The 229,246-nt window shown below is 70.5% G+C and carries 204 protein-coding genes, 3 pseudogenes and 1 riboswitch (2 of these 208 cut by a window edge); of the genes and pseudogenes, 105 read left to right on the forward strand and 102 right to left on the reverse strand.

All coding sequences use genetic code 11. The features are described from left to right. The 5 genes from DEFCA_RS0115355 to DEFCA_RS0115375 form a co-directional block, all read left to right on the forward strand. Positions 1-1,299 carry the 3' portion of a CoB--CoM heterodisulfide reductase iron-sulfur subunit A family protein gene (locus DEFCA_RS0115355; RefSeq protein ID WP_025323895.1) on the forward strand. The gene continues 18 nt to the left of window position 1, outside the view, so 1,299 of the gene's 1,317 nt are visible here — the last part of the coding sequence; its start codon lies beyond the left edge, outside the window; its stop codon occupies positions 1,297-1,299. Beyond that, positions 1,296-2,996, forward strand: a complete 1,701-nt coding sequence (locus tag DEFCA_RS0115360; RefSeq protein ID WP_025323896.1) for a CoB--CoM heterodisulfide reductase iron-sulfur subunit A family protein — start codon at positions 1,296-1,298, stop codon at positions 2,994-2,996. Before DEFCA_RS0115355 ends, DEFCA_RS0115360 begins: the two co-directional genes overlap by 4 nt. Positions 2,997-3,062: 66 nt before the next feature. Further along, complete coding sequence (locus DEFCA_RS0115365) at positions 3,063-5,015, forward strand: ATP-binding protein (protein ID WP_084319297.1); 1,953 nt, start codon at positions 3,063-3,065, stop codon at positions 5,013-5,015. Positions 5,016-5,148: 133 nt separating this feature from the next. Further along, a complete protein-coding gene (locus tag DEFCA_RS0115370) occupies positions 5,149-6,537 on the forward strand; it encodes a sigma-54-dependent transcriptional regulator (RefSeq protein WP_025323898.1) in 1,389 nt (462 codons plus the stop codon). After that, positions 6,534-7,319, forward strand: a complete 786-nt coding sequence (locus DEFCA_RS0115375) for a phosphorylase family protein (protein WP_025323899.1) — start codon at positions 6,534-6,536, stop codon at positions 7,317-7,319. The genes DEFCA_RS0115370 and DEFCA_RS0115375 overlap by 4 nt, the downstream gene beginning before the upstream one ends. Before the next feature lie 29 nt (positions 7,320-7,348). Here the strand turns inward: DEFCA_RS0115375 and DEFCA_RS0115380 are convergent, their stop codons facing one another. Beyond that, positions 7,349-10,153, reverse strand: coding sequence for a class I adenylate cyclase (locus DEFCA_RS0115380; RefSeq protein WP_025323900.1), 2,805 nt, complete (start codon positions 10,151-10,153; stop codon positions 7,349-7,351). Between the two features lie 81 nt (positions 10,154-10,234). On the opposite strand from DEFCA_RS0115380, the gene DEFCA_RS0115385 reads away from it, so the two are divergent. The 3 genes from DEFCA_RS0115385 (at position 10,235) to DEFCA_RS0115395 (ending at position 14,821) form a co-directional block, all read left to right on the forward strand. Further along, on the forward strand, positions 10,235-10,567 hold the full coding sequence (locus DEFCA_RS0115385; protein WP_025323901.1) for a hypothetical protein: 333 nt from the start codon (positions 10,235-10,237) through the stop codon (positions 10,565-10,567). Then, positions 10,564-12,597 carry a fibronectin type III domain-containing protein gene (locus DEFCA_RS0115390; protein WP_025323902.1) on the forward strand — a complete coding sequence of 678 codons (2,034 nt, stop codon included), beginning with the start codon at positions 10,564-10,566 and terminating at the stop codon, positions 12,595-12,597. Before DEFCA_RS0115385 ends, DEFCA_RS0115390 begins: the two co-directional genes overlap by 4 nt. Positions 12,598-12,706: 109 nt before the next feature. Beyond that, on the forward strand, positions 12,707-14,821 hold the full coding sequence (locus tag DEFCA_RS0115395) for a cytochrome c3 family protein (protein ID WP_025323903.1): 2,115 nt from the start codon (positions 12,707-12,709) through the stop codon (positions 14,819-14,821). 98 nt (positions 14,822-14,919) lie between these two features. On the opposite strand, the gene DEFCA_RS0115400 is transcribed toward DEFCA_RS0115395, so the two are convergent. From DEFCA_RS0115400 to DEFCA_RS0115445, 10 genes are all read right to left on the reverse strand, one after another. Further along, complete coding sequence (locus tag DEFCA_RS0115400; protein ID WP_025323904.1) at positions 14,920-15,336, reverse strand: acyl-CoA thioesterase; 417 nt, start codon at positions 15,334-15,336, stop codon at positions 14,920-14,922. A gap of 200 nt (positions 15,337-15,536) precedes the next feature. Then, on the reverse strand, positions 15,537-16,109 hold the full coding sequence (locus DEFCA_RS0115405) for a 2-oxoacid:acceptor oxidoreductase family protein (protein ID WP_025323905.1): 573 nt from the start codon (positions 16,107-16,109) through the stop codon (positions 15,537-15,539). 321 nt (positions 16,110-16,430) lie between these two features. Then, the gene (locus DEFCA_RS0115410) at positions 16,431-17,315 is read right to left on the reverse strand and encodes a 2-oxoacid:ferredoxin oxidoreductase subunit beta (protein ID WP_025323906.1); all 885 of its coding nucleotides are present in this window, start codon (positions 17,313-17,315) and stop codon (positions 16,431-16,433) included. Beyond that, positions 17,315-18,463 carry a 2-oxoacid:acceptor oxidoreductase subunit alpha gene (locus DEFCA_RS0115415; protein ID WP_025323907.1) on the reverse strand — a complete coding sequence of 383 codons (1,149 nt, stop codon included), beginning with the start codon at positions 18,461-18,463 and terminating at the stop codon, positions 17,315-17,317. Before DEFCA_RS0115415 ends, DEFCA_RS0115410 begins: the two co-directional genes overlap by 1 nt. Next, on the reverse strand, positions 18,460-18,705 hold the full coding sequence (locus tag DEFCA_RS0115420; RefSeq protein WP_025323908.1) for a 4Fe-4S dicluster domain-containing protein: 246 nt from the start codon (positions 18,703-18,705) through the stop codon (positions 18,460-18,462). The genes DEFCA_RS0115415 and DEFCA_RS0115420 overlap by 4 nt, the downstream gene beginning before the upstream one ends. A gap of 27 nt (positions 18,706-18,732) precedes the next feature. After that, positions 18,733-20,034 (reverse strand): ABC1 kinase family protein, encoded by a 1,302-nt coding sequence (locus tag DEFCA_RS0115425; RefSeq protein ID WP_025323909.1) that lies wholly within the window; start codon positions 20,032-20,034, stop codon positions 18,733-18,735. Then, the gene (locus DEFCA_RS0115430) at positions 20,021-20,353 is read right to left on the reverse strand and encodes a hypothetical protein (protein ID WP_025323910.1); all 333 of its coding nucleotides are present in this window, start codon (positions 20,351-20,353) and stop codon (positions 20,021-20,023) included. Before DEFCA_RS0115430 ends, DEFCA_RS0115425 begins: the two co-directional genes overlap by 14 nt. Next, on the reverse strand, positions 20,350-21,738 hold the full coding sequence (locus DEFCA_RS24375) for a sensor histidine kinase (protein ID WP_025323911.1): 1,389 nt from the start codon (positions 21,736-21,738) through the stop codon (positions 20,350-20,352). Before DEFCA_RS24375 ends, DEFCA_RS0115430 begins: the two co-directional genes overlap by 4 nt. Further along, positions 21,735-22,076, reverse strand: a complete 342-nt coding sequence (locus DEFCA_RS0115440) for a hypothetical protein (protein ID WP_025323912.1) — start codon at positions 22,074-22,076, stop codon at positions 21,735-21,737. Before DEFCA_RS0115440 ends, DEFCA_RS24375 begins: the two co-directional genes overlap by 4 nt. Positions 22,077-22,374: 298 nt before the next feature. Next, positions 22,375-23,721 (reverse strand): IS701 family transposase, encoded by a 1,347-nt coding sequence (locus DEFCA_RS0115445; protein WP_084318607.1) that lies wholly within the window; start codon positions 23,719-23,721, stop codon positions 22,375-22,377. 713 nt (positions 23,722-24,434) lie between these two features. Here DEFCA_RS0115445 and DEFCA_RS0115450 point away from each other — a divergent pair. Next, a complete protein-coding gene (locus DEFCA_RS0115450) occupies positions 24,435-25,235 on the forward strand; it encodes a motility protein A (RefSeq protein ID WP_025323913.1) in 801 nt (266 codons plus the stop codon). Beyond that, positions 25,236-26,021, forward strand: a complete 786-nt coding sequence (locus tag DEFCA_RS0115455) for an OmpA family protein (RefSeq protein ID WP_051463270.1) — start codon at positions 25,236-25,238, stop codon at positions 26,019-26,021. Positions 26,022-26,555: 534 nt separating this feature from the next. Here DEFCA_RS0115455 and DEFCA_RS0115460 read toward each other — a convergent pair. The 5 genes from DEFCA_RS0115460 to DEFCA_RS0115480 form a co-directional block, all read right to left on the reverse strand. Further along, positions 26,556-27,389 (reverse strand): CheR family methyltransferase, encoded by an 834-nt coding sequence (locus DEFCA_RS0115460; RefSeq protein ID WP_025323915.1) that lies wholly within the window; start codon positions 27,387-27,389, stop codon positions 26,556-26,558. Continuing rightward, complete coding sequence (gene thiL / locus DEFCA_RS0115465) at positions 27,386-28,375, reverse strand: thiamine-phosphate kinase (RefSeq protein WP_025323916.1); 990 nt, start codon at positions 28,373-28,375, stop codon at positions 27,386-27,388. Before thiL ends, DEFCA_RS0115460 begins: the two co-directional genes overlap by 4 nt. Then, positions 28,372-30,786: an endopeptidase La gene (lon, locus tag DEFCA_RS0115470; protein ID WP_025323917.1), complete on the reverse strand. Its 2,415-nt coding sequence runs from the start codon at positions 30,784-30,786 to the stop codon at positions 28,372-28,374. Before lon ends, thiL begins: the two co-directional genes overlap by 4 nt. Before the next feature lie 11 nt (positions 30,787-30,797). Next, positions 30,798-31,238: an Hsp20/alpha crystallin family protein gene (locus DEFCA_RS0115475; protein ID WP_025323918.1), complete on the reverse strand. Its 441-nt coding sequence runs from the start codon at positions 31,236-31,238 to the stop codon at positions 30,798-30,800. 66 nt (positions 31,239-31,304) lie between these two features. Continuing rightward, a complete protein-coding gene (locus tag DEFCA_RS0115480) occupies positions 31,305-33,221 on the reverse strand; it encodes an ATP-dependent DNA helicase (RefSeq protein ID WP_029734202.1) in 1,917 nt (638 codons plus the stop codon). Between the two features lie 115 nt (positions 33,222-33,336). Here DEFCA_RS0115480 and DEFCA_RS0115485 point away from each other — a divergent pair, with 115 nt between their 5' ends. Then, positions 33,337-34,083: a PHP domain-containing protein gene (locus DEFCA_RS0115485; protein WP_025323920.1), complete on the forward strand. Its 747-nt coding sequence runs from the start codon at positions 33,337-33,339 to the stop codon at positions 34,081-34,083. 364 nt (positions 34,084-34,447) lie between these two features. On the opposite strand, the gene DEFCA_RS0115490 is transcribed toward DEFCA_RS0115485, so the two are convergent. The 13 genes from DEFCA_RS0115490 to DEFCA_RS0115550 all read right to left on the reverse strand — a co-directional run bounded on the left by DEFCA_RS0115490 (position 34,448) and on the right by DEFCA_RS0115550 (position 43,846). Beyond that, entirely contained in the window at positions 34,448-34,657 is a 210-nt protein-coding gene (locus DEFCA_RS0115490) for a hypothetical protein (RefSeq protein WP_025323921.1), read from the reverse strand. Next, positions 34,658-35,563 carry a type II secretion system minor pseudopilin GspK gene (gene gspK / locus DEFCA_RS0115495; protein WP_025323922.1) on the reverse strand — a complete coding sequence of 302 codons (906 nt, stop codon included), beginning with the start codon at positions 35,561-35,563 and terminating at the stop codon, positions 34,658-34,660. After that, positions 35,560-36,249, reverse strand: coding sequence for a type II secretion system protein GspJ (locus DEFCA_RS0115500; protein WP_342672966.1), 690 nt, complete (start codon positions 36,247-36,249; stop codon positions 35,560-35,562). The genes gspK and DEFCA_RS0115500 overlap by 4 nt, the downstream gene beginning before the upstream one ends. After that, positions 36,177-36,548, reverse strand: coding sequence for a prepilin-type N-terminal cleavage/methylation domain-containing protein (locus DEFCA_RS0115505; RefSeq protein ID WP_025323924.1), 372 nt, complete (start codon positions 36,546-36,548; stop codon positions 36,177-36,179). Before DEFCA_RS0115505 ends, DEFCA_RS0115500 begins: the two co-directional genes overlap by 73 nt. Continuing rightward, positions 36,535-36,780, reverse strand: a complete 246-nt coding sequence (locus DEFCA_RS19730) for a hypothetical protein (RefSeq protein ID WP_025323925.1) — start codon at positions 36,778-36,780, stop codon at positions 36,535-36,537. Before DEFCA_RS19730 ends, DEFCA_RS0115505 begins: the two co-directional genes overlap by 14 nt. Positions 36,781-36,842: 62 nt before the next feature. Beyond that, on the reverse strand, positions 36,843-37,040 hold the full coding sequence (locus DEFCA_RS22415; protein ID WP_025323926.1) for a prepilin-type N-terminal cleavage/methylation domain-containing protein: 198 nt from the start codon (positions 37,038-37,040) through the stop codon (positions 36,843-36,845). After that, positions 37,037-37,483 (reverse strand): type II secretion system major pseudopilin GspG, encoded by a 447-nt coding sequence (gspG, locus tag DEFCA_RS0115520; RefSeq protein ID WP_025323927.1) that lies wholly within the window; start codon positions 37,481-37,483, stop codon positions 37,037-37,039. Before gspG ends, DEFCA_RS22415 begins: the two co-directional genes overlap by 4 nt. 16 nt (positions 37,484-37,499) lie before the next feature. After that, positions 37,500-38,720 carry a type II secretion system inner membrane protein GspF gene (gene gspF / locus DEFCA_RS0115525; RefSeq protein ID WP_025323928.1) on the reverse strand — a complete coding sequence of 407 codons (1,221 nt, stop codon included), beginning with the start codon at positions 38,718-38,720 and terminating at the stop codon, positions 37,500-37,502. A 9-nt stretch (positions 38,721-38,729) separates the two neighbouring features. Then, the gene (gspE, locus tag DEFCA_RS0115530; protein WP_281173789.1) at positions 38,730-40,427 is read right to left on the reverse strand and encodes a type II secretion system ATPase GspE; all 1,698 of its coding nucleotides are present in this window, start codon (positions 40,425-40,427) and stop codon (positions 38,730-38,732) included. Continuing rightward, positions 40,424-42,382, reverse strand: a complete 1,959-nt coding sequence (gene gspD, locus DEFCA_RS0115535) for a type II secretion system secretin GspD (RefSeq protein ID WP_025323930.1) — start codon at positions 42,380-42,382, stop codon at positions 40,424-40,426. The genes gspE and gspD overlap by 4 nt, the downstream gene beginning before the upstream one ends. A 4-nt stretch (positions 42,383-42,386) precedes the next feature. Next, on the reverse strand, positions 42,387-43,310 hold the full coding sequence (gene gspC, locus DEFCA_RS0115540; protein WP_025323931.1) for a type II secretion system protein GspC: 924 nt from the start codon (positions 43,308-43,310) through the stop codon (positions 42,387-42,389). A gap of 132 nt (positions 43,311-43,442) precedes the next feature. Beyond that, a complete protein-coding gene (locus DEFCA_RS0115545) occupies positions 43,443-43,631 on the reverse strand; it encodes a hypothetical protein (RefSeq protein ID WP_025323932.1) in 189 nt (62 codons plus the stop codon). 2 nt (positions 43,632-43,633) lie between these two features. Further along, complete coding sequence (locus DEFCA_RS0115550) at positions 43,634-43,846, reverse strand: YgaP family membrane protein (RefSeq protein WP_025323933.1); 213 nt, start codon at positions 43,844-43,846, stop codon at positions 43,634-43,636. A 187-nt stretch (positions 43,847-44,033) separates the two neighbouring features. Between DEFCA_RS0115550 and DEFCA_RS0115560 the strand changes: the two genes are divergently transcribed. The 7 genes from DEFCA_RS0115560 to DEFCA_RS0115590 all read left to right on the forward strand — a co-directional run bounded on the left by DEFCA_RS0115560 (position 44,034) and on the right by DEFCA_RS0115590 (position 51,726). After that, positions 44,034-45,074, forward strand: coding sequence for a rod shape-determining protein (locus DEFCA_RS0115560; protein WP_025323934.1), 1,041 nt, complete (start codon positions 44,034-44,036; stop codon positions 45,072-45,074). A gap of 16 nt (positions 45,075-45,090) precedes the next feature. Next, the gene (gene mreC / locus DEFCA_RS0115565) at positions 45,091-45,909 is read left to right on the forward strand and encodes a rod shape-determining protein MreC (protein ID WP_025323935.1); all 819 of its coding nucleotides are present in this window, start codon (positions 45,091-45,093) and stop codon (positions 45,907-45,909) included. Then, positions 45,906-46,409 (forward strand): hypothetical protein, encoded by a 504-nt coding sequence (locus DEFCA_RS0115570; protein WP_025323936.1) that lies wholly within the window; start codon positions 45,906-45,908, stop codon positions 46,407-46,409. The genes mreC and DEFCA_RS0115570 overlap by 4 nt, the downstream gene beginning before the upstream one ends. Beyond that, positions 46,409-48,265 carry a penicillin-binding protein 2 gene (mrdA, locus tag DEFCA_RS0115575; protein WP_025323937.1) on the forward strand — a complete coding sequence of 619 codons (1,857 nt, stop codon included), beginning with the start codon at positions 46,409-46,411 and terminating at the stop codon, positions 48,263-48,265. The genes DEFCA_RS0115570 and mrdA overlap by 1 nt, the downstream gene beginning before the upstream one ends. Beyond that, positions 48,262-49,362: a rod shape-determining protein RodA gene (gene rodA, locus DEFCA_RS0115580; protein ID WP_025323938.1), complete on the forward strand. Its 1,101-nt coding sequence runs from the start codon at positions 48,262-48,264 to the stop codon at positions 49,360-49,362. Before mrdA ends, rodA begins: the two co-directional genes overlap by 4 nt. Before the next feature lie 31 nt (positions 49,363-49,393). Continuing rightward, positions 49,394-49,993 (forward strand): hypothetical protein, encoded by a 600-nt coding sequence (locus tag DEFCA_RS19735; RefSeq protein WP_169709608.1) that lies wholly within the window; start codon positions 49,394-49,396, stop codon positions 49,991-49,993. Positions 49,994-50,247: 254 nt separating this feature from the next. Further along, on the forward strand, positions 50,248-51,726 hold the full coding sequence (locus DEFCA_RS0115590) for a dihydrolipoyl dehydrogenase family protein (RefSeq protein ID WP_025323940.1): 1,479 nt from the start codon (positions 50,248-50,250) through the stop codon (positions 51,724-51,726). A gap of 330 nt (positions 51,727-52,056) precedes the next feature. On the opposite strand, the gene DEFCA_RS19740 is transcribed toward DEFCA_RS0115590, so the two are convergent. Next, a complete protein-coding gene (locus tag DEFCA_RS19740) occupies positions 52,057-52,419 on the reverse strand; it encodes a nitrous oxide-stimulated promoter family protein (protein WP_245693492.1) in 363 nt (120 codons plus the stop codon). Between the two features lie 567 nt (positions 52,420-52,986). Then, a complete protein-coding gene (locus DEFCA_RS0115600) occupies positions 52,987-53,802 on the reverse strand; it encodes a TrmH family RNA methyltransferase (RefSeq protein ID WP_084319305.1) in 816 nt (271 codons plus the stop codon). 132 nt (positions 53,803-53,934) lie between these two features. Here DEFCA_RS0115600 and surE point away from each other — a divergent pair, with 132 nt between their 5' ends. The 8 genes from surE to DEFCA_RS0115640 all read left to right on the forward strand — a co-directional run bounded on the left by surE (position 53,935) and on the right by DEFCA_RS0115640 (position 60,355). Beyond that, positions 53,935-54,690, forward strand: a complete 756-nt coding sequence (surE, locus tag DEFCA_RS0115605; RefSeq protein ID WP_025323943.1) for a 5'/3'-nucleotidase SurE — start codon at positions 53,935-53,937, stop codon at positions 54,688-54,690. A 6-nt stretch (positions 54,691-54,696) separates the two neighbouring features. Then, positions 54,697-56,067: an NAD(P)/FAD-dependent oxidoreductase gene (locus DEFCA_RS0115610; protein WP_025323944.1), complete on the forward strand. Its 1,371-nt coding sequence runs from the start codon at positions 54,697-54,699 to the stop codon at positions 56,065-56,067. Continuing rightward, positions 56,064-56,711 (forward strand): protein-L-isoaspartate(D-aspartate) O-methyltransferase, encoded by a 648-nt coding sequence (locus DEFCA_RS0115615; protein WP_025323945.1) that lies wholly within the window; start codon positions 56,064-56,066, stop codon positions 56,709-56,711. Before DEFCA_RS0115610 ends, DEFCA_RS0115615 begins: the two co-directional genes overlap by 4 nt. Continuing rightward, positions 56,669-57,241, forward strand: coding sequence for a TIGR00725 family protein (locus DEFCA_RS0115620; RefSeq protein ID WP_051463273.1), 573 nt, complete (start codon positions 56,669-56,671; stop codon positions 57,239-57,241). Before DEFCA_RS0115615 ends, DEFCA_RS0115620 begins: the two co-directional genes overlap by 43 nt. After that, positions 57,220-57,915, forward strand: coding sequence for a M23 family metallopeptidase (locus DEFCA_RS19745; RefSeq protein ID WP_084319307.1), 696 nt, complete (start codon positions 57,220-57,222; stop codon positions 57,913-57,915). The genes DEFCA_RS0115620 and DEFCA_RS19745 overlap by 22 nt, the downstream gene beginning before the upstream one ends. Before the next feature lie 119 nt (positions 57,916-58,034). Continuing rightward, positions 58,035-58,913 (forward strand): sigma-70 family RNA polymerase sigma factor, encoded by an 879-nt coding sequence (locus tag DEFCA_RS0115630; RefSeq protein WP_025323948.1) that lies wholly within the window; start codon positions 58,035-58,037, stop codon positions 58,911-58,913. Between the two features lie 30 nt (positions 58,914-58,943). Further along, positions 58,944-59,459, forward strand: a complete 516-nt coding sequence (locus tag DEFCA_RS0115635; protein ID WP_025323949.1) for an adenine phosphoribosyltransferase — start codon at positions 58,944-58,946, stop codon at positions 59,457-59,459. 29 nt (positions 59,460-59,488) lie between these two features. After that, the gene (locus DEFCA_RS0115640; protein WP_025323950.1) at positions 59,489-60,355 is read left to right on the forward strand and encodes a deoxyribonuclease IV; all 867 of its coding nucleotides are present in this window, start codon (positions 59,489-59,491) and stop codon (positions 60,353-60,355) included. Positions 60,356-60,550: 195 nt separating this feature from the next. On the opposite strand, the pseudogene DEFCA_RS24585 reads toward DEFCA_RS0115640, so the two are convergent. Then, positions 60,551-60,706, reverse strand: a pseudogene (locus tag DEFCA_RS24585) (tyrosine-type recombinase/integrase); the annotation flags it as partial. A gap of 201 nt (positions 60,707-60,907) precedes the next feature. Between DEFCA_RS24585 and DEFCA_RS0115650 the strand changes: the two are divergent. Together DEFCA_RS0115650 and DEFCA_RS22420 are read left to right on the forward strand one after the other, a co-directional pair. Continuing rightward, positions 60,908-61,954, forward strand: coding sequence for an IS110 family RNA-guided transposase (locus DEFCA_RS0115650; RefSeq protein WP_025322242.1), 1,047 nt, complete (start codon positions 60,908-60,910; stop codon positions 61,952-61,954). Positions 61,955-62,484: 530 nt separating this feature from the next. After that, positions 62,485-63,252 carry a hypothetical protein gene (locus tag DEFCA_RS22420; RefSeq protein WP_169709609.1) on the forward strand — a complete coding sequence of 256 codons (768 nt, stop codon included), beginning with the start codon at positions 62,485-62,487 and terminating at the stop codon, positions 63,250-63,252. 404 nt (positions 63,253-63,656) lie between these two features. On the opposite strand, the gene DEFCA_RS0115660 is transcribed toward DEFCA_RS22420, so the two are convergent. The 17 genes and pseudogenes from DEFCA_RS0115660 to DEFCA_RS0115740 all read right to left on the reverse strand — a co-directional run bounded on the left by DEFCA_RS0115660 (position 63,657) and on the right by DEFCA_RS0115740 (position 76,189). Then, positions 63,657-64,367 (reverse strand): FecR family protein, encoded by a 711-nt coding sequence (locus DEFCA_RS0115660; RefSeq protein WP_025323952.1) that lies wholly within the window; start codon positions 64,365-64,367, stop codon positions 63,657-63,659. Beyond that, positions 64,364-64,618 (reverse strand): annotated as a pseudogene (locus DEFCA_RS0115665) (MogA/MoaB family molybdenum cofactor biosynthesis protein); the annotation flags it as partial. The gene DEFCA_RS0115660 and the pseudogene DEFCA_RS0115665, both read right to left, overlap by 4 nt. A gap of 159 nt (positions 64,619-64,777) precedes the next feature. After that, the gene (locus tag DEFCA_RS19750; RefSeq protein ID WP_245693494.1) at positions 64,778-65,131 is read right to left on the reverse strand and encodes a PIN domain-containing protein; all 354 of its coding nucleotides are present in this window, start codon (positions 65,129-65,131) and stop codon (positions 64,778-64,780) included. Between the two features lie 98 nt (positions 65,132-65,229). Next, entirely contained in the window at positions 65,230-65,469 is a 240-nt protein-coding gene (locus DEFCA_RS0115675) for a DUF6364 family protein (protein ID WP_025323954.1), read from the reverse strand. Between the two features lie 60 nt (positions 65,470-65,529). Further along, on the reverse strand, positions 65,530-66,663 hold the full coding sequence (locus DEFCA_RS0115680) for an ATP-binding protein (RefSeq protein WP_025323955.1): 1,134 nt from the start codon (positions 66,661-66,663) through the stop codon (positions 65,530-65,532). 388 nt (positions 66,664-67,051) lie between these two features. After that, positions 67,052-67,201 (reverse strand): hypothetical protein, encoded by a 150-nt coding sequence (locus DEFCA_RS22425; RefSeq protein ID WP_169709610.1) that lies wholly within the window; start codon positions 67,199-67,201, stop codon positions 67,052-67,054. A 43-nt stretch (positions 67,202-67,244) separates the two neighbouring features. Then, positions 67,245-67,313, reverse strand: a pseudogene (locus DEFCA_RS24725) (DUF6364 family protein); the annotation flags it as partial. A gap of 108 nt (positions 67,314-67,421) precedes the next feature. Next, a complete protein-coding gene (locus DEFCA_RS0115695; protein ID WP_025323956.1) occupies positions 67,422-68,141 on the reverse strand; it encodes a FecR family protein in 720 nt (239 codons plus the stop codon). Continuing rightward, positions 68,126-68,626, reverse strand: a complete 501-nt coding sequence (locus DEFCA_RS0115700; protein WP_025323957.1) for a MogA/MoaB family molybdenum cofactor biosynthesis protein — start codon at positions 68,624-68,626, stop codon at positions 68,126-68,128. The genes DEFCA_RS0115695 and DEFCA_RS0115700 overlap by 16 nt, the downstream gene beginning before the upstream one ends. After that, positions 68,623-69,069, reverse strand: coding sequence for an MOSC domain-containing protein (locus tag DEFCA_RS0115705; protein WP_025323958.1), 447 nt, complete (start codon positions 69,067-69,069; stop codon positions 68,623-68,625). The genes DEFCA_RS0115700 and DEFCA_RS0115705 overlap by 4 nt, the downstream gene beginning before the upstream one ends. A gap of 24 nt (positions 69,070-69,093) precedes the next feature. After that, entirely contained in the window at positions 69,094-70,110 is a 1,017-nt protein-coding gene (locus DEFCA_RS0115710) for a hypothetical protein (RefSeq protein WP_025323959.1), read from the reverse strand. After that, positions 70,107-71,078 (reverse strand): SPOR domain-containing protein, encoded by a 972-nt coding sequence (locus DEFCA_RS20950; protein ID WP_025323960.1) that lies wholly within the window; start codon positions 71,076-71,078, stop codon positions 70,107-70,109. Before DEFCA_RS20950 ends, DEFCA_RS0115710 begins: the two co-directional genes overlap by 4 nt. Positions 71,079-71,081: 3 nt before the next feature. Continuing rightward, positions 71,082-73,160 (reverse strand): elongation factor G, encoded by a 2,079-nt coding sequence (fusA, locus tag DEFCA_RS0115720; protein WP_025323961.1) that lies wholly within the window; start codon positions 73,158-73,160, stop codon positions 71,082-71,084. A gap of 46 nt (positions 73,161-73,206) precedes the next feature. Next, positions 73,207-73,974, reverse strand: a complete 768-nt coding sequence (locus tag DEFCA_RS0115725) for a type III pantothenate kinase (RefSeq protein WP_025323962.1) — start codon at positions 73,972-73,974, stop codon at positions 73,207-73,209. 14 nt (positions 73,975-73,988) lie between these two features. After that, positions 73,989-74,990: a biotin--[acetyl-CoA-carboxylase] ligase gene (locus DEFCA_RS0115730; RefSeq protein ID WP_025323963.1), complete on the reverse strand. Its 1,002-nt coding sequence runs from the start codon at positions 74,988-74,990 to the stop codon at positions 73,989-73,991. 592 nt (positions 74,991-75,582) lie between these two features. Then, positions 75,583-75,924: a type II toxin-antitoxin system PemK/MazF family toxin gene (locus tag DEFCA_RS0115735; protein ID WP_029734215.1), complete on the reverse strand. Its 342-nt coding sequence runs from the start codon at positions 75,922-75,924 to the stop codon at positions 75,583-75,585. After that, a complete protein-coding gene (locus DEFCA_RS0115740) occupies positions 75,911-76,189 on the reverse strand; it encodes a DUF2281 domain-containing protein (RefSeq protein ID WP_281173791.1) in 279 nt (92 codons plus the stop codon). Before DEFCA_RS0115740 ends, DEFCA_RS0115735 begins: the two co-directional genes overlap by 14 nt. A gap of 107 nt (positions 76,190-76,296) precedes the next feature. Between DEFCA_RS0115740 and DEFCA_RS0115745 the strand changes: the two genes are divergently transcribed. The 3 genes from DEFCA_RS0115745 (at position 76,297) to DEFCA_RS0115755 (ending at position 79,523) form a co-directional block, all read left to right on the forward strand. Further along, positions 76,297-77,136, forward strand: a complete 840-nt coding sequence (locus tag DEFCA_RS0115745) for a DUF6502 family protein (RefSeq protein WP_025323966.1) — start codon at positions 76,297-76,299, stop codon at positions 77,134-77,136. Next, a complete protein-coding gene (locus DEFCA_RS0115750) occupies positions 77,133-78,107 on the forward strand; it encodes a DUF5666 domain-containing protein (RefSeq protein ID WP_025323967.1) in 975 nt (324 codons plus the stop codon). Before DEFCA_RS0115745 ends, DEFCA_RS0115750 begins: the two co-directional genes overlap by 4 nt. A gap of 99 nt (positions 78,108-78,206) precedes the next feature. Beyond that, entirely contained in the window at positions 78,207-79,523 is a 1,317-nt protein-coding gene (locus tag DEFCA_RS0115755; RefSeq protein ID WP_025323968.1) for a c-type cytochrome, read from the forward strand. Between the two features lie 78 nt (positions 79,524-79,601). On the opposite strand, the gene DEFCA_RS0115760 is transcribed toward DEFCA_RS0115755, so the two are convergent. The 11 genes from DEFCA_RS0115760 to DEFCA_RS19765 all read right to left on the reverse strand — a co-directional run bounded on the left by DEFCA_RS0115760 (position 79,602) and on the right by DEFCA_RS19765 (position 89,367). Then, positions 79,602-80,177 (reverse strand): tetratricopeptide repeat protein, encoded by a 576-nt coding sequence (locus tag DEFCA_RS0115760; RefSeq protein WP_025323969.1) that lies wholly within the window; start codon positions 80,175-80,177, stop codon positions 79,602-79,604. Between the two features lie 2 nt (positions 80,178-80,179). Next, positions 80,180-80,326, reverse strand: coding sequence for a CcmD family protein (locus tag DEFCA_RS21710; protein WP_084319311.1), 147 nt, complete (start codon positions 80,324-80,326; stop codon positions 80,180-80,182). A gap of 98 nt (positions 80,327-80,424) precedes the next feature. Beyond that, positions 80,425-81,099: a cytochrome c biogenesis protein gene (locus tag DEFCA_RS0115770; protein WP_025323970.1), complete on the reverse strand. Its 675-nt coding sequence runs from the start codon at positions 81,097-81,099 to the stop codon at positions 80,425-80,427. 4 nt (positions 81,100-81,103) lie between these two features. Then, positions 81,104-81,775 carry a heme exporter protein CcmB gene (locus DEFCA_RS0115775; RefSeq protein WP_025323971.1) on the reverse strand — a complete coding sequence of 224 codons (672 nt, stop codon included), beginning with the start codon at positions 81,773-81,775 and terminating at the stop codon, positions 81,104-81,106. Beyond that, complete coding sequence (gene ccmA / locus DEFCA_RS0115780; RefSeq protein WP_025323972.1) at positions 81,772-82,497, reverse strand: heme ABC exporter ATP-binding protein CcmA; 726 nt, start codon at positions 82,495-82,497, stop codon at positions 81,772-81,774. Before ccmA ends, DEFCA_RS0115775 begins: the two co-directional genes overlap by 4 nt. Continuing rightward, positions 82,478-82,786 carry a hypothetical protein gene (locus DEFCA_RS0115785; protein ID WP_025323973.1) on the reverse strand — a complete coding sequence of 103 codons (309 nt, stop codon included), beginning with the start codon at positions 82,784-82,786 and terminating at the stop codon, positions 82,478-82,480. The genes ccmA and DEFCA_RS0115785 overlap by 20 nt, the downstream gene beginning before the upstream one ends. Before the next feature lie 3 nt (positions 82,787-82,789). Continuing rightward, positions 82,790-83,272, reverse strand: coding sequence for a cytochrome c-type biogenesis protein (locus DEFCA_RS19760; RefSeq protein ID WP_025323974.1), 483 nt, complete (start codon positions 83,270-83,272; stop codon positions 82,790-82,792). Next, entirely contained in the window at positions 83,269-85,221 is a 1,953-nt protein-coding gene (locus DEFCA_RS0115795) for a heme lyase CcmF/NrfE family subunit (RefSeq protein WP_025323975.1), read from the reverse strand. Before DEFCA_RS0115795 ends, DEFCA_RS19760 begins: the two co-directional genes overlap by 4 nt. A gap of 55 nt (positions 85,222-85,276) precedes the next feature. Continuing rightward, entirely contained in the window at positions 85,277-85,693 is a 417-nt protein-coding gene (locus tag DEFCA_RS0115800; protein WP_025323976.1) for a cytochrome c maturation protein CcmE domain-containing protein, read from the reverse strand. Between the two features lie 846 nt (positions 85,694-86,539). Next, on the reverse strand, positions 86,540-87,889 hold the full coding sequence (locus DEFCA_RS0115805) for a sigma-54-dependent transcriptional regulator (RefSeq protein ID WP_025323977.1): 1,350 nt from the start codon (positions 87,887-87,889) through the stop codon (positions 86,540-86,542). After that, positions 87,886-89,367 (reverse strand): sensor histidine kinase, encoded by a 1,482-nt coding sequence (locus DEFCA_RS19765; RefSeq protein WP_025323978.1) that lies wholly within the window; start codon positions 89,365-89,367, stop codon positions 87,886-87,888. Before DEFCA_RS19765 ends, DEFCA_RS0115805 begins: the two co-directional genes overlap by 4 nt. 211 nt (positions 89,368-89,578) lie before the next feature. On the opposite strand from DEFCA_RS19765, the gene DEFCA_RS0115815 reads away from it, so the two are divergent. The 5 genes from DEFCA_RS0115815 to DEFCA_RS0115835 all read left to right on the forward strand — a co-directional run bounded on the left by DEFCA_RS0115815 (position 89,579) and on the right by DEFCA_RS0115835 (position 93,270). Further along, positions 89,579-89,920, forward strand: coding sequence for a hypothetical protein (locus tag DEFCA_RS0115815; protein ID WP_025323979.1), 342 nt, complete (start codon positions 89,579-89,581; stop codon positions 89,918-89,920). A gap of 255 nt (positions 89,921-90,175) precedes the next feature. After that, positions 90,176-90,718, forward strand: coding sequence for a TlpA disulfide reductase family protein (locus DEFCA_RS0115820; RefSeq protein WP_025323980.1), 543 nt, complete (start codon positions 90,176-90,178; stop codon positions 90,716-90,718). 23 nt (positions 90,719-90,741) lie between these two features. Continuing rightward, positions 90,742-90,963: a hypothetical protein gene (locus tag DEFCA_RS0115825; protein ID WP_025323981.1), complete on the forward strand. Its 222-nt coding sequence runs from the start codon at positions 90,742-90,744 to the stop codon at positions 90,961-90,963. 350 nt (positions 90,964-91,313) lie between these two features. Next, positions 91,314-92,135 carry a DsbC family protein gene (locus DEFCA_RS0115830; protein ID WP_025323982.1) on the forward strand — a complete coding sequence of 274 codons (822 nt, stop codon included), beginning with the start codon at positions 91,314-91,316 and terminating at the stop codon, positions 92,133-92,135. 25 nt (positions 92,136-92,160) lie between these two features. Beyond that, positions 92,161-93,270 (forward strand): multiheme c-type cytochrome, encoded by a 1,110-nt coding sequence (locus tag DEFCA_RS0115835; protein ID WP_025323983.1) that lies wholly within the window; start codon positions 92,161-92,163, stop codon positions 93,268-93,270. Positions 93,271-93,575: 305 nt separating this feature from the next. Here the strand turns inward: DEFCA_RS0115835 and DEFCA_RS0115840 are convergent, their stop codons facing one another. After that, a complete protein-coding gene (locus DEFCA_RS0115840; protein ID WP_025323984.1) occupies positions 93,576-94,097 on the reverse strand; it encodes a thioredoxin family protein in 522 nt (173 codons plus the stop codon). Between the two features lie 579 nt (positions 94,098-94,676). Here DEFCA_RS0115840 and DEFCA_RS22430 point away from each other — a divergent pair. Together DEFCA_RS22430 and DEFCA_RS22435 are read left to right on the forward strand one after the other, a co-directional pair. Then, on the forward strand, positions 94,677-95,198 hold the full coding sequence (locus tag DEFCA_RS22430) for a peroxiredoxin family protein (RefSeq protein ID WP_245693495.1): 522 nt from the start codon (positions 94,677-94,679) through the stop codon (positions 95,196-95,198). 73 nt (positions 95,199-95,271) lie between these two features. Beyond that, a complete protein-coding gene (locus DEFCA_RS22435) occupies positions 95,272-95,436 on the forward strand; it encodes a hypothetical protein (protein ID WP_169709379.1) in 165 nt (54 codons plus the stop codon). A gap of 72 nt (positions 95,437-95,508) precedes the next feature. On the opposite strand, the gene DEFCA_RS0115855 is transcribed toward DEFCA_RS22435, so the two are convergent. The 10 genes from DEFCA_RS0115855 to DEFCA_RS22440 form a co-directional block, all read right to left on the reverse strand. Next, a complete protein-coding gene (locus tag DEFCA_RS0115855) occupies positions 95,509-97,095 on the reverse strand; it encodes a peptide chain release factor 3 (protein WP_025323986.1) in 1,587 nt (528 codons plus the stop codon). 117 nt (positions 97,096-97,212) lie between these two features. Continuing rightward, positions 97,213-97,554: a phasin family protein gene (locus tag DEFCA_RS0115860; protein WP_025323987.1), complete on the reverse strand. Its 342-nt coding sequence runs from the start codon at positions 97,552-97,554 to the stop codon at positions 97,213-97,215. Between the two features lie 146 nt (positions 97,555-97,700). After that, positions 97,701-100,352, reverse strand: a complete 2,652-nt coding sequence (gene alaS / locus DEFCA_RS0115865; RefSeq protein WP_025323988.1) for an alanine--tRNA ligase — start codon at positions 100,350-100,352, stop codon at positions 97,701-97,703. 533 nt (positions 100,353-100,885) lie between these two features. Further along, a complete protein-coding gene (locus DEFCA_RS0115870; protein WP_025323989.1) occupies positions 100,886-102,028 on the reverse strand; it encodes a type IV pilus twitching motility protein PilT in 1,143 nt (380 codons plus the stop codon). 10 nt (positions 102,029-102,038) lie between these two features. Then, complete coding sequence (gene recA, locus DEFCA_RS0115875) at positions 102,039-103,058, reverse strand: recombinase RecA (protein WP_025323990.1); 1,020 nt, start codon at positions 103,056-103,058, stop codon at positions 102,039-102,041. 265 nt (positions 103,059-103,323) lie between these two features. Then, on the reverse strand, positions 103,324-103,908 hold the full coding sequence (gene thpR / locus DEFCA_RS0115880) for an RNA 2',3'-cyclic phosphodiesterase (RefSeq protein ID WP_025323991.1): 585 nt from the start codon (positions 103,906-103,908) through the stop codon (positions 103,324-103,326). After that, positions 103,890-104,387 (reverse strand): CinA family protein, encoded by a 498-nt coding sequence (locus DEFCA_RS0115885; RefSeq protein ID WP_025323992.1) that lies wholly within the window; start codon positions 104,385-104,387, stop codon positions 103,890-103,892. The genes thpR and DEFCA_RS0115885 overlap by 19 nt, the downstream gene beginning before the upstream one ends. A gap of 84 nt (positions 104,388-104,471) precedes the next feature. Continuing rightward, positions 104,472-104,924 carry a phosphatidylglycerophosphatase A family protein gene (locus DEFCA_RS0115890; RefSeq protein ID WP_025323993.1) on the reverse strand — a complete coding sequence of 151 codons (453 nt, stop codon included), beginning with the start codon at positions 104,922-104,924 and terminating at the stop codon, positions 104,472-104,474. A gap of 3 nt (positions 104,925-104,927) precedes the next feature. Then, positions 104,928-106,394 (reverse strand): HD domain-containing phosphohydrolase, encoded by a 1,467-nt coding sequence (locus DEFCA_RS0115895; protein ID WP_025323994.1) that lies wholly within the window; start codon positions 106,392-106,394, stop codon positions 104,928-104,930. 29 nt (positions 106,395-106,423) lie between these two features. Next, a complete protein-coding gene (locus tag DEFCA_RS22440) occupies positions 106,424-108,292 on the reverse strand; it encodes an ATP-binding protein (protein WP_025323995.1) in 1,869 nt (622 codons plus the stop codon). A gap of 111 nt (positions 108,293-108,403) precedes the next feature. On the opposite strand from DEFCA_RS22440, the gene glnE reads away from it, so the two are divergent. The 4 genes from glnE (at position 108,404) to DEFCA_RS0115920 (ending at position 115,491) form a co-directional block, all read left to right on the forward strand. After that, positions 108,404-111,307, forward strand: coding sequence for a bifunctional [glutamate--ammonia ligase]-adenylyl-L-tyrosine phosphorylase/[glutamate--ammonia-ligase] adenylyltransferase (gene glnE, locus DEFCA_RS0115905; RefSeq protein ID WP_051463275.1), 2,904 nt, complete (start codon positions 108,404-108,406; stop codon positions 111,305-111,307). An 801-nt stretch (positions 111,308-112,108) separates the two neighbouring features. Beyond that, positions 112,109-114,007 carry a DUF4388 domain-containing protein gene (locus tag DEFCA_RS0115910; RefSeq protein ID WP_025323996.1) on the forward strand — a complete coding sequence of 633 codons (1,899 nt, stop codon included), beginning with the start codon at positions 112,109-112,111 and terminating at the stop codon, positions 114,005-114,007. After that, the gene (locus DEFCA_RS22445; protein WP_169709611.1) at positions 114,004-114,162 is read left to right on the forward strand and encodes a hypothetical protein; all 159 of its coding nucleotides are present in this window, start codon (positions 114,004-114,006) and stop codon (positions 114,160-114,162) included. Before DEFCA_RS0115910 ends, DEFCA_RS22445 begins: the two co-directional genes overlap by 4 nt. A gap of 114 nt (positions 114,163-114,276) precedes the next feature. Further along, positions 114,277-115,491 (forward strand): multiheme c-type cytochrome, encoded by a 1,215-nt coding sequence (locus tag DEFCA_RS0115920; protein WP_025323997.1) that lies wholly within the window; start codon positions 114,277-114,279, stop codon positions 115,489-115,491. Positions 115,492-115,562: 71 nt separating this feature from the next. On the opposite strand, the gene rfaE2 is transcribed toward DEFCA_RS0115920, so the two are convergent. From rfaE2 to DEFCA_RS0115935, 3 genes are read right to left on the reverse strand one after another with little or no spacing between them, the layout of a single operon-like run. Then, positions 115,563-116,090, reverse strand: coding sequence for a D-glycero-beta-D-manno-heptose 1-phosphate adenylyltransferase (gene rfaE2, locus DEFCA_RS0115925; RefSeq protein WP_025323998.1), 528 nt, complete (start codon positions 116,088-116,090; stop codon positions 115,563-115,565). Continuing rightward, a complete protein-coding gene (locus tag DEFCA_RS0115930) occupies positions 116,087-117,706 on the reverse strand; it encodes a LysM peptidoglycan-binding domain-containing protein (protein ID WP_025323999.1) in 1,620 nt (539 codons plus the stop codon). Before DEFCA_RS0115930 ends, rfaE2 begins: the two co-directional genes overlap by 4 nt. After that, complete coding sequence (locus tag DEFCA_RS0115935) at positions 117,703-119,199, reverse strand: ligand-binding sensor domain-containing protein (protein WP_025324000.1); 1,497 nt, start codon at positions 119,197-119,199, stop codon at positions 117,703-117,705. Before DEFCA_RS0115935 ends, DEFCA_RS0115930 begins: the two co-directional genes overlap by 4 nt. Positions 119,200-119,656: 457 nt before the next feature. Between DEFCA_RS0115935 and DEFCA_RS19770 the strand changes: the two genes are divergently transcribed. The 10 genes from DEFCA_RS19770 to DEFCA_RS24390 all read left to right on the forward strand — a co-directional run bounded on the left by DEFCA_RS19770 (position 119,657) and on the right by DEFCA_RS24390 (position 128,288). Next, entirely contained in the window at positions 119,657-120,457 is an 801-nt protein-coding gene (locus DEFCA_RS19770; protein WP_025324001.1) for a 50S ribosomal protein L11 methyltransferase, read from the forward strand. After that, positions 120,457-120,927, forward strand: a complete 471-nt coding sequence (locus DEFCA_RS0115945) for an L-2-amino-thiazoline-4-carboxylic acid hydrolase (RefSeq protein WP_025324002.1) — start codon at positions 120,457-120,459, stop codon at positions 120,925-120,927. Before DEFCA_RS19770 ends, DEFCA_RS0115945 begins: the two co-directional genes overlap by 1 nt. Positions 120,928-120,981: 54 nt before the next feature. Continuing rightward, a complete protein-coding gene (locus DEFCA_RS0115950) occupies positions 120,982-121,758 on the forward strand; it encodes an enoyl-CoA hydratase (RefSeq protein WP_025324003.1) in 777 nt (258 codons plus the stop codon). Next, positions 121,755-122,228 (forward strand): hypothetical protein, encoded by a 474-nt coding sequence (locus tag DEFCA_RS0115955; protein ID WP_169709612.1) that lies wholly within the window; start codon positions 121,755-121,757, stop codon positions 122,226-122,228. The genes DEFCA_RS0115950 and DEFCA_RS0115955 overlap by 4 nt, the downstream gene beginning before the upstream one ends. 64 nt (positions 122,229-122,292) lie before the next feature. Continuing rightward, positions 122,293-123,495 carry a citrate/2-methylcitrate synthase gene (locus DEFCA_RS0115960; RefSeq protein ID WP_029734229.1) on the forward strand — a complete coding sequence of 401 codons (1,203 nt, stop codon included), beginning with the start codon at positions 122,293-122,295 and terminating at the stop codon, positions 123,493-123,495. Continuing rightward, a complete protein-coding gene (icd, locus tag DEFCA_RS0115965; RefSeq protein WP_025324006.1) occupies positions 123,492-124,688 on the forward strand; it encodes an NADP-dependent isocitrate dehydrogenase in 1,197 nt (398 codons plus the stop codon). Before DEFCA_RS0115960 ends, icd begins: the two co-directional genes overlap by 4 nt. 98 nt (positions 124,689-124,786) lie before the next feature. Next, the gene (gene tolB, locus DEFCA_RS0115970; RefSeq protein ID WP_025324007.1) at positions 124,787-126,118 is read left to right on the forward strand and encodes a Tol-Pal system beta propeller repeat protein TolB; all 1,332 of its coding nucleotides are present in this window, start codon (positions 124,787-124,789) and stop codon (positions 126,116-126,118) included. A gap of 90 nt (positions 126,119-126,208) precedes the next feature. Then, entirely contained in the window at positions 126,209-126,823 is a 615-nt protein-coding gene (gene pal / locus DEFCA_RS24385; protein WP_025324008.1) for a peptidoglycan-associated lipoprotein Pal, read from the forward strand. A gap of 30 nt (positions 126,824-126,853) precedes the next feature. Continuing rightward, entirely contained in the window at positions 126,854-127,693 is an 840-nt protein-coding gene (ybgF, locus tag DEFCA_RS20960; RefSeq protein ID WP_169709613.1) for a tol-pal system protein YbgF, read from the forward strand. Position 127,694: 1 nt separating this feature from the next. Beyond that, positions 127,695-128,288 (forward strand): HEAT repeat domain-containing protein, encoded by a 594-nt coding sequence (locus DEFCA_RS24390; protein ID WP_025324010.1) that lies wholly within the window; start codon positions 127,695-127,697, stop codon positions 128,286-128,288. On the opposite strand, the gene DEFCA_RS20965 is transcribed toward DEFCA_RS24390, so the two are convergent. Both DEFCA_RS20965 and DEFCA_RS24395 read right to left on the reverse strand, forming a co-directional pair. Then, complete coding sequence (locus tag DEFCA_RS20965) at positions 128,254-129,573, reverse strand: HD-GYP domain-containing protein (RefSeq protein ID WP_025324011.1); 1,320 nt, start codon at positions 129,571-129,573, stop codon at positions 128,254-128,256. The genes DEFCA_RS24390 and DEFCA_RS20965 overlap by 35 nt on opposite strands. Next, complete coding sequence (locus tag DEFCA_RS24395) at positions 129,570-131,204, reverse strand: HEAT repeat domain-containing protein (RefSeq protein ID WP_025324012.1); 1,635 nt, start codon at positions 131,202-131,204, stop codon at positions 129,570-129,572. The genes DEFCA_RS20965 and DEFCA_RS24395 overlap by 4 nt, the downstream gene beginning before the upstream one ends. A gap of 121 nt (positions 131,205-131,325) precedes the next feature. Between DEFCA_RS24395 and DEFCA_RS0116000 the strand changes: the two genes are divergently transcribed. The 23 genes from DEFCA_RS0116000 to DEFCA_RS20975 all read left to right on the forward strand — a co-directional run bounded on the left by DEFCA_RS0116000 (position 131,326) and on the right by DEFCA_RS20975 (position 157,002). Further along, complete coding sequence (locus DEFCA_RS0116000; RefSeq protein WP_025324013.1) at positions 131,326-133,638, forward strand: penicillin-binding protein 1A; 2,313 nt, start codon at positions 131,326-131,328, stop codon at positions 133,636-133,638. Next, positions 133,635-134,630 (forward strand): GTP 3',8-cyclase MoaA, encoded by a 996-nt coding sequence (moaA, locus tag DEFCA_RS0116005; protein ID WP_025324014.1) that lies wholly within the window; start codon positions 133,635-133,637, stop codon positions 134,628-134,630. Before DEFCA_RS0116000 ends, moaA begins: the two co-directional genes overlap by 4 nt. A gap of 100 nt (positions 134,631-134,730) precedes the next feature. Further along, entirely contained in the window at positions 134,731-136,455 is a 1,725-nt protein-coding gene (locus tag DEFCA_RS0116010) for a GAF domain-containing sensor histidine kinase (protein WP_025324015.1), read from the forward strand. Further along, positions 136,452-137,879 carry a sigma-54-dependent transcriptional regulator gene (locus tag DEFCA_RS0116015; protein ID WP_025324016.1) on the forward strand — a complete coding sequence of 476 codons (1,428 nt, stop codon included), beginning with the start codon at positions 136,452-136,454 and terminating at the stop codon, positions 137,877-137,879. Before DEFCA_RS0116010 ends, DEFCA_RS0116015 begins: the two co-directional genes overlap by 4 nt. Before the next feature lie 405 nt (positions 137,880-138,284). Continuing rightward, positions 138,285-138,911, forward strand: a complete 627-nt coding sequence (locus tag DEFCA_RS0116020; RefSeq protein WP_025324017.1) for a corrinoid protein — start codon at positions 138,285-138,287, stop codon at positions 138,909-138,911. Positions 138,912-138,965: 54 nt separating this feature from the next. After that, a complete protein-coding gene (locus DEFCA_RS0116025; protein ID WP_025324018.1) occupies positions 138,966-139,763 on the forward strand; it encodes a methyltetrahydrofolate--corrinoid methyltransferase in 798 nt (265 codons plus the stop codon). A gap of 329 nt (positions 139,764-140,092) precedes the next feature. Continuing rightward, positions 140,093-141,523 (forward strand): NAD-dependent succinate-semialdehyde dehydrogenase, encoded by a 1,431-nt coding sequence (locus DEFCA_RS0116030; protein WP_029734235.1) that lies wholly within the window; start codon positions 140,093-140,095, stop codon positions 141,521-141,523. Between the two features lie 337 nt (positions 141,524-141,860). Next, positions 141,861-143,183, forward strand: coding sequence for a phenylacetate--CoA ligase family protein (locus tag DEFCA_RS0116035; protein ID WP_025324020.1), 1,323 nt, complete (start codon positions 141,861-141,863; stop codon positions 143,181-143,183). Positions 143,184-143,250: 67 nt separating this feature from the next. Further along, positions 143,251-144,732: a 4-hydroxyphenylacetate 3-hydroxylase N-terminal domain-containing protein gene (locus DEFCA_RS0116040; protein WP_025324021.1), complete on the forward strand. Its 1,482-nt coding sequence runs from the start codon at positions 143,251-143,253 to the stop codon at positions 144,730-144,732. Continuing rightward, positions 144,729-145,790 (forward strand): uroporphyrinogen decarboxylase family protein, encoded by a 1,062-nt coding sequence (locus tag DEFCA_RS0116045; protein WP_025324022.1) that lies wholly within the window; start codon positions 144,729-144,731, stop codon positions 145,788-145,790. The genes DEFCA_RS0116040 and DEFCA_RS0116045 overlap by 4 nt, the downstream gene beginning before the upstream one ends. After that, positions 145,783-147,129, forward strand: coding sequence for an NAD(P)/FAD-dependent oxidoreductase (locus tag DEFCA_RS0116050; protein ID WP_169709614.1), 1,347 nt, complete (start codon positions 145,783-145,785; stop codon positions 147,127-147,129). Before DEFCA_RS0116045 ends, DEFCA_RS0116050 begins: the two co-directional genes overlap by 8 nt. Before the next feature lie 69 nt (positions 147,130-147,198). Further along, complete coding sequence (locus DEFCA_RS0116055) at positions 147,199-148,500, forward strand: ABC transporter substrate-binding protein (RefSeq protein WP_025324024.1); 1,302 nt, start codon at positions 147,199-147,201, stop codon at positions 148,498-148,500. Positions 148,501-148,553: 53 nt separating this feature from the next. Then, positions 148,554-149,408 carry a branched-chain amino acid ABC transporter permease gene (locus tag DEFCA_RS0116060; protein WP_245693497.1) on the forward strand — a complete coding sequence of 285 codons (855 nt, stop codon included), beginning with the start codon at positions 148,554-148,556 and terminating at the stop codon, positions 149,406-149,408. Then, a complete protein-coding gene (locus tag DEFCA_RS0116065; protein WP_169709615.1) occupies positions 149,372-150,388 on the forward strand; it encodes a branched-chain amino acid ABC transporter permease in 1,017 nt (338 codons plus the stop codon). The genes DEFCA_RS0116060 and DEFCA_RS0116065 overlap by 37 nt, the downstream gene beginning before the upstream one ends. A 412-nt stretch (positions 150,389-150,800) precedes the next feature. Continuing rightward, positions 150,801-151,559 (forward strand): ABC transporter ATP-binding protein, encoded by a 759-nt coding sequence (locus DEFCA_RS22630; RefSeq protein WP_025324027.1) that lies wholly within the window; start codon positions 150,801-150,803, stop codon positions 151,557-151,559. Then, complete coding sequence (locus DEFCA_RS22635; protein WP_025324028.1) at positions 151,553-152,245, forward strand: ABC transporter ATP-binding protein; 693 nt, start codon at positions 151,553-151,555, stop codon at positions 152,243-152,245. The genes DEFCA_RS22630 and DEFCA_RS22635 overlap by 7 nt, the downstream gene beginning before the upstream one ends. Before the next feature lie 26 nt (positions 152,246-152,271). Next, the gene (locus DEFCA_RS20970) at positions 152,272-152,727 is read left to right on the forward strand and encodes a nitrous oxide reductase accessory protein NosL (RefSeq protein ID WP_025324029.1); all 456 of its coding nucleotides are present in this window, start codon (positions 152,272-152,274) and stop codon (positions 152,725-152,727) included. Then, on the forward strand, positions 152,724-153,032 hold the full coding sequence (locus tag DEFCA_RS0116085) for a hypothetical protein (RefSeq protein ID WP_025324030.1): 309 nt from the start codon (positions 152,724-152,726) through the stop codon (positions 153,030-153,032). The genes DEFCA_RS20970 and DEFCA_RS0116085 overlap by 4 nt, the downstream gene beginning before the upstream one ends. Continuing rightward, entirely contained in the window at positions 153,029-154,177 is a 1,149-nt protein-coding gene (locus DEFCA_RS0116090) for an ABC transporter permease (protein WP_025324031.1), read from the forward strand. Before DEFCA_RS0116085 ends, DEFCA_RS0116090 begins: the two co-directional genes overlap by 4 nt. Next, the gene (locus tag DEFCA_RS0116095) at positions 154,174-154,869 is read left to right on the forward strand and encodes an ABC transporter ATP-binding protein (protein WP_025324032.1); all 696 of its coding nucleotides are present in this window, start codon (positions 154,174-154,176) and stop codon (positions 154,867-154,869) included. The genes DEFCA_RS0116090 and DEFCA_RS0116095 overlap by 4 nt, the downstream gene beginning before the upstream one ends. Next, on the forward strand, positions 154,851-155,822 hold the full coding sequence (locus DEFCA_RS0116100) for a hypothetical protein (RefSeq protein ID WP_025324033.1): 972 nt from the start codon (positions 154,851-154,853) through the stop codon (positions 155,820-155,822). Before DEFCA_RS0116095 ends, DEFCA_RS0116100 begins: the two co-directional genes overlap by 19 nt. Then, the gene (locus tag DEFCA_RS0116105; RefSeq protein WP_025324034.1) at positions 155,819-156,220 is read left to right on the forward strand and encodes a hypothetical protein; all 402 of its coding nucleotides are present in this window, start codon (positions 155,819-155,821) and stop codon (positions 156,218-156,220) included. Before DEFCA_RS0116100 ends, DEFCA_RS0116105 begins: the two co-directional genes overlap by 4 nt. Positions 156,221-156,255: 35 nt before the next feature. Next, on the forward strand, positions 156,256-157,002 hold the full coding sequence (locus tag DEFCA_RS20975; RefSeq protein WP_025324035.1) for a vitamin B12 dependent-methionine synthase activation domain-containing protein: 747 nt from the start codon (positions 156,256-156,258) through the stop codon (positions 157,000-157,002). On the opposite strand, the gene DEFCA_RS0116115 is transcribed toward DEFCA_RS20975, so the two are convergent. The 7 genes from DEFCA_RS0116115 to DEFCA_RS0116150 all read right to left on the reverse strand — a co-directional run bounded on the left by DEFCA_RS0116115 (position 156,959) and on the right by DEFCA_RS0116150 (position 167,952). Next, positions 156,959-158,962 carry an adenosylcobinamide amidohydrolase gene (locus DEFCA_RS0116115; RefSeq protein WP_025324036.1) on the reverse strand — a complete coding sequence of 668 codons (2,004 nt, stop codon included), beginning with the start codon at positions 158,960-158,962 and terminating at the stop codon, positions 156,959-156,961. The two genes, DEFCA_RS20975 and DEFCA_RS0116115, sit on opposite strands and share 44 nt — an antisense overlap. Positions 158,963-159,335: 373 nt before the next feature. Next, the gene (locus DEFCA_RS0116120) at positions 159,336-163,271 is read right to left on the reverse strand and encodes a cobaltochelatase subunit CobN (RefSeq protein WP_025324037.1); all 3,936 of its coding nucleotides are present in this window, start codon (positions 163,269-163,271) and stop codon (positions 159,336-159,338) included. Positions 163,272-163,398: 127 nt separating this feature from the next. Beyond that, the gene (locus tag DEFCA_RS0116125) at positions 163,399-165,297 is read right to left on the reverse strand and encodes a TonB-dependent receptor plug domain-containing protein (protein WP_025324038.1); all 1,899 of its coding nucleotides are present in this window, start codon (positions 165,295-165,297) and stop codon (positions 163,399-163,401) included. A 69-nt stretch (positions 165,298-165,366) separates the two neighbouring features. After that, a complete protein-coding gene (locus DEFCA_RS0116130) occupies positions 165,367-165,705 on the reverse strand; it encodes a DUF2149 domain-containing protein (RefSeq protein ID WP_025324039.1) in 339 nt (112 codons plus the stop codon). Continuing rightward, positions 165,665-166,306, reverse strand: coding sequence for a MotA/TolQ/ExbB proton channel family protein (locus DEFCA_RS0116135; protein ID WP_025324040.1), 642 nt, complete (start codon positions 166,304-166,306; stop codon positions 165,665-165,667). Before DEFCA_RS0116135 ends, DEFCA_RS0116130 begins: the two co-directional genes overlap by 41 nt. Further along, positions 166,303-167,052, reverse strand: coding sequence for a DUF2162 family putative transporter (locus DEFCA_RS20980; protein WP_051463276.1), 750 nt, complete (start codon positions 167,050-167,052; stop codon positions 166,303-166,305). Before DEFCA_RS20980 ends, DEFCA_RS0116135 begins: the two co-directional genes overlap by 4 nt. An 18-nt stretch (positions 167,053-167,070) precedes the next feature. Further along, positions 167,071-167,952 carry a sirohydrochlorin cobaltochelatase gene (locus DEFCA_RS0116150; RefSeq protein ID WP_025324043.1) on the reverse strand — a complete coding sequence of 294 codons (882 nt, stop codon included), beginning with the start codon at positions 167,950-167,952 and terminating at the stop codon, positions 167,071-167,073. 133 nt (positions 167,953-168,085) lie between these two features. After that, positions 168,086-168,267: riboswitch (cobalamin riboswitch) on the reverse strand. A 175-nt stretch (positions 168,268-168,442) separates the two neighbouring features. Between DEFCA_RS0116150 and DEFCA_RS0116155 the strand changes: the two genes are divergently transcribed. After that, positions 168,443-169,729, forward strand: coding sequence for an HD-GYP domain-containing protein (locus DEFCA_RS0116155; protein WP_025324044.1), 1,287 nt, complete (start codon positions 168,443-168,445; stop codon positions 169,727-169,729). A 12-nt stretch (positions 169,730-169,741) separates the two neighbouring features. Here the strand turns inward: DEFCA_RS0116155 and DEFCA_RS20985 are convergent, their stop codons facing one another. The 7 genes from DEFCA_RS20985 to DEFCA_RS0116190 form a co-directional block, all read right to left on the reverse strand. Then, on the reverse strand, positions 169,742-170,746 hold the full coding sequence (locus tag DEFCA_RS20985; protein ID WP_025324045.1) for a peptidoglycan DD-metalloendopeptidase family protein: 1,005 nt from the start codon (positions 170,744-170,746) through the stop codon (positions 169,742-169,744). A gap of 97 nt (positions 170,747-170,843) precedes the next feature. Further along, entirely contained in the window at positions 170,844-171,662 is an 819-nt protein-coding gene (locus DEFCA_RS0116165) for a double zinc ribbon domain-containing protein (RefSeq protein WP_025324046.1), read from the reverse strand. Next, positions 171,659-173,200, reverse strand: coding sequence for a 2,3-bisphosphoglycerate-independent phosphoglycerate mutase (gpmI, locus tag DEFCA_RS0116170; RefSeq protein ID WP_025324047.1), 1,542 nt, complete (start codon positions 173,198-173,200; stop codon positions 171,659-171,661). The genes DEFCA_RS0116165 and gpmI overlap by 4 nt, the downstream gene beginning before the upstream one ends. After that, the gene (locus tag DEFCA_RS0116175) at positions 173,197-174,534 is read right to left on the reverse strand and encodes a tetratricopeptide repeat protein (protein WP_025324048.1); all 1,338 of its coding nucleotides are present in this window, start codon (positions 174,532-174,534) and stop codon (positions 173,197-173,199) included. The genes gpmI and DEFCA_RS0116175 overlap by 4 nt, the downstream gene beginning before the upstream one ends. A 64-nt stretch (positions 174,535-174,598) precedes the next feature. After that, entirely contained in the window at positions 174,599-174,961 is a 363-nt protein-coding gene (locus tag DEFCA_RS0116180; RefSeq protein ID WP_025324049.1) for a TraR/DksA family transcriptional regulator, read from the reverse strand. Positions 174,962-175,363: 402 nt separating this feature from the next. Further along, a complete protein-coding gene (gene selB / locus DEFCA_RS0116185) occupies positions 175,364-177,301 on the reverse strand; it encodes a selenocysteine-specific translation elongation factor (protein ID WP_025324050.1) in 1,938 nt (645 codons plus the stop codon). A gap of 75 nt (positions 177,302-177,376) precedes the next feature. Beyond that, entirely contained in the window at positions 177,377-178,291 is a 915-nt protein-coding gene (locus DEFCA_RS0116190) for a DMT family transporter (RefSeq protein ID WP_025324051.1), read from the reverse strand. A 410-nt stretch (positions 178,292-178,701) separates the two neighbouring features. On the opposite strand from DEFCA_RS0116190, the gene DEFCA_RS0116195 reads away from it, so the two are divergent. The 16 genes from DEFCA_RS0116195 (at position 178,702) to DEFCA_RS20990 (ending at position 196,242) form a co-directional block, all read left to right on the forward strand. Then, positions 178,702-179,460 carry an RsmE family RNA methyltransferase gene (locus DEFCA_RS0116195; RefSeq protein ID WP_025324052.1) on the forward strand — a complete coding sequence of 253 codons (759 nt, stop codon included), beginning with the start codon at positions 178,702-178,704 and terminating at the stop codon, positions 179,458-179,460. Positions 179,461-179,499: 39 nt separating this feature from the next. Further along, a complete protein-coding gene (locus tag DEFCA_RS22455; RefSeq protein WP_025324053.1) occupies positions 179,500-179,901 on the forward strand; it encodes a hypothetical protein in 402 nt (133 codons plus the stop codon). A gap of 518 nt (positions 179,902-180,419) precedes the next feature. Next, positions 180,420-181,550, forward strand: a complete 1,131-nt coding sequence (locus DEFCA_RS22460; protein WP_025324054.1) for an NAD(P)H-dependent flavin oxidoreductase — start codon at positions 180,420-180,422, stop codon at positions 181,548-181,550. Between the two features lie 50 nt (positions 181,551-181,600). After that, entirely contained in the window at positions 181,601-183,034 is a 1,434-nt protein-coding gene (locus DEFCA_RS0116210; protein WP_025324055.1) for a sigma-54 interaction domain-containing protein, read from the forward strand. Between the two features lie 350 nt (positions 183,035-183,384). Continuing rightward, on the forward strand, positions 183,385-183,519 hold the full coding sequence (locus DEFCA_RS24400; RefSeq protein WP_281173792.1) for a hypothetical protein: 135 nt from the start codon (positions 183,385-183,387) through the stop codon (positions 183,517-183,519). A gap of 5 nt (positions 183,520-183,524) precedes the next feature. Further along, entirely contained in the window at positions 183,525-184,643 is a 1,119-nt protein-coding gene (locus tag DEFCA_RS0116220) for a sodium ion-translocating decarboxylase subunit beta (RefSeq protein WP_025324056.1), read from the forward strand. Positions 184,644-184,798: 155 nt separating this feature from the next. Beyond that, entirely contained in the window at positions 184,799-185,017 is a 219-nt protein-coding gene (locus DEFCA_RS0116225; RefSeq protein ID WP_025324057.1) for a biotin/lipoyl-containing protein, read from the forward strand. Between the two features lie 28 nt (positions 185,018-185,045). After that, a complete protein-coding gene (gene acd, locus DEFCA_RS0116230; RefSeq protein WP_025324058.1) occupies positions 185,046-186,203 on the forward strand; it encodes a glutaryl-CoA dehydrogenase Acd in 1,158 nt (385 codons plus the stop codon). Positions 186,204-186,904: 701 nt separating this feature from the next. Next, positions 186,905-188,419, forward strand: a complete 1,515-nt coding sequence (locus DEFCA_RS0116235) for a class I adenylate-forming enzyme family protein (protein WP_025324059.1) — start codon at positions 186,905-186,907, stop codon at positions 188,417-188,419. A 66-nt stretch (positions 188,420-188,485) separates the two neighbouring features. Further along, positions 188,486-189,685, forward strand: coding sequence for a thiolase family protein (locus tag DEFCA_RS0116240; protein WP_025324060.1), 1,200 nt, complete (start codon positions 188,486-188,488; stop codon positions 189,683-189,685). A gap of 46 nt (positions 189,686-189,731) precedes the next feature. Then, the gene (gene iorA / locus DEFCA_RS0116245; RefSeq protein WP_025324061.1) at positions 189,732-191,495 is read left to right on the forward strand and encodes an indolepyruvate ferredoxin oxidoreductase subunit alpha; all 1,764 of its coding nucleotides are present in this window, start codon (positions 189,732-189,734) and stop codon (positions 191,493-191,495) included. 27 nt (positions 191,496-191,522) lie between these two features. Further along, positions 191,523-192,095 (forward strand): indolepyruvate oxidoreductase subunit beta, encoded by a 573-nt coding sequence (locus tag DEFCA_RS0116250; RefSeq protein WP_025324062.1) that lies wholly within the window; start codon positions 191,523-191,525, stop codon positions 192,093-192,095. A 252-nt stretch (positions 192,096-192,347) separates the two neighbouring features. After that, a complete protein-coding gene (locus tag DEFCA_RS0116255) occupies positions 192,348-193,403 on the forward strand; it encodes a TRAP transporter substrate-binding protein (protein ID WP_025324063.1) in 1,056 nt (351 codons plus the stop codon). Positions 193,404-193,482: 79 nt separating this feature from the next. Next, positions 193,483-194,001 carry a TRAP transporter small permease gene (locus DEFCA_RS0116260; protein WP_025324064.1) on the forward strand — a complete coding sequence of 173 codons (519 nt, stop codon included), beginning with the start codon at positions 193,483-193,485 and terminating at the stop codon, positions 193,999-194,001. 21 nt (positions 194,002-194,022) lie between these two features. After that, positions 194,023-195,336, forward strand: coding sequence for a TRAP transporter large permease (locus DEFCA_RS0116265; RefSeq protein WP_025324065.1), 1,314 nt, complete (start codon positions 194,023-194,025; stop codon positions 195,334-195,336). A 12-nt stretch (positions 195,337-195,348) separates the two neighbouring features. Beyond that, entirely contained in the window at positions 195,349-196,242 is an 894-nt protein-coding gene (locus tag DEFCA_RS20990; protein WP_025324066.1) for a universal stress protein, read from the forward strand. Positions 196,243-196,326: 84 nt separating this feature from the next. Here DEFCA_RS20990 and DEFCA_RS0116275 read toward each other — a convergent pair whose 3' ends face one another. Further along, entirely contained in the window at positions 196,327-196,827 is a 501-nt protein-coding gene (locus tag DEFCA_RS0116275; RefSeq protein WP_025324067.1) for a roadblock/LC7 domain-containing protein, read from the reverse strand. 131 nt (positions 196,828-196,958) lie between these two features. Continuing rightward, on the reverse strand, positions 196,959-197,657 hold the full coding sequence (locus DEFCA_RS22465) for an RluA family pseudouridine synthase (protein WP_025324068.1): 699 nt from the start codon (positions 197,655-197,657) through the stop codon (positions 196,959-196,961). A gap of 168 nt (positions 197,658-197,825) precedes the next feature. On the opposite strand from DEFCA_RS22465, the gene DEFCA_RS22470 reads away from it, so the two are divergent. The 7 genes from DEFCA_RS22470 to glgP all read left to right on the forward strand — a co-directional run bounded on the left by DEFCA_RS22470 (position 197,826) and on the right by glgP (position 211,241). After that, a complete protein-coding gene (locus DEFCA_RS22470) occupies positions 197,826-198,680 on the forward strand; it encodes an outer membrane protein assembly factor BamD (protein WP_025324069.1) in 855 nt (284 codons plus the stop codon). Positions 198,681-198,693: 13 nt separating this feature from the next. Then, the gene (traF, locus tag DEFCA_RS0116290; RefSeq protein ID WP_025324070.1) at positions 198,694-199,758 is read left to right on the forward strand and encodes a conjugal transfer protein TraF; all 1,065 of its coding nucleotides are present in this window, start codon (positions 198,694-198,696) and stop codon (positions 199,756-199,758) included. Between the two features lie 276 nt (positions 199,759-200,034). Then, positions 200,035-204,288: an amylo-alpha-1,6-glucosidase gene (locus DEFCA_RS0116295; protein WP_025324071.1), complete on the forward strand. Its 4,254-nt coding sequence runs from the start codon at positions 200,035-200,037 to the stop codon at positions 204,286-204,288. A 65-nt stretch (positions 204,289-204,353) separates the two neighbouring features. Then, positions 204,354-204,641, forward strand: coding sequence for a glycogen-binding domain-containing protein (locus tag DEFCA_RS0116300; RefSeq protein WP_025324072.1), 288 nt, complete (start codon positions 204,354-204,356; stop codon positions 204,639-204,641). Positions 204,642-204,688: 47 nt separating this feature from the next. After that, positions 204,689-206,194 carry a glycogen synthase gene (locus tag DEFCA_RS0116305; RefSeq protein ID WP_281173793.1) on the forward strand — a complete coding sequence of 502 codons (1,506 nt, stop codon included), beginning with the start codon at positions 204,689-204,691 and terminating at the stop codon, positions 206,192-206,194. Continuing rightward, positions 206,191-208,200 (forward strand): alpha amylase C-terminal domain-containing protein, encoded by a 2,010-nt coding sequence (locus tag DEFCA_RS0116310; RefSeq protein ID WP_169709617.1) that lies wholly within the window; start codon positions 206,191-206,193, stop codon positions 208,198-208,200. Before DEFCA_RS0116305 ends, DEFCA_RS0116310 begins: the two co-directional genes overlap by 4 nt. Before the next feature lie 488 nt (positions 208,201-208,688). Continuing rightward, entirely contained in the window at positions 208,689-211,241 is a 2,553-nt protein-coding gene (glgP, locus tag DEFCA_RS0116315; RefSeq protein WP_035802949.1) for an alpha-glucan family phosphorylase, read from the forward strand. Here the strand turns inward: glgP and DEFCA_RS0116320 are convergent. The 6 genes from DEFCA_RS0116320 to DEFCA_RS0116345 all read right to left on the reverse strand — a co-directional run bounded on the left by DEFCA_RS0116320 (position 211,238) and on the right by DEFCA_RS0116345 (position 215,918). Beyond that, on the reverse strand, positions 211,238-211,885 hold the full coding sequence (locus DEFCA_RS0116320; RefSeq protein ID WP_025324076.1) for a PilZ domain-containing protein: 648 nt from the start codon (positions 211,883-211,885) through the stop codon (positions 211,238-211,240). The two genes, glgP and DEFCA_RS0116320, sit on opposite strands and share 4 nt — an antisense overlap. Before the next feature lie 46 nt (positions 211,886-211,931). Beyond that, positions 211,932-212,939 carry a FliM/FliN family flagellar motor switch protein gene (locus DEFCA_RS0116325; RefSeq protein WP_025324077.1) on the reverse strand — a complete coding sequence of 336 codons (1,008 nt, stop codon included), beginning with the start codon at positions 212,937-212,939 and terminating at the stop codon, positions 211,932-211,934. Positions 212,940-212,964: 25 nt separating this feature from the next. Further along, entirely contained in the window at positions 212,965-214,017 is a 1,053-nt protein-coding gene (gene fliM, locus DEFCA_RS0116330; protein WP_025324078.1) for a flagellar motor switch protein FliM, read from the reverse strand. A 148-nt stretch (positions 214,018-214,165) separates the two neighbouring features. Continuing rightward, entirely contained in the window at positions 214,166-214,909 is a 744-nt protein-coding gene (locus DEFCA_RS0116335; RefSeq protein WP_025324079.1) for a FliA/WhiG family RNA polymerase sigma factor, read from the reverse strand. 169 nt (positions 214,910-215,078) lie between these two features. Then, on the reverse strand, positions 215,079-215,420 hold the full coding sequence (locus tag DEFCA_RS0116340; protein ID WP_025324080.1) for a DVU0524 family FlgM-associated protein: 342 nt from the start codon (positions 215,418-215,420) through the stop codon (positions 215,079-215,081). Between the two features lie 150 nt (positions 215,421-215,570). Further along, the gene (locus tag DEFCA_RS0116345) at positions 215,571-215,918 is read right to left on the reverse strand and encodes a flagellar export chaperone FlgN (RefSeq protein WP_025324081.1); all 348 of its coding nucleotides are present in this window, start codon (positions 215,916-215,918) and stop codon (positions 215,571-215,573) included. A 122-nt stretch (positions 215,919-216,040) separates the two neighbouring features. On the opposite strand from DEFCA_RS0116345, the gene DEFCA_RS0116350 reads away from it, so the two are divergent. Then, positions 216,041-216,307 carry a hypothetical protein gene (locus DEFCA_RS0116350; protein ID WP_025324082.1) on the forward strand — a complete coding sequence of 89 codons (267 nt, stop codon included), beginning with the start codon at positions 216,041-216,043 and terminating at the stop codon, positions 216,305-216,307. After that, the gene (locus DEFCA_RS0116355; protein WP_029734255.1) at positions 216,304-216,786 is read left to right on the forward strand and encodes a YaiI/YqxD family protein; all 483 of its coding nucleotides are present in this window, start codon (positions 216,304-216,306) and stop codon (positions 216,784-216,786) included. Before DEFCA_RS0116350 ends, DEFCA_RS0116355 begins: the two co-directional genes overlap by 4 nt. Positions 216,787-217,105: 319 nt before the next feature. On the opposite strand, the gene DEFCA_RS0116360 is transcribed toward DEFCA_RS0116355, so the two are convergent. Both DEFCA_RS0116360 and DEFCA_RS0116365 read right to left on the reverse strand, forming a co-directional pair. Further along, complete coding sequence (locus DEFCA_RS0116360; protein WP_084318607.1) at positions 217,106-218,452, reverse strand: IS701 family transposase; 1,347 nt, start codon at positions 218,450-218,452, stop codon at positions 217,106-217,108. Between the two features lie 175 nt (positions 218,453-218,627). Beyond that, complete coding sequence (locus DEFCA_RS0116365) at positions 218,628-220,691, reverse strand: molybdopterin-containing oxidoreductase family protein (RefSeq protein WP_025324084.1); 2,064 nt, start codon at positions 220,689-220,691, stop codon at positions 218,628-218,630. Positions 220,692-221,263: 572 nt separating this feature from the next. On the opposite strand from DEFCA_RS0116365, the gene acnA reads away from it, so the two are divergent. Beyond that, positions 221,264-224,041, forward strand: coding sequence for an aconitate hydratase AcnA (gene acnA / locus DEFCA_RS0116375; RefSeq protein WP_025324085.1), 2,778 nt, complete (start codon positions 221,264-221,266; stop codon positions 224,039-224,041). Between the two features lie 247 nt (positions 224,042-224,288). Here acnA and DEFCA_RS0116380 read toward each other — a convergent pair whose 3' ends face one another. Continuing rightward, positions 224,289-225,074: an ABC transporter permease gene (locus DEFCA_RS0116380; RefSeq protein ID WP_169709618.1), complete on the reverse strand. Its 786-nt coding sequence runs from the start codon at positions 225,072-225,074 to the stop codon at positions 224,289-224,291. Next, positions 225,071-225,724 carry an ABC transporter ATP-binding protein gene (locus DEFCA_RS19795; protein ID WP_025324087.1) on the reverse strand — a complete coding sequence of 218 codons (654 nt, stop codon included), beginning with the start codon at positions 225,722-225,724 and terminating at the stop codon, positions 225,071-225,073. The genes DEFCA_RS0116380 and DEFCA_RS19795 overlap by 4 nt, the downstream gene beginning before the upstream one ends. Positions 225,725-226,092: 368 nt before the next feature. On the opposite strand from DEFCA_RS19795, the gene DEFCA_RS0116390 reads away from it, so the two are divergent. From DEFCA_RS0116390 to DEFCA_RS0116400, 3 genes are all read left to right on the forward strand, one after another. After that, positions 226,093-227,301: a hypothetical protein gene (locus DEFCA_RS0116390; protein WP_169709619.1), complete on the forward strand. Its 1,209-nt coding sequence runs from the start codon at positions 226,093-226,095 to the stop codon at positions 227,299-227,301. Positions 227,302-227,318: 17 nt separating this feature from the next. Beyond that, on the forward strand, positions 227,319-228,179 hold the full coding sequence (locus tag DEFCA_RS0116395) for a hypothetical protein (protein WP_025324089.1): 861 nt from the start codon (positions 227,319-227,321) through the stop codon (positions 228,177-228,179). 77 nt (positions 228,180-228,256) lie between these two features. Then, positions 228,257-229,246: the 5' end (the start) of a multiheme c-type cytochrome gene (locus DEFCA_RS0116400; protein WP_025324090.1), read on the forward strand. The gene runs 3,018 nt beyond the window's last position; only the first 990 of its 4,008 coding nucleotides appear in the window; it begins with the start codon at positions 228,257-228,259; the stop codon falls past the right edge of the window.

The raw sequence follows: 229,246 nt of genomic DNA on the forward strand, positions 1-229,246 counted from the left end.
GTCGGCGCCGGCATCGCCGGCATCCAGGCCGCGCTGGACCTGGCCGAAGCCGGGGTGGAGGTGGTGCTCGTGGAGCGGGCGGAGTACGTGGGGGGGAACATGGCCCGCCTCGACAAGACCTTCCCCACCCTGGACTGCTCCTCGTGCACCCTGACCCCCCGCACCTCGGAGGTGGGCCGCCACCCCCGGGTGCGGCTGCTCACCCGCACCGAGGTGGAGGGGGTGGCGGCCGAGGGCACCGGGTTCCGGGTGCGGCTCCGGGTGCGGCCCCGGTACGTGGACCCGGAGGCGTGCGTGGCGTGCGGCCGGTGCGCCGAGGCGTGCCGGCTGGCCGGACGGGTGCCGCGGGGGTTCGACCTGGGGCTCTCCAAGGGCGCGGCCATCGACCTCGCGTTCCCCCAGGCCGTGCCCGCGGCCTACGCCGTGGACCCCGCCAGGTGCCTGCAGCTCACCCGGGGCCGGTGCGGCCGCGACGGGCCCCGGTGCGTGGCGGCCTGCGACGTGGGCGCGATCCGGTTGGACGAGGCCGAGCGGCGCGAGCAGGTGCGGGTGGACGCCGTGGTGGTGGCCGCCGGGTACCGTCTGTACCGGCCCGGCGACCCGGCCGAGGGCCGGCCCGAGCTGGGGTTCGGCCGGTATCCCCAGGTGGTGACCAACCTCCAGATGGAGCGGCTCCTGTCGGCCTCGGGCCCCACCGGCGGCGAGGTGCGGGTCGGGGATCGGACCCCCTCGCGGATCGTGTTCCTCCAGTGCGTGGGCTCCCGCGACCGCACGGTTGGCGCGGCCCACTGCTCCCGGGTGTGCTGCATGGCGAGCATGAAGCAGGCCCTGGTGCTCCGGGAGAAGCTGCCGGACGCGGCGGTCACGGTGCTCTACATGGACCTTCGTTGCTTCGGCAAGGGGTACGAGGAGTTCCTGGAGCGGGCCCAGCGCGCGGGCGTGGTGGTGCGGCGGGGGAACCCGGCCGAGGTGTACCGCCGGGCCGACCGGGTGGCGGTGCGGTTCGAGGACACCCTGCTCGGCCGGGTCGAGGAGCTGCCGGCCGATCTGGTGGTGCTGGCGGCGGGGCTGCGGCCCGCCGAAGGCCTGACCGAACTCGCCCGCACCGTGGGCGTGGGGCTGGGCCCGGACGGCTTCCTGGAGCCGGCGGACCGGCGCGACCCGGCCGTGTCGGGCCGGCCCGGGGTGTTCCTGGCCGGGACCTGCCTGGGCCCCATGGACATCCCCGACGCGGTGGCCTCGGGATCGGCCGCGGCCGGCGCCGCGCTCGCCCACCTGGCCCGGGGGGCGGGCCGGTGAGCCGGCGGGTGGCGGTGTACCTGTGCCACTGCGGCCGCAACATCGCGGCCACGGTGGACGTGCGGGCCGTGGCCGAGCGCCTGGCCGGCGAGGCCGGGGTGGTGTTGGTGCGGGACTACCCGTACCTGTGCTCCAAGCCCGGCCAGGATCTGATCCGGGCCGACGTGGAGGCCGGTTGGGCCGACCGGGTTGTGGTGGCGGCCTGCTCGCCCCGGATGCACGAGGAGACGTTCCGCAGGGTTCTGGCCGAGGCGGGTCGGAACCCCCACCTGCTCCAGCACGTGAACGTGCGGGAGCAGTGCGCCTGGGTCCATCCGGAGCCCGCGGTGGCCACGGCCAAGGCCCGGGCGCTGGTGGCCATGGGAGTGGCCCGGGTGCTCCGCCACGAGCCCCTGGAGGCCGGCGAGGCCGCGGTGGAGCGGCGGTGCCTGGTGGTGGGCGGCGGCCCGGCCGGCCTGACCGCGGCCGACACCCTGGCCGGGGCCGGCATCGAGGTGGTTCTGGTCGAGCGGGCCGAGCGGCTGGGCGGGAGGGCCCGGGACCTCGGCCGGGCCTTCCCGGGGGGCGAGCCGGTGGGCCCCTGGCTCGAAGCCCTGGTGGGCCGGGTGACCGGCCGGCCCGCGGTCTCCGTGCGGACCGGGGCCCGGGTGGTCGGGGTGGAGGGGGTCCCGGGCGCGTTCCGGGTGGGGATCGCCTCGCCGGACGGCCGGGCCGAGGAGACCGTGGGGGCGCTGGTGGTGGCCACGGGATACGGCCTGTACGCCCCCGACTCTCCCCGGGAGGGCCGGCCCGAGCTCGGGTACGGAACGGTGCCCGGGGTGGTCACCCAGGCCGAGCTCGAGGAGCGGCTCCGCTCCGGCGAGGGCCCGGTGGCGGTGGGCGGCCGGCCGGTGGAAGGGGTCGTGTTCGTGCAGTGCGTGGGCTCCCGCGACCGCACGGCCGGTGCGTTCCACTGCTCGCGCGTGTGCTGCATGGTCAGCGTGCGCCAGGCCCGGGAGCTGCGGGCCCGCAACCCGGGTGCCCGGGTTCGGGTGCTCTACATGGACCTGCGGGCCTACTCCCGGGGGGCGGAGGAGGACTACGAGGCCGCCGGTCGAGAGGGGGTGGAGTTCCGGCGGGGCGGGGTGTCCGAGGTGTTCGCACGGGAGGGGCGGGCGGTGGTGCGGTTCGAGGACACCCTCGTGGGCCGGGTCGAGGAGGCGCCGGCCGACCTGGTGGTGCTGGCCTGCGGGGCCCGTCCCCGCCCCGACGCGTCGGAGGTGGCCCGGGCCCTGGGCCTCGGCCGGGGGCCGGACGGGTTCTTCCTGGAGGCCCACCCGAAGCTCCGGCCGGTGGAGGCCGCGTCGGCCGGGGTGCTCCTGGCCGGGGCGTGCCTGGGGCCCCGCACCCTGGACGAGGCCGTCACCTCGGGTCGGGCGGCCGCGGCCCGGGCCCTGGCCCTGCTGCTGCGGGGCCGCCTGCCCCTGAACCCGCGGGTCGCCCGGGTGGACCCGGACCGGTGCGCCGCCTGCGGCCTGTGCGAGGCCGCGTGCCCGGCCGGCGCGATCCGGCCGGGGGGCGGCCTGGCGGCCCGGCGGGTGGAGCCGGGGGCCTGCCGGGGGTGCGGGGCCTGCGCGGCCGTGTGCCCCTCCCACGCCGCGGTCCTGGGCCACCACCGGGACGACCAGATCCTGGCCGAGGTGGAAGCCGGCCTGTGACCCCTATTCCCCGGCTCGGCTCGGCCGTGGTAGAGTGAATTTTCACCATCCGTCGCCCAGGATCCCATGAGCCGCCCCGCACCCGCCCCCGAGAACCCTTTGGACAAGCTGATCCCCCTGACCTCGGCCCTGGCCTCGGCCCGGTCGGGCGAGGAGGTGGCCCGTCGGGCCGTGGAGGTGCTTGGGGCCGCGGGGTTCGGGATGGCGTGCGTGTACCGCATGGGGCCGGGCACCACCCTTGCCGAGCCGGTGGCCTGGCCCGAGGGCGTGCCCCCACCTCCGGCCCTGGACCTGCGCGCCGGTGGGCCGGAGGCCGAGGCGGTGATGGCCCGCCGAACGGTCCGGGAGCGGCGGGCCGACGGGGTGTGGCGCCTCCACGTGCCGGCCCAGAGCCACGACCGGGCCGTGGGCCTGGTGTCGGCGGACGCGGCCGACCCGGATGGTTTGGAGCCTGCGGCGCGGATCGCGGCCGACTGCGTGGCCCTGGCCTTCGAGAACGAGCTCCTTCACGACGCCAACGAGGCCCGGGTGCGTCAGCTCCTGGCCCTGCAGAGGGTGGGCCGGGAGATGTCGTCCACCCTGGACCTGGACCGGCTGCTGCGCATGGTGGTGGACGAGGCGGTGGGCCTCACCGCTGCCGACGCAGGGGCGGTGTACCTCCGGGACCCCGGAGGGGACCGTCTCCTCTTGGCCGCCTGGGCGGGCCGGCGGCCGGCTCGCGACGAGGTGGAGGTGGGGTACGGCATCCCGGGGTGGGTGGCCCGCCAGGGCCGGCCCCTGCGGGTGGCCGACCGGGGCCGGGCCGACGCACCCTATGCCGAGCGCCGCAACCACCTGGCCGTGCCGCTGCTGAGCGAGGGCGAGACCCTGGGCGTGCTGGCCCTCGAATCCCGGGGGACCGCCCCGTTCACCAGCACCCACGAGGAGATCCTGGCGATCTTCGCGGCCCAGGCGGCCAAGGCCATCGAGGCCACCCAGTTCTTCCGCCAGATCCGGGAGGAGCGGGACCTCCGGGACGCGATCCTGTCGGTCACCCCCAACGGGGTGGTAGCCCTGGACCCCCAGCGCCGGGTGGTGCTCATGAACCCGGCAGCCCGGCGGCTTCTGGACGTGCGCGAGACCCCCGAGGGAAACCCCATGGAGCGGTACCTGGGGCGGCCCGAGTTCCTGGAGGCCTTGCGCCGGGTCATGGCCGGCGACTCGCCCCTGGAGCAGATCCAGATCGACCTGGGCAGCGGGCCGGCCCTGCGCAACCTGCTGGTGAGCCTGGTGCCCATGGGCGAGGGATCGCCCCGGGGGGCCACGGTGATCGTCCAGGACTTCACCGAGCGCCGCCGGCTGGACGAGCGGGTGCAGCGAATGGCCCGGCTGGCGTCCATCGGGCAGCTGGCCGCGGGCATCGCCCACGAGATCCGCAACCCCCTGACCGGCATGGCCATCAGCCTGGACGTGCTCGCAGAGGAAGGGGGCCTGTCCGAGGGGGGGCGAAGCCTGGTGGCCGACATGCACGCCGAGATCGACCGGCTCGAGGCCCTGATCCGGGGGCTCTTGGACTTCGCCCGGCCCCAGCCGGTGGAGGCCCGGCCCATGCGGATGGCCAAGGCCCTGGAGTGGCACCGCACCTTCGAGAAGCAGTGCGGCCGGAAGGGCGTGGCCTTCTGCCTGGACCTCGGCCCCAACCCCAAGATCGAGGGGGACCCGGAGAAGCTCAAGCAGCTCTTCCTGAACCTGGCGATCAACGCCCTGGAGGTCACGCCCGAGGGCGGCGAGATCCGGGTTCGGGTGTCCTCGGCCGAGGACGGGTGGGTGCGGATCGTCGTGGAGGACACGGGTCCGGGGATGGACCCCGAGACCCTGGCCCACGCGTTCGACCCGTTCTTCACCACGAAGAACGAGGGCACGGGGCTGGGGCTGTCGATCGCCCACAGCATCGTGGAGCAGCACGGCGGCCGGATCGACGTGGAGTCGGAGCCCGGCCGGGGCACCCGGTTCACGGTGGAGCTCCCGGCCCATGGGTAAACGGCTGGGCGGTTAGATGGAGGCAGATCCGGTGTGTGCTCAGTGAAACGGCGAGGGCCGGGAGGCGTTCCAGCCTCCTAGCCTCCCAGCTTTCTAGCCTATTGGCCTTCCAGCCTATCCCACGGAGCGTTCCATGGCCGATCGGATCCTGATCGTGGACGACGAAGCCCTCATCCGCAAATCCCTGGGCCAGATGCTCGGCCACAAGGGGTATGACGTGGTCACCGCGGCCAGCGCGGCCGAGGCCCGCAAAGTGTTCACGGCCGGGGAGTTCGCCCTGGCCCTGCTGGACCTGCGGCTTCCCGACGCCTCGGGCATCGACCTGCTTCGGGAGTTCAAGGCGGCCCAGCCCGACCTGCTGGTGATCATGATGACCGCCTACGGCAGCGTGGAGACCGCGGTCGAGGCGATGCGGCTCGGGGCCTACGACTACGTGAACAAGCCGTTCAAGTCCCGGGAGATCGAGGTGATCGTCCGCCTGGCCCTGGAGGCCCGGCACCTGAAGCGCGAGGTCAAGGAGCTGCGGGAGGAGGCCCTGGGGGCCACGGACCTGGGGAACATCGTGGCCCGGGACCCGGCCATGCTCAAGGTCCTGGACATGGTGCGCAAGGTGGCCCAGAACCCCGACGTCACGGTGCTGATCCAGGGGGAGAGCGGTACCGGCAAGGAGATGATCGCCCGGGCCGTGCACGCCGAGAGCCCCCGGGCCGACAAGCCGTTCGTGGGCATCAACTGCGCGGCCATCCCCGGCAACCTGCTGGAGAGCGAGCTGTTCGGGTACGAGAAGGGGGCGTTCACCGACGCCAAGGCCCGGAAGATCGGCCTGATCGAGCGGGCCCAGGGCGGCACCCTGTTCCTGGACGAGATCGGGGACATGGACGTGGGGCTCCAGGCCAAGCTGCTGCGCGTGCTCGAAGAGCGCAAGATCCGGCGGGTGGGGGGGCTCGACGAGCTGGCGGTGGACGTGCGGATCCTGGCAGCCACCAACCAGGACCTGGACGAGAAGCGAAAGACCGGCCGGTTCCGCGAGGACCTGTACTACCGGCTGAAGATCATCCACATCGACATCCCGCCCCTGCGGGAGCGCAAGGCCGACATCCTGCCCCTGGCCCAGCACTTCATCCAGGACGCCAACCGCAGGTTCCACAAGAACGTGCAGGGGTTCTCGCCCGAGGCCGAGGACTTCCTCCTGGGCTACCGGTGGCCCGGCAACGTGCGGGAGCTCAAGAACACCATCGAGCGGATCCTGATCCTGGAGGAGACCGACTGGATCCGGCCCGAGCACCTGCCGCCCGAGATCCTCCGGGGCCGCCCGGCGGAGGAGGGGGGGGTGTGGATCCCCCAGGAGGTGGAGATCCTGCGGGGGGTGTCGTTCGACCGGGTCATGGACGAGGTGGCCCGATACCTGATCGGCGAGGCCCTGCGGCTGGCAGGGGGGAACAAGGCCCAGGCGGCCCGGCTGCTCGACATGGACCGGGGCACCCTGCGCTACCAGATCAAGCGGCTGGGGATCGGGGCATGATCCGCCCGCCGGTCGAGGCCCTGGGCGACCCCGGCCGGGTGGTGGCCACGGTGCTCGGGTGCCGGCCCGACGAGGTGGCTCCCCGGGTGGTGGTGACCCCGTTCGTTCCGCTCTCGTCGTTTCGCCGCCACGTCGAGGACGTGACGGCCGACCTGAACCCCCGGTTCTTCTTCCAAGGGTTCACCGCCGTGTTCCAGGGGGAGCCCGTGACCGTGGTGCACACGGGCGTGGGCCCGAGCCGGATCGGCGACTGCCTGGCGGCCCTGGCCCTCACCCCCGCCCGAAAGGCGCTGTTCGTGGGCGCGGTGGGGGGGCTAGCCGACCCCCTGGAGCTGGGAGACTGGTTTCTTCCCGAGGCGGTGGCCGACGGCGAGGGGTACACCCGATACGTGCGCGAGGGGTTCCGCAGGGTGGTGGACGGGGCGCACCCGTTCGCGGTGAGGGTGCCCGACGACCTGCGCCGGTTCCTCAAGGAGAGGGACGAGCGGGTGCACACCGGCCGGGTGTTCACCGTGGGGCCGGTGTCGTTCGAGTCGGAGGAGAACCTGCGGTTTCTGAAGGCCCGGGGGTACGACGCCCTGGAGATGGAGCTGTCGGCCTTCTACGCCGCGTGCCAGGCCCTGGGCCTGGACGGCGCCGCCCTCACCTACGTGAGCGACCTGCCCCTGCGCAGCCCCCTGTGGACCGAGAAGACCCCGGCCGAGACCGAGGCCCTGCGCACGGCCTGGCGCGCGGCGCCCCGCCTGGCCCTGGAATGGATCTGCTCGTCTGTCGGCGGTTGATCCGGTGGCCCACGGCCCAAAACCCGCGGTCAACCCGCGAGCCGTTGCTCGATCGCCTTCTTGTAGAACAGGTAGTGCCCCGTGGCGGCCACCTCGCCGCAGTGCTCCCTCCGGAACCCCTCGTCCAGGAACAGGCGGGTGATGAACACCTCGTACTCCAGGCCCGAGAGCCGGGCCTCGAGGATCCGGCGCCGCACCTCGGCCAGGGGGTTGGCGTAGCGGGTGCTGTCGATGACCTGCATCCCCCAGGTGATGCGGTAACCGGGGGGGGAGTCGGCCGCCGGGGAGGCGACCCGCTCGATCACCAGGCCCACGGGGTGGAGCCCCAGGCTGCGAACCCTGCTCAGGTGGTCCTGGGTGGCGGTGAAGGCCCGACAGGTGCCCTCGAACAACACGGTGTGGATGCGCAGCACGTCCATGAGATCCTTCCCGGCCACCACGCTGCGGGGCTGGGCCGCCACGTCCGGGAACACGTTCTCCAGGAAGTGGAGAAGCCGGGCCAATACGTAGGGCTGGGGGTCTGCCGGTCCGGTCCAGTGGCTCAGGTTGCCCACCTCGTCCACCACGAACACCCAGTCCCGGTCTCCGTCCCGGAGGACGAACAGGTCCAGCAGCCCCGGTTGGGACTCCTCCACCAACGTGGCCAACAGCGCCAGGTCGCCGGCCTGGCGCTCCACCCGGGTCTCCACCCGCTGGTAGGGGCCCACCGCCCCGAGGAGCCGGAGCAGGTCCTCCCGGTCGAACGCCATCCGGTGGGTGCATCGGTCCGGGGCGGTCTGGTCGAGCACCGAGATCCCTCCCTCCACGCCGCACACGTACCGGCGCCGGGTCCCCTTCGGGAGATCGGGGCCGATCCACTCGACGATCTCGGGCAGCCGCCGGTCCAGGGGCAGAGCGATGCGGTGGCTGCCCAGTTTGGGGGACGGGGCGTGCACCCACAGCCGGCCCCGGGGAGGGGGCTGGGTCAGGAACGGCAGCAGGGTGTCCTCCACCAGCCGGGCGTAGGCCCCGGGCCCGGTCCACGACCGGTAGAACACCTCGCCCCAGCTCGTGGCCCATACCACGGCGAATCCGCCCCCCAGCCCCGGCTGCCCGAGCACGGCCAGGTGCTCCGTGCGCGGCGGACGCAGAAGGGTGGGGGCGTCGGGGCTGTGGCCCCGGACCTGGCCGAGCATCCGCGAGAGGACCCGGGCGATCGGCTCGAGGTCGGCGCCGGACACCCGGCGATCGGTGTCCCAACACCCCAGCTGGCTGCGGGGGCCGAGGATGCCGTTGTGGGCGGCCCATACCAGCGGCTCGAGCGGATCCTCGGCCTCCCGGAGCAGGTCGTTGGCCTTGTGCTCCACGTTCGAGGGGCTCACGTGCCCCCGGTAGAGGCGCCAGGGTGCATCGCCGCCGGGCAGGGTCTCCCGGTACAGGGTCAGGTGCGGCTCGCCCACCCCCGGCGTGACGAACCGGAGGGTCTCGACCTTGTGGGGGGCCTTGCGGTAGCGGATCTGAAGCTTCCTGCCCAGCACGGTCAGGTCCCGGGCCGTGATCCGCTGGGTCTCTCCGGCGTGGTCCAGCCGGGCGCGGATGCGCTGGTAGGTGCGCAGAAAGTACCGGTCGAGCTCCTCGGCGAGCTCGCGGACCCGCTCGAACTTCCAGCGCCGGAACTCGTTCAGGTGCCGGATCCGGCGGGGACCCCACCCCCACTCCCGGGTGTACCGGGCCATCACCCCCAGGTCGCCGGAGTCCTCGAGACAGGCCTCGATCCGGTCGGGGTCGACGTGGACCCCTGTCTTCAGATAGAAGCACCGGGCCAGCAGATCCTCGGTGGCCGGGTCCCCCCGGCTGCGGTAGTGTTCCACCACGGCATCGAACAGCACGCAGTACGGGTCGGGGGTCTCCCCGGCGTGGACGCGGCGCTTCACCTCCTCGCACAGGGGGGGTGGGGGCTCGTTGGAGCACAGGGTCTTCTCCAGGAGCCCCAGCTTGAGGGCCGACTTGAAGGGCGCCTTCTCCCCCTTCGCGATCTGCCACACCGCGGCGCCGAACAGCTCCCCCACCGGCACCGTGGCCACAGGGCCCAGGTCCACGTAGCTGTCGGTCACCAGGGTGGGGTCCGCGAGGAGCCGCTCCAGGTGCTCCGCATAGGCGGGGGGCGGGAGGCCCTGGGGGAGCACCCACCACACGGGAAGCTTTCCGCCCAGCAGGATGTGGGTGCGGTAGAACTCCTCCTTGAGGAGGGCGCCCATGGCGGAGCCGCAGCCCTCCAGGTCGGTTTGGCCGAAGTCGTTCACCCGGATGTCGGCCGTGGACTGGAGGAAGAGGTGAAACTCCACGTCTGCGTGACGGTTCAGCCACTGCTCCACGGCCCGTACCTTGGCGCCGTACGCATCCACCGCGGCGTCGGAGAGGTGGGGGCTGTGGCAGACCCACACGTCCAGGTCCGATTCGCCCGTGAATCCGATCGAGCCGGCGCTTCCCATCACGGCCACCAGGTCCACCGCGGGGCGGTAGAACGCGGAACGCTTGATCCGGGCCTCGGGGAACAGCCGGCGGGCCAGCCGGATCGCGTCGTTGGAGGGGGCGTAGTCGGCGATGCCCACCGGACAGGCCGGGTCGTCGACAAAGCCCGGCAGCCCGGGCCGGTTCACGTGGAGGAGCAGGGGGAGCAGTTGGAGGGCTTCCTGGGTCTTTCGGCCCGCCTGGGCGCGCAGGCGCATGAGCCGACGGCGCAGGTGGGCCCGGGCCCGCTCCTCGCGGAACGCGGCCTTCTGGGCCAGGGGCGTGGGGGTGTAAGCCCGGGCCCGGCTTTCGCGTCTAAATAGTTGGTCGAGCAGTCTCGCCACGGTGCGTCTCCGCCGGTCGCTGCATCTAACCCTGATCGGCCCGGCCGCCGAAAAGAATGAGGGGACGAAAGGAGAGGAACCATGCGGATCCGGGGGCTTCTGCTGGCGGTGGTGGGACTGTGGGCGTGCGGTGCCATGGCCATGGGCCGGGCGCCGGCCCCGCCCGAGGGGGCGACGTCGCTGGACCTGATCGCCCGGGCCGTGAGCGCGGGGGAGATCGACCCGGACACGGCAACCCTATACCGGGTGTTCGCCGTGGTGGGGGACGAGCGGCTGCCCCAGCGGTTCCGGGGCGACGTTCCCATCCGCGACGGGACCCCCGTGCTGCGGGAGGCCCGCAGCCGGTTTCCTCGGCTTCGGCCCGACGTGCAGGAAGCCCTGCGCCCCTACCTGTTTCCGAAGGAGAAACGATGAGCGTGCCATGGTGGCGGCTGGGGGCCGTTGCGGCCCTGCTCCTGACCCTCGGGCCGCCGGCCTGGGCCGGTCCGGCGCCGGCGGCGGATTTCGAGGCCCGGCTCCGGGGCATGGAGGCCCGGGGCGAGATGAGTGAGGGGCGGGCGGAGCTGTACCGGCTGTACGCGGTGCGGGCGCCGGAGCGCCTGCCCGCCGAACTCCGGATGGAAACGGCCTCGGGCCGAGGGCTGCGGGCCCTTTCGTCCGGGCCGGAGGCCGAGCCGTGGGTGGTCCGGTGCGGCACCCCGATCCTTCGGAGGGTCCGGGCGGCGCTCGGCCGGATGCCCCCGGAACTGCGGGCCGAGGCCGCGGACCTGCTCGACGACCGGCCCCCGGCCGGCCGGGCCGCGTTCCGGACCGCCGCCGGCAAAACGGGCACGGCCGTGCTCGCCAACCGCCTGGTCACCGACAACTTCTCCATCGAATGGGGGCCAGATCTCACCAACGAGGACGGCACCACGCCGCCTGCGGACGATGGCCCGGTGGACGCGGACGACCCCGCCGTCGGGGGCAACGGCATCCCGGACGTGGTGGAGCGCTGGGCGGCCTACTTCGAGGCGGCCTTTCGGGTCGAGGTGGGCGACATGGGGTACACGCATCCCGTGGTCGAGGGGAACCTGATCCCGGTGTACATCGGGAACTCCGACCCCAGCACCCCCATCGAAAACATCGGGAGCGGAACCTACGCCTTCACCCAGCCCGACGGGGTGCCCTATATCGTGGTGAACAACGACCTGAGCTTCGTGCCCCCGAACGGGGAGGGGGCGTCGGCACCGGCGAAGATCCACGGCGCCATGAAGATCACCGCCGCCCACGAGCTGTTCCACGTGTTCCACTTCCTGTACGAGCCCCAGGCCTGGATCCCCAACGAGGACGACTGGTGGTTCGAGTGCTCCTCCACCTGGATGGAGGATGAGGTGTTCGACGCGGTGAACGACTACTACCAGTATTTCCAACAGAGCGGAGGCCGGCCGGGGTGGACGTACTACCTGGAGAACGGCCTGCCCGTGCGCTCCAACGACCTGAGCTACGTGACCCGGGCCTACGGGTCCGTGATCTTCGCCAAGTATCTGTCCGAGCACGTGGGGGGCCGGCCGGCCCTGTTCGACGTGTGGCAGCGCATCCGCCTGGACGGCCTCAGGATCCTGCCGGCGTTGGACGCGTTCGCCACCTCGAACGGGTTTCAAGGGCTGCCGGACCTGTTCCTGGGGTTCGTGGGGGCCACCGCGGTCATGGACTACGAGGAGGGGGAGAACTATGGGTCGGTGCAGTGGGCCGACGGGCTTGCATCCCAGAGCTCGTTGTCTGCGGGGCTCCCCGCCTATTTGGGAGCGGTGTACTCGGGTGGAACCGCGGGCGAAGACGCGACGCTGACCCTTTCCGGGGTTCCGGACGCAGCGGCCTGGGGCCTGGCGGTTGTGAAGCTGCCCTTCGGGGGGAGCCCGTTGCTGCTCGGCAGCATCGGGTCGGGAGGAACCTCGGTGCCCTTGGCCGTGGGCGAGCCGAACGTGTCCATCTGGGCGGGGGTGGCCTATCTGGACCCCGACCTGAGTGCTCAAGGATGGACCCTGGTGTCTTCGTCCTCACCGTCGGGCGACACGGTTGCCCCTGGGGCGGCCTCCAACCTGAGGGTCACCGAGACCAGCGGCGGATTCGACCTGGCATGGGACGCCCCGCAGGATCCGGACGTAGCCGGCTATGTCGTCTCTTGGGGCACGGGCAACCGAACCCTGTACGGGCCGGTGACCACCGTGGCCGTCCGGGAGCTCCCCGTGGGCGACTACACGGTGTCCGTGGCCGCGTACGACGGCACCGGCAACCTGGGGCCGGAGACGAACGCTCCGGTCTCCGTGACCGAGGCCACCGCGCCCACAGCGACCCCGGCGGCCCGGGTGGTCTCGTTCGTGGAGAACGATCCCCCGCCGGGCCCGACCGTCTCCGGCGGTGGCGGGGGCGGAGGGGGATGCTTTCTGGAGCTTTTGGGGCTTTGACCGGGGTTTCTTGAACCGGCAACCTCCGTTTGGGTAGAGTAGGGCGGCCCTGGCGACGGGGCCGCCCTTGTGAACCCGGAAACAATCTCTGCCCCGCACGGAGGCTCCCATGCCCGAGGCTCGACGGCGCCGGTGGATCGTGGCCGCCTCGGCCGCTGCTTTGCTCCTGGCCACCGCCCTTCGGGCCGGGGCTGCGGAGGTTCTGTTCGTCTATCCCCCCCCCAATTCCCTGATCACGGAGTCGCCCGTGCCGGTTCTTGGATACGTGTTGGGCGAACCGGTGGACGCGCTCACGGCCCGGGTGGTGTCCGAAGGGCGGCGGACCGAGCCGGGCCGGTTCGACCTGTATCTGTTCAAAGGGAAGGTGTTCTCCGGGTCCCTGGACCTCAACCCCGGTCGGAACAACGTGGTGGTGGGGGACACCGTGATCCCGCTCCTGTACCGCCCCGGTTTCGAGGGAGACGCGGAGGACGGATTCCGCCGGCCCCGGGCCCACGCCGGAGGCATCGAGTCGTGCAACCCGTGCCATGGGTTCTCGCGGGGCAGCCTCACCCTCAAGGACCGGGTGCCCGACCTGTGCCTCCAATGTCACAAGGTGGGTACCGAGTCCCTGCGGGCGGTGATCAAGAAGAATCGCCACACTCGGGAGATCACCCCCGACTGCTTGCGATGCCACGACCCCCACGTGTCGTTCGATCCGGCCCTGCTCCGCAAGGGCCGGGGGGGATGCTCGGCCTGCCACGCCGCCCAGGCCAGGCCGTCGCTCCACGGGGACGTGGGCGACTCGGCCTGCGGCGCATGCCACGACCCCCATGCCTCGGCGTATCCCTCGATGCTTCGGGGCGACGCCCTGGCCCTATGCCGCCGGTGCCACGAGGACGTGGCCGACCCCGACCGGTACCCCCGCTCCTACCACCGGCCGGTGGACGACGGGAACTGCTTCGTCTGCCACCAGCCCCACGCGGGCACGTACCCCTCGCTGCTCAAGGACGTGGCGCCGGGGTTGTGCGCCCGGTGCCACGACGAGGCCAAGGCGGAGGTGCACGGCGGGGAGCTCGAGGAGTGCCGCCTGTGCCACGAACCCCACCTGTCGGACCGGCCCGTTCTGCTGAAGCAAGGGGTGTCGGAGGCGTGCGTGGACTGCCACGGGGATCCGGCCAAGGGCAAGAACCGCCACCCCGCGCTGAAGAACGGCTGTGTGACGTGTCACAACCCCCACGACCCCAAGGGGCTGAAGGCCGCCGATCGGGTCTGCGGCCAGTGCCACAACCTCCGCAAGGAGGGGTTTCGGGCGGCCCACGGCCGGCTGCCCATGGACGACGTGCGCCAGTGTACGTTCTGCCACGATCCCCACGCCTCCGACTATCCGGGGCTCCTGCGGGGCAAGCTGCACTACCCGTTGCAGAACGGAGGGTGCAGTGCCTGCCACGAGGTACGCAAGGGGAAGCTGGAGTTGCGGTACGAGGGCAGCAAGAACTGCACCCGGTGCCACGGCCAGATCACCGGCACCTCGGAGATCATCGAGACCGACAAGGTCCACAAGCCGGTCTACCAGATCGACTGCATCGCCTGCCACAACCCCCACCTGGGGGTCCGGGACAAGTTCCTGCTGGAGGAGCCGGTGACCCTGTGCGGCTGGTGCCACGGCATCCTGCTGCGGGGCGTGAAGAACGTGCACGGCGTGTTCGAAAAGGGCAACTGCTACACCTGCCACTTGCCCCACATCAGTGACTTCCGGCCCCTGCTGAAGCGGCCGGAGAAGACCCTGTGCACGAGCTGCCACACGGGCATCCTGCCGGAGAAGGTGTCGGAGCAACGCATGCTGCACGGGGCGCTGCGGAAGGGGCGGTGCACCGGCTGCCACAACCCCCACGGGACGAACACCGAGAAGCTCCTCAAGGGCAGTCGCGACGAGCTGTGCTCGAACTGCCATTCCGGGGTGTTGGCCGGGGAGGACGGAACGCCCTTCCGCTACGTTCACGGGCCGGTTGGGGCCAGGAACTGCACGGCTTGCCACGAGCTCGAGCACCGGCACGACCGGCAGGGCGACCGGTTCCTGCGGGCCCGGGGCAGTCGGGTGTGCGCGTTGTGCCACGACACCGCCCCCGACCACGTGCCCCCGCGGTTCCGGGCGAAGATGAGCGAGGTGCGAAACGACTGCCTGGCCTGCCACCTGCCTCACGGCTCGGACAACCGCTTCATGATGCGGGAGGGGTATTTTTGAGGCTAGGAGGCTAGGAAGCTGGGAAGCTGGGAGGTCCAGGGGGGCGCCAGGGGGGGAGGCCGGCCTCTGGCGCCCTTTCCGGTGGGGCGGAAGCGTCGTCAGGCGGGCCGGTCTGCGGCCAGGGCGTCCTTCAGGTACTCGGGCACCGGACACGAGCGGCCCGTGGTGCGGTCGAGCACCACGTACACCTCCCGGCCCTCGGCCACGGTGCGGCCGGATCCGACCTCGGTGGCCTCGAGAACGAAGGTCATGGAGGTGCGCCCGAACCGCTCCACCCGGACCCGGATCTCCAGCTCCTCCCCCAACACCGCGGACGAGCGGAAATCGCACTCCGCCCTCACCAGCACCATGTCGTGGCCCCGCTCGGTCACCAAGGGGTAGGGCACACCCCGGACCTCCAGGAAGTCGGTGACCGCGTCGTCGAAGTAGGCGAAGTAGTTCGCGTTGAACACGTGCCCCTGGCAGTCGGTGTCGCGGAACCGGATCTTCTGGCGATGCCGAAACGGCGGGGCCATGGCTCCCTCCTCGTTCTGTGCCGTTGAGTCGGTGGACAAATGGGCGCCCCACTCCCCTGATCGGGGGGCAAGGGACCTGCCGGAGAGTCGGGTGCGGCCCCTTAGCTCGCCGCGCAGCGGCTCGGGAGCCGCCAGGCGGCCCAGCCGCCCGGCCGCCTGGCAGCCTAGCGGGCCGGAGGCCCCAAACCGAAGGCCCGAAGTTACTCGTCGGCCTCGTAGGGTTCGGACTCCCTGGGGTTCGCCGCGGCGTCGCGGCCGAGGCCGAACCCCAGCTCCAGGGCCTTGCGGTTGGGCTCCTCGGTGCCGGCCGGCACCCGGGCCAGCACCGCGGCCTCGAGGGCCGGAAGCCCCACCACCCCGGTCGCCCCCGCCAGCACGCCCAGGGCCGCGATGTTGGCGAACAGCTCCCGGCCCAGCTCCTCGCGCACCTTGCGCACGATCGGCACCGACAGGGCCGAGGAGCTGGGCGGGGTGGGCACCAGGTCCGCGTCCACGAGCAGGGCCCCCTCGTGCTGGAGGTCGTGGAAGTACCGGTCGCACGCCTCCTGGGTCATGGCCAGCAGGATGTCGAGGCGCTGGGCCTTGGGGTAGTGGATGGGGCCGTCCGCGATGACCACCTCGGCCTTGCTGGCCCCGCCCCGGGCCTCCGGGCCGTAGGACTGGGTCTGGACCACGTTCTTGCCTTCGTGGAGGCCGGCGGCCTCCGCCAGGATGATGCCGGCCGTGATCAGGCCCTGTCCGCCGGAGCCGGCCAGCCGTACTTCGATCCGCATGGTTTCCTCCTTGGGGGGGGCGGCAGCAAAACGGGCGCGCTCCCCTCCCGGTTCGGGGGGCAAGGGGCCTGCCGGAGCGCCGGGCGCGGCCCCTTCGCTCGCCGCGCAGTGCCGCCTGCCGCTCGGACCGCGAAATCGTACCGATTCCACGCAATTGTGATGAAGCCAACTCCCGTGCCTCGTGCCTGCGCGGCGAATCTCAACGCCCGGCTTCGCGCCCGGCCGGAGGCAGGCCCCTTGGCCCGCCCTCCTCCTTCTTCCCGAGGAAAGAGGCACGAGCCCTACTCGATCCGTGTGGTGCGGGAGACGGCACCCTGGTAGTTAGGGCTCGGCGCCGGTGCGGTCGACCTTGTCCTCCTCCACGGTGGGCTCCGGCTGGGCGGCCCGGGCCGCCTCCCGGATCTTCTCGTACTCCCGGGTGTACTCGGGGGCGTCGCGGTCCACCAGCACCCCCGTGACGATCCTGCCGGCCAGCTCCTCCGGCGCCATCTCCCGGGCCTTCTTCACCGACACCGCCTTCTCCTTCTGCCAGCGCATCATCTCCACCGGCCCCCCCAGCTTGTTGCGCCGGCCGTAGGTGGTGGGACACCCCGCCACCACCTCCACCACCGAGAACCCCACGTGGCGAAACGCCTGCCCCAGCACCTTTTCCAGCTCCTTCACGTGGTAGGTGGTGGACCGGGCCACGAAGGTCGCCCCGGCCGCCTCGGCCAGCCGCGAGATGTCGAACGGCTGGTCCAGGTTGCCGTACACCGTGGTCGTCGACAGGGCCCCCTGGGGCGTGGCCGGGCTCACCTGGCCGCCGGTCATGCCGTAGATCTGGTTGTTGATGATCACCGCGGTCATGTCGATGTTGCGGCGGCAGGCGTGCACGAAGTGGTTCCCCCCGATCCCCACGGAGTCTCCGTCGCCCATCAGGGTCACCACGTGCAGGTGGGGACGGGCCAGCTTCACCCCCGTGGCAAAGGCCAGGGCCCGGCCGTGCACCGTGTGCAGGGTGTTGAAGTCCACGTACACCGGCGCCCGGCTCGAGCACCCGATCCCGCTGACCAGCACCACGTCGTCCTTGATCCACCCGATCCGGTCGATGGCCCGCAGCAGGCACCCCAGCACCACCCCGTTGCCGCAGCCCGGACACCAGATGTGGGGGAACTTCTTGTTGTGGCGAAGATACCTTTGGATGATCTGTCGGTTCGACCGTTCCATCACAGCCACTCCCGCAGGGCCTTGGCGATCTCGGCCGGGGTGATGAGCTCGCCGTCGTTTCGGGTGAGTTTGTGCACGTCGCTCCGGCCCCGGACGACCCGGAGCACCTCCCGGTACACCTGCCCCCGGTTCATCTCGCACACCAGGAACGACCGGACGCTGCCCTGCCCCAGGATCCGCTCGAACGCGGCGCGCGGAAACGGCCACAGGGTCTGGAGCCGCAGCAGCCCCGCCTTCTTCCCCTGGGCCCGCAGCTCCTCCACCGCCTCCCGGGCGCTTCGCGCCACCGACCCGTAGGCCACCACCACCGCTTCGGCATCGTCGGTGTTGGCCTCCTCGGTGAGGCAGATCTCCCGGAACCCCCTCTCGATCTTCCGGAACAGCCGGTTCACCCCCTGGACGATCTCGGTCTTCTGCTGGGTGGGAAACCCCATCCGGTCGTGCACCAGCCCCGTCACGTGGTACCGGTACCCGTCCCCGAACGCCGCCATGGGCGGCACGCCCGTGTTCGTCTCGTCGTAGGGCGCGTACCACTCGGGGGGCATGCTGGGCCGGATCCGGTCCACCCGGCCCACCGCCCCCCGGGCCGGCAGCCGCACCTTCTCGCGCATGTGCCCCACCACCTCGTCCAGGAGCAGGATCACCGGGTTGCGGTACTTCTCGCTCAGGTTGAACGCCCGCACCGTCATGTCGAACGCCTCCCGCACCGAGGAGGCCGTGAGCACGATGATCGGGTGGTCGCCGTGGGTGCCCCACCGGGCCTGCATCACGTCCCCCTGGGACGGGCTGGTGGGAAGCCCCGTGGACGGCCCGCCCCGCATCACGTTCACGATCACCACCGGGATCTCCGCCACGCACCCGTAGCCGATGAGCTCCTGCATCAGGCTGAACCCCGGCCCCGAGGTGGCCGTCATGGCCTTGGCCCCGGCCAGGCTCGCGCCCAGACACGCCGCCAGGCTCCCGATCTCGTCCTCCATCTGCAGGAACGTGCCGCCCACGGCGGGCAGCCGGGCCGCCAGCCCCTCGGCGATCTCGGTGGAGGGCGTGATGGGGTAGCCGGCGTAGAACGAACATCCCACGGCAAGGGCTCCTTCCACCACGGCCTCGTTGCCTTGGAGCAGGAGCTCCCGGGATCCCTGGGGCCTCATGTCTGGTCCTCCTCGTCCTTGACGGTGATCGCGAAGTCGGGGCAGCGCAGCTCGCACATGTGGCACCGGATGCAGTCCTCCGGCCGCACCGGCGCCGGGTGGCCGTCGGGCCCCCGCTCCAGCACGTTCTTCGGGCAGAACGCGATGCAGATGCCGCACTTCTTGCACCAGGCCTCGTACACGGTGATGGGGTTTTCCTTGGGAGGGGCGGCCGCGGCCGCAGGGGCTCGTTTCCGACTCATGGGTCTCCTCGTATCCGTCCACAGAGTTCAGCCGTCAGGGGCCAGGGAGAACACCTTGCGGGGGGATCGCCGCGCCGTTTGGCTGGCGACCAACCCGCCCAGCCCCATCAAAGCAGTGCCGCGCCAGAGGGCCTCGGCAACCGTTGCGAAATCCACGCGCCGAAGGGCCAGCTCCCGCAGGTAGCCCCGGGCGCACCGCTCCAGCGAGAAGCCGGGGTGCAGCATGCGGGCCGTTCCCTCGATGGACAGCAGGGCCTTGACCAGCACCGCGTGGCGGTGGGGAAACCGGACCCCGTGCCGCCGTGCCGCCCGCAGCAGCCCCATTCCGATGGATGCCACCGGAACCTCTCCCAGACAGGGCCCCAGCCCCGCGTCGAGGGCACGGCCCACCTCTTGTACGAAGGCAGACCTATGGGCCTCGGGAACCCGAACCCCCAGCCGCTCCAGGTGCCGGAGCGCCAGCGCCGGGTCCCGGCTGAGCATCCCGGCCAGGGTGCCCAGCACCGCGTGGCGCTCGCCGGGGTCGAGCCGCCCCCGGATGCCGAAATCGACGTACGCGATCCGGCCGTCCCGGGTCACGAGCAGGTTGGCCGGGTGCAGGTCGGCGTGGAACAGGCCGAACTCGAGCACCTGCCGGAAGAACGCCCGCGCGCCCGCCTCGGCCAGGGCCGGGTACGACGGATGCCCCCGGGCCTCCGGGGCCGAGATCTTGTGGCCCTCGACCCACTCGGTGGTGAGCACCCTGCGGGCCGTATGGCCCCAGAACACCCGGGGCACCCGGATCCACGGATCCCCCCGGAACCTCCGGCCCAACTCGGCCGCGGTCTCGCCCTCGCCCCGCAGGTGCAGCTCGTCGCGGGCGGCCCGTTCGATCTCGTCCCACAGGGAGCGGGCGTCCACCCGGCCCCGCAGGGACGGCCACAGCCCCAGCACGGGAGACAGCCGTCTTGCGAGGCGCAGGTTGCGGGCCATCTCCCGCTCCACCCCGGGTCGGAGCACCTTGAGCGCGACCGCCCGACCCGACGGCAGGAGGGCCCGGTGCACCTGAGCGATCGACGCGCTCGCCACGGGTCGGGGGTCCAGGGCCCGAAACGTCTCCCGGAGGTCGGCGCCGAGGGCCTGTTCCAGGGTGTGGCGGACCCGGGCCCAGGGTACCGGAGCGGCCCGGTCCTGCAAGGCCTCGAGCTCTCGGCGCAGCGGTTCGGGCACGAGATCGGGCCGGACCGACAGCACCTGGCCCAGCTTCACGAACCCCGGGCCGGCCCGTTCGAGGAACAGCCGAACGGCCCTGGCCCATCGCCGCCGGCGGGCCGGCTCAGGCGGCGCCATCGTCCCGGCGGTCGAGCCGATCCTCCACCGCCCGCAGCCGCTCTCGGAGTTCCCGGATCTCGTCCCGCAGGTCCTGGGCCTCGTCCGGCCCCAGGAACCCCAACGCCCGGATCTGGTTCGCCGCCATGCGTTCCACCACGGTCTTGAGGCGCTCCTTCTCCTCCTCCACCGACAGGAGGAACCGCTCGTACTCGTCCCGCAGATCCTCGGGCGTCTCCCGGGCCCGGCGCAGGGCCTCCCGGATCCAGTCGTCGGCCTTTTCGTGCAGCAGGAGCCACAGGCCGAAGAAGGCCAGGCCGCCCTTGGTCCCGTCGCTCATGCCTGCCCCTCGCTCGGTTCGCCCCTTGGGATCTCGATCCAGAACCGGGTCCCCCGGCCGCCGGGGCCGTCCTCGACCCACGCCCGGCCCCCGTGCGCCCGGGCCACGGCGGCCACCACGAACAGCCCCAGCCCGGTGCCCCCCTCGTCCCAGCTGCAGAACGGCCGGAACACCTCGGGGCGCCGCTCGGCCGGAATGCCGGGCCCTTGGTCCTCCACCGCGAGCCGGATCCCCCCCCGCTCCCCGGCGGTGGCCCGCAGCGTGACCGCGGTGCCCTGGGGCGAGTGCTTGAGGGCATTGTCCACGAGGTTCGCCAGGGCCCGCTCCAGCATCAGCGGATCGGCCCGGAAACGGTCCGGGCAGCCGGGCTCCACCACGATGCGGGTGTGCACCCCGCGCATCTCCGCGTGGGGAGAGAAGGCCGCGAGCACCTTCTCCAGCAGGGGCCTGCTCCCCAGGGGCCGGGGTTGGGGCTCGAGCATCCCCGCCTTCGCCCGGCCGTCCAGCACCAACGTCTCGGCCAGATGGGTGACCCGCTCCAGGGAGAACCGGGCCAGCGACACGAGCTCCTGGGGGTCCGCTGGGGTCTGCGGGTCGGCCAGGAGTTCCAGAAACCCCCGCACCGAACCGAGCTGCCCCCGGATGTCGTGGCTGAGGGCCGACAGATAGAGCCGGCGCTCGCCGGCGCTGCGCTCCAGCAGGTACAGCAGGTCGTTCACGGTCTCGGCCAGGGCGCCGATCTCGTCGGCCGTGGCCTCCCGGTACACCGGGCAGTCCGGGCACGACTCGAACCGGCACGGCCGGTCGGCTTCGGCGCCCCCCCGCACGCGCCAGCACCGTTCTTCCGTGTTCCCCCGGGCGGGGCAGTCCGGTTCGGGGCACTCCACCCGCTTCCAGCACAGCGGGGCGGCCGGGTTGGGGAACCGCTGGGAGTAGTCCGCGTGCTCCACCACCTGCCGGAGCACGGTGCGGGCGGTGGCCACGGCCTCGACCAGCCGGTCCCGATGGGCCTGGAGCCGGGCCTGGGCCTCGGCCAGCTCGGCGCGCAGCCGTTCCCGCTCGTCCACCACCACCTGCTGCAGATGGCTCGTCTGCCGGTGGAACCCGGTGGCCACGGCGAGCCCGGCGAACAGCACGGTGTTGAAGGCGCCGGTCACCTGGAACAGCTTTCCGGCCCCGGCCCAATGACCGGCGACCGACGGCAGCACCAAGTGGGACACGGCCCGAGCGGCCGCGAACGCCAGGATCAACCCCCCCAGCCACCGGAAGTACACGCCGCTGACCGACCGGGGAAGGGCCAAGGCCTCCCTTTGGATCAGCACGGCCAGCACCAGGGCCGCGACCGCCCCTCCCCGATCCACCGCCAGGGCGAACAGCTCCGTCACCGTGCTTCCCCCCGGGCCATGCGCCGAAGTCCCACCCACACGAGCCACAGGGCCGGCACGAGCACCAGATGATCCCGCTCCAGCAGCCACGAGCCCGGCCGCAGATGGCTGGCCAGGGCCCACAGGCTCCAGAGGGCGAACAGGGCGGCTCCCCAGCCCAGGGGCCGTTCCCTGGCCTCCCGGTCCCGGAGCACCCTCCAGCCCAGGAACCCGAACGCCCCGGCCAGGGCCAGGTGGGCGATCACGTGGGCCACCAGCCCCTCGCCCGTGTGGCGCTGGACGGCCCAGGCCGCGCGCGGGGCGCACAGGAGGGGCCCGAGGAACAGGAGGCGTCGCATGGCGTTCTCCAGGGTGCCGGGATTGGGGGGATAGGTACCACATCTGGCCGTCGCCCGGCCAGCGTTACGAACCCTTCCATGCAACTTCGGTCGTCGGTCTACGGTCAACGGTCGCCGGTATGGGGCCTTCGGCCCGCTAGGTGGCTAGGCGGCCGGGCGGCTCTCGGACCGCCCCAAAGCCTGGGGGGCATGGGGTCTGCTGGAGATCCGCGTGCGGCCATACCAGGTGTCAGAATTCAGAGGACGGTAGACAGGGGAAAGCCTTCCGCCTCATTACTAATTCTACTTTGTCAGATTTTCATAACGCTTGGCTTTGATTGGCTTTTCTGGTGTGCGATGCCATCGCGGATGCCCTTCGCCGGTGACGTCGGGCCATCTGCGCCAAGGCGTCTTCCAGTGTCGCGTTCGCGCGCGGCAGCAAAACGCTGAGCACTTCCCGCACGTCGCGCGCGCTCAACAAGGGGAACGCACCACGATGCTTTCGGCGTGCCTCCAACAAGAACAACAACGCCATCAGCACCATCGCCATGTGGTGATGCCACCCCTGCCACAACCGCACCTGATACTCGGCCATGCCCACTTCGCTCTTGGCCTCCTGCAGGCTTCGCTCCACCCAATAGCGCTGCCCCTGCATGTACGCCAATCGCCGCACCGACGTCTGCTCCGGCGCGTTGCTCAGCGTGTACTTGATCTCCCCCGGGTTGCGCACCGAGCGCCGCACAATCAGGTGCCAGCAGTGGGCCTTGGACTCCCGCCCGTCCCACACCCACACTCTGCGGTGAAGCACCTCCACCCACAGTGGGCCCTTCGTGGAGTCCCGATACGACAAACGCCGCCAGGCCTCCCCCGGTTGGTTGCGCACCCACGCATCCACCCGGATCGGTTCCGGCCCCTGCGCCCGAGGCCGTTGGGGCGCTCTCCCACGCGCACTGCGCCGCGGGGGTACCTGGGGCCGAGGATCCTCCAGGTAGATCCGCTGGGACGCCTTCACATCCACCACGAACACTTCCCCGTCGGCGTCCAACCCCCGCAGGAACTTCGGGTCGGCCCCGTAGAACGAATCTGCCCCCACCCAGGCGAACTCCACCCCCAGGCGCCGGGCGTGCCGAACCATCTCCAAGGCCAGTTCCGGTTTGGTGCGATACCCCCGCTCGGCTTCCGGAACCTTCGCCCGCTTGCACCGGGCCGAATCCTCGGCCCACGCCTTCGGCAGGTACAGCCGTGCATCGGTGAGCGTCACCTCCCCGTCGCGGGCCAGGGCGGCAAACACGCCCACCTGGCAGTTCTCCACCTTGCCCAGGCGCCCACACCACTGGCGCGCAACGCCAACCGATCGGTCGCCCTTCTTGGGGAACCCACTTTCGTCCACGATCAGACACGTGTTGGGGGAGCCTCCCAACAACCGGTCGGCGTCACGGGCCACATGGTCGATCACCTCGCGGTGATCCCACGGGGAGTACGACACAAAATGCTGCAGGCGTTGGTCGTCGGCGTCCGGAACGACTTCTGCGATGCGCTCCATGTTTCGCTTCCGGGCTTGCGCCAAGCCGGCAAAATACGCCTCGGCGGCCTTCACGCACGAGCGGGTACGAGAGGTGAAATGCGATCGGTAGCGTGCTGTGAACCGATCCAGGTCGTGCTCCAACTCCGCGAGGGGGTGAGGGGAGCTGGCTAGATTAGAAGAATTATTACCTAGTCAGTTCCGATTTAGTAATCATTCTAATCCTCCTTTTATTTCAAAGTGTTACGATGAATCCCAGAGCTACTATACTTCCGGACCCGCTCTTTGCCAAGGCCTCGGCGAATCTGACAAAGTAGAATTACTAAGGCCTACGAAGGTATTGCCGGACGCGGGTGGGGGACTGGCTCCGGCCGGGCGCGAGTGCGGCACCCTTTTCGCCGCGCCTTCGCATGCCGTTGTCAGCCCGGTAGGCCGGGGCGCCGGTGGCGGAAGTTCCTGAACTTCCAAAGCGATCCAAGCCGGGTGAGGGCGCGGCGACGTAAGGGGCCGCGCCCGGCTCTCCACCAGCCCCCCACCCGCTGGTTCCCTTGTGAACGCCGGGGATCTGACAATAGTTCCGTTGGTATTAGTAAGAGCTTCGCACATCATAGGAGGCGCCCTACACTTCTGCCCTCTGTCCTTTGGACCCTGGTTCCTGAACCGCAGACCCCATGCCCTGCCGCCGAAACGGCGGGCTCGGGTCGGTGCTGGTTTCCTTCCGAGGGAAAGCGTCACGAATCTGGCGATGTTTTCGTCGGGATCCGTACCCGCAGAACCTCGGGGCGATCTCAAGTTTTGCGGGGTCGGGCCGAAGAGGGAGAAGGTCTGAACCTCCGACGTGCGGGGAGAAAGCTTTCATGGACCTGGCAACGATCATCGGGCTTGCGGCAGGGGTCATCCTGATCCTCTCGTCCATCGTCATCGGTGGGGCGCCGCTGGCGTTCGTGGACATCCCGTCGGTGCTGATCGTGGTGGGCGGCGTGACCGCGGTGACCTTCATCATGTTCCCCATGCGCACCGTGATGGGTGCCGTGAAAGTGGCCGTGAAGGCGTTCAAGGAAGACACCTGGAACCTGGACGAGATCATCGACCAGATGGTGAGCCTGTCGCGGTTGGCCCGCACGAACGGCATCCTGGCGCTGGAGGACGCCGAAAAGGAGATCACGAACCCGTTCCTGAAGAAGGGAATCCAACTGGCCGTGGACGGCAACGAGGAGGAGCTCATCCGGTTCATCATGGCCACGGACGTGAGCTTCACCCAGCAGCGCCACGCCATCGGGCAGAAGGTGTTCAAACAGATGGGGGCGATGGGCCCGGCGTTCGGCATGATCGGGACCCTGATCGGGCTCGTGCAGATGCTCCGGAGCCTGGACGACCCGTCCTCGATCGGGCCGTCCATGGCCGTGGCCCTCCTGACCACCCTGTACGGAGCCCTGATCGCCAACCTGGTCTGCCTGCCGATCGCCAACAAGCTGGAGTACCGGAGCAGGGAGGAGGCGCTAGCGAAGCAGGTGATCACCGAGGGGATCATCTCGATCATGCAGGGCGCGAACCCCAAGGTGCTCAAAGACAAGCTGGAGGCGTTCGTGGCGCCCGGCATGCGCAAGGAGAAGCGCGACGGCGGTTCGGGCGGGGAAGCCGCGGGGGAGGCGGCCTAGATGGGTATGGACGATCTCCTGAACCAGGGCCCCCAGGAGGAGGCCGAGGAGGGTGCCCCGGCGTGGATGGCGACCTTTGCCGACCTGTCCACCCTTCTGCTGACCTTCTTCGTTCTGCTCCTGTCCTTCGCGAATATGGACGTCCAGAAGTTCCGGGAGATGCTCGGCAGCGTCAAGGACGCGTTCGGGGTGCAGAAGGAGACCTGGGGCGACTACATGGCCCGGTCCCAGACCCCGATCGAACAGATGCTCGAGCAGGCCATGCAGGACCAGGCCCAGAGCGAGGGCCAAGATCAGGAACAGGGCGCGTCGATGCAGCAGTTCATGAGCATCGTCCAGGCCCTGTTCCAGGACCTCGGGGGGGCGGCCGAGGTGTACATGGACGACCAGGGGGTCACGGTCCGGGTCGAGGGCAAGCTCCTGTTCCCGTCCGGCTCGGCCGACCTCCGGCCCGAGGCCGCCGCCGTGATGGACCGGATCGCGGCCCTCATGAACAAGTACACCTTCGATCTCTACATTCTGGGCCACACCGACTCCGTGCCGATCCACACGGAGCGGTTTCCCTCGAACTGGGAGCTGAGCGCGGCCCGGGCCACGGCCGCGCTGCGGTACCTGGTGGAGAAGGGGGCGGACCCGACCCGGCTGGTGGCGGTGGGGTTCGCCGACAGCCGCCCGGTGGCGCCCAACGACACCCCCGAGGGCAGGGCCAAGAACCGGCGGGTGGAGTTCCTCTTCAAGAACCCCGAGAGCCTGCCGTCGGGCGGGTACCGCCCCGCCGGCCCCTGAGCGGGGGGCATGCCAAGTCGCGGTCAAAGCCATTGGGCCCCTGACCAGAGCAAGGGACCTGTCGGAGCGCCGGGCGCGGCCGCATCAGGGGCCAGAATTCAGAGGACAGTAGACAGGAGAACTGCCGGAGCGGTCTTCCCCTGTCTTCTGTCCACCGACTCCTGATTCCTGAAATGCAGGCCCCATGCCCCACCGCCGGCGCTGGGCCCGGACCAACGAAAGTTGCCCTTCCCGTTGTAGTGTTCCGTTTCGCAAAAACGTATGCGGATTGCGTCGGTGGGGCTGGGGGCTCCGACGAAGCGCGACGGCCGAGCAGCTTGGGCCGCCCGGCGCCAGGGGAGCGGCCGCGGCGCGTGCTCTCACGCGCCGCAGCGGACCGCGCCGAGGCGGCCCCTGCGAGGCCGTTCAGCGAAGGAGGGGCCCCCAGCCCCACCCCCCCGAGAAAACCACGGTATTTCGGAAACGCTACAGTAGGGCCCCGCAGGGGCCTGAGGAGACTTCCGAGGGCTCTCGGTTTGAACGCAACCCGGTGTGTCAGCCCCTCTTCCGGTAGATCCTCAGCCTCGCATCCCACGGCACGAACAGCTCGGGCCGCAGCCCCAGGAGCGTCTCGCTGGTGCCCAGCACCAGCGCCCCGCCGGGGGCCAGCGCGGAGGCCAGGTGTTCGAGCACCCAGACCTGCACCGGCCGGCGCAGGTAGATGAGCACGTTGCGACAGGCGATCAGGTCCACGCGCTCGGGGTACGAGGCCGGGTCGAGGAGGTCGGCGGTGCGGAACTCCACCCGTTCCCTCACCTCGGCACGGACCCGCCACCGGCCGGCGCCGGCCCGCTCCAGCACCCGGGCCCGCAGGTCCGTCGGAAGCCCCTCCACGTCCCGATCGCCGTACACCCCCTCGCGGGCCCGCGCCAGGGCCCGCTCGTCCCGGTCGGTGCCGAGCACCCGGAACGGGGGCGGTTCGGGCCGGGCCTGGAGCATCGTCGCGGCCAGGGAGTAGGCCTCCTGCCCCTTGGAGCATCCCACGCTCCACAGGCGCAGCCCCCGGGGGCCCTCCCTCTGGGCTGCCAGCTCCGGCAGCAGCCTCCCCAGCGCCTGGAACACCGCGGGGTCCCGGAAGAAACCCGAGACCGCCACGCTGAGGCTGCGGGCGAACCGCCGGGCCTCGGCCGGGTCGTGCGCCACCCGTCGGGCGTAGGCCTCGGCGTCCGCCTCCCCCAGGGCCTTGGCCCGGGCCCGGACCCGCCGCACCACCGCGCTCTCCTTGTAGGCCCGCAGGTCCAGCCCGCCCGCCCGGGCCACGGCGTCGGCCAGGGTGGTGAACCAGGGGAGTTCGTCCCAGGGGTGGGGGAAACGACGGCCGGGGCTCACGACCCGGGCTTCCGGAAGTGATCGTAGCCGGCGACCGCCCCTTGCCAGGGACGGCCCCGGTGGAGCAGGCGGACGTCCGGGCCGTCGACGACGCGGCCGATCCGCCAGACCGGCACCGCCGCGGCGCGGGCCAGGGCCTCCACCCGCCGGCGTGCCGTGGCCGGACAGGTGAACAGGAGCTCGTAGTCCTCCCCACCCCCCAGCACCCAGTCCAGGGCCTCACACCCAAGCTCCCGGGCCGCACGCTCGAGGGGCGCGGCCAGCGGGATCCGTTCGAGCCACAGCTCCGCGCCGGCCCTGCTGGCCCGAAGGAGGTGGCCCAGGTCCTGCAAGAGCCCGTCCGACACGTCGATCATGGCCGTGGCCGCGCCGGTCTCGCCGAGGCTCCGCCCCAGGGCCAGGCGGGGCTCGGGCCGGAGGTGGCGTCGCACCAGGCCCGGGAACCGCTCGGGCCGGCCGGACCGGAGAAGGGCCAGGCCGGCGGCGCTCTCGCCGGGAGCCCCGCTCACGTACACGTCGTGGCCGGGCCTCGCCCCGCGCCGGAGCACGGGCCGGTCCGTCCGGCCCAGGAGGGCGAGCGAAAGGGTGACGTCCCGCGCCGAGGTGGTGTCGCCCCCGACCAGCCGGCAGCCGAAGGCCCGGCAGGCCTCGTGCAGACCCCGGTACAGGCCCTCGATCCAGTCGACCGGCAGGTCGGGGGGAGCCGAAAGGGTCAACGTGAACGCCCAGGGGGTGCCGCCCATGGCCGCCACGTCGCTGACGTTGACGGCCAGGGCCTTGAACCCCAGATCCTCGGGCCGTCCCCAGCCCCGCTGGAAGTGGACCCCCTCCACCAGCGCGTCGGCCGTGCACAGCAGAAAGCCGCCCTCCAGCGGAAGGACGGCCGTGTCGTCGCCTGGCCCCACGACCGGGCCGGGCGGCGGAGACTGCTCCAGCAGGCCGAGCCGGCGCAGAAGGCCGAACTCGCCGACCTCGGACAGGTTCACGAAGCGGCAACCCCTTGGGCGTCCGAGGCGTGGGCGGCCGGAGCGGGTTTCAACGCCAGCCGGATCACCTCGTCCATGGTCTTCACCAGGTGGAACTCGAGGGCCCGGCGGACCTTGGGGGGAAGGTCGTCCAGGTCCTTCCCGTTGCGTTCCGGAAGGATCACGGCCTTCAACCCGGCCCGCATGGCCGCCAGGCACTTCTCCTTGATGCCGCCCACGGGGAGGACCCGGCCCCGCAGGGTGATCTCGCCGGTCATGCCCAGGGTGTGGTCCACCGGCCGGCCGGTCATGATGCTCAACAGCGCCACGGCCATGGTCACCCCGGCCGAGGGGCCGTCCTTTGGGATCGCGCCGGCCGGCACGTGGATGTGGACCTCCCGCTGCTCGAAGAAGTCCTCCGGCACCCCCAGGTCCGCCGCCTTGCTCCGCACGTACGACAGGGCGGCCTGGGCCGACTCCTTCATCACGTCGCCGAGCTGCCCGGTCAGGATCAGCTTGGAGGGGCCCTTCATGGTGGTGACCTCGATGTGGAGAATGTCGCCGCCGGCTTGGGTCCAGGCCAGGCCGGTGGCCACCCCCACCAGGTCCTCCTCCACCTCTGCCTCGGGCAGGAACCGCGGGGGGCCCAGGAACCGGTGCAGGTTCTGGCGGGTGATGCGGTGCTTGCGGTTCTGGCCCTCGGCCACCCGCCGGGCTACCTTGCGGCAGAGGTTCGCGATCTCCCGCTCCAGGTTCCGCAGGCCGGCCTCCCGGGTGTACTGGTCGATCAGCACGCCCAGGGCCTCGGTGGAGATCTCGAACAGGCCCTCGCCGAGACCGTGCTCGGCCGTCTGTCGGGGAATCAGGTGGCGCCGGGCGATCTCGAGCTTCTCCTCCCGGGTGTACCCGGACAGCCGGATCACCTCCATCCGGTCCAGGAGGGCCGGCGGGATCGGGTCGGTCAGGTTCGCGGTGCAGATGAACATCACCTCCGACAGGTCGAAGGCCACGTTCAGGTAGTGGTCCTCGAAGGTGGCGTTCTGGGCGGGATCCAGCACCTCGAGCAGGGCCGAGGCGGGGTCTCCCCGGAAGTCCTGGCCGATTTTGTCCACCTCGTCGAGCATGAACACGGGATTGCGGGACCCGGCCTTGCGGATGCCCTGGACGATCCGGCCGGGCATGGCGCCCACGTAGGTCCGGCGGTGGCCCCGGATCTCGGCCTCGTCCTTCACCCCGCCCAGGCTGATGCGCACGAACTTGCGGCCCATGGCCCGGGCGATGGACTGGCCCAGGCTGGTCTTCCCGACCCCGGGCGGGCCCACGAAGCACAGGATGGGGCCCTTGGTGTCGGGCTTGAGCTTCTTGACGGCCAGGTGCTCGAGGATCCGCTCCTTCACCTTCTCCAGGTCGTAGTGGTCCTCGTCCAGGATCTTCTGGGCCCGGGGGATGTCGATGTTGTCGCGGGTGCGCTTGCGCCACGGCATCTCGGTGAGCCACTCGATGTAGGTGCGGATCACCGCCGCCTCGGCGGACGAAGGGGGCATGTCCTTGAGCCGCTTGAGCTCCCGCTCCGCCTCGGCCCGGGCCTCCTTGGGCATCTTGGCCTTGTCGATCTTCTGGCGCAGGTTCTCGATCTCTTCGCCGCGCTCGTCGGTGATGCCCAGCTCCTCCTGGATCGCCTTGAGCTGCTGGCGCAGGAAGTACTCCCGCTGGCTCTTGTTCATCTCCTCCTTGGCGGCGGACTTGATCTTGGCCTGGACCATGAGCACCTGGAGCTCCCGCTCCAGCAGGCTGTGGACCCGGGTGATCCGCTCCTTGGGGTCCACGGCCTCCAGCACCTGGATCGCGTCGGCCACCTTGAGGTTCACGTTGGCGGCCACGATGTCGGCGAGCCGGCCCGGGTCCTCCACGTTCTCGAGGATCATCATGATCTCGGTGGAGATCCCCTTGCCCATGTTGACGATCTCTTCGAGCTTCTCCCGCACCGAGCGCATCAGCGCCTCGGCCTCGTAGTCGGGCTCGGCCGCCCCCGGCTCGGGCACGGCATCGACCCGCACCCGGAAGCACGGGTCGGTGGAGAGGATCTCCACCCGTCGGGCCCGGCTGAGACCCTGAACCAGGATCTTGATCCGGCCGTCGGGGAGCTTGAGCATGCGCATGATCATGCCCACGGTGCCCATCTCGTAGATCTCGTCCGGGCCGGGGTCCTCGGTGGCCACCTCCTTCTGGGTGGCGAGGTAGAGCATGCGGTTGCCCTGGAGGGCCTCCTCCACGGCCGCCACCGACTTCTCCCGCCCCACGAACAGGGGCAGGATCATGAACGGGAACACCACCACGTCCCGCACCGGGAGCATGGGCAGCACCTCGGGGATCTCGATCCCCTGAGTCTCGCTGTTGTCCACCACGGTGGGCAGTTCTTCGCTGTGCGACATGGATCGCCTCGTCACTCGATGGGAATCCGGCGGTAGCCGCGCCGTCGCTCCTCCATCTTGGGAATCTGGATCTCCAGCACCCCCCGGTCCAGCCCGGCCCGAATGGCAGAGGGGTCCCCCGCAGCGGGCAGCAGCACCATGCGCTGGAACGGTCCGTAGCTTCGTTCCACCCGCAGATAGCTCCATCGGGTCTCCGGGGCGGGCTTCGTGCCGCGAAGCACCAGGAACTGGGGGCCGGCGAACAGCTCAAGGGAGGAACGGTCCACCCCCGGCACGTCGGCCCGCACCCAGATGCTCCCCTCCTCCTCGATCACGTCCACCGCCGGGAACGCCCCCGGGTTCGCCAGCGCCGTGGGCGCCAGCTGGTCCTCGAACAGCCGGCGGAACAGGTCTTCCACCTGCTTTTCGAAGTAGCGGAGTCGCTCCAGGAGGTCACGGGGTGGGTTTCGCATGGTTGCCTCGATGGGCCTGCCGTGGCGGGCGGTGCCGCGGGATCATAGTCACGGCTCCGGAGACCGTCAAGAAAGCCCGCGATCGGCGAAGAATCGGGCCACCCGTTCCCGATTCCGGACCAAGGGGAACGGGGGCAGGCTCTGCAACAGGAACCGGCCGTACCCCTTCTGCACGATCCGCCGGTCGAGGATCGCCACGAGGCCCCGGTCGTCCCCCCGCCGGAGCAGGCGGCCCACCCCCTGGGTCAGGGTCATGGCCGCGGCCGGAAGCTGGTAGGCCGCAAACGGTGACCGGCCCTCGGCCCGGATCCGCTCGATCCGGGCCTGGACCAAGGGATCCTCTGGGCTGGCGAAGGGGATGCGGTCGATGATCACCGCGCTCAGGGCGTGACCCGGCACGTCCACCCCCTCCCAGAACGACAGGGCGCCCAGGAGCACGGAGTGCACGTCCTCCTGGAACCGGGCGAGCAGCACCTCCCGGGGCCCTTCCCCCTGGACCAGCAGGGGAAAATCCACCCGCCCCCGGAGCCGGTCCGCCACGGCCCGCAGGTTCCGGTGGGATGTGAACAGGCAGAAGGCCCGGCCGCGGGTGATCCGCAGGAGCTCCCGCACCTCCTCGGCCACCGCTTCGGCAAACCCCGGGGCGTTGGGCTCGGGCAGGGCGGGCGGCACGTAGAGCAGGCCCTGGCTGCGGTGGTCGAAGGGGCTCTCGGTCACGAGCTCGGCCGCCGACTCCGGCACCCCGACCCGCTCCCGCAGGTACTCGAACGACCCCCCCACCCGCAGGGTGGCCGACGTGAGCACCACGGGCATGCCTCGGGAGAACAGCGAGGCAGCCAGGGTGGGGCCGATCTCCACGGGCGCCGCCCGCAGGAACACCCCCCGGCCTCGGGTCTCGAGCCATCGCACCTCCCCGGCCTCCGGGGCCGAGGCGAACCGGCCCAGATCCTCCCGGAGTTGCTGGGTGCGCCGCACCAGGGCCTCGGCCTCGGCCGACTGGGTCTCCTTGCCGCCGATCCGGTCGGCCCAGGCGTCCAGGGCCGACCGGAGGGCGTTGAGGTGCCGGTCCGCCGGGGGCGGGAGCGTGCCCCGGATGCGGCGGGCCGTGCCCGCCCTGGGCAGGGACCGCCAGAAGGCGGACGAGGCCCCGGCCACGGCCTCCAGGGCCCGGTGCAGCGGGGCCGGCAGGCTGCCGCCCGCGGTGAACGCGGCCCGGGCGTCCCGGAGGAATTCCGCCAGCCGGTAGCTGCTCACCTGGGTGCCGAAGTGGTCCGTGGCCACGGCTTCGAGGTGGTGGGCCTCGTCCAGCACCAGGGCCTCGTAGCGCGGCAGGACCTCCCCGGCCGAGGTGGCCCGCACGGCCAGGTCGGCGCACAGCAGGTGGTGGTTGACCAGCACCACCTGGGCCCGCTGGGCTGCGCGGCGACGGCGCAGGAAGAAACAGTCCTCCTCCCGGGGACACCGGCCGCCCCAGCAGGTCTCCCGGGTGGAGCAGACGTCCTTCCAGGGACCGAAGTCGTCGGGCAGGTCGGCCCACTCGGCCCGATCGCCGGTGGAGGTCGCGCCCGCCCACCGCTCGAACCGCTCGTACAGGCGGGCCTCCTCCGGGAACCGGAACAGGGGCTGGGCCCGGAACGCCTCGAACCGGCGAAGGCAAAGGTAGTTCTGGCGGCCCTTGAGCAGCACCGCGGCCACCGGGCGGCCCAGGGCCTGGGCGAGCAGGGGGACGTCCCGTTCGAGGATCTGGGCCTGCAGGGTCTTGGTGGCCGTGCTCACGACCACCCGCTTGCCGGAGAGCACGGCCGGCGCGAGATAGGCCAGGGTCTTGCCGGTGCCGGTGCCGGCCTCGGCCAGGAGCACGCCGCCCCGGCCCAGGGCCTCGGCCACCGCCCGGGCCATCTCCACCTGGGCGGGCCGGGGCTGGTACCCGGGCAGGAGCCGGGCCAAAGGGCCTTGGGAGGAGAACAGTTCGTCGAGAGTCATGCGGGATTCCAGGGGGCTGCCTCCGGCCCGTGAACTTGGGGGAACGCCACGGCGGGGGCGGACGGCCTCGGCCGATCTACCCTCGCGGGGCGGTCTATACTACAATCCGCGTCCCATGCGCATCCAAGCCGACCTTCACGTCCACACCGTCGCCAGCGGCCACGCCTTCTCCACCGTGGCCGAGATCGCCCGCGAGGCCCGCTCGAGGGGCCTGCGGGCCGTGGGGCTCGCGGACCACGGCCCGGCCCTGCCCGGCGGGCCCCATCTGTATCACTTCTCGGCCCTGCGGTTCCTGCCCCGGGTGATGGACGGGGTGCGGATCCTCCGGGGGGTGGAGGCGAACCCGGTGAACGCCCGGGGGGACCTGGACCTGCCGGATCCCCTGCTGGCTCGGCTCGACTTCGCCATCGTGGGGTTCCACGAGGGGTGCGGCCTCAAGGCCTCGAACCCGCGGAAGAACACCCGGGTGCTGATCGCGGCCATGGCCCACCCCCGGGTCCGGATCCTCGGGCATCCCGGCAATCCGGCGTTCCCCGTGGACGTGGGGGCCCTGGTGGCGGCGGCCCGGGACCGGGGGGTGGCCCTGGAGATCAACAACGCCTCGTTCGTGAACGCCCGGAAGGGGAGCCTCGAGACCTGCCACGCCATCGCGGCCGAGGCAGCCCGGATGGGCGCCATGGTGTGCCTTTCGTCCGACGCCCACGTGGCCCAGCAGGTGGGGGAGGTCTCCGAGGCCTGGCGGGTGGCCTCGGCCGCCGGCGTGCGGCCGGAGCAGGTGGTCAACCGAACCTGGGACACACTGGTGCGGTTCCTGGAACTCGACCCGGCCGAGTTCGAGACGCGGCCCGGCCCGTACCGGTGACGTCGGCCGGAAGTCACCTCAGTCCCCTGCGGGGCCTTTCAGAGACTAGAGACTGGAAACTGGAGACTAGAAAGACCCAAGATCCCTTTGCGGTGGCGCTGGGGCGGGCCCGATGCGGCGAGCATAGAAGCCGCTCCCGGCGCTCCTGCAGGCCCCATACCCACCGAGACCTTGGCGTCGGCTGGGGAGCCGGCTAGCGGGCCGAGGACCCGAGCTTGCTAGGGGCAAAGAGGTTTTTGGCCTCCTAGCTTCCCAGCCTCCCAGCCTTCTAGCCGAAGTTGCTGGGAAGCTAGAACGCCGAGAAAGCCTTTTTGTTCTCAGCCGTTGGAGCCCAGGCCCCATCGGCGCCCCGAGAGGCGTCGGATCAAAGCCCCGATCGCCCGGGCCCCGTCCCGCCGCTGCCGGGTCGCTCGGGCCTGATCGCGGTGATCCGGTCCCACGGGATCTCCCGGAACCCGGAGGGCGTCCGCAGCAGGATGCCCCGTTCGCCCATCTCCACCGCGATCCCCCGGTGCTCCACCCCTGCGGCCACCACGATCACCGGCTCGCCGGTGAGATGCCTCCAGTCCCGCATCTACTCCTCCCGCCAGGAAGCCACCCACACCTTGTCCTCGGCCCGGCTTCGTTCCAGGATCACCCGGGCCTGCCGGTTCACGCCCCGCACGTCCGCGGCCAGGTCCACCAGGAACCGGGGGCTCTCCACCACCACCTCGAACACGAGCCGGGTCACGGCGAGCCCGGCCATGGCCGAGCGGTTCTTCAGTTGGGTGGCCCGGTCCAGGGGGTTCTCGGTGAGGTCGTCGTAGAGTTCCTGGGCCCGCTCCAGGCCCAGATCCGGGTGCAGGGCGTGGAGCACCGGCACCGGCGCGGTGTTCACGTTGACCTTGGGGTCCGCCCTCACGTCCAGGTAGGGCCGCACCGCCGCCACCACTTCGGGGGTGAACCCCTCGATCTTGGCCAGCTCGTCCACGTCCGTCAGCGGCCGGTTGGGAACCGGGTGCTCGGGATTGTCCTCGTACAGGCCGTCGGTGTTGGCGTCGATCCAATCCACCAGCGCCTCCACCAGGCCGTCCGGGTCCGCGTCCGCCGGCGCCGCGGCCTCGAACAGCCGCCGCAGCGCCTCCACGCGCGACGCCAGGGGCTCGCCGCGATCGTTCAGCACCGCTCCCAGCGGAAACCGGCCGTACAGGTCGTGCACCGATACTGCGAGCACCCCGTCCCCCAGCGGGATCGGAGGGATCACGTCGGCCCAGGGCTCGCCCCGGTGGTCCACCTGGTTGTCCCGGGCGTCGGCCCGCAGCAGGGCCGAGCCCACCGCGACGCCCGAGCGCAGCAGGGCATGGGCCTGGAGGGCGTCACGGAGGTTCGCCGCGGTGCGGGCCTCCACCCGGGCTTCCCGGAGGAACTCCACCACCACGATGGAAAGAAGGCTGACCAGCAGCAGCACGAGCAGGAGGGCGGCGCCCCTCTGGCGGTTCACGGCAGCCTCCGTCGGGAGTACAGGGGGGTGGCGGTGCGCAGCACCCGTTCGTGGTTCTCGTCGGGTCCCCATGCGATCTCCAGCGACACCGCCTCGGGCAGGAACGGCTCCTCCTCCCGGATGCGGCTGTCCCACGACTCGGCCCACTCCGTGCCGTCGTAGCACAGCACCTGGAAGCGCAGCACGTTCTCCAGCACGGGGTAGGCGAGCCCCCCCTCCTCGGGGTCCTCGTCGGGGTCGGCCTCCTCCCGCCGCACCAGCCGCAGCACCCCGTCGTCGTCGGCCTCCAGGTTGTACCGAAGCTCCACGGGCCCCCCGGGGCGCAGGCCCGGGATCGGCGCGAGGCGGGTGGTGAAGGTCAGGGTCGCGTTCCCGTCGGCGTCCGGCTCCACCACGAACCCGGTGGCGGTCGCGCGGCTGGCGGACACCAGGGCCCCGGAGATCTCCGTGGCCATCCGGTCGAGGACCAGGGCCGCCTGGTGCACCTCGGCCGTGGCCTGCGACGAGCGGTCCCGGCTGCGCACGGCCCCGGAGTAGGTGCCCTGCACCAGGGAGAGGACCAGGGCCAGCAGGGCCAGGGTGACCACCACCTCGATCAGCGTGAATCCCCGGTTCAGGGCTCCTCCTCCTCTGCCCAGGCGTAGTACACCAGCTCCATGGAGTCCCGACGGTTCCCCTCGGGCCAGGACACCGTGATGCGCACCAGGCGGACGTTGTCGAACTCGGTGGTCTCGGACTGCCGTTCCCAGGTGAACCCCGGGAACTCCTCGAACTCCCCCTGGTCGGACCCCAGGGGGGGGAGCCCGTCCACCTCGGTGCGGGTCAGGATGTCCCGGGCCAGGAGGGTGGCGGTCATGAGCCGCCGGGCGCGGGCCTCCTGCTTCAGGGCCGACGCGTGGGCCACCAGCAGCGCCGTGAAGCTGGCGCCCAGCACGGCCAGCGCCACCAGCAGTTCCAGGAACGTGAACCCCCTACGGCCCCTCAACCCGGCCCTCCAGGATCTCGGCGCGGCCGAGCAGGGGGTGGACCACCACGGTCATCTCCTGGTCGTCCCCGATCTCGAGGTGAATCCACGTGGGCGTGGCGTAGCCCTGGGGAAGGAAGCGGGTGAGGGCCCGGCCGCTCGAGACCGTGCCCTCGAGGGCGGTTTGCACGTCGCGGAACCGCACGCCCTCGGGGAGGCGGGTGGGCTTGATCGGAAGCCCAGGGGTGTCCACGTAGTCCCCGGTCTCCGGGTCGAACTCCCCGGCCCGGTACGACTGCTCCTCCAGGTCGTAGATCAGAGCCAGGCTTTTTTTTTGAATGCGGACTCTTCGTGGAGAACCTGGACCGAGGCGGCCAGGCGCCTCAGGGCCTCTTTGGCTCGGAGCCCGGCGGGGCGGGGGAGGCGGGGCAGCAGCACCGCCGTCAGAAGGGCGAGAAGGAACAGGACGACCGCGAGCTCGATGAGGGTGAACCCCCGGCAGGAGCGGCTCACTCGTCCTCCCAGTTGGTGATGTCGGCGTACTTGCCCTCTCCGCCGGGCTCCCCGTCGGCGCCGTAGGAGAACAGGTCGAAGTCGCCGTGGTTCCCGGGCGAGATGTACATGTAGGGGTTGCCCCACGGGTCCTTGGGGATGGTCCCCTTCTCCAGGTAGCCGCCCTCGCGCCAGTTCTGGGGAATCCGGCCCACCGTGGGCTTGCGCACCAGGGCCTCCAACCCCTGCTCGGTGGTGGGGTAGAACCCGTTGTCCACCTCGAACTGGTGCAGGGCGTCCTCGAGCACCCGGATCTGGACCTTGGCGGCCGTGCGCTTGGCCTCCTCGCCCCGGCCGAACAGCCGGGGCATCACGATGCCGGCCAGGAGCCCGAGGATCACCAGGACCACCAGGAGCTCGATCAGGGTGAAGCCGGCGTCGGGTCGGCGTCGTCGGGTCTGCATCGGGTCTCCGGGAGCGTCAGCCCACCAATTGGCTCATCTCGAAGATGGGCAGGAGGATCGAGAGGACGACGAACCCCACCGCCGCCCCAAGCGCCAGGATCATAATGGGCTCGATCAGGGAAGTCAACGTGGCCACGGCCGCCTCCACCCGGGCCTCGAACGCATCGGAAACCTTCAACAAAAGGGTGTCCAGCGCCCCGCTCTCCTCCCCCACGGCCACCATCTGGCACACCACCGGCGAGAACTCCCCGGTGGCCCGCAGGGCCTGGCTCAGGCTGCGGCCCTCGCGCACCTCGTCGCGGGCTCGCTCCACCGCCTCCTCCAGCACCGCGTTGCCCAGCACCGACTTGGAGATCTCGAGCGCCGTGAGCAACTCCACGCCGCTCGCGAGCAGGGTGCCCAGGGTGCGTGCGAACCGGCTCACGGCCACGGTGCTGAGGAACCGGCCGATGGCCGGGGTGCGCAGCCACAGCCGGTGCAGGGTGCGGCGGCCCCGGGGGGTGCGGCCGTACCGCCGCAGCAGCAGCCACCCGCCCAGCGCCAGGGCCACGCCCACCCACCAGTAGGCCCGGAACCATGCGCTGGTGGCGAGCAGGAGGCGGGTGGGCAGGGGCAGCGCCTGGTGCAGGTCCTCGAAGATCCGGGTGACCCGGGGCACCACGTAGGAGAGCAGGAACCACAGGATCCCCGTGCCCAGGAACCCCATGAGCAGGGGGTACACCAGGGCCGACTGAAGGCGTCGCCGGAACGCCACCGAGTCCTCCAGGAAGTCGGCCAGGCGTCCCAGCACCACCGGCAGGGTCCCGCTGGCCTCACCCGAGCGCACCATGTTCCGATAGATGGGGGGGAACGAGGAGGGGTGCTCCCCCAGCACCTCGTGGAACGCCTTGCCCTCGTTCACGCCGGCCCGGATCTGGCTCAGCACCCGGCGGGTGCGCTGGTTCTCGGTCTGCTCCAGCAGACCGGTGAGGGCGCCCACCAGGGGCAGGCCCGCGTCCAGCAGGGTGGCCAGCTGCCGGGTGAGCAGGGCGAGCTCCACCGGCGAGATGCCCCGCCCGGGGAAGAACCGCGGCCTGCGCTGGGGCTCGCGCTCGGCCCGCGCCACGGGGCTGACCCGGCTGGCGAACACCCCCTGACGTCTGAGGGCCTGCCGGGCCGCCCGGGGACCTTCGGCGTCCACCACGCCGCGAACCGGTTTCCCCCGGGCGTTGAGGCCCTCGTACTCGAACACCGGCATGGCGGCTCCCTAGAGCACCTCGTCCTGGGTGACCCGCAACACCTCTTCGGCGCTGGTGATGCCCGCCGCCACCTTGCGGGCCCCGTCCTCGCGCAGGGTGATCATGCCGCCCCGGCGGCCGGCCTCCTTGATGGACACCGAGTTGGCCCGCTGCATGACCAGCTGCCGGACGGCGTCGTCCACCGACAACAGCTCGTAGATCCCGGTCCTGCCGCGGTACCCGGTGTGGCGGCACTCCGGGCACCCCACCGGCCGGTAGAGCGGCCCGGCGAACGAGGGGTCGAGCCCCAGCTCCTCCAGGGCCCCCGGCGGGGGGTCGTAGGCCTCGCGGCAGGCGGGGCACAGCACCCGCACCAGCCGCTGGGCCAGCACCGCCAGGATCGACGAGGCCACGAGGAACGGCTCCACCCCCATCTCCACCAACCGGGTCATGGCCCCGGCCGCATCGTTGGTGTGCAGGGTCGAGAACACCAGGTGTCCGGTCAGGCTGGCCTGGATCGCGATCTCCGCGGTCTCCGCGTCCCGGATCTCCCCCACCATGATCACGTCGGGATCCTGGCGAAGGATCGACCGGAGGCCCGCGGCAAAGGTCAGGTCGATCTTGGGGTTGACCTGGATCTGCCCGATCCCCTGGAGCTGATACTCGATGGGGTCCTCGACCGTGATGATGTTCACGTCCCGGGAGTTGATCCGCGACAGGGCCGCGTACAGGGTGGTGGTCTTCCCCGAGCCGGTGGGGCCGGTGACCAGGAGGATCCCGTGGGGCTTGCGGATCAGGCTCTTGAACGCCTCGAGCCGCTCCCCCTCGAGCCCCAGTTGCTCCAGGTCCAGCAGCACGGCCGATTTGTCGAGCAGCCGCAGCACCACCCGCTCCCCGTGGGCCGTGGGCAGCACCGAGACCCGGATGTCGATGTCCTTGCCCGCGATCTTGATCCGGATCCGGCCGTCCTGGGGCAGCCGCTTCTCGGCGATGTCCAGGCCGGCCATCACCTTGACCCGGCTCGTGATCGGCGCCTGCAGCGCCTTGGGCGGGGTGAGCACGGGGTAGAGCACCCCGTCGATCCGGTACCGGATCTGGAGCTCCCGCTCGAACGGCTCGATGTGGATGTCGCTGGCCCGATCCTTGACCGCCTGGAACAGGATGCCGTTGACCAGCCGGATCACCGGGGCCTCCTCGGCCGCGTCCAGCAGGTCCCGGGGCTCCTCCAGCTCCTGGGCGAGGCCCTCGAGACTCCCTTCGGCCAGCTCCTCCATGATCTCCTCGGCCCGGTCCGAGCCCTCCTCGTACACCCGGTTGACCGCCTGCTCCAGGGCCGCGGCCGGGGCCACGGCCGCCCGGAGCGGCCGGCCGAACAGCACCCGCAGGTCGTGGAGCACCCGGGTGTCCGTGGGGTCGGCCACGGCCACCACGATCCGGTCCCCGTCCTCCTCCACGGGAAGGCACCGGTGACGCCGGGCGAACGAGATGGGCACCCGCCTCACCCAGGCCGCGGGCACCTCGGTCGTACGGATCTCCCCGATCCACTCGAGGCCGTAGGCCTCGGCCAGGGCCCTGGAGACCTCCCGGTCGTCCGCCAGGGCCAGGCCCCGCAGGGCCTCCAGCGCCGACACGCCCCGCTCGGCCGCCGCCTCGCGGACCTGCGCGGCCTCGTCCGGGGTCAGCAGGCCCCGGGCCTCCAGGGTGGGCAGGATGTCCGGGCCGCTCACGGCTGGGTCGGCTCCGGGGCGGGCGCTGTTTTGCGGGGGGCGCCGCTGTGCTCCATCACACCACGGTCGAAGGTGGCCCGCTTCTCCCGCGTGATCTCGGTGATCTGGTCCATGGTCCGGATGATGTGGGGGGTGAGGAAGATCAGCAGGTTCGTCTTCTGGTTCGCGTTGGACGAGGTGCGGAACAGGGCGCCCAGGAACGGGATGTCCCCCAGGCAGGGCACGCTCGACACGTTGACCTGGGTGTTGTCCTTGATGAGCCCGCCGATCACCACCGTGGTCTGGTCCTTGACCACCACCGTGGTCTTGGCCGACCGGCGGGTGGTGGTGGGCGCGTTGGTGGAGGTGCCGGTGGTGGTGCTCACGATCTGGCTGATCTCCTGGAACAGCTTCAGCTTGACGTAGTCATCGTCGTTGATCTGGGGGGTGATCCGCAGGGTCAGCCCCACGTCCCGGTACTCGAAGGTGAAGATGGGGTTGCCGTTGGTGTCGAACTTCTGGCTGGTCTGGAACGGGATGTTGTCGGAGACCACGATCTCGGCCTCCTCGTTGTCCGTTGTCAGGATGTGGGGGGTCGAAAGCACGTTCACGTCCCCGCTTTTTTGGAGGGCCCGGATCAGCGCCCCCACGTTCAGAAACGTCTGATTGTTGAACGTGATCGTGCCCTTCACCGCCCCGAGGAACAGGCCCGTGGGCACGTTCAGGGGGTTTTGCATGAGGGGGGTGATGGTGCCGAAGTTGGTGCCGCCGAACACGTTGGGCTGATCCCGGGAGATGTCGTTGACGGTGCGCCACTCAACCCCGAGCTCCAGGGACTTCTCGTAGCTCATCTCCAGGATCGCCGCTTCCACCAAGACCTGGGGGCGGCGGACGTCGAGCTTCTCGATCACCGCGGTCAGGGTCTCGTAGTCCCGGGGGCTCGCGATGATCACCAGGGAGTTGGTGGCCTTGTCCGCCGTGATCTGCACCGGCTCCTCGAACTCCACCGGCACCTCGGTCACCTTGGGACGCTTGACCTGGGGCTGGCCGGGTTTGGCCTTGGTTCCGGCGGACTTGGAGATGGCCGTGAGCACCGAGGCCACGTTCTCGGCGTCGGCGTACTTGAGGTAGTACACGTTGATCTTGCCCGAGCCCCGGGGGATCTCCACGTCCAGGGCCTGGATCATCTTCTTGATCTCGGCCAGGGTTTGGGGGTCGGCGATCACGATCAGGCTGTTCGTGCGGGAGTCGGGGATGATCTTGACCGAGACCTGCTCGGCCTGCACCTGGACGTTCGCCTTGCCCCTGGGGGTGGGCCTGCGTCGCACGGTGCGCCCCTTCTGGGTCACGGCTTGGCTGAGGTTCTTGGCCAGCGTCTCGGCCGCGGCGTATCGGATCGGGATCACCTCGAACACCGTGTCCACGGTCTTCACGTCGAGGGCGTCGATGATCTTCACGAGCCGCTCGATGTTGGACAGGGAGTCCGTGAGGATCAGGGTGTTCGTGGGGGCGTAGGCCACCACCGAGGAGTCCTTGGACACCAGGGGGGCGAGGATCCCCGCCACGGTCTCGGCCTGCACGAACTTGAGCGGCAGCAGCCGGGTCACGAACCGCTCTCCGGGCTCGGCCCCCTCCTCCATCGTCTCAATGCTCGTCTGCTTCGCCTCGCGGGTGGCCACGATCTTGTACACCTTGTCCGTGACCGGCGCGATGGTGAACCCCTTCACGTTAAGGATAGCCTGAAACACCTGGTAGGCCTCCTCGGGGGTCACCTTGCCCGGGGCGATCACCGTGATCTTGCCCCGGACCTTTTCGTCCAGGATGAAGTTCCTTCCGGTGAGCTCCGAGATGAACTGGACCACCGCCTCGATCTCGGCGTCCTTGAAGTTCATGGTGATCGCCTTGGGGGCGGCGGACGCCGCCGTGACCCAGGCCGCGAGGACAAGCGCGATGGCAGGGGCGAGGATTCGTCGCATTCGGTCACCGGATCTCGTAGGTGAAGGTTTGGTTCTGGTTCCTGCGCACGAGGTCGATCTGGATGGAGGTCTCGTCCTTGAGCCGCTGGTAGGCCTCGAAGGCCTGTTCCGGCCCCAGGAGCTCGATCCCGTTGATCCGTTTGATCACGTCGCCGTTCTGGAGGCCGATCTTGGCGAACAGGCTGCCGGGCCGGATGGCGAACACCTTGAACCCGTCGGGCTGGCCGTTGGTGAAGTTGGGGACCACCCGGATCTGGGTCAGCAGCTTGCTCATGTTGGCCTGGGCCTGTTCGATCTCCCGGGCGTCGATGATCCACTTGTCCTGGGCCACCTTGCGGACCGTGTCCCCGTCCGGTTCCGAACGGGCGGTTCCCCCCCGTTGCGGAGGCCGCCGCGAGGTTCGTGCCCGGTCCTCCTTTGGCTTGGGCCGGAACAGGAGGATCTCCTCTTGCTTGTCGCCCCTGCGGATCCGGATGCGATCGCGGAGCACGGCGGCCAGGGTCGCGCCGTCCGCGACCTCCTCGCCCTCCCGGACCACCTTCACGTTCTTTTGCGCGTCTTGGATCACAGCGAACGATCGGCCCCCATCCACCACCACGGTGCCGAGGAGCGTCAGGTTCAGGGGCGACAAGGGGACGGGAGCGGGGGCGGGACGGGTTTCGGTCGGTGCCGGCGTGGCGGGCGTGGCGGCCGGCTCGGGGGTGGGGTGGGCGTTGAAGAGGTTCCGCTGCTCGATGATCCGATAGTCGGCGAGCCTCTCCCGGGCCCGGGCCTCGGCCGTGGCGGCGGCCAGGGCCCGGGTCCCGGTCTGGGGGGACCACAGCGTCCGGGCGATCCACACCCCCGCGATCCGGGCCGACAGATGGGCGGCGGCGATCAAGAACACGACGGTGAGCACCCACCGGTGCCGGGAAACGGCTTCGCGCATGGTTCCTCCGGAAAACCGGCATAGCATACGCGAGGGGGTGCTCGGCCCGCAACCGCGGCGGGCGGGCGCTGGGGCCGGCCCGGAGGGCCGCCCCAGGCCCCGAATCTCAGCGACTGTCGAGGAGGTCCGGCGCTACGAGCCCACCGCCGCCCTACGCCGGGCCCGGGCCTCCTCCTTTTCCAACAGGTGGATCGGGCATGCGGTGCGCCATTGGCAGTAGGCCCTGGGGTTGAGGCACCGGGGGGCGTCCAGGGGGACGTCCTTGTCGCTCTTCTGGCACCGGAACACCTTTCCGGTTCCGGCCGCGGCGTCTCGCTCCACGGCTACGCCTTCCGGGCCTCGCACTCCGGGTCGGGCACGCCGAGCTTCCGGAGAATGGTCATCAAGGGGCACCACTTGGTGAACGCGGACTGGAACAGGTTTAGGCCCACGAAGGCCGTGAACAGGTGCCAGTAGGGGCTGTGCACGTACCCCAGCCCCAGGCTGACGAGCACGAAGAACCCTGCTGCCAGGCGAAGGCTGTCGTTGACGGTCATGGCTCATCTCCTTTTCTTTGCGGAAAAAACCCCGATCCGGTTGCGATCCGGACATCTCGTTGGATGCGGGCAGGATCAAAAGGTCACGGCCGCCCCGACGATCCTTGAACCGCTCGGAAACCCGCTGATAGAATCCGATTTTCCCGACATCCCTTCCCCTTCGACGATCTTCGAGGCCAGCGCCGTCATGCTCGACTCCATTCTCGGTTTCTTCTCCACCGATCTCGCCATCGATCTGGGCACCGCCAACACCCTGGTGTACGTGCGGGGCAAGGGGATCGTGGCCAGCGAACCCTCCGTGGTGGCCGTGCGGAAGAACGGCCAGGGCGGGGGGCGGATCCTCGCCGTGGGCAAGGAAGCCCAGCGCATGCTGGGCCGCACGCCGGGCTCCATCGTGGCGATCCGTCCGATGAAGGACGGGGTGATCGCGGACTTCGACATCTGCGAGGCCATGCTCCGGTACTTCATCCAGAAGGTGCACAACCGCCGCAAGCTGGTGCGGCCCCGGGTCATCGTGGGGGTGCCGTCGGGGATCACCCAGGTGGAGCGCCGGGCCGTGCGCGAGTCGGCCGAGTCGGCCGGCGCGCGCGAGGTGTACCTGATCGAAGAGCCGATGGCCGCCGCCATCGGGGCGGGCCTTCCGGTGACCGAGCCGTCGGGCAACATGATCGTGGACATCGGCGGCGGCACCACCGAGGTGGCGGTGATCAGCCTGGCCGGCATCGTCTACTCCCAGTCGGTGCGGGTGGCGGGGGACAAGATGGACGAGGCCATCGTCCAGTACATCAAGCGCAAGTATAACCTGTTGATCGGCGAGCGCACGGCGGAAGAGGTGAAGATGACTGTGGGCACCGCCTACCCCGACCCGGACGCCGGCGACCACCCCCAGGCCATGGAGGTGAAGGGCCGGGACCTGGTGGCGGGCATCCCCAAGACGATCTCGGTGAACACCGAGGAAATCCGCGAGAGCCTGCGGGAGCCGATCAACGCCATCGTGCAGGCGGTGCGGATCGCTCTCGAGAAGACCCCGCCGGAGCTGGCGGCCGACATCGTCGACAAGGGCATCGTTCTGGCGGGCGGGGGGGCGCTCCTGAGGAACCTGGACGTGCTGCTCCGGGAGGAGACCGGCCTGCCCGTCATGGTGGCCGACGATCCCCTGTCGTGCGTGGCCCAAGGCGCGGGCATGGCCCTGGACGAGCTCGAGCTCCTGCGGGAGGTAACCTCCTGACCCCCGACCCGAACCCATGATCTCTTTTCTGGCCCGCCACCGTAGACTCCTGCTGGGAGGGGGGGTGCTGGCCGCGACCCTGGGGCTGCTGGCCTCGGCCGGGGGCGGCGCAGGGGTGTGGGGCGGCCGGGTGGGGCTGGTGGCCACGCCCCTCCAGTCGGCCGTGCGGGGGCTCGTGGGGGGGGTGGCCGGGGTGGTGGACCGGTACCTCTGGTTGGTGGATGCGAAGACCGAGGCCGCCCGCCTGCGGCGGGAGGCCGCCGAGCTGCGGCAGGAGCTCGCCCGGGTCGAGGAGGTGTTCCAGGAGAACGAACGGCTCAGGAGGATCCTAGAGTTCCGGGACGCCCTGGAGGGACCGGCCGTGGCAGCACGGGTGGTGGGCCGCAGCGCCACCCCCTGGCTGCGCACCGCGGTCCTGGACAAAGGGGAGGAGCAGGGAGTCCGTCTGGACGCCCCGGTGCTCACGCCCGAAGGGGTGGTGGGCCGGGTCTACCAGGTCGGCCCCTCCTCGAGCCGGGTGCTCCTGTTGACCGACCCCAACAGCGCGGTGGACGCCCTCATCCAGCGCACGCGGGCCCAGGTGGTGGTGGAAGGGGGGCTCGGCGCCACCTGCCGGGTGTTGTACCTGCCCCGGGGCGAGGAGGTGGAGCCCGGGGACCGGGTGGTCACGTCCGGCCTCGACGGGGTGTTCCCCAAGGGGCTGCTCCTCGGGGAGGTGGTCCGGGTGCGGCAGGAACCCGGCGAGGTGTTCCAGCGGGTGGAGCTGCGGCCCGGCGCGGACCTGGGCCGGCTGGAGGAGGTGCTCGTCCTGGCCCCCGCGACGGAGACGCCTTGAGGGGATTTCTCGCCTGGACCGGTTTTCTGGTCTGTGCCCTGGGGCTCCAGACGACCCTTCTGCCCCTGGTGATTCCCGAGCCCTGGAGGCCCGATCTCACCCGGCTCCTGACCCTGTGGCTGGCGCTGACCGGGGTGCCCCGGGGCGGGGCGGCGCTGGCCGCTGTGTCCGGGCTGGCCGTGGACCTCCTCTCCGGCGGACCCCTGGGATTCGTGGCGTCGCTGCGGCTGCTCCTGTACGGGGTGGCCCGTCCCCTGCGGGGGGTGTTCTTCGATCATCAGCCGCTGTGGCTCCTTCCCCTGGCCGCCGCCGGCCCCCTGGTGGAGGCGGTGGGGGCTTCCGTGCTGTTCCACTTCTCCGTGCCTGACGCGTCGATCGTGCCGGACGTGTGGGGGGTGGCCCTCCGGCAGGTGCCGGGGGACGTGCTCCTGGTGGTGTTCGTCTTCCTGGCGCTGGAGATGGCCACGGCCCGCCGGGCCCGGCTCGGGGTGGCCCGCTGATGCTGCGTCCCCGGTTCTCCCGCAGCCGGCTGCGCCCGCGGCTCGTGGTGTGCGTGGCGATCGTGGGGGCGGCGTTCGTCGTGCTGTTGGGGCGCCTGGCCTACCTGCAGATCTGGCAGGGGGCCCGCTACCGGTACCTCAGCGAGAACAACCGGATCCGGGTGGAGCGGATCCCGGCGCCCCGGGGCATGATGTTCGATCGCAACGGCGAGATCCTGGCCGACGTTCGGGCCGCGTTCGAGGCCCTGGTGGTGCCCTCGGAGGTCCCGGCCGGGGAGACCGAGCTCGGTGCGTGGCTGGAGCGGGTCTCGGAGATCCTGGGGATGCCGTCCGCGGAGATCCGCCGGGTGCTCGAGGGGAACCGCCCCGCCCGGTGGGAGCCCCGATTCCTCAGCCGGATCACCCGGGCCCAGATGGCCCGGCTCGAGGCCCACCGTCTGGAGCTCCCGGGCATGCTGGTGCGGGCCCGGCCGGTGCGTCACTACCCCCAGGGGCCGCTGTTCGGCCCGGTGTTGGGGTACGTGGGGGAGGTGTCGGCCCGGGAGCTGGGGAGTGACGCCTTCGCCGAGTACGCGGCGGGCGACGTGATCGGGCGGGCGGGGGTGGAGCGGACCTGGGAGGCCACCCTGCGGGGCACCCCCGGCGGACAACAGGTCGAGGTGGACGTGAGGGGGCGGGAGCTGCGGGTGCTGGCCGAGCGCCCCCCCAAGGCCGGCCGCAATCTGGTCCTCGCGCTGGACCGGCGGCTCCAGGAGGCGGCCCGCGAGGCCCTGGGCGACCGGGTGGGGGCGGTGGCCGTCGTGGACGTGCGCACGGGCGACGTCCTGGCGCTGGTCACCTCCCCGTCCCTCGATCCCAACGAGCTGGTGCGGGGGGTGTCGGCGCAGCGGTGGAAGGAGATCGTGTCCGATCCGCTCCACCCCCTCCAGAACCGGGCCGTGTCCGGGCAGTACCCGCCCGGCAGCACGTTCAAGGTGGCGGTGGCGCTGGCAGGCCTGGCCGAGGGGGTGATCACCCCCCGGACCCGGGTCTACTGCTCGGGGGCCTACCGGTTCGCCGGCCGGGACTACCGGTGCTGGAAAAAGGCCGGCCACGGCTGGGTCGACCTGAAGCGGGCCCTCGTCGAGTCCTGCGACGTGTACTTCTACCAGCTCGGCCTCGACCTGGGGGTGGACCAGATCGCCCGATGGGCGTCCGAGCTGGGTCTGGGGAAGGAGACCGGGGTGGACCTGCCGGGCGAGCGGCCGGGGTTGCTGCCCACCCGGGCCTGGAAACGCCGGGCCCGGGGCAAGCCATGGTACGCGGGGGAGACCCTGTCGGTGGCGATCGGCCAGGGGTACGTGCTGACCACCCCGCTCCAGATGGCCGCGGCCATGGCCGCGGTGGCCCACCCCCAGGGGATCCGTTTCCGGCCCAGGCTGGTGACCCGGATCGAGGACCCGGCGGGCCGGGTCCTCCATACCCTGCCGCCCGAGGAGGTGGGCCGCCTGCCGTTCTCGCTGGCCCAGCTCTCGCTGGTGCGAAAGGCGCTGCGACAGGTGGTGGCGGGGGCCCACGGCACGGCCCGCCGGGCCGACGTGGAGGGGTTCCCGGTGGCCGGGAAGACCGGCACCGCCCAGGTGGTCAAGCTGCCCTCGGAGCGCAACCTGCCCATCGAGCAGATCCCCTGGGAGCACCGGGACCACGCCTGGTTCACGGGCTACGCCCCGGCCGACGATCCCCGGATCGCGTTCGCGGTGCTGGTGGAGCACGGCGGGCACGGCGGGTCGGCGGCGGGTCCGGTGGCCGCCCGGGTGGTGGAGGCGTACCGGGACCTGGTGCGGTCCGGGCTGGCGGCCCAGGAGGCTCCCCGGTGAGCCGCGGGGCGGTGTGGAGGCAGATCGACTGGGGCTTCCTGGCCCTGCTCGCCCTGCTGTGCGGCGCGGGGTTGACGGTGCTGTGGAGCGCGAGCCACGGCCCCGACGGCAGCGTGGCCTCGTACCCCCTGCGTCAGGTCCGCTGGATGGCCTTGGGGGTGCTGGCCCTCGGTGTGGCGGTGTCCGTGGACTACCGGAAGATCGAGGCCTGGGCCCCCTGGATCTATCTGGGCACCCTGGGGCTGCTGGGCGCGGTGCTGGCGGTGGGACACACCACCATGGGGGCCCAGCGGTGGATCGCGCTGGGGCCGCTTCGAATCCAGCCCTCGGAGTTCGCCAAGATCTCGATGGCCATCGTGACCGCCCACCTGCTGGCCCGGGAGCCCGCCGACCCGCCCTACGGGGTGCGCCCCCTTCTTCTGCCGGCCGGAGCCGTGTTGCTGGCCGCCGGCACGGTGCTCCTCCAGCCGGATCTGGGCACGGCGGTGCTCCTGGTGGGGGTGGCCGGCGCCCAGATCCTGTTCCAGGGCGTGCGCAAAGGGGTGCTCTTGGCCTGCGGCGGGGCGGCGGCCGCGGGCCTTCCCGTCGCGTGGGGGTTCCTCCACGACTACCAGCGCCAGCGGATCCTCACCTTCCTGGACCCCGAGCGCGATCCGCTGGGGGCCGGATACCACATCATCCAGTCCAAGATCGCGGTGGGCTCCGGCCAGCTGCTGGGCAAGGGGTTCCTCCAGGGGACCCAGGCCCATCTGCGGTTCCTGCCCGAGCGCCACACCGACTTCATCTTCTCGGTGCTGGCCGAGGAGTGGGGGTTCGTGGGCGCGGCCTTCGTGCTCCTGCTTTACGGGGTGTGGATCCTGTGGGGGCTCGACATCGCCTCGCGCGCCCGGGACGACTTCGGCCGGTTGCTGGCCGTGGGGCTGACCTCGATCCTGTTCTTCCATGTGTTCGTGAACGTGGGCATGGTGCTGGGCCTTCTGCCCGTGGTGGGGGTTCCCCTGCCGCTGTTCTCCTACGGCGGCTCGTCGGTGATCACCACCTTCGTGATCTGTGGTCTGCTCCTGAACATCCGACTGCGCCGGTTCGGCCGGTTTTAGTTTTGGAAGAGGCGTGCCGATGAGAAGGGCCATGGTGACCCGAGACGTCGAAACTTTCGTGGGCCTGGGCCGGGCCGTGGCCCTGGCCGCGGCCGAGGAGGCCCTGGCCCCCCAGGAGGCCCGGGAGCTCACGGCCGGCTTGGTGGCCGGGATCCTCAGCGGGTGCATGGAGTTCGACACCTACGCCCGGATCCACGACGCCCTGGCCCGTCTGCTCGACCGGGCGTTCGCCCAGGGGGCGGCCGCTGTGCCGGCCCCCTCCCCCGCTGATGACGCCGTTCCCCCGGACGAGCCACTGGGGGTCTACCTGGAGGTGGTGGGCGAGGCGTGGGAGCAGGTGGGCCCCGGCGACGAGGCCTGCGAGGGCCTCAAGGGGTTCGCCGTCCGGGCCTTCGATCTGGGACGGGCCCGGTTCGGAAACGGCTCCTGGTTCCGGGCGCCCCTGCGGGTGGGGGGCGCGGAGCTCCTGCGCCTGGCCCGGGCCGCGGGCCTCCTGGTCGTATCGGTGGCCGGCCCCATGCCGGCCCCGGCCGCGGACGGATGCTTGGCCGATCCGGCGCGGGCCCCGGGCGCCTTCCGGGTGGTCCTGGGGTGGGGCGACCGCCGAACCGCCCTGGACGCGGAGGGCTGACCCGCCCCACCAGACCCCCGGCCCCGCCGCCTTCCCTCTCCTTCCCGTCTCCCTTCTCCCCTTTTTCCGAACCCCTTCGTCCTTGCCCAGCCCTGCGGCGGGGGTATGGTTCATTCTCTCGGTGCCGGAACCAGGCCCTATGCCCCCGAGCTTTGGCGCGGCTCGAGAGCCACCCGGCCGCCTAGCGGGCCGGAGGCCCCCGACCGACGACCAACGACCAACAACCAACGACCGAAGTGACAAGGACGGACTCCATGGCGACCTACGACTATGACTTGGGGATCCTGGGAGGGGGCGCGGCCGGGCTCACGGTGGCGGCCGGGGGGGCCCAGTTCGGGGCCAAGGTGCTGCTCGTCGAGAAGACCGGTCGGCTCGGCGGCGAGTGCCTTCACACCGGATGCGTGCCCTCCAAGACCCTGATCCGGACGGCCGGGGTCTGGGCCCTGGCCCGGAGGACCCCGGAGTTCGGGTTGCCGGCCCTCGAGCTGCCGGAGGTGGACCTGGGCGCGGTCATGGCGCGGGTGCGGTCCGTGATCGAGGCGATCCAGGAGCACGACTCCCCGGAGCGGTTCTGTCGCTTGGGGGCCGAGGTGCGGTTCGGCTCCGCCCGGTTCGTGGACGATCACACCGTGGACCTGGACGGCCGGCGAATCTCCGCCCGCGCCTGGGTCGTGGCCACCGGCTCCCGGCCGGCCCTGCCGCCGGTGGACGGCCTGAGCGACACCCCCCACTGGACCAACGAGACCGTGTTCGGACAGACCCGGCTGCCCGGGCGGCTCCTGGTGCTGGGGGGCGGGCCCATCGGGGTCGAGCTCGCCCAGGCGTTTCAGCGCCTGGGGTCCCGGGTCACCGTGGTGGAGTTCCTGGATCAGATCCTGGGGCCCGAGGACCCGGACGTGGCCGCGATCCTTCGGCAGCGCTTAGAAGCCGAGGGCATGGAGATCCTCACGGCGACCCGGGCCGTGCGGGCGGAGCCCGACGGGGCCGGGGTGCGGCTCACCGTGGCGCCTTCTTCGGGGCCGGGGGAGGCCCGGGTGCTGGAGGCCGACGCCCTGCTGGTGGCCACCGGCCGCAGACCCAACGTGGAGGACCTGGGGCTCGAGGCGGCCGGCGTGGAGGTGGGGCCCAGGGGCATCCCCACGGACGCACGCCTGCGGACCAACGTGAGGCACATCTACGCCTGCGGCGACGTGAACGGCGTGTTCCCGTTCACCCACGTGGCCGGGTACGAGGCCAGTGTGGCCCTGTCCAACGCGATCCTCCGGCTGCCCCGAAAGGCCGACTACGCCAAGGTTCCCTGGTGCACCTACACCGACCCCGAGGTGGCGAGCGTGGGGCTGAACGAGAAGCGCGCCCGCGAGCAGGGGGTGAAGTACCGGGTGCTGGAGGCGTCGTTCGCCGACAACGACCGGGCGCTGGCGGAGGGGGAGGCCGCGGGCAAGATCAAGGTGCTGGTGAGCCCCAAGGGGAAGGTGCTGGGGTGCCAGATCGTCGGGGCTCACGCCGGCGAGCTGATCCACGAGTGGGTCGTGGCCGTGGCCGGGGGCGTACGGCTCGCCACCCTGGCCGGGGCGATCCACGTGTACCCCACCCTGTCCGAGATCTCCAAGCGGGCCGCGGGCGCGTACTTCGCGGAGAAGCTGTTCAGCGACCGCACCAAGGGGGTGTTGCGGTTCCTGTTCCAGATCAAGGGGCGGGCCTGCACCCCCGACTCTCCCGCGCCGGAACCCTGAGACCAAGTTGCGATCAAGATGAGCTCATAGGGGGCGATTTGGGGGCCGTCGGTCCTCCGCCGGAAAAGACGGCCTCGCCGAAGCCGCTACGGCTCGGTCCGCTGTGGCGCGTGAGAGCACGCGCCGCGGGCGCTCCCCTGCGCCGAGCGGCTTGAACGGCTCGACCGTAGCGCTCCGGGCCAACGGCCCCCAAATCGCTGGCTTCGAATGCGACTTGGTATCAGGCGCGCTTCCTCGGGGGGCAGGGCAAGGGACCTGCCTCCGGCCGGGCGCGAAGCCGGGCATTCAGATCCGCCGCGCAGGCACGGGGCGGGGGAGTTCGTTTCATCCTCAGCGTCCGGGCGCGGGGGGCTCCGTTTTCTCTCTTTGGGGCTCCCGGCGCCTTCCGTCCCACAGGTGGGCCAGGGCCATCCACGGATGGTGCCAGAGCATCCGGGGGCCCGCGTACCGCATCACCTCGCGCACCCGTTCGCGCATGCTGGGCCTGTAGCAGTGCACCGGGCACTTGGCGCAGGTGGTCTTGCCCTCCTGGAACGGGCAGCGGTCCAGGCGCTCGAACGCGTAGGCCAGCAGCTCGGCGCACTCGGGGCAGGGCCGCTCGGGCCCGGGGTGGTGGTCGCGGCAGTAGATCCGGACCATGGCCTCGATGGTTCGGCGTTCCCTCCGAAGCCGGGGGTGGGTTGCACGGGACATGGGGCGCTCCATGTGACTTCGGTCTACGGTCAACGGTCGCCGGTCTGGGGCCTTCGGCCCGCTGGGCGGCCAGGCGGCTAGGCAGCTAATGTCATGCTCCGCAAGTTCGTGCATTCCCCGAGGCGGTGGGGCTGGGGGCCCCTCCTTCGCTGAACGGCCTCGCAGGGGCCGCCTCGGCTCGGTCCGCTGCGGCGCGTGAGGGCACGCGCCGCGGCCGCTCCCCTGCGCCGGGCGGCCCGGCCTGCTCGGCCGTCGCGCTTCGTCGGGGCCCCCAGCCCCACCGCCGCAATCGATATGCTTTCTTGCGGAACGGGACACTAGGCGGCTCTCGAACCGCGCCAAGGCTCGGGGGCATGGGGTCTGCGGTTCAGGAGCCAGAAGACAGAATTCAGAGGACAGGCTGCAACGTCGGATGCAGGAGCGTGCCCGTGGTCTTTTTCCTGTCCTCGGTCCGCTGAATTCTGGCGCCTGAAACCCGTGCCCCCCGACTCCGATGTCGAGACGAGCTTTCGACCGACGACCAACGACTGACGACCAACGACCGAAGTTACTGGGAAGCTTCCCCCCTCACCCCGGCTCGGGGCCATGATCTGGGTCAGACCCTGCGGGGTTCGCGTGCCGGCGCCACAGCTCGGCGAGCAGGACCCCGGCCGCCGTGGCCACGTTCAGGCTCTCCACCCGGCCGGTGCCCGGGATCCGCACGCACAGGTCCGCCCGGCGGATTGCGGCGGCCGAGAGACCGGATCCCTCGGCTCCCAGGAGCAGCACGCACCGGTCGGGGAGGGGGGCGCGGAACAGGTCGTCCCCCTGGTGGCTCGAGGTGGCCACCAGGCCGTACCCGGCTTCCCGGAACGCCCCCAGCGTCTGCCCCAGGTCGGGCGCCCACACCACCGGCACCCACTCGGCCCCGCCCTCGGCGGTGCGCCAGGCCGAGGGCGCGAGCACGCGGTCCTCGGGCCCCTCGGCCAGCACGCAGCGGGCGCCGAAGTGGGCCGCGGTTCGCACGATGGCCCCCAGGTTGTGGGGGTTTCCCACCCCGGGGAGCGCGAGAGCCCAGCCAGGCCCCGGAAGCCCGAGGATTCGGCCCAGGTCCGCAGCCCGGGGCCGGCGGCTCACGATGCAGATCCCCTCGTGGTGGCGGCTCCGGCAGACCCGTTCCAGCTCTTCCGGGGGGACGATCCGGTACGGCAGGCGGTGACGGGCGCAGTGGCGCAGCAGCTCCGAGAACTCCGGGACGCGGTCCTCGCAGAGGAACACCCGCACCACGGCGCCGGGCCGGCGCTCGAACAGGGCTCGGCAGGCGTTGCGGCCGTACACCACGAGCGTGGGTGGGGGATTCGTCGGGGCGGGTGGGCGACGGCGGCCTCGTCCGGGGTTCGCCATGGTCTCGTCCGTGGGGGCGGTTCCGGTTGACGCGGGGTGCCGGGTCACGGTAAAGCCTTTTCGTACGTCCTGTAAATCTCTCTTCCTCCATCGGGCGCGCCGGCCGGCCAAGGTACCGCGGACACAAACGACGTGCTCTTCCTGGTCAGCAACGACGACGGGATCCACTCCCCGGGGCTCGATGCCCTGACCCGGGCGCTGTCGGCCCTGGGCCGGGTCGTGGTGGTGGCACCGGACCGGGAACGCAGCGCCGTGGGGCACGCCCTCACCCTGCACCGGCCCCTGCGCATGACCCGGGTCCGGGACGACTGGTTCGCCGTGGACGGCACGCCCACCGACTGCGTCCACCTGGGGATCCACGGGCTGCTCGCCGAGCCTCCCACCATGGTGGTGGCCGGCATCAACCAGGGGGCCAACCTCGCCGACGATCTGACGTACTCGGGCACGGTGGCGGTGGCCCTGGAGGGTACCCTGATGGGGGTGCCGAGCTTCGCGGTGTCGGTGGCCGCCGAGACCGAGTTCCGGTTCGGGGCGGCGGCAGAGGCAGCGGTGCGCATCGCCCGGACCGTGGCCGAGCGGGGGTTGCCGCCGGGCACGTTCCTGAACGTCAACGTGCCCAGCCGCGATCGGCTCGACCAGCTCGAGGGGGTTCGGGTGACCCGGCAAGGCAAGCGCGTCTACGGCAGCGGGGTGGTGCGCAAGAAGGACCCCCGCGGCAAGGAGTACTTCTGGATCGGGGTCCGGGAGCTCGGGGAGACCCGGCGCACGGGCGACACGGACGTGGAAGCGGTCGAGGAGGGGTTCGTGTCGGTGACCCCCGTGCGCACGGATCTGACCGACCGGGAGTTTCTGACGGAGCTGCGGGGTTGGACCTGGACGAAGGGGTGAGTCGACGTGGGTTCTTGGGACGCCGTGGTGGTGGGAGCGGGGGCGGCCGGCATTTTCGCGGCTCGGGAGCTGGCCCGGGCCGGCAAGCGGGTTCTGCTCCTCGAGAAGGGGGGCGATCTCCGGGAGCGCCGGTGTCCCCGCAAGGAGACCGGCAAGGGGTGCCGCCGTTGCATCCCCTGCCAGCTCCTGTCCGGGTGGGGCGGGGCAGGGGCGTTCTGTGACGGCAAGCTGAGCCTGTCGCCCCAGGTGGGGGGATTCCTGGGCGAGTTCCTTCCGCGGCCGGCCCTGCGGACCCTGCTCGACGAGGTGGACGGGGTGTGGCGGGCCCACGGCGCCCCGCCCGAGGTGTACGGCTCCCGGGTGCCCGAGTGGCAGGCCCTACGGGACCAGGCCGAGGCCGCCGGCCTGGTCCTGGTGGAGAACCCCGTGCGGCACATGGGCACCGACGTGTGCCGGCAGGTGCTGGCCAGCCTGTATGACGAGATCTCCGGAGCCGTGGAGATCCGGTTCCACACCCCCTGCGACGGGGTCGAGGTGGACGGGAACCGGGTCCGGGGGGTGTGGGCCGGGGCCGGGCTCGAACGGGCGCCGGTCGTGATCCTGGCCCCCGGCCGGGTGGGGGCCGGGTGGATCCGGGACCTTGCGGCGGATCTGGGGCTGCGAACCGTGCCGAACCCGGTGGACATCGGGGTGCGGGTCGAGTGCCCGGCCGAGGTCATGGACCCGGTGACCTCGGTGCTGTACGAGGCCAAGCTCTACTACGAGTCGCCCACCTTCCGCGACGAGGTCCGCACCTTCTGCATGAACCCCCGGGGCGAGGTGGTGCACGAGGTGTACGAGGACTGCCTCACCGTGAACGGCCACGCCTACGCCTCGGCCCGCAGCCCGGCCACGAACTTCGCCCTGCTGGTGAAGACCGCGTTCACCGAGCCCTTCGACGACCCCATCGCCTACGGCCGGTACATCGCCCGGCTGGCCAACCTGATCGGCGGGGGGATCCTGGTGCAGCGCCTCACCGACCTGACTTCGGGCCGCCGGTCCACCCCCGAGCGGATCGCAAAGGTGGCGGTGCCGCCCACCTTGCACGACGCCACCCCGGGGGACCTGTCGTTCGCCCTGCCCCACCGCCACCTGACCGACGTGATCGAGACCCTGTACGCCCTGGACGCGTTCTGTCCCGGCCTGGCCGGGCCCGACACGCTGCTGTACGGCGTGGAGGTGAAGTTCTACTCGAACCGGCTGGAGCTCGACGACCGCCTGGAGACCCGCATCCAGGGCCTGTACGGGGCGGGGGACGGGGTGGGCGTGAGCCGGGGGCTCATGCAGGCGAGCGCCTCGGGCGTGTGGGCGGCCCGGGCCGCCCTGGAGCGGCTGTGACCCCGGACCGGTTCGCGGCCGCCCGGCGGCGCATGGTCCAGGCCGTGGCCCGGGCGGTGCCGGGGTGCCCGGACCGGGTGCTCGAGGCCCTGGTCCGGGTGCCCCGTCACCGGTTCGTGGACGAGGCCCTGTGGCCCCGGGCGTACCGGGACGAGGCCCTGCCCATCGGCCACGGCCAGACCATCTCGAAGCCCTCGACCGTGGCGCGGATGACCGCGGCCCTCGGGCCCGGACCCGGCGAGCGGATCCTGGAGGTGGGCACCGGCTCCGGCTACCAAGCCGCGGTGCTCGCCCTGCTCGCCGGCGCCGTGTTCACGGTGGAGCGGATCCCGGCCCTGGCGGTGCGGGCCCGCACCCGCCTGGACCGGTTGGGGATCCGAAACGTGGAGATCCGGCCGGGGGACGGCCGGATCGGATGGCCCGAGCAGGCCCCGTTCGACGCGGTGCTGGTCACGGCGGCGGCCGCCCGGGTGCCCCGCTCGCTGTTCGAGCAGGTCCGGCCGGGCGGCCGGCTGGTGGCGCCGGTGGGGGAGGGAGAGGACCAGCGGATCGTCTGCTGGCTCCATGCCGGCGGGGAGTGGGAGCTCCAGGAGCTGGACCCATGTCGGTTCGTTCCGCTTCGCGAAGGGATGGGGGGGCGTTGACCCGGCCGGTGCACCTGGCGGTGGTCGGGGCCGGGGCGGCCGACTCGGCCACCCGCGACCTGGCCGCCCGGGTCGGCCGGGCGGCGGCCCGGGCCGGTGCGGTGGTGGTGTGCGGCGGGCTCGGCGGGGTCATGGAGGCGGCGTGCCGGGGCGCCCGCGAGGCCGGGGGGCGCACCGTGGCCGTGATCCCGGGGCCGGACCCGGCCGCGGCGAACCCCTGGGCGGAGGTGGTGGTGGCCACCGGCCTCGGGCACGCCCGCAACGTGGTGGTGGTCCAGTCCGGGGATGCGGTGATCGCCCTTCCCGGCTCCTGGGGGACCCTGAGCGAGATCGCCCTGGCGCGCAAGTGCGGCCGGCCGGTGGTCGCGGTGGGCGCGTGGCGCCACCTGGAAGGGGTCCGGGTGGCGGAGGGCCCGGAGGAGGCGGTGGCGCTGGCCGTGTCTCTGGCGGGGCGACGCCCTGACGAACGCACCCCCGCCGGTGCCGAGCCGGTCCCGACGCGAGGCCCATGGGACGAAGGCGCATCGTAACCCTCGTGGCGTGCCTGGGGGTGGCCGCGGCCGTAGGGGCCTGCGGCACCCCCTACGCCCTGCGCCACAGGGTGGGGCCCGGAGAGACCCTGGCCGCGGTCGCGGCCCGGTACGGCGTGAGCGAAGAGGAGATCCGGCGGTTCAACCACCTGACGCCCAAGGACCGGGTGCGGCCGGGGGACGTCCTGTTCGTCCCGGCCGGGGGGCCGCCCCCGGCCGAAGCCCCCCGGGAGAAGCCGGCGAAGCCCCCGCGCCCCGAGCCGCCCCGGCGGGTCGCACCCCCGCCGGAGCGCCGTTCCCGGAGCACCGGGGCCGGGTGGCCGGTGGACGGGAAGGTCGTGCGCGGGTTCGCCCCCGAGCGGGGGAGCCGGGGGGTGGACCTGGCCGTGCCCCGGGGAACCCCGGTGCGGGCGGTTCGGGCCGGAGAGGTGGCCTACGCGGGCACTCCCGCGCCCGCCTACGGCGGGGTGGTGGTGCTCCGGCACCCCGGGGGCGTGTACACCGTGTACGGCAACCTGGACTCCGTGGGGGTGAGGCGCGGGGAGGCCGTGGAGCGCGGGCGGGTGCTGGGGACGTCGGGACCGGCCCGGAGGGGGCTCGGCCCCCACGTCCACTTCGAGGTGCGCCGGGGCGAGGAGCCCGTGGACCCCCAGAGGTTCGTTTCGGGACGCTGAGCCCGGCTTTCCCCGCTCGTGTATTTCCCGCTACCATGGGAAGAAGCCGGCCCCATGGAGCGGCGGCCTCTGGCGGCGCGCGGCGAACGTCCCCTCTGGCGACCCAGTTCGAGGACCCCATGCACGATCGTCGGGACGGTGCGGACCGAAGGAAGGCGGCCAGGCGCTACACCCCCAGCACGATCTCCATCTACCTCTCGGAGATCCGGCAGACCCGTCTGCTCACCCCCGACGAGGAGAAGGAGCTGGCGGCCCGGGTTCAGGCCGGCGACCCGGGGGCCCGCCAGCGCATGATCGAGTGCAACCTGCGGCTGGTGGTCACCATCGCCAAGCGGTACGTGAACCGAGGGCTGCCGCTCCTGGACCTGATCGAGGAGGGGAACCTGGGGCTCATCCGGGCCGTGGAGCGGTTCCGCCCCGACAAGGGGTGCCGGTTCTCCACCTACGCCACCTGGTGGATCCGTCAGTCCATCGAGCGGGCCCTGGTGAACCAGTCCGACACGGTGCGGCTGCCGGTGCACGTGGCAGAGGAGATCAACCGCCTGCGCCGGGCCGCCGAGGAGATCCGGGGCAAAGAGGGCACCGAGCCGGACGAGGAGGCCCTGGCCCAGAAGATCGACCGGGACCTCGAGCACGTGCGGCGGCTGATGCGGCTGGCCCGCCGGACCTTCAGCCTGGATCAGCCGCTGGGCACCGACGAGGACTACACCCTCCAGGACGTGATCGAAGACCCCTCGGCCCAAGATCCCGAGGAGATGGTCCTCGAAGACGACCGGCTCCGGGTCCTGGAGCGATGGCTCCAGGACCTCCGCCCCCGGGAGCGCCGGGTTCTGGAGCTCCGGTACGGCCTGGGCGACGAGGCGCCCCAGACCCTGGAGCAGATCGGACGCGAGTTCGGCGTGACCCGGGAGCGGATCCGGCAGATCGAGATGAATGCGCTCAAGAAGCTCCGTCGGATGGCGGCCCGGGCCCGGGTTCCCTTCGGCGAGCTGTACTGAGCCCACCCCCTGAACGAGGAGCGCGCCGTGGTGGAAGAACTCAAGAAGAAGATCCGGGACATCGAGGATTTCCCCAAGCCGGGCATCGTGTTCAAGGACATCACCACCCTGCTGCGGGACGCCTCGAGCTTCAACCGGGCGGTGGACCTGCTGGGGCACCGCTACCTGGACCAATCCATCGACCTGGTGGTGGGCATCGAGGCCCGGGGGTTCGTGGTGGGGGCGGCCCTGGCCTACAAGCTCAACAAGGGCGTGATCCTGGTGCGCAAGCCGGGCAAGCTCCCCTACAAGACCCACTCGGTGAGCTACGAGCTGGAGTACGGCACGGACACCCTCGAGATCCACCAGGACGCCATCGAGTCGGGCCAGCGGGTGCTCATCGCCGACGACGTGCTGGCCACCGGCGGCACGGTGCGAGCCGTGGTGGACCTGGTGCGCAAGACGGGCGGCGAGGTGGTGGAGTGTGCGTTCCTGGCGGAGCTCACCTTCCTCAAGGGTCGAGATAGGCTCCGGGACGTGCCGATCCACAGCCTGATTCAGTTCTGAGGGCAGAGACGCTGGAACGCCTGCGTGGGGTGGGACGACAGGCCCCCGGCCCTCCCATCGGGGCCCACGTGTCGGTGGCCGGCGGACCCGTGGCCGCCTGGGAGCGTACGGTGCGGCTTGGGGCCGAGGCGGCCCAGGTGTTTCCCGGCAGCCCCCGGTCGTGGGAGAGCCCGTGGCCCGGGGAAGAAGCGCTCGCCGAGGCCGGCGAGGCGTTCCGGCGCTCGGGCATCCCGGTGTTCGTGCACGCCATCTACCTGGTGAACCCGGCGTCCGACGACCCCGAGGTCCGGCGAAGATCGGTAGAGGCCCTGGCCCGGAGCCTGGAGTACGCGGCCGGTCTGGGGGCCCGGGGGCTCGTGGTGCATGTGGGCCACGGCAGGGGGGTGGACCGGGGGGTGGCCCTGGAACGAGTGCGGGGCACTCTGGAGAGGGCGCGGGAGCGGGCGGAGCGGATCGTGCCCTATCTCCTCGAGACCGGGGCGGGGGGAAAGGGTTCGGTGGGCTCCTACCTAGAGGACCTGGTGGACCTGGCGCGGGGGCTGGGCCACCACACCCGGATCTGCGCCGACACCGCCCACCTGTTCGCGGCCGGCCTGCCGGTCCACACCGCCCGCGGCCTCGACGGGTGGCTCTCGGCGGTGGAGGCGGCGCTCGGGCCCGGCGCCGTCGGGCTCGTCCACCTCAACGACTCCAAGACCCCCTTCGGATCGGGCCGCGACCGCCACGAGAACCTCGGCCGGGGCGAGATCGGCGGCCGGTCCCTGGCCCGTTGGGTGCGCCATCCGACCCTTCGCACCGTTCCCTTCGTCATCGAGACCCCCGGCTTCGACCGCCAGGGTCCGGATCGCCGGAACCTCGCCCGGGCCCGCCGCTACCGCCGGGGCCCCCGGCGCTGAGGACCCGGGCTACCAGGCCCTCCGAAACCGGTTCCCATCGGGGCGTTGACAGAGCCCGAACCTCCACGGTATACAAAAAGCCGTTTGCGGGAGCGAGAGCGGATCAGGGGGAGGCCAATGCCGAGACGTCCCGCCCCATTCCCCGAATCGGAACAGCCGCGGCACACCCGACGAGGTGGTCGCGGCTTTCTTGCGTCAGGGGCCCGGCTGGAACGGTTCTTGGTTGGCGCCGGAACCCGCCGGGCCCCGAACGGCCAGCCCTAGACGGTTCAGCACGTGGGTGTAGATCATGGTCGTTGACACGGCCGCATGACCGAGCAGCTCCTGAACCGTCCGGATGTCCGAACCGGCCATGTCCCACCTTCCCACACCACGCGCCTCCCCGGCGCGCTTGCGAAACGAAATCTACAGCATGTTAGGCCGAATACAACCCGAACGGATTAGGCCGACGTCGGCCTAATCCTCGGATACTGTTGATGGCCTCCTCCTCGGAGCCGCCGACCTCGGCTACGCTCCAGGGTGTCCTCAAACCCTCTCGCCAAGGAGGAGGCCATGCGTTTCTACCTGGGACAACATGACTTCTACTGCGGCATCGATCTCCATGCCCGGAGTCTCTATGTCTGCATCCTCGACCACGCCGGTGAGGTGCGCCTCCACCGAAAGATCCCAGCTTCTCCGGAGGCCCTCTTGCGGGTCCTCGAGCCCTTTCGCCCTGACGTGGCCGTTGCCGTGGAGTGCATGTTCGCCTGGTACTGGATCAGCGATCTGTGCGCCCGAGAAAACCTCCCCTTCGTTCTCGGTCACGCCCTCTACATGCGCGCCATCCACGGCGCCAAGGCCAAGAACGATCGCATCGACTCCCTCAAGATCGCCCATCTCCTCCGGGGTGGCACCTTTCCCCAGGCCTACGTCTACCCCGCCCAGATGCGCTCTACTCGCGATCTCCTTCGGCGCCGCCACTACCTCATGCGCCGCCGCGCCGAGCTCCTGGCCCACATCGAGAACACCAACTCCCAGTACAATCTGCCCCCGTTTCGCAAAAAGCTCGCTTATGCCGCCAACCGCGTCGATGTGGCCGATCGCTTCGAAGACCCCAGCGTGCGTACCATGATCGAGATGGATGTGGACCTCGTTGATGTCTACGACCAGCTCCTCGCCGAGATCGAGCTCCATCTCGTCCGCACCGCCAAGATCCACGACCCCCATGCCTTCCACTGCCTTCGCACCATCCCAGGCGTCGGCAAGATCCTCGCGCTGACCTTCCTCTACGAGATCCACGACATCCGCCGCTTCCCCCGTGTCCAGGACTTCTGCTCCTACGCCCGGCTTGTAACCCCTGCTCACGAGTCCGCCGGTAAGCGAAAAGGCTCGGGTGGACGAAAGATCGGCAACCCGCATCTCAAGTGGGCGTTCTCCGAGGCGGCCATTCTTCTCCTTCGCGAGTCTTCGCGCGCCAAGCGCCATGTCGAGCGCCTCGCCGGCAAGCACGGCAAGGGCAAGGCCCTTTCGATTCTCGCCCACAAGCTCGGCCGCGCGCTCTACTTCATGCTCAAGCGGCGGGAGGCTTTTGACGAAAACCGCTTCTTTGCAACCACCTGATGGGCCGGGGCATGGGAGCCGTTTCGTCTAACTGGGACGATGGGGTCTCAGCCGCGCGTTGCACCCGAAGAACTCTCCGTTTGCGCTCCGAGCGCGCGTGCCCCGGGTGCCTCGGCCCTTCGACCCGAGCCCATGTCGCTTTGATTGGACCCATGCCCCGGGCCCCGCTGGTTTGTGTGACGTCCCGGTCTTCGGGGTTCGTGCTCTGCCCCTCCCCCGAGCCGCGCTACGAACTGGACAGGTCAACCACCTGAGCCCCACCGCAAAGAGTCGGCCGGCACGAGGGCACGAAGCTGTTTCTACCGGCGAGGCCCGGCTTTTCAAGGACCTCAGCCAAACGACCGTCGATACGTGTTTGGTGCAGACACGAACGTCTGCAAACCCGAAAACCAGCAAACGAAGTCAGAGACCGAAACCACCGACGCTGGGACCCGTCACTTACGCAAAACCGAGAAAAACCTCGGTTCAGGGACCGTTTTCGCCTTGACCGGAGGAGGCCATATACGTGTTAGATGAATCATAGAGTGGTCATGGATAGCGAAGACCAATACGCCAAACTTGACGAATACGCGGCGCGTCGGGAGTCGGAAATTCGTCCGATGTTGCAGCCATACTTAGACGTAACGGATCAGTATGGTCGGCTGATCTGCCGACTGAGTGAACACATTGGGAAACGACCTCCAACTTCTGTTCAGGATGCTGTTATTAGAGATCTGATGGCAGATGTTTTTGATTTCCTGTATGAAGTTCGGCCATTCATTGTTAAGGGGCAAACTCTCGTCGCCTATCCGCTGGCTCGACGCGCATACGAGTCGCTGACTCTCCTACAAGTATGCGTATTAAAGGAAAGTGCAGCCGAAAAATGGAATGCTGGGAAGAAAATCAAAAACGAAGAAATCCGTAAGGCATTGGGAAATAACCCCATAGGTGAATCAGAGGAAGAACTTCGAAAACTCTATCGATTTTTTTGTGATATGACGCATCCAAATCGGGATACCATCCCTTATAGGGGGCTAGGCGAAGGCAACGAGTTCGTGTTTGGCTCCATCGGTGTACCAAATCTCGCAGTAGTTTTGGATTACTGCCTAAAGCATATAGATCTTTGGTATTGGTTTTGTCCAGTTGTGGCGTGGTTTTACAAGGAAATCCTTTTAAAAGCAGATCCGTCATTCCATGATGACCATAACCAGGCGAGAGAGAAAGCAAAGCAAGTAACAAATTGGTTAACTGATCAATACAATAGGGTGCTGGAACAATACAAGAACGATGTCGATGTCCTTCGCCCGAAATTCATCTAACAATGACGTAAACTCGGACCAATAAAGCGCCGCTCCTTCGTTGCTCTGCTTTATGGGTCCGGTTACGCCAGGCGTTAGACGGCAGATGAAATCGAGGTCCACCGGCAGATGAAGCAGCTCGCAAGCTATTCGTTCGACGCCCCTACGTCCGAGATCCAGATAGATGCGGTGCTGGATCAAGTCGACGCCTGGCTTCGGTCCAAAGGGAACCTCGTTGAGGAGGGCAGATCGCTTTGGGCCGCCGTTGACAAGTTTTAAAGTTGGGTGGGGGCGCCGCCGCGCTGACAAGTTTTGAAGTTTTGGACCGGGTGCAGCCATGTCAATGGCGCTGCCAGGCGCGGATAGGCTGCGCCGACGGGCTCCGGCAGAACCCGGCGGGCGGGGCAGTGGCGGCGCGGCTGGGGTCAACCGCCCGGGCCCCGGGCAGGGGTCGCCTCGGGGCCGGCAGGCGGGGCGGGCGGCGGAGGTGGGAGCACCTCGGCCGTGAAAACGCCTGGTTTTTCCCACTGGCGCCAGCGGTTGGGGAGGCGCAGGGTGTCCACGGTGAGGCGGGCCTCGCGCACGGCGAGGACGGCGTGGATGCCGGGTTTGAGCCGGATCACGGTCTGGCCCCGGACCGAGACGTTCCGGGCCTCGGCCTCGCCCTCGAGGCCTTCGACGACCTCGGTCTCGCCCCGGCGGGCCACGAGCACGGTCACGGGCCGAGGCAGGTCGATCTCCAGGGCGTCGGTGTGCACCTGAAACGGGCCTTCGACCCAGCGGCGTACGAGTACCTCCCCCTTCTCCACGCGAAGTTCCCGGCATACCGGCGTGCGGCCCTCGAAGGCGAAGGGCACCCGGACCTCGGTCGCGCCGAAGAGTCGGACCGCGCCCTCGGGCAGAAGGATCTCCACCTTGCCCCGGGGACCGGTGGACACGGTGTCGTCCGGCTCGAGGAGCACCGGGCCGGTCAGCGGTCGGGCCTGCCGGGCGTGGCGCGGTCGAAGCCACGCCTCGCCTTCCACCCGGCCCACCTGGGGGTGGAGCCCCCTCGGGGGAGCGGCCGGCCGCCACGGCGGGGGGACGCAGCCGGCCAGGGCCGCGCACGCCCAAACGAGGAAGAAGAGGAGGTTCAATCGCCCTGGGCGCATTCCGACGGGTCCCCCTGGATCTTCTCCATGGCGTGGGGGAGGGCCGGCAGGAGCACCTCCAGGTTCTCCCGGGCGGCCTTGGGGCTCCCCGGCAGGTTCACCACCAGCACGGCTCCCCGGATGCCCACCACGGCCCGCGAGATCATGGCGTGGGGGGTCTTCTGGAGGCTCGCCCAGCGCATGGCCTCGGCCATGCCCGGCACCTCCCGGTCGATCACGTCCCGGGTGGCCTCGGGGCCGGGGGCCGGGACGCTGGTCGAGAATGAAAGTTGCGAGGTCTGGCTGCAGGCGGGCAGGCATGGTGCCATGCCGAGGAGCGCAAGGGCGGTCGTGCCCGGCGTGCTTGAGCACGTGATGGCTCGTGGGATTGACGGATGCGCCGTCCTTCGGTGCGTCTACCTGCGAGGGTTTGACGCGGCTCCTTCGGCCCAATGCACGAAGGGTTCAGGGAGCACCGCCGGGGTTCGCCCCTTGCGGAAATCGTTCGGGTTCCGCGTTACGATCCGCTCCGCCCCCACGGCCTCGGCGGCGGCGTGACACACGGCATCCTCCAGATCGGAGAAACGGCTGGCCAGGGCCGCCTCGACAACCCCCTGCGTCACCGGTGCCACCCGGATGCGCTCCAGGAGGTGGGTCGTCAGCTGCCGGGCCCGGTCGGCGCCCACCCGGCGGCGAAGGAGGTAGTAGACGGTCGTCACGCAGTGGGCGGCGAGGTAACCGGTGACGCGGCCCGTTGCCGCTAGATCCAAAAGGCTGCGGCAGAGGCGGGAGCGAAGGGCGGGCGGTCGAGCAACACGTCGAGCACGACGTTGAGATCGAACAGGACCGCTTTCACCGATACTTCCTCTCAATGGGCCGCCAGCTCGGCTTCCAACTGCTCGTCGGTGGGGGGTGCCCCCTCCCCCTTTCCGGCGCCGAGCAGCGTCCGGGTCCACGGGCTCAAAGCCCTCTGCTCCAGCTCCGCTTCTGTGACGCTCACAAAGAAGTCCTCGATCGACTTCGAAAGGGAGACCCCCCGTCTTGCGGCCCACTGCTTGGCCCGTCGGATGACGGCTTCGTCCATCCGGAGGGTGAGTTTCGTCTGCATGCCGACCTCCTGACGTATATTTTGGAAAAGACGTCAGAAGCCGCTGATCCGCAAGCTTTGTCAAGGGCCCAACCAGTGCTCTACCGGCTTTTCGAGGAACTCCTTCAGGGGAATTCCATCTCCCCCCACGAGCAAGGTGCGGGTTGGCGCGAAGGCTCGGGCAAAGTGGGTCAGTCCGGGCAGAGCGTGGGGGGGGCGGCCGCTCTTGACCTCGATCGCAACGAGTCGGCGGTCGGCCCGGAGCACGAAATCCACCTCTCGGTTCCGTTCACGCCAGTAGTACAGCTGGCACACGCCTCCCGCCGACGCGTTGGCAAGATGCGCTCCCACGGCCGACTCCACGAGACGGCCGCGGAACTCCCTGTCGGTCAAGGCCTCTTGCGGCCCGAGGCCCGCCATGGCGGTCATCAGCGCTGTGTTCAACACCTGGAGTTTCGGGCTCGAGCCTCTGCGCCGCACGGGTTGAGCGGCATATTTCTGAAGGCCGGTGAGCATGCCGGCCCGGCTGAGCAGGTCAAGGTAGTGGGCCAAGGTGGTCGTGTTTCCCGCATCTTGAAGCTGGCCCAACATCTTGGTGTAGGACAGAACCTGTCCCGAGTAGCGGCAGCCCAGGTCGAACACACGCCGGAGCAACGCGGGTTTGTCCACCCGCGTCATCATCAATACGTCACGCGCAATGGTCGTCTCGACGAGAGCGTCCAGCACATAGCGTCGCCATCGTACCGGGTCCCCGGCGAGCGGGGCAGCGCCCGGGTAGCCGCCGAAGTAGAGGTAGTCGTCCGGCGAGAACCCGAACGCGGTGCGCATCTCGGGGTAGGACCAGTGGGGCAGGTGGATCACCTCGAATCGCCCTGCGAGGCTCTCTGTGAGCCCACGCTGCATGAGGAGCGGCGCAGAGCCGAGCAAGACGACCTTGAGCGGTCTTCCGGCGCGGGTGTCTTCGTCCCAAAGTCGCTTTACGGCCTCCGACCACCGGGGGATCTTCTGGATCTCGTCGAGAGCCAGAACGGCTCCGGCCTTGCCCGCGTCAGCAGCGGCGAGCCGCCCTCGCTCCCATTGGGCGGCAATCCATGCGGTGTCGCCGGGAGTTGGTTCGTCCGCGGAAACGAACACACTCGGTAGGTCGAGTCGGCTCAGGACCTGGCCCACCAGCGTCGTCTTGCCCACCTGGCGGGGGCCGGAGACCACCTGCATGAAGCGCCGCGGCTCCGCAAGTCGGGCCGCGAGGACCTTGGCCTGGCCGCGCTCAAAGGGAGGAAACGAAAGAGTGCTCATAACAGTGAGTAAATTTACTCAATGGTTCGAGTAATATCAAGTACGGGGCTGCCAGCTTGCGGGGCGAAAACGAAAGTTGGAAGGGAAATCGGGCCGGCATGGTCAAGGACCTGCGCGAGTTGGTGCCCGGTCGGCGCCCACCCGGCGGCGAAGGAGGTAGTAGACGGTCGTCACGCAGTGGGCGGCGAGGTAACCGGTGACGCGGCCCGTTGCCGCTAGATCCAAAAGGCTGCGGCAGAGGCGGGAGCGAAGGGCGGGCGGTCGAGCAACACGTCGAGCACGACGTTGAGATCGAACAGGACCGCTTTCACCGGTACTTCCTCTCCCAATGGGCCGCCAGCTCGGCTTCCAACTGCTCGTCGGTGGGGGGGGCCTCCTCCCCCTTTTCTGCGCCGAGCGGTGTCCGGGTCCACGGGCTCAAAGCCCTCGGCTCCAGCTCCGCTTCTGTGACGCTCACAAAGAAGTCCTCGACCGACTTCGAAAGGGGGGGAGCCCCCCCGTCTTGCGGCCCACTGCTTGGCCCGTCGGATGACGGCTTCGTCCATCCGGAGGGTGAGTTTCGTCTGCATGCCGACCTCCTGACGTATATTCTTGAGAAAGGCTACGTCATGGGTCGGTGATCCACAAGCTCTGTGGCGCTGCCCGGGTCGGGCGGGGCAGTGGCGGCGCGGCTGGGGTCAACCGCCCGGGCCCCGGGCAGGGGTCGCCTCGGGGCCGGCAGGCGGGGCGGGGGGCGGAGGTGGGAGCACCTCGGCCGTGAAAACGCCTGGTTTTTCCCACTGGCGCCAGCGGTTGGGAAGACGCAGGGTGTCCACCGTGAGACGGGCCTCGCGCACGGCGAGGACGGCGTGGATGCCTGGTTTGAGCCGGATCACGGTCTGGCCCCGGACCGAGACGTTCCGGGCCTCGGCCTCGCCCTCGAGGCCTTCGACGACCTCGGTCTCGCCCCGGCGGGCCACCAGCACGGTCACGGGCCGAGGCAGGTCGATCTCCAGGGCGTCGGTGTGCACCTGAAACGGGCCTTCGACCCAGCGGCGTACGAGTACCTCCCCCTTCTCCACGCGAAGTTCCCGGCATACCGGCGTGCGGCCCTCGAAGGCGAAGGGCACCCGGACCTCGGTCGCGCCGAAGAGCCGGATCGCGCCCTCGGGCAGAAGGATCTCCACCTTGCCCCGGGGGCCCGTGGACACGGTGTCGTCCGGCTCGAGGAGCACCGGGCCGGTGAGCGGTCGGGCCTGCCGGGCGTGGCGCGGCCGGAGCCAGGCCTCCCCCTCGACCCGGCTCACCTGGGGGTGGAGCACCCGGGGCGGGGGCTGCCTGGGCCACGGGATCGTGGCGCAGGCCGAGAGGGTCAGCGCCAGGCCCACAACGGCGAGGGGGATCAGCCTTGGCCGCATTCCGAGGGATCCCCCTGGATCTTCTCCATGGCGTGGGGGAGGGCCGGCAGGAGCACCTCCAGGTTCTCCCGGGCGGCCTTGGGGCTCCCCGGCAGGTTCACCACCAGCACGGCTCCCCGGATGCCCACCACGGCCCGCGAGATCATGGCGTGGGGGGTCTTCTGGAGGCTCGCCCAGCGCATGGCCTCGGCCATGCCCGGCACCTCCCGGTCGATCACGTCCCGGGTGGCCTCGGGGGCCACGTCCCGGGGCGCCACGCCGGTGCCGCCGGTGGTGAGGATGAGATCGAGCTCTCCGCTGTCGGCCCAGGCGATCAGGGTCGAGGCGATCCGGTCCCGCTCGTCCGGGATCACGTCGTACCGCTCCACCCGGTAGGGGCCCGTGGCCAGGACCTCCCGGATCGCCGGGCCCGACAGGTCCTCCCGTTCGCCCCGGGCGCCCCGGTCCGAGAGGGTCAGGATGCCCACCCGCCAGACCCGGCTCACGGCTCCGCCCCCCGGGGCAGCACCTCCAGGGGGTCGCCCACCCGCACCGTGCCGCAGGTGATCACCTTGGCGAACACCCCCTCGCGGGGCATGACGCAGTCGCCGGCCTGGTAGTAGATGGCGCAGCGGTTGTGGCACTCCTTGCCGTGCTGGGTGAGCTCCAGCACCACCTCTGCGCCCACCCGGATCCGGGTGCCGAGGGGCAGGGCCAGGAGGTCCACGCCGCGGGTGGTGAGGTTCTCCGCGAAGTCCCCCGGGCCCACCTCGAGGCCTGCGGCCCGCATCTTGTCCACGCTCTCTTCGGCAAGCAGGCTGACCATCCGGTGCCAGTCGCCGGCGTGGGCGTCGCCCTCCAGGCCCTCGGGCCCGATGCGGGCTTCCGGCACGGGGGTCTTCCTCACCCCTTTGGTGCGACTGATGTTGATGGATACGATCTCAGGCATGGTCGGCTCGTCGGTCGTTGGGGGTTAGAGTTTGCGCCGCCGTGCGAGCACCCGGGTGGCGCCGGAGGAAACGGGACTCGGCACGTTGCGGCTCTTGGCGATCTGCCGGAGGTCCCGGTCCTGAAGGGTCTCCAGGAGCCGCAGGGCCTTGGGCAGCGGAGTCTTGGGGTTCTGGCACAGGGCCACACGGATCGGGTAGCTCTTCACCCAGTCCCGGCGTTGGAGGATGAGCCGGATCACCTCCTCCGCCACGGTCCGATCCTGGGCGATGGCCAGCACCTCGTCTTCCCGAATCTTGGGGCTCTGCACCACCGCCCGCACCACGGCCTTGTTCGTGTCGCGCACCAGGAGCCTCCGGGCCGCCTTGGACCCCAGCATGGCGAGCCGGATCTTCTGGGCCACCGTGAGGCTCCGCACCATCTGGTACAGGTTCTCCCGCTCGGGCTCGGCCTCGGGCGGGGGGGCCTCGTCGTCCACGAGCACCGGCGGCAGGGCCGGGGGCAGCTCGGCCTCGTTCTCCTCCGATTCCCCCGCCCCGGCGGCCTCCGGGCCCGGCTCCTCGCCCCGTTGCTCGGCCGCCAGGCTCTCGAGGCGGCTTCGCTCCTCGGGGGGCAAGATGGGGTTCCGGAGCACCTGGTGCGCCAGGTCCGGGGCTCGAACGAGAAGCCGGTGGTTCCGGGCCAGCTGGGCCGCGATCTCCGGATCGGGCGAGGCCGCGAACCGCGAGGCCGCCTCCGGGGTCAACCCCGGGTGTTGCAGAAGCCTAAGGACCAGGGGGCGGGGGAGGTCGCTCCGCCCCGCCAGCCGTTCCAGGGCCTCGGCGGGAAGCTCTCGGCTCTCCAGGGCCGCCCCGATCACGTTCGCGGGGAGCTCGGCCCACGCCCCCTGCGCCGCCTCCCTCACCCGCGGTGAGGGGTCGGTCAGCAGCCGGGCGACCACCGTCACCAGCGCGTGGGGGGGCAGGGGCACGATGCCCTTGGCCGCCGCCAACCGTGCCGGTTCGGGGACCTCGGGCGAGGTCCAGCGGTCCACCTCGGTCACGGGCGCTCCCGCAGATACGTGGCGATCCCCTCCTTGGCCAGCCGCTTCCGGGCCGCCTCGGCCTCGGCCCGGGTGAACGGCCCGGCGTACACGGTCCACACGGGAAACGGGCCTTCGTAGGGCTCCACCCGGGCCCGGATGCCGTTCTCCTTCAGCAGCCGGGCCGCCCGGAGGGCCTCGGCCTTCAAGAAGAAGTACGCGAGGAGCTGCCCCTGGGGCTCGACCTGGTACCCGCGCCGGGTCAAGGCCTGCCGGGCCTTGCTGCCGTCACCCGATCCGAGCACGAGCCGGAACCCCTTGGAGACCCGCTGGGTCTGGCGCAGAAACGTGGCGAACCCCAGCTTGCGGAGCCGCTGCTCCGTCTCCATGCGGTAGCGCTGGCTCCGGAACATGCCCGCCTGGAGGGCGAACGGCCGCTCGGGTTCGGGTGGGGGGGCCGGAGCGGCCGGGGCACGGGCGGGCTGCTCTGCCGGCTCGGCAGGCGGCGCCGGGGCCCGGGCTGGCTCCCCGGCCCGCTCGGGCGGGACCGGCGCGGTGGCCGGGCCCCCGCCGGGCTGGGTCTGCGCCTCTGCCGGGGGCTCCGCCGGGCCCGGCTCCTTCGGCCGGGCCGGTTCTCCCTCGGCAGGGGGCGCCACGTCCACCTCGTGGACCTCCGGCCCGAACCGCGATCCGTCGGGGCGGGCCGTGGCCTTCCCGGCCGGCAAGGGCCGAGGGTTGGCCGTGAGGGCCGTGCGGCCCTCCAGCCGGTCCCGCAGGAGGATCCCCGCCCCCTGCACCCCCGCGAAGATCAGCAGGAGCACGAGGAGCGCCCACAGCCTCCACGTCCCCGGCGAGCCGGCCGGGGCTTCGGCCCCTGCCTCGGCCGTTTCCTCGGCCGCGGAGGCGCCGGGCTCCGGGGGTTCCCCCTCCCTTTCCGGAGAGGGGGCCTGGGGCTGCTCGTGCTCGGGGGGTTCCGGCGTGTCGGCCACCGGCTATTCCTGCTCCTCGCTGCGGGCCTCGGCCACGATCTTCTCCGCGATGTTCGGCGGCACCTCCTCGTAGTGGTCGAAGCGCATGGTGAAGATGCCCCGGCCCGCCGTCATCGACCGCAGATCCGGTGCGTACTCGAGCATCTCGGCCAGGGGCACGTGGGCCCGGATCACCTGGACCCCGTCCTCCGGGTCCACCCCGAGCACCCGGCCCCGCCGCGAGTTCAGGTCGCCGATCACGTCACCCATGTAGGCGTCGGGCACCCGGACCGTGACCTCCATGATGGGCTCCAGGAGCACCGGGCTGCACTCGGCCGCGCCCTTCTTGAACCCCAGCGAGGCCGCGATCTTGAAGGCCATCTCCGAGGAGTCCACCTCGTGGTACTTGCCGTCGAACAGGGTCACCTCCACGTCCACCATGGGGTACCCGGCCAGGATGCCCCCGGCCATGGCCTCCTTGACCCCGTCCTCGCAGGCCGGAATGTACTGCTTGGGGATCGCCCCGCCCACGATCTTGTCGATGAACCGGAACCCCTCGCCCCGGGGCAGGGGCTTGATCTCGAGCCAGGTGTCACCGAACTGGCCCCGGCCGCCGGTCTGCTTCTTGTAGCGGCCCTGGACCTTGGTGCTCTTCTTGATGGTCTCGCGGTAGGGGATCTTGGGCTTGCGCAGCTCCATGTCCGCCCCGAACTTGCGCTTCATCCGCTCGCACGCGATGTCGAGGTGGAGCTTCCCCATGCCCGACACCAGCAGCTCGTGGGTCTGCTCCTCGCGCCGGACCTGGATGGTGGGGTCCTCGTCCTGGATCCGCCGCAGGGCCTGGTTCATCTTCTCCTCGTCGCCCCGGGCCTTGGGGTAGGCCGCGTAGGTCATGAGGGGCTCCGGCGCGCCGATCCAGGGCAGCACGACGGGATTGGCCTTGTCGCACAGGGTGTCGCCGGTGCGGGTCTCCTTGAGCTTGGCCACGGCCAGGATGTCGCCGGTGCCGGCCACGGCGGCGGGCTTGGAGTCCTTGCCCACCAGGGCCAGGATCTGCCCCACCCGCTCCTCGGTCTGGCGGTTGGCGTTCCACACGTTGGAGTCGGAAGAGAGGGTGCCGCTCCAGACCCGGAACAGGGTCAGCCGGCCGGCGAAGGGGTCGGAGAGGGTTTTGAACACCAGGGCACACAGGGGCTCGTCGTCCGAGGGCTGCCGGGTGATCGGCTCGCCGTCGGGCCCCTCGCCCTCCACCGGGCCCCGGTCCGCCGGGCTCGGGAACGCCTCCACGATCAGGTCCATCAGGGCGGCCGACCCGATGTTCTTCGCGGCGCACCCCACGAGCACCGGCACGAACTGGCGGCTCACAACCCCGGCCCTCAGTGCCCGGCTCAGCTCGGCGGGCGTGATCTCCTGGCCGTCGAAGTACTTCTCCATCAGCTCGTCGTCGGTCTCGACCAGGTGCTCGATCAGTTGCTCCCGGGCCGAGGCCACGGCGTCGGCCATGTCGTCGGGAACCGGGCCCTCCTGGGGCTTGCCCGAGTCGTCCGCGAACGTGAAGGCCTTGCCAGAGAGCAGGTCCACGTAGCCCTGGAACCCGGCCTCCTTCCCGATGGGCAGGTGGATCGGCACGAACGAGGCGTCGAACGCCGAGCGGAGCGCCTCCAGGGCGGTGTCGAACCGGGCGTTCTCCTTGTCCAACCGGTTCACCACCACAGCCCTGGGCAGGCCCAGCTCGTCGGCGGTCTGCCAGACCTTTTCGGTCTCGAACTTGATCTCGGACTCCGGCCCCACCACCACCACGGCCGCGTCCACGGCCTGGAGCGCCGCCTGGGCCTCGTACAGGAACACGTCGTAGCCGGGGGTGTCGAGGAGGTTCACCTTGGTCTTCCGGTGCTCGAGCCAGGCCAGGGCGGCCGAGATCGAGAACTTGTGGCCCTTCTCCTCCGGCTCGAAGTCGAGCACCGAGGTGCCGTCGTCCACCCGACACAACCGCGTGGTCACGCCGGCGCAGTAGAGCATCCCCTCACCCAGGCTGGTCTTGCCGCTGCCTCCGTGTCCCACCAGGGCCACGTTGCGGATCTTGTCCACGTCGTACCGTTTCATGCCCGCTCCTTTCTCGCTGAAATCGGGGGGTGTCGGCCGGTCGAGATCAACCCGCGTTGCGCTCGTACAGGATGCGAAGTCCCTCCAGGGTCAGGAACTCCTCCACTCTCTGGATGTGTCGGCTCTCCTTCGCGATCAGGGGGGCCAGCCCGCCGGTGGCCACCACCAGGGGCGGTCCGCCCACCTCGGCCTGGAGCCGCTCGATCAAGCCATCCACCAGGCTGGCGTACCCGAACACGATGCCCGACTGGATGGAGTGCACCGTGTTGCGGCCCAGCACCCGCGGCGGCCGCTCGAGCGCCACCTTCGGCAGCTTGCTGGCCCGGGCGAACAGGGCCTCCATGCTGATCTGGAGCCCCGGCGCGATCATCCCTCCCATGTAGGCGCCGGCCTCGTCCACGTAGTCGAAGGTGGTGGCGGTGCCGAAGTCCACGATGATCAGGGCCTGGCGAAACTTCTCGTACCCAGCCACCGCGTTCACGATCCGGTCGGCCCCCACCTCCCGGGGGTCCTCGTACCGGATCGGCATGCCCGTACGGATGCCGGGGCCCACGACCACCGGGTCCCGATGCAGAAACTCCCGGCAGGCCTCGGCCACGGTGGGGGTGAACGCCGGCACCACCGACGAGACCGCCACCCCTTCGATCCGGCGGATCTCGATCCCCGACAGGTCGAACAGGCTGCGCAGCAGCACGCCGAGTTCCTCGGGGGTCTTTCGGGCGTCGGTGGCGATGCGCCAGTGGGCGGTGAGCTCCCGGTCCGCGAACACCCCCAACACGGTGTGGGTGTTGCCCACGTCCACCGCCAGGAGCAGCTCGGTGTGCTGGGTCATGGAGCCCTCGTGGTCGCGTAGTGCAGATCGCCGGCCAGGATGCGGCGGGTCGTTCCGTCGGGGGCCTCGAGGAGCAAGGCGCCGGCGTCGTCGAGCCCCACGGCCGTGCCCTCCACCGGGCCGGACGGCGTGTGGACCCGAACCCGCCGGTCCGCGGCCCGGAACCACCGGGTCCACGCCTCCCGCACCGCCCCGAAGCCGTGGGAAACGAATCGATCATACAGAGGTTCCAGGGCCTGAAGGAAGCCGCAAAGCACCGCCAGGCGGTCGGGAGGCGGGGGCGCGGCCCAGGCCGCCAAGGTGGTGGCCAGGGCCCGGACCTCCTCGGGCAGGTCGTCCGGGGCGCCCCCCACGTTCACCCCCACGCCCAGGACCACGTGCCGGGCGGCCTGGGCCTCGGCGCGCATCTCCAGGAGGATGCCCGCCACCTTTCGGCCGCCGAGGAGCACGTCGTTGGGCCACTTGATCTCGATGGACTGGCGAGGCGCCCACGCGGCCAGGGCCTCGGCCAGGGCGGCCGAGGCCACGTAGGTGAGGGGAGGCACGGCCGCCGCCGGGAGGGGCGGCCGCAGGATCAGGCTGAACAGGAGGCTTCGGCCGGGGAGGTCGGCCCAGGACCGGCCCCTGCGGCCCCGGCCCCGGTCCTGATGCTCGGCCACCACCAGCGCCCCTTCGGGGGCCCCTTCCTCGGCCCACCGGTCCGCCTCGGCATTGGTGGAGCCGGTGCGGGCAAGGTAACGGACCGGACGGCCCAACCGGGCGGTGGCGAGGCATGCCTCGACCTCGGGGGGGCGCAGACCCCGCCAGGCCCGGTGCAAACGGTACCCCCTTCCGGCCCGGCTCTCGACCTCGTACCCCGCTTCCCGCAGCTCCTCCACCGCCTTCCACACCGCAGACCGGGTCACCCCCAGCCGTCGGGCCAGCTCCTGACCCGACAGGCCGCCGGGGTCGGCCGTGAGCAGCAGGCGAAGTACGCGGTCGGAAAGGGGTTCGGCCATGGTTTCCCCATGGTTTCCGAGAAGAGGGGCCGCTGGGTCTGGTCAGGGAAACGCCTTAGTAGCAGAGGGGTTCGGAGGGTGTCAACGCCGCGGGAGGCGCCCCCTCAGGCCCTGCGGAGCCGGGCAACGAGGAAAGGTGACGTTCCGTGATCCGAGGGCCTTGGCGGCCGCAGGGCATGGGGTTCAGGAACCGGAATTCAGCGGACAGGAGACAGGAAATCCCCCTTCGGCTGCTGCGCGACCTACAACGGGGAGAGTAACTTTCCCTGAACCGGGTAGCTGCGGCGGGGCATGGGGTCTGCTTCCGGCCGCGCGCGAAGCCGGGCATGGAGATTCGCCGCGCAGGCACGGGGCACCGGCGGTGGCTTCATGACCGTTCGGCGGGGCACGAACGAACTCACGATGCGAGCGTTGGAGGCGCTGCGCGGCGAGCCAAGGAGCCGCGCGCGGCTCTCCAGCAGACCCCATGCCCCCCGGACCATGAGGTGGAGGCGAAGAGGCATGGTAATGCCTAGAACGTGTGAGAATCCGGGAGGTTCTCAAGCTTCCCAGCGTCCCAGCCTCCTAGCGGAAGTGATATGGAAAAGGGGGACTACGCCCCCAAGATGTGGCGAAGAACGGCTTTAAGCTGCCGTTGGTCAGAGTCGGAGAGATGCCCCAGCTTCCTGAGAACGAGCTGTTTGTCGATCGTGGCGATCAGGGGTTTGAACACGGAGGGTTTCAGAAGGCCCGCTTCTCGCCACTTGACGAGGGGAGCCTCACCCACGGTTGAGCTCGGGCGGACCTGGCTCGTCACCGCCAGGATGATGAGGTCCGCCCTCGCCAAGTGATAGGCCCTCGAGCTGACGACCACGGCCGGCCGTTTCTTGATCGCCTTCTGGTCGGTAAACGGGAACGGGACGAGGACGACGTCGCCGAATTCAAAGTCGGTCATATTCAGCGTCGTCCTCGTTGTCCCATGCTTTCCGAAAGGCCTCCTCCGCCAGTTCCGTCACGGCTTTGCTGAGTTCCCGGTCATGGTGGCGTTGATGAAGGAAGTCCACGAAGTCTTCCACCTCGGCCATCCTCTCGGGCGGAAGCGCGCGAATTTTCTCCAGCAACGCTCGTTCTCTTGCAAGGGACGACATGCTGTTTCTCCCTTCGAGATCCTCTTGGCCCTCCAGCAAAAGAATTCTTGCTGCCGAACCGTCTTTCGTCAAGGACTGCCTACCAACCGCCCAGCAGCCCGAAGGCCCCAGACCGACGACCAACGACCGAAGTTGTCAGGGGTTGACCCGGGACAATTTTGGGAATAAAATCCCAAAACATGAGCGAGACCGGATCCTCCTCCAACCGAGCACTGCTTGCCGCCGTCCTGGCGATTCTTCGGGCCCTGGTCCGGGTGCTGCTGCGCCACGGCGTGCCGTACCCGGTGTTCTCCGAGCTGGCCCGGTGGGCCTACGTGGACGTGGCCACCCGCGAGTTTCGGCTGCCGGGCCGCAAACAGACCCGCTCGCGCGTCTCCGTGCTGACCGGCCTGTCCCGAAAAGAGGTCCAGCGGCTCCAGGAAGCGCCCCCCCCGGCCCGGGCCGAGGACGTGGAGCGGTTCCACCGGGCCGCGCGGATCGTCTCGGCCTGGACCCGGGAGCCCCGGTACCGCAACGAGCTGGGGGAGCCGCTCGTGTTGGCGTTCGAGGGGGAGGGGCCGAGCTTCTCGGAGCTGGTGGCCCGCTACGGCGCGGACGTGCCGCCCCGGGCCGTGCTGGACGAGCTGGTGCACACCGGCACGGTGGAGCGGCTGCCGGAGGGCCGGGTGCGGCTCCGGACCCGGGCCTACCTGCCCCAGGGGGCCGAGCCCCAGAAGCTGGCGGTGCTGGGCGAGGACGTGAGCGCGCTGATTCGCACCATCGACCACAACCTGACGACAGAGCCCCAGGACCGGTGGTTCCAGCGGCACGTGGCCTACCGGGGGGTGCCGGCCTCGGCCGTTCCGGCGGTCCGGGATCTGGCCGGCCTGGAGGGGCAGCGGGTCCTGGAGGTGCTGGACCGGGTGCTTGCCGAGCGGATCTCGGAATCGGCCCCCGGGCCCCGGCGCCGGGTCCGCTTGGGGGTGTTCTGGTACGAGGAGCCCGACGGCGACGGCCCAGGCGTGGGAGAAGGCACATGAGGATCGTGACGTGGTCCGCCCTGATCGGGGCGGCGTTGGCTGTGGCCGGCTGCGGGGGCGCGGGTGGGACGGCCGCGCTCGACAGCGGGCCGGGCGGGGGCATCGGCGGCACGGGCAGCGTGGCCGTGACCGCCCAGGGGCCGATCCAGGGGTTCGGCAGCGTGATCGTGAACGGGGTGGAGTTCGAGTTGCCCGACGGCGCGACCGTGCTGGTGGACGGCGTGCCGGCCGCCGAGCAGGACCTCAGTGAGGGCATGGTGGTGCGGATCACCGGCACCTACCGGCCCGGGGAGACGACGACGGCGGGGTACGTGCCGGGCGAAGCCGACGAGGTGCGCTACGACAGCACGATCCGCGGTGTTGTGACCTGGGTCTCTGGGTCCGCGTTCGAGGTGTTGGGCCGGGCCGTCCGGGTCGTCGGGTCCACCCGGTTCGGGGACGACGAGCGGCCCGAACTCGGCGACTTCGTGGAGGTGAGCGGTCTGGACGAGCCCGACGGCGGCCTGCGGGCCACCTTCGTCCGGGTGATCAAACGCTCCGGGGAGTTCGATCCGGAAACGGACGAGGTCAAGGTGAAGGGCGCGGCCCACACCGTGGACCCGGAGGCCGGCACGTTCCGGGTGGGGGACCAGCCGGTCCGCGCGCCCGCGGGGGTGCCGCTGCCGGCGGAGAATGAGGTGGTCGAGGTTCGAGGCCATCTGCAGAACGGGGTGCTCGTGGCGGAGGCGATCGAGGGGGGAGAGTCGCCCCTGCCCGAGGGGCACGAGGTCGAGATCTCCGGGGTGGTGAACCTCGCAAGCGGCACCTGGTTCACCCTGGACGGCACCGAGGTGGACGCGGCAGACGCCAAGTTCGAGGGTGGCACCGCGGCCGACCTGCGGCCGGGCCTTCGGGTCGAGGTGGAGGGCACCGTGGAAAGCGGCATCGTGATCGCCCGGGAGGTGGAGATCCAGGGTGGGGAAGACGACTGACAAAGGGGCCCCGCCCGGGTTCTTGGCCGGAGCCGGGCGGGGCCAAACGCAACCCGCGGGCCACCATCGGGCCCGCACAACGCGCACGAGGAGGGTACCATGAACAGACTTCGGATCGGAACGGCATTGGTCCTGGCCCTGCTGCTGGCCGCCTGCGGTGGGGGAAGCGGGAGCGGGACCTCGGCCGACACGGCCACGCTCACCGGCACCCTGGGCACCGGCGGGGCCGCGCGGGTGGCGGCCCGGACGGTGGCGGCCACGGCAGGGGACTTCTACGTGGAGGCGGTGGACGAGACCGGAACCGTGCAGGACTCGGCCCAGGGGCTCCAGGCAGGCGACTCGTTCGAGCTGCGCGTGCCGGCCGGGCACACCTACGTGATCGTGGTGGGCGACGCCATGGGTCCCCTGGGGGGGGCGGTGTACGACCCGGCTGCTGGGCGGGCCGACTTCGAGGTGCCGGCAGGGGTGACCCACCTAGTGCTGGGCACCCTCGACGTGGACCCCGACCGCCGGGAGGTCGAGATGGAGGGGGACGGCGATCCTCTGGCGCCCGCCGAGCACATGGAGAAGCCCGAGGATAACGACGGCGACCACATCCCGGACTTTGCCGACTGGGACGACGACAACGACGGCATCCCCGACGATCTGGATCAGGTGGCCGGAGTGGACACCTCCAAGGACCACGACAACGACGGCGTGGTCGACCGGGACGACGAGGACGACGACGGCGACGGCGTGGCGGATACGGAAGATGCGATGCGGTACGACCACGACAACGACGGCGTGGACGACGACCGGAGCATGGGGCAGGTTGGGGATGCGGCCGTGGGCGCCGGGGTGTACGCGGACAACGGCTGCGCCGCCTGTCACGGCGACGACGGCTCCGGCGGCACGTCGGGCGAGTCGGTCCGGGGCGTCTCGGCCCACGAGCTGGCCGAGGTGCTCCTCCGGGGTGAGGACGAGGGCGAGGAGCACGAAGGCGCCATGGGGGACGACGACGGCGAGGAGTCCGACGACGGTGGGCAGGAGTTGGGGATGCGGGCGTTTCCCGATCTGGTTCCCTATGCCGCGGATCTGGCGGCGTTCCTAAGCGGCCAGGCCGGCTCGCCCGCCGCCGGGACCCAACCGACGGACACCGGCTCCCAGACTCCGCCCGCCGACGCGGGAACCCAGACTCCTTCGTCGGACACCGGCACGCAGCCCCCGATGCCCACGGCGGACGGACAGGCGGTGTTCGACAGCATCTGTAGCAGTTGCCACGTGCTGGGATCCTACGACACCATGGGGTTCGCCCCGGATCTCTCCGGCAAGGGGGCCCTGGTGTCCAGCAAGTTCGGCGGCGGCGCGAACCACATGGGCAACACCCTGACCGACGCCGAGATCCAGGTGGTGGCGGATTTTCTGAACGCCAACTGATCGGACCACCCCGAAACCACGAGCGCCCCCGCCCCGGTGAACGGGACGGGGGCGCTCGCTTTCGGAGGAGCCGCAGAGCTACGGCTTGCCAGCCCCCTCGCCTTCGATCTTGGCGATCTCCCGGCGGGCCATCTCCGCGAGCCGGGGATCGGGCATGCCCTCCAGGACCTTCTTGAACATCTCCAGGGCCTTGGCGTTGTCGCCCTTGCGGTAGCGGTAGATGATGCCCATGTGGAGCACGGCTCCGAGCTGGTTCGGGTCCAGCTCCACGACCCGGCCGAACTTGGCCAGGGCCTCGTCGTAGCGTCCGGTCTGCTGGTAGATGGTGCCCAGGTCGCTCAGCACGTGGACGTCGTCCGGGGCGAGCGCCTCGGCCTTCTCGAACACGGCCAGGGCCTTGCGACCCTGCCGAAGCTCCAGGTAGGTGTCGCCCAGGGCCACCAGGGTCTCCAGGTCGTTGGGGTTGGCCTGGAGGGAGGCCTCCAGGCGGGCCGCCTGGTTCCGGAGGGCGGTGGTCTGGTCCTGCACGTGGGCGTCGCGGCCCTTGGGGGCCCCGCCCCCCAGGTAGTACACGGTCATCAGGGTCACGGCCACCACCACCAGCCCGAAGAACCCCAGGGTCACGGCCTCTCTGCGGGTGCGCACGGCCTCCATGGTTACTCCTCCCCGCGGCCGAGCCGCTCCCTGAGGGCCTCGATCTGCCGGGCCACCCGTGCCTGCCGCCGGGCGAGCCCCGCGACGTAGAGGGCGAGCCCGCCCCAGATGGCCATGTACGCCAACACCACGAACGTCTGCTTGGTCATTGTCCGTTCTCCGTATCAGGATTCAGAGTTCAGAGGACAGGGGCCAGAGGGGTCGGCCGTGCCGACGTTGGCTGCGAGCCTCCTAGCTTCCCAGCCTCCTAGCCTCCTAGCCTTTTTGTCAGATCCACCAGCTCGGCCTCCTGGAGGTGCAGGCCGTAGCGCAGCCGCACCAGGCCCGCCCAGAACACGAGCATGGCCGCCATGCACACCACCAGGGTCACGATCATGGACGGCTCCAGGCCCACCGAGTCGGATCGGATCACGGTGGGGTGGATGCTGCGGAACAGCCGGGCCGACAGGAACACGATGGGCACGTCCACGAACCCGGCCACGGCCATGACCGCGGCGTAGGTGGCCCGGCGGGTCTCGTTCTCCACGGCCGAGCGCAGGATCAGGCAGGCGGTGTAGATGAACCACAGGATCAGCGAGGTGGTGAGCCGGGGGTCCCAGGTCCACCATGTGTTCCAGATGGGCCGGCCCCACAGGGAGCCGGTGATCAGGACCAGGGTGGTGAACACCACCCCCACCTCCACCCCGGCCGCGCCCCAGGCGTCCCACCGCCGTTTCCCCCGTACCAGGTACAGCACCCCGGCCACGCACGCCACGAAGAACGAGAGGAACGCGACCGCCGCCAGCGAAAGGTGGAAGTAGAAGATCTTCTGCACCACCCCCATGGTGCGCTCGGTGGGCGCGTAGAAGAACACCATGGCCACGGCCGCCGGCAGCAGCACGGCCGAGAGCAGGGGCAGGAGAGGAACACGTCGGGACGTCACGGTCTCACCCCTCTCGCACGACGAACGGGAACAGGAGGTAGCCCGCGGCGGCGTAGATCAGGCCGAACGCGGCCAAGGGCTCCAACAGGGGCAGCAGCTCCGTCAGGGGCCGGCCGGCCAGGGCGCCGCCCGAGGCCTTCACGGCCAGGGCCACCAGGGGAAGGATCAAGGGAAACAGGAGGATCGGCAGGAGCACCTCGTTTCGCCGGGTGCCGGCCGACACGGCCGACAGCAGGGTGCCCGCGGCCGAGAACCCCGCGTCCACCAGCAGGAGCGACGGCACCAGGGCCAGGGGTCCGCCGGCCAGGCCGGTCCCGAACAGCACGAAGAACACCGGCACTAGCACGGCCTGGGAGAGGAGCATCAGGGTCAGGTTCATCAAGGCCTTGGCCGCGAACACCGCGCCCGGCGACGCCGGGCTCACCAGCAGGGCCGAGATGCACCCGTTCTCCCGCTCGCGGGCGAACACCCGACCGAGGCCCAGCACGGCCGAGAAGATCACCGCCACCCATAGCACCCCGGCCGCCGTCTCGGGGGTGAGCCGCCGGCCCGGCCCCTGGGCCACGTTCAGGATCACCAGCACCAGGGCCCCGAAGAAGGTCATGGACGCCACGGACTCCTTCTTCCGGAGCTCGATCCGCAGGTCCTTGCGGTACAGGAACCACACCCGGCTCACGGCGCCTCCATGCAGCGGAAGTAGGTGTCCTCGAACCCGTCGGCGTCCACCTCGTCGCGGCCGGCCAGGAACACCAGCCGGCCCCGGGCCAGGATGCCCAAGCGGGTGGCCGACTCGATGCCCCGCCGGAGGTTGTGGGTGACCATGACGATGGTGCGCCGCCGGTCGTGGAGCGCCCGGAGCCGCTCCCGGAGCACCGAGGCGGCGTGCTCGTCCAGGCCCGTGTAGGGCTCGTCGAGGAGCAGCAGGTCCGGGTCGTTCACCAGGGCCCGGGCGATGGTGAGCCGCTGCTGCATGCCCCGGGAGAACGCCCCCACGGGCGAGTCCCTGCGGTCGTACAGGTCCACCTGCCGGAGCAGTTCCTCGGCCCGGCCGGCCGGGTCGGCCACCCCGTACAGGCCGGCGTAGAACTCCAGGTTCTCCCGGGCCGTGAGGTCGTCGTACAGGAACGACTGGTGCGACACCAGCCCCAGCCGGGCCCGGAACGCCTCGGGGTCGTCCTCCAGGTCGAAGCCCCGGATCCGCACCGTGCCGGAGGTGGGTCGGAGCAGGGTGGCCAGGATCTTGAGCAGGGTGGACTTGCCCGCGCCGTTGGGCCCGAACAGGCACAGGAACTCCCCCTCGTCCAGGGTGAAGCTCACGCCTCGCAGGGCCTCGACGCCCCCGAAGGCCTTGCGCAGGCCCTCCACCGTCAGGAACGGCTCACCCGCGCTTGCGGCCACCCCGCTCCTCCTGCTCCAGCCGTTCCAGGGCGTCCATGGCCTCGGCCGCCTTGAGGGCGTAGAACTCCCGCAGCTCCTGGAAGTCCTCCTCGCTGATCTTGCCGGTGGCCCGCTCGAACTCCACGTCCTTGATCGCCTTGAGATAGCCCTTCTTCTCCTGCTCCAGGGCCTCGAGGCGCTGCCGGCGGGCGTCGTCCGAGGCCACCAAGACCTCACGGGGCCCGAACAGGGGCGCCGCGGTGAGCACCAGGAGCCCGATCACCAGAACACAGAACACCGCCACGGCCATGGGTCACGCCTCCTCGTCCAGGTGGGACAGCTCTTCCTCGATGCGACGCCGGGTCTTCTCGTCGAGCCGGGGGGGCGCCGAACCCGGGCCCCGGGGCCCGGACCGGCGCCGGCCGGCCGAGCTCCACCGCCGCACCACCACGGCGGCGACGGCCGCCCCGAGCAGAAGGCCCACGAACGGTCCCACGTAGGCCACCAGGTTGAAGCCCCGTTTGGGCGGGTAGGTCAGGATGTCCTCCCCGAACTCCCGGGCGAAGTAGTCCAGGATCTCCTGCTTGGTCTTGCCCTCGGCGATCATGCGGCGGATGGCGGCCCGCATCTGGTCGCCCCCCTGACATCGGTCGGCGGTCAGGGGTTCCCCCGGGCACGCGTAGCACAGGAGCCCCTCGGCCACCTCGGTCTCGGTCAGCGCCAGGGCCGGCCGGGCCGGCACGATCGCGGCGGCCAGGAGCCACAGAGCGGCGAGCCACACGACGTTGCGGGTCATGGCGCCCTCCTCTTCCTTCGGGAGGGGATGATGGCCAGGATCCCTCCGAGCACCATCACCCCCCCGCCGATCCAGATCCAGATCAGCAGCGGGTTCACTGCCACCTTGAGGGTGATCTCACCGGTTCGGCCGATCCCGGGCATGGTCACGTACAGGTCCTCGCGCAGGGTGGAGCGCAGGGCCACCTCGGTGGTGGGCTGCCGGGCGTTCACGTAGTAACGGCGCTCGGCGTTCAGCTGGCCGATGCGCTCGCCGCCGGTGTACACGCCCAGCACCGCCGCGTACACCGTGCGGTTGAACTTCTGGTAGGTCTGGAAGTCCTCGTACTTGAGCTCGTACCGGCCGATCTTCACCGACTCGCCCCTCGCCAGGGTGGCCTGGGTCTCCAGCTTGTAGGCCGACGACCCGGTGATGCCCACCACGATCAGGACCAGACCGAAGTGCACCAGGTGCCCGCCGTAGCGCCGCCTCATCCGCCACAGCACCCGAAACCCGGCGGTGATCGAGGACTCCCCGGTGAGCCTGCGGCGCGAGCCCACGGCCGTGACGAACTCCTGCACGATGGTGGCCGCAACGAACCCGGCCAGGGTGAAGGCCACCAAGGCGTAGGGCTCCCGCACGCCAAGGGCCAGCAGGACCGCGCCGCCCACCAGGGCCGCCACGGCCGGCCGGAGGAAGTTGCGCCGGAGGTTGGCCGGGGAGGCCTTGCGCCACCCGATCAGGGGGCACACACCGGTGATCAGGAGGAGCACCAGGAACAGGGGGGTGTTCACCTGGTTGAAGAACGGCGGGCCCACCGTGACCTTGTTGCCGGTGACCGCCTCGGAGATCAGGGGGAACACCGTGCCGAAGAAGGTGGCGAAGGCCAGGGCCAGCAGGATCACGTTGTTGAACAGGAACGTGCTCTCCCTCGACAGGTACGACTCCAGGGCCCCCGGGGTCTTGAGCTCGCCGTAGCTCTCGGCGATCAGGTAGATGCCGCCCAGCAGGGTGATCACGATGAAGGCCAGGAAGTACCCGCCCAGCCCGGTGGCGCCGAAGTCGTGCACCGACTGGAGCACCCCGCTGCGCACCAGGTAGGTGCCGAAGATGCACAGCACGAAGGTCAGGAGAATGAGCGACATGTTCCAGACCTTCATGATGCCCCGCCGCTCCTGGATGATGGCGGTGTGGATGAAGGCCGTGGAGGTGAGCCATGGGATGAACGAGGCGTTCTCCACCGGGTCCCAGGCCCAGTACCCGCCCCAACCGAGCTCCACGTAGGCCCACTGCCCGCCCAGGATGATCCCCACGGTCAGGAAGATCCACGACAGCACGTTCCAAGCCCGGGTCTTGCGGATCCAGGAGGCGTCGGTGGTGCCGGTGACCATGGCGGCCACCGCGTAGGCGAAGGGGATGGTGAACCCGATGTACCCCAGGAACAGGGTGGGCGGGTGGAACACCATGCCGGGGTTCTGGAGCATGGGGTTCAGCCCCTGGCCGTCCCGGGGCACGAACCCGAGGGTCTCGAACGGGTTGGTGACGGCGCACAGCAGGAACAGGAAGAACGCGAGCGTTCCGGCCAGCACCAGGTACACGTAGGGGGTGGCCCGGGAGTCGGGCTCCCGGCGGTTGTTGTGGACGACCAGGGCGGAGAACAGGCTCAGGACCCAGGCCCAGAACAGGAGCGAGCCCTTCTGACCGGCCCAGAACGCGGTGGCCTTGTAGAACACGGGCAGGGCCCGGTCGGAGTAGGAGGCCACGTACTCCACCTGGAACGCGTCGGTGAGGAACAGGTAGCCGAGCGCCACCGCCGCACCCGTGGCCAGCACGGCCACGGCCACCAGGCTGCGCTTTCCGGCGCGGACCCACCGCAGGTCGTTGCGCACGACCCCCGCGACCAGGAGCACCATGGCCAGCAGGGAGAAGGCGAGGGCCCCGAACTGGGAGAGGTTACCGAAGGTGACCAAGGGCGATCTCCTCCTTGTCAGGCGTCAGATGACTGTGGACAGAGGACAGGGGGCATCATTCCCCTTCCGACTGGTACTTGGAGGGGCACTTCACCAGCAGGTTCTGGGCCCGGAACAGGTTCTGGGCCCGGGCGTAGGTACCCTCGAGCAGCACCTCGATGTCGGGCTTGAAGGCGTCGGGCTTGGGGCCCTCGTACCGGGCGTTGATCACCTCGTCCGGGGACTCGGCGTCGCGCACGGCGAACTCCAGCACCAGGCGCTTCTGGTCGTAGCGCACCGTGCCGCCCACCACCTCGCCCCCCACCCGGACGGAGTCTTGGTCGGTGAGCTTCCGACCCGTCGGGGAGTTCTTGAGCTCGGACACGGTCAGGTAGTAGGCGCTGGTGGTGGAGATGCCCCGGTAGATCAGGAACCCCACGCCGAGCGCCACCACGAGGATTCCCACCAGGACTTTGCGGGTGGACCTCTTCATCCGCGGACCCTCCGGGCTGATCAGGCTGGAAGGCTAGAAAGCTATGAACCCGGCGACAAAACAGGCACATCACCTCGGAGCGCGGGGCAAGGGACCTGCCTCCGGCCGGGCGCGAAGCCGGGCATGAGATTCGCCGCGCAGGCACAGGACCGAAGAGCTGGTTTCATGACAACTCGGTGGAATCCGGCCCATTTCGCGGTTCGAGCGTCAGAGGCGCTGCGCGGCGAGCCAAGGGGCCGCGCCCGGCTCTCCGACAGGTCCCTTGCCCCTCCGAGCAGGGATCGATAGCGCCTGTTTATCCGCCGGGTGAATAGAAAGCTGGGAGGCTAGGAAGCTGGGAGGCTCGCCAGCCAGCCTCGGCTCGGCGGTCCCCTCCGGCGGAGGGGCGGCCGACCGAAGGGAAGGGGCTTAGCAGGAGTCGTGCCAGGGAGGGCGGGACGGCGGGAAAGCTAGAAGGCTGGAAGGCTGGGAGGCGGAAGGCTAGGACGTTGGGCGCTGGGAGGTGAGGGCTGACGGCGCAAGCTGGGAATTTGGCTTTTGGCTTTCCAGCCTCCTAGCTTCCCCGCCTCTCTGCCCCAAAAAGGGGCAGATGGGACAAAATGTCGCAGGCTGGGTCGTGTTCCGCAGCAAGGCATACGCCCATCTCGGGTGAACCTGGGGCCTTCGACGGAGCGCGACGCCCGAGCAGCCAGGGCCGCCCGGTGCAGGGGAGCGACCGCGGCGCGTGCCCTCACGCGCCGCAGCGGACCGAACCGTGGCGGCCCCTGCGAGGGCGTGCAGCGGAGGAGGAGGCCCCGGGGTCACCCCCTGACGCGATATGCGAACACCACACTACACCCCCTCTCTTCACTCCCCCGCGAGCTTGCGCTGGATGGTCTTGCGGTTGATCCCCAGGATGCGGGCGGCCTGGACCTTGTTGCCCTGGCAGCGCCGCAGCACGTGCAGGATGTACTCGCGCTCGACCTCGGCCAGGGGCTTGCCCTCGGGCCACGCGAACCGCTCGGTCGGCCGCAGGTCCCGGAGCATCTCCTCCGGCAGGTCGTCGAGCCGCACCCGGCCGCCCTCGCACACGTACACGCACCGCTCCACCGCATTCTCAAGCTCGCGCACGTTGCCCGGCCAGGAGTAGTCGAGGAACGCCCGCAGCACCTCGGGGGTGAACGAGACCTCCCGGCCCAGGGCCGCGTGCCGGGCCAGGAACGCCTCCACCAGCAGGGGGATGTCCTCCCTCCGTTCCCGAAGGGGCGGCACGTCGATCCGGAAGGTGGCGATCCGGTAGTAGATGTCCTCCCGGAACCGGCCCTGCTTCACCGCATCCAAGAGGTTCCGGTTCGTGGCCGCGACCACCCGCACGTCGAACCGGTGGAACGTCGCGCCGCCCACGGGCCGCACCCGCCGCTCCTGCAGGGCACGCAGGAGCTTGGCCTGGATGCCCGGGGGCATCTCCCCGATCTCGTCCAGGAACAGGGTGCCGCCGTCCGCCTCCACGAACAGGCCGCGCCGGGAGCGTACCGCGCCGGTGAACGCGCCGCGCTCGTGGCCGAAGAGCTCGCTCTCCAGGAGGCCCTCGGGGATCGAGGCGCAGTTCACGGCCACGAACGGCCCGTCGCGGCGGGGCGAGGCCTCGTGCACGGCCCGGGCTACGAGCTCCTTGCCGGTGCCGGTCTCCCCTTGAACGAGCACGCTGCCTTCGGCCGGGGCCACCTTCTCGATCAGGCCGAACACCCGGCGCATGGCCTCGCTTCGGCCGAGGAGTCCCCCCGGCCCCGGGCCGGCCCCAACGCGTGCCTCCAATTCCCGCACCCGCTGGCGCATGCGCAGCTCGCGCTCGGCCCGCTTCACCGCGATGAGGATCTGCTCCATGCGAAACGGCTTGATGATGTAGTCGTAGGCCCCCCGGTCGATCAGCCGCACCGTGTCCTCGATGTCGCCGAAGGCGGTGACCAGGATCACGAACGGGCTGAATCCCGGTCGGGCCTTGACCGCGTCCAGGAGCGCCACCCCGTCCATCTCGGGCATGCGGATGTCCGAGATCACCAGGTGGAACGCTCCGTGCTCCAGCCGCTCCAGGGCCTCCCGGCCCGTGGCCGCCGTCTCCACCGGGTAGCCCCGCTCGGCCAGGATGTCGTGGAGGTAGTCGCGCATGTCGTCCTGGTCCTCCACCACGAGGATGCGGATGCGCGGGTCGCGGCTCATGCCGGTGCTCCTTCGTCCGGGCCGGTGCGGGCCAGCGTGATCACGAACCGGGCCCCGCCTCCGGCGGCGTCTTCGATCCGGATGCTGCCGCCGTGCTCGTCCACCACGTTGGCCACGATGAACAGCCCCAGGCCGGTGCCCTCGCCCACGTCCTTGGTGGTGAAGAACGGATCGAACACCTTCTCCCGGATCTCGGGGGGGATGCCCGGACCTTCGTCCTCGTACACGACCCGGAGACGTTCGGCCGGGGCGTCCGGGTCCTCCCCGATCTCCACCCGGATCGTTCCGCCCCCGGGCATGGCCTGGAGGGAGTTGAGCATCAGGTTCACGAACATCTGGCGGAGGGCGGTCTCGTCCCCCCTGAGCCGGTCCGAAGCGGCCGCGACGTCCAGCCGCACCTCGGAGCGGTTGCGTTTCGCGCGCAGCCGCGACAGGGAGAACGCCTCCTCCGCCACGTCCCCTAGCCGAACCTGCCCCAGCGCCCGGCCGGACTTGCGGGAGAACGCCAGCAGCCGGTCGATGGTCTCGGTGATCCTCCGCACCTGGCGGACCACGGCCTCCAGGGGCCTGCGGTTGGGGTCGTCCGGGCCGAGCCGGGCCAGCACCTGCTCGGCCCGGCCCTGGATCACGTTGAGGGGGGTGCCGATCTCGTGGGCCAGCCCCGAGGTGAGCTGCCCGACCGAGGCGAGCCGCTCGGCGTGGCGCAGCCCCCGCTCCAGCCGCAGCTTCTCGCGGTAGAACGCCTCCCTCTGTCGGCTCTGCTCCTCCAGCCGCGCGGCCATGCGGTTGAACTCGTCCACCAGCTCGTCCAGGTCGGCCACGCCGGTCTTGTCGATGCGCAGGGTCAGGTCCCCTTCGCCCAGGCGCCGCGAGGCCTCCTTGAGCCGCCGGATCGGCAGGGAGATGTTGAGCCGGCTGATGAGGAAGATCACCACCCCCAGCAGGGCGGCCACGGCCGAGGTGAACAGGAGGAACCGCCTCGTCACCCCCGACAGGATCACGCCGATGTGCCGAAGGGGAAGGATCACCTCCACGGCGCCGAGGAACGCACCGTCCGGATCCCGCACCGGCTGCACCACGCTCAGGTACCGTTCGGTTCCCACCTCCAGCACCTGCTCCCGGCCCTCGGTTCCGACGCGGTCGGGATCGAGGGGTTGGTGGGGCAGGGGCGGGTCGCCGCACTCGGGGCAGGCCAGGCTCAGCAGGTTCCCGTCCCGGTCGTAGAACCGCAAGGCGGGCACGGCAGGCCCCTCGAACGGGCTGATCTCGGCCAGGATCTGCTCCAGGTCCACGGTGGGGTCGGCGGGGTGGTAGTAACGCAGCACCGAGGCCAGGGCCCGGGCCAGGATCCACGCCTTGGACCGGGTGGCCTCGATCAGGTGGTGCTTCTCGTCCTGCACCGACACGTGACCGAGGGCGGCGGCGGCGAGCACGATGAGCGTGAAGATGTAGAGGAACAACCGGGTGGCGATTCGCACCGGCCGGGCTCCTGTTCGGTGTGCACTCGGTTTCGGTGGCATGTCATGCTACCGGGGCCCGGGGGGCATGTCATCCCCGGCCGCTGACCCCGCCGCCCGCGGGGGGCGTGTCGAGGTTCCGGCGCCACCCGGTGGTCGGGGGGCGGGTACTTGACAGCCGCGAGAGGGTTCCCTACGGTAGCCGGGTCCGTTCACCCTGCGGAGGGCCGAGGTGGCGAGAACCGTTGCGACACGGTGGGTCTGGATCGCATGGCTGGTGGCGGGGATCCTTCTGCTGCACGGGCCTGCGGTTCTGGGGGACCCGGTTGGGTCGGCCGATGGGGCCCCGTCCGCCACGGTTTTCGCGGCCCCGTCCGGTGTGGGGGGGGAACCGCTGTCCCCGGACGGCCCTGCCGCCTGCCCGGTTTGCCACTACTGCGCCTCCTTGCCCCTGCCCGATCCGGGCGCGGCCGTGACCCTGGACCTGAGGCTCCTGCCCCGTTGCGCCGATTCATCCCCGCCGGACAGCGGCGTCGGGGACGTCCCCTCTCCGATCCCCATCGTCGTCGTTTGAACCCCATGCCTTGCACGGGGCGTGCCTCCCCCGCCGGGGCGGTGGGCACGCGGGGTGCATGGTCTCTTCCGGACGTCGGCAGAAATGCTCGGGACCGGGGTCCGTCCGCCTTTGCGCCGCTGAGGGAGCCCCTCTCCGTGGACGTTCAGCAACGGGTCGGCCCAAGCGGTCTACAGGATCGTGGGAATGCGGGAACACAAGTGCAGAAATCGGTTGCGGGAAACTAGGGTCGGAGTCGGGCGTTTCAGGGGGCCCTTGCCCCGCAGGCCGGGGTGGCGGATCCTGGGCGTTCTGGTGTGCCTGCTGCTGCTCGCCGGGCCCTCGTGGGCGTTGTTCGGGGTGTCCAAGCGGCCGCAACCCGGCAGCGAGGCTCCCCGGTTCGCGGCACCGCTGCTGCGGGGGGGCACCTTCGACCTGGGGACCTACCTGGGCAAGAACCCGATCCTGCTCGACTTCTGGTCGATCTACTGCGTGGCGTGCCTCAAGGAGATGCCGAGCCTGCTGGACATCTACGAGCGGTACAAGGACCAGGGGCTCGTGGCCGTCAGCGTGAACCTGGACAGCTTCGGGGCCAAGCGGGTCCTGCGGTTCGTGCGGGGGCTCAAGTACGAGATCACGTTTCCGATCGTGATCGACAAGCGGCGGGAGGCGGGCGGGCGCTACGGGGTGAGCGTGCTGCCCACCACCGTGGTGATCGACCGGGAGGGCAAGGTTCTGTACTACCACGTGGGGTACTCCCCCGGCGACGAGAAGGAGATCGAGGCCCAGGTGCGCAAGGCCCTGGGGCTGGCCGAGTGACCGGGGGCGCAGGAGGAAGGGCAATGGAGAACTGGCTCGAGTTCTGGGAGTTGGCGGCTACTTGGACCTTCGTGCCCCTGCTCGCGGCCATCGTGCTGCTGGTCACGGTCGGCACCGGCTGGTGGAAACCCCGTTGGCCCCGGTTGATGTGGGTGCTGGGGCTCGCCCTGGTGGCGACCAGCCTCTACCTCGGCGTGGCCCGGGGGGAGTGGGGGGAGACCCTGTTCAACGGTCAGCTCCTCTGACTGAGCTGCATAGGGGTCGGGTGACCCCCGGACAGGGCAGCAAAGCTCGGTTTCCGCGATTGCCTCTTCAAAGGCATTGCCAGGGTGCGGGGTGGGGGCCTGGTTCCGGCCGGGCGCGGGGGCGGGCTTGAGATTCGCCAGTCGGCACAGGACAGGAGAGCTGGCTTTATCCGAAGCCTCGGTGGGTGTGGGGCCTTAATGTCGTGCTCCGTAAATTCGCTGATCCCCCCCGCGGCATATGCTTTCTTGCGGTACCCGACACCCATGGAGTGGCGGGTTGACAACTTGCGAATCGACGTCCGAGGCCGGGGCGGGGCCTGCTGCCGGTGTCGGACGAAGAAGGAGTCGAGATGCGATCGACCACGTTTCTTGCTCTCGTCGTGCTGACGGCCGGGGTTGCAGCCCCGGCTTCGGCGTTCGTAAAGGACGGGTGCGGCGCCGGCGACTGCCGGTCGTGCCACAGCCTCTCCAAGAACGAGGCCGAGAACATCCTGAAGGGGCTGGTGCACGAGGTGCTCTCGGTGGAGTTCAGCGATGTGCCCGGGTTGTGGGTGGTGGACGTGGAGGACCAGAGGGGGCGGCGGGGGCCCGTGTACATCGACTTCTCCAAGCGTTACGTGATCACGGGCAACGTGCTGGAGGTGGCGACCCGTGAGAACCTGACGCGGCGGAGGATGATCGATCTGAACCGGATCGACCCCTCGCGGATTCCCCTGGACGACGCCCTTGTGATCGGGGATCCGGCGGCCGAAAAGAAGATCGTCGTGTTCACCGACCCGGACTGCCCGTACTGCCGGAAGCTGCATCCCGAGCTCCGGAAGGTGGTGGAGCGGCGGCCCGGGGTGGCCTTCTACGTGAAGATGTTTCCGATCAAGAAGACGAGCCGCGAGAAGGCGAAGACCATCGTGTGCACGCGATCCCTGGAGCTCTTGGACCGGGCGATGGAGGGCAGGGAGATCCCCCCGCCCGACTGCGAGACGGACCAGATCGAGAAGAACCTGGAGTTCGGTCGGAGCATCGGCGTGCGCTCCACTCCCACCCTGGTGTTCCCGGACGGCCGGGTGATCCCAGGGGCCAAGTCCGCCGACAAGATCCTGTTGCTGTTGGACGAGGCCGCGGCCCCTCCCCGCAAGGAGCCCCGGGCAGGGTCCGCGCGGGGGGGGTCTCGTTGAGTTCCCCACGCCAGGAGGTGCGGTCGTGAAGGGGGCGTTTCTTTCGCTTTGGGTGTTCGTCTTCGTCTGGTTGGGGGGGATGGCCGGCGCCGCGGTGCTGGACCCGGCCCTGTACGTGGGCAGCGAGCGGTGCCGAGGGTGCCATCCCGAGAAGTACCAGGGGTGGAGCAAGACGTTCCACGCCACGGTGGTGCAGGACGCCAAGAAGAACCCGGAGGCGGTGCTCGGCGACTTCTCCGTGCCGAACCTGGGGTTCACGCTCGAGGACGTGGAGTTCACCATCGGCGGGCACTGGCAGCAGCGGTACATGAAGAAGATCGGCGACGACTACTACGTGTTGCCCAAGCTGTGGAGCGTGCAGTCCCAGAAGTGGCAGGCGTACAACGTGTGGTCGTGGCGGAAGATGCCGTACGGGAAGTACTGCAAGGGGTGCCACGTGACCGGGTTCGATCCGGCCCGGGGGAAGGCGGTGGAGCCCCGGATCGGATGCGAGGCGTGCCACGGCCCCGGCCGGGCCCACGCCGAGGCCGAGGGGGCCGGGCCGATCGTGAACCCGAAGAAGCTCTCGGACGAGCGGCGGGACATGATCTGTGCGGCCTGCCACGTGCGGGGGACCGACCCGTCCAAGACGTACTACTTCCCGGTGGGCTTCATGCCCGGGGACGATCTGGGCGAGCACTACGTGCCCAACGGCAAGGAGCCCGAGGAGACGAACACCCAGGCGGTCCTACGGATGTTCGCCAAATGGAAGAAGAAGCGCGAGGAAGGCGCCCAGCTCAAGTGCGACGTGTGCGGGATTCCCGGCGTGGCCGAGGAGCGGGACCAGGAGAAGGTGGACTCGATGCTGGAGTTCTGCTTCGGGTGCCACGGGTTCAAGAACAAGTACGCCGAGCACACGCGCCACCCCGCGAGCGTCGGGTTGATGTGCTTCGACTGCCACGTGCAGCAGACGAAGGAGATCATGAACCCGGGCACCCAGGACATCCACTCGTACGGCTACTTCCTCGTGCACAAGGAGAAGTGCTACGACCCGCAGATCGAGAAGGCCTGCGTCAAGTGCCACGCCGACAAGGGGCCCGAGTGGGCCCGTCGCACGGTGGAGTCGTGGGGCAAGCCGGTGGAGCTGGACCACTAGCTTCCATGGAACTTCGGGCCTTCGGCCCGCTAGGCAGCTAGGCGGCCAGGCGGCTCTCGAACCGCGCCAACGCTCGGGGGGCATGGGGTCTGCGAATCAGGAGGCAGAAGACAGATTTCAGTGGACAGGTTGTGACCGCACGCCGTCAGACGCTGGACCAAGCCTGTCGTTCCTTCCCTGTCTCCTGTCCGCTGAATTCCGGTTCCTGAAACCCATGCCCCGCCGCCGGCAACGGCCCCGGACCAACGCACGTTACCCTTCTCCGTTGTTAGGGTCGCGCAGCGGCCGAAGGGCGCTTCCCCCCCTCACCTCGCCACCTCGGCGTTGGCCTCCAGCGCCCGAGCCAGGTACTTCTTCATCCAGGCGGGATCGATGTAGTCCGGGAAGCACATGCGGTTCCCCGAGAGGTCCTGGATCACCTCGCCCCGGTAGTCCAGGAAGATCATCAGGCAGTTGTAGTTGTAGTCGAACTTCCGGCCCAAGGCGATCTCCTCCTTGGTCATGTTCTCGTTCAGGTTGATCCGGACCAGGAGGAACCGATTCTTGATGATGTCGGCCACCTCGGGGTCGGTGTACATCTTGGTGGCCAGGCCCTCGCACCGGCTGCACCCTTCCGGGAAGTAGAAGTCCACGATGATGGGCTTCTTCTGCTCCCGCGCCAGCCGCATGGCGTCTTCGAGGGTGTACCAGTCGAGGGGGATGTTGCTCGCGACCGAGTCCTCGATGCGCATGTGGGCGTTGCCGGAACGTCGGTTCTGGCCGCCGGTGGCGCACGCCCCGAGGGCCAGGGGGATCAGGGCCGCTGCCGCGATGAATCGGCTTCTCATGGATCGTCTCCTGTCAGGGGAGGGACCGGTCCCGGTCCCAAGGTCCGAAGGGGCCCGCGAGCACGGGCCGTGTCCGGCAACTATACCCGATTTCGTCCTCGGGGCAATTCGGGGTTTCTCTGAACCGGCGACAACGTTGGCGCGTTTCATACCAAATTGCGTTCAAGGTGATCAGCCCCCTGATCCGGCGGGGCAAGGGGCCTGGTTCCGGCCGTGCGTGAGTGCAGCAACCGACTCACGCTGCCCCCGACACTCAGCCCGAGTGTCCCAGGAACGGTAGGAAAGCGAACGTTGGCAATGCATTTCGGGTCACCGGCAGGGCGGGTATCGGCTGAGTGCCGGGGGCAGCGACTGTCGGAGCCACGCCCGGCGCTCCACCAGGCCCCTTGCCCCAGAGCGCGTCTGTTTGGCCGCCGGAGTAATAGGAGGCGCTGGCCTCCGTTTGTGGACCCGACGGACAAACAGGCGCTACCCCTCCCAGCTCGGAGGGGCAAAGGGCCAGCCCTGGACCCCGCGGCGGGGTCTCGCGTAGGATACCCTGCCGGCGGATTCCGGAGGGTTGAGCGGAGTGTCATCGTGGTGCGCGGCTTGCGTGTGCTCCTGTGGATGCTCGTCGCCTTGCCCCTGGCGGTAGGACTGGGATGTTCCGGAGAGAAGGCCCCGGCCAAGGCCGAGAAGGGGCGGCCTGCCCCCGATTTCGAGCTCGTCGGGCTCGACGGGACGACCTGGCGGCTGTCGGACCTGAGGGGCAAGGTGGTGTTCGTGAACCTGTGGGCCACCTGGTGCCCTCCGTGCCGGCAGGAGATCCCCTCCATGGTGCGGTTTTACCGGCGGTACAAGGACAAGGGGGTGGAGATCCTGGCCGTGTCGGAGGACCGGGACCCGGCCGCGGTCCGGGCCATGGTGATGCGCCAGGCCGTGGCGTTCCCGGTGCTCATGGACCGGGACAAGCTGGTGTACGGCCTGTACCGGGCCACCGGGGTGCCCGAGACCCACCTGATCGACAAGAAGGGCGTGATCCGGCACTCGGTGATCGGGCCGTTCGACTGGGAGGCGCCCGAGGTGGCCCGGGCCGTGGACCGGCTGCTTCAGGAACCCTAGTGATACCGAGTTGCGTTCAAACAGAGATCCTTCTGGTTCAAGGTGCCGAAGACTTTGAACGTATGAGGTCAGCGTGAAGCCGTCGCCCCAGCGTACCTACACCTGCAACGACTACCGCCAGGAGATGCGGCTCCTGGGGCTCAAGCGCCGACTCGAGGACCCCGGGCTCACGGACGACGAGCGTCGCAGGCTCGAGGCCGAGATCCAGGCTCTGGAGCGGGAAATGGGGATGGGTTGACTTCGGTCGCCGGTCGCGGATTTGGGTTTTCCGGCTTCCTAGCCTTCTAGCCTACTAGCCTTCCCGCCTATCTCACGCCGTTTCCCGGAAGGCGACCCCTTCGGCCCGTTCGGCCAGCCACTCGAAGGCCCAGGCGCTCTTGAACAGGATCACGGGTCGGCCCTGCCGGTCCTCGCACCACAGGGTGCTGGGGTCCCGATCGACGGCGGCCGGGTCGAGCCCGTCGCCCTCCACCCACCGGGCCACCTGGAACGGCATCGGCTCCAGGGTGACCGTGACCCCGTACTCCGCCTCCAACCGGTACCGGAGCACGTCGAACTGGAGCACGCCCACGGCCCCCACGATCGGGTCCTTGTCGCCCCTGGGGTGCCGAAACACCTGGATCGCCCCCTCCTGGGCGAGCTGCTCCAGCCCCTTGTTGAGCTGCTTGGACTTCAGTGCGTTCTTCCCCCGCACCCGGGCGAAGTGCTCCGGGGAGAAGTGGGGCACCCCTCCGAACCGCAAGCCCGGGATCTCGCTCAGGGTGTCGCCGATGTGCAGGGTGCCCCGGTCGTGGATGCCCACCACGTCCCCGGGGAACGCCTCGTCGATCACCACCCTCTCCTGGGCCAGGAACTGGAGCGGGAGGGCCAGGGCCACGTCCCGGCCCAGCCGGGGGTGGCGCACCTTCATGCCCCGCCGGAACCGGCCCGACACCACCCGCACGAACGCCACCCGGTCCCGGTGCTGGGGGTCCATGTTCGCCTGGATCTTGAAGACGAAGCCGGAGAACCTTTCCTCGTCGGGACCCACCGGCCCGGCCGTGGACTCCCGGGGGCCCGGCGGCGGGGCCATCTCCAGGAAGTCCCGCAGGAACGGCTCCACCCCGAAGTTCGTGACCGCGCTGCCGAAGTACACCGGCGTGAGCCGGCCGGCCCGCACCCGGTCCAGGTCGAGCTCCTCACCGGCGCCCTCCAAGAGCTCCACCTCCTCGCGGAACGCGGCCAGGTCGTGGGGGTCCAGCAGGTCTGCGATGGCCGGGTCGTCGGCCCCGGTCACCCGGGCCTCGGTGCGGCGCTGGCCATGGTCGCCACCCTCGAACAGCAGGACCTTGCGGGCCCGCAGGTCGTACACGCCCCGGAACCGCTTGCCCATGCCCAGGGGCCAGGTCACCGGACAGGCGGCGATGCCCAGCACGTCCTCGATCTCGGTCAGCAGGTCCAGGGGCGGCCGGCCCTCCCGGTCGAGCTTGTTCACGAAGGTGAAGATGGGGATGCCGCGCATCCGGCACACCTGGAACAGCTTGCGGGTCTGGGCCTCCACCCCCTTGGCGCAGTCGATCAGCATCACGGCCGAGTCGGCCGCCGTGAGGGTGCGGTAGGTGTCCTCGGAGAAGTCCTGGTGGCCAGGGGTGTCGAGCAGGTTCACCCGGTAGCCGGCGTACTCGAACTGGAGCACGCTCGAGGTGACCGAGATACCTCGCTTCTTCTCCAGCTCCATCCAGTCCGAGGTGGCGTGCCGGGCCGCCCGCCGGGCCTTGACGGCCCCGGCCAGGTGGATGGCGCCGCCGTAGAGAAGGAACTTCTCGGTGAGGGTGGTCTTGCCGGCGTCGGGGTGGGAGATGATCGCGAACGTGCGTCGCCGCGCGGCCTCGCGGGCCACGGCGTGGGGAAGCTCCATGGGGCCTCTCTTCGGGTGGGATGGGGGACCGCGTAGGGTACGGGAGGGAAGGGACAAAGTAAAGGGGCCGGCCGCTTCGACGGCCGGCCCCACGCGCCCCGCTCTTGTGCCGGCGCCTCACATGGTGGGCACCTCCTCCTCCCGGTCGCGCTCGCGCCGCTCCAGGTCGGCCACCCGGCGCTCCAGGGCCCGGAGCTGCTCCTCCACGAGCTCCAGGTCCTTGCGGGGCACCAGGTCCATCTTGCGAAACGCCTCCTGGATCAGGTCCCGGATCCGGGCCTCCCACTCCTCCCGGGAGGCCTCGGCCTTGGTCAGGATCTCCTTGACGATGCTCTCCCCCTCCTCCTGGCTCATCCGGCCCTGCTCCACCAGCTCGTCCACGAGCTTGCGGGCCCGCTCCTCGGTGAGGGTGAGCATGCCGATCCCGGCCAGGGTGGCTTTCCGAAGCATGTCGAGCATGGCGGTCTCCTCTCGGCGGAAAGGCTAGAAAGCTGGAAGGCTAGAAGGCTGGGCAGGCTGGGAGGCTTCCAGCCCCCACCCGCCGCCTCTGGGTTCAACCTGCCCCAGCTCCCCGAAGTTGTCAAACGGGAACCTGGGTTCGAAGGTCAGGCGCCCAGGAGCCTGGCGGCTTCTTCATAAGCCGCCTCCAAAGCGTTGTCCAGTCCCGAGGGGTCGGGCCCCCCGGCCTGGGCCAGCTCGGGCTTGCCCCCGCCCCGGCCGCCCACCTTCGCCGCCAGGGGCCGGATAAGGTCCCCGGCGCGGACCCGCTTCGTGAGATCTTTGGTCACGGCCACGAGGAGGAGGGCCTTCCCTCCGGCCTCGGCCCCGAGCACGACGATGCCCGAGCGGAGCCGGTCCCGGAGGCCGTCGGCGAACTCCCGCAGGGCCTTGGGGTCGGCGGCCGGCACCCGAGTGGCCAGCACCTTGACGCCGTCCACCTCCCGGGCCTGGCCGAGCACGTCCCGGGCAGCGCCCCCCGCCATCTGGCTGCGGAGCGACGAGATCTCCCGCTCGAGCTCCTTGGTCCGCTCCAGGGTGCGGCGCACCTTGTCCGGTACCTCCTCCGGCTTGGACCGCAGCAGGCCCGCGGCCTCGCGCAGGGCGTCCTCCACCCCGAAGGCCCACTCCAGGGCCCGGTCGCCCGTGGCCGCCTCGATCCGGCGCACGCCGGCCGCCACGCCGCCCTCGGACAGGATCTTGAAGAGCCCGATGTCCCCGGTGCGCGAGGCGTGGGTGCCCCCGCACAGCTCGGCCGACACCTCGCCCATGCGCACCACCCGCACCACGTCGCCGTACTTCTCGCCGAACAGCGCGGTCACCCCCTGACGCCGGGCCTCTTCGAACGACTCCTCGGCCACGATCACAGGGTGGTTGGCCTGGACCCAGCGGTTTACCCGGCGCTCCACCTCGCGGATCTCCTCGGGGGTCATCGGCGCGAAGTGGGTGAAGTCGAACCGGAGCCGGTCCGGCGCGACCAGCGACCCGGCCTGCTTCACGTGGTCCCCGAGCACCTGGCGCAGGGCTGCGTGCAGCAGGTGGGTGGCCGAGTGGTTCTGGGCCGTGGCGAACCGGGCCCCAGCCTCCACCCGGCCGACGGCCCGGTCCCCCTCCCGCACCCCCCCCCGGACCACCGTGCCGTGGAGCACGATCAGGTCGGGAAAGGGTTTCGTGGCGCTCTCGACCCTCACGCGGAACCCCTCGCCCTCCACGCTGCCGGTATCGCCCACCTGGCCGCCGCTCTCGCCGTAGAAGGGGGTTTCCGCGAGCACCAGCTCCACGGCGTCGCCCTCCCGGGCCTCGGCCGCCCTCTGGCCGTCCCGCACCAGCGCCGACACCACGGTGTGGGCCTCGAGCCGCTCGTACCCCACGAACCGGCACGACACACCCGAGGCCCGCAGCTCCCGGTACACCTCGGCCACGGCCTCCTCGCCCGACCCCTTCCACGCGGCCCGGGCCTTCTCCCGCTGGGCCTCCATCTCGGCCTCGAACCCGGCCTCGTCCAGGGTGAATCCCCGGTCTCGCACGATGTCCTCGGTGAGGTCCACGGGGAATCCGTAGGTGTCGTACAGCCGGAACACTACGTCACCGGGGATCACCTTCTCCCCCCGCTCCTCGAGCCGGGCCACCTCCTCCTCCAGGATCTGGAGGCCCCGGTCCAGGGTGCGGGAGAACCGCTCCTCCTCGTGGAGGATCACCTTGGCGATGTACTCCCGTTTGTCCGAAAGCTCCGGGTAGGCCCCCTCCATCTGGTCGATCACCACGCCGGACACCCGGTGGAAGAACGGGTCCTCGAACCCCAGCATCCGGCCGTGGCGCATGGCCCGGCGCATGATCCGGCGCAGCACGTACCCCCGACCCTCGTTGGAAGGCAGCACGCCGTCGGCGATCAGGAAGGTGGTGGCCCGGATGTGATCGGCCACCACCCGGAGACTCACGTCGCTCTCTTCGCCCTGGCCGTAGCGAACCCCGGCCAGGTCGGCCGTGAACTCGATGATGGGCCGGAACAGGTCCGTGTCGTAGTTGGAGTGCACCTTCTGAACCACGGCCGTGACCCGCTCCAGGCCCATGCCGGTGTCGATGGACGGTTTGGGCAGCGGGGTCATGGTGCCGTCGGCCGAGCGCTCGAACTGCATGAACACCAGGTTCCACAGCTCCAGGAACCGATCGCAGTCGCACTCGGGCCCGCACCGGTCCGGGTCAGGGCAGGGGTAGATGCCGGGCCCCTGGTCGAAGTGGATCTCGCTGCACGGCCCGCAGGGGCCGGTGTCGCCCATGGCCCAGAAGTTGTCCTTGGCCCCGCACCGGACGATCCGGTCGGCCGGCACCGGGGTCTCGGCCAGCCACAGGTCCCGGGCCTCGTCGTCCTCCTCGTAGATGGTCACCCACAGGCGGTCCGGGTCGAGCCCCATGCGCTCGGTCAGGAACTCCCAGGCGAACCGGATCGCGTCGCGCTTGAAGTAGTCGCCGAACGAGAAATTCCCCAGCATCTCGAAGAACGTGTGGTGCCGGGCCGTGCGGCCCACGTTCTCCAGGTCGTTGTGCTTGCCCGACACCCGCAGACACTTCTGGCACGTGGTAGCCCGGCGGTACTCGCGCCGCTCCTGGCCGGTGAACACGTCCTTGAACTGGACCATGCCCGCGTTGGTAAACAGCAGCGTGGGGTCGTTCTGGGGCACCAAGGGGGAGCTCTCCACCACCCGGTGGCCCTTGGAGGCGAAGTAGTCGAGGAACGCTTTGCGGATCTCGTTTCCGGTCATGGGGGAGCCTCGGGTATTGGTCGTTGAGTCGTTGGATTCTGGTTCACGTCATTGCCCCGGCGACAGAATAGGCCCGTTTCCTCGGAGGGCGGGCTTCCGTGTAACTTGGGGCCTCCGGCCTGCTAGAAGGCTAGGAAGCTGGGAGGCTAGAAGGCTTGCAAACCTTCGTGATCTCCCAGCGTTCCAAGCATGACCACTCCTCTTTGGCGTCACCTCACGGTCTCGGGGGGCAGGGGGCCTGTTGGAGCGCCGGGCGTGGCTCTGACAGTCGCTGCATCCGGTGCTCAGCCGATGCTCGCTTCCCCCAGGACCCCTGAAAACGTTCTCGTCGATCGATCCGCCACCGAATCTTTGCAACCCGGGCTGGGCGCCGGATGCAGCGTAAGTCGGATGCTGCACTCACGCACGGCCGGAAACAGGCCCCCTGCCCCGCCGCCGGCAACGTCCAGACCAGGGAGAAGTTGCCCTCCCTACTGCCCGGCCCTGTACAGGGCCTGAAGGGGCTTCCATGTAACTTCCAGCTTTCCAGCCGCTTAAAACCGCTCGATCTTCATCCCGCCGTTTTCCTGCCCCTCGTCGGCCCCGCCCCACCGGGCGTCGCTGGTGGACTGGATGCCCGACATCTTCAGGGCGAAGTCGTCCGGGTTCGAGGACTGGCGCAGCGCCTCCTTATACGTGATGAGGTTCTTCTTGAGAAGCCCCATCAGCGACTGGTCGAAGGTCTGCATGCCGTAGGTGGTGAACCCCTCCGCGATGGCGGTGCGGATCTCCTTGGTCTTCTCCGGGATTTCGATGCACTCGCGCACCCGGGCGGTGGAGACCAGCACCTCCACGGCCGGCACCCGGCCCTTTCCGTCGGCCCGGGTCACGAGCCGCTGGCTGATCACGCCCTTGAGGATGCTGGCGAGCTGCAATCTCACCTGCTTCTGCTGGTACGGGGGAAATACCGAGATGATCCGGTGGATCGTCTCGGCCGCGTCCACGGTGTGGAGGGTGGAGAGCACCAGGTGCCCGGTCTCGGCCGCCACCAGGGCCGTCTCGATGGTCTCGAAGTCCCGCATCTCCCCCACCAGCACCACGTCCGGATCCTGACGCAGGGCGCTCTTGAGGGCGCCGGCGAAGCTCAGGGTATCGAACCCCACCTCCCGCTGGTTGATGATCGACTTCTTGTCGCGGTGGAGGAACTCGATGGGATCCTCGATGGTGATGATGTGGCAGGTCTTCTTCTGGTTGATGTAGTCGATCATCGAGGCCAGGGTGGTGGACTTGCCCGAGCCGGTGGTTCCGGTTACCAGGATCAGCCCCCGGGGCTCCATGGCCAGCTCCTCCACGGCCTTGGGCAGCAGGAGGTCCCGGATCGACCGGATCTCGGTGGGGATCACCCGGAACACCATGCCCACGGTGCCCCGTTGCTGGAACACGTTCACCCGGAACCGTCCCAGGCCCGGAACGCCGTACCCCATGTCCACCTCGTGCCGGTGCTCGAAGGTCTCCCGCTGGGCCGGGGTCATGATGTCGAAGGCGAGCTTGTGGAGCACCTCGGGCGCGAGGCGGCCGGCCTCCTTGTAGGGATAGAGCTGACTGTCCTTGCGGAAGATGGGGGGAAGGCCGGCCTTCAGGTGGATGTCCGAGGCACGGGCCCGCACAGCCACTTCCAGCACGCGGTTGAGGTCCATGGGGCGCCCCTCACGCCTCGGCAGGCGTTTCGTCCGGGGTGGGGAGATCCAGTTTCTCCCGAACGGCCCGCTCGATCTCGGCCAGGATGTCGGGGTTCTCCTTCAGGAACCGCCGGACGTTCTCCCGGCCCTGACCGATCCGGGTCTCGCCGTAGGTGTACCAGGCCCCCCGCTTGTCCACCACCCCCTGATCCACGGCCAGGTCCAGCAGGTCGCCCGTGCGGCTCACGCCCTCGTTGTAGAGGATGTCGAACTCGGCCCTCCGGAACGGGGGCGCCACCTTGTTCTTGACCACCGTGACCCGGGTCCGGTTGCCTACCACCTGGTCGGCGTCCTTGATGGCCCCCACCCGCCGCACGTCGAGCCGCACCGACGAGTAGAACTTCAGCGCGTTGCCGCCGGTGGTGGTCTCGGGGTTGCCGAACATCACCCCGATCTTCATCCGGATCTGGTTGATGAAGATCACGAGCGTCCGGGTCTTGGAGATGGTGGCCGTGAGCTTGCGCAGGGCCTGGCTCATGAGCCGGGCCTGCAGACCCACGTGGCTGTCCCCCATCTCCCCCTCGATCTCGGCCCGGGGCACCAGGGCCGCCACCGAGTCCACCACCACCACGTCCACGGCGTTCGAGCGCACCAGCAGCTCGGTGATCTCGAGCGCCTGCTCGCCGGTGTCGGGCTGGCTCACCAGCAGGTCGTCCACGTTCACGCCGAGCCGGCGGGCGTAGCCCACGTCCAGGGCGTGCTCGGCGTCGATGAACGCGGCGATGCCCCCCTGGCGTTGGGCCTCGGCCACGGCGTGGAGCGCCAGGGTCGTCTTCCCGGACGACTCCGGCCCGAAGATCTCCACCACCCGGCCGCGGGGGTAGCCGCCCACGCCCAACGCCACGTCGAGGGAAAGCGCTCCGGACGGGATCGCATCGATGCCGCGGGCGGGCCCTGCCTCGCCCAGCCGCATGATGGCCCCCTTTCCGAACTGCTTCTCGATCTGTCCGATGGCAAGCTCCACGGCCTGCCGGCGTTCCGTTGACATCGTCTCCTCCTTATATAAATTCGGTCGTTGGTCGTTGGTCGTTGGTCGTTGGTCGTTGGTCGTTGGTCGTTGGTCGTTGGTCGTCGGTCGAAAACCGTGGTCCCCAGGCCTAGGCGGAGACCTCGGAGCCTACGGGGCCTGCTGAAGCGTCGGACACGGCGACCATGCGGCACGTGCGGCATGGCGGAAGCAGGTTCCTTGCCCCACCCCCGGATGCGTATCCGATGGATGGCAACTTTCGTCGCTGTCGCCCTCCCTGGCCCGGTCAGGGGCAAGGGACGAGGGGGACCGTGACCCGGGGCAGGTATTCGGGGCCCTGGGGGTGCAGGCGGCTCTCGAACAGGGTCAGATGGGTCACCCTGAACCCGGGTCCTTGGGCCGTACGGATCTCCGGCCCGATCCGATCGAGGCCGACGATCCCCCCGGGGCCGCGCGCCCGGGCCAGGGTGATGTGGGGCCGGAACGGCCGGGATTCCCTGGGGAACCCGACGGTTTCCAGCCGGCTCTCCACCTCCAGGGCGCACCGTCCCAGCACGGCGGTGTCGCCCCTCAGCCCCGCCCAAAGCACGCGGGCCCGACCCCGCGGGGGGAACGTTCCGATCCCGGCCGGCGCGAGCTCGGGATGCCCTCCGGCCGCGATCGGGTGGGCCAGGGCCGCGCGTACCGCCTCGAACCGGGGAGCCGGGATCTCCCCCAGGAACCGCAGGGTGATGTGCATCCGGTCGGGGTGTACCCATCGGGCCCGGATCCCCCGGGACCGCACCCGGTCGGCGAGGTCCGCGAGGAACCCCCGCACCTCGGCGGGGAGCTCCACGGCCACGAACCCCCGGATCAGGCGCTCGCGCTCCACGATACCTTCGCCTCGGCCGCGAGCCGTTCCAGGACCTCGTCGGCGGCGCGTTCCTGGATCTGGGTTCTCGTCCCTCCCAACGACAACCTCTCGGCCCGGATTCGTCCCGGCCGGCCCCAGGCCACCCAAACCGTGCCCACGGGTTTCTCCGGGGATCCGCCCGTGGGGCCGGCGATGCCCGTGACCGCGGCCCCGATCCGGGCCGGGGACCGGGCGAACAGCCCCTCGAGCATGGCCCGGGCGCACGCCTCGGAAACGGCCCCCTGGAGCTCCAGCAGGTCCGCGGGCACCCCGAGAAGCTCGGTTTTCGCCCGGTTCGAGTACACCACGAGCCCGCGGTCGAAGTACGCGGAGCTTCCGGCCACGCGGGTGATGCGGTGGGCGATCAGCCCGCCGGTACAGGACTCGACCACCGCCAACGGGCCCCCGCCGGCGGACAGGAATCGACCGAGGCGGACCTCTGGAAGATCGGACGGCACGGCGCGGCTCCCACAGGTTGGCAACGACAGTGGGCCGAAGAACCGTTTCGGAGGGGCGTGGCAGGAACCCGCGGGCGCCGGGCCTCAGAGAAGGCCCCAGCGGCCCAGGGCCTCCAGGATCGCCCGCGTGACCAGGCCCGCGGCCACGTCGTCGAGGAGGATGCCCCATCCCCCCCCGATGCGGCGGTCGAACCACCGGATCGGGGGGGGCTTGAGTATATCAAAGGCCCGGAAGCACACAAAGCCGGCCGCAAGCACGAGCGGGGACGGAGCGAGGCCCAGCACGGCCACCCAGTACCCCATGACCTCGTCCAGCACCACCCAGGGCGGGTCGTGGACGCCGGCCCGACGTGCCGCCCGGCCGCACACGGCCGCGGCCACCGGCAGGCATGCGAGGAACAGGCCGACTTGGGCAGGCCAAGGGAGCCGGCCCAGGGCCCACACCAGGGGAACCGCCCCCAGGGTGGCCCAGGTGCCGGGCGCCCGGGGGAGCCGGCCCAGGCCCAGGCCCGACGCGGCCAGGGTCCAGAGGTCCATGGGCTACGGCTTTCGGTTGGGCTCGGAGTGGGCCGCCAGGAACGCCCTGACGCACTCGGGGTCGAACTGGGTTCCGGCGCACCGGTCCAGTTCGGCCACGGCCACGTCGTGGCTGAGCCCCCGGCGGTAGGCCCGGTCGCTGGTCATGGCATCGTAGGTGTCGGCCACGGCCATCACCCGGGAGGCCAGGGGGATCTCCTCGCCGGCCAGGCCCTCGGGGTAGCCCTCGCCGTCGAACCGCTCGTGGTGATGGTACACGATCGGTACCACCTCCCGCAGAAACGAGATCGGCTCCAGGATCCGCCGGCCCATGGCCGGGTGGCTCTTGATGATCTCGTACTCCTCCGGCGTCAGCCGGCCGGGCTTGTTCAGGATGGAGCTCGAGATCCCGATCTTCCCGATGTCGTGCAGCAGGCCGGCCTGTCGTAGGGTCTCGCAGAAATCCGGGTCGAGGCCCATCTGCCGGGCCGTGGCCACGGCCAGCCGGGTCACGTTCTCGGAGTGGCCGTGGGTGTAGGCGTCCTTGGTCTCCAGCGCCAGTGCCAGGCCCTGGATCGTCTCGCGGAAGGTGCTCTCCAGGTCGGCGTAGAGGAGGGCGTTCTCCAAGCTGGCCGTGGCCCGGTCCCCCAGGACCACCAGCGCCTTCTCGTCCCGGGGCCGGAACGGATCCCGCTTGCGTCGGGAGTAAGCGTTGAGCAGCCCCAGCGTCTGGCCCCCCCGGCGCAGGGGGACCGCCAGCAGGGTGCCGACCCGGCCCCGGGCCTCGTTCGAGAGGAGCTCCTGGAGCCTTTCCCCCTGGAGCCGGAGGTGGGGCAGGCCATTGACCAGGGCCTCGATCCGATCCGGCGCGGCGAGCAGCGCGGGCGTCTCGCCCTCCGGCCCCAGCCCGATCCGGCGGGTGAACCCGTCGGCCTTGGGCGGCCGGAACCACAGCTCCACGGCGTCGGCCCCCACCTCCCGGCAGGCCGCCTCCACCACGATGCGGAGCACCTCGTCCAGAGACAGGCTCGACGAGACCGCCTCGCTCAGCTTCAGAAGGGCGATCTGCTCCCGCAGGTGAAGGTTCTCGGCCTCGAGCCGGATCTTCTCCATGGCCCGCTCCACCACCTGGAGGAGCTCCCCCACCTTGAAGGGCTTCAGGATGTAGTCGTACGCCCCGATCTTCAGGGCCTCGATCGCGGTCTCCACCGTGGCGAACCCGGTCATCATGATCACGATGGACGGATGCTCGGCCCGGCGGATCTCCCGCAGCAGCTCCAGGCCGCCCATCCGGGGCATCTTCAGGTCGATGATGACCACGTCGTACGGATCCTCCTGGGCGCGCTCCCATGCCTCGTCCCCGTCGGACGCCACGTCCACCGCGTAGCCCTGCTCCTCGAGGATGTCAGCCAGCACGCCGGTGATGTCGTCTTCGTCGTCCACCACCAGGACCCGGGGGGGATCGGGTGGGGTTCGCGTGGATGCTTCCATGTCGGCTGAGCTCCCGGGGCGGTTGCCCCTCAGGGGGATGCTGGATCTTCGGTCGTCTCGGCCTCGTCGCCTTGGGTGCGGAACACCGGCAGGCGCACCCGGGCCCGGGTGCCCCGGGGGGATCGGGGCTCCAGGAGCAGCTCGCCCCCGTGCCGCCGCACGATGCCCAGGGCCACGAACAGGCCCAGGCCGGTTCCCTTGCCCGGCGGTTTCGTGGTGAAGAACGGCTCGAAGATCCGGTCCCGGTCCTCGGGCCGGATCCCCGGCCCGTCGTCCTCCACCTCGAACCACACCCCGTGCGCGTCGGCCCCGGTGCGGGCCACGACGGTGCCCTTGCCGGCCACCGCGTCCCGGGCGTTCGTGAGCAGGTTCAGCATAACCTGCTCCAGCTCCTCGTGGTTTCCCAGGACCCGGGGGAGGTCGGGCGCCAGGTCCTCGACCAGGTGGACCCCGTCCCGGGTGAGGTCGTACCGGGCGAACGACAGGGCCCCGTGGACCACTTGGTTGAGGTCGATCGGGTAGAGCCCGTCGTCGCGCGGGCGTACGAAGCTCATGAGGTTGCGCACGAGCCGGTGGATGCGGTCCACCCCCTGGCGGATCCTGCGGGCGCCCTCCACGTCCCGGGGCGTCTGGAGCCGCATCTCCAGCAGCTGGGCGTAGGAGGAGACCGCGGTCAGGGGGTTGTTGATCTCGTGGGCGATGCCGGCCGCGACCTGGCCCAGGGTGATCAGCTTCTCGTGCCGCTCCACGGCCCGGGCCAGCTCCCGCTCCCGCGTGACGTCGCGGGCGTACGCCACGGCCGCCGTGATGCGGCCCTCGGGGTCCACCAACGGGCAGGCCCGGAACATGAACAGCCGCCCGCCCCGCCGGATCTCCCGTTCCGCCACCGTGCCGTCCCCCCGCTCGAACACCTCGGGCACGGGGCACTCGCCGCAAGGTGCGGGGTCTGCGTGGAGCACCTCGTGGCAGGGTCTGCCGATCAGCTCCCGGGGGTGCACCCCGGCCAACCGGGCCAGGGCCCGGTTGGCCCGGCGGATCCGAAACTTCCGATCCACGATGGCAATGGTGTCGGGGATGGCGTCGAAGGTGCGCTCCCACTCGTCCTTGCCCACGCTGAGGGCTTGGTACAGCCGGCTTCGGCGCAGGGCTTCCTGCCCCTGGGCCACGAACAGCTCGACCAAACCCTTCTCGCGGGGCCCGAACGTGCGGCCTTCGGGAGCCCGCACCCACAGGTGGCACGAGCCCGGCTCGGGATCTCCCACGGGGAGGCGGGCCTCCACCCAGGCGCCGGGGTCCGGCTCGAACGAGGGGCCGGCGTTGCCGGGCCGAAACCCGCTGCGCGCACCCGGCAACACGGTGCCGAGGGCCTGGGCCAGATGGTCCCGGATCTCCTGGGGCACCTGGCTGCGTACGAACACCCTTTGGGCCTCGACCAGGGCGTGGAGGCAGCGGGTGTGTTCCTCGAGCTCGTCGTAGAGCTCCCTGAGGTTCTCCTGGCTGGCCTGGAGCTGGGCCATGTAGGCCGCCAGCTGGGCCCCGCTCGCCTCCTGTTGCTCCCGCAGCAGCTGGCGCAGCCGCACCCGTTCGGCCAGGCCCCGGAGGCGGGCTCCCCGCAGGAGGGGAGGCTCCGACGGGTCGAGCACCTCGTGGGCCCCGGCGGCCAGCGCGGCGGCGGTATGGGGAGCGCCCGATCGGCCCACGGCCACCACCAGCGCCTCGGGGTAACGGGCACAGGCCTCCCGCACCCGCTCGCGCACCGCCGGCCCGTGCTCGGTCACCAGCACCAGCGAAGGGGAGGGGCCCTCCCCGGCGAAGTCCGCCGCCGCGAGATCCGCGAGAAGATCCTCGCACGGCGGTCCGACCCATTCAAACGAAAGGTTCTCGGGGGTGAGGGGCATGGCGGTAGGCGCAACTCCGTTGACCGAAACCGGGGCCCGCGGCTAGTCTGGCGATGGCCGGGACACCGAAAAAAACATCATATCCAGAAATCGGCAGGAGATTCCAACAACATGAGTTTTCCCGATCCGGCCCCGGCGCGGCCGGTGGTGCCGGCGAACGCCCGATGGGCCGCGCAGGCGCGGGACGTGCTGGAGCGGGCCGGCCTGCGGGTGGACGCCTGGCCCGCCGCGCCGCGCACGGCCCTCGATGCGGCGGTGGGGGCGAGCCCCGAGGTGGCACGGTGGCTGGCCCGCACCCCGGCCTTGGCCGAGCGCCTGCTCGAGGAGGATCTCGGCAAGGTCCTGGGCGTGGACGACTACCGTCGTCGGCTGCGGCCTCGGCTGGGAACGACCCCCCACCCGGAGGTGGAGCTTCGGAGGGCCCGGGCCCGGGAGATGCTGCGCATCGTGGCGCGGGAGGCCGCCGGCCTGGCCCCGGTGGAGGAGACGGCCGGCGAGGTGAGCGCGTTCGCCGAGGCCGCGGTGGAGGCCGCCCTGGAACGGGCCTGGGTCGAGGCGGGCGGGGCCGAGGGGCCGCCGTCGTCCGTGGTGGTGCTGGGGATGGGGAAGCTGGGGGGCAGGGAGCTGAACCTCAGCTCCGACGTGGATCTGGTGTTCCTTTACGACGGCCGGGAGACGCGGGGAGGGGAGTCTGCCGAGGCGTTTTTCACCCGGGTGGTGGGCCGGGTGGTGGAGTTGCTGGGAAGGGTCACCCCCGAGGGGTGGGTGTTCCGGGTGGATCTGGGCCTGCGGCCGGAGGGACGCAGCGGGGCCGCGGCCCACTCGGTGGAGAACGCGGTCCTCTACTACCAGTCGTGGGGCCAGACGTGGGAGCGGGCGGCACTGATGCGGGCCCGGCCCGTGGCGGGCAACCGGGCGTTGGGCGAGGCGTTTCTGCGGGAGGTGGAGCCGTTCGTGTACCGCCGGAGCCTCGACTACACCACCGTGGAGGACCTCAAGGAGATGAAGGCCCGGATCGACCAGAGCGCAGCCCGGCGGTTCGGGGGCCAGCAGGACCTCAAGCTGGGCCGGGGCGGGATCCGGGAGGTGGAGTTCTTCGTCCAGACCTTCCAGCTGATCCACGGCGGGCGCACCCCGGCGGTGCGCACCGCGAACACCCTGGAGGCCCTGGCCCGATTGGCCGGGGCCGGTGTGATCTCCGCGGAGACCGCGACCCGGCTGGGGGGATGCTACCGCTTCCTCCGGAGCCTAGAGCACGCGGTGCAGGCCCTGCGGTTCCGGCAGACCCACCGGCTTCCCAGCTCCCACGAGGAGCTTGAGACGGTGGCCCGTCGGATGGGGTTCGGGGGGGAAGAGCCCGTGGCCGCCCTCATGGAGGCGCTCGAGGAGGTCCGGACCGAGGTCCACGGCGAGTACGGCCGTCTGATGCACGGGGCCGACCGGGAGTGGGGGGGAAGCGACGACGCCGAGGCCCGCGCCTTGCTCGGCCTGACCGGTCGGGAGGAGGCCCTGCCCCGGCTCCAGGCGGCAGGGTTTCGCAATCCGACGCGGGCCTGGGAGGGGCTGGAGCGGCTCCGGGGCACGGGGGCGAAGGCCCCTCCCTCTCCCCGCAGCCGGCGCATCCTGGGTCGGATCGGGCCCCGGTTGCTGGGAGAGGTGCGGCGGTGCCCGGACCCGGACCGGGCCCTGGAGTACCTGGCGGAGTTCCTGGCCGGCTCGGGGGCCCGCTCGTCGTACCTGGCGCTTCTGGAGGAGAACCCGGCCACGGCGCGTCTGCTGGTGCAGCTGTTCGGCACGAGCCAGTTCCTGTCGCGGTACCTGGTGTCCCACCCGGAGCTCTTGGACGAGCTGGTGCTGGGCCCCGGCGCCGCCACCGAGCTGTCCCTGGAGGAGCTCTCGGCCGAGCTGGACGAGGCCCTGGCCGGCCAGGAGGACGACGAGGCCGTTCTGGACGTGCTGCGCCGGTTCCGCAACGCCCAGTTCCTGCGGATCGCGCTGCACGACCTCTGGGGGGGGCTGGCGCCGGAGCAGGTGACCCGGCAGATCACCCGGGTGGCCGAGGCGTGCCTGGGAGCGGCCCTGGCCCACGCCGAGTCGAGGCTGCGGGAGCGCCACGGGGAGCCCCGGCTTCCCGACGGCCGGCCCGCCCGGTTCGCGGTGCTCGGCATGGGGAAGCTGGGGGGGGAGGAGATCGACTACCACTCGGACCTGGACGTGATCTTCGTGTACGAGGGGGCGGGCGAGACGACCGGCGGGGCGGGGAGAGCGTTGGGCAACGCCGAGTACTTCGCCCGGGTCGCCCAGCGGCTGATCAGCGCCCTGGCCACCCGGACCCGGGAGGGAGTGGCCTTCCGGATGGACGCCCGACTGCGGCCGTCGGGAAACGCCGGTCCCCTGGTGGCCTCCCTGGAGGCGTTCGCGGCCTACCATCGCGAGCAGAGCCAGACCTGGGAGAGACAGGCCCTGATCCGGCTGCGGCCGGTGGCGGGGGACGGGGTTCTGGGGCAGCGGGTCCGGGCGGTGGCGGACGAGGTGCTCTATGGCGGTCCACCGGTCCAGGACCCGCGACCCGAGATCGCGGCCATGCGGGAGCGGATCGAGCGCGAGGTGGCCCGGGAAGAGCGGGGTCGCCTGGACCTGAAGGCGGGCCCCGGGGGGCTGGTGGACGTGGAGTTCGGGGTGCAGGCCCTGCAGTTGCTGCACGGCTGGCGCATCGAGGCGGCCCGCAGCCCCGCCACCCTGACGGCCCTGGGGGCGCTGCGGGCCGGCGGGGCCCTGGGCGGGGCCGACGGCTCGATCTGGGAGGAGGGGTATCGGTACCTTCGCCGGGTGGAGGCGCGGCTCCGGATCCTCTCGGAGCGGCCCACCGACGTGTTGCCTAGCTCGCCGGAGCGGATGGCGGAGCTGGCCCGGGGCTTGGGGTATCCGGATCCCCGGTCCTTGGAGCGGGAGGTAGCTGAGTGGCGAACCCGGATCCGGGGGGTATACGAAAGGGTCATGGGTGCCGATGGGTAGGGAGGAGCCGGCGACCGGATGGGCGCGCCTGCTCCCGGCCGCGCCGAAGCCGGGCATTGATACCAAGTTGCCATCCATCGGATACGTACCCGGGGGTGGGGCAAGGGACCTGCCTCCGGCCGGGCGCGAAGGCAGACATTGAGATTCGCCGCGCAGGCACGGGGTGGGGGAACTGGCTTCATGGCAACCCGTTGGAATCCGCACCCTCTCGCAGTCCAGACGTCGGAGGCGCTGCGCGGCGAGCCAAGGGGCCGCGCCCGGCTCTCCGGCAGGTCCCTTGCCCTTCTGAGCAGGGGGGCCATAGCTTTGAATGCAACTTGGTATGAGACCCCATGCCCCCCAGACCATGAGGTGGAGGCGAAGAGGCATGGTAATGCCTAGAACGCAGGGGAATCCGGGATGTTTTCAAGCCTCCCAGCGTCCTAGCGGAAGTTATCTGGAAGTCTCTCAGGCCCCTGCGGAGCCGGGCACCGGGGAAGGGTACCTCTCGTCGGTCCGGGGCGTTGCCGCGAGGGGGCAAGGGGCCTGGTTCCGGCCGTGCGTGAGTGCAGAATCCGGCTCACGCTGCATCCGGCGCCCAGCCCGGGTTGCAAAGGTTCAGTGGCGGATCGATCTGCGCGAACGTTTTCAGGGTCCCTGGGGGAGGCGAGCATCGGCTGAGCACCGGATGCAGCGACTGTAGGAGCCACGCCCAGCGCTCCACCAGGCCCCTTGCCCCCCGGCTCCGGTGTCGAGACGAGCTTTCGACCGACGACCAACGACTGACGACCAACGACCGAAGTTGCTGGGAAGGGGCGACACATGCGGAAACGAGTGCTCATCGTGGACGACGATCCGGGCACCCGGGAGCTCCTGATCGAGATGGTGGCCGATCTCGAAGGGGTCGAGGTGGACACGGTGACCGCTTCCACGGACGAGGAGGGATACCAGCGGTTCCTGGAGGTGGGGCCGGACCTGGTGCTCCTGGACCTCCTGCTTCCGCGCAAAGGAGGCATGGCGCTCCTCCGCCGCATCCGGGAGCTGCGCGGCGGGCGGGAGGCGGCGGTCATCGTGATGAGTGCGGTGTTCCGGGAAGGGGACGCGCGCACGGAGGCCGTGGGGGAGCTGGGTGCTTTGGATTTCTTCCGGAAGCCGTTCCATCTGCCCACGGTGAGGACCCGGTTGCGGCAGGTGCTGATTCCGCCGGAAGGGCAGACCCAGGTGGAACCCCTGTTCGGCGGCGCAAAGGCGCCGGCCCGGGACGGGAGCCTGGCGGCGGTGGAGTTGCCGGTGGTCCTGCGCAACCTCGGCCGGGCGGACCGGACGGTGTGCCTCGACCTGAGGGCGGGCCGCGTCCGGAAGACTCTGTTCTTCCGGGACGGCAGGGTGGTGTTCGCGTTGTCGAACCGCCTGACCGACACCCTGAGCCGATTCCTCCTGGCCGAAGGGGTGATCGACGAGGACACCTACCGGGACGGCCTGGTGGCCATGAAGGAGCAGGGGCGCCGGATGGGGGAGTACCTGGTGGCGGAGGGCGTGCTGCACCCCGACGCGCTCCACAGCGCCCTCCGGCAGAACCTGTGGCAGAAATGCCTCGACGTGTTTTCGTGGACAGAAGGGGAGTTCCGGATCGGCCCGTTCCGGCCTCCACCCGCCGAGATCCCGGGCCCGCCGTTCGAGGTGGATCGTCTGGTGTGGGAGGGGGTCCTGGAGGTGTACCCCTTCGATCGGATCACGGCCGCCCTGGCCCCCTACGAAACCCTGCCCATGGGGCTGCGGGGAGACCTGTTCGACCTGGCCGCCCGGGTCAGCCTGGAGCGCGACCACCTGCAGTTCCTCCACCTGGTGCGCCGCCGCAGCGGGGAGACCCTTGGGCGGATCCTTGCGGACGCCCAGGGGGAGAACGAGGTCCGGATCCTGTACTATCTGCTCGTCTACGGCTACCTGGGAGTGGCGGAGGCCGGGGGAGGGGGGCTGGACCTGACCGAGTTCGAACGGGTCCGGCGGGCCCGGAAGGAGCTCGATGCCCTGCGGCGGCGAAACTACTTCCAGGTGTTGGGGGTGGGGATCACCGACAACGACGAGGCGGTTCGGCGGGCCTACCTGCAAAAGGCCAAGGACTACCACCCCGACGTGCTGTCGCCGGGGGAGCCCCAGGCCCTGCGGGGAATCTACGGCGAGATCTTCCGGCTGATCCAGACCGCGTACGACGCCATCAAGACCGAGGCCCGGCGGGAGGAGTACCTGCGATTCCTGCAGGGGGGGGAGGCCGAGGCCAAGGACGCATCCGACATCCTCGCCGCCGAGGGCCGGTTCCAGGAGGGGCGCCTCCTCCTGCGTCGCAGGCAGTGGGACGAGGCGGCCCGGGCCTTCGAGGAAGCCCTATCCGTGAACCCGGACGAGGGGGAGTACGTGCTTCATCTCGGGCTCGCCCGGCTGCGCCAGGCCGTGTCGGGCCGGGAGGGAGCCCTGGCCGAGGCGAAGGACCTGTTCCGCCGGGCCGCCGAGTTGCTGCCCGGGGCGCCGGAGCCGTGGTTTCGGCTGGGCCGCCTGGCGGCCCTGGAGGGGAGACAGGACGAGGCGCGCCGGTGCTTCCAGGAGACCCTGCGGCGGGATCCCCGCCACACCGACGCCCTGCGGGAGCTCCGACGGATGGACCAGGCGGCGGAGAAACGTCGGGGGAAAGGACTCGTGAACCTGTTCCGGAGGAACTCGAAATGAAGCAGCAGGCTCGGGCCGCGATGCGGTGGGTGTGGGGGGCGGCGGTGGTGTGCCTCGTCGGGGGGGGGATGGGAGGCGCCGCGGCCGCGGCCGGGCCCCGGCTGGGGCTCGCCTACACGGCCGGGGTGCGTGGCGAGATCGAACCCTGCGGGTGAAAGAGCGGCCGGTTCGGGGGTCTGGCCCGAAGAGCCGCCAAGATCAAGGACCTGCGGGAAACGCTGGATCTGCTGTACCTGGACGGGGGGGACGCCCTGTTCCGGACCTTCCCGGTGCCCGACGGGCAGGCCGGTCGCCCGCTGCGGGAGCGGGCGGCCCTGATCGCGCGGGTGATGGTGTACGCCGGGGTGGCCGCCGCGAACGTCGGCCGCCTCGATCTGGCCGCGGGCCTCGGATTTCTGGAGGCCCTGGCCGCCGGCGAAGGGGTGCCCTGGATTGCGGCGAACCTGGAGACCCGGGACGGCCGGCGGCCGTTCCCTGCCTGGCGGAAGGTCCGCTGGGGGGGGCTGCGGGTGGGGGTGGTGGGGGTGACCCGGCCCGAGCCCGAACAGGACCGGCGACTGGGCATCCGGGTGGCCGATCCGGTCGAGACCCTGGCCAGGGTGCTTCCGGAGATCTGGGCCCAGGACGTGGACGCGGTGGTGCTCCTGTCGAACCTGGGGCTCGAACGGGAGAAGGAGCTGGCCCGGCGGTTCCCCCGGATCCGGCTGATCGTGGGGGGCGGGACCTATCCGTATCTGCCCGAGCCGCCGGTGGTGGGGGGCACGGTGATCCTCCACGCCGGCGACCGGGGCCGGTTCCTGGGTGTGCTGGAGACCGATGCCGCGAGCCTGCGGGAGCGGTCCGCCCCGGTGAACCGCGGTCAAGAGGGGGTGTGGAAGGCGCGGCTGGCCTCGGCCGAGGCCCGGCTCCGCAAGGCTCCCCCCGACACGGCCCGGGCCGTGCTCAACGCGTGGAACCGCCAGGCCGCGGCCGCCCGGGCCACCCTGGAGCGCATCCGCACCTCGAAGGTCTGGTTCACCCACCGGATCGTGCCGCTCTCGCCCGACGTGGCCGAGATCCCGGAGGTGGCCTCCTGGGTGCGGCGGGTGACGGGCCGCCCCCAGCCGCCGACTGGCACCCGCCCGCGCCGAGTGCCGGCCACGCACACCGGCTCGGCCGGGTGCCGGGGGTGTCACCCCAAGGTGTACCGATGGTGGGTGTCCACCCGCCACGCCCGGGCCTACACCCCCCTCAGGGGAAAGAGGCCCGACCCCCGGTGTCTGGGGTGCCACGCCACCCGCGTGGTGCGGGGCACGGGGGCATCCACCGAACCCGCCGTGGGGTGCGAGGCGTGCCACGGCCCGGGTGCGAAGCACCGGGGGGCCGGGAACATCGTGGGGGTGCCGCCACCTGCGACCTGCCGGCGCTGCCACCGCGGGTACCACCCGAACGAGGCCTTCGACGAGAAGGCGGCGAGGGCGAAAATCCGCTGCCCAAAAGGCTAGAAGGCTGGAAGGCTAGGAAGCCAGGGAGCCGAAAGGAGAGAACGAACCGATTCGGCCGCTCTGGACGGCGGTCACCCCCCGGCTTTCGTCGGAGGGGAGGCCGCCACGATCCGCTCGACGATGCCGGTGGTGGACTTGCCCGGCACGAACGGGATGGTGACCACGCGGCCGCCGTGGGATTCCACCACGTCCCGGCCCACGATCCGGTCGGGGGCCCAGTCCCCCCCCTTCACGAGCACGTCCGGCCGCACGGCCTCGATCAGGCGCAGCGGGGTGTCCTCGTCGAACACCGTGACGAAGTCCACGCTCTCCAGAGCGGCGAGCACCGTGGCCCGTTCGTCCTGGGTGCAGATCGGGCGGCGGGGTCCTTTGAGCCTGCGCACGCTCTCGTCGCTGTTCAGCCCCACCACCAGACAGTCCCCCAGGGCCCGGGCCGCCTCCAGGTACCGGACGTGGCCGGGGTGCAGGATGTCGAAGCAGCCGTTGGTGAACACCACGGTGTGACCTGCCCGTCGGCGGTTCGACAGTTCGACCAGCAGCCGGGCGACGGGGACGATCTTGCGGTCGATGGCGGAAGGGGAACGGGCGGGGGCGCTCATGGCTCGATCACCCAGGGAAGGAGCCCCTGGGTCCGCAGGAGGGCCCAGAGGTCCGGGGACAGCCTGGCCTGGGCCAGGAACAGCTTTTCGCCGGCCGCCCGGGCGGGGTAGACGCGGCCGGTGAGCCGCGGGTCGTCCAACACGATGCCGGGCACCCTGAGCCGCACGGCGTCGGCCTTGGGGACCTCGACCGTGGTCTGCACGTGGGCCACCCCCAGCAGGGCCAGAAGGTCCCGGAGCACCGCGATGGGCGCGGCGCCAGGGGGCCACGGCATCGTGAACTGCCCTGCCCGGCGCAGCAGGGCCTCGATCCGGGCGGCCCCGGCCGGAGGAACCGAGTACTCGAGCCCTTCCCACCGGAACCACAGCTCGGGTCTCACCCGGTACCGAACCCCTCCCCCCAGGGAGAGATCCAGGTCGGGCCGCACCCGGTGGGGCACGCCGAGAAGCGACAGCAGCCGGCCCGCCCCGGCGGCCCGGTCGGCCATGGGGAGCACGGCCGGCCTCAGGGGCTCGCCAGCGGGAGAAGAGGCGGCCGCAGGCGCGGGGCCGAGTCGGTGGATCTCCATGCCGAGCCGCCGGAGCTCGGCCGCCAGGGGCGGGGGGACCCGGGCGCCGGCCCGGAGGAACACGTAGATCTTCCCCTCCCACAGGTCCTCGGGCCGGGGAACCACGCTCCAGCGGGCCAGGACGAGGAGCTCGGCCCCGTCACCGAGGCTCACCGTGCGCGCGCCTTCCGTGATCTCGTAGAACCCCAGCAGAGGGAGCAGGCGCCCCAGCCGGGTCTCGGGATCCGGATCCACCCCCTGCACCACCCGGTATCCCCACGCCGTCTCGACCTCCCGGGCCAGGGCAGGGGCCAGGCGCCTGGCCGGATCCAGGAGCACCCGCCTCCCCGACGGGCCGGTCACCAGCGGGAAGTCGGCCGCGGGCAGCCTCAGGGTGCGGCCCCGGCCCAGGGGAAGAAACGTCTCGCCGGTGTCGGTCACCCGGCACCCCAGGGCTTCGAGGGTGCGGAGAATCGAGGCGTGGAACGCCGGGACCTCGAAGGGGGGAGGGGTCCGGGCCCCGGAGGCACGGACCAGGTCGGGGGGGATCCGGAGGCGCTGGCCCACGTACAACCGGTTGAGGTCCCGGATGCGCGGGTTCGCCCGGGCCACCGCTGCCAGCGCCTGGGGCATCCGGTCCCGGGTCACCCCGTAGCGGCTCTTCAGGATCTTCCAGACGCTGTCCCCCGGTCGGACCGTGTACGCCTCGGCCGCCGCCGCGTTCTCGGCGCTTTGGATGCGCTCCTCGATCTTGAACGGCACCTTCACGGTCTGCCCCGGCCGGAGGCGGTCGGGGTCCACGCCGGGGTTGAGCTCCCGGAAGGCGGCCACGAAGGCGGCCATGGCCTCCGGGTCCACCCGGTACTCCTTGCGGAGGATCTTCCAGAGGCTCTCCCCCGGCCGGATCCTCCGGGTCTCGGAGAACACCGACCGGTTGCCCCTGCGTTCCACCGACAGGGTGCGTTGGAGCCGGATGGTGGTGCCCGGCGCCGGGGGCGCCTCCTCCGCGGCCGCGGCCGACACCGCCAGCGCGAGCGCCGTGAGCCAGCCGGCCCACCGGAGCCTCACCGGCCCAGTACCCCCAGGAAACATGGGCCCCCGATCCACAGGTCGTCCTCGAACTTCTCAATGTTCGCCCACGAGGCCGACACCGCCAGCGTTCGCTCGACGCCCAGCGCGTCGGTGAACGTGTAGGAGACGGCGACGGGGACGCCGTCGGCCGTGCTCTGGACCGGGAACACCGTGTCCGACGTGGACTCGCCCAGGGTGAACCCGAAGGTCAGGGTGAACCGCCCCGTGTCCCCGTCCTCGGCCACCTCCAGTTGCCGCGCGGTGGACCCCACCGTGACCTCGAGGGTCGTCACCTCGTCCGGGACCCCGTTTCCCTCGAACCCCGGCAGGTCCTCGAGGGTCACGACGGCCCGGGCGTCCTCGCCCACGAAGCGGGTGGCCGAGATCGTAAGCAGCCGCACCAGGATGCCCCTCACCCCCTCGTCCGTGCCCATCCAGACGTTGCCCGAGGGGTCCACCGTGATCCGGTCCACCCGGTCGAACCGGGAGGACTCCTCCTGGGCCCAGCACCCCTGGCCCGGGAGGTCCGTTTCCGAGCACTCGGTGCCCTGCAGGGAGCCGTCCGGCCCCGGGGTCTGGAAGTATGCCCCCTGGTCCGTGGCCACCCACACCGTGCCGTCGAACGGATCCACCGCCACGTCCCGGAGGGTTCGGTTCACGGGGAACGAAAAACCGTCCGGCTGCGAGCCCGCCGGATCGGAACCCTGCAGGGTCTGGGCGGGGTATCGCAGGAGATCCGCCGTGCCGCTGCTCGGGGTTCCCACGACCCACAGGTCGCCCGTGAGACGGGAGAACGCCATGCCTCCCAGCGCCGAGAGGGTAGGGTCCACCAGGCGGGTGGCCGACGGGTCGCCGAGCCGGACCAGGTACAGGCGGGCGTCTCCCGAATCGAAGAACACCACGGCGGGGTCGTCGGCCCAGGGGGCCAATGCCAGGCGGGTGATCTCGTCGTCTTCTTGATAAACGGTGGTGTTCGGCTGGGGTGCGCCCCCGCCCAGGGCCCACGATCGGACCCCGGAGGGGGTCGCGGCCCACAGGGTGCTGCCGTCCGAGGCGAGGTCCAGGACGCCCAGGCCTCCCGTGTCCAGGGAGGACGGGGGTTTCGGGCTCAATCCCGTCTCGGACAGGACCCGGCCGTACTGGATGCCCCGGGTGTCTTGCGAAGCCCCGTTGAACCCGAGGAAGAAGTTCTCCCCTTCCTCCAGGGCGCCGAACGCCACCGCCCGGGCCGCGTCGTCGAGGAGGCCGTCCGAGTTCTTGTTCAGGGGAAAGAACGACGCCAGCCGATCCCCCACGAGCGCCGCCACCCCCGTGTCGGCCGCGAACCAGACCCGGTTCGCCCCGTCCACCCCGATGGCGTGGATCCGGGAGGCGCTGCCGAGCTTGAGCGTGGAGAAACTGAGAAAGACCGATCGTTCGCACCGCCCCGTCCGGGGGGCCACGGCGCCGGCCACACAGACGGCCATGAGGAAGGACAAGACGCGCTTCATCAGGGTTCCTCCGTGGGAAAAGAGCCTTATAGCACGCCCTTTTCCGGGCCTTCAAGGAAGCCCCCTTCGGCCGCTGCGCGACCCTACAACGGAGAAGGGTAACGTGCGTTGGTCGGGGGCCGTTGCCGGCGGCGGGGCATGGGTTTCAGGAACCGGAGTTCAGCGGACAGGAGACAGGAAATCCTGAAAAGCAGTCTGGGTTCCCGGGGGATCCTCTCGGGGCACCGAAGAGCTTTCTCCCTGTCCACCGATTCTGAATTCTGGCCCCTGGACCCCATGCCCCCCGAGACCGTGAGGTGGCGCCAAAGAGGCGGGGCCATACTTGGAACACTCGGGAATCAAGTAGGTTTTCATGCATCCTAGCGTCCTAGCGGAAGTTACAAGGAAAGCCCGGCCGCTGGCATCCCCAGAGGGGCGGCTCTATACTGCGGCCATGCTGACGAGAACCCGATGGCGCGTGCAGGAGGTGCCGGCCGGCCCCGGGGAGGCCCGTGCCTGCTGGGAGGCCGCGGCCCGGGCCGGTGCGGTCGGTGCCGTGACCTCGTGGGGAGCGGGGATCCCCGGCCGGACCTTTCTGCGCATCTACTGGGAGGTGACGCCGGGCGCCCCGGCTCCCCCCGAAGGGGAGGACCTGGAGGAGGAGAACTGGACCCCCTACTGGCGAGGGGCGCTGGAGCCGGTGGCCGTGAGCGCCCGCGTGTGGCTGGTGCCGGCCTGGGCGAGCCCCCCGCCGGAGGCCCGGGGGACCGTGTTGCGGATCGACCCCGGCATGGCCTTCGGCGCCGGGGATCACCCCACCACCCGGCTTTGTCTGCGGGTCGTGGAGGCCATGGCCGCCGGGGCCGGCGTGCCCACCCCGGTGCTGGACGTGGGAACCGGCACGGGCGTGTTGGCCCTGGCCGCCGCCGCCCTGGGGGCGGGGCGGGTGGACGCGCTGGACATCGATCCGTTCGGGTTCGCGGCCTGCCGCCGGAACGCCCGGAGAAATGGGCTGGACGGCCGGGTGCGGCCGCTGCTCCTCTCGCTGGACCTCGTGGACGGGGCGTATCCCTTGATCCTGGCCAATGTGGTCGCCGGGCAGCTGGAAGCCCTTGCCGGCCACCTGCGGCGTCTCCTCCGGCCGGGGGGGCGGCTCGTGGTCAGCGGGTTCCAGGCGGACGAGGAGCATCGGGTGGTGGAGGCGCTGGGTCTCGCCGTGGAGGAGAGGGCGGTGGAGGACGGGTGGCCCGCGCTCACCCTGGCGAAGGAGGCACCCTGATGGGACGGGTGATCCCGCTTCTGCCCCGGCGGCGGGTCGAGGCCGAGATGCTGCTGCGGGTGTACCGGGTGCTCTGCCCCCAGGTGGGCCCCGACCGGGCCCTCGCCGTGGTGGCCGCGGCGGTGGAGGGGGCGGCCGAGGCGGCCGGCAGGGAGTTCGCCCGGCAGGCTCCGGGGGGACCGTCGCTCGAGCACTTCGCCACCGTGCTCGATCGGTGGCGGGAGGGGGATGCCCTGGACGTCCGGGAGGTGCGGCTCGAGGAGGGGGTTCTGGCGTTCACCGTGACCCGGTGCCGGTACGCCGACCTCTACCGGTCGATGGGGTTGTCGGTGCCGCTGGCCCGGACCCTGTCGTGCGGCCGGGACGCGGCCTTCGCCCGGGGCTACCATGCGGGGCTCACCCTGGAGCGCCGGGGGACCATCGTGGAGGGCGCGGCCGCGTGCCGGTTCCGGTTCGTCTGGGAGGGGTGATCCCGCCTGCCGCCCCCCCCGTTTTTCCGAGGACCCGAGCCTGAGGAGGCAACCATGCAGTACGAGACCATCCTGTTCGAACGCCGCGACCGGGTCGGGGTGCTGACCCTGAACCGGCCCAAACAGATCAACGCGCTGAGCCTTCGGCTCATGAACGAGGTGCTCGATCTCCTGGCTCGGCTGGAGCAGGATCGGGACCTGGGCGCGGTCGTGATCCGGGGGGCGGGCAAGCACTTCTGCGCCGGCCATGACCTCTCCGAGATGACCGGGCGCGACGTGAAGGCCTACCGTGAGATCTTCGACACCTGCACCCGCATGATGAACGCGATCCAGGCCTTGCCCCAGCCGGTGATCGCCCAGGTCCAGGGCGTGGCCACGGCGGCCGGCTGCCAGTTGGTGGCCACCTGCGACCTGGCCGTGGCCGCCGAGGGGGCCCGCTTCGCCACCCCGGGGGTGAAGATCGGGCTGTTCTGCTCGACCCCGATGGTGGCGCTGAGCCGGGCCGTGGGCCGGAAGAAGGCGCTGGAGATGCTCCTGACCGGTGAGTTTCTGGACGCCGAGGAGGCCCGGCTGTTCGGCTTGGTGAACCGGGTGGTTCCGGCGGACCGTTTGGCCGACGAGACCCTGGCTCTGGCCCGCAAGGTGACGCAGGCCAGCCCCCTGACCCTGGGCATCGGCAAGCAGGCTTTCTACAACCAGATCGACCTGCCCCAGCCCCAGGCCTACGCCTACGCCAAGGAGGTGATGAGCCTGAACGCCTTGGCCGCCGACGCCCAGGAAGGGATGTGCGCGTTCCTGGAGAAACGGGATCCCCGGTGGACGGGACGGTGAGGACTCCGGCCTGGGAGCGGTGGAAACCCGCGGCCCCGGCCCGGGTCCACCTGCTCGCGGCGGCGCTGCTGTGGACCGGGGTCGGGGTGGGGCTCGGCACGGCAGGGGCCGTGTGGACCTTCGGCGTCGCGGGTGCATGGGGGTGGGCGCTGCTGCCGGCAGCCCTGGCGGTGGGGCTGCTCAAGGCCCGGGTGGCCCTGGAGCCGACGGCCCGTCGGAGCGCGGCTCGGATCCGGGCGCGGGGCGACGGCCGGTGCTTGGGAGGGTTCCTGTCGTGGCGGACCTGGCTGTTCGTCACGGCCATGATGGCCCTGGGGGCCGGGCTCCGGCGCAGCCCCCTGCCCCGGGGGGTGCTGGGGTTCGTGTACGTGGCCGTGGGGGCCGCCCTTCTCAGGGGCAGCCGGGTGTTTTGGGCCGAGGTGTCCCGGGGGGGCGGGTTCGTGAACCGGAGGGCGGACCGGGTTCTTTGACAGGCCTCCGGCGCCGGGTAGGCTGGGGAGGGACCTTCCCCCCTGCCGACCTGGAGGAACCCCCATGGCGCCGGAACCGGTCTGTTACCCAAGGGTGAAGAACGTGGGGCTGCGGGGCATCACCGTGGCCGACACCAAGGTCAGCTTCATCGACGGAACCCAGGGCATCCTGATCTACCGGGGGTACCGGATCGAGGATCTGGCCCGGCACAGCACCTACGAGGAGGTGGCCCACCTGCTGATCCACGGCCACCTGCCCACCGCGGCCGAGCTGGAGGCCTTCGAGCGCCGGCTGCGTACGGCCCGGGCCGTGCCGGCCGAGGTGTTGGAGAGCCTTCGGCTCCGGCCGGCCACGGCCACGGCCATGGACGTGCTCCAGGGGGCGGTGGCGTTCCTGGCCGACCACGACCCGGATCTGGGGGGTTCCGATCCGCAGGAGGTGCGGGCCCAGGCCGAACGCCTCACGGCGCGGCTGCCCGGGGTGGTGGCGGCCTGGGCACGGATCCGCGCCGGCGAGCCGGTGCCCGAGCCGCGGGACGACCTGGGGCACGCGGCCCACTTCCTCCACCAGCTCACCGGACGGGTGCCCGACCCGGAGGCGGCCCGTCTGTTCGACGTGTGCCTGCTGCTGCACGCGGACCACACCTTCAACGCCAGCACCTTCGCCGCCCGCGAGGTGGCCAGCACCCGGGCCCACCTCTACGCTGCGGTGGGGGCGGCGATCGGGGCCCTGTCCGGTGAGCTCCACGGCGGGGCGAACACCCGGGTGATGGCCATGCTCCGGGAGATCGGAACGGTGGACCGGGTGGAGGCCTACGTCACGGCCCGGCTCAACGCGGGGGACCGGGTCATGGGCATGGGTCACGCCGTGTACAAGACCCTGGACCCCCGGGCCCGGATCCTGAAGGAGATGGCCCTCGGCCTGGCCGAGCGCACGAGCGACCGCCACTGGCTCGACATCGCGGAGCGGGTCTGCGAGGTCACCCAGCGGGAGTTCCGGGCCCGCAAGGGGGCCGAGATCTACCCCAACGTGGATTTCTACTCCGCCCCGGTGTACCACCAGCTGGGAATCGACCCCGACCTGTTCACCCCCGTGTTCGCGCTGGGGCGGGTGGCGGGGTGGTGCGCCCACGTGATCGAGGAGAAGTTCGCCGAGGCCCAGGACAAACCGGCCCTGTACCGGCCCAAGGCCGAGTACGTGGGCGAGTACTGCGGCCCCCAGGGGTGCGTGTACGAGCCCATCGAGGCCCGGGGGAGGGGGGCATGAGCGTCCCCGACCGGCCCGAGGTGGTCTTCATCCCGGGCGACGGGATCGGCCCCGAGGTGATGTTCCCGGCCATCGAGGCCGTCGACGCCGCGGTGCGGGGGGCCTACGGCGGGGGCCGGGCCATCCGGTGGACCGAGGCGTGGGCCGGCAAGCGGGCCATGGCGGAGCACGGCTCCCCCCTGCCGGAGCCGACCCTGGCGGCGATCCGCCGGGCCCGGGTGGCCCTCAAGGGCCCCCTCGAGACGCCGGTGGGCGGCGGCATCCGCAGCCTGAACGTGGCCCTGCGCAAGATCCTCGATCTGTACGCCTGCGTGCGGCCGGTGCGGTACTACCCCGGGGTTCCCTCCCCCATGCGCCACCCGGAGCGGGTGGACCTGGTGCTCTTCCGGGAGAACACCGAGGACGTGTACGCCGGGTACGAGTGGCAGGAGGGCACGCCGGAGGCCCTGCGGGTGATCCGGTTCCTCAACCAGGAGATGGCCTGCTCGATCCCCGAGGACTCGGGGGTGGGGATCAAGCCGATGAGCGTCACCGGGTCCAAACGGCTGATCCGGATGGCGATCCGGTACGCCTTGGACCGGGGGCGCAGATCGGTCACCCTGGTCCACAAGGGCAACATCATGAAGTACACCGAGGGGGCGTTTCGGCGTTGGGGGTACGAGGTGGCGGCCCGGGAGTTCTCGGAGCACACGATCACCGAGGCCGAGCTGCGGGGCCGGGAGCACGGGTCCGACTACGACGGCGTGACCCCGCCGGGCGCGGTGGTGGTGAACGACCGGATCGCGGACGCGATGTTCCAGGAGCTGATCCTGCGGCCCGAGCGCTACGACGTGCTTGCGTTGTCGAACCTGAACGGCGACTACATGTCGGACGCGGCCGCGGCCCTGGTGGGGGGGCTGGGCCTAGCCCCGGGGGCGAACCTGGGGGACGAGTACGCCGTGTTCGAGGCCACCCACGGAACGGCCCCCGACATTGCGGGGCAGGGCCGGGCCAACCCGGGCAGCCTCATGCTGTCGGGCGCGATGATGCTCCGGCACCTGGGGTGGGAGGAGGCGGCGGACCGGCTCGAGGGGGCGGTGACCCGGGTGCTGGCGGCCCGCCGGTTGACCCCCGACCTGGCCCCCCAGGTGCCGGGGGCCGAGGAGCTCGACACGGCTGCGTTCGGAAGGGCCGTGGCCGCCGAGGCCGCGTAGCCCGGGCCCGCTTGACTTCCGTAGCCCCCTGTACTATGGTGCCGACGCGTAAAATTGTCTGATTTCGCTAGGTTTTTTTATCCCCCTCGAAAGGACCGGTGTTCACGGTGCCGGCGTTTTCCCGACTGCGGCAGGGGTCCGTCTGGGGGGTGCTGGGGCTCGTCGTGGCCTTGGCCCTCCCGGCTCGGGCCAAGGTGTACATCGACATCAACGCGCCCGCCCTGCGGCCGATCCCCGTGGCGATCCCGGTTTTGCGGAAGGAAGCGGGGGTGTCCGGCGAGCCCCACCGGGTCGTGGCGGAAGTCCTGCGTTGGGATCTGGGGTTCGCGGGCCTGTTCGACGTGGTGGATCCGCGGGCCTACCTGGAGGACCCCCAGCGGGCCCCCCTTCAGCCCGACGCGGCCGGGTTCGCCGACTGGATGGCGGTGGGCGCCGAGCTTCTGGTGAAGGGACGGGTGGCGGCCGCGGAGACCGGGGTCGCGGTGGACCTGTGGGCGTACGACGTGCTGCGCCGCCGGTTTCTGCTGGGCCGCCACTACGAGGGGCCGTCCGAGGCCGTTCGGTCCATGGCCCATCGGTTCGCCAACACCCTGCTGGAGGAGTTCACCGGCACCCCCGGTCCGTTCGGCACCCGGATCGCCTACGTGGCGGGGGCCGGACGGGCCAAGGAACTGGCCCTGGTGGACATGGACGGGGCCGGGCCGGTGCGGCTCACCCGAACCGGGTCCCTGAACCTCAACCCCTCGTGGGCCCGGGACGGCAAGTACCTGTACTACACCTCCTACGTCCTGGGGGGGCCGGACCTGTACCTGCTGGACCTCTCCCTGGGACGCTCCTGGGTGGTCTCCCGGCGGGAGGGAATCGATCTGGGGGGAAAGGACTCCCCGGACGGCAAGGAGATCCTCGTCACCCTGTCGGACAAGGGAAACCCCGAGATCTATCGTATGGACAAGGCCTCCCACCGGCTGGTGCGGCTGACCCGGAGCCGGGCCATCGACGTGGCGCCGGCGTGGTCTCCCGACGGAAGGCAGATCGCGTTCGTGTCGGACCGCATGGGGAACCCCCATATCTTCGTCATGAACCGGGACGGGGGCGACGTGCGGCGCCTCACCTTCGCGGGCACCCACAACGGCGACCCCGACTGGTCCCCCCGGGGGGATTGGATCGCGTACACGGGCAAGGACGAGCGGGGGGTGTTCCAGGTGTTCCTGGTGGACCCCCAGGGTCGGGAAACCCGGCAGTTGACGTTTGGGCCCCGGGACACCTACGATCCCTCCTGGTCCCCCGACGGCCGGTTTCTGGCGGTGACCTCGAACCGGGAAGGCGAAAAGGCGGTGTACGTGTTCCGGGTGGGCGGCCAGGAGTTCCGCCGGATCACCCCTCGAGGCGAGGTGGCCGAGCAGCCGGCTTGGGGGCCGGTGCTGCCGTAGGCCGCTGCCGACCGTTTCTCTCCGGGTCCGCCCCGGGCGGGCGAGGAGAGCGTTTCGTGTTTCGATGGAGACGAAAAGGAGGTTCGCGACATGAGGCCGAAAACGTTACGCTGGGCTGTGGTGGGGATGCTCCTGGCCGCGTTGGTCGTGGGAGGATGCGCCAAGAAACAGGTGCGCCAAGGAGGGGAGGAGACCCCCAAGGTCACGGTCACCCCCGAGAAGCCCACCCCGCCCCCGGCGGCCAAGGTGGTCGAGAAGCCCCAGGAGGCGCCGCCGCAGCCCTCGGAGCCCCCCCCGGGTGAGACGGGCGCGGTGGAGCCGGCTCCCAAGGAGCCGGTGAAGGGGGCCGGCCTGGCCCGGGAGACCACCCCCGGCCTGGAGCGGATCCACTTCGACTTCGACAAGGCGGTGATCCGCCCAGACGCCCAGGAGATCCTCCGGAGGAACGCCGAGTTCCTCAAGGCGAACCCGGGGGTGCGCATCCGCATCGAGGGGCACTGCGACGAGCGGGGCACCACCGAGTACAACCTGGCCCTGGGCGAGCGCCGGGCCAAGGCCGCGTTCCAGTACCTGATGGACCTGGGGGTGGATCCCAATCGGATGAGCGTGGTGAGCTACGGCGAGGCGGTGCCCCTGGACCCCGGCCACAACGAGGAGGCCTGGGCCAAGAACCGCCGCGCCGAGTTCGTGGAAGTGGAACAGTAGATGCGCCACGGCTTTCTTTGGCGAAACCGAGTGGGCAGGACCGCGGCCGCGGTCCTGCCCGCGTTGATTCTCGCGGGGGGCTGCGCCCAGCTGCCCACCCGGGCCGATCAGGTTCGGCAGGAGCAGCGGATCGCGTCGCTGGAGGAGCGGCTGCTCCGGCTCGAGCGGGCCGTGGACGAGGCTCGGGCCGCGCCGGCCCAGAGCTCCGTGCCCGACTACGGCCCCCGGCTCGCCCAGCTGGGTCAGCAGGTGGAGGCCCTGGACGAGCAGGTCCGCCAGCTGCTGGGGCGGGTGGACGCCCTGGAGCGCCGGCCGCAGCCCAAGGGAGACACCTCCCGGGTCGAGGCGTTGGAACGCCGGGTCCAGGAGATCGCCACCCGGCTGGCTGCCGTTGAGGCGAGGCCGGCCGCGCCGGCGCCCCCGGCGGGGAAGCAGGCCGAGCCCCCTTCCCCGCGGCCCGCGGCGACCCCGGCCCCCCCCGCCGCTCCCAAGGCCACGGCCCAGGACCTCTACGACCGCGCCTACGCCCTGTACAAGCAGGGAAAGCATGCCGAGGCCCGGGAGGCGTTCCAGCGGTTCATCTCGCTCTACCCCAAGACGGATCTGACGGACAACGCCTACTTCTGGATCGGTGAGAGCTACTACGACCAGCGGCAGTACGAGAAGGCGATCCTGGCCTACGACAAGGTGGTGCAGGAGTTCCCGCGGGGCGACAAGGTCCCCAGCGCCCTCTTGAAGCAGGCGTTCGCCTTCGACGCCATCGGCGACCCGGTGGACGCCCGGATCCTGCTCAAGAAGCTCCTCCGGGAACACCCGTCCTCGGAGCAGGCCGCGATCGCCCGGCGGAAACTGGAGATGTTGGGGGAGTAGGGTGACCTCCCGACGTCGGGCTCTCCTGGCGCTGCTCCGGGACGACGACGCCGACGTGCGCCGGACCGCTGCCGAGGCGTTGGATCGGCTGGATCTGCTGGAGGGCCTGCCCCAGGCGCTCCGGGCGATGGCTTCTGCCGAGCCTGGGGAATGGGTGGGGCTCCTGCGGGGGCTGGAGGGGGTTCGGGACGAGGCGGCCCTTCGGTTTTCCGTGCGGGCCCTGGGCCACGACGACGAGGGGGTCCGGCTGGCGGCCCTGGGGGTCCTGGAGGCCCACCGGGACTGGCGGATCACCCCGCGGGTGGTGGAGCGGCTGTCCGATCCCAGCCCGCTGGTCCGAGCCCGGGCGGCCGAGGTGCTGGGATCCCTGGGTGACCGCCGGGGAGGGCCGGCCCTCGAGCACCTGCTGGACGACCCGGATCCCGAGGTGCGGCGGGCGGCGGTTCAGGCCCTGGGGCTGCTGGGGCATCGGCCGGCCGAGCCTCGGGTGGTGGCCATGGCCCGGGATCCGGCCGCGCCGGTGCGGGCCGCGGCAGCCGACGCCCTGGGCCGGCTGGGGGTCACGGCCGACGCGACAGGACCTCGTGGGGGTTGATGCCGTGGACCAGGGGATCCACCCACCGGAGCACCTCCCGGCCCGTGACCACCCGTAGGGGCTGCTCCTCCGGCGGCAGGCGCCGCCCCGTCGGATCCACGACCACCCGCACCTCCCCGATCTCCCCGTCACCTGCCAAGCGGGTCACCACCCCCACCTCCCCGGACGCCAACCGCACGGCCGACCCCACGGGCACGGTGCCCACCACCTGGCGGAACACCTCGGCGGCCTGCGGGTCGAACGACTTGCCGGCCTGCCACAGGACCTGGGCCACGGCCTCGGGCAGTGACAGGGGCCGGCTGTAGGGACGGTGGGTGGTCATGGCGTCGAAGGCATCCACCACGGTCACCAGCGAGCTGAGCTCGGCCGGTCGGTACCCGGCCGGCCGCTCCGGATACCCCCCCCCGTCGTAGAGCATGTGGTGTTCGTAGACGAGACGGTCGGCCGTGGTGGGGATCCCGGCCATGGCCTCCAGGATCTCCCGTCCCAGCGTCGGGTGGCGGCGCATGGCGGCCCACTCCCCCTCGTTGAGACGGCCGGGCTTGCGGACGATCTCCGGAGGGGTGCGGGTCTTGCCGATGTCGTGGAGCAGGGCGCCCACCCCGAGGACCTCCAGGGTGTCGGGGGGCAGCTCGAGGTGCTGCCCCAACGACAGGGCCAGGAGGCACACGTTCACGCTGTGGTGGAACGTGTACCGGTCGTAGCTCTTGAGCAGGGCGAGGCCCTTGGCGACCCCGGGGTCCTCGTCGAGGATCTCGAGGAACGACCGCACGCACCGGCACGCCCGGTCCGGGTCGGGAATGCGGCCCTCCTGGGCCTCGCGGTACGCTACCTCCAGGGCGTCGAGGGTCTCCTGGTAGGTCCGGAAGCCCCGCTGCCAGGCCGTCCCCTGGTCGACCCGCCTCGTGCGCACGTGGGTGCTGCGCCACGGCTGCGGCCCGGTGGACGTCAGCCACGCCAGGAACCGTCCCACCTCGGCCGCGGTGGCGCCCGGTCCGATCTCCACGGCCTCCACCTCCCGGGAGTCGAACCACCGCACCATGTCCGCCGCGAACCCGTCGTCGGGGAGCAGGGGAACCCCCCCCACCAGGAAGTGGGACGCCGTCTTGGCCAGCAGCAGCGGGGCCCCGCGTTCGAGGGCCGGCCCGAGCGCCCGTTCCAGCGCCTGGAGGGCCCGGGTCACCGCGACGTGGCCCGGGGGGTACAGCAGCTGGACCTTGGCGAGACCCACCAGGGACCTCAGGAGGCCCTCGGCCGCGGGCTGGGGAAGGGGAGGGGGGGTCACGGCTCCGAGCCTCCGTCCCGGGCCGCGGCCAGGGCCCGCCGGGCCACGGCTCGCAGTTCGGGTTCCGGCCCGTCGACGAAGGCCGACAGGACCTCGAGGGCCTCCTCGCCGCCCATGTCGCCCAGCGCCTGCAGGGCGGCCGCCCGCAGGGCGTTGCGGCGCCGTCTGCACAGCCACGGCCTCTTGCGAGCGATGCGCACGAGCCGGGGCAGGGAGTCGCGGTGGCCGATCCGGCCCAGCGCCCGGAGCACGGCGGGTTTCAGGTCCCAGTGGGGGGAGCGCAGCGAGATCCGGTCGTAGAGCCGCCACAGGGCCTCGACCATGGCCTCGGAGCCCCGAGCCGCGGCCGCCGAGATGGCCATGAGCCGCACCGAGGGATCGGGGTCGTCCAGGAGCTCCCGGATCCGCTCCTCGGTCTCAGCCAGGTCGGCCCGGCCGAGCATGCGGGCGGCCTCCCGCCGCACCCGCGGATCCGGATCCGCGCTCGCCCGAACCACTCCCCGCAGGGCCTCGGGCGACCCGATGCCCCCCAGGATCGTCACCATGTTGCGCACCACGTACCACCGTTGATCCTCGAGCATCCGCAGGGCCGTCGGCACGACAGGGTCTCCCACGGCCACCAGGATCTCGATCAGCCGCCGCCGGCCCGGGCGGCGTTTCTCGGCCACCAGGGCGTTGATCAAGGGGATCACGGCCGACTCCCCGAGGGTTCGGAGCACGTAGGCTCCGGCCTCGGCGTCGGCCTCGGACGCCTCGCCCGTGACCCGGCCGATGAGCCAGGACAGGAACTCCCCCCGCACCAGCATGCGGATCGTTTCCAGCAGGTAGTCCCGCCGGATCTCCTCTCCCAGGGCTTCCAGGCCCTGCGCCTCCCGGAACAGGAACAGGACCACGTCGTAGGCCTCCCGGAACCGTTGCACCTCCGCGTAATCCACCACGAACCGGGCGATCTCCTGGAGGAGCTCCAGGAACCGGGGCACGTCAGTCTCGTGGGACAGCCGCATCAGCAGGTCCAGGATCCGCCGTTCCCTCGGGCCCCGTTTGCCCAGGGCTCCCCATCGGGCCTCGAGCAGGGGGTCGGCCAGGGCCTGGGGGATCCGCTCCGGAGGCAGGGCCTGGCCCCACGCCCGGGCCTGCTGCCGGGACCTGGGTCGGTCGGGGCCGGCCACGGCGTGGGCCGCCACGATCTCCAGCTGGGCCGCGTAAGGGCTCCGGGACCACAGATTGGCGAGGCCGCCTTGGGGCCGCAGGGTGTCCGGGCTGGCGGCCAACAGGTCCACGAGGTGCTCGTAAGCGTCGCGGGAGCAGGATTTGTGCACCCGCAGGCGCTGGAGGCCGTGGCGCCCCCAGAGGCGGGCCAACCCGAGCACCGCGGGGTTGCGGGCGCCCAGGGGGGTCTCCCCGAACCAAAAGCCCCCGCTCCGGTACTCCAGGCCGGGGTCCTCCCAGCGGTAGTCCTCCTCGGCGTCCCGCCACGCCCGGTACCCCTGGGTCAGGATCCCCGCCAGTTGGGGGTGGCCGGCCGGGTAGAACTGACGGCCGGCCACCGCCCGGTGGAGGCCGGCCAGGGCGGCCTCGATCCGGACCTCGGGGAGGATCAGACGGTTTTCTGCCGACGCAACGGGTTCCATGGGAAAGGGCTTTCTTGTTCGGGTTTTCGGGCTTGTGCTAGAGTCGATCGGTCTGGGTTTCCCGCTCCCCGGCGGCCCGGCCGAGGCCCCGGGGGCTTGTGCGTCTTGGGGTGCGAGAGCCATGGGTAGAGCGGCCCGCTGGGGCCTTTTCGCCGTGTTGTTCGCCGCGGCCGCGGCCGGCGGCGCCGCGTGGGTCCTCCGGGGCGTCCTGGCCGACCTGCCCGACGCCACCGCCCTGCGCCGATACCGGCCGGCCCTGACCACCACGGTCTGGAGCCGGGACGGGGTGCTCCTGGCCGAGCTGTACCAGGAGCGGCGCAAGCCGGTCCAGGTGGACACCCTCCCCTCCCACGTGATCCGCGCCTTTCTCGCGGCTGAGGACAGCGGGTTCTTCTCCCACGAGGGCGTGGACCCCGCCGGGATCCTCCGGGCCGCCTGGACCAACCTGCGTGCCGGCCGGGTCGTCCAGGGGGGAAGCACCATCACCCAGCAGGTGGCCAAGTCGCTGCTGCTCAGCCCCGAACGGAGCCTGCGCCGGAAGATCCGGGAGGCGGTGCTGGCGATCCGGATCGAGCGGGACCTCTCCAAGGAAGAGATTCTGCACCTGTATCTGAACCAGATCTACCTCGGGCACGGGGCCTACGGGGTGGAGTCCGCCTCTGAGGTCTATTTCGGCATTTCCGCGCAAGAGTTGAGCCTGGCCCAGGCGGCCCTGCTGGCGGGCCTGCCCCAGGCCCCCAGCCGGTACGACCCCTACCGGCACCCCGAGCGCGCCCTGGAGCGGCGCCGGTACGTGCTGGGGCGCATGGCCGAGGAGGGGTGGATCGGCCGGGACGAGGCCGAGGCGGCCGCCGCAGAGCCCCTCGAGCTGGCAGGGTACGAGAATCCGTTTCCCCGGGTGGCGCCCTACTACGCGGAGCACGTCCGCAGGATCCTGCAGGCCCGCTACGGCGAGAAGGCACTTCTGCGGGGGGGGCTGCGGGTGGTGGTGGCCATGGACTCCCGGCTCCAGGCCGCGGCCCAGAAGGCCCTTCGGCAAGGGTTGGAGGCCGTGGACCGGCGGGCCGGGTTTCGGGGCCCCCTCGGCCACCGGCCCCCGGCCGATCCCGGCCCGTTCGGCCGGGGGCCGGCCCCCTCCGCCGGGGACCGGGTCCGGTGCCTGGTGAAGGAGATCGGGAAAGACGGGGCGACCGTGCTGGCCGGGGGCGCCGAGATCCCCCTGCCACTCGACGGCATGGCCTGGGCCCTCCGGCGGGGGCGCAGTCCGGCCGACCTGCTGGCCCCCGGCGACGTGGTCCTGTGCGAGATCGAAGGGGATCCCGAGGGGGGGCTGAGGGCGGCCCTGGTCCAGGAGCCGGAGGTGGAGGGGGCCCTGGTGTGCCTCGACCCCCACACCGGTGAGGTGCTGGCGTTGGTGGGGGGGTATGAGTTCGGCCGCAGTCAGTTCAACCGGGCGGTTCAGGCCCGGCGCCAGCCCGGCTCGGCCCTGAAGCCGCTGATCTACGCGGCGGCCCTGGCCAAGGGGTACACCCCGGCCACCCTGATCTACGACACGCCGGTGGTGTACGAGTCACCCGATCTGCCCGAGAAGTGGAAACCCCACAACTACTCGGAGCGGTTCTACGGGGCCACCACCCTGCGGGAGGCCCTGGTGCGGTCGCGCAACGTCGTCACGGTGAAGGTGCTCCAGGACATCGGGGTGAGGTATGCCGTGGGGTTCCTGAAGGGGCTGGGGCTTCGGGCCGAGATCGCTCCCGACCTGTCGCTGGCCCTGGGGTCTCCGGCCGTGAGCCCCCTGGATCTCGCCGCGGTGTACACGGCGCTGCCGGCGGCGGGGGTGCGCCACGACCCCGTGTTCGTGCTGCGGGTGGAGGACCGGGACGGTCGGGTGCTCGATGCGTTCGAGCCGGCCGAGGGGGAGCGGGTCCTGAGCCCCCAGTTGGCCTACGTGGTCACCGACATGATGAAGGGGGTCGTGCGCGAGGGCACCGGCCGGGCCGTGCGGGCCCTGGGCCGGCCCGCCGCCGGCAAGACCGGCACCACCAACGACTACCGCGACGCCTGGTTCGTGGGGTTCACGCCCGAGCGGCTGGCCGTGGTCTGGGTCGGGTACGACGACAACCGGAGCCTAGGCCGCAGGGAGACCGGGGGGCGGGCCGCGGCCCCGGTGTGGCTGGCGTTCATGAAGGAGGCCCTGGCGGGCCGGCCGGTCTCGGACTTTCCCGTGCCCCCGGGGGTCGAGTTCGCCCGGGTGGATGCCCGTACCGGCCGGCTGGCCGGACCGGACGCCCGCAAGACCTTTACCGCGGCCTTCGTCCAGGGCACGGCTCCGTCGGCCGCGGCCGAACCCGCCCCGACCGAGGCCGCGGCCCCGGCCTCCATGGGACGGGCCCTCGATCCCAAGGACCCGGCCGCCCTGGAGCTGCTGCGATGATCGACGCCCGCCCCCTCACCGACCGCCATCAGCGCCGCATCAACTACCTGCGCGTCTCGGTCACGGACCGGTGCAACCTGCGGTGCCGCTACTGTATGCCCGAGGAGGGGGTGCCGTCCCTGGGCCACGGCGCGATCCTGTCCTACGAGGAGTTCCTCCGGGTGGGGCGGGTGGCGGTGGCCCTGGGGATCGAGAAGATCCGGGTGACCGGGGGCGAACCCCTGGTGCGCAAGGGGATCGAAGATTTCCTCGGCCGTCTCGCCCGGCTCGGCGGGTTGCGGGACCTGGCCCTCACCACCAACGGTCTGCTCCTGGCCGAACGGGTCCAGGCCCTCCGGGACGCCGGGCTCCGGCGGGTCAATGTGAGCCTCGACACCCTCCGGCCCGACCGGTTCGAACGCATCACCCGCCGGCCGGGGCTCGACCGGGTCCTGGCGGGGATCCGCGCCGCCCGGGATGCGGGGCTTCGGCCGGTCAAGGTGAACGTGGTGGCCATGCGGGGGGTGAACCACGACGAGATCCTGGACTTCGCCGCCTTCGCCCGGGAGGAGGGCGTTCAGGTCCGGTTCATCGAGTTCATGCCGGCCGGCGCCGCCTGGGAGGAGGCCCGGGTGGTGCCCGCCCGGGAGATCCTGGAGACCCTGGCCGCCGCCCTGGGCCCCCTCCGGACCCTGCCCAACGGCCCGGCCGGGGGCCCGAGCCGGGTGTTCGAGCTGCCCGGCGGGGGCACGGTGGGGGTGATCAGCCCCCTGAGCGACCATTTCTGCGGCACCTGCAACCGGCTCCGGCTCACGGCCGACGGCCGGCTGCGCACCTGCCTGTTCTCCCGCAACGAGATCGACCTTCGGGCCGTGCTGCGCTCCGGGGCGGACGACCGGGAGCTGGCCCGGGTGCTGCGGGAGGCCGTGTCGGCCAAGCCCGCCGGCCACGGCCTGTCCGCGGCCCCCGACGGTCCCCGGGATCGGCCTTCGATGCACCGCGTGGGGGGCTGAAGGGGAGGGGACAGCCGGTCCCCCCCGTTCCGGCCGCGGCTGTTTCCGAGAAGGTGTTTGGTTCTTGCAGGGTACGGCCGAGGGCGGCTAAAGTAGGGTCATGGAGTCTGCTGCCCAGAGCTCATCAAGCGACGTTCTGACCCTGCACCGCCGGGCCCTTCTCGCCCTCAACGACATGAACATCGCCTTGCACGAGGCTCGGAGCCTGGACGAACTCCTCCACGTGCTCGTGGTCAAGGCGTTCGAGGGGCTCGGGTTCGACCGGGGCCTGATCTACATGGTCGAGGGCGAGTACCTGCGGGTGGCGGCCGCGATCGACCTCATCCGCATGGAGCACGGGGGGGTGATCCGCCGACGGATCGGGTACGACATGACCCGGGAGAACTCGGTGGAGATCGAGGCCCTGCGGACCCGCCGCCTGATCCACGTGCGCGACGCCCGTCGCGATCCCCGCGTATCCCCCAAGTTTCGGTACGCCACCAGCAACACCCCCGAGTACTGCGCCGTGCCGATCCTCGGTCGCACGGAGCCGATCGGGGTGCTCACGATCGACAAGTTCTACTCCCGCGAGCCGATCCGCGACACCGAGGAGTTCTTCCTGGAGATCTTCGCCCGGCAGATCGGGGTGGCGATCGAGAGCCTGCGCTGGAGCCGGGAGCTGGAGACCCTGGTGGAGGAGAAGAGCCGGGAGGTGCTTCGGCTCCAGATGTTCCTGGAGACCGTGTTCCGGAACCTGCCCGCCGCGATCGTCACGATGGACGCCCAGGGCCGGCTCACGGCCGCCAACCCTGCGGCGCGGGCCCTTCTGGACCTTCCGGAGATCACGGGGCCCCGCTCCGTGTCGAGCCTGCCCGAGCCGGCACGGTCCCGCGCCTCCCCGGTCCTCGACCTGCTGGAGCAGTGTTTGCGGGGGCGTCCGGTGCGGGAGCGCTCCGTGCGCCTGCCGGGTGCCCCCCTGCGGCTCCTGAGCGTGTCCACAGCCCCCCTGCAGGGAGGGGCCGGGGACCCCGTGGGGGCCGTGGCCATCGGCGCCGACGTGACCGAGAAGGTGAAGATCGACGAGACGCTGCAGCGGATGGACCGGCTGTCCGCCCTGGGCACCCTGGCCGCCGGCGTGGCCCACGAGATCCGAAACCCCCTGGCCGGGGTGAGCGGCCTGGTGCAGATCCTGCAGGGGCGTCTCGCAGACGTGGACCCCCGGGGCCGGCTGGTGGAGAAGATCATCGAGGAGATCGGCCGGCTCAACCACATCGTGCGGGACCTGCTCCAGTTCTCGCGGCAGGGCCGGTCGGGGCTGGAGGTGTTCGACCCCGCCGGCCTGATCGACCGGGTGCTGCTCCTGTGCAGGCGGGACCTGGAGTCCCGCAAGATCTGGGTCCGGCGCGAGGTGCCCACGGCCGTGCCCCCCATCCGGGGCGAGGTCCCTCGGATCCAGCAGGCCCTGTTGAATCTCGTGCTCAACGCGGCCCATGCGATGCGCGGCGGCGGCGAGCTCACCTTGTCGATCCAGCCGGTTCCGGTGTCTCCGGAGGACCTGGAGGGGCTGTGGCGGTGGATCCGGGGCGGCGAGGTCTCGGACGGGGCTCCGAGGGCGGTGGTGCTGTCGGTCCGGGACACGGGGGAGGGCATGCCCGAGGAGGTGCTGAACCGGGTGTTCCACCCCTTCTTCACCACCAAGCGGGACGGCACGGGGCTCGGTCTGTACATCGTCCATCGGATCGTCGAGGAGCACTCGGGGGTGGTCCTGGCGGAGAGTCAGGTGGGGCAGGGGAGCGTGTTCCACCTGGTGCTGCCCGTGGCGGAGCGCGACGGAGGCGCCCCATGACGCGAATCCTGGTGATCGACGACGAGGAGTCCATCCGCATGACCCTGGAGGAGGGGCTCGGGGCCGAGGGGCACGAGGTCCTCTCCGCTCCGGACGCCACCCGGGGGCAACGGGTCCTGAAGCGGGAACCGGTGGACCTGGTGATCCAGGACCTGATGCTCCCCGACGCCGCGGGCCTCGACCTGTTGGCCTGGATCCGGCGGGAGGTCCCCGAGGTGCCGGTGGTGGTGATCACCGCGTTCGGCTCCGTGGAGACGGCCGTGCAGGCCGTGAAGATGGGGGCGTACGACTTCCTGGAGAAGCCCTTCGACCTGGACCACGTGCGTCTGGTGGCCTCTCGGGCCCTGGAGAGCGGGGCCTTGGCCCGTCGCGTGGGCCAGTTCGAACGGTGCCACCTGGCGAGCTTCAACCCCGACGAGGTCATCCGGGAGAGCCCGGCGATGAGGGAGGTGATGGGCCGGGCTCGCCGGGCGGCGCGGAGCCCGTCGGCCACCGTGCTGATCACCGGCGAGACCGGCACGGGCAAGGAGGTGGTGGCCCGCACGATCCACTTCCTGAGCCCCCGGGCCGCAAACCCCCTGTTCGAGGTCAACTGTGCCGCCATCCCGGCCACGCTCCTGGAGTCGGAGTTCTTCGGGCACGAAAAGGGGGCGTTCACCGGGGCCCGCACGGGTCGGAAGGGCCTGCTGGAGGAGGCGGACGGAAGCACCTTGCTCCTGGACGAGGTGGGGGAGATGCCCCTGGACCTCCAGGCGAAGCTCCTACGGTTCCTGGAGGACGGCACCGTGCGCCGGGTGGGGAGTGCCCGGCCCCGGCGGGTGGACGTGCGGATCGTGGCCATGACGAACCGGGACCTCGAGGCCCGGGTCGCCGACGGGTCGTTCCGGGCCGACCTGTTCTACCGGCTCAACGTGGTCCCGATCCACGTGCCCCCCCTGCGGGAGCGGGCCGAGGACGTGGGCCCGCTGCTTCGGTTCTTCGTGCGGCGCACCTCGGTGACCATCGGCCGCCGGCCCCCCGAGGTGCACGACGACGTGGTCCGGGCCCTGCAGCGCTACCCCTGGCCCGGCAACGTGCGCGAGCTGCGAAACCTAGTGGAGCGGATCCTGCTCCTGGAGGACGTAGGGGACGAGCTGCTTCCGGCCCACCTGCCGGCCGAGTTTCGGGGCAGGGGCGGGCCCGAGGGCCCCCCGGCGGAGGCCCCGGACGAGCTCCCCGCCTTTTCCGAGGCCCACGACGCCCTCACCCGTCGGCTGCTCACCCGAGCCCTGGGGCAGGCGGAGGGAAACATCACCCGGGCCTCCCAGCTGCTCAGGATCGATCGGGCCACGTTCCGGTACCATGCCCGCCGCCTGGGTGTGCCGTTGGCCCCGCGCGCCCCGGCGCGGGGAGATTCCCCGGGTGGGGAGATTTCCCCGGCCTGAACCCTCCTCTGCCCCCGTTCCCCCCTGACCAGGGGGGTGGAGATCTCCCGTTCCTCCCCACGTCATTAACCCGGCGACAAAGCAGACTCGCTTCTCCAGAGGGCGGGGCAAGGGACCTGCCGTTCCGTGGCCAGACGTCAGAGCTCAGAGGCCAGAGGGCCAGGGCACCCAAGAAGATGGGAACCATCACCGAAAACAAGTGGGTTTCGCTCTGTCCACTGTCCTCGGGACCCTGACCACTGATGCAGCCGCGCCCGTTTCGCTGCCGGATTGATCCCAACCCGACATCCGAACGGGCGTGGGTGGGGGCAAAGGAACGATCGGTACGGAACTTGCTGTGCCCTCCGGCGTCTCCCCCCGCGGGGTGGAGCGTGGACGAGGCCCCTTTCGGTCAGGAGGGTAGAGATGGCGGTTCAGGACGTGTTTCAGGCGGTGGTGGACTTCGAGGACGAGAAGGTGCCCGAGCTGGTGAGGGCGGAACTGGACGGCGGCACCCCGGTCGAGACGGTCTTGAACGAGGGCTTGATCGCGGCCATGGACTTCGTGGGCAAGAAGTTCAGCGAAGGGGAGATGTTCGTGCCCGAGATGCTCATGGCGGCCCAGGCCATGAAGGCCGGGCTCGAGGTGCTGCGGCCGCTGCTGGCCCAGGCCGAGGCCCAGCCCAAGGGGACCGTGGTGATCGGAACCGTGCAGGGGGACCTCCACGACATCGGGAAGAACCTGGTGGCCATGATGCTCGAAGGCGCCGGCTTTCGCGTGGTCGACCTGGGCGTGGACGTGGCCCCAAGCCGGTTCCTGGAGGCGGCCCAGGAGAGCGGGGCCCAGATCGTGTGCATGTCGGCTCTGCTGACCACCACGATGCCCCGCATGGGGGAGACCGTGTCCGCCATCCGGGAGCAGGGGCTGCCCCTGAAGACCATGGTGGGAGGAGCCCCGGTGACCGAGGAGTTCGCCCACAGGATCGGCGCGGACGGGTACAGCGACGACGCGCCGGGCGCGGTGGAGCTGGCCCGACGGCTCGTGGCCGCGTGAGCGCCCCCCAGCCCCGGTTTCGACCCACCCTTCGCACGCGACACGGAGGCATCCATGATCGTCGTTGGAGAGCTCATCAACGCCAGCCGCAAGCAGATCGCCGCGGCCATCGAGGCCCGCGACGCGGCCGCCATCGCCCGGGTGGCCCGCGAGCAGCGGGAGGCCGGTGCCGACTACATCGACGTGAACGCCGGAACGTTCGTGGGCCAGGAGGCCGAGCTCCTGCGGTGGCTGGTCGCCACGGTGCAGGAGGCCGTGGATGCGCCCTGCTGCATCGACAGCCCCGATCCCAGGGCGATCGAGGCGGCCCTGGAGGTGCATCGGGGCACGGCCATGATCAACTCGATCAGCTGGGAAAGGAGCCGGTTCGACGCCCTGGCGCCGCTCCTGGCCGGCACGGACCTCAAGGTGGTGGCCCTGTGCATGGGCGACGAGGGCATGCCCGAGACCGCCGACCAGCGCTTGGGCATCGCGGACCGGCTGGTCGACGGGCTGTTGCGCAACAACGTGTCGGCCGAGAACGTCTATGTCGACCCCTTGGTCCAGCCGATCTCCACCCGCTCGGAGTTCGGGGCGGAGTTCCTGCGGGCCGTGGGGGAGATCATGGGCCGGTTCGACGGCGTGCACACCATCTGCGGGCTTTCCAACGTGTCCTACGGGTTGCCCGAGCGGAAGCTGTTGAACCAGACTTTCGCGGTGATGGCCGTGGCCCGCGGCCTCGACGCCGTGATCGTGAACCCGTTGGACACCCGGCTCATGGCCCAGCTGGTGGCGGCCGAGGCCCTGGCCGGCAGGGACCCGTTCTGCATGAACTACCTCAAGGCCTACCGGGCCGGCCGTCTAGAGGCCTGACCGTTTCATGCTGAGTTGCGTTCAAACCGAGATCCCTCGGGGGGCGGGGCAAGGGACCTGCCTCCGGCCGGGCGCGAAGCCGAGCATGGGGACTCGCCGCGCAGGCACGGGACCGAAGAGCTGGTTTCATGACAACTGGGTGGAATCCAAGCCATTTCGCGATCCGAGCGTCAGAGGCGCTGCCCGGCGAGCGAAGGGGCCGCGCCCGGCTCTCCGGCAGGTCCCTTGCCCCGCCGAGCAGGGAGCGATAGCGCCTGTTTATCCGCCCGGGTGATAATGCGGGCGAACAGAGGCCTGACCGCTTTCCTGGCACACACGGGAGGAGCTCCATGCTGTACATCGACGGCACGTGGCGCAAGACCGGGGCGAACGGCACCTTCCCGGTGCACGATCCCGCCACCGGCGAGGCGATCGGCGAGGCCGCGGACGCGGGCCGCCGCGAGGCGGGCGAGGCGGTGGCCGCGGCCCTTCGGGCGTTCGAGGGGTGGTCGGCCCGCACGGCCTACGAGCGCTCCGCATACCTCTACCGGGCGTACCGGATCATGAAGGAGCGGTCCGAGGACCTGGCCCGCCTCATGACCCGGGAGCAGGGCAAACCGATCCGGGCGGCCCGAAACGAGGTGCGGTACGCGGCCGACTTCCTCCTGTGGTTCGCGGAGGAGGCGAAGCGCAACTACGGCGAGACCATCCCCGCTCCGCGGGCCGACCAGCGGTTCCTGGTGCTTCGGCAGCCCGTGGGCGTGGTGGGGGCGATCACGCCGTGGAACTACCCCGTGTCCATGATCACCCGGAAGGTGGCGCCGGCCCTTGCCGCGGGGTGCACGGTGGTGGTGAAGCCCGCCGAGCAGACCCCTCTGTGCGCCGTGGAGGTGTTTCGGGTTCTGGAGGAGGCCGGGGTGCCGCCGGGCGTGGCGAACCTGGTGACGGCCCGGGACCCCGAGCCCGTGGCGGCCGAGTTCCTGGAGAACCCGGCGGTGGCCAAGCTCACGTTCACGGGCAGCACCGAGGTGGGCAAGCTGCTGGCCCGTGCGGCCGCCGACCGGATCCAGCGGGTGTCCCTCGAGCTGGGGGGGCACGCGCCGTTCATCGTGTTCGACGACGCGGACCCGAACCACGCGGCCAAGGGCGCGGCCCTGGTGAAGTTCCTCAACACCGGCCAGGCGTGCATCTGTCCGAACCGGATCTTCGTCCAGCGCACCGTGGCCGAGCCGTTCCTGGAGACCCTGGTGCAGCGGGTGAGCCGGCTGCGCGCCGGGTGCGGGCTGGAGGAGGGGGTGAGCATCGGGCCCCTGGTGGACCGCGCCGCCCTGGAGAAGGTGGACCGGCAGGTGCGGGACGCCGTGGCCCGGGGGGCCCGGGTGGTGTGCGGGGGCCGGCGGTTGACCGACGATGGGCTGGACCGGGGATGGTTCTACGCGCCCACGGTGCTCACGGGGGTGACCCCGGACATGTTGATCTACCGGGAGGAGACGTTCGGACCCGTCGCCCCGGTGTTGGTGTTCGACGACGAGGAGCAGGTGGTCGAGATGGCCAACGACACCACCTACGGCCTGGCGGCCTACGTGTACACCCGGGACCTCTCCAGGGCCCTGCGGACGGTCGAGCGGCTGAGGTTCGGGATCGTGGGCGTCAACGACATCAACCCCACCGCTGCCGCAGCCCCGTTCGGGGGGTGGAAGGAGAGCGGCCTGGGCCGGGAGGGCGGCCGGGAGGGGCTCCTCGAGTACCTGGAGACCAAGCTGGTGGGGTTCTCGATCTGATCCGCCGACCCACCGGCGGCCCGCGCGGGCCGCCGGTTTTTGGTACGCCCCGCCTCCCCTCCTCCGCAAGGCGCAAATCCCCCCCCGCTCGCCCCCCTCCCCCGCCGGGGATTCTTCTCCCCTTTGGGTGGGGAAACCTCCCCTGCCGGGGAATGTTCCCCTGGTGCCGGGCTTCCCAAAAGCGGCCGTCCGGGGCCCGCCGGGGTTCGGCCGTGCCGCGGAGCCCCCGCCGGGGGCCGGTTTCCGCCCCACCCGGGAGTGCGTCCTTCCCCTGGCACACCCCTTGCTATTCCCTCCGGCGCACGCAAACACGGTTTATGAACGCCGGAGGAGCCCCATGGAGGAGAAGCGCTACTGGAACGAAGAGATCGAGACCCTGTCGCGGGAGTCGCTGGAGGCCTACCAGCTCGAGCAGCTCAAACAGCATCTCGACTTCGCCTACTCCAACGCCCCCTACTACCGGGAGGCGTTCGACGACGCCGGGGTGAAACCCTCCGATCTTCGCCACCTGGAGGACCTCACCCGGTTCCCGTTCACGAACAAGAAGATCGAGCGCGACCGCCAGGTGGCCTACCCCGATCTGGGCGACATGGTGGCGGTGCCCGAGCGGGAGATCGTGTTCGTGGCCGCCTCGAGCGGCTCCACCGGCGTGCCCACCCTGAGCCCCTTCACCCGGCGGGACTTCGAGGAGTTCCAGGACGTGCAGGCGCGGCTCTTCTGGGCCACGGGCATGCGGCCCACGGACCGGTACGTGCACGCCCTGAACTTCACCCTGTTCGTGGGCGGCCCCGACGTGATCGGGGCCCAGAGGCTCGGGGCCCTGTGCATCTGGGCCGGCGCCATTCCCTCCGACCGGTTGCTGTTCATCCTGAAGGAGTTCAAGCCCACCACCACCTGGACCACCCCCTCGTACGCCTGGTACCTGGGCGAGACCGCCCGCAAGCAGGGGATCGATCCGGCCCGGGACCTGGCGATCCGGCGGATCATCGTGGCCGGCGAGCCCGGGGGCTCGATCCCGGCCACCCGCCGGGCCATCGAGGAGCTGTGGGACGCCGAGGTGTACGACTTCTACGGCCTCTCCGACATCTTCGGCGCCAACGCGGGCATGTGCGAGGCCAAGGACGGCCTCCACGTGGCCGAGGACCACACCCTGGTGGAGGTGCTCGATCCGGAGAGCCTCGAGCCCGTGGCCGAGGGCGAGCCGGGGGAGCTGGTGCTGACCACGCTTCGAAAGCGGGCCCGGCCCATGATCCGGTTCCGCACCGGCGACATCGTCAAGTGCGTGCGGGAGCGGTGCTCGTGCGGCCGCACCCACGCGCGCATCTACATCCACGGCCGCATCGACGACATGTTCATCGTGTCGGGCGTGAACGTGTTCCCCAGCGACATCGAGTACGTGGTCCGGAACATCGAGGGCCTGACCGGCGAGTACCGCATCGTGGTGTACACCGAGCAGCACCTGACCAAGTTCGACGTGGAGGTGGAGAAGGAGCGGTCCTGCTCCAAACCCGACGGGGAGCTGGCCCGCGAGGTGTCGGAGCGGGTCAAGGTGCGGTCGGGGGTGCGGCCGAAGAACGTGAAGATCCTCGAGGACGGGGCGCTGCCCCGGGCCACCCACAAGGCCAAGCGGCTCGTGGACCTGAGGAAGAACGCGCAGTGAGGTGTCGGGGGGGCCGGCCCGCGTCCCCGACTCTTTCGACCCCCTTCCACAACAGAGGAGATCCGCCATGGCAGTCAAGAGCCCGGAGCACTACCTCAAACGCGCCAAGGCCATGCGGCCCCGCGTGTTCATGGACGGCAAGCCGGTGGAGGACATCACCGAGCACCCCGTGACCCGCACGGTGGTGGAGGCCAACCTGGCCAGCTACGAGTGGGCCCTGGATCCGGAGGGGGGCAAGGTCCTCACCCGGCCCAGCCATCTCACGGGCGAGCCGTGCAACATCTACAACACCCTGAACCGGAGCACCGACGACCTGATCCAGAGGGCCGCGGCCGGCCTGTACGCGGCCGAGCACCTGGGCACCTGCATCTACCGCTGCGTGGGCTGCGACGCGTTCAACTCGCTGGCCGCCACGACCTATGAGATGGATCAGGCCCTGGACACGTCCTACCACGGCCGGCTCATGGAGTTCCTCCGGTACGTGCAGGACGAGGACCTGACCGTGGCCGGGGCCATGACCGAGCCCCGGGGCCGGCGGGACCAGAAGCTCCAGCAGTGGACCGACCCGGACCTGTCGCTCCACGTGGTGGACCGCAACGACAAGGGCATCGTGGTGCGGGGGGCCAAGATCAACATCTCGGGAGCCTATGCCTGCGACTGGACCATCGTGATGCCCTCGGGGGCCCGCCGGCCGGGCGAGGAGGACTACGCCGTGTCGTTCGCCGTGCCCAACGGCGAGAAGGGCGTGACCTACATCTGCCAGTACACCCCCTACTCGGCGGAGCGGGAGCTGGCCGAGGACCCCTGGGAGCTGGGCAACCCCCGGTTCGGCCAGCGGGAGACCTCGATGATCGTGTTCGAGGACGTGTTCGTGCCGTGGGAACGGGTGTTCCTGTGCGGCGAGACCCGCTACGCCGGCCGGATCGTCACCCGGTTCGCCCAGATCCACCGCATGGTATGCGGCGGGTCGTGCAAGGTGGGGTTCGGAAAGATCCTGATCGGGGCGGCCCGCCTGATCCAGGAGTACAAGGGCCTGGAGAAGGTGCCCCACATCAACGACCAGATGACCGAGATGATCACCCTGCTCGAGACCGTGAGGGCCTGCTCCAAGGCGGCCGCCATCGAGGGCAAGGAGGTGGTGCCCGGCTCCGGGGTGTACGTGCCGGACGACCTGCTCGGCAACGTGTCCAAGCTCAACATCTGCAACGCGTTCTGGAGGATGATGGCCCTGGCCGGGGACATCGGGGGGGGGCTGCTGGTGACCATGCCCAGCCTGAAGGAGCTGAAGAACCCCGAGACCCGCCGGTACCTGGAGAAGTTCTACAGCTTCGGCGCCGACGTGCCCGCCGAGAACATCCTGAAGATCACCAAGCTCCTCCAGAACTGGACCGCGGGGCTCCACGGGGTGGGCACCTGGCACGGGGCCGGCCCCGTCCAGGCGCAGAAGATCATGGTGCAGCGCCTGGCCGACTACGAAGAGATGAAGGAGCTGGCCATGAAGATGGCCGGAGTCCCCGAGCCGGCGCCGAGCCAGGAGGAAGCGTCATGAGCACGTACCGGCCGAAAGATCGGGTCAAGGCGGCGTTCCGCCGCACCTTTGCCGACCGGGTCCCGAGCTACCCCATCCTGGGGGCGTACACGGTGAACCTCACGGGAGCCGACCTGAGGGAGTTCTACACCCAGGCCAAGCCCCTGGCCGACGGGCAGCTCGCGGCCCTCGACGCCTACGAGCCCGACATCCTGGTGCTGATGCGCGATCTGCTCACCGAGGCCGAGGCCATGGGCAGCGAGGTGGAGTTCCCCGAGGGCCAGATGTGCCAGATCCGACGCTACGCCCTGGCCGACGAGCCCGAGAGGCTGGCCCGGCTGTCCCCGCCCGACGTGCGCAACGACGGCCGGTTCCCCTCCTACTGGGAGGCCTGCCAGACGGTGGCGAGCCAGGTCCGGGACGTGCCCGTGGGAAGCCTGCTGGTGGGGCCCTGGACCATCGCCGCCAACCTGCGGGGCGCCGAGAACCTGATCTTCGACGCCATGAAGCGGCCCGAGTACGTCCGCGACCTGCTGGAGCTCACCACCCAGGTGGCCGTGGACGCGGCCGTGGCCGCCCAGGAGGCGGGCGTGGGGGTGAGCTACTCCGAGGCCGCCGCCTCGTGCAGCCTGATCTCCCCCAAGATCTATCGGGAGTTCGTCAAGCCGGTGCACCGCCGGCTCACCGAGGAGCTCAAGAAACGAAAGATCGCGGTCACCCTGCACATCTGCGGGTACATCGACCCCATGATGGAGGACGTGGTGGACACGGGCATCGTGGCGCTTTCGATCGACAGCGCCACGAGCCTGGAGAAGATGATCGAGGTGAACCAGAAGCGGGTGGTGATCATCGGCAACGTGCCGGTGACCACCTTCGAGCAGGGCACCCCCGCGGACATCGAGGCGGAGGTCCGGCGGTGCGTGGACACGGCCGCGCCCCACAGCGCGTTCATCCTGTCGTCGGCCTGTGAGCTGTCCCCCGCGGCCAAGCCGGAGAACGTGGCCCACTTCGCCCGGTTCGCCAAGGAGTACGGACGCTACGAGCACCTGGGCCTTGCGGCCGGAGGGGGAGATGGCTGAGCCCCGGGTGGTGATCGTGGGGGCCGGCGGAGCGGCCCATGCCCTGACCGGCCTGCTGCGGGCGCTGGGCAACGACGCCCAGGTCGACATCTTCACCGACCGCCCCTACGCGGGATACGTGGTGTGCGAGCAGCCCTACTTCCTGCGGGGCCGGGTGGGGTTCGACGACATGTTCTACGCCCGAAAGGGCTGGTACGAGAAGGTGGGGGCCCGGATCCACTACGAGACCCCGGTGCAGGCGGTGGACCGGGAGCGGAAGGTGGTGGAGACCTCTGCCGGGGCGTTCCCCTACGACGTGCTGGTGCTGAACACCGGGGCCGAGCCGGCGGCCCCTCCCATCCCGGGGCTCGACGGGGTGCGGGAGTACCACCTGACCTCGGACGTACGGCGGTGCCTTTCGTTTGCGGAGGCCGTGGACGGGGCCCGGCGGGCCGTGGTGATCGGGGCCGGCGCTATCGGGCTGGAGGTGGCCGAGGGCCTGGTGGAGCGGGGGTTCGAGCGGGTCACCGTGGTCGAGGGGGAGGGCCACGTCCTGCCCCGAGCCCTGGACCCGGACCTGGCCGAGGGGCTGGAGCAGCGGATCCGGAACCGGGGGGTGGATCTGCGCACGGGCGTGCGGGTGCGGTCGGTCCGCACCGAGGGCCCGGACAAGGTGCTCGAGCTGCCCGACGGGGAGATCCGGGCCGACTTCGTGCTGCTGGCCACGGGGGTGCGGCCCCGGGTCGACCTGGCCCGGGCGGCCGGGCTGGAGATCGGCCCCACCGGAGGGATCGCGGTGGACCCGTTCCTGCGCACCCGCGACCCCTCGGTGTACGCGGTGGGCGACTGCATGGAGACCTGGGAGCGGGTCACGGGTCACCGCCGGCCGGTGCTGCCCATGCTCGCCTCCCACACCAACCGCTCGGGCCGGCTGGTGGCCCGGAACATCCACCACGGCCCCCGGTTCGAGTACCCGGGCACCTGCCTGCCGTTCGGCATCGAGCTGTTCGGGGTCACCGTGGCCACCTGCGGGCTCACCGGCGCCCTGGCCGAGCGGTGGGGCCTCGACACCGTGGTGGTGCGGTCCCGGGGGGTGCTGGCCAAGCCCCAGCTCGGGGGGGAGCGCGTCGAGATCAAGGTGCGCGCGCTGCGGACGAACGGGCGCATCGTGGGGGTCCAGGCGGTGGGCGGCCCGGGAACCGCCCGGATGATCGACCGGGCCGTCCTGGCCGTGGGCGAAGGGGTCCCGCCGCACCGGCTGTCCCTGTACGAGACCGTCTACAGCCCGACTCTCAACGTGGCCTATGACGCCTTCACCCAGGCGGTGGACCGTCTTCTGGTCGAGGGGGGCTGGTCCTGACCGGAGGCATCGGCCGTTTCCTCCCTCTCCTGTCGATCGACGCGGGAATGCGTCGGAAAGGAGGTCGCTATGCGTCGGAACCAACCCACGAGGCCACAGGGGGTCACCCGGCGGGAGTTCCTGACCCGCACCGCTGCCGGGGCCGGGGTGCTCACCGCGTCGAGCCTGGGGCTCACGCGGTTCGCCTGGGGAAGCCCGAAGCCCATCGTGCTGGGGCTGCACGCGGACATCACCGGCGTGGCCGCCACCTACGGCTACTGGTTCCAGAGGGTGGTGAAGGCCGCGGTGGACAAGGTCAACGCCGAGGGGGGCATCGCCGGCCGGGAGGTCAAGCTGGTGGTGGCCGACACGGCCAGCTCCGCGGAGACCGGACCCCGCAACCTGCGCCAGCTGATCTACGAGGACGAGGCCGACTTCGTGATCGGGTCGGTCCACTCGGGGGTCGTGCTCGCGTCGGCCCCGGTGGCCCAGGAGACGAACACGTTCTACTTCTCCGGCGGCGCCATGTCGGCCTCGATCACGGGTGAGAAGGCCAGCCCGTACCTCGGGCGATGCCACACCCACGCCCGCATGCAGGCGCAGGTGGGGTGGAAGTGGGCGTTCGACAACCTGGGGAAGAAGTGGACGTTCGTCGTGGCCGACTACTCCTGGGGCCGGAGCCTGGCCCAGGAGTTCGGGGCGCGGATCCGAAAGGCCGGCGGCGAGGTGCAGGTGATCAAGGCCCCTCCGAGGACGAGCGACTTCATCCCCTACCTGCAGAAGGTGCACGGCGACTCCGAGGTGCTGTTCACGGCGTTCCTGGGATCGGCCGCGCTGGGGGTGATGCGCCAGTCCGTGGAGATCGGGCTGCACGAGCGCATGAAGCGGTTCTCGGTGATCTGCACGGCGGACGGCATCGGCATGGACCAGATCGGCAAGGAGGCCGTGGGCATGCACTTCCTGTCGTACCACCCCCGGTACCTGGACCAGCTGCCCGAGGCCCAGCGCCCCTACGAGGCCGCGTTCCGCAAGGCCGTGGGGGTCACGCCCGAAGGCCGGGACGTCTCGAACCCCAAGAAGGTGATCGTGGGCTCCCACTACTGGTCGGGCTGGGAGTACGTGGGGCTGATCAAGAGGGCCGTGGAGGCCTCGGGTTGGAGGTCCAGGAAGGACAACAAGGAGTTCCACAAGGCGTTCTTCACCCTCAAGGTCCAGGCCGGCCCGTGGTTCCCCCAGGGGGACCTGATGCTGCGCGAGGAGGACCAGCAGGGGTTCCACAACCACTACCTGGTGCGGGTGGAGAAGGACCTCAGGCTCCACCGCATCGCCGTGCTCCCCAAGGAGAAGGCGGTGTACGAGCCCCCGGTGGACCTGAAGAAGTACTGGACCTGATCCCAGGGCCGGGGGCGGGGCTTCCGCCCGCCCCCGGCGAGGAGGACCCTCTGTTGGCACAGTTGGCCCTCGTGATCGTGAACGGGTTCGTCTGGGGGTGGATCGTGGCCCTGATCGCCCTGGGGCTGAACCTGATCTTCGGGCTCACCCACGTCATCAACATCGCCCACGGGGCGTTCTACATGCTGGGCGCGGTGGTGGCCTGGTACGTGGTGGAGGCCACCGGCCATTTCTGGCTGGCGCTGGCCGTGGCGCCCCTGGCCGTGGGCCTGCTGGGGCTGGGGGTGGAGAGGTGGGTGCTCAGGCGGGTCGAGGGCAACCCCGTGATCACCATCGTGGCCACGTTCGGGGTGATGCTGATCCTGGAGCACTCGGTGCTGCTCACCTTCGGGGGCGCCTCCCAACGGATCGCGCCGCCGGTCACGGCCCGGTTCCCCCTGCTGGGCATCCAGTACCCCGCGTTTCGCCTGGTGGTCATGGGGTTCAGCGTGCTGGCCGTGGCCGGGGTGGCGCTGCTGCTCCGGCGCACCGCGGTGGGGCTGTGGATGCGAGCGGCCAGCCAGAACCCCGAGGCGGCCCTGGCCCTGGGGGTGCCGGTGGACCGGGTGTACTTCATCACCTTCGGTCTGGGATCGGCCCTGGCGGGTCTGGGGGGGGTGCTGGCCGCTCCCATCGTGAGCGTGAACTTCCTGATGGGCCTCGACGTTCTGATCCTCGCCTTCATCGTGGTGATCGTGGGGGGGCTCGGCAACCTCCCCGGGTCGGTGTTCGCCGCGGTGTTGATCACCGAGGTGGAAGGGGTGGCCAGCCTGTACGTGGACCCCACCTCGGCCCGGGTGCTGAGCCTTCTCATCATGGTAGGGGTGATCCTGTGGAGACCGCACGGCCTGTTGCAAAAGGCGGCCTGACGGCCCGAGATGCCTGGGGCGCCCAGCGGGTGCTCGTGTGGGCCCCGCGGGTCGGAGCGGCCGCGGTGCTCGCCGCCCTGGTGACGTTGCCGCCCCACCTCGGGTACTTCAACCAGATCTTCCTGAGCGAGATCCTGGTGTGGGCCCTGTTCGCCATGTCGTTCGACCTGGTGTACGGCTACACGGGGCTGCTGAGCTTCGGCCAGAGCCTGTTCTTCGGGGCGGGGGGGTATGCCGTGGCCATGGGGGTGAGCCGGATGGACCTCTCGGCCCTGCCGTGCCTCGGGCTGGCCGTGGCCGTGGGGGCTGCGCTTGCCCTGGTGGTGGGGTTCGTGGCGGTACGGGTGTCGGGCATCCATTTCGTGCTCATCACCATCATCTTCGCCCTGATCGGGTTCCTGGTGGCCCAGCGGTGGGTGTGGCTCACCGGCGGGGACGACGGCATGACCTTCGCCTGCCCGCCCCTGGTCCTGGGGGGCTGGGAGGTGTCGATCGCCAAGCCGATCCGCGGGTACTACTTCACGCTGGCGGTGGTCTGCGCCGGTGCCCTGGCCCTGGCCCGGCTGGTCACGAGCCCCCTGGGCCGGGTGCTCCGGGGGGTGCGGGAGAACGAGCTGCGCATGGGGCTCCTGGGCTACGACGAGCGGCTGTACAAGCTGTGCGCGTTCGTGGTGGCCGGGGCCACGGCCGGGCTGGCCGGGGGGCTGTTCGCCATCCTGAGCCGGTTCTCCAACCCGGCGTTCCTCCACTGGACCACCTCGGGCAAGGCCGTGGTGTGGACCATCGTGGGCGGCCCCGGCACCCTGGCCGGCCCGGCCCTGGGCACCGCCCTGCTCATGATGATCGAACACCTGGCCCGGCGGGTGATGCAGGGAAGCGAGCTGGTGGTGGGGGCGATCCTGATCGTGTCGGTGCTCGTGGCGCCCCAGGGCATCGTGGGCATGTGGCGGAAGTGGGTCCGGGCCCGGGAGCGAAAGTGAGCGACTTGGAAGCTCCATCAGGCCCCTGCGGGGTCGGGCACCGGGGAAGGGTAACTCTCGTTGGTCCGGGGCCATTGCCGGCGGCGGGGCAAGGGGCCTGCTTCCGGCCGGGCGCGAGTGCAACCTCCGATCGCCGCGCCTTCGCGTGCCGTTGCCGAAGCAGCCCCTTCGGGCGGAGACAGCGGATGGCGGGGGAGTTCGACAAGACTACAAACGTTCGGTGGGCGCGGCGAGCCAAGGAGCCGCGCCCGGCGCTCCAGCAGGCCCCTTGCCCCCCAGACCGTGATGCTGTGACGCAGGCCTGCTTGAACCGCTAGGAGAGGAAAGAGGTTTTCGGCTTTCTAGCTTTTGAGCTCTCTAGCCTCAGAGCCGCCCAGCGGGCCGAAGGCCCCATACCGACGACCGTAGACCGATGACCGAAGACCGAAGTTACTTGGAAGTCCAAGAGGTCCAGAAGTCCTTCGGCGGGCTCATGGCCCTTCAGGAGGTGACGCTGCGGGTGCCGCCGGGGGAGCTGCGGGCCCTGATCGGGCCCAACGGCGCCGGAAAGACCACCCTCATGAACGTGATCACGGGCCGCTACGCCCCGGACCGGGGCAGCGTCCGGCTGGGCGGACGGGAGATCGCGGGCCTGCCTCCCCACCGGATCGCCCGACTCGGCGTGGCCCGCACCATGCAGATCACCTCGGTGTTCCCCGGCCTCACGGCCTACGAGAACCTCTGGCTGGCCGTGGCGGCCAGGCGCCGGATCAAGAGCGCGTGGGTCTCGGCCCGGCGGTGGGGGCCGGAGCATCGCCGGGCCCGGGAGCTCCTGGAGTTCCTGGACCTGGGGGCCAAGGCCGACTGGCCGGCGGCCGAGCTCGCCTACGGGGAGCAGCGGCTCCTGGAGATCGGCCTGGCCCTGGCCCGGGAGCCCCGGGTCCTGCTGCTGGACGAGCCCGCGGCCGGGCTCTCGGCGCGGGAGGTGGCGGTGGTGGTCGAGAAGATCCGCGAGCTGGCGCCGGGCCGCACCATCCTCCTGATCGAGCACGACATGGACCTGGTGATGAACCTGGCGGAACGGGTCACGGTGCTCCACTACGGCAAGGTGCTGGCCGAGGGGACCCCCGAGGAGATCCGGGCCAACGCCGAGGTGCAAAGGGTGTACCTGGGAGGGTGGCAGCCGTGCTGAAGGTGGAGGGCCTGCACGCGTTCTACGGAAAGAGCCACGTGCTCCACGGGGTGGACCTGGAGGTGGGGCCGGGGGAGCTGGTGGGGCTGCTGGGGCGCAACGGCATGGGCAAGACCACCACCCTGAAGGCGGTGATGGGACTGGTCCGGCCCGCCCGGGGGCGGGTGGAGTTCCGGGGCGAGGACCTCCGATCCCTGAAGGCCCACCAGATCCCGGGAAGGGGCATCGCCCTGGTGCCCCAGGGCCGGGGGCTGTTCCCCGAGCTGACCGTGCTGGAGAACCTGCGGATCGCCCACCCGCGGGGCCGGCCCGATCCGGAGCGGCTCGATCAGGTGTTCGAGTACTTCCCCCGGCTGAGGGAGCGCAGCTCCCAGAAGGCCGGCACCCTGTCCGGCGGCGAGCAGCAGATGCTGGCCATCGGCCGGGCCCTCGTGCCCAACCCCCGGCTGATCCTGTTCGACGAGCCGAGCGAGGGGCTGATGCCGCTGTTGGTTCGGGCGATCCACGAGACCGTCCGGGCCATCAACGCCATGGGGGTGGGTGCGGTGCTGGTGGAGCAGAACGTGCGGGCCGCCCTGTCCATGTGCCATCGGGTCTACATCCTGGAGGGCGGGCGGACCGTGTGGCGCGGCCGGCCGGACGAGCTGGACGATGCCACCCAACAGGCGTACCTGGGGGTGGGCTGACCCCCCTCCAGAGGAGAGGCGATCGAATGGTACACACCCTGCGGCGCACCGTCACGATCTTGGGTCTCGCGGTCTGGTTCCTCACGGCAACGGCCGTGGCCGCCGAGGGCGGCCGATGCGCCAAGTGCGGCATGGCCCTGGCGGGGCACGGCCACACGAGGTTCGAGCTCGTTCTGGCCGACGGCACCCGGGCGGTGACCTGCGGCGTCCAGTGTGGGCTGATGCTCGCGCGATCCCGGGGCGTGCAGCGGGCCTGGGCCACGGACTTCATCTCCGGCAAACGCATCGACGCCACCCGGGCCTGGTACGTGGTGGGGTCGGCCGCGGTTCCCGACATGGCTCCCGGCTTGATCGCCTTTGCCAGCCGGGAGGACGCGGAGAGGTTCCGGCAGGGGTTCGGCGGGCGGGTGCTGGACTGGGAGGCCGCCCGGAAGGCCTCGGAAGGCCCGATGGGCGCTGGGCTGGGGCACCGGTCGAGGTGAGGCGCCAGGCCCCCGAGCCCCCCCTGCCCGGACGGGGCCTCCTGGTCCTGGCCGCGATCCTGGTGGGGGCGGCCCTTGCGGCGGTGCTGGGACCGGGCGCGACGGCGCCGGCGGGCGGATCGTTCCAGCGGGCGGTGGGAGGCCTGGGCCTCGGGGGCGTGGCCGCCCCCCGGTGGAGCTTCCACTCCCTCGACCCCCGGCTGGCCCCGTCCGACGAGACCCTGTGCGCCCCCCTTCCCGGACGGATCTTCCCCAACCCGGACGCATCCTCGGGGGTGGGTCGGTTCCCGGAGGCCCGGCGGTGAGCCCGCGGATCCGGGAGCTGGCCCTCATGGCCCTGGCCGACCTGGCCCGGCACCCCTTCCGCACGGCCGTGGTGGGCGCGTGCCTGGCGGCCGCCCTGGTGCCCTATCTGGCCGGGCTGGCCATGGTGCGAGGGTTGGAGCGGGAGGCCCGGGTCTCCCTGGCCGCGGGCGCGGACCTGTACGTCACGGGTGAGGCGTTCGGCCGAACGAGGCCCCTCGATGCGGCGATGGCCGAGGCGATCCGGGCGGTGCCCGGGGTGGAGCGGGTGGCGGCCCGGATCACCGGGCGCGCGTACGTCGGCGGGGCCCTCGCCCTGGTGCTCGGGGTGGAGGGGCCCGCCGCCTGGCCGGCGGTGCCCCGGGCGGGCCGGGGGATCGAGGGGCCGGGGGAGGTGCTGGTGGGCGCCGAGATCGCCCGGGCCTTGAGCCTGTCTCCGCGGGATCTCCTCACCTTTCCCCGGGATCCCGCCGAGGTGTTCACCGTGGCCGGGGTCTTCCCCCCGGCCGCGGGCCTGTGGAGCCGGGATGCGGTGGTGATGGGCCTGGGCGATGCCCAGGACCTGTTCGGTCGCCCGGGTCAGGTGACGGAGTTCCTGGTGTGGGTGCGGCCGGGGTTCGCCGACACGGTGGCCTCCCGCATCCGGGCCCTGAACGGCATCGGTTCGGTGCGCATCCAGGACCGGGCCCTGGTCGGGGCCCTGGTGGAGGCGGGGTACGGCACCAGCGGCGGGCTGTTCACGGCCCTGTTCTGGGCCGCCTTCGCCTGCTCGGTCCTGGCCATGTGGGTGGTGCTGGGGTTCTCGGCCGGGGAGAGGGGACGGGAGGTCGGCCTGCTCAAGGCACTGGGATGGTACACCGAGGAGGTGCTGGCCCTGGTGGCCCTGGAGAACGGGCTTTCCGCCCTGCTGGCGGCATCGGGTTCCGTGGTTCTCGCCTGGCTGTGGGTGGGGCCGGGAAGGGGGGCGTTCCTGGCGCCCTACTTCGTCCGGGGGCTGCCGCCGGTTCCCCTGGCGGGCCTTCCCTACCGGTTCGGCCCGGCCCTGCTCCTGGCCGCGGTGGTCCTGTCGGAGACGCTCGTGCTCACGGCCGCGCTCGTGCCCACGTGGCGCCTGGCCCGGCGGCCGCCCCTGGAGGCGGGCACGTGATCCCGGTGCGGGCGGAAGGGGTGGAGAAGGTGTTCCGGTCCCGGGGCGGCCACCGGGTGACGGCCCTGGCGGGGGTGGACGTGGAGGTGCCTGCCGGCGGGTTCCTGTTCGTGACCGGCCCGTCCGGGTCGGGGAAGACCACCCTCCTGCACGTGCTCGCGGGACTCCTCCGGCCCGACCGGGGGGAGGTGTGGTGGGGGGAGGACCGGATCACCGGGCTGCCGGAGCCCCGGGTGACCCGGCTGCGCCGGCGGCTCGCGGGGTTCGCCTTCCAGCGCGATCGGTACCTGGAACGGGCCCGGGTGTGGGAGAACGTGACCGTCCTGCTGGCGGCGCAGGGGGTCGGCCGCCGGCAGCGGAGGGCCCGGGCCCTGGAGCAGCTCGGCCGCCTGGGGCTGGCGGACTGGGCGGACCACTACCCGTGGGAGCTGTCAGGGGGGCAGCGACAGCGGGTGGCCCTGGCCCGGGCCCTGGTCCACGGGCCCGGCGTCCTGTTCGCGGACGAGCCGGCGGCCCAGGTGGACCCGGACACGGCCGGCCTCGTCGAGGCGGTCCTGCGCGAGGAGAACGCCCGGGGGGTGACGGTGGTGGTGGCGAGCCACGAGGCCCTGGGGGCAAAGCCGGGGGATCGGATGATCCGTCTCGAGCCCTCCGGCCGGCGAGGTGGTGCGGCGTGGCGTTCGTCCAGTTGAGCCGGTTCCTGTTCCTGCTCCAGGCCGTGGTGGCGGCGGCCCTGGTGGCGGCCGGGGCCGTGCGGGGCAGGGATCCGGCCCGGGGCGGGTCGTTGCTGCTGCTCGGCGGGATCGGGGCGATCGCGGTGCTGGCGGTGTCGGGGGGCGTGCTGTACTATCTCGGGCTGGCGGCCCGGGTCGGGTTCACCCCGGGGGCCATGTGTGTGTTCGGCGTGCTCCGCGCCGGCCCCCCGGCGCTCCGGTGGGTGGAGGCCGGATTTCCGGCGGTCCTGGTGCTGGCCGGGGCCGGCGCTGCCACCTACCTCTTGGAGCACCGGGCGGGGGACCCCACGAGCCGGACGGTGCGCGCCGTGCTCGCCGTCGGGGCCCTCGTGGCGTTGGCCCACGCCGGCACGGGGCTGTGGGCGTGGCAGCGCCTCCTGAACCCGCCCCCGGGGCAGGCGCTTTCGGTGTCGTGCTGTACGACCGTGTTCGACGTGGCCGAGGCGGGGTCGGCCGCCGTGGCCGGGGGAGGGCTCGCTGCGTGGTGGCTGTGGGGGAGCCTGGCCGCCACCCTGGGGTGCCTGGCGGGTCTGGGCCGGGGCCGGGGGGGCGCGGGGCGCGGGCTCCTGTGGGGGGGAGCCGTGCTGTCGGCAGGGACGCTCGCCGTTGCGGCGCCGGCCGTGGTGCTGGCGCGGTGGGCGCCGAGAATGATGGGGCTGATCGACCACCACTGCCCGTACTGCCTGCTCCAACGGGTCCCGGCCGCGCCGCCGGCGGTGGTGCTGGCCGGTTTGGGCCTGGCCTGCGTGGCCTGGGGGGCCTGGGTGGCACTCGTGGGCTTGGTTCGCCCGGACCTGCGGGCCGAGGCCGTGCGGATGGAGACGGGGCTGGCCCGGGCGGGGCTGTGGCTGGTTCTCTCGGCCGCCGGGCTGCTGGCGGCGTACGCCCTGGGTCGGGGGAGCGGGCCGTGAGGGGCTGGGCCTGGCCGCTGGTGTTCCTGGCGGCGGTCGCCTTCGGGTTCGGCACCGGTCTTCGGGACCGGCCGGCAGGGCCGCGGTGCCTGCGGTGCGGCGCTCCTTCGGACACGATCGGCCGGGTGCGGTTCCTGCTGCCCGACGGAACGGAGCGGGTGTTCTGCTCGATCCCGTGCGCACGGGCGGCCGGGATCCCCGAGGGAGCCCGGATCCGGGTCACCGACGAGGCCACCGGCCAGGAGGTGGACGCGGACGCCGCCTTCTTCGTGGAGAGCGAGGCGGTGAGCGTGGCCCACAACCGCACCCGGATCCACGCATTCGCCCGCACGACCGATGCCGCGGCTCACCTCGAGCAGCACCGGGGACGGTGGGTGCCCAACCCGTTCCGCAGGTGAGCCGGTCGGCATCCGGGGTGCAGAGGAGGTTCTGTGTGACGTCCGAGCCTGAAGAACCGGTCCTGTCGGCCGAGCCGGACCGCACGGAGGTGCTGCGTCTGCTCGGAATGCACCGCCGCCGCGGAGCGCCCGGGGAGGTCCTGCGGCGGCTGGACGAGCTGTGGGGCGAGGGGGTCTCGTCGCTCCGGCCCCGGGTGTGGGAGGTCGAGGTCCCCATCCGCGAGGTGGGACGCACAGGGGTGACCGTGGGGGACGGCGTGTTCCTCCGCAGCCGCCGGCTGGCCCGGGCCCTGGGAGAGGCGGTGCGCGCGAGGGTGTTCGTGGTCACGGTGGGGCACGGCCCCGATCGCCTCATCCAGCGCTGGACCACGCAAGGCCGCGTTGCCGACGCGTTCTTCCTGGACGCGTTCGCGTCCGCTGCCGTGGAGTCCCTGGTGGAGCGGTACTACCGCTCGACCGCGGAGCTCGCCGCCGGGCAGGGGCTGGGGGTCACGCTCCGGTTCAGCCCGGGGTACTGCGACTGGCCCGTGCAGGACCAGCGCAGCCTCTTCTCGTTGTTTCGGGACGAGGACCTGGGGGTCTCTCTGACCGAGTCCTGCTTCATGACCCCGCGCAAGTCGGTGAGCGGGGTGTTCGGCCTGGCTCCGGCCCGCCCGGGCCGGGTCGGCCCACCCCCGGCCTACAACCCGTGCGCGGACTGCGGCAAGCACGACTGCACCGCACGCCGGGCCGCCACGGCTACTCCGGACCCTCCTGCCCCCCTCGAAGGCGCAGGCCCGTGAGCAGGGCGTCCAGGGCCGAACGGAGCACCGGGGGCAGGTCCGGATCGCCGGCCAGGGGCTCGAGCCGGGGCACGGGCCGGCCGGCGATCTCCGCGGCCACGGCCCGGCACTGGTCCTCGAACCAGGCCGTGTCCGTCACCTGGCCCCGCTCGACCCCGTCGGCAAGCGCCATGGCCCCCTCCAGGAACCCCGCGTACCGCGGGTCGAGGAGGAGCCCCTCCAGCTCCCCGAGCCGCTCGCGGCGCCCGGACGGGTCCGGAGCGAGGGCCTGCACGAGGCGGTACGGCGGGATCCGGCGCTCGTGAAGGCGCACGAGCACGCTGCGGCCCGCCGCGATGCCGTTCTGCCGGAGCACGGCCTCGCGCACCCCGGCGTACACCGCCCCGGCGATGAGCTGGCCCATGCGGGTGTGTCCCCCGGCGTTGTCGATGGGCACCCCCCGCCCCTCCACCACGATCACGTTGTCCGTGCCCGTGCCGGTGGCCTGCCACCGCCGGGGGCGGTAGGCGCTACGCACGTCCAGGTCCTGGAGGGCGGCGGTCTTGGCCTCGGTGGCCGTGACCACGGCCCGGGCCATGGCCCGGGGCGACAGCCGGGCGTTGGCCAGGAGCACCACGTTGATGGTGCCGGGCTCGTAGTAGCGGCCCTCGTCCCGGGAGGTGCGCACGGCGTTGGAGCGCACCCCGGCGGTCACCAGGGCCACCACGGCCAGGTCCCGGAACGACCGGCGCTGCACCGAGAGGTTCGCCAGGTCCGCGCCGGTGAACAGCAGGCTCGTGGTCCCGGGGTCGAGCCCCAGCACCCCGAAGGCGAGCCTGCGCATCTCCCCGAGGTCCAGGTGCCACGAGGGCGGGGGCAGGCCGTGGTTGCCCACGGTGGTCACCCCGGTCCGGGGTCCCTCCAGGGTGGAGAGCACGGCCATGGGCTCGGCCAGGTCCACCACCAGGGTCCGGTGGACCTGGTCCAGGATCCGGCTCTCCACCACCCGGGCCCGGGCCACGTATTCGAGCCCCAGGTCCAGGGGGCGCTCGGAGACCACGGCGTCCGGGGCGAGCCCCGGCGCCCCCGGCGAGAACCGGTCGGGGTACAGGGCCGACGCGAGCCACGCCGTGAAGTAGCCCGTGTTGGTGGCGGCCCGGCAGGTGAGCACGCACGGGAAGAACCGGAGGCGCCCCTCCCGCACCGCCTCCACGTCCCGCCACCCGGGCCGGTGGAGCAGCCGCTCCAGGGGCTCCCGGTCCGTGCCGCACCCGTACACCACCTGGGGGTCGAAGGCCTGCCACTCCTCCAGGGTGACCGGCACCACGGCGCCGGTCTTGCCGAGCCGGGGCGGGAGGCCCCCGGCCCGCCGGATGATCTCGTTCTGGAACGAGTCGTCCCCCGGGGTCATCACCGCGTCCCGGCCCATGAACCGCATCACCCGGAGCCGCCGCTCCGGGGGGATGCCCCCCACCCGGGCCTCCACCGCACGGAAGTACCCGTCGTTCTCGGCGATCAGCTCCTCGGCCTCGGCCTCCCGGCCGAACACCCGGCCGAGGAGCTCCAGGGTCTGCCGGGCCTCGGCCAGGGTCCGGGGCCCCAGCTCCGCCAGGGGGCAGCCCAGGTCCGCCAGGGCCTCCCGCAGGCCGCGGTGCAGGGGCGACAGGATCACCAGGTCGGGCCGGGCCGCGCGCACGGCCGCGGCCGAAGGGGAGGAGAACCCGCCCACCACGGGTTTCCTGGCCGCCCCGGGGGGGTAGGTGTCGTGCCACGTGACCGCCCGGAGCCGGTCGGCCGCGCCGAGCCGCACGATCATCTCGGTGACCGCGGGCACCACGCACACCACCCGCTCGGGCGGGGCCCGGAGCACCACCTCCCGGCCCGAGGCGTCCTCGAACCGTACCGGGTACGCCGCCAGGGCGGAGGTCGCGAGCAAGAGGGCGGCAGCCGCCCACGCGAGGGGTCGTGGAAAGCGAACCATGGGGTCCTCCTGGAAAGCCTCGTCAGGCCCCTGTGGGTTGGGGCACTGGGGAAGGGTAACTCCGGTCTCCGGTCGACGGTCATCGGTCCCCGGTATATCTGCGCTCGTGACGGCACCGACCTGCGGCAACGTCAAGGCCGAAGTTGCTGTTTCGCAAACAGGCCGCTTCGCGGCCTACCGGAGCTGAATCCTGTCCACGGGTAGGGCCGCACGCGGCGTTCCAGTAAACCCCATGCTCCCCGGACCATGAGGAAAGGCATGGTGATGCCTAGGACGTGTGGGAATCCGGGAGGCTTTCAAGCCTTCTAGCCTTCCAGCCTTCCAGCGTCCCAGCGGGCCGAAGGCCCCGAGTTCCCGGGAAAGGGGTTCGATCTCACCGTCGCCGGGTTCCAAGCCCGAAGAAGGCGAGCAGGACCAGCACGAACACGGCGGCGAGCCACTGGACCCCGCTGGAGCTCAGCCGGGTGGTGTCGGCCGGGTCCTTGACCTCCTCCATGCGGTAGCCCTCGACCCGCTCCCGGCCCTCGCCGGGCCGGTCGGCGGGTTTGCGGGCCTCCGGGCCGGCCTCGGGCTCCGGGGGCCGTTCGGGAGCCGCGTCGGCCCGGAACCCGGCCTCCACCCGGGCCACGGCCTTTTTCACGGCCTCGGCCCGGAGCTCCAGGGTCTGGCCGGTGGCCCGCTCCACCGCCAGCTTGAACTCCCGCACGAGCTCGGGGGCCATGACCCCGGGCACCGAGAGCACGTTGACGATCATCTGGTTGAGCAGGGGATTGTTGCAGGTGTGGTCGCAGCACGCCACCCCGTGCTGGAGCAGGTTGGTGGCGTGCTCCACGGCGAGCCGGCGCACCACGGCCGGGTCGGCGTCCCAGTACCCCTTGCGCACCGCCTCGAGCATCCGGGCCGTGATGGACTGGTAGGCCCAGGGGTTGGCCTTCTCGAAGAACGCCTTGAGGCCCAGGCCCCGGTCGTCCTCCACGTACACCCGGTAGGTCTCCTCCCACCGGTCCTCCCCCACGGCCGCCGGCGTCGTGACCTGCCACCCCCACAGGTACTCCACGAACTTCTCGATCTCCCGGGCCCCGGCGTAGCCCTCGGCCTCCATGCCCTCGATCCACCGGGGGTTCCAGTACCGGGCCCGCAGCTCCGTGCCCAGGGTCCGGGCCAGGTCCTCGACGCGGCCCCGGCCCCGGACCCGCTGCATCGAGACGAACACGTCCGGGTCTTTCCCCGACACACGGCGCACGGCCATGCTCAGGGCGCCCAGGAACTGGAACATGTCGTCGTTGTCCAGGGTGCCGTACAGGTTGCTTGAAATGGAGTGCACGGTGGCGTCCACCCCGGCGAGCTGGTCCCGGTACACCCCGGTGAGCCTGCGGCCCCAGAACTCCGACGAGTAGGCGAACGAGACCCGCTCGATGAACGCGTCCGCGATGGTGTCGGGGTCCTCCCACTGGCCGCTCGCCGCGGTCATCTGGGAGACCTGGGTGCCGTAGGCCCCGGGCTCGGCCGAGAACAGGCGCACGGTGGAGAGCCTGCGGGCCTCCTCCGGGTCCACCCCCCGGCGGACCAGGGCCTCCCGGAGCCGCTCGGTGTTGCGGCGCACGTAGTTCTCCACGTCGGTGAGCGCCGCGGCCTGCTTCACGGCCCGGTCCAGCAGCAGGGCCACGGCGGGGAAGGTGTCCCGGAACAGGCCCGACATCTGGAGGAGCACGTCCACCCGGGGCCGGCCCAGGGCGGCGCCGGGGATCGGCTCGACCCCGGTCACCTTGTCCCGGTGGTCCCACACCGGGCGCATGCCCATGAGGTGCAGGGCCTGGGCCACGTCGATCCCCTCGTCCCGGATCGTCTCCACGGACCACAGCACGATCCCCACCCGGTCCGGGAACGCGCCGTCGTGCTTCGCCCGGTAGCTCCGGATCAGGTCCTCGGCCGCCTTGCGGCCCGCGGCATAGGCCTCCCGGGAGGGGACCTTGTCCGGGTCGAACCCGTAGAAGTTCCGGCCGGTGGGCAGACTCTCCGGGTTGCGCACCGGGTCGTTGCCCGGCCCGGGCGGCACGTAGCCCCCCCGCAGGGCCCGCACCAGCCGGTCGAGCTCGGCCGGGCCGCAGGCCTCGAGGCGCTCGGCCACCGCCCGGGCCGGCTCGCCCCCGTGCTCGGCGACGGCCTCGGCCGTCTCCCGGAGGGCCTCGCCCGAGGGGGACTCGCCGAAGGTGTGGAGCCCGTAGGGCACGAGCTCGGTGCGAAGGGCCATCAGGTGGTGCTCCAGGGTCTCGAGGCCGTCGGCGTCGAGCTCGGCGATGCCGAGCTCCTTCATGAGCCCGGTCTGCCGGGCCAGGCGGCGGATGCGCTCCAGGCGCTCGTCGCGCACCCGGTCGGAGGAGGCCGCCCGGTACTCGCTGATCAGGCCCGCCAGGGTGGCGGTCTCCCGGTACAGCCCCGCCCGCCGGAACGGCGGGGTGGCGTGGTCCACCACCGCGGCCCGGCCCCGGCGCTTGGCCTGGATCCCCTCGCCCACGTCGTCCACGATGTAGGGGTACACGCTGGGGATGTCCCCCAGGAGCACCTCGGGGGGGCACGAGGGGGAGAGCCCCGCCTGCTTGCCCGGGAGCCACTCGTGGGTGCCGTGGGTCCCCAGGCTGATCAGGGCGTCGGGCCGGAGCTCGTGCTGGAGCCACAGGTAGAACGCCACGTACTGGTGGTGGGGGTAGAGCGTGGTGCTGTGGAACAGCTTCTCCGGGTCGTCGGCCCAGCCCCGGGAGGGCTGGGGCCCGAGCCACAGGTTGCCCAGGCGCACCACGGGCAGGACGAACGCCCCGTCCTTGACCATGATGGTGGAGCCCTCGGGCGGGCCCCAGTCCCTCTCCACCCCGGCCACGAACGCGGGGGGCAGGTCCCGGAGCCACTCCCGGTACCGGGCGACGGGCACGGTGACCACGTCGCCCCGGGCCATCAGCCGGTCCAGCTCCCCCGGGGCCCAGGACCCGATGTTCCGGGCCCCCTTCATCAGGAGGTCCTGGACCAGGTCCTCGGAGATCCGGCCGTCCCCCACGTCGTAGCCTTCCCGGCGCAGCCGCTCCAGGATGCGGGTGATGCTTCGGAACACGTTGAGGTAGCTGGCGCCGATGTTCTGCTTGCCCGCCCCGTGGTTGTAGAACATCAGGAACAGTCGCTTGTCCCGGTTCGGGGTGGTGCGGAGGGCGTGCCACCGGGCCGCGCGCCGGGCCAGGCGCTCCACCTGGGCGGCCACCGGCACGTAGGCGTACCCGATCTCCCGGCCCGCCTGGTCGGTCACCGGCTCCTTGACCCCCACCACCGTGGGCTCGATCAGGCCGGTGAGTTCCGGTGTGGAGAACTGGAGGGCGATCTCCGCCGGGGACATCCCCCGGGGAGAGGCAGCCCACGCGTCCCCGGGGGTGAAGAACAGGTACTGGGCGTTCAGAACGGGCACGTCGGTGCGGTCGAGCACCGACAGGAGGTCGCTCGAGAGGATCGAGCTGAAGGTCAGGTTGAACGCCGTGACCGACCCCAGGCGCGCGTCCAGGGGGGAGCGGGAAACGAGCCGGGCGAAGTGTTCCGTGCCCGCGGTGGTGAACGAGCCCGCCAGCACGGCCACGTTGATCCCACGGCGCTCGTAGGCGCGCACCAGGGCGTCCAGGGGCGCCCGCTTGCCCTCGATCACGTAGGTGGGAAACGCCGTCACCAGGCTCCACAGGGCCCCTTCCCTCAGGTGGCCGGAGGACCGGTACCATGCCAGGTATCCGTCCATGTCCGGGAACGGGCCGGGGGCGTCGGGGTGGTACAGGAAGGTGTCGGGGGGCAGGTCCGGGGGCTCGTGGTCCGCGGTCACCCCCAGGTCCCGGGCTGCGACGAGCCGCACCAGGTTGCGGACGTTGGCCTCGGAGGGGAACGCGTAGTAGGCCCGCACCCCGGGGTCGAACCGGAACCCCGCGTCCACGAACGGCTGGTTGGCCGAGGCGGTGCGCACCGCATAGAGCCGGGCGCCGGGTTTCACCCGGTCGGCGTGCTCCAGGAGCCATTGGGCGGGCTGGCGGTGCATGATGTCCACCACGGCCGCGTCCATGCGGCCCACGAACGCCTCGAACGACGGGGTGCCCGCGTCCCGGCCGGTGAACACCCGCACCTCCAGGCCCGGGAGGTCCAGGTCCTCCACGGCCCGGTGGCAGGTGAGGGCGTCCGAGTCGCCCACGAACAGGCCCAGGCGCCGGGGCCCGGCCCCGGCGGCCACGGTCGCCAGGGCGAGAGACCCCAGAAGCCCCGGCATGACGAACGGAATCCAGCGGGTTCTCATCGAGCCGCCTTTGGGTCGGGACTTCGACAAAGGTCCGGACGCCGGCCCCTTCCCGGGTGTGTCACGGTGAAGGAATGGGGGGCCAAAAGCCCGGGGAAGGAGGCCGGCTTCCGGATTCGGTCTGCGGTCAGAACGCCACCTCGTAGCCCACCCGCAGCAGGCGGGGCAGGCCGTAGTACACGTACCGGTTCGTGGTGTCGGAGGTCTTGTCCCCGGACACCTCCACCTCCTGGTCGAACAGGTTGTCCACGGCCACCGTTAGGTAACCTTTGTACAGGCGCACCTTGACCGAGGCGTTCACCGTGGTGACGTCGTCCAGGTCCCGCTCGCGGCTCGTCTGGAGCACGGTGGACACGTCGGCCCGGCACCGCTCGCCGTCGTAGGACAGGGTGACGGAGCTCTGGTGCTTGGGGCCCGACTGGTACGGGTTGTCGTTGGTGTCCTCGGCCACGGGGTTGGCCCAGTACCCCGCCCAGGCCAGGGAGAAGCGCCCGAGCAGGTCGCCCCGGCCGGCAAAGGGCGCGAGCAGCAGGTTCCACTCGATCCCCGTGGACTCGAAGGTGCCGGCGTTGAAGTAGGTGAGGGGGTAGCCCTGGGACCGGTCGATCTCGATCTTGTCGGTGTAGTCCATGCGGAACGCGGCCAGCCGCAGGGAGGCCCGGTCGGTGTCGAGCTTGGCCCCCACCTCGTAGGTCCACCCCTCCTCGGGGTCGAGCCCGGGGTTCCCCACGAGGAAGCTGCTCTCGTAGTAGAGGTTGTTGAACGTGGGGGCCCGGAAGGCCTTGCCCGCGTTGGCAAAGAGGTTCAGGGCCCGGCTCACGCGGAGGGTGACGCCGGCGCTCGGCAGGAGCTCGGCGTAGTCGTCGCCGGCGGCGTCGGAGTAGATCCACTGCTGCCGGGCGCCCAGCACGAGGGTCAGGCGGTCCGCCAGGCTGGCCTTGGCCTGGAGGAACAAGGCGTAGTCGTTGCGCTGGTGGACGCCGTACTTGTTCAGGTAGTCCACCCGCCGGTGTACCGCCTCGCCGCCCACGGTGATCTCGGCCGGGCCGGCGGCGAACCGGTAGTCCGCCGTCACCCCCGAGTTGGCGTGCTTGTCCTTGTCGGTGGGCTTGCTGGGTTTCGTGTACTCGTCCCGCAGGAGGTAGCCCCAGTTGAAGAAGCCCTTGGCCCGCAGGGACTCGCGCTCCCACCGCACGTCACCGGTGAACCGGTAGTACTCCTGGTCGGTTCCCTTGGACAGCTCGCCGCCGTCCTTGATCTTGTTGAACCCGGTGGTGTCGTAGCTCCCCAGCAGGTCCACGATCAGCCCCTCCAGCGGGGTCAGCGTCAGGTTGCCCGAGTACCGGTTGGTGGTGCCCTGATCGTACCGGTACCCCTTGGTGAAGCTCCGGGAGATCGCCTTGAGCCGGCCCATGTGGCGGTACTGGACCCCGGCGGCCACCAGGCGGTTCGAGAACGAGGCGCTGTGGCTCTGGTACGCGTAGTCCCCGAGCTCCGCCGAGACCCGGGCCCGGGGCTTGCGGGTCGTCGTCTTCGTGATGATGTTGATCACCCCGGTCATGGCGTCGGAACCGTACAGGGTGGAGGCGGCGCCCTTGAGGATCTCGACCCGCTCCACCTGGTCCAGGGGGAGGGTGTCGAGGTCGTAGGAGCGGCTCGCGGCGTTCTGGATGGGCACGCCGTTGACGAGGACGAGTTCCCCGCCGTAGATCCCCCGGACTACCACCTCGCTGTTCATGCCCCCGTGGGTGACGCCGATGGGGCTGAACGCCTTGTACCCGAGCCCCCCGATGCGGCGCAGGGCCTCGGCCACGTTGTCCGCTCCGGTGCGGCGGAGCTCCTCGGCCGTGACCACCGTCACGAACCGGGGGCTCTCCCGCTCCTCCACCGGGAACTTCTCGGCGGTGACCGTGACCGGCGCGAGCAGGACGGGGGCGGCCGGGGCCTCGGCGGCCGCGGCCGGGGGGCCTGCGGCCCAGCCCAGGCCGCAGGCGAGGAGCAGGGTCCAAGCGATCCTTCGGTTCATGGCGTTTCCTCCTTCCTCCCCCAAGACAATGGCAAGACGATCAAACTCACCGGCGGGCTTCGGTCGCCGTCACTCCGGCACGTACACCACGGTGCCGTTCTCCAGGCGGTAGGCCGTGCCGAGCCGCTCCCCCCGGCCCTCGACCCGGTCGCGGGTGGCCCGCAGGGCCTTCACCCGTGTGCCCTTTTTCGTGATGATCTCCAGCTCCCCCTCCGGCCCTTTCTTCAGGATGGTGACCTCCGAGCGCTGGTCGAACAGGTCCTGCATCCGGTACACGGCAAACAGGGTCATCAGGAGCCCCACGATGAACACGAGCCCGATGTCGAACAGGTTGGCGAGCCCTGTCAGGGGATCCGCATCCCCGGTCTCAGACAGAAACCGCCTTCGGTTTCTCGACAGGTAGCGCATCGGCCTCCTCACGGGCTCCGGGGCTGTGGGTCAGGATCTCGGTGGCCAGCTCCATCTCCTTTGCGTCCTCCTCGGCCCACCGGGCCCGCACGGTGTAGATGCAGTAGGCCAGGGTGCCCTGGGCCAGCCCCACCACGGTGGTGGTGAACGCGATGACCAGGTCGGTGGAGAGCCTCGCCATGTCCCCCTGGCCCAGGGCGGCGAGCCCGGTGCCCATGGGGATCAGGGTGCCCATGAGCCCCAGGCTCGGACCCACCCGGATCACCAGCCGGACCCGGTCCAGGGAGGGCCGGAGGCTCAGGATGTGATCCTGGAGCAGACTCTCCACCCGGACCTCCCGCAGGTCCTCCTCGGCCTGCAGGAGCTCCCGCAGCCGGCTCACGTAGGCGCGCACGGCAGGGGACTCCTCAGCGAACGAGGTTCCTCCCTGGGGCCCGGGGCGCGTCCGGCGCCGCCGGGCACGGTCCAGCCCCTCGGCCAGGAACGAGCCGGCGCAGGTGAGCATGTACAGGGTCAGGAGGACGAGGAGCGCGAGCACGGGGTAGAGGAGGGAGCTCGAGACCACGTAGATGAAGCTCTTGAGCACGGCGCCTAGATTCATGGGGATCTCCTCCGCAGCCGAGCGGCCCAGCGGGCCCAGCCCACGAGAAACGCGACGGTCAAGGCGGTCCAGGTGGTCCGGGCGTGGGACGGGGGTATCGGAGCCGCCCTGCCGGTGTGGGAGGCGAGACGGTAGACCCCCTCGATGTCCCCGAACTGGGGCATGATCACCACGGCCGCGAGAAAGTAGGCCCCGATCCCGACCATGGCCCACCCCAGGGTGCGCTCGGGGGCCGAGCGTGCGCGCCGTCGACTTGTCAGAATCACGGCGGCCGTGGCTCCGGCCACCCCAACGAAGGTCCCGTACGCCCCTGCCACCGCCCAGGCCGCGGTCCCGGGAAGAAGGGCCACCAGGAAGCCGGTGATCAGCAGGACCACGGTGAGGCACACCGGGCACGGGACCACCAGGAGCCAGTGGGCCCGGGTGGGCCGGGCCGCGGCGGCGGGCTGGCGCAGGAGTCGCACGCCCCAGACGAGAAGCCCGGCGGCGAGCACCAGATGCACCGTCATACCCGAGGCCACGAGCCTTTGGATCCGGGGCAGGTGCGTCGCCGGGTCCAGGCGTGGGGCAACGGCCAGGGCTCCTGCGAACAGGGCGGCGTAGGCGGCCGCGAAGCCGGCGGCCACGAGGACGCGACGGCCGGCCCCCTGCGCCCCTTCCAGGCCGTAGGCCAGGCCGACTCCCCCTTTTGCGGCGAAGGCGCCGGTGGCGAACAGGATGCCGAGGACGAGGCTCTTGATCTCCATGGGCTGGGATCTCCGGACCTACAGGCGGTCCATGGCCGTTTGGATCTCGTCGACGAACACGGCCACCGCCTCGGGCACGAAGCCGAGCCCTCGGTACAGCTCGGAGTCACCGAACCGGACGGTGGGCACGTCCACCCGCTTGCCGGCCGCCTCCAGCTCGGAGCGCCAGCTCCCCTTGCCGTTCTCTCCCATCACGTCGTTCATGACGTGGTCGCCGGCCACGACCATGAGCGGGATGAACCGCACCCGTTCTCCGGGGTGGACCAGGGCAGCGGTCAGCGTGTCGTCGGGGGGCACCACGCCCTCCACCATTCCCAGATAGGTGTTGGGGTGGTGACGCGCCAGCGTCCGTTCTAGGCCCAGATAGACGGCGTTGGCACCGGAGGCCGTGGAGGGGGTGCCGTGGGCCACCAACACGTTGCATCCCTCGTCCGGGGGCAGGAAGTCGTGGGACAGGGCGCCGAGGAGACGGTGGAGGCTCTTCCAACGGTGGAGCAAGGTGCCCCCCACCTCCGTACGGAGCCCGGGAAAGCCGGCCACCGTGGCCAGGAGCCGGTCGTACATCTCGCCGGGGACCACGTAGAGGGGCTGGACCACGGCCCGGGTGAACCCGTCGGCCTGCAGCTCGGCCAGGGCCTCGGGTACGCTGCGAAGCCGGGTTTCCGGGGAGCGGCCGGTGTTGAGCTTCTTTCGGATCCGGTCGGAGGCGTAGGCCCACCGGATCTCGTGGCCGGGAAGCCTTCGGCAGAGCTCGCGGTCGAGGAAGGAGAAGGTGAGGGAGGCCCGGGTAGTGGTCCCAAAGGCCACGATCAGGACGGCGGGAGCGGTCGGCTCCCGGCCGTCGGGGCGGGCTCCCCGAACCGGACAGACGGGTCCACGAACTGTCGTTCTCGGGCTCACGGCGCGTCCTCCCGGGTCCCGGAGACAGGGGAGGGGCAGCCGCGGCCACGAAAAAAGCCCGCACGACGAAGTGCGGGCTTTCCGTATTCAAAGCGCCATCGGATTCCCCACCCTCCCATGCCCCGGGGAGTTGCGGTGGGCTGCTACGCCGGCAGGTCTTCTGGCTCGCGATTCGTCCTCAGGACCGCCTTCCCAGCCGCATCCGGCCAGTGGCGTCGTGGTCCTTCGTCCTCGCTCACAGCGGCGGGTCCGCGGGGGATTCTCACCCCTCTTCCCTTTTCAGCCCTCTCGGGCACCGGCGCGCGTCCTATGAAATTGTTCGCCGGTTTATAGGGGAAACCGGGCGCCGTGTCAAGCGGGACTGCAGGGGGGGCCGGTTCAAGTTCTCCCGTGCCGGAACCGAAACGTTTCCCAGCGGCACCGGGCAGAGGAGGATGGCCGGGGTCTCACCATAGGTCCCACCCAGGAAGGGGGGGCAGGAAAAGAGAGAATGATCAAAGAACCCCGCGTCCAACTGTTCGACCTGATCGAGTGCCTCTCGAAGGCCATGGATCTGGTCTGCCCATCGCTGGTCAACCACCACGAGCGGGTGGCCTACATTGCGTTCAGCATCGGCGCGGAGATCGGCCTTCCGCCCGAGCGGCTGAGGGAGCTGGTGATGGCCGGCTCGCTCCACGACAGCGGGGCCCTGTCCCTGCGGGAGCGGCTCGACGCGCTGCGGTTCGACGTGGAGGATCCGTTCGAGCATGCCGAGCTCGGGTACCTGCTCCTCCGGAGCTTCGAGCCCCTGGGGGCGGTGGCCCGGCTCGTGCGTCACCACCACGTGCACTGGGACACCCGTGGGGAGGTTTCGGACGCCGTGGGGGAGGACGTCCCGCTGGAGAGCCATATCCTGCACCTGGCGGACCGGGTGGCCGTGCTGATCCGGGACGGGGAGGAGACCCTGGGTCAGGTCAGGGGGATCTGCGAGAAGATCGAAGAACGTTCGGGCACCCTGTTCTCCCCCGAGCTGGTGGAGGTGTTTCGCTCCTTGGCCGTGAAGGAGTACTTCTGGCTCGACGCGGCCTCCAACTCGCCGGGCGGTGTGCTGCGGAGCATGGTGGGGCTCGAGACCACCGAGCTTGGGCTCCGGGGACTTCTGGGCCTGTCGAACCTGTTCCGGCAGATCATCGACTTCCGGAGCCGGTTCACGGCCACCCATTCCGTTGGGGTGGCCGTGAGCGCCGAGGCCCTGGCCCGGGAGGCCGGCTTCTCCGACCGGGAGTGTCTCATGATGCGGGTGGCGGGCCACCTGCACGACCTGGGCAAGCTGGCCGTGCCCGTGGAGGTGTTGGAGAAGCCGGGTCCGCTCACCGGGGGAGAGCTGGGGATCATCCGCAGCCACACCTTCCACACCTACCGCATCCTGGAGCCGATCCGCGACCTGGAGACCATCAACGCCTGGGGCGCGTTCCACCACGAGCGGATCGACGGCACGGGGTACCCGTTCCACCACCGGGGCGAGGACCTGTCGCTGGGCTCACGGATCATGGCCGTTGCCGACGTGTTCACGGCCGTCACCGAGGACCGGCCCTACCGGGCGGGCATGGCCAAAGGGGAGGCCCTTCGGGTCCTTCAAAGGATGGCCGAGAGAAGAAGTCTGGATCGGTCGGTGGTGGTGATGCTCGAACGCCGGTACGACGAGATCAACGCCGCCCGCATCGCCGCCCAGACGGCGGCCGACGAAGAGTACCGAAGGTTCCTGCCGCCCGACGAACCCAAGCGGCACGTCGGGTGAGGGGGGGCGTCCTCAGCGGCGAGCCCCCTTGGCCACGGTGTAGGGCGGACGGTTCCGGTCCAACATGTAGTGCCGGGGGTTCACGTACTTGCCGTCCACCTTGACGGAGTAGTGCAGATGGGGGCCGGTGGAGCGGCGGCCGGTGGAGCCCATGAGCCCGATCCGGTCGCCCCGGCGGACCCGCTGACCCCGTTTGACCAGCACCTTGGCCATGTGGCCGAAGATCGTGCGGATGCCGTTTCCGTGGTCGATGGTGACGCCCCGGCCCAGGTTGACGTCCCGCACCACCCGCACCACCCGGCCGTCGGCCGGCGCCACGATGGGGGTGCCCTCCCGCCCGGCCATGTCCACGCCGTTGTGAAACTCGCGCTTGCCGGTGAACGGGCTCCGCCGCCAGCCGAACCCCGAGCTGATCCAGTGCTCCCCGGCCACGGGGGTGATGGCCGGGATCGCGTCCCACGAGCGCTTCTGGGCCTCCACGGCCCGGGCCAGGTCGGTCAGATCGTCGGCCAGGGCCTCCACCTGGGAGGTCAGGCCCGCGGGGGACGGGCCCTCCTCGGCCCCCTCGTCGGCCTGGGCGGTCCGGTCGGCCGGGGCCACGGCGTCCAGATCCACGTCTCCCAGGCTGCCCTGCCCGCCGGCCGGGCTGCTTTGGTCCTGCGATTTCCCTTCTTCCTCCCCCTCGCCCTGAAGCCCGAGCCAGGAGCGGATCTTCGCCTCCTCCGCCCGGACCCGGGCCATGCCCTCCCTCACGCTCTCCAGCTCCTCCTCGGCCGTGGCGAGCCGCTGGGTCAGGTCGTCGCGCTGGCGGGTGAGCTCGGCCAGCTGAGCCCTGAGGGTGGCGGTCTCGCTGTGGAGCCGCACCGCCGTGGCCGTGCCCACCACGGCCGCCAAGCCGGCTGCCAGAAGACCCCCGAGCCCCAGCAGGAGGATCCGTCGAGACAGGGTCAAGCGGTTGGTCTCTCCCGAGACCCCCGAGGTCCACTCGATGGTTACGAAACCGGAATCCCTCTTCATGAACGTCCCCTGGAAACGGCCCGCCGCGGCGATCTTCCGCGGGGGGCGGAGGCGGAAAAAAACGTCTGCACCGTGTACCACAGGGCGTGATCGGGTCTCAACCCGGTCGCCCGTGCCCGGCCGGGTCTCTTGCAATCTCTGCAATCTCCGGACCGGTAGCCCCCGGCACGGGGGACCCGGCCGTGGGGGTTCGGGCCAGCACCAGAACGTCGACCCGGTCGGCGCCGGCCTCCCGGCAGGCCCGGGCGCACGCCCGGGCCGTGGCCGTGGTCGTGGCCACGTCGTCCACGAGGAGCACGGGCCCCGTGAGCGGCTCGGCCGGCCGGTAGGCCCGGGCCGCGATCCGGAGCCGGGCGGCCGCGCCGCGCCCCAGCAGCTCGGGGGCCCCGGGATCCTTGCTCAGGGCGTGGGGCCGCCACGGGGCCCGAAGATGCCGGGCGAGCCCCCGGGAGAGGATGCCGGGGAGATCGAACCCCCGCCTCCTGAGCGCGGCCGGGGCGGGAGGGACCGGCACCACCGCGGCGTAGGGGGCGTCGGCGTAGTGCTCCAGGGCGGCCTGAACCGCCAGGTCCACCAGCGCGGATCGAACCTCCAATCGGCCCGAGAACTTCATCGCCTGGATCAGGTCGGCCGCGGCTCCCTCGTACAGGGCCCGGGCGCGCAAGCGGTGAAAGGGGGGAGGGTCCTCGCGGCACCGGGGGCAAGGATGGGACGGGCCGGTCCCCGGAAAAGGCACCGCGCACACCGGGCACCAAGGCTCTGCCGGAGGCCGGAGGCGGCCCGCGCACGCCGGGCACAGGGGACGGGAGCCCGTCTCGGGCCGCCTCCGGCCGCACAGGGGACACAGGGACGGGAGGAACAGGTCCACCAGCCCCCGGGCCGCCTCCGCGACCGCGCGGGCCCACCGGAGGCTCACCCCTCCACGAGGTCCTCGCCGGTCATGGGGTCGGGCTTGGCAAGCCCCAGGATCCGCAGGAGGGTGGGGGCCACGTCGGCCAGCCGACCGTCCCGCCGGAGCCGCAGGCCCGGGCGGTCGGGGTCCACCAGCACGCAGGGCACCCGGTTGCAGGTGTGGGCCGTGTGGGGCTGGCCGGTGGCGGGGTCCCACATCTCCTCGGCGTTGCCGTGGTCGCCGGTGATCAGGAACGCGTAGCCGTTGGCCCGCAGGGCCGCGGCCACGTCGCCCACGCAGGAGTCCACCGCCTCCACGGCGCGGACCGCGGCCTCGTACACGCCGGTGTGCCCCACCATGTCGAGGTTGGCGAAGTTCACCACGATCAGGTCGTAGGCGCGGCGCCCGATCTCCTGGACCAGCCGGTCCCGCACGGCAAAGGCGCTCATCTCGGGTTTCTGGTCGTAGGTGGCCACCTCGCGAGGGCTGGGGATCAAGACCCGGTCCTCCCCGGGGAAGGGGGTCTCCTCGCCGCCGTTGAAGAAGTAGGTCACGTGGGCGTACTTCTCGGTCTCGGCGATGCGAAGCTGTTTCAGGCCCGCGTCCGACACCACCTGCCCGAAGATCTCGCTTAGGTGCTCCGGCGGGAACGCCACCGGCAGGTCGAAGGTCTCGTCGTACAGGGTGAAGGTGGCGAACCCCGCGAGTCGGGGCCGGTCCGAGACGTCGAACGCCTCGAACCCCGGCTCGGTGAAGGCCCGGGTGAGCTCCCGGGCGCGGTCGGCGCGGAAGTTGAAGAACACCACCGCGTCGCCGTCGGCCACCCGGCCCACCGGCTCTCCGGCCCCGTCCACGATCACCCGGGGCTCGACGAACTCGTCGGTCTGGCCCAGGGCATAGGCCGCTCTCACGGCCTCGGTGGCCGAGGGCGCCGGGGCCCCTCGGCCGCGCACCAGGGCGTCCCACGCCTTCTCCACCCGGTCCCACCGGTTGTCCCGGTCCATGGCGTAGTACCGCCCGGTGACCGTGGCGATTCGGCCCACCCCCTTGTCCGCGAGCTGGGCCTCCAGGTGCTCCAGGTACCCGATGCCGCTCTGGGGAGGGGTGTCCCGGCCGTCGAGGAAGGCGTGGACGAACACCCTGTCGAGCCCCTGCCGTTTCGCCAGCTCCACGAGGGCGTAGAGGTGCTCCTGGTGGCTGTGCACCCCGCCGTCGGAGAGGAGGCCCAACAGGTGCAGGGCCCCACCCGTCTCCTTGACCCGGCGGCACGAGTCCACCAGGACCGGGTTGTCGAAGAAGCTCCCGTCGCGAATGGCCAGGTTGATGCGGGTGTAGTCCTGATAGACGATGCGGCCTGCCCCCAGGTTCAGATGACCCACCTCGGAGTTGCCCATCTGCCCGTCGGGCAGCCCCACGTCCATGCCCGAGGCGCCCAGGGTGGTCCAGGCCGCCTCGGCGAACAGGCGGTCCAGGTGGGGGGTGCGGGCGCCGGCCACGGCGTTGTGGGCACGCTCGGACCGGAAGCCCCAGCCGTCCAGGATGATCAGGGCCACGGGTCTCATGGGACGCTCCCGGCCGCCGCAAGGGCCGTCTCGGTGCGGGGAGGGAACGCCTCCAGGTCGAGCACCAGGGTGTCCAGGGCCGAGCACCCCGGGCATGCCGCGTTCCACACGCCCGTCCGGCGTCCGCAGGCCGAGCACGCGAACGCGAATCCGGGGGCGGCCGGCCCCTCGCCGGTCACGGCCGCCCGGAACTCCCGGGCCGCCAGATCGAAGGACCGGGCCCGGTACAGGGCCTCGGCCCGCAGCGCCCGGGCGATCCGGGTCCCCGCCACCGGCGCTGGGAGGCGGTCCAGCAGCGCCAGCGCCTCCTCGTTCTCCTCCAGGTCCAGCAGGAGCCGGGCGAGGAACAGGGGGGCGGAGGCGCCCTTGCGGCTCAGTTTCTTGAGGGGTTTGATCAGATCCTTGGCCCGCCCCTGGGCTTTGCGCTCTTCCAGGGCGCGCAGCAGGAGCCCTGCCTGGCCGGTGGCCTGATAGCCCCGGAGCCAGGTCTCGACGGCGGCGTCCGGGTTCCCCCCGGCCTGGAGGGCCTCTCCCAGCGCCTGGTAGGCGGGGGCGAACTCGCGCTCGGACCGGACGAGCTCCTGGAGCTGCTCCTTGTCGGGGCCGGCGGGGCCCGACGTGGCCCGGCGGAACCGGAGCTCCACGAGCTCCTTGCGGGCGCGCTCCTTCTCGGCCCGGTCCCGGGCCTTTGCGGCCAGCCGCTCCTGGACCCTCACGGCCTCGCCCCAGTTGGCCCGGTCCCGGTACAGGTCGCGGAGCCTGGCAAGGGCCTCGGGGTGGTCGGGGTCCTTTTCGAGCCAGCGCCGCAGGGCCGCGATCTGGCCCTCGTAGTCGCCGCGCCTGCGGTAGACCTCGACCATCAGAACCAGCGCCTCGGCACTGCCGGGGTCGTGGGCCAGCAGGTCCCTGAGGATCCGTTCCGCCTGGTCGGTTCGGCCCTCGGCCAGCTCCACCCGGGCCATCTCCAGGGCCACCAGGGCCTCGTCCCGGGCCTTCCGCCAGGCCCTGCGCAGAAACCGGCGGGCTTTGCGGGTACGCCCCAGGGCCGCCTCGGCCCGGCCGGCCAAGAGCAGGGCCCGGGCCTCGGCCCGGCGCTCGTCCGCCTTGCGGTGGCGCCAGAACCCGAGGGAGCGCATCGCCTCACGGAACGCGCTCAACAGCATGGCCGTTCCGAACCCGGCCAGGAAGAACAGAAAGAGCACCAGGGCGACGCTGGTTGTCACCCGGGTGCCGGGGTAGATCTGAAACTCCACCGGCCCCGGGTTCAGGGTGAACACGTACCCGAAGGCCAGCAAGGCCAGGACGACCGCGACTACCGCCAGTTTGTTCTTCACGCCGCCATCCCTTCCGGGGCCAGCCGCCCCTCGGTGTGGTGACGAGGCCGGACCGAGGGGAGGATCAACCCGAGGCCTCCCCTTCCCGTTCCCGCAGGGACTTGCACTCGACGCACAACGTGGCCCAGGGGACCGCCTCCAACCGCGCCCGCGGGATGGGTTCGCCGCAGTCCTCGCACACCCCGAAGCTGCCCTGCTCTATGCGCTCCAGGGCCTCCTCGATCATGCGCAGTTGCTCCCTCTCCCGTTCGCTCAGGTTCAGGAGCACCTGCCGGTTGTACGTGACGGCCGCATCGTCGGCCACGTCCTGAACCGCGTCGGTCCCCAGGGAGAAGCTCTCCTGCTTGAGCTCCTCCACCTCTCCGGCCAGCTCGTCCCGGAGCGCCAGGAGCCGCTCCTTCCAGGTCTGCAGTTCCTTCGGATCCATCGCGATCTCCTCCCCGGTAACTTTGGGCCTTTGGCCCGCTGGAAGGCTAGGAGGCTAGAAGGCTAACCACCTCATTTCTCCTAGCGTTTCGAGCAGGCCCAAGTCACAGGCCCGGCGGGCATGGGGTCTGCCGGAGAGCCGGGCGCGGCTCCTATGCTCGCCGCGCAGTGCCTCCAGCGTCTGGACCGCGAAATGGTACCCCTTGCACGCAGCTGTGATGAAACCAGCTCCCGTGTCTTGTGCCTGCGCGGCGAATCTCAACGCTCGGCTTCGCGCCCGGCCGGAGGTAGACCCCATGCCCCACACGCAACGCTCGGGCCGACACTTACGCGAAGTTTGTACCCCGCAAACAGGCCGCCTCGCGGCCTGCCGGAGTTCCACGGTAACCTCGGGCCTCCGACACTACGCCCCCCCTTCCCGGGCCCGCGGCCCGGGCACCCGCACGTCGCCGCGGCGCACGGTGACCCTTCGGCCGTCCAGGTACTCGAGCAGCGGAATCGTGTACTTGCGGGTGGTTCCCGTGAAGGCCTTGATGTCGGCCACCCCGATCTCCGGCTGCCGGCGAAACAGCTCCACCACGTGGGCGGCCAGGGCGTCTAGGTCCTCGACCCGGAACAGATACCCCTCCTTGGTGCGGTGAACGGCGCCCTGCTCCACCAGGTATTCCACCACCGGCCGGATCGTCCGTTCGTCCAGGCCGAGCTCCGAGGCGAGTTCGGCCTGGGTCGGTCCTTCGAACCGCCGCCTGCCAAGCATCCCCAGGATGCGGGAGCGGGCCTCCTCGTCCCCGGCGTCGAGCTGGGGCACGAACTCGGCCAGCCGCACGATGTTGCCCTCGGCCGCGATGCGGCCCTGGGCGTTCAGGTCCCCCAGCACGTACTCCACCAGCTTCGGGTCGGCGTGGCGGGGCAGCCTTCCCCGTAGCTCCTCCCGACCCAGCCCCCGGCGCAAGGGGTTCTCGGCGTGGAACCTCGCCAGGAGGCCCAACGCCTTTTCGGCCAGCTCGTCCACCACGGCCCGGTGGTGGTGGCGCTGGGTCTTGCGGTCGGTCACCCGGGCCACCCCCGACCGAACCACCGCCTGGAGCTGGTTCCGAGCTTCCTCCAGGGTGGTCCCCAGGGCCACCTGGGCCTCCTGCGGGGTCAGCCCCCGGTACCCCCGGGCCGCGAGGAACGCTCCGAGCCGTTCCCCGGGCTCCCCCCTGTGGAGCACCTCGAGGGACCGGACCGTGTCGGGCCGCTTGCCCCGGTGCCGGCGGGGCTGGTGGTCCAGCACCACCCCGCCCCCCAGTGTGCGGGGCGGGGAGAAGGACCGCAGGACGAAACGGTCCCCGGGGCAGGTGACGATCCACTCGGCGCTGCGCAGTTGGGCGTAGGCCGCCTCCCCCGGCGCCAGCTGGTCGCCTTCGAGGAGAGCCACCACCACCGGCACCTCCTGGGTGCCCACGTGGAGCCGGACCCGGGCCCGGTCCGCCAGCGGCCGGGGCTCCCCCGGCAGGAGCTCCAGATGCACGTCCACCATGCGGGTGGGGGCAAGGGTGCCGGGGTGGGCCACGGTGACCCCCCTCTCCAGGTCCCCCACGTCCAGGCCCGCCAGGTTGAGGGCCGCCCGTTGACCGGCCACCGCCTTGGAGGCGTCGCGGCCGTGCACCTGGATGTTCCGGATCTTGGTCCCCCGGTCGGCCGGCAGGACCACGGCCTCGTCGTCGCGCCGGGCCGAGCCGGAGATCACGGTGCCCGTGACCACCGTGCCGAACCCCCGAATCGTGAACACCCGGTCCACCGGCAGGCGGAACACGCCCCGGCTGCCCCGCGGGGGCACCCGGGACGCCAGGGAGTCGAGCTCGCGCAGCAGCACGTCGAGCCCCTCACCGGTCACCGAGCTCACCGGCACGATCGGCGCACCTTCCAGGAACGTGCCCTGCACGGCCTGCTCCACGTCGTCCCGGGCCAGCTCCAGAAAGTCTGGGTCCACCGTATCGGCCTTGGTCAGGGCCACGAGACCGTGCTGCACCCCGAGGAGCCGGCAGATGTCCAGGTGCTCTCGGGTCTGGGGCATCACCCCCTCGTCGGCCGCCACCACCAGCAGCACCAGGTCGATCCCGGCCGCGCCGGCCACCATGTTCTTGACGAACCGCTCGTGACCCGGCACGTCCACCACCGACAAGCCGGTGCCGCCGGGGAGCTCGAGGTGGGCGAACCCGAGCTCGATCGTGATGCCCCGCTCCTTCTCCTCCTTGAGACGATCCGTGTCGGTGCCGGTGAGGGCCCGGACCAGGGAGGTCTTCCCGTGGTCGATGTGCCCTGCCGTGCCGAGGGTGAGACGAGGTGCGTCGCGCATGGAACCCCATCGAACACTGGGGAACGGATCCCCCGGAAAAAGATCGTAGGATGCTAGCAGAGGGCCCCCGGCCCTTCAAGCAAGCCGGGATCGCCGGGACGGTCGGGTCCGGTCGGATCCGACCGCGGCGAGGAGGCACCCGCCCACGACCAGGACCCCGCCGGCCCACTGGGCCGGTCCCGGGAGCTCCCCCAGGGCGACCGCGGCCACGAGGCCGGCGTAGAGGGGTAGGGTGTTGTAGAAGGCCATGGCTCCGGAAGGGCCCAGGCGGCGCACGCCCTCGTTCCATGCCAGGAAGGCCAGGAACGAGGGCCCGGCTCCGATGTAGAGCAGCGCCGCCACCACGCCGGGCGACCATGCCGGGGGCGTGCGGGTCCACTCCCACCCGGCCGGCCCCACGAGGACCAGGGCCCCGAGCACCGTGGAGGTGGCCGTGACCCAGACCGTGGGGTGGCGTTCCAGGAGCTTGCGGCCGGCGATGGAGTAGAGGGCCCAGCAGATCACGGCGCCGAGCACCAGCACGTCGCCGGGGTTGAACCGCAGCCGGGCCAGGGTCTGCCAGGACCCCTGGGAGAGGATCACGGCCACCCCCACCAGGCTCACCACGGCTCCCACCACGTGCCGCCGGGCCAAGGGCGTGCCCACGAGCATCCGGGCCAGCAGCACCGTGGCCAGGGGGCCTGCCGCGTTCACCAGGCCCGCGTTCACCGCGGTGGTGCTCCGCAGGCCCGCGTACAGGAGCACCTGGAACCCCACCACCCCGCTCAGTGCCATGGCGGCCACGAGCCAGCGGTCCGCCGGCCGGAGGGGTTGGTGGGTGCCCCCCCTGCGCCACAGCAGCGCCGCGAACAGGACCGACGCAATGACTCCCCGCGCCGCCGCCAGGGTCCACGGGCCCACCGCCTCCCGAAGGGCCCGCCCCAGAACCACGTTGCCCGCCCAGAGGAGGGTGGCCGCGTTCACGAAAAGGTAGTCCGTCCATCTGCCCAAGGGAGCCTCCGTCGTGGGGGGAAGCGCTTGCCGGCGCGGCGCGGCTGTCGGATCGATGCTGTTAACTCGGCGACAAAATAGACGCGCCTCCTCGAGGGGCGGGGCAAGGGACCTGCCTCCGGCCGGGCGCGAAGCCAGGCATTGAGATCCGCCGCGCAGGCACAGGACCGAAGAGCTGATTTCATGACAACTCGGTGGGATCCAAACCGTCTCGCGGTCCGAGCGTCAGAGGCGCTGCGCGGCGAGCTAAGGGGCCGCGCCCGGCAGGTCCCTTGTCCCCGAGCAGGGAGCGGTAGCGCCTGTTTGTCAGCCGGGTTGATAATATAGCCGATCCGGACACGGCCCGCTCGGCAGGGGCGGAGCCCGAGGGGTTCAAGCCGGCGGGACGGCCGGCCGAAAGGAGGAGCCAGATGCCCCAGTTCCGGGTGAATGCACAGGACGTGGACGAGGAGGCCGGGCGGGCCGTCGTGCGGGGTGCCGAGGCCCGGCACATGAGCCGGGTGCTCCGGCTGCGGCCGGGCCAGAGGGTCCAGGTGTTCGACGGGGTCGGCGGCCGGTGGTCGGGCGTCGTGGAGCGGGCGGAGGCAGAGACAGAGGTGTGGGTGGCCGGGCTGTCGAGGTTGCCCGGCAACGAGCCGACCCTCGACCTGGAGCTCCTGGTGGCCCTTCCCAAGGGGGAGCGCTGGGAGGGAGTGCTGGAGAAGGGCACCGAGCTCGGAGTGGCCCGGTTCCTTCCCGTGTACACGGGCCGTACGGTACCTCGGCTGCGGGAGGACCGCCGGGCCGCCAAGGTGGACCGGTGGAGCCGGATCGTTGCCGCGGCCGCCAAGCAGTGCGAACGGGGGCGGGTGCCGGTGGTGAAGCCTCCCGTGGACCTGGCCGAGGCCCTGGAGACTCTGGGGCCGCCTCGTCCGGGTGAGGTCCGGATCGTGTGGGCGGAACGCCGGGGCCGCGATCCGTGGCCGTCGCTCCGGCCGGCCCGGGTGGTGCTGGCGTCGGGCCCGGAGGGAGGGTGGGCCCCCGAGGACCTCGAGCGTCTGACGGCGGCCGGGTTCGTGACGATGGGGCTGGGGCCGAGGATCCTCAGGGCCGACACCGCGGCCGTGGTGGGTGCGGCGTTGGCCCAGGCCCGATGGGGCGATCTTGTGGGCCGGGCCCCGGGGTGGTAGGTTGCCCCAGAGATGCCCGGCGGATCGGAGGACAGCGCCATGAAATGCCCGAAGTGCGGTTACATCAGCTTCGACCACCTGGACGAGTGCCGCCGGTGCGGCACCGACCTTCGGGACGCCCGGGCCCTTCTGGGGTTGATCGTGGTCCGCCCCGAAGACCGTGTGCGGCTGCCCGCCGGCCCGCCGGCGGAGGAGCCCACGGAGGCCGAGGGGTTCGTGACCGCCGGCGAGGAGATCGAGGCGGTGGACCTCGCCGCCGAGGGGGAGGCGGAGGGGGGCGAGGATCTCCTGGCAGGCCTGGACTTCGAGGAGTCGTTCGAAGACGTGGTGGAGCGCACCCAGTACGAGGAGGTGGAACAAGAGGAGGCCGGAGAGGAGGACGACGGGCTCCTGGACCTGGACTTCGGAGACCTGTTCGCCGACGAAAAGCAGGACTCCTGAGAAAGGGGGCCCGTCCATCGTCGGTTCGGGCGGGTACCGGGCGAACGATACTCTCTTGGCGAAGGCCTGATAAGCACCCGGTAAGCCCCAGCGGGCTCTCGTGTCGCGTTTCCGAGATTTCGTTGTTTTCTCAAGGGGTGGGGCTGGAGGCCCCTCCTTTGCTGAACGGCCTCGCAGGGGCGGCCCGAGCTGGCCCGCCGTCGCGCTTCGTCGGAGCCCCCAGCCCCACCGAAGCAATCCGCATACGGTTTTGCGAAACGGTACACGGGCAGCCTAGCGGGCCGAAGGCCCCACACCGAGGACCAGCGACTGACGACCAGCGACCGGAATGTTTCCTTTTCCTTGACCCCGCCCCGGCGGGTGGGGTACCGTGCGAGACGAACGTCGTTCCATCGGCGTCGAGCGGCAGGTCGGGTTCCCACAATCCCAAGATCGGGTGTGAAGGAGAGGTCGCCGGCCTCTCCTTTTTTCGTAGGACCCCCCACTGGGGTGAGGGGTCAGCAACACAAGGAGTCTTCGTGAGCACGCAGTTTCCCCCGTTTGTCGTCCGTCGAGTCCACTGTGACCGTCCCATCGTACAGGGAGGAATGGGGGTGGGGGTGTCGTTGGCCCCCCTGGCCGGAGCCGTGGCCCGGGAGGGAGGAATGGGCACGGTGTCGAGCGCCTGTTTGGACCGCCTGGTGACCCGACGGATCGGCCGGGAGGTGGGGGCCAGGGAGGCCGCTGCCATCGAGGTGGCCGAGGCGAAGCGCCTTTCCGGCGGCCGGGGGGCGGTGGCGATCAATGTGATGGTGGCGATCCAGGGGGCCTACGCCGACAGCGTGCTGGGGGCGTTGGACGGGGGGGTGGACGCCATCGTGTCCGGAGCGGGGCTGCCCCTTTCCCTTCCGAACGTGGTGGCCGGCCACCCCCGGGCGGATGAGGTGGCCCTGATCCCGATCGTGTCCTCGGCCCGGGCCCTGCGGGTGTTGGGGAGGCGTTGGGCCGCGGCGGGCCGCCGGCCCGACGCCGTGGTGGTCGAAGGGCCCCTGGCCGGCGGGCACCTGGGATGGAAGACGGCCCAGGAGGTGGAGGACCCCGCCCACCGGCTGGAGGTGCTCCTGGACGAGGTGCTGGCCGAGGCCCGGCGCCAGGGGGGCATTCCCGTGATCGCGGCCGGGGGGATCTTCGACCGGGCCGACGTAGAGGCCATGCTCTCCCGCGGCGCGGCAGCCGTCCAGCTGGGCACCCGGTTCCTCGTCACCGAGGAGAGCAGCGCCTCTCCGGCCTACAAGCGGGCTGTGGTGGCGAGCACGGCCCAGGACGTGGAGGTGGCGATGGAGCCCGGAAGCCCCTGCGGGCTGCCGTTTCGGGTGCTCCGGTCCTCCACCATGTACCGGCTGGCCGCGGGCGGAGCCTTGCGGGTGCGGTGCGACAAGGGGTACCTGCGAGGGCCCCACGGGTGCCTGGCCGTGCGGGAGCAGGGCCGGTATTTCTGCATCTGCAACGGGCTGCTGAGCTCGGCGGGATACAATACCGGCGAGGAGCCCCCCCTCTACACCGTGGGGGCGAACGCGCCGCGGGTGGACCGGATCCTTCCCGTGGCCGAGCTCATGGCCGAGCTGGTCGGGGCGAAGCCCGTCACCCTGCCCCAGGCGGTCAACGCCTGAGGCATCCTCCAGGCACCCGGCCGGCGAGGCCCCACTCCCGGAACCCCCCCATGGCGGAGCTGAGCGACATCCTCTCGGTGATCGCCGAGGCCCTGGGTCCCTACGACCCCGACGAGGCGGTGGTGGAGGCCCTGCGCACCCTGCTCGACAACCGCTACGAGGGGCTGATCGTGGTGGATGCCGAGGGCCGGGTCGTGTACATGAACCGGGAGAACGAAAGGTTCCTCGGCCTGGCCCGCGGGGCCGCCAAGGGCCGGCACATCACCGACCTGATCCCTTCCTCCCGCCTCCACGTGGTGTGTCAGACCGGCCGAGCCGAGGTGGGTCACCTGCAGGAGATCGAGGGCAAGACCAAGGTGGTGGCCCGGATCCCCCTGCGGCGCGACGGCCGCGTGGTGGGCGCCATGGGCTCGATTATGTTCCGCGACCTTCGCGAGGTGGACCGCCTCGCCCGCAAGGTTCGGGTGCTCGAGGACCAGGTCGCCAGCTACCAGCGCAAGCTCCGGCAGCTGCCCCAGCGAAACCGCTATACCTTCGACAACATCCTGGGCCGGGGCCGCAGGCTGCGCGAGGCCGTGGACCTGGCCAAGCGGGTGGCCCGGTCCGACGCGGACGTGCTCCTGGTGGGGGAGACCGGCACCGGCAAGGAGCTGTTCGCCCACGCCATCCACAACGAGAGCCCCCGGGCCCACGGCCCGTTCGTGCGGCTGAACTGCGCCGCGATCCCCCGGGACCTGGCCGAGTCGGAGCTGTTCGGGTACGAGCCCGGCTCGTTCTCGGGCGCCGACCGCAAGGGGCGGATCGGCAAGTTCGAGCAGGCCCACGGGGGCACCATCTTCCTCGACGAGATCGGCGAGCTCCCCTTAGACATCCAGGCCAAGCTCCTCCGGGTGCTGCAGGAACGGGAGGTGGAGAGGCTGGGGGGCACCGGCCCCCGGTACGTGGACTTCCGGCTCGTGGCGGCCACCAACGTGGACCTGAAGGACCTCGTAGAGGCGGGACGGTTCCGGGCCGACCTGTACTTTCGCATGAACCGGATGCTGGTGTACCTGCCTCCCCTCCGGGATCACCCGGAGGACATCCCCTTGTACGTCGAGCACTTCCTGGAGACCCACTACGACTTCGAGGGGACCGGCAAGCGCCGCATGGCCCCCGAGGCCCTGGCCGCCCTCCAGGCCTACCCCTGGCCCGGGAACGTGCGGGAGCTCCAGAACGTGGTGGAGCGGGTGGCGTGGAACGCCACCGGCCCGGAGATCCGTCTTGCGGATCTGCCGCCCCAGATCCTCACCGCCGACCCCGCCGCCCGGGCGGCCGGGGGGGAGGGGGAGGGCACGCTCCTGCGTCAGGCGGTGGAGGAGGCCGAGAAGCGGGTGATCCGCCGGGTGCTCCAGATCACCGGCGGCAACAAGAAGCGGGCGTGTGAGCTGCTGGGCATCCACCGGGCTACCCTGTACCAGAAGCTAGCGCGCTACGGCGAAAAATAGCCGCCCAATCCCTTCCTTCGGGGCGACCCCGATGCCCCGCCACGGCGTGACGTGTCGTGAAAAATAGACATGTCGTGCTGTCCCTACACGCCTCGCCCCCTATTGTGGGGCCCTTTCCCGCGTTTTTCCCGGCCAGTGTCTATTTTTTTAGACGCTCCTTCGGGGGGAGCAGTAGGGATGTTCTCCGTCATGTGCGTTTAACCATATGAAATTGTTGCATTAATGTTTCTTTTGTCCTTTTGGCACGCTCCCTGCAGGAGATCCCGTGGGGCCGGACGAGCCCGTTCCGGCCATCCCGGGTCTGCCGTCCCGTGGCGCCCGGTCGGTCTGCGGGGGGAGGAGGTTCTCCCATGGGTGAGGTGGTGCGGATCTTTGCGGCCGGAACGGCCGCGGTGTTCGTGGGCATGGGGCTCGTGTATGCGGCGGTGCGGCTGGTGGCGTTTGGAGTGGACCGGTGGGCCCGGGGCCGGGAGGAGACGCCGTGAGCCCCGTGGTCGGGTGGTTGGCGGACCTCGGGGCGCAGACCGGGTTCCTGGGCCTGTCCTGGGGGCATCCGGTGATGTGGGCCCTGGCCGGCGGGTTCCTGTACCTGGCCATCGCGAAGAAGTTCGAGCCCTTGCTGCTCGTGCCGATCGCGTTCGGGATGCTGGTGGTGAACCTGCCGGGGACCGGCCTGATGGAGCCCGGGGAGGGGCTGCTGTGGCGGTTCTTCCACTACGGGATCGAGTGGGAAGTGATCCCGCCGCTGATCTTCCTGGGGCTCGGGGCCATGACCGACTTCGGCCCGCTCCTGAGCCAGCCTCGCCTGATCTTCCTCGGCGCGGGCGCCCAGGTGGGGGTGTACATCACGTTCTTCTGCGCCCACCTCATGGGGTTCGATCTGAAGGAGGCGGCCACGATCGGGATCATCGGCGGGGCCGACGGCCCCACCACCATCTACCTGGGGTCCCGGCTGGCGCCCCACATGCTCGGCACCGTGGCCGTGGCCGCCTACTCGTACATGGCCATGGTGCCCCTGATCCAGCCGCCGATCATGCGCCTCATGACCACCCGGCAGGAGCGTCGCATCCGGATGTCCAAGGCCCGCAAGGTCCATCCGCTGGAGAAGATCCTGTTTCCGGTGGTGGCCGCCGTGGCCGTGATCCTGCTGGTGCCGGCCTCGGCCCCCCTGATGGCCATGTTCATGCTGGGCAACCTGTTCCGGGAGTCCAAGGTGGTGGATCGGTTGACCGGGGCGAGCCAGAACGAGCTGATGAACATTGTGACGATCCTGCTGGGGATCAGCGTGGGGGCCACCATGCGGGCCGAGACCTTCCTCCAGCCCCGGGTCATCTTCGTGTTCGTGCTGGGCCTGTTCGCCTTCATGGTGAGCACCGCGTCGGGGATCGCGCTGGCCAAGCTGATGAACCTGGTGAGCCGGGACAAGGTGAACCCCCTGCTGGGGGCCGCCGGGGTGAGCGCCGTGCCCATGGCCGCCCGGGTGGTCCACAAGGTGGCGTCCGAGGAGGACCGGCAGAACTACCTGCTGATGTACGCCATGGGCCCGAACGTGGCCGGGGTGTTGGGGACCCTGATCGCCGCGGGCGTGTTCCTGGCCATGGCGGGGTGAGGGGTGGTCCCGGACCGCGAGGTGGTGGTCCGGACGCGTGGTCTTGTTCGGAACACTCGGAGATCAAAAGGGTTGCGAGCTTTCTCGCCCCACAGCTTCCCAGCCTCCCCGCGGGCCGAAGGCCCAAGGGGTGGAACGGAAAGGAGAATTGCATCATGATGGAAGTCCGAGCGCCGATGGCCGGCAACGTGTGGAAGGTGGAGTGCGCCGTCGGGGACGCCGTGGCCGCGAACGACCCGGTGGTCATCCTGGAGGTGATGAAAATGGAGGCGGAGGTGTACGCCCCCGTCGCCGGGGTGGTTCGGGAGGTGCGGGTGCAGCCCGGGGACGCGGTGGAGGAGGATCAGGTTCTCATCGTCATCGAGCCGGCGTGAAACAACCCATAGTTAAGGAGGAGATGCCATGGTTTTCGAGCTCACCCCCGAACAGAAGATGGTCCAGGAGCAGGCCCGGCGGTTCGCCGAGAACGAGATCAAGCCCTACGTGGAGAAGGAGGAGGCCGAGCACGCGTTTCCCTTGGAGAGGGTGCGCAAGATGGCCGAGCTCGGCTTCTTCGGGTGCGGCATCGACGAGAAGTACGGAGGCAACGGCATGGGGCTGCTGGAGAGCGTGCTCCTGGCCGAGCAGATCGCCAAGGTCAGCCCCTCGTGGAGGCTGCCGTTCAACATGCAGAACCTGGGTCCGGCCCTGACGGTGCAGAAGTTCGGGACCGAGGAGCAGAAGGAGAAGTACATCCCCGGCTGGGTGAGCGCCGAGAAGATCGGGTTCTTCGCGATCACCGAGCCCAACAGCGGCTCGGACGTGGCCGGCATGAAGACCACGGCCACCGACAAGGGGGACCACTGGGAGCTCAACGGCACCAAGACCTGGATCTCCAACGCCCACGTGGGCGACGTGGGCCTGGTGTACGCCTACACCGACCGGGCCAAGAAGTACCAGGGCATGACCTGCTTCATCGTGGACCTGAAGAACACCGAGGGCATCACCACCCGCGGCATCGAGACCAAGCTGGGCCTGCACTGCGCCCCGACCGGCGAGATCTACTTCGACGGCGCGAAGATCCCCAAGGACTCGGTGCTGGGACAGGTGGGCGAGGGTTTCAAGATCTGCATGTGGCAGCTCAACAACACCCGCCTGGGCTGCGCCGCCGGGGCCCTGGGCTGCGCCGGCGGGCTGCTGGATCTGGCGATCCAGTACGCCAACGAGCGCACCCAGTTCGGGAAGCCCATCGGGCAGTTCCAGATGATCCAGGCCTCGATCGCCGAGCTGGTGGCCGAGCACCACGCGGCCCAGCTCCTGGTGTACCGGGCCGCCTACCTGAAGGACAAGGGCCTGCCCAACCAGTTCGAGACCTCGATCGCCAAGTACTACTCAGCCGAGGCCGCCGTGCACGCGGCCAACGAGGTGATGAAGATCTACGGCTCCTGGGGCTACTCCACCGAGTACCCGGTGGAGCGCTACTTCCGGGACGCCAAGTCCTACCAGGTGGTGGAGGGCACCTCCAACATCCAGAAGCTCATCATCGCCGGCATCGCCCTGGGCAACGCCCCCAACCGGTGACGCCCCTCCCCCCTCCGGCACGAACGCCCCGGCCGCCTGCGTGGTCGGGGCGTTTTCGTCTGGGAAGCCTCGGTGGGCCACGGGGCGGCTCTCCGGTTCTCGCCCAGCCCTCCACCAGGCCCCATGCCCCCGAGTTGTGGCGCCAGCAACGTCCGGGCTGAAAGCGGAGGGGGCATGGGGCCCGCTTCCGGCCGCGCGCGAAGCCGGGCATGAGATTCGCCGCGCAGGCACGGGGCAGCCACCGTGGTTTCCTAACAGGCCGGCCGGAGCCGAGCGGTTTCAGGGTACAAGCGTTGAAGGCGCTGCGCGGCGAGCTAAGGGGCCGCACGCGGCTCTCCAGCAGACCCCATGCCCCCGAGAAGCTCTGGTGGCGGCTCGGGAGCCGCCCGCCCATCTGCCCACCGGGCCGAGGGCCCGATGTTATGGTCTTTCGACCGACGACCGTAGACCGTAGCCGCCCCATGTTTTGTCTCCGGAAACCCGGGTCCAGGGGTTGCATACCGACCGTGCGTTTGGTAAACAGGGGAACGTTTCGATCCCGTGTTTTCCCCGGCGGAAGGCCCCGTGCCGGCGAGCGGCCGAACGGGCGCGGTGGAAAACGGTCGGGGTCGTTTGAATCTTCACCGCTCGCGTCGCATGCCGCGGGACGCGAGCCGCCCTGCCCTTACCCCCTCCAGCCTGGACGAAGGGAGCGCAAGATCATGAACATCGCCGACACCCTGGACCGGAACAACATTTTCTTTCCGGAACGCGAAGCCATCGTCTACGGTGACCAGACCTGGACCTACGGCCGGTTTTGGACCGACGCGAACCGCCTGGCCAACGCGCTCACCGCGCTCGGGGTGAAGCAGGGGGACAAGGTCTGCCTGTTCCTCACCAACTGCCCCGAGTTCATCATCGCCTACTACGCCTGCCAGAAGGTGGGGGCTGTGGCGGTCTCGATCTCGAGCATGTGTAAGGCGGACGAGGTGGAGTACATGGTGAACGACTCCGAGGGGGTCGTCCTGATCACCGAGGAGGGCCTGATGGAGAACGTGCCGGCCCGGGACAAGATGCCGGGGCTGCGCACCGTGGTCTCCATCGACGGCGGCTCGGGGGACCGGACCTGGGACGAGTTGCTCGAAGGCGGCTCGTCGGAGTTCCGCACGGTGTACACCGACCGCCACGACGGCGCGGCCATCATCTACACCTCGGGCACCACCGGGAAGCCCAAGGGCGTGGTGCTGACCCACGGCAACGTGGTCTCGAACACCAACGCGGCCAAGTACATGTGTCAGATGCGGCCCGACGACCGGGCCATCTGCTTCCTGCCCATCTACCACTCGTTCGCCCAGAACTTCATCTTCAACTCGGTGGTCCAGTCCGGGGGCACCCTGGTGCTCCACAAGAAGTTCGACCTGGACCGGGTGCTGGAGAGCCTCAAGAACGATCGGATCACCCGGTGGTACGCCGTTCCGGCCATCTACATCATGGTGCTGAACGATCCCCGCTCCGCCGAGGCCATGAAGACGGTGCGGTACTGCTTCTCGGCGGCCTCGGCCATGCCGGGCGAGGTGGCCCGCCAGTGGAAGGAGAAGTTCGGCCTGGTGATCAACGAGGGCTACGGCCTGACCGAGACCACCCCGTTCACCACCTACAACCACGAGTTCCGGCACAAGGAGGGCTCGGTGGGCACGGCCATCATGGACGTGGAGGTGCGCATCGCCGACAACGACGGCAACGAGGTGCCCCGCGGGGACCTGGGCGAGATCTGGATCAAGGGCCCCAACGTCATGAAGGAGTACTACCGCAAGCCCGAGGCCACGGCCGAGACCATCGTGAACGGGTGGCTGCGCTCGGGCGACATCGGGTACATGGACGACGAGGGGTACGTGTTCATCGTGGACCGGCTGAAGGACATGATCAACTCGGCCGGGCTCAAGATCTGGCCCCGGGAGGTGGAGGAGGTGATCTACACCCACCCCAACGTGCGCGAGTGCGCGGTGATCGGGGTGCCCCACGAGGTGTTCGGCGAGACCGTGAAGGCCGTGATCGCCCTGAAGGAGCCGGGCAAGACCACGGCCGAGGAGATCATCGACCTGGTGAAGCAGCACCTGGCCGACTACAAGGCCCCGCGGATCGTGGAGTTCCTGGACGAGCTGCCCAAGAACCCCACCGGAAAGATCTTGAAGCGGGAGCTCAAGGAGCGGGAGAAGAAGCTCCGGGGTGGCGCATAGGGAGTGATCGAAACTTCCGACCGGAGACCGTCGACCGTTGACCGAACTTCAGAGGGAGGAGGAACCATGTTCACGAAGGCGTACATCCCGTTCCGAGGTTACTACTCGAGCCCGTTCGCCAAGTGGCAGGGCACCCTGTCCACCGAGCACTCCCTGAAGCTGGGGGCCCAGACCGCGGCCCGGTGGTTCGCCGACAAGGGCTGGGACCCCAAGCAGTTCGACTACCTGTACCTCGGGTACACCATCCACCAGAAGCAGGCGTTCTACGGCGCTCCCTGGGTGGCCGGCATGATCGGGGCCGAGGAGGTGCCGGGGTGCAACGTGAGCCAGGCGTGCTCCACCTCGACCACCTGCCTGTACTACGCGGCCGCCGGGCTGGAGTCCGGGGCCATGGGCCACGTGCTCACCCTGATGACCGACCGGTGCTCCAACGGCCCCCACGTCCTGTGGCCGAACCCCCTGGGCCCGGGCGGGCAGATGGTCGCGGAAGACTGGGTCATGGAGAACTTCAACCGGGACCCGTTCGCCAAGAACGCCATGATCCAGACCGCGGAGAACGTGGCCAAGGAGATCGGGGTCACGAAGGAGGAGTGCGACGAGCTCACCGCGATCCGGTACGAGCAGTACACCAAGGCCCTGGAGAACGACCGGGCGTTCCAGCGACGGTACATGTTCCCGGTGGAGGTGCGGGTGAGCAAGAAGAAGACCCTCACCCTGGAGGCGGACGAGGGCATCATCCCCACCGACCGGGAGGCCCTGGCCAAGCTGCCGCCGGTGCTTCAGGGCGGGGTGCACTCGTTCGGGGCCCAGACTCACCCGGCCGACGGCAACTGCGCCGTGGTGGTGACCACCCGGGACCGGGCCCGGGAGCTGTCGGCCGACCCCGGCGTGGAGATCCAGATCCTGTCCTACGGGTTCGCCCGGGTGCGCAAGGGGTTCATGCCCATGGCGCCGGTGCCGGCGGCCCGGATGGCCCTGGAGCGGGCGGGCATCACCATCGACCAGGTGGCGGCGCTCAAGACCCACAACCCGTTCGTGGTGAACGACATCTACTTCGCCCGGGAGTTCGGTATCGACCCGGCGCAGGCCAACAACTACGGAAGCCCCCTCATCTTCGGCCACCCCCAGGGCCCCACCGCCGGCCGGTGCGTCATCGAGATGATCGAGGAGCTGGTGGAGAAAGGAGGCGGGTACGGCCTGTTCACCGGGTGCGCGGCCGGCGACACCGGCGCCGCCCTGGTGGTCAAGGTGGACTCCAAAGGTTAGCGACCTCCGGTTCCTGCGGGACCGGCCCCACGACGAAGGAGAAGCCATGAAAGAAGTGCTGTCCGGAAACGAGGCCATCGCCAGGGGGGCGTGGGAGGCCGGGGTGCGCTACGCCGCGGCCTACCCCGGGACCCCCTCCACCGAGATCCTGGAGAACATCGGCACCCGGTACCGGGACGACATCTACAGCCAGTGGTCGCCCAACGAGAAGGTGGCCCTGGAGACCGCGGTGGGGGCGTCGATCGCCGGGGTGCGGGCCCTGGCCGCCATGAAGCACGTGGGCGTGAACGTGGCCGCCGACCCCCTGTTCACGGCCTCGTACACCGGGGTGCGGGGCGGGCTGGTGCTGGTGTGCGCCGACGACCCGAACCTCCACTCCAGCCAGAACGAGCAGGACAACCGCAACTACGCCAAGTTTGCCAAGATCCCCCTCGTGGAGCCCTCGGACTCCCAGGAGGCCAAGGAGTTCCTGAAGATCGCCTTCGAGATCTCGGAGCAGTTCGACACGCCGGTGCTGTTTCGCACCACCACCCGCATCTCCCACTCCAAGTCCATCGTGGCGCTGGGGGATCGGGCCGACCTGCCCCGGCCCGACCACATGGAGCGGGACGTCAAGAAGTACACGATGCTGCCGGCCTACGCCCGGCCCAAGCACCCCAAGATCGAGGAGCGGCTCCAGAACCTGCGGGCCTACGGCGCCACGAGCCCCCTGAATCGGGTGGAGATGGGGGACCGGTCCGTGGGGATCGTGGCCTCGGGCATCGCGTACCAGTACGCCAAGGAGGCGCTGCCCAACGCGAGCTTCCTGAAGCTGGGGCTGACCTATCCCATCCCCGACGACCTGGTGCGCGAGTTCGCCTCCCAGGTGGACCAGCTGATCGTGGTGGAGGAGCTCGACCCGTTCCTGGAGGAGCAGATCCGGCTCCTGGGCATCGAGGTGGCCCACGGCAAGGACTGGTTCCCGATCACGGGGGAGCTCTCCCCCGAGATGGTGGCCGAGCGGCTCACGGGCCAGGCCTTCGATCACCAGCCCGCGGCCGAGGGGCTGCCCGTGCGGCCGCCCGTGCTGTGCCCGGGGTGCTCCCACCGGGGCGTGTTCACGGTGCTCCGCAAGCTCAAGGTGTACGTGTCGGGCGACATCGGCTGCTACACCCTCGGTGCCCTTCCCCCGTTCGAGGCGCTCCACGCCTGCCTGTGCATGGGCGGGTCGATCACCATGGCCCACGGCATCTCCAAGGCCATGGGCGAGGTGACCGACCGCAAGGACAAGACCGTGGCCGTGATCGGGGACTCCACGTTCTTCCACTCGGGCGTGACCGGGCTCATGGACATGATCTGGAACGGCGGCCACTCCGTGGTGATGATCCAGGACAACCGCATCACGGCCATGACCGGCGGCCAGGTGACCCCGGGGATCGGCAAGACCCTGATGGGCGCGGACTCCCCGGCCATCGACATCGAGAAGCTGGTGGTCACCCTGGGGGTGAAGCCCGAGAATGTGCGGGTGGTGAGCGCCTACGACCTCAAGGAGATCGAGACGGTCCTCAAGGAGGAGCTCGACAAGCCCGAGCCCTCGGTGGTGATCACCAAGGATCCCTGCGTGCTCCAGTACCGCGTGAAGAACACCCCCATGCGGGTGGATCCCGAGGCGTGCACCGCCTGCGGGGTGTGCCTCCGGACCAGCTGCATCGCCCTGGGCATGGTCGGCGAGGGGGACGCGAAGCACGCCGAGATCGATCCCAACTTCTGCACCGGGTGCACCGTGTGCGCCCAGGTCTGCAAGTTCGACGCCATCCGGCCCCAGGAATAGGGCCGCACTGCCTTGACGGAGGGTTCCATGAAAACCGTGAATCTGTTGCTGAGCGGGGTCGGGGGTCAGGGCGTCATCCTGGCGAGCGCGATCCTGTCCCGGGCGGCCCTTCTGCAGGGCCTCGACATCAAGCAGAGCGAGGTCCACGGCATGAGCCAGCGGGGGGGCAGCGTGGTGAGCCACGTGCGCGTGGGCGAGAAGGTGCACTCCCCCCTGGTGGCCGAGGGCGGGTGCGACATCCTCCTTGGGTTCGAGCCGCTCGAGGCCCTTCGGTTCGCCCACTGGGTGCGCAAGGACGGCACCATCGTGTACACCCCGGACCGGGTGAACCCGTCCACCGTGTCGGCCGGCCTGGCCGAGTACCCGGACGACGTGGAGGAGCGGCTCCGGACCTACCCGGTGAACCTGGTGCGGGTGGAGGCGGCGGCCCTGGCCGAGCGGGCGGGCAACCGCCGGGCCGCCAACGTGGTGCTGGTGGGCGCGGCCTCCCGTTACCTGGACTTCCCCCTGGAGGTCTGGGAGAAAGCCGTGGAGGAGAGCGTGCCGCCCAAGGTGCGCGACGTGAACCGCGAGGCGTTCCGGCTCGGCCGGGAGGCCTGATCCGGGCTGGGTTCGCAGACGTGGAAAGAGGGGGCACGGACGTCCGTGCCCCCTCTTTTGGGACCCGGGGATCGGGTAGACCGTTGTTTGGTTGTGACGGGGGTGAACCGTGTTTTGATCAAACGAACAGCATTTTCGCGCTTGATCCGCAACCGAACGAATGGTAGGTTATCAACCGCGTTTGATTGGCGCTCCCCGACAGGGGCGGGGAAAGCGGCGGTTCATCCACCCCCTCACGAAAGGAGAGGAAGCATGCGACACTGGAAGCACTTGACAGCCCTGGTCGTTGCGGCGGGCGTGGCCCTGAGCCTCGGGGTCGGCATGGCGGCGAAGAAGAAAAATCCGCTCGAGGCGTGGAAGCCCAAGTTCGACCCCTCGGGCGCCAAGTACGTGATGAAGGTGTCGAACATCTCCCATCCGGTGATCGAGGGGATCGCGGTGGGCTACCGCATCCGGGACGAGCTGTGGAAGCGCACCAACGGCCAGATCTACTTCGACTACTATCCCCTGGCCCAGCTCGGCGGCGAGGTGGAGGTGCTGAACCAGCTCGTGATGGGGGCCGTGCAGGGCATGCTGTGCTCCTCGGTGGCCGTGACCAACATCGCGCCCCGCATGGGCCTGGTGAACCTGCCGTTCCTCATCAACTCCTTTGACAAGCTCGACAAGTTCATCGCCAACAAGGAGCTGTTCAACGAGTTCCTGTCCAGCGCCGAGGACAAGGGCATCATGGGCGTGGACATCACGGGCTACGGCAACTACGGCTGGGCCACCACCAAGCCGGTGCGCACCTACGAGGACGCCAAGCCCCTGAAGTTCCGGATCGCCGAGGCCGCGGTGAACCAGAGCCTGTACAAGGCGTGGGGTCTCAACGCGGTGGTGATGCCGTGGCCCGACGTGCACATCGCGCTCAAGCAGGGCGTGATCGACGCCCTGGACCACACCCCGATGGTGTGCAACATCACCAAGAAGTTCGAGGTGGCCAAGTACTTCACCCAGATCAACTACGCCCAGGGCCTGTTTATCCACCTGATCAACAAGGCCTGGTTCCAGAGCCTGCCCAAGGACCTCCAGAAGACCCTGCTCGACGTGATCCGCGAGGAGTGCGCCAAGACCCGCGTGCTGACCCGTCAGCAGGAGGAGCGGGAGATCGAGAAGGCCAAGGCCAGCGGCGTGCAGTTCTTCACCCTGCCCGAGGAGGACATGAAGCTGCTTCGCCAGAAGGGCGACGTGGTCCACAAGGAGTGGGCCGACAAGATCGGTCCGGAGTACCTGAAGAAGGTGCAGGACTTCATGGGCTACAAGCTCTAGACGAGCACCCGGGCCGGGGGCGCTGCCGACGAGGTGTCGGGGCCCCCGGCCCGTTTTGTTCCCACGGGAGGAGACTTCCATGGTTCGCAAGGTCCTGTACGTGCTCGACCGGGTCCTGACCTTTTTCGAGGAGTGGACCCTGTTCCTCACGGTGATGGTCGCTCTTTTGGCCCTGTTTGTGAGCGTTGTCACGCGCTACACCATCACCTACACCCTGACCTGGCCCGAGGAGCTGGTGCGGGAGGTGATCATGTACACCACGTTCATCGGGTCGGCCGCGGCGGTGAAGAACCGGGCCCTGATCCGGATCGACGCGGTTCCCAATCTGTTTCCGTGGATCCGGAAGCCTCTGGACTTCCTCAACCACGCGGTCGTGTTGGTGTTCGGGGTGTTTATGACCTACTACGGCTGGAAGCTCGTGCAACTCCAGTACGTGACCAAGCAGACCACCATCATCCTGAAGATCCCCCAGTACCTGCTCTACCTCATGCTGCCGGGAATGGGGATCCTGATGATCCTGCGGCTCCTGCACGTGGTGTACGAGGACATCACGGGCCGGCCGGTGGCGGGCGAGCCGGATGCCGAGTCAGCGGATTAGACGGGAGAGCGGACCATGGAAATGAATAACACCATTTACTACGTGCTGCTGCTCCTGCTCGGCGGGCTCGCCACCACCATCCCGGTGTACATGTGCCTGTTTTTCACCGGGGTGATCGGGCTGGCGTTCTTCGCCATGACGAGCATGCCCTTCGACACCCAGTCGATGCTCCTGGCCCAGGCGTTTTACCGAAGCATGGACAAGTTCGCCCTGGTGGTCGTGCTGTTCTTCATCCTGTGCGGGAACATCATGACCTCGGGTTCGATCGTGGACAAGCTGATCAAGACGGCCAAGGCCGTGGTGGGGTTCTTCCCGGGCGGGCTGGGCATGGCCGGCGTGGTGGCCTGCGGTCTGTTCGGTGCCATCTCGGGGTCCACCGTGGCCACGGTGGTGGCCATCGGCGGGTTCATGATCCCGGCCCTGATCGCGGAAGGGTACGACGAGAAGTACAGCGTGGGGGTCATGACCTCGGCCCCAATCCTGGGGATCATCATTCCGCCGTCGATCTCGATGATCCTGTACTCCATGATCACCAACGACTCCCTGGCGGCCCTGTTCATGACGGGGTTCGTGCCGGGGTTCCTGATCACCCTGGCCATGTGCGTGTACACGTACTACGTATGCAAGAAGAGCGGGTTCCGGATGCAGAAGCCGCCGCCGTTCCGCGAGTTCATGGCGGTGATTCGGGAGAGTTTCTGGGCCCTGATGCTCCCGGTGATCATCTTCGGCGGGATCTTCTCGGGCGTGTTCACGGCCAACGAGGCCGCGGTGGTGGCCTGCGTGTACGCCTTCATCGTGGAGATCTTCATCCACAAGGACATGGGGTTCGCCGACGTCAAGAAGGTGGTCGTGTCGTCGGCCGTGACCTCTGCCACCCTGCTGGTGATCGTGGCTGGGGCCACGGTGTTCGGCAAGTACCTCACCGTGGAGCGCCTGCCCCAGATCATCACCGAGGCGGTCACCTCGAACATCACGAACAAGTGGGTGTTCCTGGCCGTGGTGAACGTGTTCCTGCTCATCGTGGGCATGTTCATGGACATCATCTCGGCCACGCTGATCCTGACCCCCATCTTCCTGCCCATGCTCTACCAGTTCGGGATCAACAGCCTTCACTTCGGGCTCTTGATGACCGTGAACCTGGGTATCGGGTACATCACGCCGCCCATGGGGGTGAGCCTGTACATCACCGGAGCCGTGGCCAAGAAGGACCTGATCTACGTCACCCGGGCCGTGATGCCGTTCATCCTGCTCCAGCTCATCGTGCTGGCGATCCTCACGTACATTCCGGATCTGGTGCTGTTCCTGCCCAAGTTCTTCTATCCGAACAGTTTCTAGGAGGGAGGCGGCATGGCCATTCGTACGCTGGTGTGCACCGACGGGTCCCAGCCGAGCGCCCGGACCCTGGACTACGTGATCCAGCTGGCAAAGCGCATCCCGCTGGAGCCGGTGCTGGTCCACGTGATCGATCTGAAGAAGCTCGAGTACCGGATGATCGCGGACATGTACCTGGACATCATCCGGGAGCAGGCCCGGCGGGGCGGCGACCTGGTGCTGGAACGGGAGGCGGCCCGGGCCCGGGAGGCGGGGGTCGAGCTGGAGACGCGGCTCCTGGAGGGATCGCCCGGCCAGGTGATCTGCCGGGCGGCCGAGGAGCTCGGTGCGGCTTTGGTGGTGCTGGGCCGGAGGGGCCACTCCGACATGCAGGATCTCCTGTTCGGCTCCATCTCGAGCCACGTGGTGCACCACACGGACCGCCCGGCCCTGGTGGTGAAGCGCACCGGCCGGTTTCTGGAAGGGAGTCCCGAGCGCCGTCCGATCCGATGCCTGTTGGGCATGGACGGCTCAGACGCCTCGGAGCGGTGCCTGGACGCCCTGGCCACCATCAAGGAGGCCGCCGCCGGGATCCACGTGACCCTGATCCACGTGATCAACCCCAAGGTGCACGGGCTCCAGGAGCTGCCGGCCAAGGCCCGGTACGAGGCCTTGAGCAACCTGTTTGCCCAGGGGGAGGAGCTGCTGGAGCGCGGTGCCGAGCGGCTGCGCAAGCTCGGCTTCGAGGTGGCCACCCGGGTCGAGGAGGGAGCGGTGGGCAAGACCCTGTGCCGGATCTACGAGGAGGACGAGCACGACATCGTCATGGTGGGCCGCCGGGGGCTCAAGGAGGCTTCCGAAGTGTTCGTGGGCTCGGTGTCCCACCACGTGATGCACCACTGCGCGGGCCACGTGCTGATCGTGCCCTGAACCGTTCCAGCGAGAAACCACGGCCGCCCCAAGCTTACCCCGGAGGAGGCCGTTTTCTCGGTACGACCACGCGGTCCGGCAGGATCACAGTCCGGTGTCCAGGAGCTTGTTGAGCTCCCGGGGGGTAGCCCCCGCCAGGGGGGACGGCCGGCGAGGCCCCGTCCGGCGTTTGTGGAGCAAGCCCTCGATCTCGGCGAGGGCACGGCGGTGGCGGAGCCGGGCCCGGACGCGGTCGAGCCCGGTGGGAGGGTTGGGGGGGAACACCACCGCAAGTGCCACGTCCGCCGCCCGGGTGATGTGCAGCACGTCCCGCTCCCCCTTTTGAAACACCACGGCCCCCCCCGACTCCCCCAGCAGGCTCTCGATCTGGGCCGCCGCGCTCGACAGGGATGCCACCAGGCTGCCGAGGGGCTCCAGGTCGGGCAGGGGATCCGGGCCGCACACGGCCAGGGGGCGGCCGCAGGATTCGGCGAGGAACACGAGGCGGGCCTGGTGCTCGGCGCGAACCCGCTCGAGCACCCTCTGGAGCGCCTGGTGGGTCTCCTCGTCCAAAACCAGCTCGGAGACCGCTTCGTAGCCTTCCATGGCGCCTCCGGTCGAAGGTTCCCCGGGTCGTCCTTGCCCGGGAGGGGGGATCCGGTTCCAGATCGGACCCGACGGGCGGGGACTTGAGGAGGTCGCTCCCCCGCCCCCGCCGGCGGCGGGGGCGGGCAGGCTCACGGCGGGGGCCGGCCGTCTCGGCCACGAAGCCCCGCAAGAAGTCGGTCCAGGTCCGGGGGGAGGGGGGCCTCCAGGCTCAGGGACGCGCCGGTGACGGGGTGCTGGAACGCAAGCTTCCATGCGTGGAGCGCCTGGCGGTTCAAGCGGGTGCGCCCCCTCTCCTCCCACGCGTAGTGCCGGTCACCCACGAGGGGGTGGCCCGCCGCCCGGAACTGGACCCGGATCTGGTTCTTGAGGCCGGTTTCGAGCCGGACCTCCACCAGGGTCGCGTCGGCGAACCGTTCGAGCACCCGATAGTGGGTGACCGCGGGGGTTCCTCCCCGCTCCACCACCCTCTGCCGGAAACCGTCGCGGGTGAGCTCGAGCCGGTGACGCAGGGTTCCCTCGTCCCCTTCGAGCCGGCCGCGGACCACCGCCAGATACACCCGCTCCGGGGTGCGGGCCCGAAACTGGGCCACGAGCCCCTCCCAGGCCTTTCGCCCCTTGGCGAACACCACGAGGCCCGATGTGTACCGGTCGATCCGGTGCGCGGCCCGGGCCGTGCGCTTCTGGGAGATCAGGTAGCGATTCAGCAGCTCCTGGAGGTTGCGGGCCTGGGTCCCGGGCACCGGCACCGTCAGCAGGCCGGCGGGCTTGTCCACCACGATCAGGTGGGGGTCCTCGAACACGATGCGGAAGCGTTTGGAAGGCGGCACGGTTTTCGCCTTTGGAGCGGGGGAGAACGGAGCTTCGTGCGGGGGGCTCGCCCCCCCTCCGAAAGGGAGCAAATAAGGGTTAAGAGTACCCGAAGCCGAACCGATAAGAGAAGGACCTTTGTCACGAGGCGGAGGGCACCGCCACCAACCGAGCGGGGAGGAGAACCCATGCGGACGAACCGGTGGAAGCAGATCTCGCGGTACGGATGGCTGATCGCGGTAGTGGCCCTGTTGGGCGCCTGTGGGGACGCCAACCTGTTCGACGGGGCGTCCGACCCGTCGGGGAGCCAAGCGGAGATGGAGCAGGGCCTGGCCGCGCTGGACCAGCAGAACTGGGACGACGCGATCGAGACCTTCTCGGCGATGGACACCTCGGATCCCGAGGTGCGCAAGTACCTGGCCAGTGCCTACCTGGGCAAGGCCGGATTCGACACGCTGGATCTCGTGGACCGCATGGCCCAGGCTCAGGAGACCGGGCAGGCGGACAGCGTGGCGTATGAGGCCGTGACCGACATTTTCGACGAGGACGGCGACGGTCAGATCTCGGCCACGGAACTGGATGAGAAGTTGGGGTTGTTGGAGAAGGCCCTGGCCGTGTTCGGGGTCGACGCCGGGGGGGGCGCGGCCGCGCGGATGGCGGCGGCCGTGGACACTTCTGGGTTGACCGACGACGAGATCTTCCAGGCCGGGGTGCTGGCCGCGATCCACGCCGTGCTGGGCGTGGTGGAGCAGTTGGAGTACCCGGCGGGATCGGGGAACCATCTCTTGACGGTTGGCGAGCTCAGGAAGCATCCGGCGGTGATCGACGGCGTGACGGTCCCGGACGGGTTCGACGACGACCTGGCATGGGTCCGCGAGGCGGTGGGCGTGCTGTCCCCCGAGCTCCTGGTGGGCTCGACCCCTAGGGACGGCAACGACATCGCCGAGGACTTCGACCGGTTCCTGCAGGACATCGGGTACCTGCCGGGCGAGCAGGTGACCAACCAGGAACTTCGTGATTTCCTCCACCAAATGATCCAGTAGAAAGGGGGCCGAGATGAAGCGGAGCGTGGTGTGGGCGGCGCTGGTGTCCTTGTGCTTTGCGGGCCCGTGGGCCTCGGCCCGGGAGCTCCCCCGGTACTTCCAGGCGGTGCGGCCCCTGGGCATGGGCGGGGCGTTCACCGCCGTGGCCGACGACGAGAACGCGTTGTTCTACAACCCGGCGGGACTCGACAAGGTGCAGCACTGGGGCATGGGGTTGGTGAACCCCCTGGTGGAGGTGGGCGAGAAGGGCCTCGATCTGTACAACGACGCTCGGGACACCGACTTCAACGACACGACAGAGGTCACGGACCTGCTGCGGGACTACATCGGCGAGTACCTCCATTACCGGGCCGCCCTCTTTCCCTATTTCGTGCGGCACCGGTTCGCCCTGGGGGTGCTGGGGCAGGTGAACGTGAACGTCCAGCCCCACAACGTGGCGTTCCCGGAGGCAGAGGTGGACGTGTCGAGCACGGTGGGGGCCCACCTGGGCCTCGGGTGGGGGTTCTTCGAGAACCGGCTGCGCCTCGGCGGTACCCTGAAGTACGTGAAGGCCTACCGGCTCCAGGAGGTGTACACCGCGGCGGACATCGCTTCGGACGACTTCGAGGACCAACTGAGCGACGACCTCAAGGACGGCGCCGGGTTCGGGTTCGACCTGGGGGCCATGTACACGTTTCCCGTGCTCCTGAAGCCGACCGTGGGCGTGACGGTGCTGAACGTGACCGACACCGACCTGGGGGACGCCGGCGAGCTGCCCCAGCAGGTCAACGTGGGGCTTTCGGTGGAGCACTCGTTCTCGTGGCTGACCCTGTTGGGCGCGGCGGACTGGGTGGACGTCACGAACAACGTGGGTGAGGACGACGACGTGTACAAGCGCCTCCACCTCGGGGTGGAGGCCCGGCTGCCGAAGGTGTTGTCCCTGCGGGCCGGCCTGTACCAGGGGTACAGCTCGTTCGGGGCCACCCTGGATCTTTGGGTGCTGCGCCTCGACTACGCCACGTACGCCGAGGAGATCGGCAGCGCCGCGGGCGAGCGCGCGGACCGCCGCCACGTGATCCAGGCGACCTTGGGGTGGTGACACGGTTGACACCCGCGTTTCTTGCGATAGGCTCAGTTGTGTCTGGGGGCCGTCCGGTTCCGGGCGGCCGGGTCGCATGGGTACCCGGGCCCAGGCGCGGTCGGGGCGCCGCGACAACCCACACGTTCCCAAGGGAGTGTAAGATGCGTTGATCCGGCCCCGACGGCCTCGCGACCGCAGGCGGCCCCAGACCCCACGAGGACCCCGGCGACGGATCGGTTGCCGGGGTCCTCGTCCTTGCCGCTCCCCCCAACTCGTTCCCATCGGAGCCTCCCCATGGAGCTCACCCAGTCCCCCGAACCCGGGGCGCAGCTCCGGGCCTTCCGGGGAGACGTTCTCGCGCTCGCCCTCGAGGTCTTGCCGCCGGGGAGCGGGGCGGCGTTCGTGCGCACCAACCTGGGCCGGGCCGCCACGGGCCGGGCCGAGGTCGTGGCCGAGGTGGAAGACCGGCGGCCGGCCCTGGGCCGGGACTGGCACGACGTGCCCATGGAGCCCGTGGGGCCGGGACGGTTCCGGGCCCGTCTGCCCCTGGCCGAGACGGGGGTGTTCGAGGCCAAGGCCTTCTTCCTGCCGGCGGGCCGGCGGGACCCCGTGTGGCCCCCCGGGCCGAACCTCTGGATCAAGGTGGCACCCGCCCACACCGTGGCGGTGAACAGCCTCTACACCGCGTTCGTGCGCATGTTCCGGCGGTCCGGCGGCGGCGATGCGGGAGCCGGCCCCTGCGAGGGGCTGCTGGACGGGCTGGGGTACACCGTGATCCCCCCCTCCGGAACGTTCCGGCAGCTGATCCGGCGGCTCGACCACGTGCTGGGGACCCTGCGCTGCCGGATCGTCCAGCTCCTTCCGATCCACCCCGTGCCCACCACCTACGCCCGCATGGGGAGGTTCGGAAGCCCCTACGCGGGGTTGGACTTCTTCGACGTGGACCCCGCCCTGGCCGAGTTCGATCGGAAAACGACCCCCCTGGACCAGTTCCGCGAGCTGGTGGACGCGGTGCACGCCCGCGGGGGACGCCTCTTCCTGGACATCCCCATCAACCACACCGGCTGGGCCTCGTGGCTGCAGATCCACCGGCCCCACTGGTTCGCCCGGGACGAGGGAAGGCGGTTCGCCTCGCCCGGGGCGTGGGGCGTGACCTGGGAGGATCTCAGTAAATTGGACTACCGGCACCGGGACCTGTGGCGGTACATGGCCCGGGTGTTCCTGTACTGGTGCCGCCAGGGGGTGGACGGGTTCCGGTGCGACGCGGGCTACATGGTGCCGGTGGAGGTGTGGCGGTATCTGGTGGCCCGGGTGAGGCAGGAGTACCCGGATACGGTGTTCCTGCTCGAGGGGCTGGGCGGACCCATGGCCTCCACCGAGGCGCTTCTGTCCGACGCGGGGCTGGACTGGGCCTACTCGGAGCTGTTCCAGAACTACGATCGGGCCCAGATCGAGGCCTACCTTCCCGGCGCCGACGCCCTCTCCACGACCCGAGGGCTCCTGGTCCACTACGCCGAGACCCACGACAACAACCGCCTGGCCGCCACCTCGGAGGCGTTCGCCCGGCTGCGCACGACGCTCACGGCCCTGTTGAGCCGGGAGGGAGCCTTCGGCATCACCTGCGGGGTGGAGTGGCTCGCCCCCCAGAAGCTCGACGTCCACGGCGCCTCGGACCTGAACTGGGGCGCCGAGCCGAACCTGGTGGCGTGGATCGCCCGGCTGCACGCCGTGCACGAGACCCACCCCGCGTTCCTTCCCGGGGCCCGGATCCGTCTGGTGCACCGGGGCCCGGGCAACGTGCTGGCGGCCCGCCGGGACGCCGCCCAGGGGGGCCAGCCCCTCCTGGTCGTGGCCAACCTGGACCCCACGGCCCCGGCCCGGGTCGCATGGGACCCGGGCGCCACCCCGGCCGGCCCGGGCCTGTGGGATCTCCTCACCGGCGAGCGGGTCGAGCCGGAACCCTCCCCCCACGGCCCCTCGGTGGCCCTGGGTCCCGGTCAGGTCCGGTGCCTCAGCCCAGACCTATCCGCGGTGGAGGCGGTGGAGCGGGCCTTGGCAGCGCCCCCCCGCGAGCCCGAGGCCGTGCGGCGGCAGCGTCTGCGGGCGAAGGCGCTCGACCTGGTCCGGTGGTACGGGCGGGAACAGGAGGTTCGGGACCGCCTGGACGAGCTCGCCGAGGCGCTCGGCCGCGATCCTGCCGACGCCTGCGGCCGGATCGCGGGCCGCGAGTGGCCTCCTGTGACCCGGTGGACCTGGCCCGAGGACACGCGGCGGAGGGTGCCCGTGCCGGCGGGGCACGTGATCTTGGTCACGGCGCCCCACCCGTTTCGGGCCGACCTGCGGGTGGGCGACCGAACCGTGGCCCGGGAGGACTCGCTCCCGCTGGGGGAGGGCCGGTTCTGGGCCGTGGTGGTCCCCGGGATCCGGCCGGAGCACGAGCAGCGGGCCGGTCTGGCCGTGCGGGTGCACGCCCCCGAGGGGACCCGGGCCACCGAGGCGCCGATCCTGCTCCTGGGCGCCGAGGAGCCCGCGGTCCGCCTCGTGTACGACGCCCGGGAGATCGAAAGGAAGCGGCCCTACGCCCTGCTGACCAACGCCCGGGGGGCCATGGCCCAGGTCCGAGCGGGGTGGGGCGAGGTCGAGAGCCTGTACGACGCCTGGCTCGCCGGCAACCTCGATCCGAACGTTCCCGTGGACCGCCACGCGATGCTGGCCCGGATGCGCGGATGGGTGGTGGTGCGGGGGTACAGCCAGGCGCTGGGTCGGGCCTGCACCGAGCGGTTCGAGGCGGCCCCGGGCGGCCCGGCCTCCTGGCGGTTCTCGGTGCCGTGCGGCATGGGCCGGCGGGTGGTCCTGGAGGCCGTGCTCCGGTTCTCCCCCGACGAGAACGCCGTGCACCTCGAGGTCCACCGGCCTCCGGCCGGTGAGGACCCAGAGGCCCTGCCCGACGAGGAGCCGGTGCGGGTGGTGCTGCGGCCCGACGTGGAGGACCGCCCGAACCACGACCACACCAAGGCGTTCGCCGGCCCGGAGTCGGCGTGGCCGCCGGCGGTGCGGCCGCTTCCGGCCGGGTTCGAGTTCGCGCCCGGCCCGGAACGCAGACTGCGGGTCACCGCCCTTCCCGGCACGTTCGTGGCCGAGCCGGAGTGGCTGTACGGTCTGAAGCATTCGTGGGAGGCCTCCCGGGGCATCGACCCGCTGTCGGACCTCTTCAGCCCCGGATACCTGCGGGTGCGGCTGGCAGGGGGCGAGCGAGCGCTGATCCGGGCCGAGATCCTCACGGGCCAGGAGTTCCCGGCGATCCACCCCCGGCCGGGCGCGCGGCGGCCCCGGGGCCGGGAGCCCCTGGGGGCGGTGCTGCGCGCCGGCTTGGACCCGTTCCTGGTCCACCGGGAGGGGGGCCTCACCGTGATCGCTGGGTATCCGTGGTTCCTGGACTGGGGCCGGGATGCGCTGATCTTCGTGCGGGGGATGCTGGCGGCCGGCCTGGCCGAGGAGGCCCTGGAGATCCTGCTCGGGTTCGCCCGGTTCGAGGACCGCGGCACCCTGCCCAACATGATCCGAGGGGCGGACGCCTCGAACCGGGACACCTCGGACGCCTCCCTGTGGCTCGCCGTGGCGGCCGGCGAGGCGGCCGGGGTGCTGGGGCCGGCGGTGTGGGCGCGGCGGTGCGGGGCCCGGACGCTGGCGGACGTGGTCCGGTCGATCGGCAGCCACTATCTGGAGGGCACCCCCAACGGGGTGGGGGTGGACCCCGCAACCGGCCTGGTGTTCAGCCCGGCCCACTTCACCTGGATGGACACGAACCATCCGGCCGGCACGCCCCGGCAGGGGTATCCGGTGGAGATTCAGGCCCTGTGGCACGAGGCGCTGGGCGTGGTGGAGACCCTCGACGACGCGTCGCGGTGGCGCCAGGTCCGGGCCCGGCTGACCGCCTCGTTCGCGGAGCTCTTTTTCCGGGAGGACGAGGGGTTCCTGTCGGACTGCCTCCACGCCCCCCCGGGCCGGGGCGCGCGGGAGGCCGAGCCCGACGACCATCTGCGGCCGAACCAGCTCCTGGCCCTGACCCTGGGCCTGTTCACCGACCCGGGCCGGTGCCGCAGGGTGCTCGAACGGTGCCAGGCGCTGCTGGTTCCGGGCGCGATCCGGAGCCTGGCCGACCGGCCGGTGCGTCACCCCCTGCGGGTGGAGCACCAGGGCCGACGGGTCCTCGACCCCTGCCGGCCCTACCGGGGGCGGTACGAGGGGCCCGAAGACCCGGACCGCAAGGTCGCCTATCACAACGGCACCGCGTGGACCTGGCCGTTCCCCCTGTACGCCGAGGCGTTGTGGCGGGTGTTCGGCGACGGGGCGGCCGGCGAGGCCCGATCGCTCCTCTACTCGGTCTGGGGCCTCCTGGAGGCCGGATGCGCGGGCCTCGTGCCCGAGATCCTGGACGGCGACGCCCCCCACGCCCAGCGGGGATGCGGGGCGCAGGCTTGGGGGGTGTCGGAGTTCGTGCGGGTGCTTGCACTTCTGGATGGGAGGGATAAGGTGGAGCCGCGATGACGAGGGGCGGGTCGGACCACCCATTGCCCTCGGCCGAGAGCCGAGGCGAACGTTCGAGGGAGACCATGGCGAGAACCAAGCGAACCAAGACGGGAAGACGGCGGGTTCGATTCGAGTACCGGGCCGAGCCGGGCCACCGGGTGTGCGTGGCCGGGAGCTTCAACGGGTGGGACCCCCGGCGCACGGTGCTGGTGGACCGGACCGGAAAGGGCGACTACAGCCGGGCGGTCCTGCTGGTGCCCGGCCGGTACGAGTACAAGTTCGTGGTCGACGGCGTGTGGTGCGTGGACCCGGAGAACCCCCGGTGGGTCCCCAACGAGTTCGGCACGCTCAACAGCGTGCTCGATCTGTGAAGGCTCGTCGATCGGGAGGTCTGGCGAGGCCCTGAGGGGAGGTGCGAGTGCGACGGCGGAGACCCAGGATCCTGATCGTGACTCCGGAGATCACGTACCTCCCCGAGGGCATGGGCAACCTGTCGAACCGGCTCACGGCCAAGGCCGGGGGGCTGGCCGACGTGTCGGCCTCGTTGGTGGCCTCGCTCCACGACCTGGGGGCGGACGTGCACGTGGCGCTGCCCCACTACCGCCAGCTGTTCCACATCGACATCGGCCGGTTCATCAGCGACGAGCTGCGCACGTACCTGAGCAAGCTTCCCGAGGACCAGGTCCACCTGGCGGAGGATCGGATCTTCTACTACCGCGACGCGGTCTACAGCGGCTACGAGACCGAGAACCTCAAGCTGGCCCTGGTGTTCCAGCGGGAGGTGATCAACAACATCATGCCCAGGGTCCGGCCCGACCTGGTCCACTGCAACGACTGGATGACGGGCCTGGTGCCGGCCCACGCCCGCCGGCTGGGGATTCCGAGCCTGTTCACCGTGCACAACATCCACAGCCGGGAGACCACCCTGGCCCGGGTGGAAGACCTGGGCATCGACGCTGCCGAGTTCTGGCAGAACCTCTACTACGTGAGCCTGCCGGGCCCGTACGAGCAGACCCGCGAGGCGGTACCGATCGACCTGCTCACGAGCGGGATCTTCGCCGCCCACTTCATCAACACGGTGAGCCCCTCGTTCCTCCGGGAGATCGTGGAGGGGCGCCACGACTTCGTGCCCGCGCCGGTTCGGGACGAGATCCGGAACAAGCACGACGCCGGTTGCGCCGCTGGCATCCTGAACGCGCCGGACCCCTCGTACCATCCGGTGCGGGACGACGCCCTGGTGGCCCGCTACGGCCCCGAGCGTCACGCCGAGGCGAAGCGGGAGAACAAGCTGGCGTTCCAGCGCACCCTGGGGCTCGAAACCGACCCCGAAGCCCCGCTGTTCTTCTGGCCGTCGCGGCTGGACCCCGTGCAGAAGGGCTGCGACCTGCTCGCCCACATCCTGTACGAGACCGTGTCGGCCCACTGGGCCGAGGGGCTGCAGGTGGCGTTCGTGGCCAACGGCCCGGCCGCCGAGGTGTTCGCGGAGATCGTCCGGTTCCACGGCATCGGCCAGAGGGTGGCGGTCCATCCGTTTCGTGAGGACCTGTCGCGGCTGGGGTACGCGGCCGCGGACTTCGTCTTGATGCCGTCGCGGTTCGAACCGTGCGGGCTGCCCCAGATGATCGGCATGCTCTACGGCGCGCTGCCCGTGGTTCACGACACCGGGGGGTTGCACGACACCGTGGAGCCGCTGGATCCGCACGCCGGCCGGGGCAACGGGTTCCGGTTCGAGGTGTACGATCCCCCGGGGCTGCGGTGGGCGATCGAGCAGGCCGTGGCGTTCCACCGCCTGCCCCCCGGGGTTCGGGCCCGGGAGATCCGGCGGATCATGGCCGAGGCGGCCGGCCGGTTCACCCATGCCGAGACCGCCCGGCGCTACATCGAGCTCTACGAGCGCATGCTCGCGCGGCCGTTGGTGGGATGATGGGGGCGACCGACCGTGCCCCCCCCTGGGGGGACCCGTGGCTCGAACCGTATCGGCACGCGATCGAGGCCCGCCGGAGCCGGATCCACCGGTGGGCCCGGCGGCTCACCGGGGGGCGGACCTCGATCGCGGACTTCGCCAGCGGCCACACCTACTTCGGCCTCCATCGGACGCCGGAGGGATGGCGCCTGGCCGAGTGGGCGCCGGCGGCCGAGGCGATATATCTCGTCGGTGACGTCACCGGATGGGAGGAACGGGAGCCGTTTCGGTTCCGTCGGCTGGACGCCCACGGCCGTTGGGAGCTTGTGCTGCCGGCCGATGCCCTGTGTCACGGCCAGCACTACAAGCTCCGGATCCACTGGGCCGGGGGGGCGGGCGACCGGATCCCGGCCTGGGCCCGCAGGGTGGTCCAGGACCCGGAGACCGGGCTGTTCAGCGCCCAGGTGTGGGCGCCGGATCGGCCGTACCGTTGGCGCCACCCCAGACCGGAGCCCTCCGCCGAGGCGCCCCTGGTGTACGAGGCCCACGTGGGCATGGCTCAGGAACGGGAAGGGGTCGGCACCTACGCCGAGTTTCGGGACCGGGTGCTGCCTCGCATCGTGCGGGCCGGCTACAACACCGTGCAGCTCATGGCCGTGGCCGAGCACCCCTACTACGGCTCGTTCGGATACCACGTGTCGAGCTTCTTCGCGGCCTCGAGCCGGTTCGGCACCCCCGAGGACCTGAAGTCCCTGGTGGACGCGGCCCACGGGCTGGGGCTCCGGGTCACGATGGATCTCGTGCACTCCCACGCGGTCAAGAACGAGAACGAGGGCCTGGGGCGGTACGACGGGACCCGGCACCAGTTCTTCCACGCCGGGCCCCGGGGGGAGCACCCGGTGTGGGACTCGCTCCTGTTCGACTACGGGAAACCCGAGGTGCTCCACTTCCTGCTCTCGAACTGCCGGTTCTGGCTGGACGAGTACCGGATGGACGGGTTCCGGTTCGACGGGATCACGAGCATGCTGTTCCTGCACCACGGTCTGGGGCACACGTTCTCGGGGTACGACGAGTACTTCGGACCCCAGGTGGACGAGGACGCGTACGCCTACCTGGCCCTGGCCAACGAGGTGGTCCACCAGGTTCGGCCCGGCGCGCTCACCGTGGCCGAGGACGTGAGCGGCATGCCCGGGCTGTGCGCCCCCGTGGGGCAGGGTGGCGCCGGGTTCGACCGCCGGCTGGCCATGGGGGTGCCGGACTGCTGGTTCCGCCTGGTGCGCGAGGTGCCCGACGAGGCCTGGGACCTGGGGTGGGTGTGGCACGAGCTCAACAACCGGAGGCCCGAAGAGCGGGTGGTGAGCTACGCCGAGAGCCACGACCAGGCCCTGGTGGGGGGCAAGACCCTCGTGTTCGAGCTGATCGGTGACGCGATGTACGGCCACATGCGGCGGGACGACCCCGACCTGCGGGTGGAACGGGGCGTTGCGTTGCACAAGATGATCCGGCTGGCCACCCTGGCCACGGCCGGGCACGGGTACCTCACGTTCATGGGCAACGAGTTCGGCCACCCCGAGTGGGTGGACTTCCCCCGGCAGGGGAACCGGTGGTCTTATCGCTACGCCCGGAGGCAGTGGAGCCTGGCCGACGATCCGGACCTGAGGTACCACGGCTTGGCCGAGTTCGACCGACAGATGATCGGTCTCGCCCGGAAAGAGGGGTTCGTGGGGCGGGACGAGCCGCAGCTCCTGCTCCTGCGCTCCGAGGACAAGATCCTGGGGTTTGCCCGGGGCCGGCTGTTCTTCTTCTTCAACTTCCACCCCACCCGGTCCCGCACGGAGTACCCGGTGGAGGTGCCGGCCGGGGCCTACGACTTGGTCCTCGACACCGACGAGCCCCGGTTCGCCGGGCCCGGCCGCCTGGTGCCGGGCCAGCGGTTCCTCACCCATCCCCTGCCCGGCGGAACCCTGGGGATCCGGCTGTACCTGCCCAGCCGGTGCGCCCTGGTGCTGCGGCGCGAGGCCGGATGACTTTCGCTAGGACGCTAGGACGCTGGGAGGCTTGAAAATATGCGTAATATCAAAGCGTTCCGAGCATGGCCACGCCTCTTTGGTGTCACCTCGCGGTCTCGGGGGGGCAGGGGGCTGGATTCGGCTAGGCGGCCTGGCGGTTCTCGAACCCGCCAAATATCGGGGGTATGCTCTGGTGTCGTGTTTCGGAAATTTCGTGCTGTTCCCAAGGGGTGGGGCTGGGGGCCCCTCCTTCGCTGAACGGCCTCGCAGGGGCCGCCTCGGCGCGGTCCGCCGCGGCGCGTGAGGGCACGCGCCGCGGCCGATCCCCTGGCGCCGGGCGGCCCGGGCTGCTCGGCCGTCGCGCTTCGTCGGAGCCCCCAGCCCCACCGATCGTTTGGCGGCGGTTCGGGGAAGCGGCCTAGCTGCCCAGCCCCCCAGCGGACCGAAGGCCCTAGACCGACGACCAACGACCAACGACCGACGACCGAAGTTACAAGGATGCCTTCATGCATATGCGCACGTTTTCCGTGACCCCCAGGCTCCCCGAGCGGCTTGCGCCGCTCCTGGAGATCGCCCACAACCTCTGGTGGGTGTGGAACCCCGAGGCGGTGGACCTGTTCCGCCGCATCGACCACGACCTGTGGTCGGCCACCGGCCACAACCCCGTCGCGCTGCTGGGCCGGGTGGATCAGGACCGACTCGAGTCCCTGGCCCGGGACCCGGTGTTCGTGGCCCACATGGACCGGGTGGCCCAGGCCCTGGGCCGATATCTCTCGATGCCCACGTGGGTCTCTCAGGCCTACCCCGAGCTGGAGGCCGCCCGGGTGGCCTACTTCTCCATGGAGTTCGGGATCCACGAGTGCCTGCCCGTGTACGCGGGCGGGTTGGGCGTGCTGGCCGGCGACCACCTGAAGAGCGCCAGCGAGCTGGGTCTTCCGTTCGTGGGCGTGGGGCTCCTGTACCGCCAGGGGTACTTCCACCAATACCTGACCCACGACGGGTGGCAGCAGGAGGTGTACCCCGAGAACGACGTGTACAACATGCCCCTGCGGCCGGTGCGCACGGACGACGGCGAGCCGGTGGAGGTGGAGGTGCGCATGGCGGGCCGGCCGGTGCGGATCCGGGCCTGGCGGGCCCAGGTGGGGCGGATCCCGCTGTACCTGCTCGACACCAACCTGGCGGCCAACGATCCGGCGGATCGGGCGATCACCCACCAGCTGTACGCGCCGGGGGAGGGGATGCGGATCCGCCAGGAGGTGGTGCTCGGGGTGGGCGGGGTGCGGATGCTGGAGGCCGTTGGGGTGGAGCCGGCCGTCTGCCACATGAACGAAGGGCACTCGGCGTTCCTCGGCCTGGAGCGGATCCGGGTGCTCATGGAGCGCACCGAGCTGTCGTTCGCCGAGGCCTTGGAGGCGGTGCGGGTGGGGAGCGTGTTCACCACCCACACCCCGGTACCCGCGGGCATCGACCTATTTCGGCCGCCGGAGATTGAGCAGTACCTGGGCGACATCCTCAAGGAGATGGGGATCGGGGTCGGGGACCTGATGGCCCTGGGTCGGGAGAACCCCGCCGACCCCGACGCGCCCCTGTCCATGGCCGTGCTGGCCTTGAGGCTCAGCGGCCACCGCAACGGGGTGAGTCGGCTCCACGGCCGGGTGTCCCGTCGGATGTGGGCCGGGGTGTGGCCGGGCATCCCCGAGGAGGAGGTGCCCATCGGCCACGTGACCAACGGCATCCACGTGCGCAGTTGGCTGTCGGACGAGATGGCCCGTCTGTTCGATCGGTACCTGGGCCCGTCGTGGGTGGACGAGCCCTTGGACCAGGCCATGTGGAAGCGGGTCCACGACATCCCGGACAACGAGCTGTGGCGGGCCCAGGAGCGGCTCCGGGAACGGCTGGTCGGGTTCGTGCGGAGGCGTCTGCGGGCCCAGTTGGAGCGCCGCGGAGCGAAGCCCGACGAGGTGCGGGCCGCCGACGAGGTGCTCGACCCCGAGGCCCTCACGATCGGGTTCGCTCGGCGGTTCGCCACCTACAAGCGGGCCGTGCTGCTCTTTCGGGACCCCGAGCGCCTGGCCCGGATCCTCAACCACCCGGACCGGCCGGTCCAGATCCTGTTCGCGGGCAAGGCCCACCCGGCCGACAACGAGGGGAAGAAGTTCATCCAGGAGATCGTGCACCACTGCCGGCAGAAGGAGTTTCGGAACCGGGTGGTGTTCCTCGAGGACTACGACGTCAACCTGGCCCGTTACCTGGTCCAGGGGTGCGACGTATGGCTGAACACCCCCCGCCGGCCCTTGGAGGCCTGCGGCACCAGCGGCATGAAGGTGGTGCCCAACGGGGGGCTCCACCTCAGCGTGCTCGACGGGTGGTGGGACGAGGCCTATGACGGCGAGGTGGGCTGGGCGATCGGCCACGGCGAGGAGTACCAGAACCCGGACCTGCAGGATCGGGTGGAGAGCCTGGACCTGTACGACCTGCTTGAGAACGAGGTGGTGCCCCTCTACTACACCCGCGGAGACGACGGGCTGCCCCGGGGTTGGATCCAGCGCACGAAGACGGCCATGGAGCGCCTGACGCCCGTGTTCAACACCAACCGAATGGTGCGGGAGTACGCCGAACGGTATTACCTGCCGGCCCTGTCCCTGTGGACCCGGTTTGCCCAGAGCAACCATCAGGCCGCGCGAGCCCTGGCGCGGTGGAAGGCGCGGGTGCGGGAGGCGTGGGCCGGGGTCCGGGTGGCCGAGGTGTGGGCCGACGACGGTGCCGAGCGGCGGGTGGGCGACGAGTTCGCCGTGCGGTGTCTGGTGCACCTGAACGGTTTGGCCCCGGAGGACGTGCAGGTGGAGGCCTACTACGGCCTGTTGGATCCCTCGGGCCAGGTGGCGGCCCCCGCCCGCAGGGCCCTGCGGTCCGAGGGCCGTCGGGAGGACGGGGGTTGGGAGTTCGCCGGTCAGATCCCGTGTGAGCGCACGGGCCGGTACGGGTACGTGGTGCGGGTGCTGCCCCACCATCCCAACCTGACCAGCCCCTGGGACCTTGGGCTGGTGGTGTGGGGCTAGGGTCGGATGCCCTTACGGAGGAGGTCCACCTGGGCCTGGACGATGAAACGGCCCAGGCGCCCCTCGGTTCGGCCGGAGAGGGGGGAGAAGCGCAGCCTGGCGAACCCCGGGAACGGGGCCGTGCCCTCGTCGGGTCGGGCCTCCAGCACCTGGGCGGCCAGGCCCGAGAGCACCTCGCTGGGCGCAAGCCGGATCCAAAGAAGGATCCACGACCCCGGCCGGGGCAGGGGCGGCGCGGCCGAGATCCTGGCCCCCCCGATGCTCACGTCCAGCACCACGCAGGGCCGCCGGTCGCTCACCCGGGTCGCCAGCGTCTCCAGGGCCGAACCGCGGCCCGCTGCGGGCGCCGGTTCCGGCAGCTCGGCCCACTCCGCCTTGAGGGAGCAGGCAAGCCGGTAGGCGGCCCGACGGTTGATTCGCTCCACGCCGCCTGTGTCCACCCGCAGCACCCGGAGGCCGTCGGTCCCCGCTTCCAGCTCCCCCCGCAGGCACAGGATGCCGCGGGTGCCCGGCACCCGGAACTCGGCACGGGTGCCGGCGGGGGCGGGCTCGGGGCGAGAGGCGTCCAGGGGGGCCAGCACCACCCGGCCCCCCTGGACGTCCACGCAGGCCGCGTCCACGGGGAGGCGTTCCCCGTCGGTCACCAGGAACCCCCGGGCCTGGAGGACCTCCAGGGCCCAAGGAGGAAGATTACGAGCCGAGCTTTCGGATTCGTTCGGTGGGGGATTCAATTTCGGTGATCCGCAGCGCGAAGTGGTCGGAGCTGACCACCACCAGCTCGCCCTTGGCCAGCACCTGATTGTTGACCACCAGCTCCACGGGCGCCTCGGTGTCCTTGTCCAGATCGATGATGGACCCCGGCCGGAGCCGCTGGATCTCCTTGAGGGACATCTCGGCCTCGCCCAGGCGCACGGTGGCCTCGACCTCGAGCTCGAGGATCAGGTCGATGTTCCGGATGTCCGGCGGGGCCGGCTGCTCTCCCCCCGGCGCGGCGGCGGCCCCCGTGGGGGGGGCCGAGGGAGCCGACACCACGCCGACGGACGGCCCCTCTTCCTCCTCCTCCCGGAGGATCTTGGCCATCTCCTGGGCCACATTGACGGGCAGGAGGACCCGGAGGGGGGTCTCGAGGATCCCCTCCACCTTGATGGTGCCCACCGCCAGGAACGCCTGGTCGCCCCAGGAGAGGACCTCGGTGAGGGCTCCCTCGTCCACGGTCTGGACCTGGGGCGGATCGAACCCCACCTCTCGGCCCATGGTGGCCGAGAGCGGCGGAGCGCCGCTTCCCGCCACCTGGGTCAGGGCCTCCTTGAGGGCGTCGAGGTCGGCCTCCTCCAGTTCCTCCTTCGCCTCCCCCTCGCCGCCCAGGATCAGGTCCGCCAGCATCGAGGCCTCCCGGTGGCGCAGCAGGAACGCCATCTCCCCGGAGAATCCGGACCGGAACGGAAACCGGACCAGCAACCCCTTGTCCGCGGACAGGTCCGACAGGCTCACCACCTGGCCGAGGCCTTCGGTGACCTGGGCCGGCCGGGCCAGGAGGGCCGCCAGGGCCGAGTTGGCCGACGCGAAGAACACCCGCGCGGCCTTCTCAACGGCCTCCACCTCGGCCGGGCTGAGGTCGGCGGCCGGCACGTCGCCGATGTCGTCCGCGGCGGCGCTCAGCAGTCGGTCGATCTCGTCTTGGCTCAGGATGTCCGACATGCTCTCTCCCGCGAGGGGCCGGGGCTCAGCCCGACCCGGTCTCCAGGGCTTGGAACCCCTCCCCGCCCTCGGAGGACGGCTCGGGTTCCTCGTCCACGATGGGGGCCTCGATCCGGACCGCCTTGCGCCCCTTCCGGGCCCCGAACACCGCCCGGAACTTGGGAATGCCCTCCACCGACACCGTGACGGACTGGTGAAGATCCGCTCCCAACGGGAACAGATCCCCTTCCTTCAGGGCCAGGATCTGCCGGATGGTCATGCGTTGGCGGCACAGGTCCGCGCTCAGACCCGCCACCGCCCGCGCGATGACCTCGTCGATCCGGCGGTAGTCGGCTTCGGTCATCCGGGTCGTGATGTCGGTCTGGTGCTCCTGCCGCAGTTCCACGGCGAAGGGCTCCAGGTAGATCGCCGGGATGCACAGGTTCATCATGCCCGAGGTCTGGCCCACCTTCACCTCGAACACGATCACCACCACGATCTCGTTGGGGGCGACGATCTGCACGAGCTGAGGGCTCGTCTCCCTGCGGTCCAGCTCGAACCGGGTCTCCCCGATGGTGCGCCATGCGTCGTGCAGATCCTTGAGGGCCATGTCGATGAACCCCTCGATCAGGGCCTGCTCGATGGGGGTGATCTCCCGGTTCAAGGTGGGGGTCTCGGACGATCCCCCCATCAGCTTCTCGATCACCGCGAACACCAGGGTGGGGTTGACCTCGAAGGCCAGGGTCCCCCCCTGGGGCACGATCTTGACCACGTTGATGCAGGTGGTCTCGGGGAGGCTCATCAGGAACTCGGCGTAGGAGAGCTGGTCCACGCTCAGGAGCACGATGTCCGAGATGGTGCGCAGGTACGCCGAGAGGTCCAGGGCCAGATTGCGGGCGTAGCGCTCGTGCAGGAAGTGGAGGCTCTGGAGGACGTTCTTCGAGATCCGGTTGGGCCGCTTGAAGTCGTAGCGGCTCGCCCGCTTGCGGTACCGGGTGGGGGTGGGCTTGGCCTCGGGCTTGGCCGGAGCCGCCTCCTGCTGGAGCGGGATGCTCTGGAGCAGGGCGTTGACTTCTTCCTGGCTGAGAAGTTCCGACACCTTCGTCCTCGTGCGGCGCGGGCCGCCTCGCACGGGGCGGCCGTGTACGCAGGGCTACCGTATTCGGATCGGCAGATCGGTCTCGGTTCGTGAGGGGCGCGGCGCCCCCCCCGCAGGTTCCACGCCCCAGGCGCGTGCGGCCGCCGGATCACTCGTCGAACATGCCCTCCAGGAGCCCGCGCAGCCGGAGCACGGCGGCCGAGTGGAGCTGGCTCACCCGCGACTCGGTGACGCCGAGGATCTTGCCCACCTCCTTCATGGTCAGTTCGTTGAAGTAATACAGCTTGAGCACCAGCGACTCTTTTTCCGGCAGCTCGTCGATCTTCCGGGCCAGGATCTCGCGAACCTCCTGCTTGCGGAGCAGCTCGAACGGGCTCTTCTCGGGCTCGTCGGGGATGTACTCCCCCAGCTCCCTGGCCTCGTCGTCGTCCTCCACCTCGCCGCCGGGCCGGTTCAGGGAGAGAAGGGAGAGCCCCCTGGCCTTGTACAGGAGCTCGTTGAACTCCTCCATGGTGATCCCCATGGCCGCGGCCACCTCTTCATGGGTGGCCGGCCGCTGGAGCTGCTGCTCCAGCCGGTGGAACACCTGGGCGAGCTCCCGCTCCTTGCGCCGCATGGACCGTGGAGCCCAGTCCTGCTGCCGCAGGTAGTCGAGCATGGCCCCCCGGATCCGGAACTCGGCGTAGGTCTTGAACTTGACCCCCCGGTCCGGCACGAACTTGTCGATGGCGTCGATGAGGCCGAGGACCCCCGTGTTGATGAGGTCGTCCACCTCGATGGAAGAGGGGAGCCGGGCTGCCAGCCGCTCGGCGATGTACTTGACGAGGGGCGCGTACTCCTCGATGAGCTCGTCCCTGCTGCGCTGGGGCTCGGCGGCGGAAATGGCCGACACTCCTTCGGGTTCGAGACGGCTGGGGAAGGGCGAGATGAGGGGAAAACCGGCGCGTATCCTAGCATCGGGCCCAGGGTGTGTCAACGCGGGCCCACCCCCGTGGCGAAAACACAAAACGCCCCTCTTCCCCGCTGGAGAGGGGTGGATTCCGGCGGAGGGCGTCCCGTGCTCAGCCCAGGTAGAGGGCCCGGAGCCGGGCCTCCAGCTCTTGGGGCGGCACGCCGTCGTCGGCGATTTCGTCACGGTGCCGGGTGAGGAGCTCGTCCCTCGTGCTGCGGATCCTCGCCTGGCGGGCGTCGGGGTCGATGCCGGGCTCGTTGCGGTCCACCAAGACGGCGGCCAGGTTCCCCACCCACTGGACCTTCTGGGCCGTGGGACTCAGGTTGACCCGGTCCGCCGCCAGGGAGGCACCGGCCCGCGCCGACACCTTGGGCCGGTGGACCTTGCCCAGCCGGTCCTGCCTGGCGTAGGTGCGCAGCACGTTGTGCACCGTGAATTGGGAGATGCCCATGGTCCCATCCCTGGGAAAGGGTCTGATCCTTCGAATTGACCCATCGGCACGGGCCGACGAAGACTTTAGCGGAAAATGCGGTTACTCCGGAGGCCGGGGCAGGGGGCCTGCCTCCGGCCGGGCACGAATCTGGCGATGCTTTCGTTGGAACTACTTTTTGCCGTAGGCCGCGAGGGCCCGGCCGGGCGGGGCCTTGGGAAGGGGGCGGGCGGGGACGAGTTCCTGGCAACGGGCCTCGGCCGCCACGAGCCGCTCGGTGACGGATCGCAGCTCCTGGAGCGTGGCCGCGAAGCCGGGGGCCTGCCTCGCCTCGGGGGGGGCCCCCTGGACCCGGCCCCAGCACTGGGCAGCCGCCCCCACGAGGGTCTCCTTGCGGGTCAGGATCTCGATCAGGCGATCGTAGCGGGCGGACCGCAGGCACGCCTCCTGCTCGGCCGTGAGGTCGAGGAGCTCCCGGTAGAGGGCCAGGCACTTTTTCAGGTCGTCGATCGGATCCAATGGAGGGTCTCGTTTCTCGGCATCGCGTGCGACGGCCGGATGGGGGGTCGTCGCACGGGGCGTTGCCTCGGCCGGCCCGATCCGGTAGGAAAGGGCCCGAACCCTTTGCCCGGAGGCCGCCCATGGGAATCGACCGGTACGATCAGGAGATGCACCCGCGCTGCCCGCCCCTCGGGGGCGAGGTCCCTTTCTATCACTGCCGGCGGGTGAACCGCGGGCTCCCCTGTCACCGCATTGTACTGTGCTGGGCCGACCGGGTCGACATCGCCTCGTTCATCCGGGAGAACTACTCCCAGGAGGAGATCGAGGCCATGAGCCGGCCTCCGGAGTCCCGGCTGGCCGTGATGTTGGAGACCGCCCAGCGGGTGAAAAAGGAGCGGGGCCGGTGACCGGGCCGGTGATCTACGTGGACGCCGACGGCTGCCCGGTCAAGGACGAGGTGTACCGGGTGGCCCGCCGGGTCGGAGCCCGGGTGTACGTGGTGAGCGCACGGCCCCTGGCCGTGCCCAAGGACCCCCAGATCCAGGCCGTGGGGGCGGGGGGCGCGTTCGACGCGGCCGACGACTGGATCGCCGAGCGGGTGGGGCCGGGGAGCGTGGTCGTGACCACCGACGTGCCCCTGGCTGCCCGGTGCGTGGACAAAGGGGCCTGGGTTCTCGGCCCCAAGGGAAACCTGTTCACGCCCCACAACATCGGGGAGGCCCTGGCCCGGCGGGAGCTCAACGAGCAGCTGCGCCAGATGGGTCTGCCCGCTGGAGGCCCCGCCCCGTTCCAGAAGGCGGATCGGTCCCGCTTCCTCCAGCGCCTGGACGAGGTTCTCCAGGCGATCCGCCGGGGGATCGCATCGCCTCCTGCGACGTACTACTGACCGGCGGCCAGAGAGGCGGGCTCCCGGCTTGCCAAGACCTTCAAACGTATTGCCAGGGCACGGGGTGGGGGCCTGGTTCCGGCCGGGCGCGAGTGCAGCATCCGATCGCCGCGCCTTCTCATGCCGCCGCTTGCCCGTCGATCCATGCCACGATAGCGGAAACCTTGGGATCCTGAGGGGATCCGCACGTTCGGAGGACGCGGCGAGCGAAGGGGCCGCACCCGGCGCTCCACCAGACCCCCACCCCGTGCTCCCCGAGGGGAAGGGAGGACGGGCCTTGGAATATTTTCGTTGGAATTAGTTCTACTTTGTCAGATTTTCATAACGCTTGGCTTTGATTGGCTTTTCTGGTGTGCGATGCCATCGCGGATGCCCTTCGCCGGTGACGTCGGGCCATCTGCGCCAAGGCGTCTTCCAGTGTCGCGTTCGCGCGCGGCAGCAAAACGCTGAGCACTTCCCGCACGTCGCGCGCGCTCAACAAGGGGAACGCACCACGATGCTTTCGGCGTGCCTCCAACAAGAACAACAACGCCATCAGCACCATCGCCATGTGGTGATGCCACCCCTGCCACAACCGCACCTGATACTCGGCCATGCCCACTTCGCTCTTGGCCTCCTGCAGGCTTCGCTCCACCCAATAGCGCTGCCCCTGCATGTACGCCAATCGCCGCACCGACGTCTGCTCCGGCGCGTTGCTCAGCGTGTACTTGATCTCCCCCGGGTTGCGCACCGAGCGCCGCACAATCAGGTGCCAGCAGTGGGCCTTGGACTCCCGCCCGTCCCACACCCACACTCTGCGGTGAAGCACCTCCACCCACAGTGGGCCCTTCGTGGAGTCCCGATACGACAAACGCCGCCAGGCCTCCCCCGGTTGGTTGCGCACCCACGCATCCACCCGGATCGGTTCCGGCCCCTGCGCCCGAGGCCGTTGGGGCGCTCTCCCACGCGCACTGCGCCGCGGGGGTACCTGGGGCCGAGGATCCTCCAGGTAGATCCGCTGGGACGCCTTCACATCCACCACGAACACTTCCCCGTCGGCGTCCAACCCCCGCAGGAACTTCGGGTCGGCCCCGTAGAACGAATCTGCCCCCACCCAGGCGAACTCCACCCCCAGGCGCCGGGCGTGCCGAACCATCTCCAAGGCCAGTTCCGGTTTGGTGCGATACCCCCGCTCGGCTTCCGGAACCTTCGCCCGCTTGCACCGGGCCGAATCCTCGGCCCACGCCTTCGGCAGGTACAGCCGTGCATCGGTGAGCGTCACCTCCCCGTCGCGGGCCAGGGCGGCAAACACGCCCACCTGGCAGTTCTCCACCTTGCCCAGGCGCCCACACCACTGGCGCGCAACGCCAACCGATCGGTCGCCCTTCTTGGGGAACCCACTTTCGTCCACGATCAGACACGTGTTGGGGGAGCCTCCCAACAACCGGTCGGCGTCACGGGCCACATGGTCGATCACCTCGCGGTGATCCCACGGGGAGTACGACACAAAATGCTGCAGGCGTTGGTCGTCGGCGTCCGGAACGACTTCTGCGATGCGCTCCATGTTTCGCTTCCGGGCTTGCGCCAAGCCGGCAAAATACGCCTCGGCGGCCTTCACGCACGAGCGGGTACGAGAGGTGAAATGCGATCGGTAGCGTGCTGTGAACCGATCCAGGTCGTGCTCCAACTCCGCGAGGGGGTGAGGGGAGCTGGCTAGATTAGAAGAATTATTACCTAGTCAGTTCCGATTTAGTAATCATTCTAATCCTCCTTTTATTTCAAAGTGTTACGATGAATCCCAGAGCTACTATACTTCCGGACCCGCTCTTTGCCAAGGCCTCGGCGAATCTGACAAAGTAGAATTAGCAACCCACCCTCCGCACCGCACACAACAGGGCCTTCATCTGGGGGTAGCCGAAGATCGGCTCCCGGCATCGGGCGTCCGTGAGCCGGTTTGCGTTCCGATCGCCTTCCCACCCGTGGGGCACGAACACCACGCCTTCCGCGACCCGGGGATCCACCCGCACCCGCATGCGCACCCGTCCCCGGTCGGTCTCGATCTCGGCCAGGTCGCCGTCGCGCAGGCCCTGGAGGGCCGCGGTCTCGGGGCCGATCTCGGCGTAGGGTTCCGGGCTGTGTTGCACGAGCCGCCGGATCCCCCGGAACTGGCTGTGGGTGTAGTAGTAGTTCCGGTGGCCCGTGGTCAGGATCAAGGGGTAGCGCTGCCTGAGCTCGGGCGGGGCGCCGAGGGGGCTTCGTTCCGGCTCCAGGTACACCGGCAGGGGGGCGGCGCCGGCACAGGCCATGGCCTCGCTGTAGATCTCGATCTTCCCCGAGGGGGTGGGCAGGCTCGGGGGCATCTCGTACCTCTTCTCGCCGTAGAAGGCCCCCTCGGGTTTCTCGTGGAGGAGCTCGTCGAAGGTGAGGCCCGTGGTTTCGAGCTCGAACCGGACGAACTCCTCCTCCGTACGCCAGGGGAAGTGCTCCTCCAGGCCCAGCCGCCGGGCCAGCTGGGTGAACACCCACCACTCGGAACGGGACTCCCCAAGGGGCTCGATGCACCTCTTCCGGAGCATCATGTACGGCAGGCAGTGGCACACGTTGTATGTGTAGGCCACGCCCCATTTCTCCAGGTGGGAGCAGGCCGGAAGCACGTAGTGGGCCTCTCGTGCGGTCTCGGTCAGGAACAGGTCGTGGACCACCAGCAGGTCCAGCCTACGGAACGCCTCCCGGAACGCGTTCGAATCGGGCATGGAGACCAGGGGGTTGCCCCCCACCACGTAGAACGCCTTGAGCCGCTCGGGAACCGCCTCGGGCACCTTGGTCACGACCCCGTAGGGGCTCTTTCGGCCCCACAGGTCCACGAACAGGGGGTACTCGTCGGAACCCAGCGGATCCCCGGACACCCCGAGGCCCACGTTGCCGAACCGGGGGCGGGGGCTGATCACCCACCCCCCCGGCACGTTGATGTTTCCGGTGATCACCTGGAGCACCGAGAACGCCCGGCTCGCCTGCACCCCGGCCGCGGTCTGATCCTGGGTGCAGGTGCCCTGGTAGATGCTGGCGCCCTTGGTCCTGGCCATCCATCGGGCCAGTTCCCGGATCCTCTCGGCCGGAACCCAGGTGAGCTCCTCGGCCCACTCGGGGGTGAACGGCCGTACGTGCTCCACGAGCCGGTCGAACCCGATCGCGAACGCCTCGACGAACCGCCGATCGTACAGCTCGCTTGCGACGATCTCGTGGATCATGGCCAAGGCCATGGCCGCGTCCGACCCGGGCCGGATCCGCAGGTACAGGTCGGCCCGGTCGGCCAGGGGGATCCGACGGGGATCGATGACCACCAGTTTGGCCCCCCGGGCCAGGTTCCGCTCGATGGCCAGCTTCAGGGGGAAGTCGCTGGCATCGGGGTTGTGGCCCCACAGGATGTAGAGCTTGGAGTCGAGCTCCTCGGTCGGGTACTTGCCGAAGGTGATCTGGCGGGCCCGGATGCGCATCCGGTAGCACACGCTCTCCACCGAGAAGAAGTTGGGGGAGCCGAAGGCCGCCTTGAACCGCTGGGCCAGGCCGGCCATCTCCAGGTTCTCGACCCCGATGGACCCGCTGAACATCCCGAGCACCTGGGGCCCGAACTCCCGGCGCAGCCGGTCGAGCCGGGCGGCGATCTCGTCGAGGGCCTGCTCCCACGAGATCTCCCGGAACCCACCTTCCACCTTTTTCAGCGGGTTGAGGATTCGGTCGGGATGGTAGACGTTCTCGAGGGCCGCCTCGCCCCGTGGGCACAGGCGGCCCCGGTTCAGCGGGTGGGACTCGAGCCCCTCCACCGCCACGGCCCGTCCGTTCTCCACGGTCACCTTGCATCCGCAACTGTGGTAGCACAGGGTGCAGTCGGTGTAGACCACGCGGGTGTCGGCAGCGGTGTCGCGCATGGCATCTCTCCAGGGGATGGGGGGAAGTCCCTCAGGCCCCTGCGGGGCCTTCAGAGACTGGAGACCGGAAACTCGAGATTATCGAACCGGGCCGCAGGGCCGGGGCCGGAGACCGACGACCGAAAGACCCAAGCGAGTACGTTACTACTCCCGCCCGGCACACAAAAGGGTCGATGGGTCCCCTGCCCCGGTCGTTGTCGCCTCGGGGCGACAGAATTCCCGCGAGGCCGGCAGCTGGAGCGGGCACGGGCGATGATTCGTCCCGGGAAAACAGGAGGTTGTGTGGATGGCACGCGCCCTGCTTGGAGTGGGCTGGTGAGGGCGGTAGGCGGCCGCTCCAGATTTCCCTTTTCCCGATTCCGTCCCCCAGGAGACGTCCATGCGTTGCCGTTCCCACCGTCTGGTGTTCCTGTCCGATCGGTTCGTGTGTCGCTACTGCGGCTGGGTGTGGCGGGTCACCCGCCGGTGGGGGTGACGCCGAGAGGCGACAGGGGCGGCCCCTTGCGAAGGCCACGGCGGTGTGGAATCCTTTGCGGCTCTTCATGTGACCCCAGCCCAGGAGGAGCCGCACGATGGCCAGCCCGTTCGACGCCCGCACGTCCCTCTCGACCGCATCGGGTTCCGTGGACATCTTCAGCCTTCGCGCCCTGGAGAACGCGGGGCTCGGCGAGGTGTCCACGCTTCCGGTCACCCTGAAGGTGCTCTTGGAGAACCTGCTGCGCCACTGCGACGGGTACCACGTGGGCGAGGACGACGTGGCGTACCTGGCCGGGTGGGACCCGGCCGTCGGCGAGCAGCGGGAGATCGCGTACATGCCGGCCCGGGTCCTCCTGCAGGACTTCACCGGAGTGCCCGCGGTGGTGGACCTGGCTGCCCTCCGGTCGGCCATGGCCCGGTTGGGCGGCGACCCCAAGAAGATCAACCCGCTGATCCCGGCCGACCTCGTCATCGACCACTCGGTCCAGGTGGACCGGTTCGGCACCGAGGACTCCTTCGGGTTCAACGCCCGCAGGGAGTTCGAGCGAAACCGGGAGCGCTACGAGTTCCTGAAGTGGGGCCAGAATGCCTTCGACAACTTCCGGGTGGTGCCCCCTGCGACCGGCATCTGCCACCAGGTGAACCTGGAGTACCTGGGGCGGGTGGTCCAGACCCGGGAGGGGGTGGCATTTCCCGACACCCTGGTGGGGACCGACTCCCACACCACCATGATCAACGGCCTGGGGATTCTGGGGTGGGGTGTGGGCGGCATCGAGGCCGAGGCCGTGATGCTCGGCCAGCCCGTATACATGCTGGTTCCGCGGGTCGTGGGGGTCCGCCTCACCGGCGAGCTGCGTCCCGGCGTCACGGCCACGGACCTGGTGCTCCGGGTCACGGAGCTCCTGCGGGAGCACGGCGTCGTGGGCAAGCTGGTCGAGTACTTCGGCGATGGGGTGGGCGGCCTGACCCTGCCCGATCGGGCCGTGTTGGCCAACATGGCGCCCGAGTACGGGGCCACGGCCGGGTTCTTCCCCGTGGACGCCGGCACCCTGGAGTACCTTCGGTTCACCGGGCGGGACGAGGCCCTGGTCGACCTGGTGGAACGGTACACCAAGGAGCAGGGGCTGTTCCGGTCCGACGACGCCCCGCCCCTGCGCTACAGCGAAGTGGTGGAGCTGGACCTCTCCACGGTCGAGCCCGCCATCGCCGGCCCCAAACGGCCCCAGGACCGCATTCCCCTGGGCCGGGTCAAACGGGCCTTCTTCGATGCCCTCCGGACCACGTTCAACAAGGGCGTGGGGGCCGACCTGCCGCCGCCGGAGGAGGACGGCCGGTGGGCCGACGAAGGGGGGAACCCCTCGGACGGGCCGGCGGTCCCCGCCCCCCGGCGCCACGACACCTACAACGACCAGCGGGTCCGGGTGGACCTGGACGGGGTGGAGGCGTCGCTGACCCACGGCGCCGTGGTGATCGCGTCCCTCACCTCGTGCACCAACACCTCCAGCCCCACCCTGATGCTGGGGGCCGGCCTATTGGCCAAGAAGGCGGTGGAGCGGGGGCTCACGGTGCGGCCCTGGGTGAAGACCAGCCTGGCCCCTGGATCCAGGGTGGTGACCCGGTACCTGGAGGCGGCCGGCCTGCTGCCCTACCTGGAGGCGCTTCGATTCCACCTGGTGGGGTACGGCTGCACCACCTGCATCGGCAACAGCGGCCCCCTGCCCGAGCCGGTGGCCCGGGCCGTGACCGAGAACGACCTGGTGGTGGCGGGGGTCCTGTCAGGGAACCGGAACTTCGAGGGCCGGATCAATCCCCTGGTGAAGGCCAACTACCTGGCGAGCCCACCCCTGGTGGTGGCCTACGCCCTGGCTGGCACCGTGGATATCGACCTCACCCGCGAACCCGTCGCCCACGACCCCAACGGCCAACCGGTGTACCTCAAGGACCTGTGGCCCACCGACGGCGAGGTGCGCGAGGCCGTGGGCCGGGCGGTGTCGGCCGGCATGTTCGGCGAGGAGTACGCCAAGGTGTTCGAGGGGACCGATCTGTGGAACGGCATCGAGGCCCGGGGCGCGGAACTCTACGCCTGGGACCCGACGTCCACCTACATCCAGGAACCGCCGTTCTTCCAGGACCTCACCCTCGATCCGCCGGGCGTGCGGCCCATCGAGAACGCCCGGGCCCTGGCGGTGCTGGGCGACTCGGTGACCACCGACCACATCTCCCCGGCGGGGGCGTTCGGGCCCGACACCCCGGCCGGCCGGTATCTGATCGAGAAGGGGGTCGCTCCGGAGGAGTTCAACTCGTTCGGGTCCCGCCGGGGCAACCACGAGGTGATGATGCGGGGCACCTTCGGCAACGTGCGGATCCGCAACCGGCTGGCCCCCGGCACCGAGGGCGGGTTCACCACCCACCTGCCCACCGGGGAGGTGTTGCCGATCTACGACGCGGCCATGCGCTACCGGGACGAGGGGACCCCGCTGGTGGTGCTGGCCGGCAAGGACTACGGCATGGGGTCGAGCCGGGACTGGGCAGCCAAGGGGACGGCCCTGCTGGGGGTGCGCGCGGTGATCGCCGAGAGCTACGAGCGCATCCACCGCTCCAACCTGGTGGGCATGGGGGTGCTGCCGCTCCAGTTCCAGCCGGGAGACTCGGTGGAGTCCCTGGGCCTCACGGGCCGGGAGACGTTCACGGTGGAGGGCCTGGACGACCGCCTGCGCCCCGGGCAGACCCTCACGGTGCGGGCCCGGGCGGAGGACGGGGGAGAAAAGGCCTTCCCGGCGCTGGTGCGGATCGACACGCCGGTGGAGATGGAGTACTACCACAACGGCGGCATCCTCCACACCGTGCTCCGCAGGCTGGCCCGGGAGGATTGATACCAAGTCGCGTTCAAAGCTATTGCCCCCCTGATCAGAGGGGCAAGGGTCCTGTCGGAGAGCCGGGCGCGGCCGTGTCAGGGCCCAGGATTCAGAGGACAGTGGACAGAAGAATCGCAGGAGCGGTTTTCCCTGTCTTCTGTCCACCGAGCCCTGATTCCTGAAAGGCAGGTCCCTTGCCCCGCCTCCGGCTGGGTACCCTATGGATGGCAACTTGCGCATGAGCCGGCCCCCCGGGTGCCAGGGGTCAACCGTCCCCCAGTACGAATCGGCCCTCCCGGTCGAAGGCGCGGCGGTACCCGGCTACCAGGGACAGCACCGAGCCCACGGCGGTGGCCGCCGAGATCATCAGGAGCACCACGATCTGGTAGGCGGCCGCCACCCGGGGGTCGGTGCCCGAGAGCACCTGGCCGGTCATCATCCCCGGGATGAACACGATTCCGGCCGCCGCCATGGAGTTGAGGGTGGGGATCAGCCCGGCCCGCAGGGCGGAGCGGGCGCTGGGGAGCACGGTCTCCCAGGGGGTGGCCCCGAGGGCCAGGAGGGCCTCGATCTCGCGGGTGCGGGACCGCAGGTCGGCGAACAGCCGGTCGAGGCACACGGCCACGCCGTTCAGGGAGTTCCCGATGACCATGCCCCCGATGGGAATCACGTACCGGGGCTCCCACCAGGGGTCCACCCGGACCACGAGAGCGGTCACGGCCAGGGTCACGGTGAAGCCGGAGACCGCCAGAGCCCCAAGGCCCCGCAGGAACAGCCCGGGCGGGGCCCCCCTGAGCCGGGCGGTCAGGGTCTGGGCGGCCACCACGATCATCCCCCCGAGAATGCCGAGCACCAGCCACGGGGTGCCCACCCCGAACACCCACCGCAGCACGAACCCCAAGGCGAGAAGCTGCACGTAGGCCCGCGCCGCAGCCGCCAGGATCGACCGGGTGAGCCCCAGCGCGAGGGCCAGCGACAGACCCGCTGCCGCGGCGAGAAAGCCCGAGGCCAATGCGAGCTGGCCGGGACCGATGGGGATCGCCCCGCTCACCCCGCCGCCTCCCACCGGCCGTCCCGGATGCGATACCGCCGGGCGACGCCGGGCCAGGGCGCCCCGTGCCCGGCGACCACGGCCGCTCCGCCCGCGGCGGCGAACTGGGCCACCCTCCGGCACACCCGGCCGGCCGCGTCGGGGTCCAGGTTGGCTCCGGGTTCGTCGAGCAGGAGCACCCTGGGTCCGGCCAGCAGGGCGCGGATCAGGGCGAGGCGGGCCAGCTGCCCCTGGCTCAGTTCCCCCACCGACCGGTCGAGCCCGATGTCTGCGAGGCCCAGTGCATCGAGCTCCGTCCGGAACGTGTCAGGGCCCGGGGGCCGGGCCTCCCGCCGCACCCGCAGGCCCCAGGGGGCCTCGAGGTCCGGGGCCACGCGGTCGGCCAGGCCGACGGGGGGGAACGGCACGAGCGTGACCCACGCCCGCCACCGGTGGGGGGCGACGTCCCGGGCCCTCTGCCCCTGAAACCGGAGCTCCCCCTCCCAGGGGGTGAGCCGGGCCAGGGCACGGAGCACGGTGGTCTTGCCGGCGCCGGACGCCCCCTCCACCCACACCACCTCGCCCGGCCCGAGCCGCAGCTCCACCCCGGACACCACGGTGTCCCCCCCCGCCAGGGCCTTCATCCCGTTCGCCTCGAGGATCGGCTCCACCTCTCTCGCCCTCCGCGCCGGATCCCGGCCACTGTGCCGGCCGGCCCGGGGGACGTCAAGGGGTGGTCATTGGATGGCCACCTCCGGTGGCAACCTGGTCGTCCAGTGACCATCTGCGGCTACGGCCGCCGACCGAGAGCAGGGGTTTGGCGGGAAATTCAGACCCCAGGGGGGCGGCACGGATCGTGCTAAAGGGCCGGGGGGCAGGTGTCTGCGTTGCCACCGAGGTTTTTGGCGCCATACTGCCCGACGGCGACCTTGCGGTGGATGTGGTGTGGGACGGACGAGGAGTGGGCAACCATGCGGGTACGGGGCCCCAGCCCATGAATGATCCGGGCTGGGGCCCCGGAGAAAGGAGGCGGAGCCGGATGAGAAGGAGGGCAGGAGCCTGGATCGGCGCGTTGGTGCTCGTCCTGGCCCCCGGCTGGGCGGCCGGGGCCTCGCTCCATGGACGGGCCTCCACCGTGCTGCAGTGGTGGGAGAGGGCCTATGACGGGCGGGACATCACCCCCCTGTCCCAGTACCTCTCGTTCGTCGCCTCGGACCTCTGGCAGGGCCAAGACCTCTCCATCCGGGGCTATGGTCAGCTCACGAAGGACCTGACCGGCGGGGACCCCTGGAGGGGCAAGGTGTTCTACCTGTATGCCGACTGGAACGACCTGTGGGGGGACCGCCTCGACCTCGCGGCCGGCAGGCAGTTCGTGCAGAACGCGGCCGGCTCGGCGGTGATGGACGGCGCCGACCTGCACCTGCGGGTGGCCGGGCCGGTGGCGGTGCGCCTGTTCGGTGGGGGCGACGTCCAGTACGTGAACGAGTACAACTCGGGTGACGCCTTGGGCGGGTTCTCGGTGTACCTGGACGGGCTGGAGCACACGTTCGCCGAGTTGGCCCTGTTCACCAAGTACGACAAGTACGACCTGGCCCGACTCATGGCCGGGGCGTCGGTGAGCCAGGACCTGTGGAACTGGGGCCGGGCGTACGGGGACCTGCAGTACGACTACCTGGGCGACACCGTGAGCGAGACGCTGCTGGGGCTTCGGCTGTTCCCCTGGGCCGGCTGGATCTTCACGGGCGAGTACTTCGAGAGCCTGCCGGTGTTCGACTCGACCAGCATCTACTCGGTGTTCGCCACCGAACGGTACAAGGAGGGCCGGCTGAAGGCGAGCTACGACGTGGCGCCCAACGTGAGGCTCTACGCCGAGGTGATCCGGGCCTGGTACGAGGAGGGCGATCGGGCCTTCGAGGGGGAGGTCGGGACCCGGATGTTCGACGTGTACGGGGCCCGGATCGACTTTTCGCTGAACCGGCGCCGGGGGTATGGGGGCGAGCTGGACGGCTTCCGCCTGGTGGCCGGCCGCAACTTCTGGAACGACCACCTGTTCGTCGAGGCGGGTGCCGAGTACCAGGCGTTCCAACGCGAAGAGGATCAGGACGACGACACCACCTCGGCGTACTGGGGTTACGTGGAGTACCGCTGGACCCGGACGCTCGCCACCTCGGTTCGGCTCGAGAACCTCGTCGACGGCGGCGGTGAGAACCATCTGGAGGGGCTCCTCCGGGTGGACTGGGACTTCTAGGAAAGGAGGGACGAGACGTGCGTGCGCGATCGCTTCATGTCCTGGGGGCGGCTTGGCTCACCGCGGCCCTCCTGGTCGGGCCGGCCCGGGCCCAGGAGTTCACCCACGAGACCCACCGGCAGGAGGGGGTGACCGAGTGCACCGTCTGCCACAAGCCGGGGGCCCTGACCATCGTGCCTCCCAGGAAGACCTGCCTCGACTGCCACGAAAAGGCCGAGCTCGACACCTACACCTTCGGCAAGCTCAAGACCCACGGCCCCTTCTGGGCCACCGAGCACGAGCGTGACGCCGAGGCTTCGAACGCGAACTGCTCCTCGTGCCACGAGCAGAAGTTCTGTCTCGACTGCCACAAGGGCGACCCCAAGCATCAGCGCCCCGACATGCACGTGGCCGACTACCTGGAGATCCATCCCATCAAGGCCTGGGGCAACGAGGACGCCTGCCGGAAGTGCCACGAGGTGAGCTTCTGCACGGACTGTCACAAGCGGTTCCGCGGCGAGGATCTGAAGGTCCTGAGCCACCGGCGCGGATGGTCCGACAAGCCCGTGGGGGACGGGGGCCGGCGGCACGCCGAGCAGTTCCAGGCCGATCCGGACAGCTGCCGGCAGTGCCACCCGGAAGGGATCCTGTCGAGCCACCAGTGGACGAGCGATCACCAGCGGGAGGCGCGCCGGAGCCTGACCACCTGCCAGTCGTGCCATCCCCGGGGCAAGGTCTGCCTACGGTGCCACAGCGCCACCCAAGGTCTGAAGGCCAGCCCCCACCCCAAGAACTGGAACAGCAACCACGAGCGGCTGGCAAGGGCCTCGGATGAGCGGACCTGCGAGAAGTGCCACGAGCCCAAAGGCAGGGATCCCGTGTGCCAGCGGTGTCATTGAGCGAAGGGAGGGAGACCATGGATCCCAAGGGAACCGGTTCGACGGGAGTCCGAGAACCCAGCGGAAAGGAGAGGCGCATGATGCGGAGACGAACGCTCTGGACGGGGTTGGCGCTCCCCGTGGCCGTGGCCGGACTGCTGGCGGTGGCCGGGTGCGGCGAAGGCGCCCGGGAGCCGGCCGGCCGGGGCGACACCCTGGCCGACGAGGCCACCTCCGAGGCCCTGCAGAAGGCCTCGTACGTGGGGTCGGAGACGTGCCTCAAGTGTCACGCCGAGAAGGGGGGATGGGCTCACAGCCTCCACAAGTTCAAGCTGCGGGCCTTGGACGAACCGGGCGCCACCGGCACGGTGTTGGTCAACGATTCCGACGGCAACGGGGTCGATGATTTCACGGACGGCCTCGACTTCAACGATCCCAAGCCCGGCTACGACGTGACCGGGTTCGATACCCAGGCCTCCAAGGGAGTGGCCCCGGTTCTCGGCAAGGAGGGCGGCACCCCCACGATCACGATCGGAGAGGTCACGTATGAGGTCAAGTACGTGCTGGGCGGCAACGGCAAGTGGAAGCAGCGCTACGTCACCCAGATCGGCAACTCCCATTACATCCTCCCGGTTCAGTACAACGAAACCACCCGCCAGTACGTGGCATACTCCCCCGGGAACTGGTACGACGAGAACGGGGACCCGATCTACGCAGCCGGTGAGACGCCTCTGACAAAGGGGCGCGTCAACGACTCCTACGAGCGGCGCTGCACGGGGTGCCACAACACCGGGCTGGCGGCCCGGGTGGTGTTCGTGAACGGGGAGTGGGTCGCGGATCTCGACAACGGCGAACGCAACGTGGGGTGCGAGGCCTGCCACGGCCCGGGCAGTCGGCACGCCGCCGCGCCCACGGCCGAGGGGAGCATTGTCAACCCCGACCACATCGCGGCCGAGCGGGACGTGGACGGAGACGGCGACACCGATACGGTGGACACCCTGCTCCTCAAGAACTCGGTGTGCACGTCGTGTCACAGCCGGGGGAGCGGCAAGTTCGAGGCCAACGGGGCCGCCACGGGGTACCCGTCC

Origin of the sequence: Deferrisoma camini S3R1, assembly GCF_000526155.1 — a bacterium.
GTDB lineage: Bacteria > Desulfobacterota > Deferrisomatia > Deferrisomatales > Deferrisomataceae > Deferrisoma > Deferrisoma camini.

Excerpts from the sequence above, each read along its gene's own strand:
- DEFCA_RS0115935 (WP_025324000.1), bottom strand. The coding sequence starts at position 119,199 with ATGAAGCGCGTCTTGTCCTTCCTCATGGCCGTCTGTGTGGCCGGCGCC.
- gspG (WP_025323927.1), bottom strand. The coding sequence starts at position 37,483 with ATGCAGACCCGACGACGCCGACCCGACGCCGGCTTCACCCTGATCGAG.
- DEFCA_RS20970 (WP_025324029.1), top strand. The coding sequence starts at position 152,272 with ATGGTACACACCCTGCGGCGCACCGTCACGATCTTGGGTCTCGCGGTC.
- DEFCA_RS19760 (WP_025323974.1), bottom strand. The coding sequence starts at position 83,272 with ATGACCCGCAACGTCGTGTGGCTCGCCGCTCTGTGGCTCCTGGCCGCC.
- DEFCA_RS22420 (WP_169709609.1), top strand. The coding sequence starts at position 62,485 with ATGGATAGCGAAGACCAATACGCCAAACTTGACGAATACGCGGCGCGT.
- DEFCA_RS0115750 (WP_025323967.1), top strand. The coding sequence starts at position 77,133 with ATGAGGATCGTGACGTGGTCCGCCCTGATCGGGGCGGCGTTGGCTGTG.
- DEFCA_RS0115455 (WP_051463270.1), top strand. The coding sequence starts at position 25,236 with ATGGGTATGGACGATCTCCTGAACCAGGGCCCCCAGGAGGAGGCCGAG.
- DEFCA_RS0116350 (WP_025324082.1), top strand. The coding sequence starts at position 216,041 with ATGGGAATCGACCGGTACGATCAGGAGATGCACCCGCGCTGCCCGCCC.
- DEFCA_RS20980 (WP_051463276.1), bottom strand. The coding sequence starts at position 167,052 with ATGGAGATCAAGAGCCTCGTCCTCGGCATCCTGTTCGCCACCGGCGCC.
- DEFCA_RS20990 (WP_025324066.1), top strand. The coding sequence starts at position 195,349 with ATGGCCATTCGTACGCTGGTGTGCACCGACGGGTCCCAGCCGAGCGCC.
- DEFCA_RS0115855 (WP_025323986.1), bottom strand. The coding sequence starts at position 97,095 with ATGGAGCTTCCCCACGCCGTGGCCCGCGAGGCCGCGCGGCGACGCACG.
- DEFCA_RS0115945 (WP_025324002.1), top strand. The coding sequence starts at position 120,457 with ATGGGACGGGTGATCCCGCTTCTGCCCCGGCGGCGGGTCGAGGCCGAG.
- DEFCA_RS0115630 (WP_025323948.1), top strand. The coding sequence starts at position 58,035 with ATGCACGATCGTCGGGACGGTGCGGACCGAAGGAAGGCGGCCAGGCGC.
- DEFCA_RS0115860 (WP_025323987.1), bottom strand. The coding sequence starts at position 97,554 with ATGCTCGACATGCTTCGGAAAGCCACCCTGGCCGGGATCGGCATGCTC.
- gspC (WP_025323931.1), bottom strand. The coding sequence starts at position 43,310 with ATGCGCGAAGCCGTTTCCCGGCACCGGTGGGTGCTCACCGTCGTGTTC.
- recA (WP_025323990.1), bottom strand. The coding sequence starts at position 103,058 with ATGTCAACGGAACGCCGGCAGGCCGTGGAGCTTGCCATCGGACAGATC.
- DEFCA_RS0115375 (WP_025323899.1), top strand. The coding sequence starts at position 6,534 with ATGATCCGCCCGCCGGTCGAGGCCCTGGGCGACCCCGGCCGGGTGGTG.
- DEFCA_RS0116020 (WP_025324017.1), top strand. The coding sequence starts at position 138,285 with ATGGCGGTTCAGGACGTGTTTCAGGCGGTGGTGGACTTCGAGGACGAG.
- DEFCA_RS0115840 (WP_025323984.1), bottom strand. The coding sequence starts at position 94,097 with ATGAGAAGCCGATTCATCGCGGCAGCGGCCCTGATCCCCCTGGCCCTC.
- DEFCA_RS0116240 (WP_025324060.1), top strand. The coding sequence starts at position 188,486 with ATGTTCACGAAGGCGTACATCCCGTTCCGAGGTTACTACTCGAGCCCG.
- iorA (WP_025324061.1), top strand. The coding sequence starts at position 189,732 with ATGAAAGAAGTGCTGTCCGGAAACGAGGCCATCGCCAGGGGGGCGTGG.
- DEFCA_RS20985 (WP_025324045.1), bottom strand. The coding sequence starts at position 170,746 with ATGAAGAGGGATTCCGGTTTCGTAACCATCGAGTGGACCTCGGGGGTC.
- DEFCA_RS0116210 (WP_025324055.1), top strand. The coding sequence starts at position 181,601 with ATGGCGGAGCTGAGCGACATCCTCTCGGTGATCGCCGAGGCCCTGGGT.
- DEFCA_RS0115425 (WP_025323909.1), bottom strand. The coding sequence starts at position 20,034 with ATGGCGCCGCCTGAGCCGGCCCGCCGGCGGCGATGGGCCAGGGCCGTT.
- DEFCA_RS0115735 (WP_029734215.1), bottom strand. The coding sequence starts at position 75,924 with ATGACCGACTTTGAATTCGGCGACGTCGTCCTCGTCCCGTTCCCGTTT.
- DEFCA_RS0116310 (WP_169709617.1), top strand. The coding sequence starts at position 206,191 with ATGATGGGGGCGACCGACCGTGCCCCCCCCTGGGGGGACCCGTGGCTC.
- DEFCA_RS0115890 (WP_025323993.1), bottom strand. The coding sequence starts at position 104,924 with ATGGACCTCTGGACCCTGGCCGCGTCGGGCCTGGGCCTGGGCCGGCTC.
- DEFCA_RS0116325 (WP_025324077.1), bottom strand. The coding sequence starts at position 212,939 with ATGTCGGACATCCTGAGCCAAGACGAGATCGACCGACTGCTGAGCGCC.
- DEFCA_RS0116260 (WP_025324064.1), top strand. The coding sequence starts at position 193,483 with ATGGTTCGCAAGGTCCTGTACGTGCTCGACCGGGTCCTGACCTTTTTC.
- DEFCA_RS0115650 (WP_025322242.1), top strand. The coding sequence starts at position 60,908 with ATGCGTTTCTACCTGGGACAACATGACTTCTACTGCGGCATCGATCTC.
- DEFCA_RS0116000 (WP_025324013.1), top strand. The coding sequence starts at position 131,326 with ATGGGTAGAGCGGCCCGCTGGGGCCTTTTCGCCGTGTTGTTCGCCGCG.
- DEFCA_RS0115825 (WP_025323981.1), top strand. The coding sequence starts at position 90,742 with ATGGAGAACTGGCTCGAGTTCTGGGAGTTGGCGGCTACTTGGACCTTC.
- DEFCA_RS0115560 (WP_025323934.1), top strand. The coding sequence starts at position 44,034 with ATGCTCGACTCCATTCTCGGTTTCTTCTCCACCGATCTCGCCATCGAT.
- rfaE2 (WP_025323998.1), bottom strand. The coding sequence starts at position 116,090 with ATGAGCGCCCCCGCCCGTTCCCCTTCCGCCATCGACCGCAAGATCGTC.
- DEFCA_RS19735 (WP_169709608.1), top strand. The coding sequence starts at position 49,394 with ATGGTGACCCGAGACGTCGAAACTTTCGTGGGCCTGGGCCGGGCCGTG.
- DEFCA_RS0115745 (WP_025323966.1), top strand. The coding sequence starts at position 76,297 with ATGAGCGAGACCGGATCCTCCTCCAACCGAGCACTGCTTGCCGCCGTC.
- DEFCA_RS0115960 (WP_029734229.1), top strand. The coding sequence starts at position 122,293 with ATGGCGCCGGAACCGGTCTGTTACCCAAGGGTGAAGAACGTGGGGCTG.
- DEFCA_RS0115830 (WP_025323982.1), top strand. The coding sequence starts at position 91,314 with ATGCGATCGACCACGTTTCTTGCTCTCGTCGTGCTGACGGCCGGGGTT.
- DEFCA_RS0116120 (WP_025324037.1), bottom strand. The coding sequence starts at position 163,271 with ATGAGAACCCGCTGGATTCCGTTCGTCATGCCGGGGCTTCTGGGGTCT.
- DEFCA_RS0115730 (WP_025323963.1), bottom strand. The coding sequence starts at position 74,990 with ATGGCCGAACCCCTTTCCGACCGCGTACTTCGCCTGCTGCTCACGGCC.
- acnA (WP_025324085.1), top strand. The coding sequence starts at position 221,264 with ATGGCCAGCCCGTTCGACGCCCGCACGTCCCTCTCGACCGCATCGGGT.
- DEFCA_RS22630 (WP_025324027.1), top strand. The coding sequence starts at position 150,801 with ATGACCGAAGACCGAAGTTACTTGGAAGTCCAAGAGGTCCAGAAGTCC.
- DEFCA_RS0115755 (WP_025323968.1), top strand. The coding sequence starts at position 78,207 with ATGAACAGACTTCGGATCGGAACGGCATTGGTCCTGGCCCTGCTGCTG.
- DEFCA_RS22445 (WP_169709611.1), top strand. The coding sequence starts at position 114,004 with ATGAAGCAGCAGGCTCGGGCCGCGATGCGGTGGGTGTGGGGGGCGGCG.
- DEFCA_RS0116025 (WP_025324018.1), top strand. The coding sequence starts at position 138,966 with ATGATCGTCGTTGGAGAGCTCATCAACGCCAGCCGCAAGCAGATCGCC.
- glgP (WP_035802949.1), top strand. The coding sequence starts at position 208,689 with ATGCATATGCGCACGTTTTCCGTGACCCCCAGGCTCCCCGAGCGGCTT.
- DEFCA_RS0115365 (WP_084319297.1), top strand. The coding sequence starts at position 3,063 with ATGAGCCGCCCCGCACCCGCCCCCGAGAACCCTTTGGACAAGCTGATC.
- DEFCA_RS0115600 (WP_084319305.1), bottom strand. The coding sequence starts at position 53,802 with ATGGCGAACCCCGGACGAGGCCGCCGTCGCCCACCCGCCCCGACGAAT.
- alaS (WP_025323988.1), bottom strand. The coding sequence starts at position 100,352 with ATGACCGGAAACGAGATCCGCAAAGCGTTCCTCGACTACTTCGCCTCC.
- DEFCA_RS0115950 (WP_025324003.1), top strand. The coding sequence starts at position 120,982 with ATGCAGTACGAGACCATCCTGTTCGAACGCCGCGACCGGGTCGGGGTG.
- DEFCA_RS0115475 (WP_025323918.1), bottom strand. The coding sequence starts at position 31,238 with ATGCGAAACCCACCCCGTGACCTCCTGGAGCGACTCCGCTACTTCGAA.
- DEFCA_RS0115800 (WP_025323976.1), bottom strand. The coding sequence starts at position 85,693 with ATGAAGAGGTCCACCCGCAAAGTCCTGGTGGGAATCCTCGTGGTGGCG.
- DEFCA_RS0116010 (WP_025324015.1), top strand. The coding sequence starts at position 134,731 with ATGGAGTCTGCTGCCCAGAGCTCATCAAGCGACGTTCTGACCCTGCAC.
- DEFCA_RS0115895 (WP_025323994.1), bottom strand. The coding sequence starts at position 106,394 with ATGGAAGCATCCACGCGAACCCCACCCGATCCCCCCCGGGTCCTGGTG.
- DEFCA_RS0115620 (WP_051463273.1), top strand. The coding sequence starts at position 56,669 with ATGTCGGTTCGTTCCGCTTCGCGAAGGGATGGGGGGGCGTTGACCCGG.
- acd (WP_025324058.1), top strand. The coding sequence starts at position 185,046 with ATGGTTTTCGAGCTCACCCCCGAACAGAAGATGGTCCAGGAGCAGGCC.
- lon (WP_025323917.1), bottom strand. The coding sequence starts at position 30,786 with ATGTCGCACAGCGAAGAACTGCCCACCGTGGTGGACAACAGCGAGACT.
- gspD (WP_025323930.1), bottom strand. The coding sequence starts at position 42,382 with ATGCGACGAATCCTCGCCCCTGCCATCGCGCTTGTCCTCGCGGCCTGG.
- moaA (WP_025324014.1), top strand. The coding sequence starts at position 133,635 with ATGATCGACGCCCGCCCCCTCACCGACCGCCATCAGCGCCGCATCAAC.
- DEFCA_RS0116295 (WP_025324071.1), top strand. The coding sequence starts at position 200,035 with ATGGAGCTCACCCAGTCCCCCGAACCCGGGGCGCAGCTCCGGGCCTTC.
- DEFCA_RS0115680 (WP_025323955.1), bottom strand. The coding sequence starts at position 66,663 with ATGCAGGTGGTCTCCGGCCCCCGCCAGGTGGGCAAGACGACGCTGGTG.
- DEFCA_RS0115910 (WP_025323996.1), top strand. The coding sequence starts at position 112,109 with ATGCGGAAACGAGTGCTCATCGTGGACGACGATCCGGGCACCCGGGAG.
- DEFCA_RS0115805 (WP_025323977.1), bottom strand. The coding sequence starts at position 87,889 with ATGAGCCGCGACCCGCGCATCCGCATCCTCGTGGTGGAGGACCAGGAC.
- DEFCA_RS0115705 (WP_025323958.1), bottom strand. The coding sequence starts at position 69,069 with ATGCCTGAGATCGTATCCATCAACATCAGTCGCACCAAAGGGGTGAGG.
- DEFCA_RS21710 (WP_084319311.1), bottom strand. The coding sequence starts at position 80,326 with ATGACCAAGCAGACGTTCGTGGTGTTGGCGTACATGGCCATCTGGGGC.
- DEFCA_RS0115785 (WP_025323973.1), bottom strand. The coding sequence starts at position 82,786 with ATGGCCGTGGCGGTGTTCTGTGTTCTGGTGATCGGGCTCCTGGTGCTC.
- DEFCA_RS0116045 (WP_025324022.1), top strand. The coding sequence starts at position 144,729 with ATGAGCACGTACCGGCCGAAAGATCGGGTCAAGGCGGCGTTCCGCCGC.
- fusA (WP_025323961.1), bottom strand. The coding sequence starts at position 73,160 with ATGAAACGGTACGACGTGGACAAGATCCGCAACGTGGCCCTGGTGGGA.
- DEFCA_RS0116340 (WP_025324080.1), bottom strand. The coding sequence starts at position 215,420 with ATGGGCATCTCCCAATTCACGGTGCACAACGTGCTGCGCACCTACGCC.
- DEFCA_RS0115385 (WP_025323901.1), top strand. The coding sequence starts at position 10,235 with ATGCGGATCCGGGGGCTTCTGCTGGCGGTGGTGGGACTGTGGGCGTGC.
- DEFCA_RS0115410 (WP_025323906.1), bottom strand. The coding sequence starts at position 17,315 with ATGGAACGGTCGAACCGACAGATCATCCAAAGGTATCTTCGCCACAAC.
- DEFCA_RS0115400 (WP_025323904.1), bottom strand. The coding sequence starts at position 15,336 with ATGGCCCCGCCGTTTCGGCATCGCCAGAAGATCCGGTTCCGCGACACC.
- DEFCA_RS0115870 (WP_025323989.1), bottom strand. The coding sequence starts at position 102,028 with ATGGACCTCAACCGCGTGCTGGAAGTGGCTGTGCGGGCCCGTGCCTCG.
- DEFCA_RS0116265 (WP_025324065.1), top strand. The coding sequence starts at position 194,023 with ATGAATAACACCATTTACTACGTGCTGCTGCTCCTGCTCGGCGGGCTC.
- DEFCA_RS0115480 (WP_029734202.1), bottom strand. The coding sequence starts at position 33,221 with ATGACTCTCGACGAACTGTTCTCCTCCCAAGGCCCTTTGGCCCGGCTC.
- DEFCA_RS0116225 (WP_025324057.1), top strand. The coding sequence starts at position 184,799 with ATGATGGAAGTCCGAGCGCCGATGGCCGGCAACGTGTGGAAGGTGGAG.
- gpmI (WP_025324047.1), bottom strand. The coding sequence starts at position 173,200 with ATGAGACCCGTGGCCCTGATCATCCTGGACGGCTGGGGCTTCCGGTCC.
- DEFCA_RS0116040 (WP_025324021.1), top strand. The coding sequence starts at position 143,251 with ATGGCAGTCAAGAGCCCGGAGCACTACCTCAAACGCGCCAAGGCCATG.
- DEFCA_RS0116250 (WP_025324062.1), top strand. The coding sequence starts at position 191,523 with ATGAAAACCGTGAATCTGTTGCTGAGCGGGGTCGGGGGTCAGGGCGTC.
- DEFCA_RS0115550 (WP_025323933.1), bottom strand. The coding sequence starts at position 43,846 with ATGACCGTCAACGACAGCCTTCGCCTGGCAGCAGGGTTCTTCGTGCTC.
- DEFCA_RS0115485 (WP_025323920.1), top strand. The coding sequence starts at position 33,337 with ATGCGCATCCAAGCCGACCTTCACGTCCACACCGTCGCCAGCGGCCAC.
- glnE (WP_051463275.1), top strand. The coding sequence starts at position 108,404 with ATGAGTTTTCCCGATCCGGCCCCGGCGCGGCCGGTGGTGCCGGCGAAC.
- DEFCA_RS22455 (WP_025324053.1), top strand. The coding sequence starts at position 179,500 with ATGAAATGCCCGAAGTGCGGTTACATCAGCTTCGACCACCTGGACGAG.
- DEFCA_RS0116300 (WP_025324072.1), top strand. The coding sequence starts at position 204,354 with ATGGCGAGAACCAAGCGAACCAAGACGGGAAGACGGCGGGTTCGATTC.
- gspF (WP_025323928.1), bottom strand. The coding sequence starts at position 38,720 with ATGCCGGTGTTCGAGTACGAGGGCCTCAACGCCCGGGGGAAACCGGTT.
- DEFCA_RS22440 (WP_025323995.1), bottom strand. The coding sequence starts at position 108,292 with ATGCCCCTCACCCCCGAGAACCTTTCGTTTGAATGGGTCGGACCGCCG.
- DEFCA_RS0116130 (WP_025324039.1), bottom strand. The coding sequence starts at position 165,705 with ATGCGCTACCTGTCGAGAAACCGAAGGCGGTTTCTGTCTGAGACCGGG.
- DEFCA_RS24400 (WP_281173792.1), top strand. The coding sequence starts at position 183,385 with ATGGGTGAGGTGGTGCGGATCTTTGCGGCCGGAACGGCCGCGGTGTTC.
- mreC (WP_025323935.1), top strand. The coding sequence starts at position 45,091 with ATGATCTCTTTTCTGGCCCGCCACCGTAGACTCCTGCTGGGAGGGGGG.
- DEFCA_RS0116050 (WP_169709614.1), top strand. The coding sequence starts at position 145,783 with ATGGCTGAGCCCCGGGTGGTGATCGTGGGGGCCGGCGGAGCGGCCCAT.
- DEFCA_RS0116155 (WP_025324044.1), top strand. The coding sequence starts at position 168,443 with ATGATCAAAGAACCCCGCGTCCAACTGTTCGACCTGATCGAGTGCCTC.
- DEFCA_RS0115390 (WP_025323902.1), top strand. The coding sequence starts at position 10,564 with ATGAGCGTGCCATGGTGGCGGCTGGGGGCCGTTGCGGCCCTGCTCCTG.
- DEFCA_RS0115490 (WP_025323921.1), bottom strand. The coding sequence starts at position 34,657 with ATGCGGGACTGGAGGCATCTCACCGGCGAGCCGGTGATCGTGGTGGCC.
- DEFCA_RS0115370 (WP_025323898.1), top strand. The coding sequence starts at position 5,149 with ATGGCCGATCGGATCCTGATCGTGGACGACGAAGCCCTCATCCGCAAA.
- DEFCA_RS0116030 (WP_029734235.1), top strand. The coding sequence starts at position 140,093 with ATGCTGTACATCGACGGCACGTGGCGCAAGACCGGGGCGAACGGCACC.
- DEFCA_RS0115590 (WP_025323940.1), top strand. The coding sequence starts at position 50,248 with ATGGCGACCTACGACTATGACTTGGGGATCCTGGGAGGGGGCGCGGCC.
- DEFCA_RS0116195 (WP_025324052.1), top strand. The coding sequence starts at position 178,702 with ATGCCCCAGTTCCGGGTGAATGCACAGGACGTGGACGAGGAGGCCGGG.
- DEFCA_RS0115395 (WP_025323903.1), top strand. The coding sequence starts at position 12,707 with ATGCCCGAGGCTCGACGGCGCCGGTGGATCGTGGCCGCCTCGGCCGCT.
- DEFCA_RS0116055 (WP_025324024.1), top strand. The coding sequence starts at position 147,199 with ATGCGTCGGAACCAACCCACGAGGCCACAGGGGGTCACCCGGCGGGAG.
- DEFCA_RS0115405 (WP_025323905.1), bottom strand. The coding sequence starts at position 16,109 with ATGCGGATCGAAGTACGGCTGGCCGGCTCCGGCGGACAGGGCCTGATC.
- DEFCA_RS0116275 (WP_025324067.1), bottom strand. The coding sequence starts at position 196,827 with ATGGAAGGCTACGAAGCGGTCTCCGAGCTGGTTTTGGACGAGGAGACC.
- DEFCA_RS0115430 (WP_025323910.1), bottom strand. The coding sequence starts at position 20,353 with ATGAGCGACGGGACCAAGGGCGGCCTGGCCTTCTTCGGCCTGTGGCTC.
- DEFCA_RS0116135 (WP_025324040.1), bottom strand. The coding sequence starts at position 166,306 with ATGAATCTAGGCGCCGTGCTCAAGAGCTTCATCTACGTGGTCTCGAGC.
- DEFCA_RS0116235 (WP_025324059.1), top strand. The coding sequence starts at position 186,905 with ATGAACATCGCCGACACCCTGGACCGGAACAACATTTTCTTTCCGGAA.
- icd (WP_025324006.1), top strand. The coding sequence starts at position 123,492 with ATGAGCGTCCCCGACCGGCCCGAGGTGGTCTTCATCCCGGGCGACGGG.
- DEFCA_RS0115420 (WP_025323908.1), bottom strand. The coding sequence starts at position 18,705 with ATGAGTCGGAAACGAGCCCCTGCGGCCGCGGCCGCCCCTCCCAAGGAA.
- DEFCA_RS0116390 (WP_169709619.1), top strand. The coding sequence starts at position 226,093 with ATGAGAAGGAGGGCAGGAGCCTGGATCGGCGCGTTGGTGCTCGTCCTG.
- DEFCA_RS0115415 (WP_025323907.1), bottom strand. The coding sequence starts at position 18,463 with ATGAGGCCCCAGGGATCCCGGGAGCTCCTGCTCCAAGGCAACGAGGCC.
- DEFCA_RS0116115 (WP_025324036.1), bottom strand. The coding sequence starts at position 158,962 with ATGGTTCGCTTTCCACGACCCCTCGCGTGGGCGGCTGCCGCCCTCTTG.
- DEFCA_RS22470 (WP_025324069.1), top strand. The coding sequence starts at position 197,826 with ATGCGGACGAACCGGTGGAAGCAGATCTCGCGGTACGGATGGCTGATC.
- DEFCA_RS0115450 (WP_025323913.1), top strand. The coding sequence starts at position 24,435 with ATGGACCTGGCAACGATCATCGGGCTTGCGGCAGGGGTCATCCTGATC.
- DEFCA_RS0116365 (WP_025324084.1), bottom strand. The coding sequence starts at position 220,691 with ATGCGCGACACCGCTGCCGACACCCGCGTGGTCTACACCGACTGCACC.
- DEFCA_RS0116255 (WP_025324063.1), top strand. The coding sequence starts at position 192,348 with ATGCGACACTGGAAGCACTTGACAGCCCTGGTCGTTGCGGCGGGCGTG.
- DEFCA_RS0116015 (WP_025324016.1), top strand. The coding sequence starts at position 136,452 with ATGACGCGAATCCTGGTGATCGACGACGAGGAGTCCATCCGCATGACC.
- DEFCA_RS0116035 (WP_025324020.1), top strand. The coding sequence starts at position 141,861 with ATGGAGGAGAAGCGCTACTGGAACGAAGAGATCGAGACCCTGTCGCGG.
- DEFCA_RS0116180 (WP_025324049.1), bottom strand. The coding sequence starts at position 174,961 with ATGGATCCGAAGGAACTGCAGACCTGGAAGGAGCGGCTCCTGGCGCTC.
- DEFCA_RS19740 (WP_245693492.1), bottom strand. The coding sequence starts at position 52,419 with ATGTCCCGTGCAACCCACCCCCGGCTTCGGAGGGAACGCCGAACCATC.
- mrdA (WP_025323937.1), top strand. The coding sequence starts at position 46,409 with ATGCTGCGTCCCCGGTTCTCCCGCAGCCGGCTGCGCCCGCGGCTCGTG.
- DEFCA_RS0115695 (WP_025323956.1), bottom strand. The coding sequence starts at position 68,141 with ATGCGGCCAAGGCTGATCCCCCTCGCCGTTGTGGGCCTGGCGCTGACC.
- DEFCA_RS0115675 (WP_025323954.1), bottom strand. The coding sequence starts at position 65,469 with ATGCAGACGAAACTCACCCTCCGGATGGACGAAGCCGTCATCCGACGG.
- selB (WP_025324050.1), bottom strand. The coding sequence starts at position 177,301 with ATGCGCGACGCACCTCGTCTCACCCTCGGCACGGCAGGGCACATCGAC.
- DEFCA_RS0116125 (WP_025324038.1), bottom strand. The coding sequence starts at position 165,297 with ATGAACCGAAGGATCGCTTGGACCCTGCTCCTCGCCTGCGGCCTGGGC.
- DEFCA_RS24395 (WP_025324012.1), bottom strand. The coding sequence starts at position 131,204 with ATGGAACCCGTTGCGTCGGCAGAAAACCGTCTGATCCTCCCCGAGGTC.
- traF (WP_025324070.1), top strand. The coding sequence starts at position 198,694 with ATGAAGCGGAGCGTGGTGTGGGCGGCGCTGGTGTCCTTGTGCTTTGCG.
- pal (WP_025324008.1), top strand. The coding sequence starts at position 126,209 with ATGAGGCCGAAAACGTTACGCTGGGCTGTGGTGGGGATGCTCCTGGCC.
- DEFCA_RS0115440 (WP_025323912.1), bottom strand. The coding sequence starts at position 22,076 with ATGCGACGCCTCCTGTTCCTCGGGCCCCTCCTGTGCGCCCCGCGCGCG.
- DEFCA_RS19745 (WP_084319307.1), top strand. The coding sequence starts at position 57,220 with ATGGGACGAAGGCGCATCGTAACCCTCGTGGCGTGCCTGGGGGTGGCC.
- DEFCA_RS0115760 (WP_025323969.1), bottom strand. The coding sequence starts at position 80,177 with ATGGAGGCCGTGCGCACCCGCAGAGAGGCCGTGACCCTGGGGTTCTTC.